The following is a 224781-nucleotide window of genomic DNA, read 5'->3' as shown; positions in this document are numbered from 1 at the left end:
TGCTCTTGCCTCCGGTGTAGACGACGCCGTACTGGGTGACGCCGACCAGGTCGGGCACGCGGGAGTCGCCCGGCCGGGCGTGGAAGTAACGGGCGGCGGCCGCACCCGCGTAGACGGTCTTCAGACCGCTCGTGCTGAACGGCTTGGCCTTGCCGTCGATGTCGTTTCCCGTACCGGACTGCGTGAGCAGGTAGGCCTTGGCGAAGTCGGCGGCGGCCTGGGAGCGGTCGGTGAGCCAGAGGAGCATGGCGTCGTCGTCCACCGCGTGGGCGACGAGGTCGCCGGAGCCCGGGTGGGCGGCCTTCCAGGCGGCGTTGAGGCCGTCGAGCAGCGGTCCGTCGTCGATGCGCGTCAGGGCCTTGGGGTCGGTGGGCGACTGACCGTGCTTGGCGGACAGGATGACCGTGGTGCTGCCGGCGAGGTGCCGCTTGCGGAGTTCGGCGAGGAAGAGGCCGACCTGCCGGTCGACGAAGTCGAGGTTCCTCACCACCAGGGGGCCGGGCTGGCCCTTCGCCTGGTAGCCGCCGGTCAGGCCGTCGGACGTGGGCAGCTTCTGGGCGGTCGAGACGGACTGGAAGTTCATGCCGAAGACCGCGGGCGTGCCCCCCTTGTGGGCGCGGCCGTGGTCGTAGCCGTCGATCTCGTTGAGGACGGCCTGCGCCTTGTAGCCGTCGTACTGCTCGGTCGCGGCGTTGTCCTTCGTCCAGTCGCCCGCCGAGTACCCGATGGCCTTGCTGTTGATCTCGGGCGTGAACAGGTCCTGGACGCCCTTGCCGGAGGGGCCGTTGAGAATGTCGTAGGCGGCGTGCTTGTCGGACCACGCGGTGCGCAGGCCGGCGGCGCGGGCCACCTCGAAGACGGTGTTCACCCGCAGGTAGGAGTGCGGGTAGACCGGTCTGCAGGTCTTCGGGTCCACGGGCAGCTTCGAGGGGTCGAGGAGAGCGGCCGGGGCGCCGGTCATCTGCAGGATGCTGCCGGGCAGGCCGCTGAGGCCCTGGCCCGCGTCGAGGGAGTCCTGGTTCTTGTCGAGGTCCTCGGTGAGGTCGACCTCGGCGCCCGGCTTGGCTCCGGCGCACGTGGTGGTGCCGGCCGGCAGGAGCGCGGAGTTGTAGGTGTCGTCGTAGTAGACGCCGGTGGTGCCCGGGTCGCCGCCCGTGAGCTGGCCGACCATGCCCGGGAAGGAGTCGGAGGGGTTGGTGGTCGCCGCGTGGGTGTACTCCACACCGGCCCCGGTCAGCCGGGCGAGCGCGGACCGGGGGTGGCGGGCGACGTACCAGGCGAGGTCGGACTGGTGCAGACCGTCGACGGACAGCAGCAGGACATGCCGGGCGGGCGGGCGGCCGTGCGCCGCGGCGGGCGCGGCGGCCGCGGTGAGCGCGCCGACCGCGGCCAGTGCGGCCGCGGCGGCGGTGACGGTTCGTGCCGGGTGGGCCGGACGTCGGGACATGGCGTCTCCTCGGACGGTGTCGAGTCGGTGCGGGGGTGTGGATCGTGCACCGACATCCGAGAGGCGGAACGTGTACGCCGGCGGGCCGTCATGCCGTGATCAGCCCAAGAAACGGATCAGGCCGGGCAAAGAGTTGCGCCGCTCGCCCCTCGGCTCGGCCGGGTCGGCGTGCGGAGGCCGGCCGCGGGCGGCCGGCAGGCCGGCGTCACCGCCGTCCGCCGAACTCCCAGTCGTGGACCTGGATGTCGGCGTAACGGTCGACGGTCAGGACGCCGCGTGCGGTGTCCGCGTCGGGAGCGCGCACCAGTGCGGCCGTGCCGAGCCAGGTGGTGCCGTCGTCGGACAGCAGGGGCCCGTAGGCGATCAGATCGCTCCGGTCGGAGGGCACGGCGAGATCGGCGGCCTCCCCCTCGCCGAGGCCGAGCACGAGATGGCGCCGGCCGCCGGTCCGCCCGCCGGGGAAGTCCCACATGGTGCGCCCCAGCAGGTTGCGCCACCGGCGCAGCAGGACGTCCTGGTACACGCCGGCCTGGTAGCCGGGCTCGTCGAAGGCGAACGCCCGGGCCGCTGCGGGATCGGGCAGATCGACGATGTGCACGCTGCCCGTGGGCACTTCGCCGTCGCCGGTGAGCGTCGGGCCGCGGGCGATCATCTCCTTCTGGAACCGGTCCATGTACGACCAGTGCGCCTCCAGCAACTCCCTGCGCAGCGCCAGGGAGCCGGGCCGGTCGCGGTGATAGCAGAAGAATTCCATGCCCACAGTCTCCAGCACGCGTACCGGCGAGCTCGCGTACAGGGACCCTTCGAGTCCGCTGATAAATTCCTTCGGTGAGCGACAAACTGCCCAGCGGCGGCATCGAGTTGTCACCCGACCAGATCGAAGCCCTCCCCGCCAGGTGGTCGTCATGCTGGACCCCGAGTGAGGTCGCGCAGCGGTTGGCCGGAATCAGCACGCCCTGGTACGTGGCCGCGGGCTGGGCGCTGGATTTGTTCCGCGGCACGCAGACGCGCGCTCATGGAGACATCGAGATCGCGATTCCGGCCGCGAGCTTTCCCCAGGTCCGCCACCGCTTCCCCGGATACGTCTTCGACGCTGTAGGCAGCGGCCGGATCTGGGAGGACGCCACACCGGAGGTGCTGGCCGCCGTGCACCAGACATGGCTCCGCGATCCGGTCACCGGAAGCTACCTGCTCGACGTGTTCCGCGAACCGCACGACGGCGAAACCTGGATCTGCCGACGGGATGAGACGATCCGGCTTCCCTACAGCGACATCGTCCGTCACACCCAGGACGGCATCCCGTATCTGGCGCCCGAACTGGTCCTGCTGTTCAAGGCCGAGCACGTCCGCCGAAAGGATCAAACAGACTTCGAGGCGACCATCCCGCGTATGACCTCGGCTCAGCGCGAGACCCTGGCCGGGCTACTCGCTCGCGTACACCCGGGACACCGCTGGATCGCGGACCTGTAGCCAACGGTTCACTGGTGTGACCGCCTGAGAGCCCGTGAACACTCCGCCATGGGCAGGCACTCGGCGAGCAGGTCGACGACGTCCCGCCAAGCTCGCTGTGCGTGCCGAGGGTGAAAACCGACGCCAGAACGCACGATGTGGTCGACCGGCGGGTGATGGAAGGCGTGCAAGGCGCCGCCGTAGACCACGAGGCGCCAGTCGACGCCCGCGGCCTGCATCTCGGCAGTGAATGCGTCCCGTTGCGCGGGCGGCATGATCGGGTCTTCCGACCCGACCCCGGCCCACACCGGGCAGTGAATGCGCGCCGCCTCGCCCGGACGGCCCGTGGTCAGTCCGTTGACTGTCGCGATCGCGCGCAGGTCGACGCCGTCGCGCCCGAGTTCCAGTGCGATGGCGCCCCCGGTGCCGTAGCCGAGGGCGGCGATCCGGTCCGGGTCGGTCCGCGGCTCGGCGCGGAGCACGTCGAGCGCCGCGTGGCCGATGCCCCGCATCCGGTCGGGGTCAGCGAGCAGCGGCATGCAACGGGCCAGCATCTCCTCAGGGTCGCTCAGATAGCGCCCGCCGTGGAGGTCGAAGGCCAGGGCCACGTATCCCAGTTCGGCGAGCGCATCGGCCCGGTGGCGCTCGACGTCGCTGAGCCCCACTCCCTCGGGCCCGACCAGGACCCCGGGCCGGCAGTCGACGCCGGCCGGGAGCGCAAGATGCCCGATCATCGTCAGACCGTCGGCCGCGTATTCGACCGTGCGCGTTGTAACCGTCGTCATGAGCTGGACTGTAGTGATCGTCGACCCCGGTCGGGCCGGGGTTCTGCGGCTGGCAGAAGGCGCACCGGAAGCCGCTGCTCGCAGACGGGGTTGTTCACAAGCCGCGTTTCACGCCCACGGACGACGAGGTCCTGCTGACCGGTGGCACGCTCGCGCGGGCCGCCGCCGAGGGGCACCGCGTGGTGATCGTCGTCGCCCCGGACGGGTGCATGGACGCGGCGCCGGATGGAGGGTGCGTCGTTGAAGTAGTACTCCCGCGTCACCTCCGCGCCCGCGGCCTCGAGCAGCCGGGCGAGGACGTCGCCCACCACCGCCCAGCGGGCTCCGCCGATGTGCACGGGGCCGGTGGGGTTCGCGGAGACGAACTCCAGGTCGATCCGCAGCCCGCCCAGCCGGTCGGTGCGGCCGTAGGAGTCGCCTGCCAGGACGATGTCCCGCGCCACGGAGCCGAGGGCCGCGGTCTCCAGGGTGATGTTCACGAAGCCCGGGCCCGCGGCCTCGGCCCTGGCGACCCCGGCGGCCCCGCTCAGCAGCGGCGCCAGTTTCTCGGCGACGGTCCGGGCGGGCAGGCCCGCGGACCTGGCCAGGCGCAGGGCGACGTTGGTCGAGTAGTCGCCGTGGCCGGGGTGCCGTGGGCGCTCCACGCGGATCTCGTCGGGCACCTCGGCCGAGAGGTGTCCGGAGCGGATGGCCGTGTGGAGGGCGTCGGAGATGACGGCCACAAGATCGTCTGGGGTCACGGGGCCGACGCCAGCGGAGCCGCAGCCGTCCGCGACAGCCGTTTTCCGGGGGGAAGGGCCGGGTGGAGGCCGGTGTTCGGGAGCGGCGGGGTCACGGGTGTCTCGCATAGTTGTAGACCGTCGCCCGGGACACTCCCAGGAGGCCCGCGATGGTCTGGGCGGCGTCGCGCGAGTCGAAGTAGCCGTCCCGCTGCAGCTGCCGGACGAGCGTCTTCTTCTCCTCGCGGCTCAGCGACCGGGGTGTCGCGGCGCGCTGGGCGGCATGGGCCTCCACCGCCTGGCGCAGCTCGCGCGCCGTGCGGTCCCGCAGGGTCTCCAGGGGCGGCTCGGGGCGGTCGGTGTCCGTGGCCACCAGGTTGGCCAGGGTGCGGGTGACCGGCGACAGCACGGAGACGTCGAGGTTCAGGCAGAGGGCCGCGACGTACTCCCCCGCGGCGTTCTTGATGCCGATCGACGTGCTCTTCGCCGGGCGGCCGTCCGGGAACCGGTTGGGGTAGTTCTGGATGACGCTCGGGTAGCCGGGGTCCTCGATGCGGGCCAGGCCCAGCTCCGTAGCGGAGTCGCCGACCCGGCGGCCGGAGAGGTTGTTCTCGATGACCCGGATGGCGTGATCCGGGTCCCGCAGGTCGTGCAGCACCACCTCGCACAGCCCCGGGAACATGCGCCCCAGTGCCACGGCGATCTTCTCTGCCTCACGGATGAGGTGCTCGTCGTCCACGGCAGCCTCCCCGAGCAGCGAATTGCACTCACTGTCTACTTCTGGATACACAGTCTAAGCGAGTCGCCGCGCTCGTCCAACGCGCTCGCGGTGGTCGCCGGACGGGCCGTGGCCGGGCCGGCGGCCTGCCCGGGTGTGCGGGACAGGCCGCCGGCCGCCGGCGGTGCCGTGCTACAGAGCGCGTTCCAGGCGGTCCGCCATCAGCTTCACGAAGCGGGCGGGGTCCTTCGGCCGGCCGCCCTCGGCGAGTACGGCCAGGCCGTGCAGGAGTTCGGCGGTCCCGGTGAGCTCCGTGCGGTCCTCGCGCTCCTTGTATGCCTGGTTCAGGCCCTTGACCAGCTGGTGGTCCGGGTTGAGCTCCAGGATCCGCTTGGCGCGGGGCACCTCCTGGCCCATCGCCCGGTACATGTCCTCCAGCGCCGGCGTCAGGTCGTTCGCGTCGGAGACGACACAGGCCGGGGAGACGGTGAGCCGGGAGGACAGCCGTACCTCCTTGATGTCCTCCTCCAGTTGCTCCTTCATCCAGCCGAGCAGACCGGCGTACTCCTCGGTCTGCTTCTCCCGCGCCTCCTCGGCCGTGGTGTCGTCGTCCTCGGCGTCGAGGTCGATCCGTCCCTTGGCCACGGACCGCAGCTTCCTGCCCTCGTACTCGCCGACGGCGTCGGTCCACACCTCGTCGACGGGGTCGGTGAGCAGCAGCACCTCGATGCCCCGGTCCCGGAAGGCCTCCATGTGCGGGGAGTTCTCGATGCTCTGCCGGGACTCGCCGGTGAGGTAGTAGATGTCGTCCTGGCCGTCCTTCATGCGCTCCACGTAACCCTTGAGCGTGGTCGGCTCGGTGCCGTGGTGCGTGCTGGCGAAGGAGGCGAGGGCGAGGACGGCGTCCCGGTTCTCCGGGTCGGTGACCAGGCCCTCCTTCAGGACGGTGCCGAACTCCCGCCAGAACGTGGCGTACCGGTCGGGCTCCTTGGTCATCATCTCCTTGACCGTGGAGAGGACCTTCTTCGTCAGGCGCCGCCGCATCATCTCGATGTGGCGGTCCTGCTGGAGGATCTCGCGGGACACGTTGAGCGAGAGGTCGGCCGCGTCGACGACGCCCTTGACGAAGCGGAGGTACGGCGGCAGCAGCGCCTCGCAGTCGTCCATGATGAACACGCGCTTGACGTACAGCTGCACACCGCGCTTGAAATCGCGCGTGAACAGGTCGTAGGGGGCGTGCTCGGGGAGGAACAGCAGGGCCTGGAACTCGAAGGTGCCCTCCGCCTGGAGCCGGATCGTCTCCAGCGGATCGCGCCAGTCGTGGGAGATGTGCTTGTACAGCTCGTGGTACTCGTCGTCGGACACCTCGTCGCGTGACCGCGCCCACAGCGCCTTCATCGAGTTGAGGGTCTCGGGCTCGGGCGTCTTGTCGCCGTCGCCGGAGCCCTCGGGCACCATCCGGATGGGCCAGGTGATGAAGTCCGAGTACCGCTTGACGATCTCCCTGATCTTCCAGGAGGCAGTGTAGTCGTGGAGCTGGTTCTCCGGGTCGGCGGGCTTGAGGTGGAGGGTGACCGAGGTGCCCTGCGGGGCGTCGTCGACCGGTTCCAGCGTGTACGTGTCCTCCCCGCGGGAGGCCCAGCGGGTGCCCTTGGTCTCGCCGGCCCGCCGGGTCACCAGGGTGACCTCGTCGGCCACCATGAAGGCGGAGTAGAAGCCCACGCCGAACTGGCCGATGAGCCCCTCCTCCCCGGCAGCGTCCTTGGCCTCGCGCAGCTCCTTCAGGAACTGCGCGGTGCCGGAGTTGGCGATCGTGCCGATGAGCTGCCCGACCTCGTCGTACGACATCCCGATGCCGTTGTCCCGCACGGTGAGGGTGCGGGCGTCCTTGTCGATGTCGATCTCGATGTGCAGATCGGACACATCGGCGTCCAGCGTGTCGTCCCGCAGCTTCTCCAGACGCAGCTTGTCCAGCGCGTCGGAGGCGTTGGAGACGAGCTCCCGCAGGAAGACGTCCTTGTTCGAGTAGACCGAGTGGATCATCAGCTGCAGCAGCTGACGGGCCTCTACCTGAAACTCCAGCGTTTCAGCCGGCATGTTCGCGAATACCTCACAGGTCTGTCGCCTGAACTGATGCCAGACACTGTAAAACGCGCTGGCGCCGGTCACACATCGCGCACGGCGAGGAATTCCCCCACACATGAACAGCGCGCACCGGCCCCGCCGTTGTCGTGCGGGTCTCGCTGCCACGCCCTCGACGTCCGCGCCGGGAAATTCGCTGCCGTGGGGGGCGGGAGAGGCGGAGACTCGTCCCATGAGTGACATGGAGGCGTTCCGGGAGGCGGCGATCGCGTGGGCGGCCGGCGGTCACGGCGGGCCCGCGCGGGAGCTGGCCGTGCGGCTGCCGGTCCGGGCGGCCGTTCTGCTGGAAGGGCTGAGCGATGTCGCGGCGGTCGAGGCGCTGGCCGCGCGCCACGGCCGGAACCTGGCGGCCGAGGGGGTGTGCGTGCTGCCGATGGGCGGCGCCATGAGCGTCGGGCGCTTCGCCCGGCTGCTCGGCCCGCACGGCCTGGGCCTGCGCCTGACGGGACTGTGCGACGAGCGCGAGTGTGGCTACTACGCCCGTGCCCTGGAGGGGGACGGCGCGGCAGAGCACCGGTTCTTCGTCTGCGCGGCGGATCTGGAGGACGAGCTCATCCGCGCGCTGGGCGTGACGCGCGTGGAGGAACTCGTCCGGGCGGAGGGCGATCTGCGCCCCCTGCACACGTTTCTGCGTCAGCCGGCGCAGCGGGGCCGTACCGCGGAGCAGCAGTTGCGCCGCTTCCTCGGCACGAAGAAGGGACGCAAGATCCACTACGGCCGGGTCCTGGTCGAGGCTCTCGACCCCGGACGCGTTCCCGCCCCGCTGGCCGGTCTGCTCACCAGCCTGTGACCGCGGCCGACTCGTCGGCATGACGGCGAGTCGGCCGGGATGGCGGCACTCGCAGGTCCTGCCGCCGTCCGCCCCGCCGTGCACCCGTCGGCCCGCCGTACCCCCGTCCGCCCGTCGTGCGCTCTTCGGCCCGCCGGCGTTCAGCCGTCGGTGCCGATGTCGGTGCGGTTGTCGGTGAGGGCTGCCGCGATCTGGTGCCGGCCCCGGATGCCGAGTTTGCGGTAGACGCTGGTCAGGTGGAACTCGACGGTGCGCTGGGTGAGGAACAGGGCTTCCGCGATCTCCCGGTTGGTGGCTCCGGCGGCGGCGCGCTCGGCGACCTGGCGCTCGCCGCCGCTGAGGGACTCGGCGGGCGAGGTGGTGCCGCGCCGCAGCCGGCCACGCGCGGCGGCGAGGACCGGCCGCACCTCGTCGAGGAGCATTTTGTCCCCGCACAGCACCGCCGCGTCGATGGAGCGGTGCAGCCGGGTCCGGGCGCCCTGGGCGTCGCCGCGGTCGAACAGGCGCGGCGGGACGGTCGTCCTGCGCTACAGCGCCGCCGCGTCCGTCAAGGGCGCCTCCGCCCGCGCCACGCTGAACGCGGTGCTGGAGCAGGCGAACCTCGCCGCGACCGGCACACCGCCCACGTACACGCTGAAGGCGAGCCAGGTCGAGGACGAGTCGGTCAAGCCGATCCAGTACCTGACGCCGGGCCTGATGGGCTGGGCCATCGCCTCCAGCGCGGTGTTCAGCACGGCGCTGACGCTGGTGACGCTGCGCCGCAAGAAGATCCTGCAGCGGATGCGGCTGTCGCCGATCCGGGCCTGGGAGGTGGTGGCCGCCCGTATCTCCATGACCATGCTGATGGCGCTGACGCAGACGGCGCTGTTCCTGGCCGTGGCGACGCTGCCGTACTTCGGGCTGCGGCTGACCGGCAACTGGTGGCTGGTGGTCCCGCTGGTGATGTGCGGCACGCTGGCGCTGATGTCGCTGGGTCTCCTCATCGGCTCGCTCACCCGCACCGAGGAGTCCGCGGGTGGTCTGGCACAGCTGCTGGTGCTGCCGATGTCGTTCCTGTCCGGCTCGTTCTTCTCGCTGGACAACGCTCCGGGCTGGGTCCAGGCCGTGTCGTACATGATGCCGCTGCGCTACCTCGTCAAGGGCAGCGAGGCCGTGCTCAGCCGGGGCGGCGGGCTGGCGGACGCCCTGCCGACGATGGGCGGCATGCTCGCCTTCACGGCGGTCGTGACCGCGCTGACGCTGCGCTTCTTCCGCTGGAACGAGACGTGATCCGCTGAGGGACGGGCAACGGGGCCCCTTCGCCGTGGACGGCGAAGGGGCGTTGTCGTGCCGGGTCGTTGTCGAGCCGGGTCTCAACCCCTCCTGCTTTTCCAGCCGTTGAGGTGCAGGACCTCTTCCAGGGGGCGGCGAGGGCCCGGGCGGAAGGTGGTGCGCAGGGGGTGGGCGGTCGGCAGGAGGGCGCCCTGGCGGACGGTGGGCGGCAGGCCCAGGAGGTCGGCGACCTCCCGTTCGCGGTCGAGGTGGACGGCCGTCCAGGCGGTGACCAGGCCGCGGCTGCGGGCGGCCAGCGCGTAGCTCCACGCCGCGGGCAGCAGCGAGGCCCACAGGGCCGCCTGGTTGCCCTCGGGCAGCCGGCCGTCGGGCACCTCGAGGCACGGGATGACCAGGACGGGCACGCGGTGCAGCCGCTCGGCCAGCAGCCGCGCGCCCGACATCACCGCGCGTGTCTCCGGGGGCAGTTCGGGCAGGCGCCGCAGCGTCTCGGCGTTGCGGTCGTGGAACGCGGCCCGGTACACCGCGGCGACGTCCGCGCGGATGGCGGGGTCGGTCAGGACGATCCAGCGCCAGTTCTGGCGGTTGTTGCCATTGGGGGCCTGCAGGGCGATCCGCAGGCAGTCCTTGACGAGTTCGGGGTCCACGGGCCGGTCCAGGTCCAGTCCGCGCCGGACGCTGCGCGTGGTGCTGAGCAGTTCCTCGGCGGTGAGGGGCAGGGGCTCGGTCACGGCAGGAGCACCGCCCGGACGACGAGGGCGAGGTAGGTGGCGACGATGAAGCCCATCGCCAGGGGCACCGGCCAGGCGCCGCGCCCGGCGGTCAGGAAACGCCGGGCGCCCCAGGCGGGCAGGAGGGCCGCGAGGCAGGGCAGGAGCGTGAGCGGGCCGCGCGGCGCGAGCAGCAGCTCGCAGCCGGCGGCGACGGCGGCGCAGGCCGCGGTGACGGCCGCGCTGCGCCGGGGGCCGAGGTCCGCGGAGTACAGGCGGGCGCCGGGCGGTGCCTCCCAGGCGGTCTTGCGGGCGAACTCGAAGTGCAGGAAGACACCGGCGCACAGGGCCAGCAGCAGCGGGCCGCGCCGGTCGGCGGGGACCGTCCCGGCGGCGACGAGCGAGCCGTACACGTAGGCGCCGAGGAGCACCTGCACCGGGTAGGTGACGGCCAGGTTCAGCAGTTGCCGGTCGCGGACGGCGGGCGAGAGCCGTTCCAGGAGGGCGAGGAACAGGCCGTAGGCGAGGGCCGCGAGGATCAGCAGGGCGGCCATGGCCGACAGGGCGGCGTTCAGGCCGGTGACCAGCGCGGTGATCAAGGCCATGGCGCCGCGCAGTTCGGCGGTGGTGATGGCGCCGGTGACCAGCGGCCGGGCGGGGTGGTGCACCCGGTCGTAGGCGAGGTCCTTCTGTTCGTCGAGCATGCGCAGGAACAGCAGGGCCAGGACCACGCTGACGACCCGCAGCCAGGTGGCGCCGGACGGCCGCCAGGCCGCGCCGGTCGCGGCCACCGCCGAACTCTCCAGGGCGAGGACCCACAGCAGTCCGTAGGTGGCGTAGACGTGCGGCCGGAACATGCTCAGCACGAACCTGCCCAGCCTTGCGGGGACTTGGGGGACGGCGACGGTGGTCACTGCGGGCGGTCTCTCCGTTCTGGTACGGGTCGCGAACGTGCCCCGGCGAGGCTCATACGGCGGCGGGGGCCGCGAGGGCGCCGGCCGTCGGGCCGGCCGGGTCGGGGTCGGCGAGCCGTAGCCGGGCCTCCACGGCCACCGCGCCGGGCTGGTGCAGCGAGCACTCGATGTCGGCGCCGGGCAACACGGGGCCGGTACGGCACTCCAGCGGCAGGTCCATCTCGGCGAAGCAGCAGAACCGCGCGGCCAGCCCGACCGGCAGCGCGGTGGGCGCGGGCAGGGCGCCGGCGTCGACGGCGGCGGTCAGGGCGAGTTGGCGCAGCGCCTCGAGCTCCAGCATCCCGGGCACGTGGTCGACCCAGTGGTCGTACAGGGCGGGGTGGCCGGTGTCGGGGACGAGACGGGCCGTGCGGGTGCCGTCGGTCGCGGTGCGCGGCGCGGAGATGACCGCGTTGTCGGGGTCGCGGCGGCCGACGCGGGCCGGTTCGACGCGTCGGCCGGGCAGGGCGACGGGCGTCTCGGGCAGGCCGAGCGCGCCGCGCTGCCCGGCGCGCAGACGGGTCCATGCGCGCGGGGGCATCCAGGAGTAGTCGATGCGGGCGAGCAGGGTCTCCTGGTCGCCGATGGTCATGGTGAACCGCAGCCGCAGTCCGGTCACCCCGGCACGGTTGCGGAACCGGTGTTCGATGCGCGTGGCGATGACCGCCTCGGCGGGGTGGCCGTCGCAGGCGTGGGCCGCGGGGTCGGGCACCTCGAACTCGACGGCGCGCAGCAGGAACTTGTGGCCCAGGGGCACGTCGAGGTAGCGGTGGGCGACCACGAAGATGCCCTGCCGGCAGGCCTCCAGCAGCAGCATCGGGTCGTGGCGGGCGCGGTCGCCGACGGTGTCGTGGTAGAAGGCGTGCCGGCGGGGCAACTGCGCGGCGAGCAGTATGTCGTCCTCGCCGTGGCGTTCGGCGTCGGTGAGGAACACCTCGGCGACCGCGGCGCGGTGCACGAGTTCCCTGGGGAGGGTCCGGGTGAACTGCACGGTGCGCTCCTCAGGTGTGCCGGGCGCGCAGGGCGTCCAGATGGCGGCGCCAGGTGCCGGCGTCGGCCCCGTCCAGCACGGGGGCGCGGCCGGGCACCCGCATGGGGAGCACCGTGGAGCCGACGATCACGGCGTCCCACGGGTCGAGGTCGACGCCCCGCTCCCACGCGGTCTCCAGCAGGGCGCGCGGGGTGGCGTCACCGGGGGCGTCGCCGGGGTGCCGGGACAGCGTGTCGCGCAGCCGCTCGACGGCGGGGTCGAAGTCGAGGTCGCGGGGCTTGGTGGCGGCGTACAGCCGGCCGGTCAGCTCCCGGGCGTGCGCGGTGCGGTCCTCGCCGGAGAGCGCGGAGCGGAACAGTTCCCCGCGTGTGCCCTCGTCGAAGTGGACGGCCAACTCGCGCAGCACGTCGGCGGGTTCGTCGGGGGTGTGCACCAGGTTCAGCAGGTAGCTGTACCGGCCGAGGAGGTGGCGCAGCTGACCCGGCCGGCGGGCGTCGGGGTCCGTGGGCCCCTTGAGCCGGGTCAGTTCCACGGACGCGGGGACGACCGGCTCGTCCTCGGGGCGGACGAGCAGCACCAGGGCGTCGGCGTCCTCCAGGAACAGCGCGGCGAGCCGCCTGCGGTAGGGGGTGGCGAGGTTCCACTGGAAGTACCACAGGGAGCGGATCATGGTGCGGGTCAGCCGGGTCACGGCCGCGCCGACGATACGGAAGCGCTGCTCGGTGAGCCAGTCGACGGCCGCCTCCAGCCGGCGGGCCACCACGGCGTCGGGCTTCAGCAGCAGCACGGCGTGCCGGTGGGCGAAGCCGGCGACGTCGTCGGTGAGGGCGGCGAGCTGGTCATGGCTCTCCTGGAAGTAGGTGTCGGCACCGTACAGCCGCTGTTTGGCGGGGTGGCAGGTGAGCAGCGGCGATACGGGTATGCCGTGCGCGGGTTCGGTCGGGTGCGCCGGGTTCATCGGCGGGTGCTCCCATCGGGTCGGTCAGCGGTGTGCTCGGGGCCCGGGGCCGGGCCGAGGTAGCCGGTCGAAAGGCAGTCGTCGAGGAGGCGGCGCAGGTAGGGCCGTGCCCCGGTGGCCGCGGGCCGGCGCGCGAAGGCGGCGGCCTGGGTGTCGTCGAAGTGGACGCGCCGCCGGAAGTAGGTCTCGTACAGGGCGATGACCCGGTCGTAGTAGGGGCGTTCACGGTCGGAGAGGGCTCCCGCGGAGAACGCGGACGGCGGCACGAACCGCGGCACGTGGAAGGACGGGTACTCGGCGAGGACGTCGGAGAAGTCCCGCAGGGTCAGCACATGGCCGACGGCGTGCAGGGTGTGGCCCTCGGCCTCCGCGAACCGTGTGGTGGCGTCCGTGACCAGGTCGGCGACGCGGTCGACGGGGACGAGATCGAGGAGGGCGTCGTAGTGGCCGGGCACGGTGCGCACCAGGCCCCGGGTGAGGACGCGCAGCACCGGATAGATGGTCTTGCGGTCGCGGGCGTGGCCGGTGCGGGAGGCGCCGGTGACGATGCTGGGGCGCACCACGGCCACGGGCAGGCCGTCCGCGGCGGCCTTGCGGACCATGGTCTCGGCGGCCAGCTTGCTCTTCTCGTAGCCGTTGCCCGGGCGCTGGCCGACGTCGAGCTCGTCCTCGCGGGCGACGCCGTCGCGTTCCCCGCACACGTACGCGGTGCTCACGTGCACCAGCGGCGTGCGGTGGGCGACGGCGACGTCGAGCACGTGGCGGGTGCCGGCGACGTTGATGCTCTCGTACCGGTCGTCGGGCAGGCCGAAGTCGGTGACGGCGGCGCAGTGCACGATCCGGTCGGCGCCCGCGGCGCGCCGGCGGTCCTCGTCGCTCAGCCCGAGGCCGGGCCGGGTGATGTCCCCGGCCACCGGGATGAGGGCGCCGCGGCCCGGGCCGAGCCTGCGGCAGTTGTTGCGGACCAGTTCGGCGGTGCGGTGCACCAGCGGCAGCACGGTGTGCCCCGCGGCGGTGAGCCGCGCGGTCACCTCCGCACCCACGAATCCGCTGGCACCGGTCACCAGCACGGTCATGGGATCGGGATCGGGATCGGACATCTCTAACTCCTCCGGGAGGACGGGTCGTTCGGCGTTCGGGGTGTCGGGTGTGCGGCGACGGTGCCGGGGTTCGGTACCGGGCGGCGGCGGGGCCGGGCCGGCCGGAGGCGGTCGCGGTGGGCCGCGTGGTCGTGGAGCCCGCGGGCGGGGCCGCCCTCGGTACTCGGCGGGGCACCCCCGCCGGAACGCACGCCCGCGCGGCACGATCCCGCCGGAGCGGGTCCGCGCTCGGCGCAGCCCTGTCCGAGCGCCGCCCCGCGGCAGGCGCCGTCACCGCCGGAGACGAAACCCGTGCCTCACAGCGGTGCCGCCTGGTGGGGCTGGGTGCCGTTGCTGGCCAGGAGGTCGCGGGCCTCCTCGATGGGGAGCTCGGCGTCGAGGTGGGCGCCGATGCGGAGCCAGTCGTAGCCGAGTTCGAGGGTGGCCCGCCAGGTGTCGGCGGACTCGAACGACAGCGGGAATGAGTCGGCGCCGATGGCGCCGCGCACCAGGCCGATGAAGGAGCGCAGGTCCTTCAGGAGTGTGTCGCCCTGGTCCGGTGCGTCCACCGGGCGCCGCAGGAGTTCGGCGGCGCCCTCCCCGATGGGCCCGGCGGTGGTCGGCGGGAGCAGGTCGAGGCGCCGGACGAGGTCGGAGTCTGCGGGCAGCGGGTTGACGCCGTGCGCGCTGAACAGGCCGCGCAGCGCGGCCTGCACGGCGCGGCGGGCGGTGAGTTCGGCGACCCGCCACTGGCCGCGCTGCAGGGCCCCGGTGAGGTCCTCGACGGCGTTCTCGACGACGACGTTGGACCAGACGAGGGCCATCGCGGCGGCGGCGAACCGGTCGGCCGGCAGGGGCATCAGGTCGACGGCGCGGGGCCCACCGACGACCGCGCCGCGCACGGAGAGCACCGGGCGCGCGGTGGAGGGCGGCGGGGTGACAGGGCCGGGCGGCGCGGCGAGCGGCAGCGATGGTGTGAGGGTGCCGCCGCCCTTCCAGGCGAGGCGGATCAGTCCGTAGCGCAGGAACGTGGCGAGCAGCGCGCCCGGGTCGGCGACGCCGCTGCCGGCGCTCGTGGCGAGCACCTGGGGCAGCGGCCGGCCGAGGACGAGGGAGCGCCAGACTCCTGCGGCGTCGGCGCCGAGGGCGAACACCTCGCGCCGCCCGCGCAGGACGTGCACCCGGTCGCCGGTCTGCCAGGTGGTGACGCCGTTCACGCGCTCGACGGTGATGCGCTCGGGCTGCCAGGACACACCGGTGAGTCCGAGGTCCGCGCCGAAGGCGAGGGCGGCGGTCAGGTGGGCTCGGACGGAGTCGGGGTCGCCGGGTGCGGGGGCGGTGGCCTCCAGCTGCCAGTAGCGGTCGCGTACGTCGCGGCGGCCGGCGCGGTCGAGCTGCATGGACAGCCACTTGGGTTCGAGGTAGGTCTCGCCGAGGCGGGCGGCCCAGGACTTGACGGTCTGCACCAGGCCGGCGCGGGTCCAGTCGACGGCCTCGTCGCTCTCGCCGAGGCAGTGCAGCGCCACGGCGTGCCGCAGGGACTGCCGGGCGCGGTGGGCCCACCAGTCGGCGGTGATCTCGCGGAACCGCTCGACGGGCAGCAGCGCCTTGACCTCCTCGATGAGGGCGTGGCCGCGCAGCGGGTGGCTGTGCAGCAGCCGCTGGCAGCGGTTGAGGAGGTCCTCGGAGAGCCGGCCGGGCCGTGCGGCGCCTTCCTCCAGGGCGCGGAACTGCTCGGCGAGCTGACGCACCGACCGGGTGCGGATCTCGACGCGCCGGCCGTCCACGAACAGCAGCGACGGCATGGTCGGCAGGTCGTCGTCGGAGCGGCCGACGAGCAGGAAGTCGATGTCGGAGGAAGGGTTGCCGAACCCTTCCGCGATGGAGCCCTCGAGGGTGACGGCCCACTCGGCGCCGCGGGGCAGTTCGGCGAGGGACTTGTCGAGCAGATCCTGCAGCTGGTCCTCGGTGAGGATCACGGGTGTGTCTCCGTTCGGGGGGTGTCCTCGGCGGTGGGCGCGGCGTCGTCGCTGAGCACTGCATCGCCGATGGCCGTGGCGTCGGCATCGGCCCTGGCCTCCGCACCGGGCGTGGCGTCACGGTCAGCCATGGTGTCGCCGTCGGCCGTGGCGTCGTCGTCCGGCGGCCCGGCAAGTACGGTGACCGTGCCGGCGGCGCCGTCGACGCGCAGCCTGCTGCCGCCGCGTATCTCGGTGGTCGCGCCCTTGACCTGGACGACGGTGGGGATGCCCAACTCCCGTGCCACCACGGCGACATGGGTGAGTGGGCTGCCGCGTTCGATGACGAGGGCGGCGGCCGAGGACAGCGCGGCCACCCAGCCGGGGTCGGTGCGGTAGGTGATCAGGATGCCGCCGCCGATGTCGCGCGGGGTGTCGGTGACGACGGCGGGTCCCTCGGCGACGCCGGGGCAGCAGGGCGTGCCGCGCAGTTCGCGGTCGCCGCTGCGGGCGGCCGGGCCACGCGTCCAGCCGGCCCGCTCCAGATTGCCCCGCCAGTAGGGGGCGCCGCGGGTGGTGAAACGCGACGGGGCGTGCAGCTCGCGGTCGGCGGCCTGTTGTCTGCGGCGGACCGCGACCAGGTCCCGCAGCTCGGTGTGGACGATCATGCCCTCGTAGGCGCCCTTGATCTCGTCGAGGCGCAGCAGGAACACATCGTCCCAGGCGTCGAGGGCACCGGCGCGTGCCAGGTCGCGGCCGAGGGCGCGCAGCATCCGCTTGGCCGCCCCGAACGCGCGGGTGCGGCAGAACCGGAGCCGTTCGCGGTCGGTGAGCGCGGCCCGGGCCTTGGCGCGCACCCGTTCGTACACGAAGCGACGCGGGCCGCGCAGGTGCGCGTCGAGGTAGGCGTCGGCCTCGCCGCCGCGGTCCTCGGTGTTCGCCTCGCCTCTCGCGGGCAGGGCGTCGCGCAGCAGGGTGAACAGCCCGGCCGGGTTCTCGTACAGGTCGGGGACCTCGAGCTTGAGTTCGTCGGGGCTGCGGTAGCCGTAGTCGGCGATGTAGGCGTCGACGGCGGCGAGGAAGCCGGTGTGGCCGGCATCGCTCAGCGCCTGGTACGCCGCGTCGTCCGGGGTGCGCTCCAGCAGGTCCAGGATCGCGGTGTCGGCGCGGGCGCGGGCCGCCAGCTCCCGCAGGGCCCAGGCGGGTTCGGCGGACTCCACGGCGCCGCCGGGGGCGGCCGCGGCCCAGGTGAACCACTCAGGAGCGTCGGGCAGCCAGCGGCGGGTGAGCAGGGCGAGCAGGCCCACGGAGAGCAGGATGGTCGCGTCCAGGGCCTGCATCGGGCCCCATTTCTCGATGAGTTCCCGCTGGAGCTTCCGGAATCGGCGATAGGTCTCGTCGCCGGGCAGGGCGTCGTAGTCGACATTGTTGAAGACCGCGTACGCCCGGTAGAAATCGCGGTGGAAGGTCTCCGCGGATTTCCCGATGGTGATAAACCGGTGGGCGAAGACGACCGTTCGGGCCAGCCGGGAGAGACGGCCGCGCAGTCCGGGCCGGGGCGTGAACGGGTGGAGGGTGTCGGCGAGTTCGTCGGAAATGCTCTCGGCGACACCGAGGGATTTCTCCAGCACGCGCCGGTTGAGCGGGTAGAGCGGGGCCAGGCGCACCATGCGGTACCAGTGCAGCAGGTTGTAGTAGACCCGTCCGTGGATGTGGCCGAGCAGGTGCGGGGTCCATTCCCGCACCTCGCGCAGCTGCTCGCCGCGGACGCCGAGGGCGCGGGCGTAGCTCTCGTACACCTTGGCGTAGGTGTCGGCGGCGAAGGTGTAGGTCAGCGGGGAGACGACGCCGCTGAAGCTCTCGATGATGTTGGAGTTGTCCCAGATCCGCAGCTCGCCCTCGGGCTCGGCCCCGGGGCCGGCGGCCGGGGCGAGGGTGGTGACGGGGCGGCTCTGCAGGATCCACAGCGTGCCGTCGGCGATGGCCCACTCGATGTCCTGGGGGGCGCCGTAGTGCGCGGTGATGCGGGCCCCGGCCTCGTGCAGGCGGGCGAGGTCGTCGCCGGTCAGGGCCAGGGCGGCGCGGTCCTCGTCGGGGACGGGCGAGACCTGGCAGCCGGATCCGGATCCGCCGTCGTACCGCTCCTGCTTGTCCCCGACGACCGTGCTCAGCGTCTGCCCGGTGGCGGCGTCGAGGACGACCGTGTCCGCGTCGACGGCTCCGGAGACGAGCCCCTCGCCCAGCCCGAACACGGCGCTGACCACGTGGCGGTCGGTGCGGCCGGTCGCCGGGTCGGCGGTGAACAGCACGCCGCTGCGTTCGGCGGCGACCATGCGCTGGACGACGACGGCGACGCCGCCGGTGCCGGGCGGCAGTCCGCGCTGCGCGCGGTAGCGCAGGGAACGCGCGGAGAATGCGGAGGCCCAGCAGCGGCGGACCCGGTCGGTGACGGCGTCGAGGCCGCGGACGCCGAGGAAGCTGTCGAACTGCCCGGCGAAGGAGTGCCGTTCGCCGTCCTCCTCGGCGCCGGAGGAGCGTACGGCGACCGTGCCACCGCCGGCCTCCCGGTGGGCGAGGGCGATGGCGTCGGCGACGCGGGCGCCGAGCGGCGCGGTCTCGATCAGGCGGGCGATCTCCTTCGCGACCTGCTCGGCCTTCGTCTCCCAGCCGTCGGCGAGCAGCTCCGCCAGCTGCTCGTCCAGTCCGCTGTCGCGGCAGAATTCCTGGAATACGTCCAGGCCGAGGACCGACCACGTCGGCACGGGAAATCCGGACGCGGTGAGGGTGTGGAGGTTTCTTCCCTTTCCGCCGGCGTGCCGGGCGACGAGGGCGGTGTCACTGGATGGTGTCAGGACGTGCAGGGACCGCTGTGCGGATCCCGTGGTGAGCGACAACTCGCTTTCCCTTCCAAGGTGTTACTCAACCCGGCCCGAATGTTTCACGGTACGGCCGGACGAAACAACCCGCGGTCTGTCCGTGGTGGCATTTCGGTCGTGGTAGCGATTTCAAATTCCTGCTGTTTTCCGGCCGTCGAGAACGACCGGAAGGGACGCGTGGCCACGCAGGACGATCCGGTCGCGGCGGGTCGGCGCGGTGCCAGGAGCGGGTGCGAGGCCGGGAAAGCGCGCCGGCAACCGGCCGAAAGCCACGGTCGCCTCCAGCCGGGCCAGCAGGGCGCCGAGGCAGTAGTGCGCTCCCCCGCCGAAGCTGAGCGGCCGGCTGTCGCCGCGGGTGGGGTCGAAGCGGTCGGGGTCGGGGTAGCGGGCCGGGTCGCGGTTGGCGGCGCCGAGCAGGAGCAGCACATGGGTCCCGGCCGGCACGGGCAGCCCGGCGATCGACACGCCGTCGGCGAGGGCCACCCGGTTGCTCAGCTGCACCGGCGAGTCGTGGCGCAGCACCTCCTCCACGAAGCCGTCGACCGGGACGGTGCCCTGGCGCAGGCCGCTCATCACGTCGGGGTGCTCGAACAGCAGGCGCAGGCCGTTGCCAGGACGACGACGCCGGACAGGTCGTCCCCCTCCCCCTTGACGGCGATGCCGGTGATCTCCGCGGAGAAGACCCGGTCGTGTCCGCGCATGGCGACCACCCGCTCGACGAAGCGGCTGCCGTGGCCGGTCGACAGGTGGGAGAAGTGCTGGGACAGGACGGTGCGGGCGCTGGGGTGCAGGACGTCGTAGATGCTGCGTCCGCAGACCTCCGTGGAGGGCCGTGCGACGTGCCGGAAGAAGTCGGCGTTGGCCGCTTCTATCCTGAGCCCGGGGTCGAGGCTCGCCATGCAGGTGACATGGTGCGGAGCGGCCGGCCGGCGGTCTCCTCGGCGGGCGCTGCGCGGGAATTCCGGATGACCACTGACCTTTGTCGACCTGTCGGCGTGCGGGAGCATGGGAATATCGCCTCCTGGACGTCACACGTACTCGGAATGCGAAGCAGTGACGAAATGGAAGTGGCCGCCACGGCTCGTCCGTTCCATTCGTTTATCTGCGTCGATGCCGGCGACATTAGGTGGGGCGCGTCCGGGGAGTCAACGCACGTCGGGGCCGGCCGGGAAACACTGCGGTGTCTGGGGCGGGCGGGTTCGGTCATCGCGCGTAGCGGGGGTTCGGTGGCGGGGTTCGGTTCGGTCACGCGCGCACCGGCGGGGACCGCACCGTCCTGTGACGACCCCGCGGCGCGTGCATGACAGCGCTGTGTCGTGGGCGGGCGTTGGGGCCTGAACACGGCCGCGACCTGCGGCGAGCAGCGCGGATCCGTCAACCGGAGCCCGATCCTCCCGCCGACGCGACCGAACGGCACGTATCTCACGCCCGAGTCGCATCACGATGAGATAACGATGGAGGCAATCTGGTTTGTCCGCATGGATGCGGGGTAACGCGTCCGGCTTCGTCGGCCGCCCCCGCAGCCCCTAACGCCCCTACCGTGCGCCCCCACGGGATTTGCTACCGAAATCCCTCCCCCGCTCAATACCCGCCCGGGTCCTGAGGAAAAACGTGGAGGCATGCGGCTACGCCGACATCCGCAGCCGCGAGTATCAATTTCCGGATAACCCGGCGCCGTCCTTTGTCGGACCGGCGCCGTGGACGGCTCCCTGAGCGGAGCGGCGCATGCGAGCCCCTGAGCGCGGGAGGGGCCCGCGTACGCTTCAGGGTTCGCGGTGTTCGTGTGCCGCCTGCTCCAGGGCCTGCGCCTCCGCCTGGGCGATGCGTGTCTCGGCCGCGACGTCGATCGAGCGGGTCAGCCACCAGTACAGCAGCGCGGCGACCGGAAGGCCGATGAACAGGGAGATGTCGGCTCCGCCCAGCGCCTTGGCGGCGGGGCCGACGTACAGGGTGCCGACGGAGAAGAAGGGGATCATCGCGGCGAAGCCGGCCAGGTAGGCGATGATGCCGTGCCAGCCCCAGCGGCCGTAGATGCCGCGCGGGTTGAAGATCTCCGCGATGGCGTAGTGCCCGCGGCGCACCACGTAGTAGTCCATGAGGTTCACCGCGGTCCACGGAATGAACAGGTAGAGCACCAGCAGCAGGAAGTTGTTGAAGTTCGTCAGGAAGTTGGCGGTGGCGGCCAGTGCGCCGATCAGCGAGAGCGCCGCCGTCAGGCCGATCGTCAGCAGTCGCACGCCCAGGGTCGGGCGCACCCGTTTGAACGAGTCGATGGCGCTGATGAGCGTCAGCGAACCGCCGTACAAGTTCAGCGCGGTGACGGACACCAGGCCCAGGGCGGCGAAGAGCAGCACGATCGCGCCGAAGCCGTCGAACACCTTGTCTCCGGCGGCGTTGATCGACTTGATGGTGTCGAAGTCCTTGCCGGCCCAGGCGGCGAGCAGCGAGCCGAGGACCATGAGCCAGATGCCGCCGAGGGCGGAGCCGAAGTACGTCCAGTAGAAGGTCTTGCGGACCGTCACGTCCGGCGGGAGGTAGCGGGAGTAGTCCGAGACGTAGATGGCCCAGCTGATCTGGTAGCCGGCGACCACGCCGAACTGTGCGAGGAAGGGCGTCCACTTGAAGGCGCCGAGGTCGAAGGAGCCGGCCGGGTAGTGCAGGGTGACGAGGACGCCGACGGTGAAGACGCCGAAGATGACGAGGAAGGTGTAGGTCAGCACGCGCTCGGCCTGGTGGATGATGTCGTAGCCCACCAGCGCGATGACGAGCGCGACCACGGTGACGATCACGACCCACAGGTGGACGCTGCCGTGCAGGGTGGTGTGCAGGGAGTCGGCGGCGAGGATGCTGTTGAAGACGTTGAACCCCGCGTACTGCACATACGCGAAGAGCCACACCAGCAGCGCGCCGACGTAACCGAACTGGGGCCGCGACTGGATCATCTGCGGCAGGCCCAGCTGGGGTCCCTGTGCCGAGTGGAAGGCCATGAAGAAGGTGCCGATGACGGTACCGGCGACGATGGCCAGCAGCGACCAGATGAGGTTGCCGCCCTCGGTGATGCTGATCAGGCCCACGGCCAGGGTGGCGATCTGCGCGTTGGACATGAACCACAGCGGGCCCAGATGCCAGAGCTTGCCGTGCCGCTCGTCGAGGGGGACGTAGTCGATGGACCGGACCTCGAGCCCGGACACCCGTGACTCGGCTGGTGTGCTCATGACGCCTCCCGGCGGCCGGTGTGTCTCTGGGACACATTGTGATCCGTGGGGACCCTGGTGACGAGGGGGGTGACATGAGCAGTGACCCCCGGACGAGGGACCTCGGAAGGCGATGTACGGCGGTGGCGGACGCCGCCCGCACGACGCTCCCGCCCATGCCCCCGGCGGTCACCGTCTGCGATGAACGGTCGCGTGCGGCAGCCGGGCCGGTACCGGCCGGAAGCGCGGTGGGCTTGGCCCACCCCGCCGCGGCGCACGTGGAGGTCTATCCCGACACCGCTCCGGAAACGCGTGGACCCGGCCCACCCCCGTTCGGGGCAGGTCCGGGTCCATGTCTTCTCGGGGCCGGTCTCGGTCAGCCCTCGCAGGCCTCGGTCAGCCCTGGCGCGCCTTGAAGCGCGGGTTCTTCTTGTTCACGACGAAGACCACACCGCGGCGGCGCACCACCTGGGCGCCGGGCTTGGACTTCAGCGAGCGCAGGGACGCGCGTGCTTTCATGGCTGGGTTCTCCTCGTACTCGGAGGCACACGGCGGTCGGCCGCGGACCAGGATGGGGGGAGGGGCCGGCGGCGTGGGTCAGCGTTCCTCGCGGAACGCGACGTGCCGGCCGGCGACGGGGTCGTACTTGCGCAGGACGAGCCGGTCGGGGTCGTTCTGACGGTTCTTGCGCGTCACGTAGGTGACGCCGGTCCCGGCCGTCGACTTCAGCCTGACGACGGGACGCACGGTGCTGCGTGCCATGAGGATCTCCCTTCACCGACACCCCGGAATTGGCCCGAGCATGTCAGCGATCGTCACAACGCCGGCGGCGGCTCCGGCATTCCCGCGGGTGCCGGTGACCGCGCCTCCGCTCCGCGCGAGGACGTCCGGGGCCGTCGTCAGGCGCTCCTGCGCTGCCGCCTGATCGGCTCTCCGACCCGGTGCAGGTGGGTGAGGGCCTCCCGGTAGGACTGGATCAGCCCGGTCTCGTGGTACGGCACGCCGATCTCCGCACAGTACGCGCGGACGATGACCCGGGCCCGACGCAGATGGGGCGTGGGCATGCTCGGGAAGAGGTGGTGCTCGATCTGGTGGTTGAGCCCGCCCAGCAGGACGTCGGTGAGCCGTCCGCCGCGGACGTTGCGGGAGGTGAGGACCTGGCGGCGCAGGAAGTCGGGCCGCTCGTCACCGGTGAAGGTCGGCATGCCCTTGTGGTTCGGGGCGAACGTGCAGCCGAGGTAGACGCCGAAGAGGCACTGGTGCACGGCGAGGAACGCGACCGCCTTGCCGGGCGAGAGCACCAGGAACAGCGCGGACGTGTACGCCGCGAGGTGCAGGAGGAGCAGGCCGGCTTCCAGGGCCCGGTGCTTCATGGAGGGCGAGCGCAGCGCCCGCAGGCTCGCCACGTGCAGGTTGAAGCCCTCCAGGGTGAGCAGCGGGAAGAACAGCAATGCCTGGTGGCCGCCGATGAGCCGGGCGAGGCCGCTGCTCTCGGCGGCCTGGCCGGTGGACCACACCAGGATGTCCGGAGCGACGTCCGGGTCGAGGTCCTCGTGGTTGGGGTTGGCGTGGTGGCGGGTGTGCTTGTTCATCCACCAGCCGTAGCTCATGCCGATGCCGAGGTTGCCGAACAGCCGGCCCCATGTCTCGCTCGGCCGGCCGCGCCGGAACACCTGACGGTGTGCCAGATCGTGGGCCACGAGGGCGACCTGCCCGAACATGAAGGCCAGGAAGGCGGCCACCGCCAGCTGCCACCAGGTGTCGCCCAGGGCGAGGAAGGCGCCCCAGCCGGCCGCCAGCAGCGCGCTCACCAGGGTGAGCCGTGCGGTGTAGTAGCCGGGGCGCCGCTTCATCAGTCCCGCTTCGGCGACGCGCCGGGACAGCCGGGCGAAGTCGCTGCCGGCTGTGGGGCCGGACGTGCGGGAAGGGTCGGCCGGCGCCCCGGCGGTGGCCGGGGCATGTGTGGAAAGGGTCATGCCGTCGAGTCTCGGCGCGCCACTCCGGCCGTGACAGCCGGTCAGTCACCGGACGTGCCGGGGGCTTCCCCTACGGCGGCGCGGGGTGCTGTCACCACTGCCGGCCTCCGACCTGCGCTTTTCCCGGTCAGTTCCGGGCGAGGAGTTCGAGGGTGTCGATCACGCGGTTGGAGAAGCCCCACTCGTTGTCGTACCAGGCGACCACCTTGATGTGCCGGCCGTCGACGCGGGTGAGGGCCGAGTCGAAGACCGAGGAGGCCGGGTTGCCGGTGATGTCGGAGGACACCAGCGGGTCCTCCGAGTACTCCAGGACGCCGGCGAGCGGGCCCTCGGCCGCGGCACGGTAGGCGGCCAGGACGTCGTCGCGGGTGACGTCGCGCGCGACGGTCGTGTTGAGTTCCACGATGGAGCCGACCGGCACCGGCACGCGGATCGAGTCGCCGGACAGCTTGCCGTCGAGGTTCGGGAGCACGAGACCGATGGCCTTCGCCGCGCCGGTGGTGGTCGGCACGATGTTGACGGCGGCGGCGCGGGCGCGCCGGGCGTCGCGGTGCGGGCCGTCCTGGAGGTTCTGCTCCTGGGTGTAGGCGTGCACGGTCGTCATGAACCCGTGCTCGATGCCGGCGAGTTCGTCCAGCACGGCGGCCAGCGGTGCGAGCGCGTTGGTCGTGCAGGAGGCGTTGGAGACGATGGTGTGCAGGTCGGGGTCGTACGCGTCGGTGTTGACGCCGTACGCGAGCGTGACGTCGGCTCCGTCGGAGGGCGCGCTCACGAGCACCTTCCGTGCGCCTGCGTCGAGGTGTGCGCGGGCGGCCTTGGCCGAGGTGAAGCGGCCGGTCGCCTCGAGGACGATGTCCACGCCGAGGTCGGCCCAGGGCAGCCGGCCCGGCTCGCGTTCGGCGAGGACGGTGATGCGGCGGCCGTCGACGACGAGGGCGTCCCCGTCCGCGGTCACGGGGCGCCCGAGCCGGCCGGCCGTGGTGTCGAACGCGAGCAGCCGTGCGAGGGTGGCGGGTTCGGTGAGGTCGTTCACGGCGACGACCTCGAGGTCGCTGCCGCGTTCGAGCAGGGCGCGCAGGACGTTGCGTCCGATGCGGCCGAATCCATTGATGGCGATGCGAGTCATGAGCGGTGATCGTCCCTTCGGATCCCACGGTTCCTTCGGCTCCCCCTCAGCGTCGCGTGGCGGCTCCATTCGTGACCGTGTCTGGAGCGCCATGGTTCGCAAGGATCGCGCCAGGGCTACTCGCCCTGGGTGAAGGTGCGCCGGTACTCGCTCGGGGTGGTGCCGAGGATCCGCTGGAAGTGGGTCCGCAGGTTGGTGCCGGTGCCGAGTCCGACGTCGGCGGCGATCTGCTCGATGCTGCGCTCGGAGCGTTCGAGGAGTTCCCGGGCCAGGTCGATGCGGGCGCGCATCACCCACTGCATCGGGGTGTATCCGGTGTCCTCGACGAAGCGCCGGGAGAGCGTGCGCGGCGATACCGCGGCGTGCCGGGCGAGCACCGTGAGGGTGAGCGGCTCGCCGAGGTGGTGCAGGGCCCACTCGCGCGTGGCGGCGAAGCGTTCGCCGATCGGCTCGGGCACGCTGCGCGGCACGTACTGGGCCTGGCCTCCGCTGCGATAGGGCGCGGCCACCAGGCGGCGCGCCGCGTGGTTGGACACGGCTACCCCGAGGTCCTTGCGCAGGATGTGCAGGCACAGATCGATGCCGGAGGCGGCGCCGGCCGAGGTCAGCACGCTGCCCTCGTCGACGAAGAGGACGTCCTCGTCGACCCTGATCAGCGGGTGCTTCGCGGCGAGGGCCCGGGAGTAGTGCCAGTGGGTCGTCGCGCGTCTGCCGTCGAGCAGGCCCGTGGCCGCGAGGGCGAACGCCCCGGTGGAGATGGCGGCGAGCCGGGTGCCCCGGGCGTGGGCGGCGAGCAGCGCCTCGACGACGGGCGGCGGCGGGTCCTCGCGGTCCGGGAACCGGTAGCCGGGGATGAACGCGATGTCCGCCCAGGCGAGCGCGTCGAGGCCGTGGGCGACGTGGTAGGACAGTCCGTCGCCGCCCGTCACGAGTCCGGGCGCCGCCCCGCACACGCGCACCTCGTACGGCATGCTCGCGCGGGTCGTGAACACCTGCGCGGGGATGCCGACGTCGAGCGGCTTGGCGCCTTCGAGCACCAGGACGGCGACGCGTCGCAGACGGGGGGACGGCATAGGGCCCAGCGTACGAGGGGGACGGTACGACGACGGGCCCCGCCGGCGGTGTACCGGCGGGGCCCGCTGTCCAAGGGTGTACGGGTGCTGGGCGGGATCAGTCGGTGCCGGACTCCATCGCGGCGCGGTCCAGCGCGGCGTCCTCCTCGGAGACCTCGCCGCGGGAGGCGATGGCCTCGGCGCCGCCCTCCGGAAGCTCCGGCATGGTGCCGATCAGGCCGGTCGCGGCCGCCTGGGAGGCGCCGATGGTGGGGCTGCCGGTGCCGATCAGGCCGAGGCCGACGTACTGCTCGAGCTTCGCGCGGGAGTCGGCGATGTCGAGGTTGCGCATGGTGAGCTGGCCGATGCGGTCGACCGGGCCGAAGGCCGAGTCCTCGGTGCGCTCCATGGACAGCTTGTCCGGGTGGTAGCTGAAGGCCGGACCCGTGGTGTCGAGGATGGAGTAGTCCTCACCGCGCCGCAGCCGCAGGGTCACCTCGCCGGTGATCGCGGCGCCGACCCAGCGCTGGAGCGACTCGCGGATCATCAGGGCCTGAGGGTCCAGCCAGCGGCCCTCGTACATGAGGCGGCCCAGGCGCCGGCCCTCGTTGTGGTACTGGGCGAGGGTGTCCTCGTTGTGGATCGCGTTGACCAGGCGCTCGTAGGCGGCGTGCAGCAGCGCCATGCCGGGCGCCTCGTAGATGCCGCGGCTCTTGGCCTCGATGATCCGGTTCTCGATCTGGTCCGACATGCCCAGGCCGTGGCGGCCGCCGATGGCGTTGGCCTCCATCACCAGGTCGACGGCGGTGGCAAACTCCTTGCCGTTGATCGTCACGGGCCGGCCCTGCTCGAAGCCGATGGTCACGTCCTCGGCGGCGATCTCGACCTCGGGGTCCCAGAACCGCACGCCCATGATGGGCTCGACGGTCTCGATGCCGGTGTCCAGGTGCTCCAGGGTCTTGGCCTCGTGGGTGGCGCCCCAGATGTTGGCGTCGGTGGAGTAGGCCTTCTCGGTGCTGTCGCGGTAGGGCAGGCCGTGGGCGACCAGCCACTCCGACATCTCCTTGCGGCCGCCCAGCTCGGTCACGAAGTTCGCGTCGAGCCAGGGCTTGTAGATCCGCAGGTTCGGGTTGGCGAGCAGGCCGTAGCGGTAGAACCGCTCGATGTCGTTGCCCTTGAAGGTGGAGCCGTCGCCCCAGATCTGGACGTCGTCCTCGAGCATCGCCCGCACCAGCAGGGTGCCGGTGACGGCGCGGCCCAGCGGCGTGGTGTTGAAGTACGCCCGGCCGCCGGAGCGGATGTGGAACGCGCCGCAGGTCAGCGCGGCCAGGCCCTCCTCGACGAGGGCGGCACGGCAGTCGACCAGGCGCGCGACCTCGGCGCCGTAGGTCTTCGCACGGCCCGGGACCGAGGCGATGTCGGGCTCGTCGTACTGGCCGATGTCGGCGGTGTAGGTGCACGGGACGGCGCCCTTGTCGCGCATCCACGCGACGGCGACCGAGGTGTCGAGGCCGCCGGAGAAGGCGATGCCGACGCGCTCGCCGACCGGAAGGGAAGTGAGGACCTTGGACATAGGAAGAGTATGCATCATTACGCATGTCCATGCATAGCCCGGGTCCACCACCGGGTGAGCCGGGGGTGCCGTCCCGAGACCGGACCGCTCAGCCGGCCGCCAGCTCGCCGAGCAGTTTCCAGGTGCGGCGCCGGTCCGCGGCGCCGCCCAGGTCGGTCGCCGTGAACACCACCTCCGTCGCCCCCGCCTCCCGGTAGCGGCGCACCTCGGCGGCGACGGTCTCCTCGTCGCCGATGACGGCGACGTCGGCGGCCCGGGTGCCACCGGACAGCTCGATCACACGCTGGTAGGAGGGGAACCTCTCGTAGAAGGAGAGCGTCTCGGTCGCGGCCTGTCGCACCGCCTCCACCTCGGCGGTGACGACGCCGGGCACGAAGGCGACGATCCGCGGCGCCGGCCGGCCCGCCGCCTCGGCCGCCGCCGTGACGGCGGGCACGATGTGGTCGGCCAGGGCGCGCGGTCCCGCCAGCAGCGGAAGGATGCCGTCGGCCAGCTCGCCCGACACGCGCAGCGCCTGCGGTCCCATGGCGGCGACGAGGACCGGCACCGGCGGCTGGTCGCCCGGTACGGACGCGGGCAGCGGGGTGGTGGCGGTCAGCAACTCGCCGTGGAAGTCCGCGCTGCCGGTCTCCAGCAGGGGGCGCAGGGCGGTGAGGAACTCGCGGAGCCGGGCGACGGGGCGTTCGTACGGGATCCCGAAGCCGGTCTCGGTGAGGTGCTTGGTGCCGAGCGCGAGCCCGAGCTGGTACCGGCCGGCGGTGGCGGCCTGGGCCGTCTGGGCCTGCCCGGCGACGATCAGGGGGTGCCGTCCGAACACGGGGATCGCGGCGGTGCCGACCTGGAGGCCGGGCACGTCTCGGCCGACGATCGCAGCCAGCATCGGGGAGTCGTAGGAGAAGGTCTGCCCGAACCACGCCGAGCGCAGTCCGGCCTCGTGGGCCTCGCGGGCGAGATCCACGACGGTGTCGATCGGGTCCTGGTGATGGAGCGCTACACCGATGGTCATGCAAGGGCCAACCGGCAGACCCGCCACCGGCATTCCGCCTTCGCAGGGACAGGTTCCAACGCGTCGCCCCGCAGCAGCCCTTGACGGCCGTCCGACGCTTCGGCGCCGAGGGCTACGACGGCTTCACCCCGCCCCGGTCGCCGGGCGGGCCGGCGGGACGAGGACGCCCGCCGGCGCGCACCGAGGAATCCGGGGTCAGCTGCCGGTCAGCAGGCGTCGTACGACGTAGCCCGCGGAGTCCACGCCGGAGCTGCCTCCCTCGACGAGCGCCGCGACCGAGACGCGCGCGTTGTAGGCGGTCAGCCAGCCGTTGGTGTGGTCGCCCTCCTCCGCGGTGCCGGTCTTGGCACCCACGCCGGCCAGCCCGCCGAGGCGCGGAGCCGCCGTGCCGCTGGTGGCGACGTTGCGCATCATCGACTGCAGATACCCGGCCGTGCGGGGCGAGATGGGCCGGGACGCCGTCTGCTGGTGCTGCCCCGGCAGGATGACAGGCTGCTTGAACCCGGCGCCGCGGACGGTGGCCGCCACGGACGCCATGAACAGCGGCGTGGCCGTGACCTTGCCCTGTCCGATGAACTGGGCCGCCTGGTCGCCGCCGTGAACGTCCGGCGGGATGCTCGGGTCGGTGGTGGCGACCCCGCCGCCGATGGACCAGCTGCCCATGCCGAAGACGCTCGCCGCCTCCTCGTGCAGGGCGGAGGCGTCGCCGTTGTTCACCAGGTAGTGGAAGCCGTCCTTGATGAAGGAGGTGTTGCACGACACCGTGAACGCCTGCGCCAGGGAGGAGCCGGGGTTGGCCCGCACTCCGGAGTCGTTGTGGAACAGCTGACTGTTGGCCGTCAGCGAGTCGGTGCAGGGTGCCGGGCTGTCCGGCGTGAGGCCGGCCTTGTCGAAGAGGGCCGCCGAGGTGATGATCTTCATCGTGGAGCCGGGCGACTTGATGCCGTTGATGGCGATGTCACCGTCGTCGCCGGAGTGTGCGATCGCGAGGATGTGACCGTTGCGCCAGTCGAGCGCGACGGTCCCGGCGGGCTTCTGCTGCAGGTGGGCGTCGTTGACCGCCCGCTCGGCCACCGTCTGCAGGCCGGCGTCGATGGTCGTCCGCACCACCGCGGGGCGGCCCTTGACGAAGACCTTCAGCATCTTCACACCGGTCCCGCTGCCGTCGACGACGGCCACGCCCGTGCCGGGCTTGCCGCCCGTGGGCCTGGCGTTCTTGCCGATCGTGGCCGCGATGTCCTTGAGTGAGGCGAAGCCGGACAGATCGGTCCTGCCGTCGCTCGCGACGACCTTCGCGGGGGTGGCGTCGGACGGCAGCGTGCCCGCGGTCAGCGACTGGTCGTCGCCCAGGCCCGGGTAGAGCACCGAGTTGTTCCAGTGGACCGCCGAGCGGCCGTTGGTGCTCTTCAGCACGGCCACCGCGCTCGGGTAGCTCCAGGTGCCGCCCGCGACCTGAGCGGTGACGTCGAAGGTGACCTTGGTGGCGCCCGGCGTCACCGAGGAGGGACCCACGGACACGAGGTGGGTGAACGACAGCTTCTTCAGGTGCAGTCCGTCGGCGTACGCCCGCAGCGCCTGGGACGCGGTGGAAGGTACGTCGGTGTCGCCGGCCGCGCCGTCCAGGTGCTGCCGGGACCAGTCGTCCAGGAAGGCACGGGCTCGCTTCACCGCCTCGGCATCCGAGGGCGGCGTGCTCGACACGGCCGACGAGTCGAAAACGCGCGCGTCCTGGGAGTCTCCGCCATCCGCAGAGCCCGAGGTCAGGCCGTGCACGATGTTGTAGGTAGCGATCCCCCCGAGGGCGAGCAGCGCGGTGCAGGTACCGGCGAGGCCGATCTTCACAGCTCTGTTCATGCGACGGATCGTATGTACGTTCCATGTAAGCCCGTGCTGATCTCCGGTGGATCGTTACCGGAACGTCAAGTAAGGCTGCAGAGAAGTTACGACTCCGAGGCCACGGCCTTCAGTTCGGTCAGCGACTCCCGGATCAGCTGCCGCATCGGGCGTTCCTCGTCCGGCGCGATCCACCGTTCGAAGGCGATCTTGAACACGGCGACCCCCGCCTCGGCGGCCAGGCTCGCGGCGGGCTCGGCGACGCCGCGCCCGCGCAGGGTGCCGGCGAGCGCGGACGCCATCGACGCGAGTTTGATCAGCTCCCGCTCCCGGAGTTCCGCGTGCGCCGTGATCACGGCATGCCGCCGGCGCGCGTGCTCACGCCGGTCGGTGAACACCTCGGCCACGGTGTCCAGTCCGGCGGCCAGCGCGTCGAGCGGCGCGGCGGAGGGCGGGGCCTCGGCGACCGTCCGCACGATGAGCGCCTCCAGTTCGGCGGAGCCGGAGAAGAGCACCTCCCGCTTGTCGGCGTAGTGCCGGAAGAACGTGCGCTCCGTGAGCCCGGCCCGCTTGGCGATCTCGGCGACGGTCGTCTGCTCGTACCCGTGCTCCGCGTACAGCTCCAGTGCGGCCTTCGCCAAGCGTCCGCGCGCGTCCGGCTGCCATCTACCCATGCGGCGATCCTACCGGGATGACAGCGACTGACATCAGGTGTAGCGTCTATGTCAGTCACTGACATCGACTGTCTGGGGTCTTCCATGCGCATCTTCGTCACCGGCGCCTCCGGCTGGATCGGATCCGCCCTCGTACCCGAGCTCATCGACGCCGGCCACCAGGTCGTCGGGCTCGCCCGCTCCGAGGCCTCCGCCGCCGCGCTCGTCGCGGCGGGCGCCGAGCCCGTGCGCGGTAGCGTCGACGATCTCGACCTGCTGCGGGACACGGCCGCCGCGTCGGACGGGGTGGTCCACCTCGCCTTCAAGCACGACATCGCCTTCAGCGGCGACTTCAAGGGCGCCGCCGAGGCCGACCGCCGCGCCGTCGACGCCTTCGGCGCCGCGCTGGCCGGCACCGACCGTCCCTTCGTCCTGGCCTCCGGTGTGGCCGGCCTCGCGCCCGGGCGAACGGCGACCGAGCGGGACATGCCCACGGTGGACGGCTCGCACTTCTCCATCCGCGCCGCGACGTCGCAGGAGGTGCTGTCGTTCGCCGAGAGCGGTGTCCGTTCCTGCGTGGTCCGGCTCTCGCCGACCTGCCACGGCGACGGGGACAACGGATTCATGGCCGCGCTGGTCGCCACGGCCCGCGCCAGGGGCGCCTCCGGTTACGTCGGCGACGGCGCCAACCGCTGGCCCGCCGTGCACCGCCTCGACGCCGCGCACCTGTTCCGCCTCGCCGTCGAGCGGGCCCCGGCCGGTTCCGTGCTGCACGGGGTCGCGGAGGAGGGCGTCGCGATCCGGGAGGTCGCCGAGGTGATCGGCCGGCACCTCGACGTGCCGGTGGTCTCCGTGGCGCCGGAGAACGCGCCCGAACACTTCGGCTGGCTGGCCCCCTTCGTCGGCCTCGACTTCCCGGCGTCCAGCACGCAGACCCGCGAACTGCTGGACTGGAAGCCGGCCCACCCGGGACTCCTCGAGGACCTCGAGAAGGGGCACTACTTCCGCACCCCGGCCGACGCCGCCTGACGGGGGCTGGCCGCGTCCCCCGCCGGACGCCGTACGTGCGCCCCTCCCCCTTCGTTTCAGGGACCGTCGGTGTGACGTTCGGTGCCGAGGTGGGACAGGTAGGCGTGCAGGCGGGTGGCCGCGTGCAGCATGGCCAGGCCCCGTGCCGTGAGCTTGCGCTGCCAGGTCTCCAGGGACGCGGCGAGTACGTCCGTGCCGCCGGCCGTACGGATCCGGCCGATCACGGTGGCGATGTGTCCGAGCGGATGGCCTCCGCGTCGCAGGAGGTGCGCGAGTTCGGCGTCACGGACGTCGTCGGCGCGGAAGACCCGGTGTCCGGTCGCCGGATCCCGGGCCGGGGTGAGGATGCCGGCGTCCTCCCAGTTGCGCAACGTGGCTGGGGTCACGCCGAGTTGGCGGGCGAGTTCGCCGACCGTACGGGTGCCGGTGTCGCGGGTGGCAGAGGGCGCGGGCGCTGATTCCGCCGTCAGGTGCGTCACCGCTGTGCGTACCGCGGCGAGGGTGTCCCGGTCGCGGAGCAGCTGACCGTGACCGCGGTCGATGAGCGTCAGGGCGTCGTCGAGTGCGTCGCGGTGCAACGCGTTCATGATCCGGCCGGCCGTCGCGTATCCGTACGCCGGTACGAGCGAGAGGTAAGCCCGGAGCGCGGCGGCGTGCACCTCGGTGTAGATCCGGTAGCCGCTGCGGGTGCGCTCGGCGGGCGGGATGAATCCGTGCTGCTCGTAGTTGCGCACGGCCTGGGTCGAGATGCCGTGCTCGCGCGCGAGGTCGGTCGGTCGCAAGGAGATCACCGGTTGAGACTTTGTCGCCGCTGCCGGCCGCGTGTGCTGCTTATCCGGCCACTGTAGCTTCCCAAGTCTCAACCGTCCTTTCAAGGATACGCTTGAGGCCCATGAGTCAGGACATCCGAGACTTCGTGACCCCCTCGTGCGACCTGCTGGCGCTGGGCGAGCCGACTCACCGGGAACCGGCCTTCGGGCGGATCAGGAACGCACTGCTCCCCCGGCTGACCGACTGCGGATTCCGGTCGATCGCCCTGGAGACCGACCGCGTGGCGGCGCTGGCCGTCGACGACTACGTCCAGGGCGGAGCCGGCAGCCTCGACGCGGTCATGCGCGCGGGCTTCTCGCACGGCTTCGGGGACCAGGAGGCCAACCGGCGGCTGGTCGGCTGGATGCGCGAGTACAACCGGCACCGGCCGCCGGAGGAGCGGCTCGCCTTCCACGGTTTCGACGCGCCGATGGAGACCATGAGCGCACCGGGCCCCCGGACCTTTCTGGAACACGCCCGCGACTATCTGGGTCTCCAGCTCGACATCGCAGGCCTCACCGGCGACGACGCCCGATGGAGCCGGCCGGAGGCCGTCCTGGACGCCGCCATGTCACCCGGCGCCACGCCCGAGGCCGAGCGGCTGCGGTCGATCGCCGACGACATGCTCATCACGCTCTACGCACACGCCCCGCAGCTGATCGCGGCGACCTCGCGCGACGAGTGGGTCAGGGCGAGGATCCATCTCACCGCCGGCCTGGGCCTGTTGCGCTACCACCGGCAGTCGGCCCGGCCGCTCGAGCGGAGCGTCCGGATCGCCGGTCTGGCAGCCGTCCGGGACGCGCTCATGGCCCAGAACCTCCTCGAGATCCGCGGCGTCGAGGAAAAACGCGGAGCGACGCTGGTCTTCGCGCACAACCACCATGTGAAGCGAAGCCCGAGCATCTGGGGCGAGGGAGACCTGGCCGTCGAGTGGTCCGGCGCCGGTGCCATCGTGGGCGCGCTCCTGGGCTCACGGTACGTCTGCGTCGCCGGCCGCCTGGGCCGCAGCGAGGTCCTGGGGCTGAAGGATCCCGCCCCTGACACGTACGAGGGCCTGCTCCAGAGCCGTATCAGCACCTGGGGTCTGGCGGCGGCCACCGCTCTCCCGAGCGCCCGCACCCGCACGGACACGCGTCCCGAGCAGGCCTACTTCCCGCTCGACCGGGCGACACTCGATGCGGTGGACGCCGTCCTGCACATCGGCGAAGCCTCACCGCCCGCCTCCCCGGCCAGCGGCCGTGCCGACCGTAGTGTGGGTCCGTGACCGGTGAGACCGATCTGCAGAGACTGCTGCGTGACCTGCGCCCGGAGCTGAATCCGGGCCGCTATGTCTTCACCACGGCGGAGGGCGGCGTGCCCTCCGGTGTCAGCCCGGTGGTGACGGTGGCCGAACAGGAGGGGCTGACGCTCGTCGTGCCGCAGGCGGAGGCGGACGGGGCGGGTATGGCGTACGACTATGTGGCCGGCTGGATCACCTTGCGGGTCCACTCGGCGCTCGCCGCCGTGGGACTGACCGCCGCGGTCTCCCGCGCCCTCGCCGACGCCGGCCTGAGCTGCAACGTCGTCGCCGGCTTCCACCACGACCACCTCTTCGTGCCCTACGAGGACGCCGAGCACGCCGTGGAGGTGCTGCGGCGACTGGCGCAGGGGCCGACCTGAGCGCGCCGCCGTGTGCGCGGCGTCGTACCCCTACCCGTGCACGCGGTCCGGGGCCATCGTGGAGCGATGACCCGCATCAGCCACTCGGTGATCGTCGCCTCCGTGCCCCGTCCCTGGTTCGAACGAGCTCTCGCCGTGGTCCAGGACGTGGTGAGCGGCACCCGCTGCGAGGGCGGCCGGGTGCTGCTTCCCGACGGGCGTCCCGTGCCCGGCGTGCGGCTGGTGAAGGGCGAGCATCTCGCGCCGGGCGCGACCTATGAGGCAGCGGGCGACTCCGAGGACGCGGGGCGTGTGCCGCGCGAGCAGGTGCGGTTCGTCGTACGGCGCTCGGGGAGCGAGCCGGCGGCGCGGCTGGAACTCGTCCTCGGGGACGAGGAGACGGTCACGGCCGTGGAGGGCGCACTGCGCGGCGCGGGGCGCCCTGCCGCCGTCGAACTGCGCGGATCGCTTCGGGCCGCGGGCCGTTGGCCGGCCCTCCGGCAGGCGCACGGCGAGGCGCGTGCCGACTTTCGGGCGTGGTGGAAGGCGGCCGCGGGCCGGCGGTTCTCCGGTGCGCCGTTCGAGGCGCGCCTGGAGCACCGCTTCGGCACGGCGAGGCTGCGGGCGGTGCCCCGGCCGCACGACGAGGACCACTGGGAGGTGCGCCTCGTCGTGTCGCTGCGGGGCCGCTCGATCCTGCGCCCCGTGGCCGCGCTGGGCCTGCTGATGTTCCACCGGCGGCTGCGCGAGGCCGTCGCCGACGCGGTGAACAGGACAGCCCGGGTGTGGAACGAGACCGTCCCGAACACACGTGCCCTGGACACGGGTCGGCTCCGCACCCGCATCCTGGACTCGGCCGCCTCACCACCGGAAGAAGCGCACTTGTGACGGCGCATCCGGCCGACGCACAGGCCCGGGTCACCTACGGCGCCTCCGGTGTTCCCGCGCGCCCACGGCCGTCGTCCCGTCGCCCCGCACACCTTGACCTTGCCCCCGTGGACAGGGTTTAGCGTGGTGGCCGAGGTGATCGGAATGAGGATCGGTGAGCTGGCGGGTCTGGCCGGTGTGACGACGAAGGCCGTGCGGTACTACGAGTCGCTGGGGCTGATCACGCCCGCACGTCTCGCCAACGGCTACCGGGACTACGGCGAGGACGACGTACGCCTCGTGCGGGAGATCAGGACGCTCCACCGGCTCGGCATCCCGGTCGAACGCACCCGCCCCTTCCTCGAATGCCTGGCGGCGGGACGCGCACACGCGGACGACTGCCCCGCCTCCCTCGCGGGTTACCGCGAGGCCATCGACGAGCTGACCGGGCGCATCGAGGCGCTGACGGCCCGCCGCGCGACCCTGATCGCCAGTCTGAACGCCGCCGCCCACCGGGGCAGCCGGGTCCCACCGCCCACCGAGAACGGTGCCGGAGACATGGATCCTCTGACGCTGCCCGCCAACCTGCCCGTGCCGGAGGACGACGGCGCGGCAAACCACCTTCCCGGCACGAGGACGCCGAGCCTCACGCTGCTCGACACGGCGGGCCGCAGGGTGCGCCTGGACACCCTCGGCCCCCGCCGCACGGTCGTCTACGTCTACCCGCTCACCGGCCGCCCCGGCACCGACCTGCCCGAAGGCTGGAACTCCATCCCCGGAGCCCGTGGTTGCACCCCCGAGTCATGCGGCTTCCGCGACCACTTCCACGACCTCCTGGAAGCCGGCGCCGGCCGCGTCTACGGGCTGTCCAGCCAGGACACCGACTACCAGCACGAGGTGGTGGAGCGTCTCGGGCTGCCCTTCGACATGCTCTCCGACCCGGCACTCGAACTGGCGGACGCGCTCGGTCTGCCCACGTTCGAGGTCGACGGGATGCGGCTGTTCAAGCGCCTCACGCTCATCCTCCGCGCCGGTGTGGTCGAGCATGTCTTCTATCCCGTCTTCCCGCCGAACGAGCATGCCGAGCAGGTTCTGAACTGGCTTCGCAGGAACCCGATTTCACCCCTGTAGGGGTTCACGCGCGTGCCGCCGGGGACGGGCGGCACATGGCAGCGGCCGGGCGGAGGAACGGCACACCTGCGCGCCACGCACAGGATTCACTCAGTGAAAACCGCCGGACCATCCGTATCATCCATGTGTCGGGGGACCCGCAGGACGACTTCCGCTCCGTGCTCGCCGCGACAGCAGGCAGCGGAGCGCGCCCGTGTCACGATTGGAGCCACAGATGCCTGAACCCACCACACCCGTCACCGAATTGGCCTCGCAGTACGTCAGCCAGGTGACCAACGACCTCGAGCACAACATCAAGGAACAGGAACGCATCACCGCGGAAATCCAGGCGCTGCAGGAGCAGTTGGCCGGGCTGCAGCACGACCAGACCATCCTGGTGAACATGCGGCAGGCCCTCGGCGTCTCGGCGGCCTCGGCGGCTCCGGTGGGCGCGGCGGCTCCGGCCGAGGGGGCGGTCGTACCGGCTCCGCGCAAGAAGTCCACCACCGCCACCGGTCCGCGACGCACGCCGAAGAAGTCGGCCCCCCAGCCGGCCGAGCGTACGAAGCAGCCCGCCAAGAAGCCCGCGGCGAAGAAGGCGGCGCCGAAGAAGGCGTCCGCGAAGAACGCGTCGGGTCAGGCGGCTCAGCCCACCCTCATCGAGCTCGTCCGCCGCCATCTCGCCGACCAGCAGGAGCCCCGGTCCGCGGCGGAGGTCGCCGAGGCGCTGGGCAAGGCGCATCCCGACCGGGAGATCCAGACCAAGGTCATCCGCACCACTCTGGAGAACCTGGTGGCCCGCAACAGCGCCCAGCGCACCAAGCAGGGCTCGTCCGTCTTCTACACCCTCGCCAACACCTCCGAGCAGGCGCAGGAGAACACGGAGAAGTCCCCGGCCGACGCCGCCGGATGAGCCGTGGCCGCATCGCCCCGTCCCGCAGCACCGAGTGCCACGGGGTTCCGGACGGGGCGATCCTGTGGCCTTCCCTCCGCCTTCCGGGACTGATTGACGGACCGTCAGGGTGACGGTGCCGCCGCTCAGGTCCCGGCGGTGGCCTTCTGGCGCGTCGTCTCGAACTCGGTCACCGGATCGCCGCCGGCCTGCCACGGCCAGGCCGTGACCACGCCGCCGATCACCTCGAACACGGACCGCGCCTCGGCGCGCCGGTCCGCGGCCACCAACGCGTAGGCGAGGAGGTTGAGGTCGGCGAGTGCCTTGGCATGGCGGAGGAACCCCGGCTGGATCCAGGAGTGCGCCGCCCGGTCGAGGGCCTGCGCGGCGGTGACGTGGGACCAGTGGTTGCGCGCGACCAGTGCCTCGACTCCGCCCCGGTCGAGGATGGAGTGGTACTGGTCGACCTGGGCGGTGAGTTCGGTGCCCACACAGGGCGCGTTGGCGGGCACACGGGCGCGCAGGGTGTCCACGAACTCCAGCACCTGGATGCGCGAGCCCCCCTCGTCCGGGCTGAGGTAGGACAGCATGTTCAGATAGGCCTCGCGGTTCCAGCGGTCGCGCGCGAGCACCTCGTTCCACACCGCGAAGACCTCGGACTGCGGGCGGCGTTCCAGACGCGACAGGGCGAGGAGGGCCACCCAGGGGGTGGGGTCTTCGGGGGCGAGTTCGGCGGCGCGCAGACACATCTCGACGGTGCCGGCGGGGTCCTCCAGACGCCCCTGGGCACGGGCCTGGGCGACCTGGGTCCAGGCCTGCAGCACGAGCGCGTCCGCGTTGCCGGGCTCACGGGTGGCCCAGGAGCGCGGCAAGTGCGATCCGACGAGGTATCCGGCCAGGACGTCCAGGCGGTGCGTGCGGCGGTCCCAGTCGCCCGGATCCTGTTCCAGGAGGCGGGACATCTGCGCCACGCACAGCTCGGTGGTCGCGATGGTGCCGGTCCTGGTGGTCGCCACAAGGGACTTCAGCAGCTTGCCCAGATCCTGGTCGTCCAGCTCAGGAGCGAGGCGGGCCCTTCTGCGGCGGCTGGAGAGAAATGCCATGCCCGGAGGCTAGAGGGAATCGGCGGGCGCACAAGGGCTGGACCGAGATCGTTATGGTTTACACGTACAACTTGCCTATATTCCCTGTCATGCCCGAGATACAGCTGCTCCGCCCGGCTCATGCTCCCGCGCTGCTCGCCTTCGAAACGGAGAACAGGGCCTATTTCGCGGCGTCCGTCCCGGACCGGGGCGATGACTACTTCGCCCGTTTCGACGAGCGGCACCGCGCCCTGCTCGCCGAGCAGGAGACCGGGGCCTGCTATTTCCACGTGGTGGTCGGCACCGGGGGCGAGGTGCTGGGACGGATCAATCTCGTGGACGTCGCGGACGGCGGCGCGGATCTCGGGTACCGGATCGCCGAGCGCGCCGCGGGCCGGGGACTCGCCACGTGGGCCGTGCGGGAGATCTGCGTCCGTGCCGCCCGCGGTTACGGGCTGCGGGTGCTGCGAGCCGCGGCCAGGGCCGACAACGCGGCCTCGCGTGCCGTACTGACGCGCTGCGGGTTCACGGTCGTCGGCGAGACGACGCTGTCCGGCCGCCCCGGTCTGACCTACGTCCGCTCCCTCGCAGATGTCACCGCCGCTGCCGGAACGCCGGCCGCCGGTCAGGGGTGACCGGGGGTCCGGGTACGGCGGGGAAGGCGAGCGTCCGGTACGGCGAGGAAGGCGAGCGGCGCAATGGCGGCCACCCCCGCCGCCGTGACCAGGGCGCCGGGGAGTGACCAGCCGGCGAGCGGGCCCGCGAGCGCCGCGCCCGCGGCGAAGGCGGTGATCTTCAAGCTGGCGCCGGTGGTGAAGATCTGGCCGCGCAGGCCGTCCGGGGCCTCCCGGTGCCGTACCGCGAACAGGGCGGTGAGCTGCGGTCCTTCGCCGATCCCGGCCAGCAGCAGGGCCAGGACGAGCGCGGCCGGACGGGCCGTCGCCGCCAGCGCGAAGGCGCCGGCCTGGACGAGCGCTCCGGCCCGGATGATCGTGTCGGGGGCGACGGACCGCGGAAAACGTGCCAGCACGGCGTTGGCCGCGAGCGCGGAGACGGCCGTGCACGACAGCAGCAGCGTGCCGCGTCCGGCTGCGCCCAGGGCGCGTTCGCCCAGGAGCGGGAGACAGGCCGTCAGCATGCCCTGTGCGGCGCAGCACACCACCGAGGTCAGGGTCGCCCGCACCAGCCGGGGATTGCGCACGATGACCCGCGCCCCTGCGGCCAGGTCGCCGATCAGCGGACCCTGCCGTGCCCGCCGCTCCTGCGGGCGGCGGGCCGGCAGGGTCCAGGCGGCGGGCGCGGCCGAGCCGATCAGCGCCGCCGACACCACGACGGCGGTCGAGGCCCCGAGCGTCTCGGCCAGGCCACCGGCGAGGACCGGTCCGGTCAGGCTCGCCAGGCCGAACGTCATGGCGTCGAAAGCGTTGGCCCGAGGCAGCCTGTCCCCGGCCGCGACCCGGGGCAACTGCCCCGTCCAGCCGCCGGACAGCGCCGGGCCCAGCAGTCCGGTCAGCACGGCGATGACGACGGTCACGGTGAACGGAAGCCGGCCCAGCCCCACCAGGACCGACACCAGTCCGCCGGCATAGAGGGCGAGCGCCGCGGCCAGCAGCCGCCCGGGGCGCCGACGCCGGTCGAGCACCGCTCCGAGCACCGGGCCGCCCACCGCCGCGGCGGCCGTGATGCCCGCCAGCAGCGCCGACGCCCGGGCCGCCGAACCGGCCACGGCGTAGCCCGCCAGCAGCAGCGCCGGCCCCGACATCTCGTCACCGACGCGGGCGACCACGGCCCCCGCGAAATAGCACCCCATCGCGTAACGCCTCGTCACGGGCCAGGACGTTACGCAGGTAACTCAAAACTCCACAATATGCGTTACAGTGCGCGGGTGTCCCGCAGCAACGACGCCGACTGGTCCACCCGGCATTCCGTGCTGGCCATGGCCCGCCGCACCGCCGCCCTGGTCAACGCCCTCACCGAAGAACGCCCGGATCCGGGCCGGGTGGCGGACGTGCTCCGCGCGTACGGCGAGGCGGGCCCCGTGGACCTGACCACCCGTGATGTCACGGAGATGCGCGAGGCGGCGATGCGGCTGCGGGAGGTCTTCGCCGCGCAGGACGCCGACGAGGCCGCCGTCGCCCTCAACCGCCTGCTGGGCGCGCACACCGGGCGGCTCCGCCTCACCTCGCACGGCGGCGGCACGCCCTGGCATCCCCATCTCGACCGCGACGACGACGCCCCCTGGGGCGAGTGGTTCCTCGCCTCGTCCTGCCTGGCCCTCACCGTGCTCGTCTGGGACCGCCAGCTCCCGCCGGGCAGAACCTGTGCGTCCGCCGCCTGCCGGAACGTCTTCATCACCCAGGGCCCCGGCCCGGAACGCCGCTACTGCTCACGGCGGTGCGCGACCCGCGAACGCGTCGCGGCCCACCGCCGTGCCCGCGCCGGCTCGGCCGGGGTGTCCTCGCACGCGTGACGGGCCCGGGCCGGGGCGCTCACACGGGCGCACGCCAGGTCGACGTCCGTTCACCGCCGGTGTTCCCCGTGCCCCGCCGTTGGGATGGAGGCATGACTTCACACACAACGCTTGACGGCAAGAAGGCCCTGGTGACCGGCGGCAGCCGCGGCATCGGTGCGGCGGCGGCACTGCGCCTGGCGCGCGAGGGCGCGGACGTGGCGGTGACGTATGTGCACGGCAAGGAGGCGGCGGAGGACGTGGTGCGGGCCGTCGAGGCCCTGGGGCGGCGGGCGGTGGCCCTGCGCGCCGACGCCGGGGACGCGCAGGAGGCGGCCGGCGCGGTGGGCCGCGCGGCCGAGGCGTTCGGCGGCCTGGACGTGCTGGTGAACAACGCGGCCGTCGGGCTGCTGCGTCCGGTGGAGAGCCTGTCGCTCGACGACGTGGACCGGCTGATCGCGGTGAACATCCGCGGCATGTTCCTGGCCGCCCAGGCCGCCGCCGCACTCATGGCATCAGGCGGCCGGATCATCACCGTCGGGAGCTGTACGACCCATCACACGCCGGGCCCGGGCAGCACCCTGTACGCGATGAGCAAGTCGGCCGTCGTCGGACTCACGAAGGCGCTGGCCCGCGAGCTGGGCGGGCGGGGGATCACGGCGAACGTCGTGCATCCGGGCCCGACCGACACCGACATGAACCCGGTGGACGGCCCGTTCGCGGACGCCCAGGCGGCCATGACCTCCCTCGGCCGCTTCGGCACGGCCGAGGAAGTGGCGTCCGCCGTGGCCTATCTGGCGGGACCCGACGCCGTGTACGTGACGGGCGCCGAACTCGCGGTGGACGGCGGGTACACGGCCTGACCGAGCGGGGCGCGCCGTGCACGGGGACGGTGCGCCCCGACGGGCCGGGCCGGGAACGCCGCGGTCCGTCGCGGCGTACACCGGGTCGGCGCATGTTCCGTGGGGCAGCCATGACCGTCGTCCTCCTGCTCTCGCGCGGGCGGCGCAGGCACGCGGCAGCGAGAAGGCGAAGGGCCCGGGCGCCGGGGTCCGTGCCGGGCGGGTGACCCGGTGGTGTCCGGGCAGGGGCGTACCCGGGCGAAGACCGTTAGCGGAACGCCGGAAGGTTGCGGGTGACCCAGTCGGCGAAGGGGCCGGCCGGGCGGCCGAGGACCGTCTCCACGTCGGGGCTGACCCGCTGCTCGGCCGGGAGCGGGGCCCCCAGGAGGTCGAGCGTGCCGGCAACGACCTGCTCCGGCATGAACCGCGCCATACGGGCCTGGGCGTCGGCGCGGGACAGCTCCGCGAAGGTCACGTCCTCGCCCAGGGCCTTGGAGATGTCCGCGGCCTGCCCGCGCGGACTGATCGGCTCGGGGCCGGTCAGCTCGTACACCCGGCCGGCGTGGCCGTCCTCGCGCAGGGCGGCCGCGGCGACCGCGGCGATGTCCGCCGGGTCGACGACGGGCAGCGCCACGTCGCCGAACGGCGCGAAGACCGTGCGCTCGGCGCGGACCGTCTCCGCCCACGCGAAGGCGTTGGAGGCGAACCCGGAGGGCCGCAGGATGGTGAAGTCCCGGCCCCAGGCGCGCACGGCGGCCTCGAACTCCCGCAGCCGGGCGTGCGAGGGCGCGTCGGGGCGGGTGGCGCTGACCTGTGAGGACACAAGCACGGTCCGCTCGACCCCGGCCTGTGCCGCCGCGTCCAGCAGGGCGGTCGGGCTCTCGCCCCGGTGGTTGAGTTCGCCGCCCAGCACGAGGAACAGCGCGCGGGCGCCTTCCAGGGCGGGGCGCAGGCTCGCGGCCTGCCCGACGTCGGCGTGAGCCCATCGGACACCGGCCGCGGTGCCGGCGGTACGGGGCTGCCGGGACACGGCCACGACCTCCTCGCCCGCCGCGCTCAGCAGGTCGACCAGCGTCCGTCCGATGTTGCCCGTGGCCCCCGTCACCGTGATCATCGCGTTCCCCTTTGTTAGTTAGTTGACTGACTGAGTAGACCGTAGCACGGCTCCACCGGCGGCTGTCTATAGTCAGTTGGGTGACCAACTCAGTGGATCGGCGCGCTCAGGCGTCGCAGAAGCGCCGGCGGCTCACGGCCGCCGCGGCGCGGGTTCTGCACGAGCAGGGCGTCGAACGCACCACCCTCGCCGACATCGCCCGCGAGGCCGACGTCCCGGTCGGGAACGTCTACTACTACTTCAAGACCAAGGACGAGCTGGTCCGGGCCGCACTGTCCGAGCACAGCGCGCACCTGGACGAACTCACCGAGCGCCTGGAGCAGTTGGACGATCCGCGGGACCGGCTGAAGGCGCTGGTCGAAGCCTGGGTCGACCAGCGCGACGTCGCCGCACGCCACGGTTGCCCCACCGGCACCCTGGCCGTCGAACTCGACAAACGCGCCGACGGAGTCCTCGACGCCGAGGCGGGCGCGGTGATCCGGCGGCTGCTGGACTGGGCCGGACGCCAGTTCCGCGAGCTGGGCGCCCCCGACCCGGACGGGCTGGCCCTCACCCTCGTCTGCGCCTACCAGGGCATGTCACTCCTGGCCAACGCCCTGCGCGACCCCGACGTCATGACCCGCGAAGGAGCCCGCCTGCTGCGCTGGCTCGACTCCCTCGGGACCGCCGGCGCACACCGCTGACCCGCCCGCGCGAGGACCACATGAGCCGTGCATCCCCCGGCGGGCTGGGTACTGGGAGCGGGAGGCCCGACACGGAGGTGGCGGTGATGAGGTACGACGAGTTCCTCGCCCGCGTGCGCGAGCGCGGTGAGTACCACAGCCAGGCGGAGGCGGCCGAGGTCACGGAGGCCGTCCTGAGCGTGCTGGCGGAGCGGATCAGCCCCGGGGAGATCGACGACCTCGCCGCCCAGCTGCCCGGACCGCTGGGTCCCGGCCTGGCCGAGGCGAAGCACGAGCGGCCGGAGAGCTTCGGCATCGAGGAGTTCCACCGGCGGGTCGCCGAGCGCACCGGAGGCAGGCCGCGTACGGCCCAGTGGGACTCGGGCGCGGTGCTGAGCACGGTCGCCGACAGCGTCAGCGGAGGCGAACTGAACCAGGTCATCAGCCAGCTCCCGTCCAGCTACGCGGCCCTGTTCGGCAAGCCGGAGCTGGCCGACTGAAACACCGCCTCCCCCGGCGGCCGCCGCCTGATTGACCGCGCCCCGGCGGTGGGGCTTTGATGTGGCGCATGCTGGGTGACGCGCGAACGGGTGGAGCAGCGAGCGGGGCCGATCCGGTCCTCGCCTTCCCCACGCGGGAGGCGTGGGAGAAGTGGCTGGAGGAGCACCACGCCGACGTACGGGCGGTGTGGCTGAAGATCCCGAAGAAGGACTCGGGGATCGACGGTGTCGACTACGCCGGAGCGCTGGAGTCGGCGCTGTGCTTCGGCTGGATCGACGGGCAGAAGAAGAAGCTGGACGAGCGGCACTGGCTGCAGCGCTTCACTCCGCGCAGGCCTGCCAGCAAATGGTCCCGGGTGAACCGGCAGAAGGCCGTCGAGCTCATGGAGCAGGGCCGGATGCGGCCCGCCGGCCTGCGGGAGGTGGAGAAGGCCAAGGCGGACGGCCGCTGGGAGGCGGCGTACGAGGCGCAGAGCACGGCGGTGGTTCCCGACGATCTGCGCGCCGCCCTGGACGCCGTGCCGGAGGCCCGGGACTTCTTCGCCACCCTGGACAGCCGTAACCGGTACTCGATCCTCTACCGGATCCAGGACGCCAAGCGGCCGCAGACCCGGACCGCACGCATCGAGAAGTTCGTCGCCATGCTCGCCGCGCGGGAGAAGCCGTATCCCTGACCGGGCCGGCTGCCGCCCCGGCGAGCAGGGGCGGTCAGCACTGAGGGCGTTTGCCGTGGTTGGCCGCGTGGCCGCGGCGGGACTTCTTCTTCCGGCGTCGCTTCGAGGACACGGAAACCTCCTGGGCGGGGCGGGAGAGGTGTACGAGAACAACTGCAAACACCGTATATCCGGACCTGGTGAACCTCCACCGCAGCCAACACCCGCGCGCCGGCGTCGGGGAGCACGACCGGGGACCCCCGTTGATACGATGCGAAAAATGCCCGTCTCATCAAGATTCCTCCCCTGAATCCGAGGAGCCGGAATGACCGGTGACCCGCAGCCGATCAGTGCCGCTGCCCGCAGTGCGCTGGAGCAAGAGCTGGCCGACCTGCGCGACGAGCGCCGGCTCGTCGCAGGAACCCTGCGGGACCGGACGGACGTGGGCGACCAGGCGGACCAGGCCGAGCAGTTGCAGCGCGCCACTCAGCTGGACCGCCTGGACCGCCGTATCGAGGCCATCACCGATCGGCTGCGCCAGGCGGACGTGGCCGGGCCCGCCCCCACCGACGTGGTCGGGGTGGGCAGCACGGTCACCGTCCGCTTCCCGGACGGCTCGGTGGAGACGGTCCAGATCGGCGAGCTCGCCGAGGCCATGGACCAGACCCTGGTCACCTCCGGCAGCCCGCTCGGCCGTGCCCTGCTCGGACACCGCCCCGGCGACTCGGTCAGCTTCGACACACCGGACGGCCCGTCGAGCGCGGTCGTGGTGGCGATCGGGGAGCAGAGCCAGGACGGATGACGGCCAGGGGTCACCCCTCCCCGGCGGAACCGTCGCTTCTGCGCACCGTGCAGTGCAGTGAGTCGTGTTCGATGTCGGCGACGATGGTGTCGCCGGGCTCGGCCTCCCCGCTGAGCAGCAGCGTGGCGATCCGGTTGTCGAGCTCCGCCTGGATGGTGCGGCGCAGCGGACGGGCGCCGAACTCCGGCTGGTGGCCGTGGGCGATGAGCAGCTTCTTGGCCGCCTCGGTCACCTCCAGGTGCATCCCCTGGGCGTGGACACGGCGTTTGCTCTGGTCGAGCAGATGGTCCACGATCTTCCCGAGGTCCTCCTCGGTCAGGCCGTGGAAGATGATGATGTCGTCGATCCGGTTGAGGAACTCCGGCAGGAACCTGGTCCGCAGATCCTCCATCAGCACGTCCTTCAGTTCCGACACATCACCCTTGTGGTCCAGGATGCGGTGTGCGCCGATGTTCGACGTCATGATGATCACGCAGTGCCGGAAGTCGACGGTGCGCCCCTGCGCGTCGGTCAGCCGGCCGTCGTCCAGGATCTGCAGCAGGGTGTTGAACACATCCGGATGCGCCTTCTCCACCTCGTCGAACAGCACGACGCTGTACGGCTGGCGGCGTACCTTCTCCGTGAGCTGGCCGGCTTCCTCATAGCCGACGTATCCGGGAGGCGCGCCGACGAGGCGGGCGACGGTGTGCTTCTCCTGGAACTCGCTCATGTCGAAACGGATCATGCGGTCCTCCTCGCCGAACAGCAGCTCGGCGAGGGTCTTGGCGAGTTCGGTCTTGCCGACGCCGGTCGGGCCGAGGAAGAGGAAGGAGCCCACCGGCCGGTCCGGGTCACCCATGCCGGCCCGGTTGCGCCGCACCGCCTGCGACACCGCGGTGACGGCCTCGTCCTGGCCGACGATCCGGGCGTGCATCTCCTCCTCGAGCCTGAGCAGCTTCTCCTTCTCGCTCGCGGTGAGCTGGGAGACCGGGATCTTGGTGCGGCGCGAGACGACGTCGGCGATGTCCGCGGCCGTCACCGACACCACGCCCTCGCGGCGCTCCTCGATGCCCGCGAGTTCGCCCTCCACCTCGGCGATCTGCCGCTTCAGCTCCGACGCCTTCTCGAAGTCCTCGACGGATACGGCCTGTTCGAGTTCGCGGCGGAGTTTGGCGATCCGGTCCTCGCGGCTGACCACCTCCGTGGACCGGCCCGCGCTGCGCAGCCGCACCCGCGCCCCGGCCTGGTCCAGCACGTCGATGGCCTTGTCGGGCAGGAACCGGTCGGTGACGTAGCGGTCGGACAGCTCCGCCGCCGCTGTCAACGCGGCGTCGTCGAACCGGACTTGATGGTGTGCCTCGTAGGAGTCCCGCAGGCCCTCGAGGATCTGCACCGTCTCCTCCACCGTCGGCTCCGGCACCATCACCGGCTGGAACCTCCGCTCCAGCGCCGCGTCCTTCTCCACGTACTTGCGGTACTCGTCGATCGTGGTGGCGCCGACGACGTGGAGTTCACCGCGGGCGAGGGCGGGCTTGAGCATGTTGCCCGCGTCCATCGACCCCTCCCCCGTCGCCCCGGCGCCGACCACGGTGTGCAACTCGTCGATGAACAGGATGATCCGGCCCTGGGCCGCCTGGACGTCCTCGATGACCTTCTTCAGCCGCTCCTCGAACTGCCCCCGGTACTGCGCTCCCGCGACCATCCCGGACAGGTCCAGCGCCACGACCCTCTTGTCCTTGAGGGTGTCGGGCACCTCCCCGGCCACGATCCGCTGCGCCAGGCCCTCCACGATCGCCGTCTTGCCGACGCCCGGCTCGCCGATCAGCACCGGGTTGTTCTTCGAGCGCCGGGAGAGGATCTCGACGGTCTGCTCGATCTCCTCGCTCCTGCCCACCACCGGGTCCAGCTTTCCCGCCCTGGCCTCCTCGGTCAGGTCCCGGCCGTACTCGTCCAGCGTCGTCGCCGGCGCCTTCTTCCGTTCGGCGGTGGTGCCGTTGCCGCGGGCGGCCTGGTCGGTCAGGTCCGACAGCTTCCGGGTGTCGCGGCCCTCGGCGCGCAGCAGCTTGGCGGCGCCCGTGTCGCTGTCGCCGATGAGGGCGCCGAGGATGTGCTCCGGGCCGATGTACGACACACCGGCTGCCTGCGACCGGGCGAACGCGGCCTGAAGGGTGCGCTTGGCGGCGGGCGTGAGGCCCGGTTGCGCGGAGGGCTCGCCGGACTCCCGGGGAAGGATCCCGGCGATCTCGTCGGCGAGCCGGTCGGGGTCGACGCCCACCTGCGCGAGCAGCCGCCGGGACGGCTCGACCTTGGCGGACGCCCACAGCAGGTGTTCCGTGTCCAGGTCGGCGGTGCCGTCCTCGACGGCCCGCCGCGCGGCCAGATTCAGCAGTTCCTGCGAGGACTCCGTCAGCAGCCGGCCGATGGGCACCCGCTGCACCGCCGGAGGGGACGACGCCGGTGACATCCCGAAGAACCGGTTGAACAACTCGCTGAAGGGATCCGACGAACCGAACGGTGCACCGAACGACATCGACATGACAGCTCCTGGGCGCGAGGGGGGGCCGGTGATCCGCGGGGATCGGTGTTCCGGGGTCCGTAATCACTGAACCCCGGCGTGCACGGCGCCGCAAACGCAGGACACGAGTCGCCGTCGCGGTGTCGTCGTGCTACGGCGGAACGCGGGCGGGCGGTCGGGCCTGCGGACGGGGCGGGACTGCGGGCCGGATTGGCGTTGCGGGAGGCCGTCGGGTAGACCCGTCCCGTGCTCTTTCGTCAGCTGGAATACCTCGTCGCACTCTCCCGGGAGCGCCACTTCGCCCGTGCCGCCCAGGCCTGCTACGTCTCCCAGCCCGCCCTGTCGGAGGCGCTGCGCAAGCTGGAGGAGGAACTCGACGTGCCGCTGGTACGCCGCGGCCGCAAGTTCGAGGGCCTCACCCCCGAGGGTGAGCGCATCGTCGTGTGGGCGCAGCGGATCCTCGCCGACCGCGACGCCCTCAAGGACGAGGTGGACGTCCTGCGCAGCGGCCTGAGCGGCAGGATGCGGATCGGTACGGTGCCGACGGCGTCCGGTGCCGTGGCGGAGCTGACCGGCCCGTTCTGCGCGGCGCATCCGCTGGTCACGGTGGAGGTCTCGGCGGACATGCAGTCCGTGGACATCCTGCGGCAGCTGCAGAACTTCGAGCTCGACGCCGGGGTCACCTATCTGCGCGAGGACGTGGCGGAGGGCTTCCATACGGTGCCGCTGTACCAGGAGCGGTACGTGCTGCTGCTGACGGCCGCCGACGGGCCGGCCCGGCGTACGACCGCGACCTGGGCGGAGGCGTCACGGCTGCCGCTGTGCATGCTGACCCCGGCGATGCAGGGCCGCCGGGTGCTGGACGAGTTCTTCGCGCAGGCCGGGACCCGGCCCTCGCCGCGGCTGGAGACGGACTCCGTCGCGGCGCTGTTCGCCCATGTGCGCACAGGGCGGTGGGCGGCCGTCGTACCGCATGCCTGGCTGCATGTGTTCGGTGTCCCGCACGGGATGCGCACGGTGCCGCTGGTCGAGCCCGAGGCGTCGGTCCCCGTGGGTCTGGTGATCGCCGCCCGGGAGCCGGGGTCGGTGATGGCCAGGGCGCTGACGGACATCGCCCGCACCACGGACGTGGCCTCCGCCCTGGAACGCGTGCCCGGCGATCCGGGACGCTAGGGGCACCGACGGCGCACCGTCACCCGGCCATGTCCTGGTTCTCTCCGCCCTCCGTGCGTCCTGGTGTCTCAGCCGGCTCGGCCGGCGGCCCGGGCGGGCTCCAGACGGATCAGCACGCCCTTGGAGGTGGGGGTGTTGCTGATGTCCGCGACGCTGTCCAGCGGTACCAGGACGTTGGTCTCGGGGTAGTAGGCGGCCGCCGAGCCCCGGCTGGCCGGGTAGGCGACGACGCGGAAGTCCTCCGCCCGGCGTTCCCGCCCGTCGTGCCAGACGGTCACCAGGTCCACCCGGTCGCGGTCGGCGAACCCGAGTGCGGCCAGGTCACCGGGGTTGACGAGCACGACCCGGCGGGCGTTGTGGATGCCGCGGTAGCGGTCGTCCATCGCGTACGGGACGGTGTTCCACTGGTCGTGGGAGCGCAGTGTCTGCAGCAGCAGGTGGCCCGCGGGGATGTGCGGCATCGTGAACTCGTTGACGGTGAAGACGGCCTTGCCGCCGGGGGTGCGGAAGACCCGCCGGTTGACCGGGTTGGGCAGCCGGAAGCCGCCGGGCCTGGACACCCGGGCGTTGAAGTCCTCGAAGCCGGGTACGACGCGGGAGATGCGGTCGCGGACGGCGCCGTAGTCCGCCTCGAACTCCTCCCAGGGGATGTCCGGTGTCTCCCCGAGGGTCCGGCGGGCCAGCCGGCTGATGACGGCGACCTCGCTGAGCAGGTGCGGTGAGGCCGGCTCCAGGCGTCCCCGGGAGGCGTGCACCTCGCTCATGGAGTCCTCCACGGTGACGAACTGCTCGCCGGACGCCTGGATGTCACGGTCGCTGCGGCCGAGGGTGGGCAGGATGAGGGCGATGTCGCCGCAGACCGTGTGGGAGCGGTTGAGTTTGGTGGAGATGTGCGCGGTGAGCCGGCACCGCCGCATCGCCTCCTCGGTGACATGGCTGTCGGGGGTGGCCCGGACGAAGTTGCCGGCGACGCCGACGAACACCTTCGCCGTGCCGTCGCGCATGGCCCGGATGCCGTCGACCGAGTCCAGTCCGTGCCGCGCGGGCGGGGTGAAGCCGAACTCGCGGCCCAGGGCGTCGAGGAAGCTCTGGGGCATGCGCTCCCAGATGCCCATGGTGCGGTCGCCCTGGACGTTGCTGTGGCCGCGCACCGGGCACACCCCCGCGCCCGGCCTGCCGATGTTGCCGCGCAGCAGCAGGAAGTTGACGACTTCGCGGATGGTGGGGACGCCGTGCTTGTGCTGGGTGAGGCCCATCGCCCAGCACACGATGATCTTCCTGCTCTCCAACACCAGGTCGTGGACGCGCTCGATCTCCTCGCGGGTCAGCCCGGTCGCGGTGAGGATGCCCTCCCAGGAGACCTTCCGGGCGTGGTCGGCGAAGTCGGTGAAGCCGGTGGTGTGGGCGGCGACGAAGGCGTGGTCGAGCACGGTGCCCGGGCGCTCGTCCTCGGCCTCCAGCAGCAGCCGGTTGAGGGCCTGGAAGAGGGCGAGGTCGCCGCCGGGGCGGATCTGCAGGAACTGGTCGGCTATCGCGGTGCCGCGGCCGAGCACTCCGCGTGCCTTCTGCGGGTGCTTGAAGCGGATGAGTCCGGCCTCCGGCAGCGGGTTGACGGCGATGACCCTGCCGCCGTTGCGCTTGGTCTCCTCCAGCGCGGTGAGCATCCGCGGATGGTTGGTGCCCGGGTTCTGCCCGACGACGAAGACGAGGTCGGCGGTGTGGATGTCGTCGAGCGAGACGCTGCCCTTGCCGATGCCGAGCGTCTCCATCAGCGCGGAACCGCTGGACTCATGGCACATGTTGGAGCAGTCCGGCAGGTTGTTGGTGCCGTAGGCGCGGGCGAAGAGCTGCAGCAGGAACGCGGCCTCGTTGTTCAGCCGGCCGGAGGTGTAGAAGAGGGCCTCGTCCGGGGAGCCGAGGCCGCGGAGTTCTCCGGCGAGCACGTCGAACGCCTCGTCCCAGCCGACGGGTTCGTAGTGGTCGGCGCCGGACCGCTTGATCATGGGCTCGGTCAGCCGGCCCTGCTGGTTGAGCCAGTAGTCCGACCTCGCGCCGAGCTCGGCGATGGAGTACCGGCGGAAGAACTCCGCGGTGACCCGTCGGGAGGTGGCTTCGTCGCTGATGTGCTTGGCGCCGTTCTCGCAGTACTCGTTGCGGTGCCGCTTGCCCGGTGCCGGTTCGGGCCAGGCGCATCCCGGGCAGTCGAACCCGTCGGCCTGGTTGATGTTCAGCAGGGTCAGCGCGGTCCGCCGCACGGTCGTCTGCCCCAGCGAGTACTCCAGCGCGTGCGTCACCGCCGGGACGCCGGTCGCCCAGCGCTTGGGCGGGGTGACGGTCAGATCGTCGTCGGGGTCCTCGATACCGCTCATGTTCCGGTGCGCCTCTTTCTCCGGTGACCACTGCGGGGCAGCATCCGTCCCCGTCCCAGGGCACGTCAAAGCGGCTTTTTCGATGAGGTGATAGGCGCCGGTTATCAGACGGGGGCCGCGCGTCGGGGAGGCGCCGGCCGGCATCCGTCACACGGGCGTGTGTCCCTGCAGATACGCGTGGACGACCGCCGGGAGTGCCACGCCGGTGGTCTCGGGTATCGGCGCCCAGCGCACCCGCTCGGGTGCGAGGCTCGCTCCGTCCGACGGGGTCTCGCTCAGCAGCTGGCACACCACCGCCGGCACCCCGTCCTCCGGAGCCAGCGCCTCGGTGCCGTCGACGAGGTACCCGGTGAGTTCGTAGACGACGCGTGCCGCGGTGGCCGCGGGCGACTCGGCGGGCTCGGGCGTGCCGGACGGCAGGGTCCAGCCGCCGCCGTCCTCCACGAGCAGCAGCCGTCCGTCGTACAGCACGACCGCCTGCACCGCGCCCGCCGCCTGTTCCAGCGTCATGACCGACCAGCCCCTCCCCCGGCGCACTCGGCCGGGTGCCCCTCCCCTACCCACGGCCGGCCGGTCCTGCACCGGAGCCGTGCCGGTTCTCCGCCCGCGCCGGTCAGTACAGCACCGGCAGGTCCGCGGGCCGTACCCGCACCGTGACCGGCAGGGTGGCGTCGACCTCGCCGTCGGCGCCGTAGGGGACGGGCCTGTCCGCCTCGATGCGCAGTTCCCTGCCGCGCAGCACGCGCACCTCGGGACGGTGCACATGGCTGCCGGTCTTCAGTTCGTTCATGAGGGCGAAGAACAGCCTGCGCGGTGCCTCGCGGATCATCACCACGTCCAGCAGTCCGTCGTCGACCCGCGCGTCGGGCGCGATGAGCCGGCCGGAGCCGTAGTAGGGGGAGTTGGCGGCGACCACCGTGTAGCCGCGGTGGGTGTGCTCCTCGCCGTCGACGGTGACGCGGTAGTCGGCCGCCCGCCAGGTGGTGACGGCGCGCAGGCCGCCCGCGTAGTAGGAGGCGGAGCCGCGCAGCAGCCGGGCGTGGTTGGCGTACCGGTTGGCCACGGCGTCCACGCCGGCGTAGACGCTGCCCAGGACCACGGTGTGCGGATGCCCGGCCGACTCCACCTCGATGGTGTCGACCGGCCGCGGCTCGGCGTGCAGCAGGATGCCGGCGAGTGCGGCGGGGTCGGCGGGCAGGTTCAGGGCGCGGGCGAAGTCGTTGCCGCGTCCGGCGGGCACCAGGCCGAGGACGGTTCCGGTGCCGCTGAGCGCGCCGCCGATGCCGCCGGCGATGCCGTCGCCGCCGACGGCCAGCACGATCCGGCCGCGCTCTCCGGCGCGGCGGGCGATGTCCTGGGCGTGCGCGAGGCTGTGGCTGTACTCCGTCTCCAGCTCGGCCCCGGCCTCGCGCAGCAGCCGGGCCAGGTGCAGCAGGGTCGCCGCCCCGGTGGAGCCGCCCGCGGTGGGGTTGACGACGGCGGTGAACTGGCGCATCGGTGTGCCTCCGAAGCAGGCGGATCGGGTGGGTCGGCCGGGGCCTGGTGGGCCGGGGTACGGCGGTGGTGCCGGGCGTACGGCGCGGGGTCAGTCGGTGGGGAGCAGGACGCCGGGGTTGAGCATGCCCTCGGGGTCCAGGCGGCGTTTGACGGCGCGCAGTGCCGAGATGCCGAGCGGTCCGGCCTCGCGGACGTACCAGTCGCGGTGGTCGGTGCCGACTCCGTGGTGGTGGGAGATGGTGCCGCCGGCGGCGAGCACGGCCTCGTTGGCCGCGTGCTTGGCGGGCGTCCAGTGGGCCACCGGGTCCTCGCCCTGGGCGCTGACGACCGTGAAGTACAGCGAGGCGCCGTTCTCGTAGACGTGGGAGATGTGACACATCACCAGGGGCGGGGTGCCGGCCTGGGTGAGGGTGTCGGTGAGTGCCGTGCGCACGGCCCGGTACAGCTCGGGGATGCGGGACCAGAAGGCGGCGGTCTCCAGGGTCTCCGCGAAGGCGCCGACGTCGAGCAGGGCGTCGCGCAGGTACGGCGCCGAGTAGCGGCCGTGGGCCCAGCGTTCGCCGGGTTCGGCGCCGAGGAGGGTGCCGCCGCAGGCGGTGAGGACGGCCGCCGCCTGTGCGCGGCGCTGTGCGGTGTCCTCGGGGGTGCCCTCGTAGCCGGTGATGGCCAGGCAGCCGGCGCCGCTCTGGGAGAGGTCGCCGCCGATGGCGTCGGGCTGGGTCAGGCCGATCAGGGTCTCGGTCTCGTCGGACAGGCGCAGCACGGTCGGCCGGGGACCGTCCTGGGCGAGCCTGCGCAGCGCGGCGGCGCCCTCCTCGAAGGAGGCGAACCGCCAGCCTTCGTAGATCCGTGTCCGCGGCAGCGGGCGGATCCGTACGGTGACCGAGGTGATGACGCCGAAGGCGCCCTCGGAGCCCAGGATGAGCTGGCGCAGGTCGGGGCCCGCGGCGGAACGCGGGGCACGGCCGGTCTCCAGGGTGCCCTCGGGGGTGGCGAGGGTCAGGCCGAGGACCATCTCGTCGAAGCGGCCGTATCCGGCGGACGCCTGGCCGCTGGAGCGGGCGGCGGCGAAGCCGCCGATGGTGGCCCACTCGAAGGACTGCGGGAAGTGACCGAGGGTGAAGCCGTGTCCGGCGAGGAGCGCTTCGGCCTCGGGGGCGCGCAGACCGGGCTGGAGCACGGCGGTGCGCGAGACGGGGTCCAGGTCGAGCAGGGCGTTCATACGACGCAGGTCCAGGGCGATGAACGCGCTGCGCTCGGGGGCGAGTCCGCCGACGACCGAGGTGCCGCCGCCGAAGGGGACGACGGCGAGGCCGTGCGCGGCGCAGGCGCGCAGGACGGCGAGGACCTCGTCGTGGGAGCCGGGCAGGACCACGGCCTGCGGCACGTCGGAGAAGTCCCCGCCGCGGACGCGCAGCAGGTCCGGGGTGGACTTGCCGCGGGTGTGGCGGACGCGGCTCTCGGTGTCGGTGCGGACGTGGTCCTCGCCGCCCACGGCTTCGGCGAGCGCCGCGAGCGCGTCGGGGCCGGCCGTGGGGGCGGGCAGGTCGATGTCCTCGAGGCGCAGGGCGGGGGTGCTGCGTGGCTTGACGCCGAGCAGGTCGCGCAGCAGTCCGGTCACCGCCTCGGGCAGGGGCGCCGCCTTGGCCGGGTCGCCCCAGCCGTTCCACAGCATGTCCATTGAACGGTCGTCCTCACAGGTCGGTGTGCTCGGTGGTGCTCGGTTCGCGCGGGCCGGCGGCCGGGTTCGGGGCGACGGCGGCCGCTCCGCCCGACCCCGGGGCGTTACACTGTGACACATGACGCCTATTCGTCACAACGGTTCGGACAACGATCACGTGCTCGACGCGGTGCGCGACTGTGTGCTGGCCGTCGGGGTCCGCCGCACCACCCTCGCCGACGTGGCCCGCCGCGCCGGAGTCTCACGGATGACCCTGTACCGGCGCTGGCCGGATCTGCGGACCCTGGTCGGCGACCTGATGACCCGCGAGTGGATCGAGGTGGCCACCCGGGCGATCCCCGAGCCCACGGCCGGCACGGACACCCGCACCCGGATCGTGGACGGACTGGTGGCGGGCGTCGAGGCCTTCCGGGCGCACCCGCTGTTCCGCAAGATCGTCGACGTCGATCCCGAGCTGCTGCTGCCCTATGTGCTCGACCGGCGGGGAGCCAGCCAGGAGGCGTTGCTGGCGCTGCTGGCCGACGGGCTGCGCGACGGCCACGCGGACGGCTCCGTGCGCCCCGGGCATGTCGAACGGCAGGCGCGTGCACTGCTGTTGACCGTGCAGTCCTTCACCCTGTCCCTGCGCACGATGGCCGACGAGGACGATCCGGAGCTGGACTCCGCCGCCTTCCTCGGCGAGTTGCGGACCCTTCTGGAGAGGACCCTCACGCCATGAGCCACACCAGGGCCGCCACCGGCTCGTCCCTCGGCGCGCACCGCCGCCGCCGTGAACTCGCCGAGGCCGCCGGCGGCAGGGTGGCCGACGTCCTGGTCGTCGGGCTCGGCGCCACCGGGGCCGGGGTCGCGCTGGACGCGGCCGCCCGCGGTCTCGACGTCGTCGCGGTGGACGCCCACGACCTCGCCTTCGGCACCTCCCGCTGGAGCTCGAAACTCATCCACGGCGGGCTGCGCTATCTGGCCTCCGGGCAGTTCGACGTCGCGCACGAGAGCGCGGTGGAGCGCGGGGTGCTGATGACCCGGACCGCCCCGCACCTGGTCGCCGCGCAGCCCTTCGTCCTGCCGCTCACCCCGCTCGTGTCCAGGGCCCAGGCGTCGCTGGCGTGGGCCGGTTTCCGGGCCGGGGACATGCTGCGGCTGGCCGCCCGGACCCCGCGCCAGGTCCTGCCCGCGCCGCGCCGGCTGTCGGCGACGGAGGCCCGGCACCTCGCGCCCTCGGTGCGGACGGCCGGGCTGCGCGGCGGACTGCTGTCCTGGGACGGCAAGGTGACCGACGACGCCCGGCTGGTCACCGCCCTGGCCCGGACGGCCGCGGCGCACGGGGCGCGGGTGCTGACCCGGGTCAGGGTGCTGGAGCTGACCGGCGCCGGCGCCCGGATCCGGGACGAACTCACCGGCGAGGAGGGCGAGATCAGGGCCCGCGCGGTCATCAACGCCGCCGGGGTGTGGGCCGGCGACCTCGTCGAGGGCATCCGGATCCGGCCCTCCCGCGGCACCCACCTGGTCCTGCGCTCGGAACGGCTCGGCACCCTGCCGGCCGGCCTGCACATCCCCGTCCCCGGCGAGACCAACCGTTTCGTCCTGGTCCTGCCCCAGGGCGACGGCCGGGTGTACGTCGGCCTCACCGACGAGCCCGTCGAGGGCGGCATCCCGGACGTCCCGGACGTGCCCGAGAGCGACATCGGCTTCCTGCTCGACGTGCTCGGCTCGGTCCTGGACACACCGGTGGCCCGGGACGAGGTCGTCGGCGCCTTCGCCGGACTGCGCCCCCTGCTGGACACCTCCGGCCACGACGGCACCGGGGCGGCGCCCACCCGCACCTCCGACATCTCCCGCCGGCACGCGGTGCTGACGTCCCCCGACGGCATCACGACGATCGTCGGCGGCAAGCTCACCACCTACCGGCGGATGGCCCAGGACGCCGTGGACGCCGCGACCGCCGCCCGCGGTACGCCGGCTCCGCCCTCCCCCACCGCCGCACTGCCGCTGGTCGGCGCCGCGGCCCCCGTCCGGCTGCGCAGCCTGTCCGCGCCCCGGCGCCTGGTGCGCCGCTACGGCACCGAGGCCGAGGCCGTCCACGCGCTCGCCGCCGAGGACCCCGCCCTGGCGCGGCCCGTGCTGCCCGGCCACCCGGTGACCCGTGCCGAACTGCTGTGGGCCGTCCGCCACGAGGGCGCCCTGGACGAGTCGGACCTCCTGGACCGCCGCACCCGCATCGGCCTGGTCCCTGACGACCGCACCGAGGCGCTTCCCACGGCGCGGGAGGTACTGGCGAGGGAGACGGCCGTGCGGCCTTGACTCCGGGGCCGGTTGGCGGCGCGCCAGGGTGTCACAGCCAGGCGGAGGATGTCGCCGCAGGGCGTCACCGCTCCGGCGACGGCCGTGCGGCCTGAGGCCGGGGTGCTGCAGCCAGGCGGCGGAAGCGCCGCGGACGCCACTGCGAAGGCGACCGCGGTGCGCCCCTGAGTGCAGAGCGAGTGGGGGCGCCCCGGGGTGTCACAGCCAGGGCGGACCATGTCCCCGCGGGGCGCTACAGCTCAGACGATCGCCGCGCGGCCCTGAATCCGGGGCCCTTGGCGGCGCCCTGGAGTGTCACAGCCAGGCGGCCGAAGCGCCGCGGACGCACTTCGAAGGCGACCGCGGTACGCCCCTGACTTCGGGGCCGGTTGGGGACGCCCCGGGGTGTCACAGCCAAGGCGGACCATGTCCCCGCGGAGCGCCACTGCTCAGGCGACGGCCGTGCGCCACTGACTCTGGAGCACGTGGGGCGCGCGTCGGGGTGTCAGAGCAGGCGGCGGATGTCGCCGCGGACGCGGTAGAAGCCGCCCGCCGCAGGGTGCAGGGCGTCCACGACGTAGCGGGCGCCCGGCTGCCGTATCGCGCGTGGGAACTGGACGTTCCAGGAGGTGTCGTAGCCCTCGGACACCACATGCACCCGGAGCCGGCCGCCCTCCTGCACGCACTCGACCACCACGGCTCCGGCGGGAGGCCGGGCGACCGTGGCCACTGCCGCGGCGGCGGTGGCGGGGGCGTAGGTGGGCAGGGCGGCGGCGAGCTTGACGTCCCGCGCCACCGGCACGGTGCCCTGCTGGGCGGCGGTGACGGCCGTCTCGCTCGCGTCGACGCACACCAGCGAGCCGTCGGTGGTGACCAGGTACAGCCGCTCGTCGCGGTACTGCATGGACAGCGCCGAGCCGCCGCCCGTGCCGAGCTTCCACAGGCGCGTGCCGTCCTGGTCGAAGCAGTAGACGGACGAGGCGGCGTCGCCCGCGAACACGAACCTCCCGCCCGGGGACGTTGCACAGGAGTACACGGCGCTGTCGCAAGCGTACGTGGCTTCGATGGTTCCCGTCGTCTTCGACAGCCGCTGGACCACGCGGTGCCCGGTGCCCGCGTAGACGGCGTCCTCCTCCTGCCAGCCGAACAGCACGCTGCCCTTGGTGGCGGTGTGCCACAACTCGCCGCTCCCGTCCGGGGCGTAGGCGGTGACGCCCCGTTGGTGACCGTGGTAGACGGCGCGGTCGTCGGCGCGGACCATCCAGGCGTGCTCCCCCTGGCTGCGGCGGGCCCACTGGTGTTCGTCCTCGTGGTCGATGACGGTGAGCCGGCCCGCGCGGTCCGAGACGTGCAGGATGCCCTCGTGGATGTCCAGCCAGAAGATGTCGACGTCGGCGGCGATGTCGTACGCGGCGAACGGGAGCTTGGAGGACAGGTCGTAGACCTTGCCGTCGTCGCAGCCTGCGTAGATCCAGAAGTCGTCGGCGACCAGGCACTTCACTCCGTCCGGCAGACTGAACCGGGCGAGGACGGCGCCGTCGTGGCCGAGGGTGTAGACGTCGCCCGCCTGGTTGCCCACCCAGCAGTGCTCGTCGTCGACATGGATGCCGAAGGCGGCGGAGCCGGTGCGGAAGCGCCACAGCACGGGCGCCACGGCTCGCGCGGTGGAGGGAGCGGAACTGACCTGACGCCGGGTCACCGGGCGCGGGGCACGCTGGCCCTGCACGGCCGGGGCGTATCCCTTGCGGACCTTCTCGCCCACCTTCCTCGCGGCGGCCGCCCTGGCCTTCTCGGCGCTCGGAAAAGTGGTCGTCTGGGTCTGCCCCGCGGCGCCGATCCTGCCGTACCGCACCGTCACCACCGTGCCGTCGACGGTCACTTCGTAGAACTTGTGGGCGCCCCCGCCCTCCTGCGACAGTTCCAGGTACGTCGTCGACACCGCGGACGCCGTGGTCATGGCACACCCCTCCCCAGGACGGACCCGCGGCCGTTCCCGCAGGTCCTCACTGGTCAAACCGTAGGACCGGCCACTGACAACGGCCCTGACCAGCGGCTTCACAGAAACCGGAACAGGTGCGGGACCTCCTCGGCGTCCGGGGTGCGGTGTCGTGCCGCCGTTCACCGGCCGAGGAGTTCGGCGAACCTCCGCGCGTCGATGTTGCCCCCGGAGGCGATGATGCCGACGCGGGGCGGGAGAGGTTCGACACGGCCGGCCATGAGGGCGGCGAGGCCGGTCGCGCCGCTGGGCTCCAGGACGATCTTCATCCGTTCGAAGGCGAAGCGCATGGCGGTGACGATCTCCGCGTCGCTGACGAGGGCGACGGCGTCGACCAGGCACCGGTTGATCTCGAAGGTGATCTCGCCGGGCGTGGGCAGGGCCTGCCCGTCGGCGATGGTGCGGGGCACGGGCACGGTGACGCGGGCACCGCTCTCCAGGGAGCGCTTGGTGTCGTCCCCTTCCTCCGGTTCCACGCCGATGACCCGGATGCCGGGGTGCAGGGCCTTGGCCGCGGTGGCGCTGCCGGCGATCAGTCCGCCGCCTCCCACGGGGACGATCAGGGCGTCGAGCGGGCCGGTCTCGTCGAGGAGTTCGAGGGCCGCGGTGCCCTGCCCGGCGATGACGTGCGGGTGGTCGTAGGGCGGGATGAGGGCCAGGCCCCGGTCCTCGGCCAGTGCCGTACCGAGCGCGGTGCGGTCCTCGGTGTAGCGGTCGTAGGTCACGATCTCGGCGCCGTATCCGGCAGTCGCCTCCCGTTTGAGGCGGGGGGCGTCCTCGGGCATCAGGATGACGGCGCCGGTGCCGAGTTCGCGGGCGGCCAGGGCGGTTGCCTGGGCGTGGTTGCCGGAGGAGTAGGCGGCGATGCCCTTCGCGAGCCGGTCCGGGGGGAGTTGGGCCGCCGCGTTGTAGGCGCCGCGGAACTTGAAGGCGCCGACGCGCTGGAAGTTCTCGCACTTGACGAACACCTGGGCGCCGACGAGGGCGTTCAGGGTGCGTGAGGTGACGACCGGGGTGCGGTGCGCGACCCCTTCGAGGCGTGCGGCGGCCGCACGGACGTCGTCGAACGTTACGGGCAGAGCGGCGGCCATGACGGGCTCCTCGTCCCTTACTGCGGTCCGTGTGCCGGGCGTCGCGGACACGGCTCGGACACCTTGGACGGATTTTCCAATCCTGGACAGGAACTCTATGAACCGCGGGGCTGGTCTGTCCAGGAAAAGGACACGCCGGTCCGCCTGGGGAAAGCCCGTCCGTCCCGGGAAAGGACGGACGGGCACGGTTGAGCCGGGCGTACGGCCTGCTCAGTGGCCGCTGATTCCCCGGGCGGTGTACGGCTCCTCGAGTTCCGCGATCTCCTCCTCCGTGAGGTGGAGGTCGAGCGCGGCGATCGCGTCCTCGATGTGGTGGGGCTTGGTGGCGCCGACGATGGGGGCCGTCACGCCGGGGCGTGAGGCGACCCAGGCCAGGGCCACCCGGGCACGCGGGACGCCGCGGCGTGCGGCGATCGCGGCGACGGCGTCGACGATCCGCTTGTCGTCCGGCTGGTACAGGGTGCGGCCATAGGCGTCTGTCTCGCTGCGGGCACTGGTGGCGTCCCAGTCGCGGGTGAGCCGGCCCCGGGCGAGCGGGCTCCAGGGGAGCACGCCGACGCCCTGGTCGGCGCAGAGCGGCAGCATCTCCCGCTCCTCCTCGCGGTAGAGCAGGTTGTAGTGGTTCTGCATGGACACGAACTTCGTCCAGCCGTGCCGCTCGGCGGTGTGCTGCAGCTTGGCGAACTCCCAGGCGTACATCGAACTCGCCCCGATGTAGCGGGCCTTGCCGGCCCTGACGACGTCGTGCAGGGCCTCCATCGTCTCCTCGACCGGGGTGTGCGGGTCGAAGCGGTGGATCTGGTAGAGGTCGACGTAGTCGGTGCCGAGGCGGCGCAGGCTGTGGTCGATCTCGGTCATGATCGCCTTACGGGACAACCCCGACCGGTTGGGCCGGTCGCTGCGCGCCGCGCCGTCCGCGACCGCGAAGTAGACCTTGGTGGCGATCACGACGTCCTCGCGCCGGGCCATCTCGCCGAGTGCCTTGCCGACGATCTCCTCGCTGGTGCCGGCGGAGTAGCTGTTGGCGGTGTCGAAGAAGGTGATGCCCGCGTCCAGGGCCTGGCGGATCAGCGGGCGGGCGGCCTTCTCGTCCAGGGTCCACGGGTGCGGACCCCGGTCGGGAACGCCGTAGCTCATGCAGCCCAGGGCCAGCCGGGAGACCTCCAGGCCGCTCGTGCCGAGCTTGACGTAGTCCATGGTTCGGTTCCCCTCGTCTCGGTCAACGTGATCATGATCGTACGGTGCGTCACGGGCGGGCGTTGCCCGGTCACCGGTCCTTGGCCAGGGCGACGAGTTCGGCGAACAGGCCGCCGGCGCGCACGAGATCGTCGTAGCGGCCCTGTTCGACGACGCGGCCGCTCTGCAGGACGACGATCCGGTCCGCGAGGCGGGTGTTCTCCAGCTGGTGGGTGACCACGATCGTGATGCGCTGTGCGGCGATGCGTTTGATCTCCAGGAAGATGCGGTGCTCACCGCGCGGGTCCATCTGGGACGTCGGCTCGTCCAGGATGAGCAGGGGCGTACGGCGGTACAGCGCGCGTGCGCAGGCCAGCCGCTGCCACTGTCCGCCGGACAGTTCGGCGCCGCCGAAGATCTCCCGGGCGAGCAGGGTGTCGAGGCCGTGCGCGAGCCCCTCGACCGCCTCGCGCATGCCGACCGCGTCCACGGCTTCCCACACGGGACCGTCGTCATGGGTGCGCGGCTGGCCGAGCGTGATGTTCTCCCGGGCGCGCAGGGGCCAGCAGGCGAAGTTCTGCGGGACGAGTGCGGTGCGGCTCCACACGGAGTCGGGCCGGGCGTGCGCGAGGTCGACGCCGTCCCACAGGACGCGGCCCTTGTCCGGGAGGAGGATGCCGGTGATGAGCTTGGTCAGCGTGGACTTGCCGGAGCCGTTCTCCCCGACGATCGCGAGGATCTCGCCGCGCCGCAGCGTGAGGGAGACGCCGTCGACCGCTGGCTCGTCCTTGCCGGGGTAGTGGCGGACGACCTCCTCCAGCCGGATCTCCTCGACCTGCCCGGGGATCGTCGACTCACCCCGTTTCGGGGCGCGTTCGGCGGCCATGTCGAGGAAGGAGCGCATGTCGGCGAGGTAGAGGGAGGTGTGGAACATGGCGGCGCCGTACTGCACGAACTGGGACAGCGCGGCGAGTGTGGTCTGCACGGCGACCACCGCGGTCGCGGCGACGGGCAGCGCGACCCGCCCGGTGATGGCGAGCCAGGCGAGGGCGCTCCACGTGAGCAGCAGGAAGGCGCCGCCGAGCGCGGAGGTCGCGAGGACGATGCGGAGCATGCGGGGCGCCGCGGTCAGGGTGCGCCGGTCGATGCGCTCGGACAGCGCGCGGTACCAGTAGACGAGGTAGTCGGTCATGCCGTTCGCGCGCACCTCGTCGCCGTGCCGCGAGTAGGTGGCCCACCAGCGCATCATGCCGCGTACGTTGCGGTCGCCGACGTTGGCGTAGTGCGTCTCGTAGTCGACGCGGGCGGAGAGCACGGCGCCCAGGCCCGCGGGCAGGACGGCCAGCAGCAGCAGCGGGAGCATCAGCCAGTGCAGCGCGGTGATGACGCCTCCGGCGGCGACCATGCGGATGAGCGAGGCCAGGAACTGCTGCGCGTCCTTCACCATCGTCGTGGTGCGGGTGACGCCGACCTCGGCGGCCTCCTGCCGGTCGGTGAAGCCGTCCTCGTCGCATGCGGCGGCCTCCACCCGGCAGACGGCGGAGACCAGTGCGACGTCGGCCTCGGTCATCAGCCGCGGGGTGATCCGTCCGTCGGCGTAGGAGGCCACCGCCCTGGCGATCCGGCCGGCGCCCGCCGCGGCGGTGACGGCCGCGAGCGCGGGCAGGGCCGCGTGCAGCCGCTCGGACACGGGGCCCGCACCGAGGATGTGCGTCATGGCGCGTGCGGTGCAGCCCAGGACGACGGCGGCGGCGACGCCGGTGAGGAGCTGGCAGACGAGGAGCAGGAGGACGCCGGTCCGGTCGACGGACCACGCCATGCCCGCGGTGCTGCGCAGCACCGACGGCAGCCGCCCGCACATCCTGCGGAAACTGGCTTCTTCCAGTGGGTTCTTGCCGAACTTGCCCTCATAGCCGATCGTGGCCGGCGGCGGAGGGGGCGGTGGAACGTCTTCTGTCGCGGCGTCGGTCACGGTCACCTGCGTCCTCCTTCGGGTCGGCACCGCACCTGGGTGGTCCGGCGGTGCCCCACTCAACGAGGACGCGGGCGATTCGAACGCATGCGTTTTTGGACGAAGCCGGGCCGCGCGGTTCCGCCGCGTCGAACGCACGGCCGCCGTGGCGCAGCGCTTCCGTGCGGGACGGCGGTGGCCGAAACGCCGGTGGTCGTGACGGCTGTGGCCGGTGGGTTTCGCCTGCCGGGCGCCCTAGCCGGCCAGCTCCGGGTACAGGTCCGCCAGGTCTCCCGAGAGCCGCGCCTTCACGTCGCGGGTGAGGTCGTCCGCCAGTACCTCGTGCGCCCCGGCTTCCACCCCGTCCAGTGCCAGCGCGGCGACGTCCCGGGCGGCCGACTTGGGGGCGTCGATGTGGGAGACCATCTCGGTGTCGATGTAGCCGACGTGCAGTCCGGTGACGCCGATGCCGCGTGGCCGCAGTTCGAGGCGCAGGGTGTTGGTCTGCGACCACAGCGCGGCCTTGGTGGCGCTGTAGGAACCGGCGACACCGATCCAGGAGAGCACGGAGTGGACGTTGAGGAGGTGTCCGCCGCCGTTGCGCTCCAGGACGGGGGCGAAGGCGCGGGTGACCAGCAGCGGGCCGAAGAAGTTGACCTCGAACTCGCGCCGCACGTCGGCGAGGGGGGCTTCCAGGAACGCGTGCGCGCCGACGGAGACACCGGCGTTGTTGATCACGAGGGTGACGTCCTGGGCGTGCGCGGCCGCGGCCGCCACCGAGGCGGGGTCGGTGACCTCCAGAGCGAGCGGCTCGGCGTCGGGGTGGGTCACGGTGCGCGGGTCGCGGGCCGTGGCGTACACCTTCGCGGCGCCACGCGCGTACAACTCCTCCACCAGCGCCTTGCCGAGGCCGCGGCTGCCGCCGGTGACCAGTGCGACGGTGTTCTTGATCGAGGTCATGGGCATCTCCAGACAGGGGGAAACCGATCGGTTTCCAGCGACTCCCCCGTACCGTAAACCGATCGGTTTCACGATGCAAGCGCGAGGGAGAGCGGGCGAGGCGACGCGTCCGCACAAGCACGCGGGGAATACGGGCGCGGGATGCGGATGCGGGACGGTCCGCGGCAGGTGCTCGCCGACTGGCGCTCACCGACTGGTGCAGGGGGATCGGTCCTGGGCAGGCCGCCCGGAAAGTCCGGGCCCGGCCCTTCCGGGCGGGAAGGGCGGGGAACGACCCGAGCGCATGGATTCACCGTTCCCCGCCCCCGGCGCGTCGGCCCGCCTCGTCACGGACACGGAGGGACGACCCGGCGACCGGTCGGACGAAGCAATCGACTCACCGATCTTGTTCCGACCATCCGACGCGAACGGCCCGTAGTCCACCGGAGCCGGTCCGGCCGGGTGACGGAACGACGCCGGACGCGCCGGGACGAGCCGTTCGGGTGGCCCCCGCCGCACGGGTGAGGGTGTGCGGCACCGTGGTGACCGGCCCGCTCCGGTGCCGCAGCGCCCGCGCCCGCCCGGGCCTCGTCACCCTCGCCAGGTCCCGGAACTCGTGACGCACACCCGGTAGTTGATATGGGAAGCTTTGGCCAACCGTCTGCGGGACAGAGGCCGTGACGGTCGTGGAGAGGAGTTCAGCGTGACTCAGGACGGCGGCCCGGCCGTGCACATCGACACTAGCAAACCGCATCCCGCACGGATCTACGACTACCTCCTGGGCGGCAAGGACAACTACGAGGTGGACCAGGTGGCGGCCGACCAACTGGCCGCGGCGGCGCCCGAGGTGTGGATCTCCGTACGGGCCAACCGCGCGTTCCTCCAGCGTGCCGTCCGGTACGTGGTCGGCAGCGGTGTCCGTCAGATCCTGGACGTCGGTACCGGCCTGCCCACCTCCCCGAACGTGCACGAGGTCGCCCAGGAGCTGGCGCCGGACGTGCGCGTGGCGTACGTCGACAACGACCCGATCGTGAAGGCGCACGGCGACGCGCTGCTCAACCGGGCCGGCACGACCAGCATCGTGCTGGCGGACCTGCGCGAGCCGCAGTCCGTCGTCGACCACCCGGAGGTGCGCCGGGTCATCGATTTCGGCCGGCCGGTCGCCCTGTTCCTCGTCGCTGTTCTCCACTTCCTCCGCGACGCGGACGAGCCCGAGCGCGTCGTGGCCACCCTGCGCGACGCTCTTCCGGCCGGCAGCTTCCTGGTGCTCTCGCACGCCACGGGCGACTTCGCCGACCGCAGTGAGGCCGAGGCCGTCTACGACAACGCGTCGGCCAGCATGAACCTGCGCTCCCGCGACCAGGTCGCACGTTTCTTCGACGGCTTCGACCTGGTCGAGCCGGGACTGGTGCAGGTTCCGTTCTGGCGCCCGGACAGCACGCCCCCGGCGGGTTCCGAGGAGATCGGCTTCTACGGCGGAGTGGGCCGCAAGACGACCTGACGCGGTTCACCGGCGCAGGCCTCGGCACGCGGGTCTGCGCCGGCGCTCCGAGGGGCCGCGGGCCGCGCTTGGTGGGGGCCGCGGGCCGCGCTTGGTGGGGGTCGCGGGTTGGTGCGACGCTGGGGGGAGAGGGCTGCGACGAGGGGCAGCGTGGAGGGCCCATGGGACGTGACGTCCCGGCGCTCGTCTTCACCCGCGAGGACCGCCGCCGGTACCGGATCAAGATGCAGGCGTGCCTGGAGGCGCTGGCGCAGATGCTGCGCGAGTCACGGTTCGAGTCCGAACGACCGCAGGTCGGTCTGGAGATCGAGCTGAACCTGGTCGGCGACGACGCCGAGCCGGCGATGCGCAACGCCGAGGCGCTGAAGGCCATCTCCGACCCCACCTGGTCCACGGAACTGGGCCGGTTCAACCTGGAGATCAACGTGCCGCCCAGGCGGCTGACGGCGGGCGGCCCCGACGCGTGGGAGTCGGAGATCCGCGCCGCGCTCAACCACGCCGACGAGCGGGCCAGGTCGATCGGCACCCGGCTGATCATGATCGGTATCCTGCCCACCCTGCGCCAGGAGGACATCGGCGGGGAGTGCCTGTCGGAGAACCCGCGGTACCAGCTCCTCAACGACCAGATCTTCGCGGCGCGCGGCGAGGACCTGCGCATCGAGGTGGACGGCGTGGACCGGCTGCGCACCTACGCGGACACCATCACCCCGGAGGCCGCCTGCACCAGCACCCAGTTCCATCTCCAGGTGTCCCCGGAGGAGTTCGCGCCCTACTGGAACGCGGCGCAGGCGATCGCCGGCATCCAGGTGGCGCTGGCGGCCAACGCGCCGTTCCTGTTCGGCAAGGAGCTGTGGCACGAGACCCGTATCCCGCTGTTCGAACAGGCCACGGACACCCGCCCGGAGGAGATCAAGGTGCAGGGCGTACGGCCCCGGGTGTGGTTCGGCGAGCGGTGGATCACCAGTGTCTTCGACCTGTTCGAGGAGAACCTGCGGTATTTCCCCGCCCTGCTCCCGCTGTGCGACGAGCAGGACCCGAGGGAGACGCTGGACCGCGGCGACATCCCGGAACTCGGCGAACTGACGCTGCACAACGGCACGATCTACCGCTGGAACCGCCCGGTGTACGCGGTCTCGCACGACGTGCCGCACATCCGGGTGGAGAACCGGGTGCTGCCCGCCGGCCCGACCGTCGCCGACACCCTCGCCAACGGCGCGTTCTACTACGGCCTGACCCGCGCCCTGGTGGAGGAGGACCGGCCGGTGTGGTCGCGGATGTCGTTCGCGGCCGCCGAGGACAATCTGCACACCGCCGCCCGGCACGGCATCGACGCCCTGCTGTACTGGCCGGGGATGGGCGAGGTACCCGCGCCCGAACTGGTCCTGCGCAGGCTGCTGCCCCTCGCGCACCGGGGACTTGAGCACTCCGGCATGGACGACGCGTGGCGGGAGCCGCTGCTCGGCATCATCGAGCAGCGCTGTGTGGCGGCACGCAACGGCGCCCTGTGGCAGAAGGAGATGTTCCACCGCCTGGAGGCCACCACGCACGCCGGCCGCCACGAGTCCCTGCGGCAGATGACGCAGCTCTACATCGACTACATGCACCTCAACGCGCCGGTCCACACGTGGCCGGTGGACTGACCAGGCCCGGTGCCTACTCTGGCCGCCGTCCGCGAGCAGGAGGCCGGCGCGCACGGACACCGGCGCGTCAGCGCACCGGGCCGCACTCGTCGATCAGCACCGTCGGCCGGCCCAGGAAGACGGCCCGGTCGACCGGGCCGTAGGCGATGTTGAACGTGTCCAGCCAGTACGACCAGTCCGCCGTCCCGGACATGCCGCTGAAACGGTAGTTGAGCTGTCAGCGCACCCACTGGCCCGGCCGGAGCCACACCGCGGGCGGTCTGCGGCGCCGGGGCGGCAGCCCGGAGAGCGGCCCGGCGTGGGCGAACACCCGCAGACGGCCGTCCCGTTCCCGCAGGGTCACGCCGATGCCGCCCAGGTCCGCCCGCCTCTCCCGGGGGTTCGAAGCCGTACCGCTCGGCCGCCCACACGACGTGCGCCCCTTCCAACGGCACCTGCGGCAGCGGGAATCCGACCGGCACCGCGTTCCGCCGGGCGGCGGCGGGACCGCCGCGCGACCGCTTGGTCCACGAGGTGCGCACCCACTGCGCGGTGACGTCCACGGTCCCGTCCTTCACGGCTCGGTCCTCCCCCCCCGTCCTTGGCGGCTCGGTCCCCCCAGACCCGGCCGGCCGCTCAGCGCTCCGCGCCGGGACACGGCGGCGCGTCGGGAAGGTGGGCCTTCGCCCATGCGGCCAGTTCCCGCAGTGCCGGCTCCAGGGCCGCCCCCGCCTCGGTCAGCCGGTAGGACACGCGCAGCGGCGGGCCCTCGTCGACCTCGCGGAGCACGAGTCCGGCCGCGCCGAGCTCCGCGAGCCGGTCGGACAGCATGCGCTCGCTGATGCCGGGAACGGCCCGGCGCAGGTCGGCGAAGTGCGCGGGCTGCTCCACCAGGACGGCCACGATCGGCCCGCTCCAGCGCTTGCCGAGCAGCTGGAAGACACGGGTGATGCCGTCGTCCACCCGTTTGCACGCCGCGCTGTCGTGGGTCACGTCCGCCGTCATGCGATCAGGGTACTACCTCGACGTAGGGGGGTGAAAAAAAGTAAGTACCTGTGTTAGATATAGCCGAGTACAAAACCTCAGCACTCCTGGGAGTCCCCATGGCAACCCTGCTGCACATCGACTCGTCCGTGTTCCCCGCCGAGGCCTCGGCCTCGCGTGCCGTGACGGAGGCCTTCCGCACGCACTGGCAGGAGCAGCACCCCGCGGGCACGGTCGTCTACCGCGATCTCGCGGCGCAGCCCGTCCCGCACATCACGGCCGCCGCGCACACCGCCGGCTTCGCCGACCCCGCCGCGCACACGCCGGAGCAGGCCGCGGCCTTCGCCGAGCGCGTCACGCTGATAGAGGAGCTGGAGCGGGCCGACGCCGTGCTGATCGGCGCCCCGATGTACAACTTCTCGATCCCGTCGACCCTCAAGGCCTGGCTGGACAACGTGATCCTCATGGGCCGCACCGCGGGCGGCACCCAGTCCGCCAAGGGCACCCCGGTGACCGTCGTCGCCAGCCGGGGCGGGGCGTACGGACCGGGCACCCCGCGCGAGGGGTACGAGTACGTGCAGAACTACCTCAAGGCCGCGCTCGGCGACGCCCTCGGCCTGGACGTCGACTTCATCGTCCCGGAGCTGACCATGGCCCCGCAGAACCCGGCGATGGCCGAGCTGCTCCCGCTGTACGAGGCCTCCCGTGACCGCGCCTTCGAGGAGGCCGCCGAGAAGGCCAAGCAGGTCGCCGCGCGCCTCGCGGCCTGAGGCGGCCCGCACCCGTCCCGCCCCGGGCGCCGCCTCCGCGCGGCGCCCGGGGCGGCGGCACGTCTGCGGACGCCGGCCAGGCCGGCCGGCGGGCACCCGCGGCGGTGTGCCTCGGCACCGGCGTGTTACCGGCGAAACCCAGCCCCCATGACCCGTCCCCCGCTGCGGATGTAACGTACAACGACCCGCGCGTCACCCCGCGCGTCCGGACACCGTGAGGAGAGGCACCCGTTGGCCGCCAGCTACTTCGAGCGCATCGACCGGCACCGCTACAAGCCCACCGCGCACGCGAGCGGCGCGTGGGACACCGACGAGATGCACTTCAGCCCGCTCGGGGGACTCGTGGTCCACGCGATCGACCAGTACCGTGCCGAGCGCCCGCCGAGCGGACTGCTGCTGTCCAGGATCAGCTTCGACATCCTCGGGCGGATCGCCCTGGACGAGTGCGAGATCACCGTGGACTCGGTCCGGCCCGGCCGCACCATCGAGTTGCTCGAAGCGGTCGTACGCATCGCGGACCGGCCGGTGGTACGGGCCAGGGCCTGGCTGCTCACCGCGGTGGACACCGGCGCCGTGGCCGGCGGCGCCGGCGCGCGCCTCGCGCCGCCGGACGGGCTCGCCGGTCAGTCGCTGGGCGCCGTCTGGCCGGGCGGTCACTGCGCGTCCGTCGACGTGCGCCGGGTCACCCCCTCCCAGCCGGGCCGGGCCGCGGTCTGGATCTCCACGGACCTGGATCTAGTCGCCGGCGAACCGAGCAGCGCCCTCGCCTCCTACGTCGCCCTCGTCGACACGGCCAACGGCATCGCCGTACGCCGGTCGCCGACCGAGTGGATGTTCCCCAACGTCGACCTCACGATCCATCTCCACCGGCAGCCGGAGGGCCGCTGGGTGGGCCTGGACACCACGGTCGTCTTCGGCCCCACCGGGCAGGGTCTCACCAGTAGCGTGCTCCACGACGTCCACGGCCCGGTCGGCCAGGCCGAACAGCTCCTGACGGTGCGCCCGTTGCCGGGCCGGTGACCTTCGCCGCGCGTGGCCGAGGCCCGCTCAGAGGTCGACGTTCCATCGCTCGGGCAGGTCGGCGTCGCAGAACACGCAGACGAAATGGCCGTCCCGGACGATGTTGTGCTGCCCGCATGTGACACACCGGCGGAAGACGACGGCATGGGTGAAGCGGCCGGGATGGCCGAGCCCGGCACGGTCGAGGGCGGCGGCCACCGCGGGCCATGAGCCGGTGTCCGGGCAGTATCCCGTCGACTGGTTGCTCACCTCCCGCACCGCCCAGCGCCCGGCATCCTCGCGAAAGCTGATCTCTCCCGCGCTCAGCACCGGCTCGCCGCCCGCGCAGGCGACGTGTTCGGACCGGCGCGGCGCCAGTCGCAGGACGCCGTCCGTGCGGACGACGAAGGTGAACGGTTCGGCCAGTTCCCCGCGGGATCTGCGCGCGGCCCAGTCGGCGAACTCCGCCGCGGTACGGATGCGGGCGCCGGCGCCTCCAGCCGGGATCGCGGCCTTCGACTCCTCGGGACCGACGTACCGATAGCTCCGACCGCTGCGTCCCGACGCGTCCATGCCGGTCACGGTAGGGCATACTGCGGTCCGGCGCGACCGCGTCCCCCCGTGACCCGCGGTGGCGCCTTCGGCATCCTCGGCCCCCGTCGCCGACGCGGTGTTCCAAGCCCTGCCCCGGGCCGTCTCGACTGGAGTGTGCGTGATACGTCGCTGGTTCCGGCGGCGGGCGCTGCCGGCGTCCGACGCGGACGGCCGGGTCGGCCCGGGCCCGGTGGCGCGGGTGGAAGAGGCGGCCGAACGCGGTGACGTCGATGCCATGACTGCGTGGGGAGCCGTCCTCTTCCAACGGCACGACCGGGCCGGCGCGCTGCACTGGTGGACCCGGGCCTGGGAAGCCGGGAACGTCGCGGCCGCGTTCAATCTGGGCACGCTGCACGACCTGGAGGGCGACACAAACCGCGCCCAGGTGATCTGGGAACGGGCGGCGGCGCTCGGCGATCCCGACGCCATGCTCGGCCTGGTCAGACAGGCTCTGGAGCGCGGCGACGAGGCCACGATGGACCGCTGGGCCCCCTCCGTTCTCGCCCAGCGGCAGGCGTTCCCCATCACCGCGCTGGGCGTCGCCTTCGAGGCCGACGGCCGCGAGGAGCGGGCCGTGCACGCGTACCTGCGCGCCGAGGAACTGGGCGACGCCTACGCCATGGAGTACCGGGCGCGCATCCTGGACCGGCGCGGAGCGCACCGGGAAGCCGCGGCGCTGCGCGCACGCGCGGCCACCGCCGAGCGCATGCTGTGACCGGGCGGCGCGTTCCCCGGCAGGTCCGTGGCACGGCAGGGCACGGCGAACACCCGGGCGGCGGCGGCTAGTCCAAGCGCCGCCCTGATACGAGCCGACCGCTCGGCCCTCGTTCCCGATGGGCCCCGGCAGGATCACCGGCGTCCCGCGCCCCGGCCGCGGACTCCCCGCGCGTCGCCCCCACCGAGGCCAGCCCCACCGCCGCGACCCCGGCCCACTGGGCCACCGCGAGGTGCTGGCCGAGGAAGAGCAGACCCGTCAGCGCCCCGACCGCCGGCTCCAGGCTCGTCAGCACTCCGAACACGCGCGGGGTGAGGCGGCGCAGTGCCTCCAGCTGGCAGGTGTACGGCACGACGCTGGAGAGCACGGCGACCGTCGCGCCCACGGCAACGGTGGCCGGGTGCAGCAGGCGGGCGCCCGCCTGCGCGATGCCGTACGGCAGGCTGAGCAGCGCTGCCCAGATCACGGCGAGCGCGAGGCCGCGGCCGCCGGGGCCGCGTGCGGCCAGTCGCCTGCCGGCCAGGATGTAGCCGCCCCAGCAGCATCCCGCGCCGAGGGCGCAGACGACGCCGGCCGTGTCCAGGGCCGTGCCGGTGCCGCCGAGCAGGAGGACGCCGGCGGCCGCGAGGCCCGCCCACACCAGGTCGGGGGCGCGGCGCGAGCCGCACAGGGCGAGGGCGAAGGGGCCGAGGAACTCCAGGGTGGTGGCGGCGCCCAACGGCAGCCGGGCGACCGCCTCGTAGTACGCCAGATGGTGCACGGCGAGCAGGGTTCCGGCGGCCGCCGCGATCCCGAGGGTCTTCCGGTCACCGCGGATCCGGGGCCGCCACAGCGCGCCGAGGACGAGCGCGGCGACGGCCAGCCGCAGGGTCACCACGCCGGCCGGCCCCACCGCGGGGTAGAGGCCGGTCGACAGCGCGGCGCCGCCCTGCAGGCCGAGGATCCCGCCGAGGACGAGTCCTGGGGCCGGTACGGTGCCGAGTCCCCGGCCGAGGGCGCGGGCGGCACGGGCGCGAGGGGTCAGGCGCTGGCTGATGGTCATCGGCTCCCGGTACGACGTTCCTCGCACCCTAGGGCGACGACCCACCGCTGATCAACGGTGGGGCGGAAGGCCGGGCGCCGGCGCGGCGACGAGCGTCTCCTCGCAGGGCGTGCCGTACCGGGACCGAGTCTTTCGAGAACCCGGGATCAGGCGAGCACCAGCACCAGGGGCACGCCCCGGCACGGCACCAGACGCATGCCCTCGTGTGTGCCGGGGCGGGCCGTGCTGAGGAGTTCGCCGAAGTCCGGGCCCTTGGTGAGGGAGCCGGCCAGGTGCGCGGGGTCGGCGGAGGCGGCGACCCGGCCGCGGGCGTTGACGAGGCGGGCGGGGCGGGGCAGGCGCCGCAGGAGGGGCAGGACGGCGGTCTCGAAGTGCCGCAGATAGACGTCGGCGGCGGCCACGCCGGCGAACCTGCCCTGGATCAGCACGGGTTCGGAGAGAGTGAGGCTGTACTCGTCGGAGCAGAGGTAGTCGACGTACGGTCCGGCCACCGCCCGGCGCCCGGTGTCGCGCGGCAGCGCGAACCAGTCCCAGTGCGTGTAGTCGGAGTACGCCGACTGGCCGGGATCGAGGTCGAGGAGGAGCGGGCGCACGTCGCCGTCGGCGCCGGACTGCCACCACTCCAGCCAGACGGGCACGTCCGTCAACAGACCGGGGGCCGCGACGAAGCCGACGCCGGAGACGAGTTCCTCGCGGGCCAGGTGCACATGCAGTCCGGGGCGGAGCGCGGCGAGGTCGGCGCTGACCGGCCGCCGGCCCTCGGCGGCCGCCCGGCCGAGCAGGGCCTCGGTCTCGGCGCGGGTCGCGGCGACCGTCTCGAAGACGGCCTCCAGCGCGCCGCCGACCTGTGCGGCCACCCACGTCTCCGTGTCCGGGTCGAGGGTGGCGGGCCCGGGGCTGAAGCCCATGCTGTCCTCCAGCGGACGGGGCACCTGACGCGGCGCGTTCAGAGGGTGAGCCGCACGGCGACGAGCCGCGCCGTCGACTCCCTGACGCACCGCTCGGCCAGCGTGCCGGCCGTTTCGTGGGCCCCATCTTGCACGGCGGAGATTACGGAGCGGTGACGGTCCGCAACTTCTTCACGATATGCGTCGTCGGTCAGGACCAGGCACAGCAGGGCGCCGATCTCGCTCTGCAGGGCGACCTGTTCGCGGGTGAGCCGGGCGGACTGGGCGGCCGCCGCGAGTTCCACGTGGAAGCGGCCGTACAGCCGGCTGCGCGCCGCCGCGTCCTCGGCCCGCGTCAACTCCTCCGCCGTCCTGCGCAGTTGGTGCAGGTCCTCGGGTTCGGTGCGCTGGGCGGCGAGCCGCGCGGCGGCGCCGGACAGGGCGGCCCAGTGGTCGCCGAGGTCGCGCAGCTCCTCGGTGCTCCAGCCGCGCAGCCGGGCCTTGAGCCGGTCGTCGGCGGGGACTTCGGGCAGGGAGACGAAGCTGCCCCCGCCGCGGCCCCGGCGGGTGGTCACCAGGCCCTGCTGCCGCAGGGCCATGAGCGCCTCGCGCAGGGTGACGGTGGAGACGCCGAGCCGGCCGGCCAGCTCGGTCTCGCCGGGCAGCTGCTCTCCGTCGGCGAGGAGACCCAGCTCGATGGCGTCGCCGATGCGGCGGACGACCGCGTCCACGCGCGCCCGGTTGTCCACCGGACTGAAGACGGCCCGGCGGGCGCCGCCCTCGATCTCGTGCTGCCTCACGGCCACCACCTCGCGCATTGACTCAAGCTTTACCCTGCGGGCCCCTTGAGCTTAGAACTATGACTTCATATTTTTACCGTCAAGCGTTCAACGCACAGCGCGCCAGAAAGGTTCCCCTATGCAGGGAATTGCGATCCGGCTGCAGGACCTGCGGAAGTCCTTCGGTGAGACGACCGCCGTGGCCGGAGTCGACCTGGAGATCCGGGACGGGGAGTTCTTCTCCATGCTCGGCCCGTCCGGGTCCGGCAAGACGACGGTCCTCCGGCTGGTCGCCGGGTTCGAGACACCGGACCAGGGCCGGATCGAACTCGCCGGCCAGGAGGTCACCGGCCTCGCCCCGTTCGAGCGGGACGTGCACACGGTGTTCCAGGACTACGCCCTGTTCCCGCACATGACGGTCGAGCAGAACGTCGCCTACGGGCTGAAGGTCCGCAAGGTGCCGAAGGCCGAACGGCTCGTGCGCGCCCGCAAGGCCCTCGCCGAGGTCCGCCTCGAGGGCTACGGCCAGCGGCGCCCCGCCCAGCTCTCCGGCGGCCAGCGCCAGCGCGTCGCCCTCGCCCGCGCGCTCGTCGGCCGGCCCCGGGTGCTGCTGCTGGACGAGCCCCTCGGCGCCCTCGACCTGAAACTGCGCCAGCAGATGCAGGTCGAGCTGAAGGCGATCCAGCGGGAGGTGGGCATCACCTTCGTCTTCGTCACCCACGACCAGGAGGAGGCCCTGACGATGAGCGACCGCATCGCCGTCTTCGACCAGGGCCGCATCGCCCAGGTCGGCACGCCCGCCGAGATATACGAGCGACCCGCGACACCCTTCGTCGCCTCCTTCGTCGGCACCTCCAACCTGCTCGACGGCGAGGCGGCCCACCGGATCGTCGGCACCCCGGGCACCTACAACATCCGGCCGGAGAAGATCCGCGTCCTGAAGGAGTCCGCCGACGCGGACGAGCCCGAGCACGCCGGCGCCGTCGGCACGGTCGCCGAAGTCGTCTACCTGGGCGACGCGACGCGCTTCCTGGTCGACCTCGACGGCGGCGGCCGGCTCACCGCGCTGCAGCAGAACCTGGAGACCTCCTCCGAGGACGTCGCCGCGCTGCGCGGCACCCGGGTGCGCCTGACCTGGCACCGCCGGCACGCCGTCCGGCTGCCCTCCTGACCTCTGTCCCGCCCCTACCTCCCCTGGAGAACGCCGTGCGTCCCACCCGTACCCTGCGCGCCGCCGCCTGTGCCGCCGCGCTGCTGCTCGCCGCCGCCTGCGACTCCTCCGGGTCGGGCGGTTCGTCCGCCACCGGGCTCAACCCGCCCGACCTCAAGGCCCCCACGAAGCTGGGGAAGACGGAGGGCCAGGTCAATCTGATCGCCTGGGCCGGCTATGTGGAGGACGGCTCCAACGACCCCAAGACCGACTGGGTCCACCCCTTCGAGAAGCAGACCGGCTGCCAGGTCCACTCCAAGGTCGCCGCCAGCTCCGACGAGATGGTCAAGCTGATGAAGACCGGCGAGTACGACGCCGTCTCCGCCTCCGGAGACGCCTCCCTGCGCCTGATCGCCGCCGGCGACGCGGCCCCCGTCAACACCTCCCTGGTGCCCAACTACAAGGACGTCTTCGCCGGGCTCAAGAACGGCCCCTGGAACTCCGTGAAGGGGCAGATGTACGGCATCCCGCACGGCCGGGGCGCCAACCTGCTGATGTACAACACGGAGAAGGTCAAGCCCGCGCCCACCTCCTGGTCCGCCGTCTTCGACGACGCCGCGCGGTACAAGGGGCACGTCACCGCGTACGACTCGCCGATCTACATCGCCGACGCGGCCCTCTATCTCAAGGCCACCAAGCCGGAGTTGAATATCAAGGACCCGTACGCGCTCGACCAGAAGCAGTTCGACGCGGCGGTGGCGCTGCTCAAGCAGCAGAACGGAAACGTCGGCGAGTACTGGAGCGACTACCTGAAGGAGGTCTCCGCCTTCAAGAGCGGGGACTCGGTGGTCGGCACCACCTGGCAGGTCATCGCGAACCTCGCCGCCTCCGAGGGCGCCAAGGTCAAGGCGCTGGTGCCGAAGGAGGGTTCGACGGGCTGGTCCGACACCTGGATGGTGTACAGCAAGGCCAAGCACCCCAACTGCGCCTACCAGTGGCTGAACTGGATCGTCTCGCCCAAGGTCAACGCCCAGGTCGCCGAGTACTTCGGCGAGGCGCCGGCCAACTCCAAGGCGTGCGCGCAGACCAGTGACAAGAACTTCTGCACGGTCTACCACGCGGCCGACGAGAACTACTGGAAGCGGATCGCCTTCTGGAACACGCCCATCGAGCAGTGCCTGGACGGCCGCAAGGACGTGAAGTGCGTGCCGTACGCCAAGTGGGTGCAGGCCTGGACCGAGATCAAGGGCTGAACCGTGACCACCCCTGCGACGACCGCCGCCGGCCGGGGAACCGTCCGGCGGCTCGCCGGAAGCCTGCACCGCCGGCCCCGGCTGCGGCTGACCCTGCTGCTCACCGCCCCGCTGCTCTGGCTGGCCGTGCTCTACCTCGGCTCGCTGACGGTCCTGTTCGTCTCCGCGTTCTGGACCACGAACTCCTTCACCTCCGAGGTGGTGAAGGTCTGGTCGACGGACAACTTCCGCGAGCTGTTCACCACGCCCGTCTTCCGCCAGGTGATCCTGCGCAGCGTGGGGGTGGCGCTCGCGGTGACCGTGCTGTGCGCGGTGATCGCCTTCCCGGTGGCCTTCTACACCGCACGGGTGGCCCGGCCGAAGTGGCGCCCGCTGCTGGTGGTGGCCATCCTCACTCCGCTGTGGGCGAGTTACCTGGTCAAGGTGTACGCCTGGCGGCTGATCCTGTCCGAGGGCGGCCTCGCCGACTGGATGCTGGCGCCGTTCGGGCTGAGGGGCCCCGGCTTCGGCCTGCCGGCCACCGTGCTCACCCTGACGTACCTGTGGCTGCCGTACATGATCCTGCCGATCCACACGGCCCTGGAGCAGCTGCCGGCGAACCTGCTCGACGCCTCGGCCGATCTCGGGGCGCGGGCCGGGCGGACGTTCCGCTCGGTCGTCCTGCCGATGGTGCTGCCCTCCGTCGCAGCCGGCTCGGTGTTCACGTTCTCACTGAGCCTCGGCGACTACATCACCGTGCAGATCGTCGGCGGCAAGACGCAGCTGATCGGCAATCTCGTGTACTCCAACATCGAGCTCAACCTGCCCATGGCCGCCGCGCTGGGCACCGTGCCGGTCGTCGTGATCGTCCTGTATCTGCTGGCGATCCGCCGCACCGGCGCCCTGAACAGCCTGTAGGACCTGGAGGAGAACAGCGCCATGCATCTCAGCCGCACCGCGCGCATCGCCCTGCGCATCGGCGCCGGGCTCGGTTTCGCGGTGATCTACGTCCCGCTGCTGCTGGTCCTCGTCAACTCGCTCAACCCCGACCGCAGCGCGAGCTGGCCGCCGCCGGGGCTGACCGGGCACTGGTGGTCGGTGGCCGCACACAACGCGGGAGCCCGGCAGGCGCTGCGGGTCTCGGTGAAGGCGGGGCTGGGGGCGACCGCGATCGCGCTGGTCCTCGGCACGCTCATCGCGTTCGCCGTGGCCCGGCACCGCTTCTTCGGCCGTGACACGGTGTCGTTCGTCGTGGTCCTGCCGATCGCACTGCCCGGCATCGTCACCGGCATCGCCCTCAACTCCGCCTTCGGCACGGTGCTGAAGCCGCTCGGCGTGGGACTCGGGCTGTTCACGGTGATCGTCGGCCATGCCACGTTCTGCATCGTGATCGTCTTCAACAACGTGGTGGCCCGGCTGCGCCGCACGGCGGCCTCGTACGAGGAGGCGGCCATGGACCTCGGCGCGAGCACCTTCCGGGCCTTCGCGGACGTCACCTTCCCGCTGGTCCGCTCCGCGCTGCTGGCCGGCGGCCTGCTCGCCTTCGCCCTGTCCTTCGACGAGATCGTGGTCACCACGTTCACCGCGGGCCCCGGCATCGAGACCCTCCCGATCTGGATCTTCGACAACATGACACGGCCCCAGCAGGCGCCGGTCGTGAACGTGGTGGCGGCGGTGCTGGTCCTGCTGTCGGTGGTCCCGATCTACGTCGCCCAGCGGCTGTCCGCCGACACGGCCGGCTCGAGCCGGGTCTGACATCCTGTACGGCGGAGGAGAGGAGGAGGCGTGAACTCAGGGGATGCCGCAGGTCCTGCGCGGGCGGTGCGCGCGGCGTACGAGGCGGCCTCGGCGGTCGTCGCCGCTCTCGGTGACGAGGAGTCGTGGCTGCCGACCGGCTGCACCGGCTGGGCGGTGCGCGACCTCGTCTTCCACTGCGTGACCGACGCCCAGCGCGCGCTGGTGGCCCTGCACACGCCCTCGCCGAAGCCGGTGGACCGGGACGCGGTGACGTACTGGCAGGACTGGGAGCCGAACACCACCGGGGCGGCGAACGGCCGGCGCTGGGCGCGGGTGAACGGGAGCATGTTCCTCGACTTCCGTCAGCTCCAGGGCCTGTACCTGGAGACGGTGGCGGCGGCCGCGCACGCGGCGGAGACGGCCGATCCCGCGCAGCACGTCGGCACACAGGGGCACGTGCTGACGGCCGGGGACCTGATGACCACCCTCGCGGTGGAGGCGACGGTCCACCACCTGGACCTGACCGTCCGGCTGCCGCACGCCCCCGGCCCGTCGCCCGAGGGGCTGGCCGCGGTCCGGGCCACCCTGGACGGTCTGCTCGGCCGGCCGGGGCTCGCGGAGTGGAGCGACGAGCACTACGCGCGCGTGGGCACCGGCAGGGCGCCGCTCACCGACGCCGAACGCGGGGCGCTGGGCGCGGCGGCGGACCGCTTCCCGCTGTTCGGCTGAGCCGCTCCCGGCGGCCCGGGACACACCCAACACGGGGACACGGACGGGCGACTCCTGCGCGCTGCGGGACTCGCCGACCGGGTTTTTGCGACCCTGCGCCCCATGCACACCCCACCGAGCATCAACAGTTACGTCGACCGCGTCACCGCCGGTCCCGGCGGAGCGATGACCGACGAGGTCGGCGTCATCACCGGCGACCTGACCGTCGCCACCATCCTGCTGTCCGACGGCCACAGCGTGCGCGTCGCCATCCAGCACACCGGCGGCGACACCTGGTACACCCTCGCCGGCAGTCCCGCGCCCGTGCCCGCCGGGCAGCTCGCCGCCTACCACCGGGACCTGCTGGGCCGCATCCGCCGGGGAGGCGGCACCCGCGCCACCTGATCGGCCACTCGGAGGGCAGGGCCCGCCGGGAGACGGCCCGGTCACGCCCCGGGCCGGCTCCGGCCCCTGCCCTCAACTCCCTTGATCTGCGGACTGCTTGACTCCCCATGAACGGGCAAAAGGCTGCCCGCGCACCTTGACCCCCGTTTGGTCCAGACCAATCATGGCCTAGACCAATCGCCCCGGCCGGGCCGCCCTGCGTCGTTCGCAACCCGGGAGTATCCGATGACACGTCCGAGACCCGTACGCGCCCTGCTCGCGGGCATGGCCACCCTGGCCGCCTCCGCCGGGCTCGCCCTAGGAGCAGGGGGCACCGCGCACGCGGCGACCCCGCTGCCCGCGCACGTCTTCGCGCCCTACTTCGAGGCCTACAACGGCGACAGCCCCGCCGCGCTCTCCCAGGCCTCCGGCGCCAAGTACCTGACCATGGCCTTCCTCCAGGCCGACAAGAAGGGCTCGTGCACGCCCTACTGGAACGGCGACACCGGCACCCCCGTCAGCTCCTCCGTCTTCGGCGCCGACTTCGGCACCATCCGCTCGCGCGGCGGCGACGTCATCCCCTCCCTCGGCGGCTACGCGGCCGACAACGGCGGCACCGAGATCGCCGACAGCTGCACGAACGTCGACTCCATCGCCGCCGCCTACGAGAAGATCATCACCACCTACGACGTCTCCCGGCTCGACATGGACGTCGAGGACAACTCCCTCACGAACACCGCCGGCATCGACCGCCGTAACCAGGCCATCAAGAAGGTAGAGGACTGGGCCGCCGCCAACGGGCGCCCGGTGCAGTTCTCCTACACCCTGCCGACCACGACGACCGGGCTCGCCGACAGCGGTCTCGCCGTGCTGCGCAGCGCGAAGAACGCGGGCGCGAGGATCGACGTCGTCAACATCATGACGTTCGACTACTACGACGGCGCCACCCACCACATGGCGACCGACACCGAGACCGCCGCGAGCGGCCTGCACGACCAACTGGCCGCCCTGTACCCGAACCTGTCGGACGGTCAGCTCTGGAACACGATCGGCGTCACCGAGATGCCCGGCGTGGACGACTACGGCCCGGCGGAGACCTTCACCACCGCCGACGCCACCAGCGTGTACGACTGGGCGGCCGCCAAGGGCATCAACACCCTCTCCTTCTGGGCCCTCCAGCGCGACAACGGCGGCTGCCCCGGCGGCAGCGCCTCCGACACCTGCTCCGGCATCGCCCAGGACACCTGGTACTTCACCCACACCTTCGCGCCGTTCACCGGCGGTACGACGACCCCGCCCGCGAACGACTTCTCCGTGTCCCTCTCCCCCGCCACCGCCTCGGTCGACCCCGGCGGCAGCGCGACCGCGACGGTGAAGACCTCGGTGACCTCAGGCAGCGCCCAGACGGTCGCCCTGACGGTGACCGGCGCACCGAGCGGGGTCACGGCCTCCCTCAGCCCGGCCTCGGTGACCGCGGGCGGCACCTCCACGCTCACCGTGAAGACGGCCGCCGGCACCGCACCCGGCACCTACACCCTCACCGTGACCGGCACGGCGGGCTCCGCCCGGCACAGCGCCGCGCTCGCCCTGACCGTCAAGGGGACCGGCGGCACGCCCGCCCTCACCAACGGCGACTTCGAGACGGGATCGCTCACCGGGTGGACCTGTGACAGCGGGGCCACGGTGGTCTCCTCCCCCGTCCACGGCGGCTCCCACGCGCTGAAGACCGCGCCCTCCGCCTCGCAGACCGGCCAGTGCGCGCAGACCCTCACGCTGAAGCCGAACACGTCCTACACCCTGAGCGGCTGGGTGCAGGGGCCGTACTCCTATCTCGGCGTGAGCGGAGGCGCGACGGCCAGCACCTGGACCTCGTCCTCGTCGTGGTCGAAGCTGACGGTCCCCTTCACCACCGGCGCCTCGGGCACGGTCACGGTGTACGTCCACGGCTGGTACGGCCAGGGCGCCGTCTACGCCGACGACCTGACCCTGAGCTGATCCACCGGGCCGGCGCCGACTCGCCTTCGCCCGCAGGAAGGAATGATCGGCGCCCGGCCGGACTCCTGCCCCGGGCCGTACCCGGCGCACGGGCGTCACCTTCCGTAGGCTGAGAGGCCCCGAACCTCCTCCTGGAGGCCTCCCCGCAGGCAGGAGACGGTCGTGATCGAACTGGCCGCGGTGTTCGCCGTCGCGGGCGCGGCGAGCAACGCCGTGGGTACCGCCTTTCAGCGCAGGGCCGCCTCGACGAGCAGCCGCGGCGGGTTCCGGCTGCTCGCGGAGCTGGTGCGCCGGCCCTTCTGGATGATCGGCATGTGCGGTGTGATCTGCGCGGCGCTGTTCCAGAGCCTGGCCCTGGTGAACGGCCCGCTCTCGCTGGTCCAGCCGCTGTTCGTCCTGGAGCTGCCGTTCGCGCTGCTCGTCGCCGCCCCGCTGATGCACAAGCGGTTGCCGCGCTCGGGCTGGTGGGGCGTCGGCGGCTGCGTGGCGGGCCTCGCGGTCCTGCTCGTCGCCGCCGCCCCGCACGGGGCCGGCTCTCATGCCCCGCTCACCCGCTGGGTGCCGGCCCTGTGCCTGTGCCTCGGCGCGATGACCGCGGCCGTGCTGCTGGCAGGCCGGAGCGGCCCGCCGGCCCGGCGCGCCGCCCTGCTGGCGGCCGCCTCCGCCACGGGCAACGCGCTGACCGCCGCCCTGCTGAAGTCGGCCAGCGGCACCTTCGCCGACCACGGCTTCACGGCGTTCCTGGGCGCCTGGCAGACGTACGCCTTCGCGCTCACCGGTGTCGCCGCCGTGCTCCTGCTGGAGAACGCCCTCCAGGCCGGTCCGCTGGCCGCCGGGCAGCCGGCGCTGACCATCGGGGACGCGGTGGTGAGCCTGACGCTCGGCATCACCCTGTTCGGGGAGCGCATCCGCACCGGCTGGTGGCTCGTACCGGAGGTGTGCGGCGGCCTGCTGATCGTCGCGGGCGTGCTGGTGCTCAGCCGGGCCGTCCAGCACATCGCCGTGGTACCGGCCGCGCCGAAGCAGCGGCATGCCGGGACGTGAGCCGTACGGGTGACGAAGCGGTCTTTGGCACCCTCTTTGCGCGCCACACCGACCCAAATTAACCAGTTTGTATATTTATTGCCTTTATGGTGCGGAGTGTCGGCAGGGACGTTGAGGGGGCGCACAACGCGTCGTGGCAGGGCGCGGGTTGGGATGGCGATGACGGGTATCAGCCGCCGCAGTGTGGCACGCCTCGGTCTCGGCGCGGGCATCGGCGTGGCCGCCGCCTCGCTCGCCGCGTGCGGAGGACAGGACGACGAGAGCGGCTCGCCCGGAAGCCCGCACCAGCAGGGGGCACCGCGGGTGGTCCGGCTCATCGGGGACGGCTCGACGGCGTACACCGGACGCCAGCCGCACCAGCCGGCCTCGCCCCCGCCCCTGGAACCGGGCGAGACCCCGCCGCAGTTCGTGGTGTTCTCCTGGGACGGCGCCGGAGAGCTGGGCACCGGACTGTTCCCGCGCTTCCTGCAGCTCGCCCGCGACCACGGCGCGCACATGACCTTCTTCCTGTCGGGCCTGTACCTGCTGCCCGAGGAGAAGAAGCGGCTCTACGACCCGCCGAACAACCCGCTCGGCGCCTCCGACATCGGATACCTCACCAACGGCCACCTCAAGACCACGCTGGCCTACGTCCGCCAGGCCTGGCTGGAGGGCCACGAGATCGGCACGCACTTCAACGGGCACTTCTGCAGCGGACCGGGATCGGTGGCCAACTGGACCCCGGCGCAGTGGCGTTCGGAGATCGAGCAGGCACGGGCCTTCGTCAGGACGTGGCGCACCAACACCGGCTGGCACGACGAACCGTCGCTGCCCTTCGACTACGACAAGGAACTCGTGGGCGGCCGCACCCCCTGTCTGCTCGGCCAGTCGAACCTGCTGCCGGTCGCGCGGGAACTGGGCTGGCGCTACGACGCCTCGTCGCCGGGCGGACTGCAGCGCTGGCCGCGGAAGCGGAACGGCATCTGGGACCTGCCGCTGCAGAGCATCCCCTTTCCGGGACACACCTTCGAGGTGCTGTCCATGGACTACAACATGCTGGCGAACCAGTCCAAGAACTCGACGCGGGCGCCCTCCTACAACTACCCCTACTGGCGGGCCCAGGCGACACAGTCGTACCTGGCCGGGTTCGAGCGGGCGTACCAGACCAATCGGGCGCCGCTGTTCATCGGCAACCACTTCGAGCAGTGGAACGGCGGCATCTACATGGACGCCGCCGAGGAGGCCCTGAAGCAGATCGCCGCCCGCAAGGACGTCCGGCTGGTCTCCTTCCGGCAGTTCGTCGACTGGCTCGACGCCCAGGATCCCGCGATCCTCGCGAAGCTGCGCACCCTCGAAGTCGGTCAGAAGCCGGACGGCGGCTGGAACGAGTTCCTGCGTCCCGCGGGACACGCCGCCGAGCAGTGATCGCCCCGCCTGTCCGTATGGCGTGAGCCAGGTCGTGCCGCGGCGGGCTCAGCGGGCCTGCCGACGGGCGTCCACCTCGATCTCGATCTTCATGCGCGGGTCGGCGAGACCGCACTCCATCATGGTGGCGGCCGGGCGCACCTCTCCGAAGCAGCGGCGCAGCACCGGCCAGCAGGGCTCGAAGTCCGCGCGGTCGGGCAGCAGATAGCGCACCCGCACCACATCGGCGAACGTGCACTTCGCCTCGGCCAACGCCGCCTCGATGTTGCGCAGGCACTGCTCGGCCTGCTCCACCACGTCGTCCGGGATCGTCATGGTCGTGTAGTCGAACCCGGTGGTGCCCGACACATGCACCCACTCGCCGTGGACCACGGCACGCGCGTAACCGATCTGCTCCTCGAAGGTCGATCCGCTGAGGACCGCACGTCGCTCTGTCATGCGCCGAACGCTAGGTGACCGGTGCGGACACGTCTATCGCGAAGATCGGCAGCAGTCATGGCCGGGGCGGAAGGCGCTGCCGGGACGGTCACAGCGAGGGCGTGATGAGTTCGTCGGCGGCCCACTGCGCGGCCTTCGCCGGGTACGGCGCCGGCAGCCCGAGGACGACGTGCCGGAAGCCGGCGTCGACCGCCTCGCGGATCGCGTGCCGGGTGTCGCCGGGCCGGTCGTAGGACACGGGCAGATGGATCGAGCGGGTGACGGCGGCGGGGTCGCGGCCGATCTCGGCGCAGTACCGGTCCAGCAGGGCACTCCGGCCGAGCAGGTCGTCGATGTCGCCGCCTCCGGGGATGTTCCAGAGGTCGGCGTGTTCGGCGACGACCCGCAAGGTCGCGGAGGACCGGCCGCCGATGAGGATCGGCGGGTGGGGGCGCTGCACGGGTTTGGGGTTGCCGAAGGCGCCGCTCAGCTGGTGGTGGGTGCCGTGGAAGTCGAAGGGTTCGGCCGCCGTCCACAACCGCCGGATCACCGTACAGGCCTCGGCGAGGCTCGCCACGGCGTCCGCGGAGTCGTGGAAGGGCAGGCCGTGTGCCTCGTACTCGCGCCGGGCCAGCGGATGGCCGGGGCGTGAGCCGACGCCGATGCCGAAGTCGAGCCGCCCTCCGGAGACGATGTCGACGGTCGCGGCGATCTTCGCGAGCAGGGCGGGCGGCCGGAACCGGTTGCTGGTCACGAGCACGCCGAGGCGCAGTCGCCGGGTCTGCGCGGCGAGGGCGGAGAGCAGTGTCCAGCCCTCGTAAACCGGGCCGTCCGGGTCGCCGAAGATCGGCATGAGGTGGTCGAACAGCCACGCGTGCTCGATCTCCGGAATCGCGTCCGCCTCGCGCCAGACGCGCAGTACGTCGTGGTAGCCGACCTGCGAGGGGGCGGTCATGATGCCGAACCGGGGCGCAGAGGTGTGCGGCATGAGCGGGTGGTCCTTTCGGTGCGCGGACATGGGTTCAGCCGAGGGAGTGCGGCCGCTACGGCGTGCGCCGGCGCCGCAGTGACGCGTCGAGCAGCGCGGGCGGCGTGTCGTGCTTCTCCTCGGGGGCGAGGTCGACGCCGGGAGCCACCATCGCGTCGATGGCGTCGAGTACGTCGGAGGACAACACGGTGTCTGCGGCGGCGAGTTGGGAGTGCAGGTGGTCCAGTGTGCGCGGGCCGACGAGGGCGCTGGTCACCGCGGGATGCGCGGTGACGAAGCCGAGCGCGAGCTGGATCATCGTCAGACCGGCCTCGTCGGCGACACGGGCCAGTTGCTCGACGGCTTCGAGTCGGGCCCGGTTGGCGGGGACGGTCAGGTCGAAGCGGTCCGGCAGGAACGCCGAACGGTGCGTGGCGATGTCCCGGCCCGCGCGGATGGCGCCGGACAGCCAGCCCGAGGCCAGCGGGCTCCACACGAGCACGCCGAGCCCGTATTCCTCGGTCACGGGCAGCACATGGCTCTCGGCGCCGCGCTGGAGGATGGAGTAGCTGGGCTGTTCGGTGACGTACCGGCCCAGGTGGTGCTCGCGGGCGGCCCACTGCGCCTGGACGATGCGGTACGCCGGGAAGGTCGAGGAGCCGAAGTAGCGGATCTTTCCGGCCCGTTGCAGGTCGGTCAGCGCGGAGAGCGTCTCCTCGTCGCCGGTGTGCGGGTCCCAGCGGTGGATCTGGTAGAGGTCGACGTGGTCGACGCCGAGGCGGCGCAGGCTGTCGTCCAGCGCGGTGACCAGCCAGCGGCGCGAACTGCCCCGGTGATTGCGCTCGTCGCCCATCGGCATGGTCGCCTTCGTCGCCAGGACGATGTCGTCGCGGCGGCCAGCGATGGCCTTGCCGACCATCTCCTCCGACTCGCCGTCCCCGTACATGTCGGCCGTGTCGATGAGGTTGATCCCGGCCTCGAGAGCGGTGTCGACGAGGGCGGTGGCCTCGTCCTGGGTGGTGCGTCCGATCCTGCCGAAGTTCATCGCGCCGAGCGCGAGAGTGCTGACCTGCACACCGGTGCGGCCCAAGGTGCGGTACTGCATGACCGCTTCTCCTCACTGGGGGTGGAGGGAGGGATGGATGAAGGGGGCGGAGAGCGGGGGTGTGCAACGTGGGCGTGGCCCTGCTTGGCCGCCCGGTCTCCGCTCTGACACCATGAGTAAGCGGAACTCGGTTCCGGTAATGACCACGGTCAACCGGAACGATGTTCCGGTTAAGACGATACGGAACCGTGTTCCGTTTAGCAAGCGCGGCAGTGGAGGCATGCGCGTGGACCAGCACGGCGATGGAGGAAGCGGCACAGTGGGAGGCGCGGTGGACGACGGCGGCGAGAGGGCGGGTCGAGCGGCCCGGGCCCGGCGCAGCGATGCCCGGCGCAACAAGGAGACGCTGCTCGACGCGGCCGCGGCGGCGTTCGTCGCGTCGGGCGTGGAGGCGCCGGTGCGTGACATCGCCGCCCGCGCCGGTGTGGGGGTCGGCACGATCTACCGCCACTTCCCGACACGCGCGGACCTCATCATCGCGGTCTACCGGCACCAGGTGGAGAGCCTGGCCCTGGCCGGTCCCGACCTGCTGAAGACCAGTACCGGCCCCTATGCCGCCCTGGGCCGGTGGATCGACCTGTTCGTCGACTTCCTGGTGACGAAACACGGCCTGGCCGCCGTGCTGAAGGCCGACAGCACCGGCTTCGACGCGTTGCACGCCTACTTCCTCGACCGGCTGCTGCCCGTCTGCACCGAGCTGCTCGGCGCCGCTGCCGCCGCCGGCGAGATCCGCTCCGGCCTGGAGGCGTACGAACTCCTGCGCGGCGTCGGCAACCTGTGCATCGGCGCGGAGAGCGACCCCCGGTATGACGCGCGGCGGCTGGTGGAACTCCTGATCAGCGGTCTGAGGGCGGAGCACGCCGGCGACTGACGCAGACCCTGCCAGGAGCAGAGCGGGGCGAGGGTGACGGGGAGCCCCTACGGCTACCCCGAGAGGGAAATGGGGGACTTCCCCCGATGTACGGGAGCCGACGATCCGTCAGGCTCGAGCCATGACGAATCACCTCCCGCGCGACGGCCGCAGGACCACTCGGCGACGAGCGCTCACGGCCTGCGCCGTCTCCGCGCTGTTGGGGCTGACCGCCGCTCTGCCCGCCGCAGCGGCCCCACGCGCCGCCACAGCCTCCCCACCGCCCTCGTCCTCTCGCCCCCTCTCCCTGCCCGCCCCGAGCGGCCGGTATCCGGTCGGCGAGGTGGACCTCCACCTCGTGGACCACGCACGGCCGGATCCCTGGCACTCCGCACGGAGCCCGCGAGAGCTGATGGTCAGCGTGTACTACCCCGCGGCACACACGGCGGGCCGTCCGGCGGCCCCGTACATGCTGCCCGCCGCGGCCGCCCACTTCGACGAGGTCACGGCGAACGACTACCTCGGCCTGCACGTTCCGCCCGGCCGCGCGGACTGGGCGCGCACCGTCACCCATGTCACGCGGGGCGCCCCCGTGGCCGCCGGGCGCCGCGGGGGGCTGCCGGTGGTGCTCTACTCACCAGGCCTGGGCGAACCCCGCACCTGGGGCACGACACTGGCGGCCGGCCTGGCCGCCCGGGGCTACGCCGTCGTCACTGTCGACCACACCTACGAGGCGCCGGAGGTCCAGTTCCCGGACGGCTCGCTCGCCACCATGGTCCCGCCGTCCGATCCCGACGCCTTCCTGCGCAAGGCGCTGGCCGTCCGGGTGGCCGACACCGGCTTCGTCCTGGACGAGCTGAAGGCGCTGAACGGCGGGCAGGACCCCGACGCGGAGGGGCGGCCGCTGCCGGACCGTCTGGCGGGCGCGCTGAATCTCCATGAGGTGGGCATGTTCGGCCATTCCATGGGCGGCACCGCGGCCGCGCTGTCGATGGACGCCGACCGCAGGATCGCCGCGGGCCTCGACATGGACGGCAACCTGACCTATCTCGACGGCTCGCTCATGCCGGTGGCCCGGCACGGCCTCGACCGGCCCTTCCTGCTCCTGGGCAAGGACGGCGACACGGACACCGGCCCCGGCTGGCAGGCGTTCCGCGCCCACACCCCCGGGTGGAACCGCCAACTGACCCTGCTCGGGTCGGAGCACGCCTCCTTCACCGACGCCGAGGCGCTGATACCTCAGCTGCGCCTGCGGCCCTCCGAGCGGGCCGACGACATCGGCACCATCGACCCGGCCACCGCGATACGCACGACCGAGGCGTATGTCACCGCATACTTCGACCACTGGCTGCGAGGCCGCAGCGGGCGGTTGTTGGAAGGACCGTCCGCGGCGTATCCGGACATGGAGTTCGTAAAGTGATCGCGGCGCTGTCGGGCAGAGCGCCGGAGCAGCGCACGGCTAGCAGGAGGGAGCGGCGAAGCGCGTCAGCTGGTCCTTGACCCACGGATCGAACACGGCCAGGCGGTGCCGGGCCGCGGGGTCGAACGACGCCAGCTGCCCGGCGACCCACGGATCCATGCACGCGAGGCCGTGATGGCGGTGCGCAGTGGTGCCGGCGGGTGCCGTGGCGCCGACCGCGCTGTGTCCGCTCGTCCCGGGGACCGCGGCCGCCGCGGGACCGCCGGCGGCGAGAAGGGCGCCCGTGGCCATCGCGGCGGCGGCTCCGGCCGCACCCACGTTCCGTATCAGCTTCTTCATGGCCTTCTCCTTCCGATGGAGCCCAGGCGATTCCCTGGCAGGTCCGGCATCTACCCAGCACGTCACACATCACTCCTCCCCTATCCAGGGCCGGAGGAGGCGGTCACGTCTCGCCGGGTGCCGGCGGAAGTAGCAGGTCAGCCCGGCTGTACCGGAGGCAGCCAGGAAGGTCACCGACCGCAGCCCACCGCTCACGGTCAGCGTCTCGGTCGGCGGGCCACAGCCCACCGCTCACGGCCCGCCGCCGCTCACAGCCCACTCCCCCACTGCCCGCCGTTCACCGTTCAGCTCCGGATGCGACCGCCCTCCCGGCCACCGCCGCGGGGCCGTCCGTACCGCCGTACCGTTGCCGCGACCTGACGCAGCGACACGCTCACGCTCTGGCAGGTGAGTTGGCCGACTCGCCGTCCGCCCGGTATCGCCGTGGCCGCTGTGCCGGCCGGGGTCGCGGGCTTAGGGTGAGCCGTCACTCGCGTCCTCTCTGAGGGGAACTCATGGAGCCCGGGACCAGCATCGCGCGATACGCCGCCGTCTGCGCGGCGGCCCTCCTGCTCTGTGCCGGCCTCACCACGGGGGCGTCGGCGTCCGCCGGGGAGTCTCCGGCCGACCCGAACCCGCTCGCCGACCGGCTCGACGACTACTGGACGCCGGCCCGCATGGAGGCCGCGCTGCCTGCCGACGTCCTGAAGGGCACCGAGGCCGGGACCACCGCGTCCGCCGCGGCGCCCGCGGTGGACGGCCCGCGGCCGGGCGAGTACATCCCGCCCAGCAGGAGCTTCGACGGTATCCCCCAGGCCGGCACGTTCTTCTGGACGGACGCCACGGGCACCGGCCGTACGTGCAGCGGCTCCGTCGTGCACAGCCCCGGTCACGACCTGGTGCTGAGCGCCGGGCACTGTCTGAGGGGGTACGCGGGCACCTCGCCCAAGCGGCACCTCGCCTTCGTCCCGCAGTACCACGACCGTCTGAAGCCGTTCGGGATCTTCCCGGTCCGCACGAACGGCGTCTATGTCCCGCAGCAGTACTACGACCTGGGTGAACACGCGGGCGCCACCTACGACTTCGCGTTCGCGGTCACCGAGCCCAACCAGGACGGAACGCTCCTGGAGGACGCGGTCGGCGCAGGGGCGCGGCTGCTCACCGGGACCGGCTACTCGCACGCGCCGGTGCGGATGATCGGCTACCCGGCGGGGGTGGAGCGGCCGCTGGAGTGCTGGAGCCGGACCACCAGATGGGAGAGCGACGACCCGGCCGACCCCGGCACGTTCCCGCGTATCGCCTGCGACGGCTTCGTGGGCGGCACCAGCGGCGGCCCCATGCTCCTGCCCTGTCCCGGTGGATGGGCGGTCCTCGGGGTGATCGGCGGCTACCACACCGGGGGCGACACCCCGCAGATCTCCTACAGCGCCTACTTCGGCTCCGCCACCCGGGCCCTGTACCGCGCGGCGGTCGCGGGAGCACCGCCGGCCGGACCGCAGCTCGGCCCGGGCTGATCGGACCGCCGGACGAGGCCGTGTCAAAAGGTCGGTAAACGGTGCCTTCACGCCGAGCGCCATGACCGCGTCACCGTGGCACGATTAGTGACGAATATCACTCTACCGAGGGTGATGGGTCCCCTACGAGGGGGTGTGGACCATGGCCGTGTCAGAGGCGCAACCCGGTCGGAAGACCCAGAAACCCGGGCTTCGGCGGGAGATCGGCTTCGTCGGCCTCATCTGGGCCTCGGAGGGCTCGATCATCGGGTCCGGGTGGCTCTTCGGCGCCCAGGGCGCCCTGGCGGCCGCCGGACCGGCGGCGATCATCTCCTGGGCCATCGGCGGCGTCGCCATCCTGATCCTGGCGCTGGTGCACGCGGAGCTCGGCGGCATGTACCCGGTCTCGGGCGGCACGGCGCGTTTCCCGCACTACGCCTTCGGCGGAGCGGCCGGCGCGTCGTTCGGCTGGTTCTCCTGGCTGCAGGCGGCCACGGTGGCGCCCATCGAGGTGCTGGCGATGATCACCTACGGCCAGCACTACTCCTGGGCGAGCGGCTGGGAGAAGGTCAAGGGCGGGGAGCACGTCCTCACCCCGCCCGGCATCGCCGTCGCGGTCGGGCTGATGGCCGTCATCACGGCCATCAACTTCCTGAGCATCCGGCTGCTGGCCCGCACGAACAGCGCGGCGACCTGGTGGAAGGTCGGCATCCCGCTGCTCACGATCTTCGTGTTCGCCATCGCCCAGTTCCACACCGCGAACTTCACCGCGGCCGACGGCTTCAACCCGTACGGCGCCAAGGGCATCCTGTCCGCCGTGTCCACCAGCGGCATCATCTTCGCGCTGCTGGGTTTCGAGCAGGCCGACCAGCTCGCCGGTGAGAGCGCCAACCCCAAGCGGGACATCCCGCGGGCGGTGATCGGGTCGATCGTCCTCGGCATCCTCATCTACATCCTGCTGCAGGTCGTCTTCCTGGCCGCGCTGCCCGCCTCCCAGATCGGCAGCCACTGGGCCACCTCGGCGTACACCACGCTGAGCGGGCCGTTCGCCCAGGTCGCCACGCTCATCAGCCTGGGCTGGCTGGCCACGGTCCTCTATCTCGACGCCGTGGTGTCCCCGGCCGGCACCGGTCTGATCTACATCACCGGCTCCTCCCGGGTCTCCTACGGCCTGAGCCGCAACGGCTACGTGCCCTCCGCCTTCGAGAACACCAACCGGCGCGGGGTCCCCTGGGTCGGCCTGATCACGGCGTTCGTGATCGGCTGCGTCTGCTTCCTGCCGTTCCCCAGCTGGCGTTCCCTGGTCGGCCTGATCACCAGCGCCAGCGTGCTGATGTACGCCGGGGCCCCGCTGTCGTTCGGGGTGTTCCGCAACCGGCTGCCCGACGCGCACCGCCCCTACCGGCTGCCCGGCGGCGGCTGGCTGTCGCCGCTCGCCTTCATCGTGGCCAACCTGCTGATCCTGTGGTCGGGTTGGACCACCGACTGGAAGCTCGGCGTCGCCATCCTGATCGGCTACGTCATCCTGGTGGCCAACCGGGTGTTCAAGATGAACCCCATCACCCCTCAGCTCGACCTGCGCGCCGCCCAATGGCTGCCGGTCTACCTGGTGGGCATGGGGCTCATCGTCTACCTCAGCGACTTCGGGCCGCTCAAGCACCCCTGGTTCCCGCTGTGGTGGGACATCGGCGTCACCGCCGCCTTCAGCCTCGTCGTCTACTACTGGGCGATGGCGGTGGCTCTGCCGAGGGAGCAGATCCAGGGCATGATCGACAAGGTCGTCGTCCCGGAGGAAGAGGAGATCGTATGAGGTCCTCGGGGACGCACCGGCGGCCCGGCCGGTCCGCGCTCAGCCGAGCCGGAACTTCTGGGCCGCCGAGCCGTTGCAGTCCCAGATCTGCAGCCGGGTGCCGTTGGCCGTGGCCCCGCTGGGCGAATCGAGGCACCGCCCCGACTGCGGGTTCAGCAGCGACCCGTCACTCTGCTGCACCCACTTCTGCCCACCGACCCCGTTGCAGTCCCACAACTCGACCTGCGTCCCGTTCGCCGTCCCGTTGCCGTTGATGTCCAGACACCGGCCCAGCGTGCGCAGCGATCCGTCGGCGAAGTGCGTCCAGTGCTGGTCCTCGGCGTACGACTGGCAGTCCCACAGCTGTACGGCGGAGCCGTTGGCGCCGGTGTCGTCGGCTGCCACGTCCACGCACTTGCCGCCGGGGCCGGTGACGGTGCCCTGGGGGCCGTTGGGGACGTTCGTCTCACCGGAGTAGCCGACGGAGACGATGTTCGCCTGGACCGCGTTCTCGGCGGCGTCGGTCGGGTAGCCGGCGACCATCACGCCCTCGAAGAACGTGCCCATGTTCCAGTTGCTGTTGTCGCCGCCGGTGCCGAGGATGATGCCGCCCTCCTGGTGCATGGGCTGATAGCCGCCGCGGGTGGGCAGGGCGCCGTCCCACCAGGTGGTGAGCCCGCCCGACTGCGCGTTGCCGCCCTTGAGGGCGTACCGGGTCTGTCCGTTGTTCTTCAGCACGGCCGTGACGAAGGTGCTGTTGTTGCCCCGGTTGGCGGTGTTGGAGCCGTTGTCCCCCTGGAACATGCCGTTCTCCAGGTCCGCCTCGACCCACGGCCCGGAGCCGGTGCACGGCGCGAAATAGCAGGTGGTGGCGAGGCTGACGGCGTCCATGTGGCCGTTGCCGGTGTCGGCCGGTGTGCTCTCGGCGTTGCCGTAGTCGAAGCAGCAGGCGGAGCCCACGTGGGTGCCGCTGGCCACCATGTAGGCGCCCTCCGGCTGCCCGTTGACGGCGACACCGGAGGCGACGCCCGTGTAGCGGTAGCCGACTCCGGGGGAGATCCACACGCCGTACGCCTTGTGGCCGCCGGCGGTGACGGCGATCTCGGAGGCGTCGGCGCCGCGGTCGGCGCCCATGCCGGAGGTGCCCGCCGGACCGGGGGTGAGGTCGTTGTGCCGGGACGTCTGGTCGTAGATCTTCGTGATGGTGCAGGTGGTGTCCGCGCAGAACCGGTCCTGCTGTCCGGCGTCGGCGTAACCGCCCGGCGAGAGCAGGCCGATGTCGGCGCCGGCGCCGTCGGAGGCGCGGGTGACCCGGTACAGCGGGCCGGCGTAGGACGAGATGAGCGCGCGCACGGTGCTGTGCGCGGCGACGCAGGGGGTGCCGGCGGCGCCGTAGATGTCACAGGGCAGTGAACCCGCGGCGGGTGCGGGCTGGGACAGGCCGAACAACGCGCCCAGGACGAGGCCGACGACGGCCAGGAGGGACGCGATGGGTCTGGGGCTTCCGCGCATGCTGGCTCCTCAATGGGGGGTCAAGTGCGCCTGGCGACGGGCGAGTTGGAGCGGCGGGCGGCCGTTGCGGAACGTACGCATGCTGATGGTTGTCGTCAAGATTTGTTGCTTTGGCCTTATGAAAAGTTTTGGATGTGGGCCAAGCTGATGATTTCTTCGCCAGTGTGACGTCGCGTCAGGCGAACGGCCGGTTCTGCACCGCGCGTCCTTGACAGCAGGGGCTGAAGGGGCGACTTTCGGGACAACGTTGTCGAAGGGACACAACGTTCTCGAAGGGACAGGGTCACGATGGTGCCGTTCCGCCTTCTGTCCGTGCTGGCCACCGGCGCCCTGCTCGTGGGCGCCGCCTCCGCCCCCGCGTCCGCCGCTCCCACCCCGCTCGCGCCGGTCGCCGATCCGGCCTCGTACGTCGATCCGTTCATCGGGACCTCGCACGCCGCCGACGACTTCCCCGGCGCCGACACCCCGTTCGGCATGGTCCAGTGGAGCCCCGACACCAGCCCGCACCGGCCGGACGGCGGCGGCTACGAGTACGCCGACTCGGCCATCACCGGATTCGGTCTGACCCACATCGCGGGCCCGGGTTGCCGGGCCGCGGGCGACATCCCGGTGCTGCCGACCCTGGGCGCGGTCGACACCCGCGCCACCGACGGCTTCTCGCACACCCACGAGTCCGCCGCGCCCGGCTCCTACACGGTCACCCTGGACAACGGCGTGAAGACGGAGCTGACCGCCACCCCCCGCAGCGGCATGGCCCGATTCACCTTCCCCGCCACCAGCCGGGCGAACCTTCTCTTCAAGCTCACGGACAGCGAGAACGGAGTCACCGCCGCCGAGTTCGACGTGGTGAACGACAGAGAAGTCAGAGGCAAGGTCACCAGCGGCAACTTCTGCGGCGAGGGCAACTCCTACACCGTCTACTACGACATGGTCTTCGACCGGCCGTTCCGGCACAGCGGTACGGCGTTCGCCGCCGCCACCCCCTCCACCCCGCGCAGCAACGCTTCCCCCGACGCCCCCGAGACGCCGAACAAGCCGACGCTGCACGGCGCCGTGCCCCGTACGCCGCACGCCTTCGCCCCTCGCGCGAGCGGCTCCGACGGCTATGTCACGTTCGACACCACCGCCCACCGGGCCGTCCAGGCCAAGGTCGGCGTCTCCTACGTGTCGGCCGCGGACGCCGTGGGCAACCGGCAGGCTGAGAACCCCGGTTGGGACCTGGCCAAGGTGCGCGGCGCGGCCTACGCCTCCTGGAAGTCCCTGCTCGGCCGGGCGCGGATCGCCGGCGGGACGCCCGCCCAGCGGACCGTCTTCTACACCGCGCTCTATCACGCGCTGCTGCACCCGAACGTGATCAGTGACAGCAACCGCCGCTATCCCGGCTTCGACGGCAGGGTCCACACCGTGGACAAGGGGCACGCCGCCGCCTACGCCAACTTCTCCGGCTGGGACGTCTACCGCTCCCAGGCCCAGCTCGAGGCGCTGCTCGCCCCGCGGACCGCCTCCGACACCGCCCAGTCGATGGTCGACGACTACCGCCAGACCGGTCTGTTCCCCAAATGGTCGGAGAACAACGGGGAGACGTACGTCATGGTCGGCGATCCGGCGGATGCGATCCTCGCCGGCTACTACGCCTTCGGGGCCCGCGACTTCGACACGGCGGCCGCGCTCAAGGGCATGATCGCGGAGGCCACCGTCCCCAACGACGACCGCCCCGGGCTCGCCTATCTGGAACAGCTGGGCCGGCTGCCCAGCAACGGCAAGTACGGCTGCTGCAACTTCTACGGAGCGGCCTCCACCACGCTCGAGTACGACTCGGCGGACTTCGCGGTCTCCGCCCTCGCCGGCGCCCTCGGGGACACCGCCGATCAGCGCCGCTTCGCGGACCGGGCGCAGGACTGGCAGAACCTGTTCGACTTCGGCAGCGGATTCGTCCGGCCGCGCGACGCCTCGGGCACCTGGACGGCCGGGTTCTCACCGACGTCGGGCAAGAACTTCGTCGAGGGCGACTCCTGGCAGTACACGCCGATGGTGCCGTTCAACGTGCACGGGCTGGCCACCGCCATGGGCGGCGACGCGGCCATGGCCGCGTATCTGGACACGGACCTGTCCTCGCTGACCGGCGCCGGCGGACACACCGACCTCGGCAACGAACCGAGCCTGAACATCCCCTGGGAGTACGACTACATCGGCCGCCCGTACCAGACGCAGAAGGTGGTGCGTCAGGTCCAGGACCAGATCTGGACCGACAGCCCGTCCGGTCTCGCGGGCAACGACGATCTGGGCGAGATGAGTTCCTGGTACGTCTGGTCCGCCCTCGGCATGTACCCGGAGACCCCCGGCACCGCCGACCTGGCGCTGGGCAGCCCGCTCTTCCCGCAGGCGGTGATCACCCTGCCGTCCGGGCACACCCTCACGGTGAACGGCACCGGCGCGGCGGACGACGCGCCGTACGTCCAGTCGGCCACCTGGAACGGCACGGCGTGGAACGCGGCGCACGCGCCTGCCGGCGCCCTCACCGGCGGCGGCACCCTCAGCTACGCGCTCGGCACCTCCCCGAACACGTCCTGGGCGTCGGATCCCTCCGCCGCCCCGCGGTCCTACCCGGGTGCGCCCGGCTTCACCGACGTGGGAACGTCCGGTGACGCCGCCGCGGCCTCCGCGAACTTCGACGGCGCCGGCTACAGCTACTCGGCGCACGCTCTGGCCGCCGCCGGAGTCAGGCCGGGCTCGAAGGTCACCGCGAACGGGGTCACGTTCACCTGGCCCGGCGTGGCGCCCGGAGCACCGGACAACTACGAGGCGAACGGCCAGACGGTACGGGTGTCCGGCTCCGGCGGCATCTCCTTCCTCGGGGCGGCCAACAACGGCCCGGTGTCCGGCACCGCGACCGTCACCTACACGGACGGCACCGCCCAGTCCGTCCCCGTCGGCCTGTCCGACTGGACGCTGAGCGCGGGCGCCGCGTCACCGCTCCCCGGCAACACGGTGGCGGTGACCCTGCCCTACCGCAATCACGCGGGCACCGCGTCCGACGCCACCACGACGTATGTGTTCGCCACGGCGCCGGTGGCCCTGAGTCCGGGCAAGACGGTCGCCGGCGTGCGCCTGCCGTCCGATGTCGCCTCCGGTGGCCTGCACGTGTTCGCGATCGGTTTCGGCGCCGGGGCTCCGGGCGCCGCGCGGCACAAGTGACCGTCCCGGCCGGCCCGTCGGCGCGGGCGACTCCGCGTCAGCCGGCCCCCGGGCGGTCCGTGTCCGGGGCGGAGCGGGCGAGTTTCCGGGCCCATGCCGCCCGCTCCAGCAGGCGGGCGCGGCTGCGGGGCCACCAGACGAGGTCGGCCAGGAGCAGGGCGGCCACCAGCCAGGACGTGATGAACACGCCGGTCGGCGCCGTCACGGTGTCGTACCCGGCGAGCGCGACCGCGAGGACGGTGACGAGGAGGATCAGCGGGCGGCGCAGCCGGTCCTCGGCGGCGATCCGGTGCAGGCCGTCGGCGTACTCGACGACCGCGGGAGCCAGCAGGGGGTCGCCGACGGCCTCGCCGCGGCGGGTGGCCCGCACCACCGCAGCGCGGCCGGCGGGGTCCAGGTCCGGCGCGCCGGGCCAGGCCCGGCCCATGCGCCGCGCCGACCTGATCCCGTGCAACGGGCTCAGGACCAGGAAGACGACGGCGGCGCCCGGCCACGACCCCGACTCCACCAGCACGAAGGCGGCGAAGAAGACACCGGCGGGCAGCCCGGTGCCCAGCGCCCGGCACACCGGGCCCCGCTGCCACAGCCGGCCGGGAACCAGGATCACCCGCCCAGGGTGACGATCACCGGCCGCGGCCGCAATCACCGAAACGCCGCACATCCCGCCCGGAACATGCCGTTGAGTGGAGCAATCCGCGCCGTCCGAGGGCCCGGCGCACCAGGCTGGCCGGGTGACGCACGGACGGACCGGCCGGATGCCGGAGAACGGCAGCACGGCGCTGCAACCGAGGTTGCCGGAGCCTCCCGCGTGGCTGCGCTGGCTGCCGGTGCTGTATGCCGTGGCCGTCCTGCTGCTGGAGCCGGCCACGCCCGTGGACTGGCCGGTGAGCTTCGTGCTGGTGGCCGTTCCCCTGGTGGCCGCGTTCGCGCACGGGCCGGTCGTGGTCGCCGCCGCCACGGTGTTCGCGCTCGTCATGGAAGGGGTGCTGGCCGGCACGCCGTGCTGTGCGGGCCGGCCGGTGGGCTATCTGTGGGACCGGCACTACGTCGCCTCCTACGTCTGTACGGCCCTGGTGGGCGCCCTCGGCTCGATCCTGGCCGCCCACCGCATCCGGCGGGAGCGGACGCTCGCCGACGTGCGGTACGTGGCCGAGACCGCGCAACGGGTGCTGCTGCGCCCGCTGCCGCACCGGATCGGCAGGCTCCGCCTGGAGAGCCTCTATCTCTCCGCCGCCGCGCACGCTCGTATCGGCGGCGACCTCTACGAGGCCGTCCCCACCCCGCACGGGGTCCGTCTGCTCATCGGCGACGTCCGCGGCAAGGGACTGCTCGCGGTGGAGACCGCGGCCGCGCTGCTGGGAGCGTTCCGGGAGGTGGCCTACGACGAACCCGGACTGCTCGGCGTGGTCGGCCGGGCGGACGCGAGCATGAACCGCAGGGCCGCGTGGCTCGGCGGGGCCGAGACGGCCGAGCGGTTCGTCACCGCCGTGTTCGCCGAGATCCCCGCCGAGGGCGACGTCGTCCGCATCGTCAACTGCGGTCATCCGCCGCCGATCCGGTTGCGGGACGGCGAGGTGCGGGAACTGGCCGGCGGGCGGCCGGCGCCGCCGCTGAATCTCGGCATGCTGGTCGACGAGCCGTACCACGTCGACACGTACTCGTTCCGGCCCGGCGATCAGCTGCTGCTGTACACGGACGGCGTCACGGAGACGCGGGACGCGTCCGGCGCTTTCTACCCGCTGCTCGACCGCCTCCGCTCCTGGGGTCCCCTCCCGCCGGAGGAGCTGCTCGACCGGATCCACGACGACCTGCTGGCTCACAGTCACCGCGGCCTCGAGGACGACACCGCGGCGCTCGCGGTCTGTCTGCTGCCCGAGGATCCGCCGGAGCCGTGACCGGGGTCCGGGTCAGAAGGCGGTGTGGGCGAACCAGTCGTCGAGGACCGCGGTCCGTCCCGCGACCTCGAAGGCGGGGTCCGCGCACGACCGCCGTCCGTACAGCAGGAGCAGCAGGTCCGCGGCGGGGCCGTGCACCGACGCCGTGGCCGGCCCGGGCTCCTGCGTCTCCCGGTCCACGAGACGGAAGCCGTCCGGGTCCAGCCGCATCCGCCACTCCTCACCGGGGCGGCCGTCGGCGCCAGCGCACCGGAAGGCGAGGGTCTCACCGTCGCCGCGCAGCTTCGTCACGCCGGGTGCGAACAGACCGGCGTAGGGCAGGTTGACGAGGAACTCGTCCACGCCGTCCGCCGCGAGCACGGGGTCGACGGCGGAGGCCAGGCCGAGGGCGTGTTCCGCGTCGATCCGGTGCACCAGCGTCTCGAACAGCATCCGGCGGGCCCAGAAGCGCGCGTGCCGGTCCGCTCCCCACGCCCACATCGGCGCCTCGGGGTCCACGTCCCGCAGGACGGCCTGCACGGCGGGCACCCCCGCCGCCACCCAGCCGGGCTGCTCCCGCGCATCGCCGGGAAGCCCCAGCTCCACGTCGCGGCTGCGGGGCGGCTCCTGCACCAGACCGGTCAGCAGGGTGCTGAACCAGCGCTGCAGCGCCCCCACGTGCCGGGTGAGGTCGGCCAGGGTCCAGCCGGGGCAGGAGGGCACGGCGGTGGCGGGGTCGGCGCCCTCGGTCACCTCGGCCAAGCGGAGGGTCTCGCGGGCCACGGCCTCGCGGTAGGTGTCGTACGGCAGCGGATGCCCCGCCCGGTCCGTCGCTGTCATGGCTGCCGCCGTCCTGTTCTGTACTCGGCTTCCGTACTGGGCACGGATCGTGTCGGGGGACAGTCTCGGTGCTGGAGTGCGCTCGAAGGCAAGTCCGGGCTCAGCGGATCCCCTGCTCGGCCCAGATGATCTTCCCGTCCCCGGTGTACCGGACACCCCACCGCTGGGCGAGCTGGGACACCAGGAACAGTCCGCGGCCGCCCTCGTCCGTGCTCCTGGCGTGTCTCAGGCGCGGGGCCGTGCTGCTGCCGTCGAAGACCTCGCAGGTCAGCCGGGCGTCGCGGAGCAGCCGCAGCCGGATGGGCAGGGCGGCGTAGCGGATGGCGTTGGTGACGAGCTCGCTCACGACGAGTTCCGTGGTCATGGCCGGTTCCTCGCCGAGGCCCCAGCCCTCGACCTGGCGGGCGGCGAGGGCGCGCAGGGTGGCGACCGCGGCCGGGTCCGGGGGTACGTCCCAGGACGCGACCCGGTCGGCGCCCAGGGAGCGGGTGCGGGCCAGGAGCAGGGCGATGTCGTCGTGCTGCGGCGCGGGCACGAGCTGCCGCACCGCGGAGCCGCACAGGGCGTCCAGGTCCTCGCCGGTGCGGGCGAGGACCTCCCCGAGCCGGCGCATGCCGCGCTCCACGTCGTGGTCGCAGCCCTCGATGAGGCCGTTGGTGTACAGGCCGAAGAGGCTGTTCTCGGCCAGTTCGATCTCGGTGGCCTCGAAGGCCATGCCGCCCAGCCCGAGCGGGGGTCCGGCGGGGATCTCGGGGAAACCCGCGTGCCCGTCGGGGGTCACGACGACGGGTGGCGGGTGTCCGGCCCGGGCCATCGCGCACCGCCTGGTCACCGGGTCGTAGACGGCGTAGAGGCAGGTCGCGCCGATGAAGGTGCTGCGGGCGCCGGTGCCGGCGGCCGCCTCCTCGTCGCTGAGCCGGAACACCAGGTCGTCGAGGTGGGCGAGCAGTTCGTCGGGGGGCATCTCCATCGCGGCGAGGGTCTGCACGGCGGTGCGCAGCCGGCCCATGCTCGCCGCCGCGGTGATGCCGTGGCCCACGACGTCGCCGACGACCAGGCCGACCCGGGCGCCGGACAGCGGGATCAGGTCGAACCAGTCGCCGCCGACGCCTCCTGTGGGGTCGGCCGGGAGATAGGAGGAGGCCACGTCGAGGGCGGTGCCGCCGGTCAGCGCCGGGGGCAGCAGGCTGCGCTGCAGGGTGACGGCCGCCGTGTGCTCCCGGGTGTAGCGGCGGGCGTTGTCGACGCACACCGCCGCTCGGGCCACCAGTTCGCGGGCCAGCAGGACGTCGTCGGGGCCGAAGGAGACGGGGTTGAGCGAGCGGGCGAACGTGGCGAGGCCGAGGACGGTGTCCCGGGCCCGCATCGGCACGGCGATGAGCGAGTGCAGCCCGTGGGCGCGGATGCGTTCCGCGCGCTCGGCGCCCTGGGTGGCCCACAGCTCCTCGGAGGGCTCGAGGACGGGGATGAGCAGCGGATCGCCGTCGATGACCAGCCGCGCGTCCGGGGGCAGCGGAAGGAAGTCGACCCGCTCGCCGACCTGGACGACGGCCTCGGGGTTGCCCTGGCGCGCCGAGCGCACCGCCGCCCGGCGCATCACGGGCCAGGCGCGCGCCGGTCCCGCGTCGGTCAGCCACGTCCCGTGGCCCTCGGTGCTGAGCACGGATTCCAGCAGGTCCACGACGACGAAGTCGGCGAAGCGGGGAACGGCGAAGTCGGCGAGTTCCTGGGCGGTCCGCATCACGTCGAGCGTCCTGCCGATGCTGGTGCCGGCCTCGTTGACCATGGTGAGCAGCTGCCGGGCGTTCCAGCGTTCGGTGACGTCCTGGACCATGTAGCAGACGCCGGTGGTGGCCTCGCCGGGGCCGATCAGAGGGAAGAACGAGGTCGAGTAGGCGTGCCGGCGGTGGGGGTCGGCCCAGCTCCAGCCGACGTACTCGTAGTCGGTCACCGGGACGCCCGTCGCGAGCACCTTGCGCATCAGGCTCTCCAGGGCCTCCGCCTGCAGCCCGGGCAGCAGCTCGCTCAGCCGCCGCCCGTACCGCTCGGCCCTGGGGATCCCGCCGAAGCGTTCGAGGGTGTCGTTGACCCAGACACAGCGCAGCTCGGTGTCCACGACGGCCATGCCGACCGGCGCCCGGGTCAGGAAGCCGGCCAGCACGGACTGGCCCATCGTCCACCGCTGCCCCTGTTCCCGGGCGGACGCCAGGAAGCACTCGGTGCCGCCGATGCGGAACGGCGCCGAGACCCGCAGCCGGACGTCGACGCTGTGGCCGTCCCGGTGCCGTACGGCGATCTGCCCGCTCCAGCCGTTGCCGGCGCGGCACCGCTCCACGATGCCGGTGAGCCGCACCGGGTCCTCGGCCATGGCGAGCAGACGTACGGCGGGGACGCCGACGACGTCCTGTGCCTTATGGCCGAGCAACGCCTCCGCGCCATGGGTCCAGCCGACCACGATGCCGCGTTCCGATATCACCGCGGCCGCGTCGCCGGACGCGTCGAAGAAGTCGTCCGGACCCCGGGGCGTGGCCGCGCCGGAGTTCTCACGCGCACTGTCCATCAGATCCACCCATACACCACTATGGGCCTGTTTCTCCGGTGATGTGCAAGGATGCGAAGACCGGGGCCGGTGCACCCGGCTCCTCGCCCTCCGGTTGGGCCGGGCCGGTGCCCGGGGGACCATGGAAGCACCGGTCGTCGGCGCCCGCGCGCCCACCCGCTGGAGGTGAGAACCGGCATGGCTGTGGACTCCTTCGAAGCCGGCAACGAGGAGCAGGGCGAGGGGCTGCCCCGGCCGACCGGGCTGCTGGACGTGCTGAGCGTGGCCGCGGTCGCCCTGGACACCCGCGGCCGCATCGTCTTCTGGACCCCGCAGGCCGAGGAACTCTTCGGGTACTCCGCGCAGGAGGCCCTCGGCAAGCCCGCGGCGCCGCTGCTCGTGCACCCGGAGCATCTGCAGGCCGTGATGAGCCTGTTCGCCGAGGTCCTGGAGACCGGCCGGGGCTGGGCCGGCGCGTTCCCCGTGCGGCACAAGGACGGCAGCTGCCGGCTGACGGAGTTCCGGACCATGCGGCTGCTGGACGACCTCGGGGACGTCTACGCGCTGGGCATCGCGGCCGACCACACCCTGCTGCAGCGGGTCGAGACCGACCTGGCCCTGTGCGAGCGGCTGATCAACCAGTCCCCCATCGGCCTGGCCCTGCTCGATCCCGATCTGCGCTATCTCCTGGTCAACCCGGCGCTGGAGCGGATCGACGGACTGCGCGCCGAGGACCACATCGGCCGCCGGCTCAGGGAGACCCTGCCCTTCCCGGACGTCGACACCGTCGAGGCGGCCCTGCGCCAGGTGCTCACCACGGGCACGCCGCTGCTGGACCAGTTCCACGTGGGCCGTCCTCCGGTCGATCCCGGCCATGAGCACGCCTGGTCGCTGTCCTTCTACCGGCTGGAGGATCCCGGCGGCCGCCTCCTGGGCGCGGCCGTCTCGGTCGTCGACGTCACCGAGCGGCACCGGGCCGCCGCCGAGGCCGACCGGGCGCGGCGCCGCCTGGCGCTCATCGCCGACGCCTCCGCGCGGGTCGGCACCGCGCTGGACGTGGAGCAGACCGCCCGTGAGCTGGCGGAGATCGCGGCGCCCGCGCTGGCCGACGTGGTCGCCGTGGACATCCTCGACTCGGCCCTGTCCTGCCGCCCTATGCGCCGGCCGGACAACGGCCCCGAGATCTTCCGCGCCCTCGCGCTGAAGGCGGCCCACCCCACGGTCGCCGTGCGCGCCGCCGACCCCCCCGGCGACATCGCCCGCTACGACGGCGACCGGCTGGTGACGCTGTGCGTCCACACCGGGCGGCCGGTTCTGCTCCAGCACGTCGGGCCGCACGATCTGCCGCGCATCGCCCGGGACGCCGAGGCCGGCGCCCTGCTCGCCGAGGCGGGCGTCCACTCGTACCTCGCCGTGCCGCTGATCGCCCACGGCGAGGTACTGGGCGCGCTCGATCTGAAGCGGACCCGCAATCCGGAGCCGTTCGACGAGGACGACGTGGTCCTCGCCACCGAACTCGCCGGCCGGGCCGCGGTGGCCATCGACAACGCCCGCTGGTTCCAGAGCGTGCGCAACACCGCCCTCACCCTGCAGCGCAGTCTGCTGCCCGACCACTCGCCGCACCACACGGGCCTGGAACTCGCCTCCCGGTACCAGCCCGCGCAGGCCACGAGCGAGGTCGGCGGCGACTGGTACGACGTCATCCCGCTGGAGCGGGAGAAGACGGCCCTGGTGGTGGGCGACGTCATGGGCAACGGCATCGACGCGGCCGCCACCATGGGCCGGCTGCGCACCGCGACCTGCGCCTACGCCGACCTCGACCTCGACCCCGGCGCGGTGCTCCAGCACCTGGACCGGATCACCTGCGATCTGGAGCACTACATCGTCACCTGCCTGTACGCGGTGTACGACCCCGCCACCGGGCAGGCCTGCGTCGCCAACGCCGGACACATGCCGCCGGCCCTCGCACGGCCCGGTGAGGCGCCGAAGCTGCTGGAGCTGCCGGCCGCGGCGCCGCTCGGTGTCGGCGGCGTCCGGTTCGAGACGACGACGGTCGAGCTGCGCCCCGGTGACGTGCTGGTCCTCTACACCGACGGCCTCGTGGAGACCCGTCAGCACGCCATCGACGACCGGCTGAACACGCTGCTGGATCTGCTCGACGAGCCGCAGCGGCCGTTGGAGGAGACCTGTGACGTGCTCCTCTACGGCCTGCGCCATCCCGACGACCACGACGACGTGGCACTGCTCGTGGCACGGGCTCTGTAGCCGCCGGGGTGGGCCGGCGGTCGCGGGGGTGCGCGGAGCGACCACCCGGGTCGTGCCCGGTGCGCTGGTCAGCGCTGGCTCGCGGGCCTGCCCGGCAAGGGCGGCCGGCTGCCCTCGCACGCGTAGACGATCTCCACGGCTCCGCCGGGCAGGGCCCGCTCGCCGGCGAAGGCGAGTCCGAGGGACGGGTCGACCGTGGGCGTCAGCCGCATGCCGCCGCCGAACAGCAGCGGCACGACGACGAGTTCCAGCGTGTCCAGGGCGCCGAGGGCGTGGAAGGCCTGGATCGTGCGCGGTCCTCCCAAGAGGTGGACGTCGCCTCCCCGGTTGGCGGCACGGATCTTCCGCAGCAGCCGCTCCGGGTCGCCGTCGGTGACGACGTGGCCGGGGGTGCCGGCCGGGCGGCGCGAGGCGAGCACGAACACGTCGAGGTCCGGCCAGGGCCAGCGGTCGTTGGTCAGCGCGGGTTCGAAGGTGGTCCGGCCCATGACCGCCGCCTCGCATCCGGCGAGGAACTCCCGGATGCCGTGGCTCTCGCCGGAGACGAAGGCGGGGTCGGCGGTGTGCGCGGGCCATCCGGCCGGCGTGGTGACATAGCCGTCGGCGCTCATGGCCAGGCGGGCTCGGATCCTCATGGTCTGCTCCCGTTCGTGTTCGTCCTCGGGGCACCGATCGTGCCTCCGTCCAAGCGTCGAACGGGACGGGCGCGCTTCGACACACCGCCGGAAACGACCTCCACGCGGTCGGTGAGGGGCGCGGCCGCTTGTCATGCCCTCCCCCGCCGTGACAGGATCCGGCGGGTCCGGCAAGCGCGTCAGATCACTCGTCACGAAGGACTGAGGTCCATGGTTCCGGCGTCCCCCAGCGGCCGCCGTCGGTACTGAGCCGTCCGCCCGGCGGCGGCTGAGCACAGTACCCTTCGCGTCTCATCACGGCGGCCCGACGACGCGGTGTCCCGCACACCGCCCGCCTCCTCCCGGAGGCCGTTCCCGTATGCCCGGCCGTGCCCGGCTCTTCGCAGCCCATGGCCGCTGTCACCGTGAGGTCTTCGTCGTGCGCACCGATGTCCAGCGTTTCACCGTCGCCCACCTCCTGCGCCGCCCGGCGGCGTGCGAAGCCGGCGGCTTCGTCATGGGGTTCGACCCCTCGACGACCAGCCCGTACGTCAACTACGCCACCCCCTTCCCCGGCGCAGAGCCCACCGACCGCGACGTCGCCGGCCTGGTCGCCGCATTCCGTGAGCGCGGGCTGAGGCCCCGGCTGGAGTTCGCCCCGGACGCCGCCCCGGCCGTGGAACCCGCGCTGCGCCGGGCCGGTTTCGGCACCGAGGCGGTCCACGAGTACCTGGTCTGTACGCCCGCCACTCTGCTCGCGCCCGGCGCCGGCCCCGGCGCGGCGGACCCGGTGGACGTGGCGGCCCCGGCCACGGACGCGGACTACACCGCGCTCGACGCCGCTCTGGCCGAGGCGTTCGGCGGCCGGTGGGCGCCCTCCCCGGAGGGCGCGGCACGGTTGCGGCGCACCGAGGAGGGCGGCGGGGCCGTACGCCTCGTCCGCGCCGAGGACGGAGGCTGCGCCGGCGGCGCACTCTGCTCGGCGCCCGCCGAGGGCACGGCCGAACTGGCGGGAGTGGGCACGCTCCCCGCGTACCGGGGGCGTGGCATCGCCGCTGCGGTCACCGCCGCTCTGGCCGGGACCATGTTCGGCCGGGGCGCGGCGTCCGTGTGGCTGGAGTACTCGGGCGAGGGCTCCCGCAGGGTGTACGAGCGGGTCGGCTTCCGGCCCGGCGGCACGCGCCTGTACGTCTCGCTCGACGGGTGACGGCTCCGGCGCCGGTGTCCTGGCCGGCGCAGGTGTCAGTGCTCTCCGGGCAGGGGGTTGTCCTTGACGAACCGGCGGATCTCGTCCGTGAGCGCCGCCGGGTTGTCCAGCTGGACCAGGGTGCGGGCGCCGGGGATCTCCACGTAGCGGGCGTTCGGCAGCAGTCCGGCCAGGCGGCGGCCCGTCGCGGGCGGCATCATGCGGTCCTCGGCGCCCCAGGCGACCAGGGCGGGCCGGGTGAACCCCCGCAGGTTGCGGGCCGCTTCCAGGTAGCAGTCCTTCCGGGTCGCGCGCAGGAACTTCACGAAGTCACGGCGGATGAGACGGTTCGTCAGGAGCGGGCCGTACCAGCGGGCGACGAGGTCCTTCGGGAGCTGGTTCTTCGCCATGCCGCCGAGCGAGGTCCGCATGCGGGCGAGGAAGGGGAAGCGGAAGGACTGCAGGAGGACGAAGATGCCGCCCGGGACCCTGCAGGCCGCGTACAGGATCCGGCCCTGGATGCCGGGCGGGTAGTTGTCCAGGGCCTCGCAGGAGGTCAGGACGAGCCGGGCGATGCGCTCGTCCCGTACGCCGACGAGGAGTTGGGCCGTTCCGGTGTCGTTCTGGACCAGGGTGACGTCGCGCAGGTCCAGGCGTTCCATGAACTCGGCCAGCAGGCGGGCGACGCCGTGCGGGGAGAGGTCCGCGTCGGGGCGCATGGGGCGCCGGTGGCTGCCGAGGGGCAGGACGGGGACCAGGACGCGGAAGCCGGGGCCCAGGGCGGTGACGACGTGGGCCCACACCGACTCGTCGAAGCCGAGGCCGTGGACGAGCACCACGGCGGGGCCGTCGCCTCCGGTGTCCTGGTAGTCGATGGTTCCCGCGCTCAGCTCGATCTCCGGCATGCCCGCGCCTCCGCTCCGGTCGGCCGCCTCGACGACGTCTTGATAGATCGTTCTAGTGACAGAATAGGCGCGGACACGCTCGGGCGACAGCGGCTTACCGGAGGTGCCACCGTGAGCGACGGCAGGACCATCAGCACCCATGAGACCCGGCGGCGGATCCTGCACGCCGGGACCGAGCTGTTCCGGCGCTCGGGCTACACCGGCACCGGGATGAAGCAGATCGCCGAGGCCGCGGGTGCGCCCTTCGGCTCGATCTACCACTTCTTCCCCGGCGGCAAGGCACAGCTGGGCGAGGAGGTGATCCGTACCTCCGGGGCTGGCTACCTGGATCTGATCACCACGCTGATGACGCCGTACGAGGACCGGGTGGCGGCCACCGCCGACGCCTTCGCCGCCGCGGCCGGCACGCTCGCCGAGCTGGACTTCGCCGACCCCTGTCCCATCGCGACGGTCGCGATGGAGGTGGCGAGCACCAACGAGGCGCTGCGGCAGGCCACTTTGGAGGTGTTCGACAGCTGGATCGGCCGCCTCGCCGCCTATTACGCCAACGGCGGCATCCCCGGGCCCGCCGCCCGTGAGACGGCGAGTTCGGTCATCGCCCTGCTGGAGGGCGCCTTCATGCTCGGCCGGGCCGCGCGCAGCGCCGAACCGGTACGGGCGGCGGGTACGGCGGCCGCGGCGATCGTACGGGCGGCGCTGGCCGGGGCGTGAGCCGCAGCGGCCGTCAGGCCCGCCGCCGCGCCCGGTACAGGTCGCGGAGCAGGGCGATCTCCGCGCCGTGGTGCAGCACTTCCTGGTTGACCCACCACACGACGTCGAGGAAGGGTTCCTCCGCGTCGCTCCCGTAGGGGTAGGCCGAGTGCCCGACGGTGTCGAGCGCCGCGTCGTCGGCGCTCAGCAGTGTCCTCCGCCAGGCGGCGGCGCCGTGCTCGAGGGCGGCGATCGCGGCGGCGGCGTCCCCGCTGACGGCGTGGTTCTCCCGGGTCGCCGAGCGGCTGCCGGCGGTGTGGTCGGCGCGCAGGGCGAGCATCTCGGTGAGGTGGCTCAGCCGCCAGGCGAGGGTCGTGACGGGCGGCGGCCAGGGGTGCGGATACGGCGCCGCGTCCCGCCCCCACGGGCCGGCGCCGGCCAGGAAGGCCGCCCGCGGTCCCGGCCCGTCCGCGCGGGGCCTGACCGTCCAGCAGCCGGGCACCGGTTCCCAGAGGTACTCGTGGTCGGTCAGGGGCTCCACCTCGGTGTCCGCGCCGTCGCCGCTGTCCATGACCGGTCCGGCCAGCCGGCGAAGCAGCCGCTCGGACGCGAAGTCGAACTGGTCCAGCAGGGGGCGGAGCCGGGGCGGTGTCGTCGTCATAAGGCATGGTGCAGCCGCCAGACGATGCCGAGCAAGGTGCCGCGAAGTCGAGGGCGCCCGGCGAGCGTGCCGTGCGCGTACGGTTCGATCTCCGCGGTGTCCTCCGCCCCCCGTGCGCCGTTGACCTCGACGGCATCTGTCGCGAGGACGCCCCGGAATTGTCCGTGATCGGTAACAGCCGGATCCCGCGCTCAACCCCGGCCGTCCTGACAGGTGCACGGAACGCGGGTGCACAACAGCACAGGGACACGGCAGGAAACGGGGCGGGGCATGGCGCGGCACACGGGACGGGGCTGGTACGGCAGGATGGTCGCGGCGGCGGTCGGGGTCACGGCGGTGGCGGCCGCCACGTCGGTGTGGACGGCGCAGGCGGGCCAGCCCGGCGGCGGCGCCTCCCGGCCGGGCGCTGCGGCCCGGCACACCGCGCCGGCGGCGGCGCCGGTGTCCGCAGAGATCGTCCACGCCTCGGACGGCGGCGCGCACGCGGTCAACATCACCATCGACGACGGCCCGGACCCGGTGTGGACCCCGCAGGTGCTCCAAGTGCTGCGGGAGAACGGTGTGAAGGCGACGTTCTGCATGATCGGCCCGCAGGCCGCGGCGCACCCGGAACTGGTCCAGCAGGTGGTGGCCGCCGGGCACCGGCTGTGCGACCACACGGTGTCGCACGACACCACGATGGACAAGAAGCCCGAGGCGTACCAGTCGCAGGAGATCCTCGAGGCCGAGCGGCAGATCACCCAGGCGTCGGGTGGCGTACGGCCGATGTACTACCGGGCGCCGGGCGGCGCGTTCACCCCCTACAGCCGGCACCTGGCGGCCTCCCACGGGATGCGCCCGCTCGGCTGGAACGTGGACTCCAAGGACTTCGAGCGGCCGGGCGCCGCCGCCATCGTCGGCACCGTGAAGACCGAGCTGGCCAACGGGCCGACGGTGCTGTTCCACGACGCGGGCGGCGACCGCTCGCAGACCGTCGCCGCGCTGCGCACCCTGCTGCCGTGGCTGAGGCAGCAGGGGTACGCGTTCGGCTTCCCGGTGCGCTGAACGGGCCGCAGCGGCGCACCGTTGCGAGCCGCCTTCTCCGGCGCCGCCTCGCCGGGATCCGGCCACGAGCCGGTGAACCCCGGGGGAAATCTTGGTCACCGAAGTCCCGGAACGACTGTTCGGATCCGGAGGGATGCCTACCATGAGGCCGCTGCGTACGACGTCGTCCCGGAAAGGCTCGCCATGCCGTTGCCTCGCCTCGGCACGCGGTCCGTTCGTCTCCGGACGGCCCCCGCCGTGTTCGTCGTCCTCGCCGTGACCCTCGCGGGCACGCTGCTGGCGTTCTCCCTCGGCGGGACACGGCCCGGACGGGCCGCCGGCCACTCCACCGGGCACATCGTCGTCGACGTGTCGGAGAGCCGCTGCGGCCGCGGCTGGACCCGGCCCGCACCGGGGGTGCACACCTTCGACCTGCACAACACCTCCGACGCCGCCGCCGAGGTCTACCTGGAGGACCCCGGCAGCCAGACGGTGTACGGCGAGGTGGAGGGCATCGGACCCGGTACGACACGCCAGTTGACGGTACGCCTCGGCAAGGGCGCGTACGCGTTCAAGTGCGTGCCGGACGACGCCGACGCCGCGACCGGGCCCACCGTGCGCATCGCCGGCGGGCGGCGCGGGCCGGGCGCCGCGCCGGTCTCGGAGCACGATCTGATCCCGCCCGCCCTCGCCTACCAGAAGTGGGTCGGCGGCGGACTCGGCGAGGCCGTGCGGCTGACGACGCGGCTCCGGGACGCGATCGACCGGGGGGATCTCGCCGCCGCCCGGTCGGCCTGGCTGCCCGCACACCTGCAGTACGAGCGGCTGGGCGCGGCGTACGACGCCTTCGGCGACGCGGACGCGGCGATCAACGGCACCGACGCCGGCCTGCCCGGCGGGGTGCACGACAAGGACTTCGCCGGCTTCCACCGCGTCGAGTACGGGCTGTGGCACGGTGAGTCCGCCGCCGGGCTGCGCGCCCCGGCGGCGGCGCTGGTGAAGGCCCTGACCGGGCTGCGCGACACCTGGTCGCAGGCCCGCATGGACCCCGCCCAACTGGGGCTGCGCGCGCACGAGATCCTGGAGAACACCGTGCAGTTCGAGCTGACCGGCCGCACCGACTACGGCAGCGGCAGCAACCTCGCCACCGCCCGCGCCAATCTGGACGGCACCCGCGAGGTGCTGTCCCGGATCGAGCCGCTGCTGAAGACGCGTTACGCCGGTCTGCCCGAGCTCGACACGGCACTGGACCGCGCCCAGCACACCCTGGACGGGTTCCGCCACAAGGGGTCCTGGACCCCGTTGGACCGCCTCGGCCGCGCCCAGCGGGAGGACGTGAACGCGGTGTTCGGCGACCTGGTGGAGCGGCTGGCGTCGGTGGCGACCCTGTGCGACCCGCGGAGGACCGTGTGAGCGGCACCGAGCGAACCGAGACGACGAACGCGACCGGCACCGGCCGTCCCGAAGGACGGGGCAGGCGCGCCGTCGAGCGGACCGGCGGGCTGGCGCGACGCGGCTTCCTGCGCGGGGCCGCGCTGGCGGGCGCGGGCCTCGCCACGAGCGCCGCCGCCCCCGGCGGCACCACGGCGGACGCCGCTGCCGCCATCGCCCCGTTCCACGGAGTCCATCAGGCCTCCGCGATCGCCGCGCCCCGCCGCAGCTGCGTGTTCGTCGCGCTCGACGTGACCGCCGGGAACCGCGCCGAACTGGCCGACCTGCTGCGCACGCTCACCGACCGGGCCCGCTTCCTCACCTCGGGCGGGACGCCTTCGCCGGTCGGCATCACCGGTCCGCCCGCCGACTCGGGCGTCCTCGGCGACCGGCTGCCGTCCGGCCGGCTGGCCGTCACCGTGGGCGCGGGCGCTTCGCTGTTCGACGACCGGTTCGGGCTGGCCCCGCTCAGACCGCGGCGGCTGACGGCGATGCCCGAGTTCCCCGACGACGACCCGAATCCCGACTGGTGCCATGGCGACCTCAGCCTCCAACTGCACGCGGACGAGCCGGACATCACTCTGCACGCGCTGCGTGACATCGCCCGGCACACCCGGGGTGCCGCGCAGGTCCGCTGGCGGCTGGACGGCTTCTCCAGCCCGCCCCGGCCGTCCGGCACCCCGCGCAACCTGATGGGGTTCAAGGACGGCACCGCGAACCCGGACACCGGCAGCGCCCGTGAGATGAACCGCCTGGTGTGGGTGGGCAAGGGCATGGGCGAGCCGGAGTGGGCGACGGGCGGCAGCTACCAGGTCGTACGGCTGATCCGGATGCTGGTGGAGTTCTGGGACCGGGTCTCGCTCAGCGAGCAGGAGCGGATGTTCGGCCGGGCCCGCTCCTCCGGCGCGCCCCTGGACGGCGACCACGAGTACGACACGCCGAAGTACGCCGACGACCCCAAGGGTGACGTCATCCCGCTGGACGCGCACATCCGGCTCGCCAACCCCCGCACCCCCGCCACCGACGGCCAGCGCCTGCTGCGCCGCGCCTACAACTACGACCGGGGCATGGACGCCAACGGCAACCTGGACATGGGCCTGCTGTTCTGCTGCTACCAGCAGGACGTGAAACGGCAGTTCGAGACCGTGCAGCACCGGCTGCAGGGCGAGCCGCTGACGGACTACATCAGCCCGTTCGGCGGGGGCTACTTCTTCGCGCTGCCCGGCGTGCGGGACGCTCAGGACTGGTACGGGCGCGGCCTTTTCGGCTGAACCTGTCCGGACAACCCGGCCGCCGAACGGGTCAACACACGGTCAAGTTTTGCCCTGGTATCCCTGACTCGGTGTTCACCCGCACGCCATGATGGCTCCGCCGGCACGCCCCGCAACGGGCGCAGCATCCCTGCTCGTACGACGCACAGACGTTCTGTCCGGAGGGGTAACCACCATGGCCAGCAGAGGAAGACGAGCCGCTATGCGGAGCCTGGGAGCGCTCGCGGGAGCCGCGGCGCTCACCGTGCTCGGCAGCAACGCGCCCGGCTGGGCGGCGGCGCCGGCCGCGGCACAGGGCGGGCACTCCTCGACCGCGACGCCGATCAAGCACGTCGTCGTGCTCTTCGACGAGAACATCTCCTTCGACCACTACTTCGCCACGTACCCCAAGGCCGCCAACACCGACGGCACGAAGTTCACGGCGTCGAAGAACACCCCGAAGGACATCGACACCCTCGCGCACGCCGGGCTGCTGAAGAAGAACCCGAACCAGTACGCGCCGAAGCGGCTGTCCCCGTCGCAGGCGATGACCTGCGACCAGAACCACTCGTACGGTCCGGAGCAGTACGCCTACGACGGCGGCAAGGCCGACCAGTTCGTGCAGAACACCGAGGTCGACAAGTGCAGCGGCGGCCTGTTCGGCGAGCCGGGCCTGGTGATGGACTACTACGACGGCAACACCGTCACCGCGCTGTGGAACTACGCCCAGCACTACTCCCTCTCCGACCGCGCCTTCAGCTCGGTCTACGGCCCCTCGACGCCGGGCGCGCTGAACCTGGTCTCCGGCAACACGCACGGCGTGATCTCCGTGGACCCGTCCACCGGCACGGAGAACCCCAAGCAGACCTCCACCCCGGACGCCTACGCGGTCAAGTCCCCGGACGCCAAGGGCGTGGGCACGGTCATCAACGACCCGGACCCCGCCTACGACGACTGCTCGAACAAGGACCACACCAGCAGCAACGCCCTGGCGTCGATGCAGGGCAGGAACATCGGCGACCTGCTCAACGCCAAGAGGGTGACGTGGGGCTGGTTCCAGGGCGGCTTCCGTCCCTCGGCCGCGTGGAACGGCACGTCGGGCTCGTACGCCAAGTGCGACACCGCGCACACCAACGTGGGCGGCGCGTCCGTGGTCGACTACAGCCCGCACCACAACCCGTTCGCGTACTACAAGTCGACGGCGAACCCGCACCACCTGGCGCCGAAGAGCGTCTCGGAGATCGGCCACAACGGCCAGGCCAACCACAACTACGACCTGACCGACTTCTCCGCCGCGCTGAAGTCGGGCAAGCTGCCGGCGGTCAGCTTCCTCAAGGCCGGTGAGTACCAGGACGGCCACGCCGGCTACTCCGACCCGGTCGACGAGCAGCACTTCCTGGTGAACGAGATCAACGCGATCCAGAGCTCGCCGCAGTGGAAGTCCACCGCGATCGTGGTCGCCTACGACGACTCCGACGGCTGGTACGACCACGCCTACGTCGCCCCGAAGAACGGCTCGGCGGACACCTCCCTCGGCTCCAACGGCAAGGCCACCGACAGCCCGGCCTGCCAGAAGGGCCCGAAGGCGGCCGGTGGTTACGCCGACCGCTGCGGTCCCGGCACCCGCCAGCCGCTGCTGGTCATCTCGCCGTACAGCAAGGTCAACAAGGTCGACCACACCCTGACGGACCAGGCGTCCATCACCCGGTTCATCGAGGACAACTGGAAGACCGGCCGCATCGGCGACCACTCCTTCGACGCCACCGCCGGTTCGCTGGCGGGCATGTTCGACTTCCGGCACCCGAACGGCAAGCAGGTGCTGCTGAACGCCGACGGCTCCGTCAGGCGCGTCGGCCCGATCCGGCACGTCGCCCCGGTCTCCACCAGCATCACCCCGGGCCCGGCGATGCAGAACACGGCCGCGACGACCGACGCCTCCGGCTTCCCCGCCCTGCCCGTGGGCCTCGGCGTGGGCGCCCTGCTGGCGGCGGGCGCGACCGGCACGTACCTGACCCTGCGCCGCAAGCAGCAGGCCTGATCCCCCGGTCGCACACCCTCTGACGCGCCCCCGGTCGACGACCGGGGGCGCGTTCGTCTGTCCGGAAGACGCTTCCCGGGGCATGACCGGCGGCGAAATCGGGGTGACCGGCCCCGCACCGGGGTGATGGGATGGCACGGTGCAACAGGAGTTCTCGATCGTCGTGGACCGGAGCAACCACCAGTACGCCCCGACGCCGTGGGAGCAAGAATTGTGGCGCCGCTCGGCCCTGGAGTGGGTGAGGGAGCAGCTCGCCCGCCACGGGCTGCGGGCGGGCGGTGAGTTGCGGGTGCGGCTGCGCCCGTGGTCGGTGCTGGTGCGGGTGCCCGTGGCGGGGTGCGGCGCCGTCTGGTTCAAGGCGAATCCGCCGGCCAGCGCCTTCGAGGGCCCGCTGACCGCGGCGCTGGCCCGCTGGGTGCCGGAGCACGTGCTGCGGCCGCTGGCCGTCGACGCCGAGCGTGCGTGGGTCCTGCTGCCCGACGGCGGGGAGCTGTTCCGGGACGTGCTCGCCCGGGCGCCGGTCGAGCCGCGGACCTGGGAGGAACTGCTGCGCCGGTACGCGGGCATGCAGCGCGCCCTCGTTCCGCGTGCGCGCGAGATCGAGCGGCTGGGGGTGCCCTCCGCCAGGACCCCGGACCTGCCCGAGGCCTACGACCGGCTGCTCGCGAAGGGCGCCGCGCTGCCCCCGGAGGCACGCGTCCGGCTCCAGGCGCTGCGGCCGCGCCTCGCCGACTGGTGCGCCGAACTCGTCTCGCTCGGCGTCGAGGACAGCCTCGACCACGCCGACCTGCACGACGGGCAGCTCTTCCATCCGGCGCCGGACCGGTTCGTCTTCTTCGACTGGGGCGACGCGGCGGTGTCCCACCCGTTCTGCAGCCTGCGCGTCCCCGCCGGCAAGGCATGCGCCCGGTACGGCCCGCAGGTCCTCGGCCGTCTCCTCGACGCCTACCTGGAGCCGTGGACGGGCGACGGGCGCACGCCCGCGGAGCTGCGGCGCGGTGCGCGTCTCGCCTGGCGCCTGGGCGTCCTCGGCCGCGCCGCGTCCTGGGGCCGCACGTTCCCGGACGCGTCGGGCACCAGCCCCGGCGCCGAGCAGAGCGCCGCGTCCCTGCTGGAGATCTTCGACGAGCCGCCCTTCTGACGAAGCCCCCGGGCCGTAGCGGAAACGGCGCCCTGCGCCGGGCGGTCGCCCGCCCGGCGCCGTACGGCGGACACTGGGCGGTATGACTCGCACCCGTGCGCGGCACGCTCCCCCGCCCGGCCGCCGCGCCGTTCTGGCCGCCCTCGCCGGTGCCGCGCTCGGCGCGGCCGGCTGTTCCGGCGGCACGGGTCCGGACGCACGGCCGTCCCGAAGCGCCGCGTCTCCCGCCGGGTCGCCGTCGCCGTCCCCCGCGCTGCCCCGCACCACGCCCTGGCGGCCCACGTCCGCCGAGGTGCAGCCGGCGGCGAAACTGCGGGCCGTGCAGGTGGTGGAGGCGATCGGCGCCTGGCCCGAGGGGCGCGGCGGCGCGGCGGCGGCGCGGGCCAGGGTCGCCGCGCTGGGGCAGCCGGCGGGGCTCGTCGGACAGGCCGGGCCGCTGCTTCCGGCCGCGGATCAGGCGGCGTTGCAGGTCGTGGACGCACAGTACGGCGGGATCCTGTCCCGGTCGGCCAGCGTGCTGGTGGTGTGCCGGCAGTGGACCCGGCGCGGCGGCAGGGTCGGCGCCGGCGGGACGACGGTCGACGTGCGGCTGTCCCGGTCGGGATCCGGCTGGACGGTCGACGCCCTCCGTCCGGCGCACCCCGGACCGGCCGCCCGGTCGCTGCCGCCGGACGTCCGCGGTGTGCTGTCCGACGACCGGATCGCGCTGCCGCCCGCCGCCCTGGCGGATCTGCGCAGCGGGCAGGTGCACACCAGCGTGGCGAAGGCGATGCTCGCGCTGGCGCGGACGTACCGGCTGGACGTGAGCGTCGTCCGCTCCGGGCACCCGCTGGACGTGTTCGGCACCAGCAGACCCAGCGACCATCCGCGCGGCCGGGCCTTCGACGTGTGGCGGATCGACGGTCACGCGGTCGTCGACCCGGCGACGCCGCGCGCTCTGATCGAGCGGTTCATGCGGGACGCGGCGGCCGCGGGGTCGTACAACGTGGGCGGCCCGGTGCAGCTCACGGGCGGTGGCGCCGGTCGGTTCTTCAGCGACGCCACCCATCACGACCACGTGCACGTCGGATTCCGCACCTGAGGGCGCACGGCCGGATGTCACCCGTTCGGCCCAGCCCGCCGCCCCGGAAGGGCCGTGCCGGCGCGGCCTCCCGGCCGGTGCCCGGCGTGCCGCACGGGTTGCGCGGGCCGAGCGGGGGCCGGGACGCTGGGGCTGACACGGACCCGGGAGGTGAAGTGGTCACGGCACACGGCACCACGCCTCCGGACGGCCTCGGCCGCCGGTGTTTCCTCACCCTGTGCGCGGGCGTCGGCCTCGGCACGGCCGCCGCCTGCACGGCGGCACCGCCGCACCCGCACGCCACGACGGCCCCCGGCGCACGGCTGAGGCCCGAGGCCGAGCGGGACGCTCCGGGCACCGCGGACTGGCGTCTGGCGTCCACCGGCCCGCCGCAGGCCGTGGCCGGGTACGCGGACCGGGTGAGCGTGGCCCCGGGCGAGCGGTTCGGGCTGCACGTGTCGACCACCGCCGCGTCGTTCCGGGTGTCCGCGTTCCGGGTCGGCTGGTACGGCGGCGCGCAGGCCCGCCGCGTCTGGACGTCCGAGCGCATACCCGGCCGCGCCCGGCCGGCCCCGCGCGTGCTGTCCGCCACCCGCACCGTGCGCGCCGACTGGCCCGAGACGCTGCCGGTCGACACCTCGGGCTGGGCGGAGGGCGCCTATCTGCTGCGTCTGGAGGCGGACACCGGCCACCAGCGGTACGTTCCGCTGATCGTCCGCTCCACCGACGGCACGGGCCGTACGGTCCTGATGCACGCCCCCGCCACCTGGCAGGCGTACAACCGCTGGGGCGGCAGCAGCCTCTACAACGGCGCGTCCGGGGCGTACGCGACCCGCTCCCTCGCGGTGAGCTTCGACCGCCCCTACGACGGCGAGGGCGCCGGGAAGTTCCAGGTGTACGAGTGGGCGCTGGTGGTGCTGGCCGAGCGCCTCGGCATCCCGCTGGCCTACACGACCGGCATGGACGTGCACCGCGACCCCGGGGTGCTGCGCGGCGCGCACGCCGTCGTGTGCCTGGGGCACGACGAGTACTGGACGCCGCAGCAGCGGGCCCATGTGACCGCCGCCCGGGACGCCGGCACGAACATCGCGTTCCTCGGCGCCAACACCTGTTTCCGCCGGGTCCGGCTGGAGGCGGGGGACGCCGCGGACGACCGTACGGTGGTCTGCTACAAGACCGACTACCGCGCCGACCCCTGCTACGGCACTCACCCGGCCCTGGTCACCACCGACTACCGGCTGCCGCCCGCCCCGGATCCCGAGTCGTCCCTGACCGGCGTGCTCTACGAGGGCTATCCGGTCGACGCGCCCTACGTGGTCCGGTCCGCCGGCCACTGGCTGTACGAGGGCACCGGCGCCCGCTCCGGCGACGCCTTCGCGCATCTCGTCGGCGTGGAGTACGACCGGATCACGCCCGGCGCCCCCACGCCCGGTGAGCTGGAGATCATCGCGCACTCTCCGCTGGTGTGCGGCGGGCGGCCCAGCCACAGCGACTCGGCGTACTACACGGCGGCGAGCGGCGCCGGGGTGTTCGCGACCGGCACCATGCGCTGGGTGGAGGCGCTGGTGGCCGGGACGGGCATGTTCGGGCGCGACCACGGCATGGACGCCCGTACCCGGGCCTTCGTCACCCGCACCACGGAGAACCTGCTGCGGACGTTCGCGCGGGGTCCCGCGGCGCGGCACGCCCCGCCCACGCGCGCCAACGTCCGCGAGGTGTACGGCGCCTGAGGTCAGGGCAACGGGGTACCGCCGGTCGCGTTGAGGATCTCGGCGGTGATGTAGCTCGCCTGCGGGGACGCCAAGTAGACGTAGGCGGGGGCGAGTTCGGCGGGCTGGGCCGGGCGGCCGAGCGGCGCCTGCTTCCCGAACTCCTGTGTGTCCGGCAGCGTCGAGGGGATCAGCGGCGTCCACACCGGTCCCGGCGCCACCGCGTTGACCCGGATGCCCCGCTCGGCGAGCATCTGCGCGAGTCCCTGGGTGAAGGTGACGATCGCGCCCTTGGTCGTCGCGTAGTCCAGCAGGTGCGGGCTCGGCTTGTAGGCCTGCACGGAGGTGGAGTTGATGATGCAGCCGCCGGCCGGGATGTGCGGCAGGGCGAACTTGGTGAGCCAGAACATGCCGTACAGGTTCGTCCGCACGACCCGGTCGAACTGCTCGGTGCTGATCGCCTCGATGCCGTCGGGCTGGGACATCTGGTAGGCGGCGTTGTTCACGAGGACGTCGATGCGGCCGAACTCGGCGACCGCCCGCTCGATCAGCGCCCGGCAGTTGTCCTCCTCGCGGATGTCGCAGGAGACGGCGACCGCCTTGCGCCCGGCGCCCTCCACGAGCCGGGACGTCTCGCGGGCGTCTTCCTCCTCGTCGGCGAGGTGGGTGAACAGCACATCGGCGCCTTCACGGGCGAAGGCCAGCGCCACCGCCCGGCCGATCCCGGAGTCACCGCCCGTGATCACGGTCTTCCGGCCGTCCAGCCGGCCCGCGCCGCGGTAGGAGTCCTCGCCGTGGTCGGGCGGCGGGTCCATCGGGCCGGTCCAGCCCGGATGCGGCTGGTCCTGGGACGGGAACTCGGGACGCGGGTGCTGTGTGACCGGGTTCGGCCGGTCACCGGGCTGGTCCGTCACGGCGGCCTCCTGTGTCTCGGGGGGACGGGACGGCGACCGGGTTCCCGGATCACTCGGGCCGAAAAGCCTGTTCAGTCCGGCCCCGCGGGCCGTCCTGCCGACCGCATGTACTCCCTGCGGGCGTTGTTGTAGATCCGCAGCAGGTGCTTGGCCACGGGGCAGGCGGCGCCGTCGGCGTGGCACTGGCGGCATGTGCGCATGTGCTGCTCGTAGGTGAGGCGCGCGTTCTCCAGCGCGTCGTCGACAGAGGACATCGGCATTCTCCGGGCACGGACGCGTCCAGGGACACGCCAAGTTGACTGACTGGTACACCCGGAACAAAGGTGATCACATTACTGCCGGTAGCGGGAAACCCGCGCTCCCGGACCACGACGAGACCGATCGGCCCGCCCCTCGCGACACTCCGCCCCTTCGGCATCTACGATCGTTGGCGGCATCGCGTGCCGGTCACCGGCCGGGTGAGGCATGGAGGTGCCGGGACATGCCCTGGAGGCATTCCTTTGTCCGTCGAGTTGAACCACACCATCGTCCACGCCCGGGACAACCGGGAGTCCGCCGCGTTCCTCAGCGAACTGCTCGGCCTGGAGATCGCCGGGGAGTGGGGCCCGTTCGTCGCGGTCTCCCTCGGCAACGGAGTCACGCTGGACTTCGCCAGCGTCCCCGAGGACCGGATCACCCCGCAGCACTACGCCTTCCTCGTCTCCGAGGAGGTGTTCGACGCCGCGTACGCGAAGATCGTCGAGCGCGGCATGGACCACTGGGCCGACCCGCACCGCAAACAGCCCGGCGCGATCAACCACAACGACGGCGGCCGCGGCGTCTACTTCCTGGATCCGGTGGGCCACGCCATGGAGCTGATCACCGTCCCCTACGGCGGGTGGCCCGCGTAGGCGCCGCGCCTCACCTGCCGAACGCCTCCTTCCGGATGACGTCCAGCATGCGCGGGATGCCCTCCGTGGTGCGTACGTCGAGGAAGGCGCGCGGATGCCCCTCGGTGACGGCCTCGCGCACCAGCGCGTGCGCGAGGTCGGCCCGGGACGTGAACCGTCCGGGCAGCCGGCCGGGGTGCAGCCGGTAGTCGCTGACCTGGCCGGAGTCGAAGAGCCCCGCGGGCCTCAGCACGGTCCAGTCGAGACCGCCGGCGCGCACGATCTCCTCCATGCGGCGCATGTCGTCGTAGACCGTGCGCCCGACCACCCGCACGAAGAAGGGCTCCATCACCTTCCGGAACAGGAACCCCTCACCGGGCGCCGGCACGTCGAACAGCACGGTGGAGGTCACGCAGACCACGCGCCGCAGGCCGTGCCGGGTCATGGCCCGGCTGATGTGGGTGAGGCCGGTCGAGTACACGGTGACCGGGGCCCGGCCGTAGGGGACGCCGAGCGTGGAGATCACCGCGTCGTGACCGGCCACGACACGGTCGACGGCCGCCGCGTCCAGGACGTCGGCCGCCGCCACCCGCAGGCGCGGGTGGGTCAGCGGGAAGACGTCGGGGTGCCGGGTCACGGCCGTGACGGTGTGACCGGCGGCGGTCGCCTGCTCGGTGACCTTCCGTCCGGTCGGCCCGCCCGCGCCGAAGACGACGAGTCGCATGGGCTGCTCCTTCGCTGCGTGGTGTCTCCGCCGGACCGAGAGGGCCGGGGCGGCGGCGGGTGTGACAGCGCGGGCGCCGGAAGTGAGGTACGGCACACACCGGCCCCTCGGTGTCACACTTCCGGGGCTTCGGGCCCTCTGGGTGGGCAGACGTCGTGAGGAGAGGCCATGGCCGACAACCGGGCGCCCGCGGGGACGGACGCCGCCACGCGGGCGTTCCTCGACCACCGCGAGCTGCTGTTCGCGGTGGCGTACGGCATGCTGGGCACCGTCGCCGACACCGAGGACGTGCTGCAGGAGACCTGGCTGTCCTGGGCGGAGCGGTCGGGCGCCGGGGACGCGGGGCGGGCGGCGCGGATCGAGCATCCGCGGGCGTATCTGGTGCGGATCGCCGTGCGGCACGCACTCGCGCGGCGCGAGCGGATCGCCCGGCGGCGTGAGACGTACGTCGGGCCGTGGCTGCCGGAGCCCCTGCTCACGGACGGACCCCCGGGACCGGCTTCGGGCGAGGACGCGTCCGAGGGCGCGGCGCGCGCCGAGGCGGTGTCCCTGGCGATGCTGGTCGTGCTGGAGACCCTGACACCGCTGGAGCGCGCGGTGTTCGTGCTGCACGAGGTGTTCGGCTACGCCCACACGGAGATCGCGGACGTCCTCGGCCGCAGCCCGGCCGCCGTACGGCAGCTCGCGCACCGCGCCCGGTCCCGGGTGCGGGCCCGGCGGCCCCGCTACCGGGCGCATCCCCGGGTCCGGCGGCAGGCGACGGAACGGTTCGTGGCCGCCGCGCTGGGCGGTGATCTCGGGGCGCTGCTGGAGATCCTGGCGCCACAGGCCGCGCTCTGGACGGACGGTGGCGGAAAGGCGCAGGCGGCGCCGCGCCCGATCCGCGGCCGGGAGAAGGTGGCACGTGCGCTGACCGGCTATGCCGGGCGCTCGGCGGCGGGGCTGGAGTTCCGGCACCGGGACGTCAACGGGGACGCTGCCGTGGTGGTGTTCGAGGACGGTTCGCCGCACGCGGTGATGGTCCTGGACCTCGACCCGGACGGCGAGCGGGTCAGCGACGTCTACCTCGTCATGAACCCGGACAAGCTCACCACGCTGGAACCCGGCGAACCACCGTTCCAGGGCGCGCAGGAGCGGGACGCCGGTGGAACGGCGTCCCGCCCGTGAACGGCGCGGTGGCCCGCTACGGTGTCACCACCTTGCCGCCGAAGGTCACCACGAGGTGCCCGTCCGAGGCGAAGGACCAGCCGAGCGCCCCCGAGTAGGAGGAGCAGCGGGAGCCGTTGGCGCCGGTCCAGAACTGGTTGGAGCTGTCGGCGTCGCCGACGGTCTTGTCGTTCGAGCCGCTGACGGCGAAGCGGCACGAGGTGTTGCCGCGGAACACCGAAGTGCCCTTGTCGAACGAGAAGTTGCGCTCGGTGTTGTCGATGCCGACGTTGTCGGAGATGGTCATCGTGCCGGGGTTGCTGTTGTACGTGAACCCGTGGTGGCCGTTCTTGTAGGCGATGTCGTGCCGCACGACGTGGTCGACCGCGATGTCGTCGCCGCCGAGCTTGTAGCCGTTGCGGTCGCCGTTCTTGTTCTGGGTGCCGTCGGTGAGGGTGCCGTTGCCGTACGACAGGGAGTACTCGATGGTCACCGGGCCGATGGCGCCGGTGTCGGTCTTGGTGTAGAGGTCCCAGCCGTCGTCGATGTTGTTGTGGGAGACGTCGTAGCGGAAGACGTTCCCGGTGCCGGTGGTCAGCTTCGAGGCGAAGCCGTCGGCGTTCTCCCCGGTGGAGTCCTCGTTGTCGTGCGATTCGGAACTGACGACCAGGTTGTTCGACGGCCACCGGCTGCTCGGCGTGCTGGAGGAGATCCGGCCCAGCTGGAGTCCGGTGTCCCGGTTGTAGGCGGTCACCACGCGTTCGATGACGTTGTTGCTGCCGCCGACGTAGATGCCGTTGTCCCCGGCGTGCTCGACCGTGAGGCCGTACAGATGCCAGTAGTCGGCGTTCAGCTGGATCCCGCGGTTGGACGAACTCTCGCTCTGGGCCGAGAAGTCCAGGACCGGCTTCTCACCCGCGTAGGCGGTGAGGGTGGTGCGGGCACCGGACGTGCCGTTGCTGCCGGCCGGGATGGTGACCGTGGAGGAGTAGGCGTACGTCCCGCCGCGCAGGTAGATCGTCCCGCCGGGGGCGATACGGCTGATGGCGGAGGTGAGCGTGGTCGGCGCGGACTGCGTGCCGGCCGCGCTGTCGGTGCCGCTCGGCGAGACGTACAGCACCGTGGCGGTCGCGGCCTGGGCCGGGGTGCCGGAGAGCGCGGCGAGCGAGCCGGCGAGCAGACCGGCGCATGCGATGGCTGATCTCAGGTGCATCGGCTTGTCTCCAGTCGTGGCATGGTGAAGGAACGGGGGAAAGCGCTTTCCCCCTGCAATGCCCAGACCGTAGAGATACGGCATGCTCACGTCAATGACCGCGTACATGATTCATGTTCAGATGGATGAATGAGCGTTCTCTCCCGCGCCCCGGTCTACTCCCCCGGCGCGAGGGCGTCCGCCACGAGGTGGGCCGCCCCTGCGACGAGCGCGTCGTCCGCCGGCGCGTCCTTCGCGCTCTTGGACGACAGCACGGCCAGCAGGACCGGGGTGTTCCGGGGCGTCCAGGCCACACCGATGTCGTTGGCCGTGCCGTAGTCACCGGTGCCGGTCTTGTCGGCCGTCACCCAGTCGCGCGGCAGGCCCGCGCGGAATCGTGCGGCGCTGGTGGTGTTGCCCTTCAGCCAGCCGACGAGCCGTTCCCGGTCGGCGCCGGAGAGCGCCCGGCCCAGGGTGAGCGCCTCGAAGCTGCGGCCGAGTGCCCGCGGAGTCGTGGTGTCACGCGGGTCGCCGGGGACGGCGCCGCCCAGGTCGGTCTCCCAGCGGTCGAGCCGGCTCACCGGGTCGCCGAGCGAGCGCAAGAAGCGGGTGAGGCCCGCGGGGCCGCCGATCTGACGCAGCAGCAGGTTGCCCGCCGCGTTGTCGCTGTACTGGATCGCCGCCGCGCACAGCTCCGCGACCGTCATCCCGGTGTCCACGTGCTCCGCGGTACGCGGCGAGTTGGACAGGATGTCGTGCGGCGGATAATGGATCACCTTCTCCAGCGGCGCGCAGTCGCCGTGGTCGCGCAGGACGGCCGCCGCGGCGAACGCCTTGAACGTCGAACACATCGCGAACCGCTCCTCCGCCCGGTGGCACACGGTCGCTCCGGTGCGGAGGTTGCGCGCGTAGACGCCGAGCCGGGCGCCGTGCGCCCGCTCCAGTTCGGCCAATTCGTCCTCCACTGCCCGCCGTTGGGTGCCGGGTGCGGCCGACGCGGCGGGCGCGGGGCCGGCCGTGGCGGCCACGGCGGCGGTGGTGAGGGCGAGGCCCGCCCTGAGCAGGCCGCGCCGGGCGAGAGGGGTGGAGTGGTCGGGGCCGGTCATGAGCACAGTCCTCCTGGTCGTCCGTGATCGAGGTGCCGGATCTTCGACGGGGACAGCGAAACAGCCGGGAGCCACCGATGTCCAAGAGAGATCTTTCAACATCGCATGCCTTGTTGATATGAGTGCGGGATGGATCTCCTGGCGCATCTCGAGGCGTACGTGGCGACGGCCGACGAGGTGAGCTTCTCCCGGGCGGCGGACCGGCTCGGCATCGCCCAGCCGCTGCTCAGCCGCCGCATCAAGACACTGGAGGAGCACTTCGGCGGCGCGTTGTTCGACCGCTCACGGCGGCAGATCACCATCACGCAGCTGGGCTTGCTGCTCCTGCCGTACGCGCGGGACGTCCTGGACCGGGCCCAGCGGCTGGAGCAGGTCGCCGGTGCGGCGGGGCGGGCGCGGGTGTGCGCCGTCGGGGTGCCCGCGCACTGCGCCCCGGCGGCGCTGGCGCGCGCGATCCGCGCCGGCGCCGAGCGCGGGATCACCCTCGGCATGCGTGAACTGCCCCCTGCGGAAAGGGTTTCCGGGCTGGCCGACGGCTCGCTCGCCTACGCGCTGGTACGGGTCCCGCCGGAGCGGGGCGCGTTCCGGGTGCCGCTGGGCCTGGCGTCCGCGCCCGAATCGGAGGACGAGGAAAGCGTCCCGGCGTACGGCGGTGCGCGGCGTGCGGTCCACCTGGAGGATCTGCGGCCCCGGCGCGGCCGTGGCATCGAAGGCGCCGCTCCGCTGCCGGTGCTGACCCTTCCGGAGGACCGACTGCCGTTCCACCAGGACCGGCTGGAGCGCGCGGCGGCCCGCGCCGGACTGCCACCGGGCCGGTTCCGGCCGGCCGGGGCCGCGGCCACCGCGCTGGCCGAGACGCTGGCGGGGCGGGCGCTGCTGCTGTGCGCGCAGCCGCTCGCCCGGGAGCACGGGGCCCGGTGGGCGCCGCTGGGCGACCGGTCACTGCACCGGGGGTACGACGCGAACGCCGCCCCGGACCGGTCCGGGGCGGCCGGGGTGCCGCGCTGGCTGGTCCCGCTGCTGGCCTCGGCCGTGGGAGCCGTCCCTCGACGGCCCGGCGGACCGGCCACCGGGACCGGCGAGGACGTGCCCGCGCGGCTGGCGGCACGCGGATGACGGCGGCACCCCGGTACGTCGGGGACGACGGCGCCCTCCTGGACGTCGCCGAGGCCATCGCCGCCGACTGGGCGGCCCTCGGCGTGCGCGGCTCCTTCCTCGCCCGGAACCTCGACACCGGCGAGCACCTCGGCTTCGACGTCGAGGAGTCACTGCCGCTGGCCTCGGTGGTGAAGGTCCCCCTCGCCCTCGTCGTGCTGGACCGGATCGCCGCCGGGGAGCTGGATCCGGCGCAGCCGGTGACGGTCGATCCGGCGCACAGCAGCGTCGGCCCCACCGGGCTCGCCGCGTTCCGGCACCCGGCCACGGTCGCCGTCGGTGATCTGCTGCTGCTCATGCTGTCGGTGAGCGACAACGCCGCCGCAGACGCCCTGCTCGGCCTGGTGCCGGCGGCGGAGGCCGACGAGCGGCTGCGGGCCTGGGGATGCGGGGAGATCCGGATGCGGCACCGGATGAACCACATGTACGAGTGCGCCGCCGGCGCCGCCGGCAACGACTTCTCACTCGCACTGGAACTGGCGCTGCGCGACGAGCGGGCCGGCCGGCACACCATCGAGACCCTGGACCCCGCGCACGCCAACACCGGCACCGCGGCGGCGCTCGTCGAGCTGCTGCGGCGCGTGTGGTGCGAGGAGATCTCCACACCGGCAGCGACGGCGGAACTGCGGCGGCTGATGGGGCTGCAGGTCTTCACCCACCGGCTGGCGAGCGAGCTGCGGGCGGACACGCTGCGGTGGAGCGGGAAGACAGGGTCGTTCCTGCATCTGCGGCACGAGATCGGGGTGGTCGAGGCGGAGTCGGGAGACCGGGTGGCCATGGCCGCGCTCACCCGCGCGGACCGCCGGGCGGGTCTGGCGCCGGACGTCGACCTGGCGATCGGGGCCGCGGGACGCAACGCCTTCGAGGCGTTGCGCAGGTGAGGCCGTCGCGGGCGCCGGCGCCGTAGCCCATGCGCCTTGGCACCGGCGCGGGTACGACGAGGGCGTCCGCCCCCGGCCCGTGCGGGTCGGGGGCGGACGCCCTCAAGGCCGTGCTCAGACCAGGTCGAACCGGTCCAGGTTCATGACCTTGTCCCACGCGGCGACGAAGTCCTTCACGAACTTCTCCTTGGCGTCGTCGCTGGCGTACACCTCGGCGAGGGCGCGCAGCTCGGAGTTGGAGCCGAAGACGAGGTCGGCGCGGCTGCCGGCCCACTTCAGCTCGCCCGTGACGGCGTCGCGGCCCTCGAACGTGGTCTGGTCCTCGGAGGTCGACTTCCACGTGGTGCCCATGTCGAGCAGGTTGACGAAGAAGTCGTTGGTGAGGACACCGGGCGTCTTGGTGAGGACGCCGAGCTGCGACTGCTGGTGGTTGGCGCCGAGGACGCGCAGGCCGCCGACGAGCACCGTCATCTCCGGGGCGCTCAGGTTCAGCAGGTTCGCCTTGTCGACCAGCAGGTACTCGGCCTGCAGGCGGTTGCCCTTGCCGAGGTAGTTGCGGAAACCGTCCGCGGTCGGCTCCAGCGCCTCGAAGGACTCGACGTCGGTGTGCTCCTCACCGGCGTCCACGCGGCCCGGGGTGAAGGGCACCTCCACCGCGAAGCCGCCCTCCTTGGCGGCCTTCTCGACCGCGGCGACACCGCCGAGGACGATCAGGTCGGCCAGCGAGACCTTCTTGGCGCCGGAGGAGGCGTTGAAGTCCCGCTGGATGCCCTCCAGGACGCGCAGCACCTGGGCGAGCTGGTCGGGGTCGTTGACCTCCCAGCCGTTCTGCGGGGCGAGGCGGATGCGGGCGCCGTTGGCGCCGCCGCGCTTGTCGCTGCCGCGGAAGGTGGAGGCGGACGCCCAGGCGGTGGTGACCAGCTGGGACACGCTGAGGCCCGAGTCGAGCAGCTTGGTCTTCAGCGCCGCGATGTCGGCGTCGTCGATCAGCTCGCCCTCACGCTCCGGCAGCGGGTCCTGCCAGATCAGCGTCTCCTCCGGGACCTCCGGGCCGAGGTACAGCGACTTCGGGCCCATGTCGCGGTGCGTGAGCTTGTACCAGGCGCGGGCGAAGGCGTCCGCGAACTCCTCCGGGTTCTCGTAGAAGCGGCGGGAGATCGGCTCGTAGATCGGGTCGAAGCGCAGCGCCAGGTCGGTGGTGAGCATCGTCGGGCGGTGCTTCTTCGCCGGGTCGTGCGCGTCGGGGATGATCTCCGGGGCGTCCTTGGCCACCCACTGCTTGGCGCCGGCCGGGGACTCGGTGAGCTCGTACTCGAACTCGAAGAGGTTCTTGAAGAAGCCGTTGCTCCACTGGGTCGGCGTGGCGGTCCAGGTGACCTCCAGGCCGGAGCCGATGGCGTCCTTGCCCTTGCCGGTGCCGTAGGTGCTCTTCCAGCCGAGGCCCTGCTCCTCCAGGCCGGCGGCCTCGGGGTCCGCACCGACGTGGTCGGCGGGGCCGGCGCCGTGGGTCTTGCCGAAGGTGTGGCCGCCGGCGATCAGCGCGACGGTCTCCTCGTCGTTCATCGCCATGCGGCGGAACGTCTCACGGATGTCGCGGGCCGCGGCCAGCGGGTCCGGATTGCCGTTGGGGCCCTCGGGGTTGACGTAGATCAGGCCCATCTGGACGGCGCCGAGCGGGTTCTCCAGCTCGCGGTCGCCGGTGTAGCGCTTGTCGTCCAGCCACTGGGTCTCGGGGCCCCAGTAGACGTCCTCCTCCGGCTCCCAGACGTCCGCGCGGCCGCCGCCGAAGCCGAAGGTCTCGAAGCCCATCGACTCCAGCGCCACGTTGCCGGCGAGGATCATCAGGTCGGCCCAGGAGATCTTCTGGCCGTACTTCTTCTTCACCGGCCACAGCAGGCGGCGGGCCTTGTCCAGGTTGACGTTGTCCGGCCAGCTGTTCAGCGGGGCGAAGCGCTGCTGGCCGGCGCCGGCGCCGCCCCGGCCGTCGCTGATGCGGTAGGTGCCGGCGCTGTGCCAGGCCATGCGGATGATCAGCGGGCCGTAGTTGCCGAAGTCGGCGGGCCACCAGTCCTGCGACGTGGTGAGCACCTCGGCGATGTCCCGCTTCAGGGCCGGGAGATCGACGTTCTTGAAGGCCTCGGCGTAGTCGAACTCCTCACCGAGCGGGTTCGTCGCGGGAGGGTTCTTGGCGAGGATCTTCAGGTTGAGCCGCTCCGGCCACCACTGGCGGTTGCCACCGCCCTGGGTGGGGTGCAGGGCCCGGTCGTGCGCGACGGGGCAGCCGCCGCTCGCCCCCTCGGCCTTCGCGTCGGTGACGATCGCGTCGTGGTTCTCGGTCATGGACATCCTTCCGGACTGGACGGAACTCGGTGCTCAGGAACTGCGGCCGGTGGAACAGTCGGGGCACAGGCCCCAGTACACGACCTCGGCCTCGTCGATGGCGAAGCCGCGGTCGTCGGAGGCGGTCAGGCAGGGCGCTTCGCCGACCGCGCAGTCGACGTCGACGACGGTCCCGCAGGACCGGCACACGATGTGGTGGTGGTTGTCGCCGACGCGTCCCTCGTACCGGGCCGGGTGGCCGGCCGGCTCGATGCGGCGGAGGAGTCCCGCCGCGGTGAGGGCGTGCAGGGCTTCGTAGACGGCTTGCAGGGAGATGTGGCCCACGCGGTCACGGACCCCGGAGGCGATCGCCTCGACGCCGAGGTGGTCGCCCGCCCGGACGGTCTCCAGCAACGCGACGCGGGCTGCCGTCACGCGCAGGCCGGCACCGCGGAGCTCTTCGGCGGTGGTCGGAGTCGGGGAGGCGGTCATGGAACGAACCTACCGCCATAAACACGAGAGATTCAAGAAAACGAACGATGCAATTTTCTTCGGCGCCGCGTCACCCCCCGTCCACCGCCCCGCCACCCGGCCCGGATCTCCGCCTTCGCCGTCGGCCGGCAGCGGGTCCGGGACATGCCCGCATCCTGCGTCCCAGGACACGCGACAGCGGTACGACGAGCCGGACGGTCGTCCGAACGGGTGAGCTGGGGAGGCGGCCCGGGCGCAGCGGCCGCAGGCCGGTCCGTACGGACAGGCGCCGGGACCGGGGACGGTGGGACACTCGGAGTCCGTGGCCGAGGTGGCCGTCGAGAGGGACGCTGGTGGACCTGGACGCCGTCGCGGACGAGTTGTACGGGCTGCGGCCGGAGGACTTCGTCGCCGCCCGTGACCGACGCGCCCTGGAGGCCCGCAAGGCCGGTGATCAGGCGCTCGCCAAGCGGATCGGGGCGTTGCGGCGGCCGAGTCTGGCCGCCTGGGTCAGCAATCTGCTCGTGCGCCGCCGGCCGGAGGAGGTCCAGCCGCTGCTGGGACTCGGCGAGGAACTGCGCCGGGCCCACCGCGAGCTGGACGGGCTGCAGTTGCGCAAGCTCGCCCGCAGGCAGAGCGAGGTGATCGGCGCGCTCGGACGGCAGGCGCGCCGGCTGGCGGCCGAGGCCGGGCGGCCGGTGGGTGAGGGCGTCCAGCGGGAGGTCGAGGAGACGCTGCACGCCGTTCTCGCCGCCCCGGAGGCCGGCCGGGAGTGGGCGGCAGGGCGCCTTGTGAAGCCGCTCGCCTCCACGTTCGGGTTTCCCGAGGCGGACGAGGCCCTCCTTGAAAGCCGCCCGGTGACGACGGAAGGCAAGACACCGGGAAAGGCCGAGGAGGCCGCCGGCGGACGCGGGGCGGCGAAGAAACGCGGCACGGCAGGGCAGCACGTCGACGAACTGGCGCAGCGGCGCCGTCTCAACGAGGCCCGTGAGGCCGCCCGCGCCGCCGAGCGGGATCTGCGCGCCCGCGAGAAGGAGGCCGAGGCGGCCGGACGGGAGGCGGAGCAGGCCCGCGACCGGGTGGCCGAGGCCGACGAGCGCGTGCGTGCGCTGCGCGCGGAGCTGCGCGACGCGGAGGAGGCACAGCGGCGGGCCCGCACCGACGAGCAAGCGGCCCGGGACCGGGCCCGGCAGGCCGACCGTGCCGTACGGGAGGCCCGGCGCCAGGCCCGTACGGCGGCGGCCGCGGCGCAGCGGCCGGCCGCGGGCCCGGGGGCGCGCGGCAGGTGACGGGGCACTGCCTCGCCCCTCGCCCTTCGCCCCTGACGGCCCGGGGACTCGTCGGGCCGGCACCGCCGCCCGCTCGGGCTGGTCACGGCCGTCTGCGCCGCCGTCGCGACCCTCGTCCACGCCGTGACCATCCATCCCCGCACCCGGACCTCGCAGCCTGCGGTCGCCGCCCCGGCCGACCGTGTGACCGCCACCCCGTGACCAGGACGGCGGCCGCCGGGAGCGGGATCGCGCCGGTCGCGAGATCCGGTCCGGCTGGTCCGGCCCCGGCGGCGAACGCCGGGCGTCGCGGTCGTCCCACCGGCGCACGTCCGGCTGGCCGAAGCACCGCGCCGCCGGGAGACTGGCAGTGCCGGCTGCGTCCCACGTCCGGCGCACCCTCCGGAGCCGCCCCGTCGGCGCCGGGTGAGCGACCGGCCGGCGCGGATGCCGCCGGAGCCGGCCTCGGGACGGGAGGCGAGGAGCCATGGCGAGACCGATCTGGACCGGGGTGCTGACCTTCGGGCTGGTCACCCTGCCCGTGGGGCTCTACACCGCCACCGAGGACCACACCGTGCACTTCCACCAGCTCCAGCGCGGCACCTCGGACCGGATTCGCAACAAGCGCGTCAACGAGCGCACCGGCAAGGAGGTCGGCGGCGACCGGATCGTCAAGGGCTACGAGATCGACGAGGGCGAGTACGTCGTCGTGGAGCCGGAGGAGCTGGAGGAGATCGCACCGGGGCGCTCGAAGGTGATCGACCTCGCCGGGTTCGTCGACCTGCGCGAGGTCGAGCCCGTCTACTTCGACCGCACGTACTACGTCGGCCCGCGCGGCAAGGAGTACGTGAAGGTGTACGAGCTGATGCGGGCGGCGCTGGACCGCGCGGACAAGGCCGGGATCGCCACGCTCACGATGCGCGGCAAGGAGTACCTGACCGCGCTGCGGGCCCAGCCGCGCGTCCTCGTCCTGCACACCCTGCACTGGGCCGACGAGGTGCGCGACCCCGCCTCCGTGGTGCCCGACCTGCCGGAGCGGCGCTCCGGCGGTGACAGCAAGGAGCTGCGGACGGCCGAGCAGCTGATCGACGCGCTGACCATCGAGTGGAACCCCGAGGAGTACCACGACGCCTACGAGGAACGCGTCATGAAGCTCGTCGCCGCGAAGCGGAAGGGCGAGGAGGTCGTCGGCGAGGCGGAGCCGCCGGAGGCGACCAACGTCATCGACCTGATGGAGGCGCTCAGCCGCAGCGTGGAACAGAACCGCTCCCGGGGCCGCAAGGGCGGCGACGGGAAAGTGGCCGGCGGCAGGAGGCAGGCGAGCTCCGGCAAGTCCCGGCCCGCCTCGGGCAAGAAGGAACCCGCCGGCAAGAAGGGACCCGCCGGGAGGAAGAAGTCAGCGGGCCGCAAGGAGTCCGAGGACCTGGCGTCCCTGTCCAAGGCGGAGCTGCAGAAGCGGGCGAGTGCCGCCGGCGTGGCCGGCCGGTCGAAGATGACGCGGGACCAGCTCGTCAAGGCGCTTGCGGGCCAGGCGGCTTGACCTGGTGCGGGCCGGGCGGCGCGCGTATTTCGCGCCGACCGGCCTTCGTTCCGGCTCGGCCTCCGTGGGGACGCTCGGTGCCGACAGCGGGCTGATCAAAACGGTGCGTGGGGCGTCACTCGTATGGGTGCACCCGGTCCGGCCCTCCGTGGCATACGGAGGTGTCTGTCGTTCGGCAGCGAGTGTGATGTTTGCCATGTGGCGTGATTGACCCGGGGTGAACGGGCAAGGTACCCCTTCATGCCCCACGCCAACCCTCTGCGGCAGGTGATTCGATGACCACGGCGACGCCCCGGACGTTCCGGACGCCGCCCGCCCCTACCGACGACACGACCGCCAGGGATTCGCCGGCCTCCGCCAGGCCCCCGCTGCCGTCCCTGACGGGACTGCGGTGGATGGCGGCGCTGCTGGTGTTCGGACTCCACGTGAACAACTTCGGCTACTTCGGAGGCACCGGTGGCCGGCTCGTCTCCTGGGCGTTCGGCGCCGGCGCCACCGGAGTGTCGTTCTTCTTCGTGCTGTCCGGCTTCGTCCTGACCTGGTCGGCGCGGCCCCGTGACCGCGCGCTCGCCTTCTGGAGACGCCGCATCGCGCGCATCTACCCGGTGCACCTGGTCACCCTGGTCCTCGCGCTGGTCATGGCGTACACGCTGGCGAACCAGCCGAGGCCGACGCCGAAGCAGGCGCTGTCCAACGCGCTGCTGCTGCACTCCTGGTGGCGCCCCTGGTGGCAGACGCTGAATCCGGTCAGCTGGTCCCTCGCCTGCGAGGCGTTCTTCTACGCGGCCTTTCCGCTGCTCTTCCTGCTGCTGCGCCGGCTCGGTGCGCGCGGCTCGGTTGTGCTCGGCGCGCTGTCGGTGGCGGCGATCCTGGTGCTGGCCCGGGCGGACGCGCATCACTGGTGGAGGTACGCGCTGTACTCGTTCCCGGCGGCGCGGCTGCCCGAGTTCGTCCTCGGCGCGGTCACCGCGCGGCTGGTGCTGCTGGGCCGGTGGCGGGGTCCGGGTCTGGAGGCGTCGCTCGCCCTGGCGATCATCGGGTACTTCCTCGTCCCGCAGGTCGCGCCCGGCTACTCCGCGACCATGTGCACCATCGCCGGGTTCACGCTGCTCATCCCGGCGGCGGCCATGGCGGACCTGCACGGCCTGCCCTCGCTGTGGCGGCGCCGGCGGCTGGTGCGGCTCGGCGAGCTGTCGTTCGCCTTCTACATGGTGCATCTGCTGGTGATCCGGTCCGCCGCGCCGCTGCTCGGGACGAAGCCGCACTTCGGGCCGCCGGCGGGGATCGCGGTCACCGCGACCGTGTTCACGGTGTCGCTCGGGCTGTCCTGGCTCCTGTACGAGGCGGTGGAGCGCCCGGCGAGACGCCTGCTGCTGCGACCGCTCCGCCGCCCGGCGACGCAGCCGGACCGGGCGCAGGCCCGTCAGGAGGCACCGGCCGCGGCCGGGGACTGAGTGTGACGCGGCCTCGGACGGACGCGCCCGGGAACCGGTCGGAAAAGTGCCCCCGGCTCGGGTCGGGAAGGTCCCGTGCCGGGGCTCTGCGGCGCACCGGAGGGCCTATCGGCCGCCCCGTGAGGGGGGCAGCGCGCGCTCCTGTGCCGGCCGCCGTGCCACCCGCCGGCGCCCGCGGGCCCGGCCCCGCGGCCTGGCGTTCCGCCGCCCCCGCTCCTAGGTTCTGCGCAGGCGGAGAAGGGAGCAGGGGTGGACCGGGACATCCGCACGGTGGAGGACGTACTACGGCTGCTGGACGGGCTGTTCGCGCCGGCGGCCGACCGCTGGACTCAAGACGCGGCCTCGTGGTGGGACGGCTTCTACGCGGACCGGGACAGACCGGTGCCGTTCTTCGCGGCGAAACCGGACGAGAACCTGGTGTCGTATCTGGAGCGCGGTCTGGTCGCACCGGGGCGGGCCCTGGACCTGGGCTGCGGGCCGGGCCGCAACGCCCTGCACCTGGCCGCGCGGGGTTTCGAGGTGGACGCCGTCGATCTCTCGCCGGCCGCCGTCGCCTGGGCCGAGGATCGCGCGCGGGAGGCGGGGGACCCGCCGGGCGCCGTGCGGTTCCACTGCGGTGACGCCTTCGCCCTGACCACGGGGGACACGGCCCGGCTGGGCGGCCCGTACGACCTCGTGTACGACTCCGGCTGCTTCCACCATCTGCCGCCGCACCGGCGCGTCAGCCATCTCGCGCTGCTGGAGCGGGTGCTGGCGCCCGGCGGGCACTTCGCGCTGACCTGCTTCGCCGCCGGCCGCATGGGCTCCGAACTCCCCGACGCCGCGTTCTACCGGGAGCCGGGCCTGCACGGCGGCCTCGCCTACACCCCCGCGTCGCTGCGCCGGATCTTCTGCGACCTTCAGGAGGTCGAACTGCGCGCGATGCGGCCGCAGGCGGCCGACTCCCCGCTCTTCGGGGCGGATTTCCTGTGGACCGCCCTGTTCCGCCGTCCGGGCGGCCGGTGACACGGCCGTGCGCCGGCTCCCGCACCACGGGAGCCGGCGCACGGGTGGCTCACTTGTTGACGCAGCTGTTGCCGAAGGCCGGGTTCAGGGCCCCGATGACGTTCACCGTGTTGCCGCACACGTTGACCGGGATGTGGATCGGCACCTGGACGACGTTGCCCGAGATGACGCCCGGGCTGTTGCTGGCAACGCCGACCGTGCCCTGGTCGCCGGCGAACGCGGTCGCCGAGCCTCCCGCGGCAAGGACACCTGCGAGTACGGCCGTGGTGGCGAAACTGCGAAGACGCATGATCTGCCTCACTGATTGACGGAGGGACTCTTTCATGACAGCCGTACCGCGCGCTGTGCGCCTGTTCACGTACGCCGTCCGGGACCTGCACCGAACGGCGTACGGGAAATTCCCTCCATCGGCCGCTGCCGGCGCCCGCGTCAGGCGGTGGCGGGGAAGCGGTCCCAGACCCGGTGGGAGCCGAGCAGCCGGGTGAGCTGCTGAAGGACCGTGGTGGCGCCGTCGCCGGCGATCACTCCGGGCGCGTCGAGGGGGATGCCGGCCGCCTCCAGCGCGGTCTCTCCCCCCTTGGCGGCGCCGATGGCCTTGCCGTGCCGGTACGCCTCCGCCAGCAGCAGCCCCACCCGCGGGTCGGGCGCGCCGTCGCCGTTGCCGGGCAGGCCCGCCTTGGCGTCCCGGGCGCCGTAGGCGTCGGCGCCGATCCCCGGGGTGCCCGCCACCAGCAGCGCGTCGAACTCCACGGACCGTGCCGTGGCGTACGTCCGCTGGACGGTCAGCGCGTCGGCGCCGGAGCCCAGGGTGCCGCCCGTCGGTGCGACGACGAGCGGGACCATTCCGCCGTCCAGCACCTCCTGGCGTGCCGCCCGCACTCCGTCGAGGTCGCCGTCGGGGCCGGTGACGATGCCGATGATCCGGCCGTCGGTGGGCCAGGTGCGGCCGACCTGGGACAGGGCGGGGCTGGGCTGCACGTCGGCGAGGGGCACGGTGGGCTCGGGGGCGGGCAGGCCGAGACCGGCGGCGACGCCCGCGCACAGCTCCGGGTCGATGTTCGCCAGGACCTGCAATCCGCGTTCCTTGATGGCCTGTTCGTAGCACTTGCCGAGTTCGAAGGTGTAGGCGCCGATGATGTGCTCGCGCTCCACCGGGCTCATGCTGAGCCAGAACCGGCGCGGCTGGCTGAAGTGGTCGTCGAACGACGCCGGCGCCTCGCGGACCTTCGTCGCCTCCGGCACCCGTACCGGCGCCTCGACGTACGCGCCGTCGGCGGCGCCGGCCGTGAAGGGGCAGCCGCCGTCGAGGGAGTTGGGGCGGTAGGGTGCCACGCCCCGGTGCACGGCGTCCTGGTGGAAGCCGTCCCGTGTCATGTCGTTGACGGGCGCGTGCGGCCGGTTGATGGGGATCTGCGCGAAGTTGGGGCCGGCCAGCCGGGTGATCTGGGTGTCCAGGTACGAGAAGAGGCGCCCGGCGAGCAGCGGGTCGTCGGTGATGTCGATGCCGGGGACGAGGTGGCCGGGGTGGAAGGCGACCTGCTCGGTCTCGGCGAAGAAGTTCGACGGGTTCCGGTTGAGGGTGAGCAGTCCGATGGGCTGCACGGGGGCGAGTTCCTCGGGGACGATGTTCGTCGGGTCCAGCAGGTCGATGCCCTCGAACGTCTGGTCGGGCGTGTCGGGGAAGGTCTGGATGCCGAACTCCCACTCGGGGTAGGCGCCCGCCTCGATGGCGTCGGCGAGGTCCCGGCGGTGGAAGTCCGGGTCGACGCCGTTGACGATCTGCGCCTCCTCCCACACCAGCGAGTGCACGCCCAGCTTCGGCTTCCAGTGGAACTTCACCAGCGTCGTCCCGCCGTCGGCGTCGACCAGCCGGAAGGTGTGCACGCCGAAGCCCTCCATGGTGCGGAAGGAGCGCGGGATGCCCCGGTCGGACATGTTCCACAGGGTGTGGTGGGTGGCCTCGGTGTGCAGGGTGACGAAGTCCCAGAAGGTGTCGTGGGCGCTCTGGGCCTGCGGGATCTCCCGGTCCGGGTGCGGTTTGGCGGCGTGCACGACGTCCGGGAACTTGATCGCGTCCTGGATGAAGAAGACCGGGATGTTGTTGCCGACCAGGTCGAAGACGCCCTCGCTGGTGTAGAACTTCGTCGCGAAGCCACGGGTGTCCCGGACGGTGTCGGAGGAGCCGCGGGAGCCGAGCACGGTGGAGAAGCGGACGAACACCGGCGTCTCCACGCCCTCGGCGAGGAACGCCGCCTTGGTCACGTTCGCGGCCGTGCCGTAGCTGCGGAACACCCCGTGCGCGCCGGCGCCGCGGGCGTGGACCACGCGCTCGGGGATGCGCTCGTGGTCGAAGTGCATGACCTTTTCGCGCAGGTGGTGGTCCTGCAGCAGCACCGGGCCGCGCGGTCCCGCCTTCAGGGAGTGATCGGTGTCGTACAGGCGGGTGCCCTGGGCGTTGGTCAGATAGCTTCCGCTCTGCGCCATCCGCGCCTGGTCGGCGCCGGTGGGCTGGCCGGTGGGCGAGACGGTCTCCGGGCCGGTCTGGTCGGGCTTGGGCGGCAGCGGCTCATGGGGGTCGGTCGGCTCGGCGACCGACGGCGCCTCGGGGCCGGGCTTGCCGGGGATGCCCTGCTCCGGGCCCGCGCCGTCGCCGCGCAGGGCGTCGACCGCCTTGTCCGCCGCTCGCTTGAGGGGGTTGCTCTCGCTCATCGCTGCTCTTTCCTTCGCTGGTCACGGGGGCGGGCCCGGCACCGGCGAAGCGGGCGTCCGACGCGCGGTGGCCACGCCCGGGGCATACGGCCGACACATGCGAACAGATCGGGTGAACGGGTCGACGCGGCCCTCGTTCCGAGGTCCCCGGGCCGGGGCGTCCGAAACCGGGAATCAGGAGGATTTCCGGTCGGGGTGAAGTCGGGCCGTCTCCCATCGACTTGCCGGGACGGCAGGGCCCGCCGGACGTGCCGTCCGGACCCGGGGACGTCGCGCAGGGCCAAGTGCCCCCTGCCGAGGGTGTCTTCGTCGGCGGGCCGGCTTCTTGACCCGGGCAGGCGAGGCACGCCCGCCCACACCCGTCAGCCTAGGCGCTGCGCCGGGCCCCCGCAGTTCGGGAGACCGGCGGCGGCTCGGGTCATCGCCGCACGGTCACTCGCAGGGTCCGGTCCCTCGTCGCGTCCCGTCACGGGCGGGCGGTGACCCGCAGGGTCTTCAGCGTCGGGTCCGCCGCGTCGGAGATGAGGAAGCCGTGCTCCACTCCGCTGCGCAGGAAGTCGAGCACCTCCTCGGTGATCACCTCGCCCGGCGCCACGACGGGCACACCGGGCGGATAGGGGCTGATCATCTCGGCGCAGATGCGGCCCACGGCCCGTTCGGCGGGCACCTGTTCGGCGGGCCCGAAGAACGCGTCGCGCGGCAGCACCGCCTGCTCCAGTTCGAGCGCCCGGGGCTCGGGGAGCCGCACCGCGGGCTGCCGTTCGATCGACCCGGCGTTCTCCACCAGGGACCGCACGGCGTCCAGGAGGACCTTCTCGGTCTCGTCGTCGTCCGCGTGGGTGATGGAGGCGCTGATCCGGCAGCTGTCCGAGCCGCCCACGTCGACGTGCCGGTGCGCGCGCAGCCACTCGGCCGCCTGCATGCCGCTGATGCCGAGGTCCCGGACGTCGACGACGATCTTCAGGGGGTCGAACTCGGCCGCCAGCCCCTCTTCGACGATCTCGCCGCCCATGACCCGCAGCCCCGGCAGTTCCCGCAGCTCGGCGCGGATGCGCTCGGCCCGGTGGAAGGCCCTGTCCAGCAGCTCGTGGCCCTGCTCGGCCATCTGCCGCCGCCAGCCGTCCAGGGCGCCGTACACCAGGGAGGAGGCACTGGTGGTGCCGAGCAGGTCCTCGCGCTGCTTGAGCACCTCGGGGGCCACCCGGTCGTGCTGGAGGTGGAAGACCGAGCTCTGCTCGATGGCCCCGCCCATCTTGTGGACGCTGGTGACGACCAGGTCGGCGCCGGCGTCCATGCCCCAGGCCGGCAGAGCCGGGTGGAAGGGCAGATGGGCGCCCCACGCCTCGTCCACGATGAGCGGTACGTCGAAGGCGTGGCAGGCCTCGGCGACGCTCCGGATGTCGGCGCAGGTGCCCCAGTCGGTGGGCGTGATCAGCAGCATGCCCTTGGCGTCGGGGTGCTCCCGCAACCGGTCGCGGACGTCGTCGGCCTCCGGCGGATGGGCCATGTGCCGTTCGGCGTCGAACTTCGGGTGGACCCAGATCGGCTCCACCCCGTTGATGATCACCGCCGCGATGACGGATTTGTGCGCGTTGCGCGAGAGCAGCAGCTTCTCCCCGGGGCCCGCGACCGCGAGCATCGCGGTCTTCACGGACAGGGAGCTGCCGCAGGTCGAGAAGAAGGCGTGCTCGGCGCCGACCGCGTCGGCCATCAGCTCCTGCGCCTGCTCCAGCACCCCCTGGGACTCGCGGCGGTCGTCCAGGCCGTTGAGGGTCAGCACGTCCGAGCGGAAGACGTCGATGCCGAGGACGTCGGCGACCCGGGGGTCGGCGCCGCGGCCCTGCTTGTGACCGGGCGGTCCGAACACCACGTCGCCGCGGCGCCGGAACTCCTGGAGGGCCTCGAGTACGGGTGCGCGCGAGTGATCCATGCGTGTCCTCTTCTTCCCGCTTGTACTCCGGCTTCCGCCGGTGCTGCCAGTGCCGTCCCCGCAGGCGCGCGGAGGGTGCGGCCCCGTCCGCACGGGCCGCACCCTCCGTGTTGCACTCGGCGCGCGGTCGAAACCCCGCAAGCCCGTTCCTCAGCCGAGGATCACGGGAACGACGTCACCTTGGACGGGACGGTGCTCGTGCCCGAGGTGGGCGCGCCGGTGCTGTTGACGACGTGGGCGTACTGGCCGTTGCCGCCCAGGGAGATCACCAGCAGGTCGTGCATCTTCACCCCGCTGGTCACCGGCACCTGGAAGCCGTGGGCCTGGACGATCGACGGATCGGCGGTGTAGTTGCAGTAGCTGCCGAGCCCCCAGGCCTCGTGGGTGGTGACGGAGTCGGCGACCTTGTAGGCCGCGTAGCCGACGATGCCGTCGTGGGTGATGGCGGCGGCGTTCGGGGCGTCGTACGCCTTCTCGTTCTGGAAGAAGATCGTCCGGCCGCGTTCGCCGCTCCAGTACACGTCGTACTTGTTGAAGTGTTCGACGAACAGGCCGGTGGCAAGTACGTCGTTGCCGTTGACTCTCAGACCGTAGTCGGCGCGGTTGGTGTCCCAGCCGACGCCGCTGCCGTGGTCGGCGCGCCAGATCCAGGTGTGGTCGACGACGGTGTTGTTGCTGTTGACGACGAGCGAGTTGGTGGCGAGGCCGGGTCCGGCGCCGCCGATGCGGAAGAACACGTCCTGCACGGTGGTGGGGTCGGCGGAGTGGTCGGCGGTGGAGCCGGGCGTGCCGATGCGCAGCAGGGTGTCGGAGTTGACCGGTCCGGCGTCGATGAGGAGTCCGGCGAGCCGGACGCCGTCGACGTCGGCGACGTGCACGGCGTCGATGCCGTTGTCCGGGACCAGGGTGGCAAGGCCGAGGCCGAGGACGACGGTGTCGGGGCGGGTGACCTCGATCGTCCGGTCGAGGTGGTAGATGCCGGGCGTGAACAGGAGGTTGAGGCCCTGGGCGAGGGCAGCGTTGATGGTGGCGGCGGTCGCTCCGGGCTTGACGACGTAGAACCGGTCGAGCGGCAGGGAGGTGCCCGGGGTGTTCGGCCAGGACACGCCCCGGGCGTTGGTGCGCTTGCCGGGGACGAACACCTTGTAGTCGCTGCCGTCCAGGTACAGGAACGGCTTCTCGCGGGAGACCGGCGTGGTGTCCAGGGTGGTGTACGGGCCGCTGTCGAAGTTGGTCGCGGGTGCGCCCTGGACGCCGGAGAACGTCATGTTCCACACGCCGTTGGTCCAGCCGCCGACCGAGCTGTCGCGGGTGTACCACTGCTGCTGGGAGTAGGGGCCGACCGTGCCGTCGATCTTCGAGTCCGCGATGTAGCCGCCGGAGGCCCAGCCGTAGCCGTTCGGGGCAAGGTTGAGGCCGCCCTCGACGTGGATGCGGCGGAAGGGCGCGGCCTGCGCCACGGCCCAGCGGTCGGTGCCGTTGGAGGGCTTGATGGCGAGGTTCTCCGCCGAGCGCCAGAAGTTCTGCGTGGCGTTGCCGTTGAACCAGCCGGCGTCGACGGTGACGTCCCCGTTGATCTGCGTGTCGTCGGGGTTCAGACCGAGCCCGGAGATGGAGGTGTAGAAGCCGATCTGGGCGTTGATGCCGTTGTAGGTGCCCGGCTTGAGCAGGAACTGGTAGCGGCCGGTGCCGAACTGGGCCGACTCCTGCTGTTTGAAGACGTCGTCGAACTTCTGCTGGAGGTTCGGGGTGGAGGGGTCGACGACGATGACGTTCGGGCCGAGGTCGCCGCCGCCCTGGATGGGTCCGGTGCTGCCGGTGGCCGTGGTGTGGACGGCTGCCTCCCACAGGGAGTACCCGTATCCGGTGCCGCGTGCGGTGCCGTAGATCCGGACGTACCGGCCGGAGCCGCTGACGCCGTACGACGCCGTGCCGCCGGTGGCGCCGGTGACGGACTTCAGGGTGGTCCAGTTCTGCCCGTCGGTGGAGGACTGCAGCTGGAAGTCCTTGCCGTAGGCGGTCTCCCAGTTCAGGTCGATGGAGCACAGGTCCTTCACCGCGCCGAGGTCGACCTGGAGCCACTGGGGGTCGGAGAACTGGCTGGACCAGCGGGTGGTGGCGTTGCCGTCGAAGGCGGCGGAGGCCGGGGTGCCGGCGTTCTCGGTGGACGACGCGGTGGCAGGCCTGCCCTGGGCGGCGTTGGCCGTGTCGCAGGTCTGGGCCGCGTCCGCGGCGGCCGGGGTGTGGGCGAGGGGCAGGGTGATCAGCGCGGCCATGGCGGCCAGCGCGACACCCAGGTGTCTTGGTCGTGTGCGGCTTCTCATCTGGCGGCTCCCGGGGAAGGACGAGACCAACGACCAGGTCTCGAGGCTTAGTTCATGTTTTGATTTAAGTGATGAGGCAAGCCGGCGGCAAGCCTTCGGAAGTCAAAACCTCAAGAACCGCCGGCCCAGGGGCCTCAGAACCGCAGCCCGTGCCGGGTCATGCGGGCAGCACACCGGACGGCTTGGCGGGTGTTGGGAACGCCGTCAACCCGCCTGGTCCTCCTGGTGCTTGACCAGCTCCAGCAGCGCCGCGTGGGTCGCGGCGTCGGCCGCCGCGACGAGGCCGTTGGCGCCGCTGAGCACGGGCTCGCCGTGCAGGCCGGTCACCGTGCAGCCGGCCGCCCGGCACAGGGCGATCCCGGCCGCGAAGTGCACGCTGTCGCGCAGGTCGCCGTCGGTGACATAGGCGGCCCGGCGCCCGGCGGCCACCCAGGCGACGGCGAGGGTGCTGGAGATCACCCGGGGCCGGAACCGCGCGGCGAAGCCCGGGTCGGCGAGGAGCCGGGCGGCCTGGAATCCGGGGGCGCCGGGGAACGGCGGGTCGAGGTTGACGTCCACCAGCGCGGACTCGGCCGAGGGCGTGAGCCGTTCGTCGGCGCCGTCCTCGTGCACCCAGGCGGCCTCGCCGTCGGTCCAGAACACCTCCCCGCCGAACGGGTCGGCGGTGGCTGCTGCCGTCACCCGGTCCCCCTCGCGCAGGGCGACGTTGACGCCGACGAGCATGGTCCGCACCGCGTAGTTGAGGGTGCCGCACAACGGGTCGACGAGCCAGCGGCGGTGGGCGTCGGCGGCGCCGGAGCGTCCGCTCTCCTCGCCCGTCACGGCGTCGTCCGGGCGGGCGGCGCGCAGGATCTCGAGGATGGCCCGCTCGGCGGCGTGGTCGGCCTCGGTCGCGAAGTCGCCGGCGGACTTGTCGTAGCGTGCGAGCCGGCCGCCGTAGAGGGCGCGGACCACGGCCGCGCCCGCCCGGGCCGCGGTGACGGCCAGGCGGGCGTCGGATTCCCAGTTCGTGATCGACATGGGCGCAGGGTATCGCTACGCACGCCGGCCGCTGTCCGTCCACGGCGGCCCGCGTGGGCCGGGCCGGCCGGTCTATCCCTTCCGCTGGTGCGCGGGGCCGGCCGAGACGAGGGACAGGGTCTGTTCGGCGGCGGTGCGTCCGGCGCCCACCGGACTTCCGCTGGTGTCCGTCCAGGAGCGCACCGGTGTGGTCTCGGCGAGCCGGCCGGTGGCCCCGGAGAGGCCGAGCGCGAGCCCGCTGTAGCGGTTGACCAGCCGATAGGTGCCGCCGGAGGCGTTCCGGATGACGAACCACTGCTGTCCGGCCGACGGCCCGCCGGGGCGCGCCGCCGTGACGGTGGGTACGACGCCCCAGGCGCGGCCGGTGGCCGAGGAGGAGTCGACGCCGAGCAGCCGGCCGCCGGCGGCGTCGGTGACGGTGAAGGCGCCGTCACCGGTCGGGGTGAAGAACCAGGTGTCGCGACCGGAGGAGGTGGGCCGGGCCAGCGAGGTGGTGGCGGAGCCGGCGGCCGCCCGGGCGAGGACGCGGCCCGCGCCGGAGGCGATGCGGTAGCCGCGGCCGGTGTCCACGGGAGGGGCAGCGGGTCTCCCGCTGTCGACGGTGATGTCGACGTACTCGCCGGAGGCGTCGTGCGAGCAGCCGAAGGCGCAGTAGGAGCGGAAGGACCTGCCCACGATCGTGGAGCTGGTCCGGTTGGCGCTGTCGAGGAACCAGCGGTACCAGGAGGCGGTGGTGTAGCCGCCGGTGTCGCCGATGAGATGCCACTTCTGGGTGGCGAGGTCGTCGGTGGCGTAGAGGTACTGCGGTGAGCCGCCGCTCTGGTCGACGGCCTGGGGTTCGCCGATGTAGAGGCCGAGATGGGCGTCGTAGGCGATGTTCATGACGAACAGCGGCGAGGTCGGGGGCATCGTGCCGGCCGCGATCTGCTGGGCGGCGGTGCCGGGGTTGGCGGGGTCGTACTCGGCGGAGACGGGGACGTAGCCGGTGGGGTGGCCCGCGTCCACGGGCACGATGTCGCTCTCCTTGCCGCCGGTGCCCGGCTGGGACCAGGCGCCGTCGTACCACTTGCGCCAGGAGCCGGGGGCCATCTTGGCGGACATCGGCGCGCGGGCCACGTGCTCGTAGAACGCCTTCCAGCCGCCGCTCTTGTCGACGATGCGGGAGCCGTAGAACACGTAGAAGTAACCCGAGGCGGCGTCGGCGAAGAGGCGCTGGTCGCCGTCGCCGTAGGAGTACGTCTGCTGCGGGAAGGCCGTGGTGTCCCCGCGCCTGGTGCTGTACGGCGACGTGATCACATGGTCCTTGATGGTCCAGGTGCGGCCCCGGTCGGTGGAGACGGCGTAGTCGACGGCGTCGTAGTGCAGGCCGTCGCCGAAGGGCTGCGGCGTGAACTCGTTGTGCACCAGGCCGTACCAGTCGCCGGTGTCGGGGTCGATCCACACGCCGGACAGGTCGCAGTAGTTCTTCTGGGCGTAGCCGGATCCGCTGGGCGCGTAGGTGGCCTCGCGGCCGGTGGGGCTGTTGTTGCAGCGCCGGGTGGTGTCGTCGTTGCGGTCGGCGGGGTCGGCCGGGTTCACCGACGTGCTGAGGGCCTTGTCGAAGGCGGCGGTGTCGAAGTCCTTGCCGGTGTAGAAGTCCCAGGTGCGCGGGTCCGCGGCGCCGTACAGCGCGGCGGACTGCTGGTAGTGGAAGGTGCCGTCCCGGTCGACGAAGACGGAGGCGGGGGTGTCCGTGGGGTGGGTGAAGGGCACCGGCGTCCCCACGGTCACGGTGTAGCCGGCGTCGGTGGGTGCGGCGGCGGTCGCGGGGGACGCGGCGCCGCAGCCCAGGATCAGCGCGGCGGCCGCGGCCAGGGCGCCGCCCGCTCTGCTGGAGAGTCGCAACTGTGCTCCTTGGTCCGGGGTGTGCGAAGGGCCGGTCGCACGGAACGATCCGGCCCCGGCGGCCGCCCCGGCAATGGACTCCCGTGCCCCGCCTCTTGCACTTTCGCGCGCACGGCCGCCCCGGTGCCCGGTGTCAGGACCGCTCGGGCGGGTCCGCGGGCAGCGGGCTGTCCCAGTCCAGTCGGCGGATCAGCGCCTCGTCGGGCTCGACGGGGCGGGCGACGGCGGCGGCCGGGCGGGACGGGCTGCCCGTGCCGCGGGACAGGCCGCCGCTGACGGTGATGTTGTTTTCCACGCGGGGGCGGCGGTGCCGTTCGTACGCGGCGAACGCGGACCCGGCGTCGGGCAGGTCACGCAGCGCCTTGGCGAGGACGACGGCGTCCTCCAGGGCCATCGAGGCGCCCTGGCCGGTCGCCGGGGAGGCCGCGTGGGCGGCATCGCCGATGAGCAGGGTGCGCCCCCTGTGCCACAGTGCGCCGAGCGGCATCTCGGTGGCGTTGGTGACCATGACGGCGCCCTCGGAGGCGGCGACGACGTCGGCGGCGGGCGCGCAGTCCTTGCGCAGCAGCGGCAGCAGTTCCTCGCGCCAGGCGGCGTGGTGCGGGGAGCCGCCGACGGGCAGCGGCTCGGTGCTCACGCGGGCGAACCAGTACGTCTGCCCGGCGGGCGACGCCGCGTACCCGAAGGTGGTCCCGGACCCCCGGACGAAGGTGATCACGCCGGTGCCCTCGGCGGCGGTGCCGCGCGAGTAGCCGTAGAAGATGCGCTGGCCCGCGTACCCGGGCCGCGCGCCGGGCGCGAGGATGCGCCGCACCGTGGAGTTCAGGCCGTCGGCGCCGAGCAGCAGGTCGGCATGGGCGGTGCCGCCGTCGGCGAACCGGGCGGTGACGCCGTGCGGGCCGTCCGTGACGCCGGTCAGCCGGGCGCCGTGGCGCACCCGGATGCCGCGCCGGGCCGCCTCGCCCTGCAGAGCCGCGTTCAGCTCGCCGCGGCGCAGACAGCGGTAACGCAGTGCGGGGTCGGCGACCTCGCCGAGCGGTGCGTGCGTCAGCTCGGTGCCGTCGCCGTCGAGCAACCGCAGCGAAGTCAGCGGAAAACCGACGGAGGTGACGGCGTCCGTGGCGTCGAGCTGGGCGAGCGCGCGCATGCCGTTGCTCGCCAGGGTCAGGAACGCCCCGATGTCCTCGGCGGAGTCGGGGTGCGCCTCGTACACCGTGACGCCGAATCCGGCCTTGTGCAGCCCGAGCGCGGCCGCGGTCCCCGCGATGCCGCCGCCGATCACCAGTACCCTCGTCGCGTCCGTCCCGCTCAACTGCCGCTCCTCGCGCCGACCACGGCCGTCCCCGTCCGGCCCTGTCCATCCGGCCCTGTTCGTCCGGTCGTGCCCATCTAAGGGCAGCGGCGGGCTCGGCGGCGGGCCGGGGGCCGGGATCCGGACAGGGTGCGGGCCGGCATCGAGGGGCGCAGGGTGGGGGGAACCGCAGTTCGCGGTGGAATCCGGCGGGCCGGAAAGCGGTCCCCGTGCCCTCCCCGGCTCGGCACCGGTGCACCGTCTTGCGCCCCGTGGGGGCATGGCACACGGCTGCTGTGCGCAGGCGCGCCCCCTGTGTGACGGGTGATCGCCGGTGGATTGGGTACTTCCCGGCCATGCGGGTGAGTGTGCTGGATGCCGGATCGAACACGGTGAGACTGGTGATCGCGGATGTGGAGGGGGGCGTTCCGCTGCCGGTGCACACCGTCAAGTGGAAGCTGCGCCTGTCCGAACACGTCGGTCCGGACGGCACGATCGCCGACGAGGCGGTCGAGGCGCTGGTGAAGGCGGTGGCCGCGGCGGGGGCCACCGCGCGGCGCTGGCACGCCTCGGGCCCCATGGCCTTCGCCACCGCCGTGGTGCGCGCGGCCCCGAACCGGCAGGAGCTGCTGCGCCGGGTGGCGGCCGGAACCGGGATCCGCATGTGCACCCTTCCGGGTGAGACGGAGGCGGAGCTGACGTTCCTGGCCGCCCGGCGCTGGCTCGGCTGGCACGCCGGCCCGCTCGCGGTGCTCGACATCGGCGGCGGCTCGCTGGAGGTGGCCTTCGGCCGGGGCCGGCTGCCCGACTTCGCCGCGTCGCTGCCGCTGGGCGCGCGGCGGCTCACCCAGGAGTACTTCGGCGCCCAGGACCCGCCGGGCCGCGAGGAGTTGAAGGAGCTGCGCCGCCGCATCCGCCATGAGCTGCGGGACGTGGCCTCGCGGATCCGCTGGGAGCGGCCGCGCACCGCCGCGGTCACCTCCCGCACGTTCCAGCAGCTGGGCCGGCTGTGCGGGGCGGCGCCGGGGCGGTACGGCCCGTTCGTGCGGCGGGAGATGCGCTGCGGGGACCTGCGCGAAGCGGTCCGCACCCTGGCCGCGCTGCCCGCCGCCGAGCGTGCCCAGCTGCCGGGGATCTCCGCGCCGCGCGCCGAGCAGAGCCTGGCCGGAGCGGTCGTGGGGCACACGGCGCTGAAGCTCATGGGGCTGCGCGGGGCCGTGGTCTGCCCCTGGGCGATCCGCGAAGGCGTGCTGCTGCGGTACATCGAGGACGGCGCGGACTGGTGGACGGACATCACCGGGGCCACCGACCCGGCGGTACCCCCCTCACCGGCGCCCCTGCGCATCGCGAGCCCGCCGGCCTGACGGCCCATCGGCAGCAGCCGGAGCCCCCGTCGGCCGGTCTCCGTGCGCTCCGAAGTGATCCGAAGTGAAGCGGGCCAGGGGTGAGCCGGCCGGACTGAGCTGGGCGGGGGTGAACTGGGCAGCGGCCGTACGGCGGGGTCGGTCGCCCGAGGGGTCACGGCCGCCATCGAGGCGCCGGCCGATCTGCGTAACGGCCCGCGGCGCGCAGGGCTCCCGGGCGTGCCGGACCGCGTGGCGCGGCCGCCCTCACTCCCGTCCCGGGGGCTGCCGGAGGTCGGCGAGGAGCCGGGCGCCGGTCACCGTGTGGTCGTCCTTGTGGTGGTCCCAGCGGGCGGACGTCCGTGCCGCCGTGCGCGCGAAGTCGCCGGGGATTCCGGCCGCTTCGCAGGTGTCGGCGATCTCTCTCATCTCCGGCTCCCAGCGCCAGGCATGCGGCCCGGCACCGGCCGGCCGCCGTGGATCGGCGGAGGGGTGCCGGGCAGCGCCTCGGCGGCGAGGTCGCGCAGTTCGCCGAGGCACCCGGTGCGCACGGTTCCCCGCCGGCCCGGTCCGCACCTGCGCGAACTGCCGGGAAGGCTCCCGGAACAACAGCCCCCGGAACGACACGCCCTCAATCTGTAGCGATCATGACAAATGCGGGGTAGGCATGCCCCTATGCCTTTACGTCGACCACGCTCGGGAACCACACGGCTCGCCGCGCTCGTCGCCGCCGCGGCGCTGCTCCTCGCGGGCTGCGACAGCGGCGGCACCGCGCACTCCGATGACGGACGGACGCGGCTGACCGTCGCGGCGCTGCCGCTCGCCGACTCCGCCGCCCTGTATCTGGCCCGGGACCGCGGGCTGTTCGCCAAGGAGGGTCTGGACGTGCGCATCCAGCCCGTGCAGCAGAGCATCCAGGCGCTGCCCGCGCTGCTCAGGGGCCAGGTGAACGTGATCGCGAGCGCCAACTACGTCACCTACTTCCAGGCGTACGAGAAGGGCACCCTGGACCTGCGCATCCTCGCCGAGGGCGTCCGGATCGCCCCGCACATGATGGACGTCCTCGTGCCCAGGGACTCCGCGCTGAAGTCGCCTGCGGACCTGGCGGGCAAGAAGGTCGCCGTCGCCGTCCTCAACAACATCCAGTCGCTGACCCTGAACGCGATCCTCGACGCCCGGCACGCCGGACGGCCCGTCTACCGGCAGATCCTCTTCCCGCAGATGGGACCCGCTCTGCAGAAGGGCCAGGTGGACGCGGCCCACGTGGTCGAGCCCTTCGACACCGCCGTCCAGGGCGAACTCGGTGCCCGGGTGCTGCTGGACGGCGGGTCGGGGCCCGCGCGCGGCCTGCCCGCCAGCGGGTACGTCACCACGGCCGGCTTCGTGAAGAAGAACCCGAAGGCCGCCGCGGGCTTCCGGCGCGCCGTCGAGGCGGCCTCCAGGCTCGCCGCCGGCGATCCGGCGGCGGTCCGCGCCGAGCTGCCCAAGTACGCCAAGGTGACGGCGGACCAGGCCGGGTCGCTCAACTTGCCGGACTACCCGGCGACCGCCGACGCGTCCGCACTGCACCGGCTCATCCGGCTGATGCGCGCTCAGGGCATGCTGAAGAAGGACATCGATCCGGCTCCGCTTCTGGTGAAATGACACGACGTCAGGAAGCGCTCCTCGGCCTGCTCGGCGCGGCGGCCGCGTTCGGGCTCTGCGAGACGGTCGCCCGGGCCGGGATCGTACGGCGCGGTTATCTGCCTCCCGCCTCCCAAGTCGTCGCCCGCGCCGCCCGGTTGGCCGGTGACGCCGACTTTCTCGACGGCGTGGGGGTCACCCTGCGGGCGTGGGCGCTCGGCCTCGGGCTCGCCTGTGCGATCGCCGTGCCGCTGGGGCTGTTGCTGGGCTCGGTACCGGTCGTGGAGGCCGCCGTACGCGCGGTGATCGAGTTCCTGCGGCCGCTGCCGTCCGTCGCGCTGATCCCGCTGGTGTCGCTGCTGCTCGGCTCCGGCACCCGGACCGAGGTGACGCTCATCGCGTACGCCTCGCTGTGGCCGGTGCTGTTCAACACCGTCTACGGCCTGGCCGAGACGGATCCGCTGGCCAAGGACACGCTGCGGGCCTTCGGGTTCGGGCGGCTCGCGGTGCTGCTGCGGGTGGAGTTGCCGGCCACCGCCCCGTTCATCGCCGCCGGCGTGCGGATCTCGGCCGCGGTGGCCCTGATCCTGGCCGTGGCGACGGAGATCCTCTCCGGCTTCGGCCAGGGCCTCGGCATCTTCATCGCCCAGGCCCAGACGGAGCCCGACGGCACCCGGGACGTGCTGGCCGGAGTGGTGTGGGCGGGCGCCCTCGGGCTTGTGATCAACGGCGTCCTGGTCGGCGCCGAACGGCGGTTGTTCGCCTGGGCGCAGGAGCCCCGGCCGCAGCGGAGCCGGGCATGACACGGACACAGGGCGACGCGTCCGCGCCGTCCCGCGCCACCGCCGTGCCCTTCCTCCTGCGCTGGACGGTGCTGCTCGTCGCCGTGACCTGCTGGGAGCTGGCCGCCCGGGCGCAGAGCAGCGTCTACTTCCCGCCGCCGCTCAGGATCGCCCGGCACGCCCGCGCCCTGTGGTTCTCCGGGCCCGTCGGTCATCTGTTCCTCACCCCGGCCGCCGTCGACACCATCCTGCCGAGCCTGGGCCGGATGACGGCGGGGTTCGCGCTCGCCGCCGTCGCCGGGACCGCCCTCGGGACCGCGGTGGGCCGCTCACGGCGGGCGTACGCGCTGTGCAACCCGGTGTTCCAGTTCGCGCGCGCCGTGCCGCCGCCCGCGCTGGTGCCGGTGTTCGTGGTCGTCTTCGACTTCGGCACCCCCATGCAGGTGGCGTCGATCGTGTTCAGCGCCGTATGGCCGGTCCTGATCAACTCGGCCGAGGGCGCCCGGGCCACCGACCCGCTGCGACTCGAGGTGGCGGCGGTGCTGCGGCTGACGGCGCCCGAGCGGCTGTGGTTCCTGATCCTGCCCTCCGCGCTGCCCCGGATCTTCGCGGGGCTCCGGCTCAGCCTGTCGCTGTGCCTCATCCTGATGGTCTTCTCCGAGCTGCTGCCGGGCAGCGACAACGGCATCGGTTTCACGCTCACCGACGCCCAGACGCGCTCCGACCTGCTCACCGTGTGGGCGGCGCTGCTGCTGCTCGGCGCGCTCGGGTATCTGCTCAACACCACGCTGCTGGCGGTCGAGAAGCGGCTCGTCGGCACCCGGACGTCCGCGGGGAGGACGGCATGACGACGGCCACGGTCCGCGAGGCGGTCGTACGGTTTCTGCGGGACACCGGCATGACCACGGTGTTCGGCAATCCCGGCTCCACGGAGCTGCGGATGTTCCGCGACTGGCCCGACGACTTCACCTATGTGCTCGGCCTGCAGGAGTCCGTCGCCGTCGGCATGGCGGCCGGGCACGCCCTCGGCACCCGGCGGGCCGCCCTCGTCAGCCTGCACTCGGCCGGCGGGGTCGGACACGCGCTCGGCGCGGTGTTCAACGCCTTCCGCGACCGGGTGCCGCTGGTGGTCGTGGCCGGACAGCAGGCACGCTCGCTGATCCGGCTGCGGCCGTTCCTCGGCGCCGACGAACCGGCCCTGTTCCCGCGCCCGTACGTGAAGTACGCCCATCAGCCGGAGCGGGCCGAGGACGTGCCGGCCGTGCTCGCGGAGGCGTACCGGATCGCCATGACGCATCCGCGCGGCCCGGTGTTCGTCTCCGTGCCCGAGGACGACTGGGACCGGCCCGCCGAGCCCGTCACGCCCCGCACGGTGCACTCGGGTTTCACGGCCGGCCCCGGCGCCCTCGACGCGCTCGCCGCCCGGCTGGACGCCTGCGCACGCCCGGCGCTCGTGGTGGGCCCCGGCGTGGACGACGAGGACGCGCTGGAGCCCGTGCGGGCGCTGGCCGAGCGGATCCGGGCCGGGGTGTGGATCAGCCCGCTCTCCGGCCGCTCCGGGTTCCCGGAGTCGCACCCGCTGTTCCAGGGGTTCCTGCCGCCGATCGCCCGCCCGCTGGCCGCGCGGCTGGCGCCGTACGACGTGGTGGTGGCCCTCGGCACGCCGGTGTTCACCTACCACGTCGAGGACGACGGGCCGCCGCTCGCGCCCGGCACCGAACTCTTCCACCTGGACTGCGATCCCGGCCAGGCCGCCTGGCTGCCGACCGGCACCAGCATCGTCACCACCCTGCGGCCCGCGCTGGAGCGGCTCACCGGCCTGCTGAAGGAGCCCGACCGCGACCCGCCGCCGCCCCGGCCGGCCCCCGCCCCGGCCCGGACCGAGGGGCACATCACGCCGGAGCTGTTCTTCGACCTGCTCGGCGCCCGGCTGCCGCGCGACCGGGTGCTGGTCGAGGAGGCGCCCAGCCACCGCGACACGCTCCACGCGCGCGTGCCCGTCGAGGCGGGCGGCGGCTTCCTGACCACGGGCAGCGGGGCCCTCGGCTGGGGCCTGCCCCTGGCGGTGGGCCGGGCGCTGGCCGGCCGGCGCCGGGTGGTGTGCGTGGCCGGCGACGGCTCGGCGCTGTACTCGGTGCAGGCCCTGTGGAGCGCGGCCCGGCACGCGGCCCCGGTCACCTGCGTCCTGCTGGACAACGGCGGATACGCGGCCGTCCGCGCGCTGGGCCGGCGGATCGGCATCACGCCGGTCCCGGGCACCGACATCACCGGCATCGACTTCGCCGCGCTGGCCCGGTCCTTCGGCTGCCCGGCGGCGCGCGCCGAGCACCCCGAGGAGCTGCCGGCCGCCCTGGACCACGCCCTGGGCGGTGGCGACGGCACGGGCCCCTTCCTGCTGCACGTCCGGGTCGCCGGGAGCGCGGGCACGCTGTACGAACCCTGGGCCGGGTGAGGGATGCTGCGCCTCGAGTCCGTCAGCCGGCACTTCGGCGACACCCGCGTCCTGGACGGCATCAGCCTGACCGTGCCCGACGGGCAGCTGCTCAGCGTGGTCGGGCCCTCCGGATGCGGCAAGTCCACGCTGTTGCGCACCATCGCCGGGCTGCTGCCCGCGCAGGAGGGCACGGTGACGGTCGACGGGACGCCGGTGACCGGTGTCCCGGAGCGGCTCGCGGTCGTCTTCCAGGAGTACGGCCGCTCGCTGCTGCCCTGGCTCACCGTGCGCGACAACGTGGCCCTGCCGCTGCGCCGCCGGGGCCTGTCACGCGCCGCCCGCCGGGCGGAGGCCGAGACGATCCTCGACCGGGTCGGCCTGCGCGACGTGGCCCGGCGCCGTCCCCGCGAGCTGTCGGGCGGCATGCAGCAGCGGGTGGCGATCGCCCGCGCGCTGGTGTGCCGGCCCTCCCTGATGCTCATGGACGAGCCGTTCGGCTCCCTGGACGCCGGCACCCGCGAGGACCTGGAGGACCTGCTCCTCCAGGTGCACCGGGCCGAGGGCACGACCATCGTGTTCGTCACCCATGACATCGACGAGAGCGTGTACGTCGGGGACCGCGTCGTCGTCCTCTCCCCCGGGCCCGGCTCCCGCGTCGTCCTCGACCTGCCGGTCGGCCTGCCCGCCGAACGGGACCAGCTGACCACCCGGAGCCTGCCCGGGTTCGTGAAGCTGCGCACGGAGGTGGGGCGGGCGGTCCGCGGCCGTGGCTGAGGCATGCTGGAAGGCGTGACGAGGGGCCGGGAGGTGGCCGGGATGCGGTGGTGGGCCGGTGGTTGTGCGATCGCCGCGGTCGTCGTGCTCGCGGGCTGCGGGGCTTCGGCGGGCCGGGGTGCGGGGACCGGTGCCGGAGGGTCCGGGGGCCGGTCGGCGCGGCCGGCGCCCTCGGCCCGCACATCGGTGGAGCCGGGCGGCTCCACCTCGCCGAGCGGCTCCCCCTCGCCGAGTGCCTCGCCCCCGCCCTCGCCGAGCGGTTCCGCGTCCGCCAGCCAGGCCGTGACGCCCTCCCCCGGGCCGGCCGGGTCCTGTGCGGCCGGACACGTGGCGGTGGCCGTGGCCCCGGGTGACCCGGTCCGGCGCCGGCTGTGTGTGCGTCCGGGCACGGAGGTGACGCTCACCCTGCGGCCGCGTCTGGACGACAAGCGGTGGACCGGCGTGCTCAGTTCGGCGCCCGCGCTCGTGGTGGCGTCCGGCTGGCGGGTGGACGCGGACGGCACCGCGCACGCCACCCTGCGCTGCGCGGGCACCCGGGGCGGCACGGCACAGGTCACGGCGGCGGCCAAGGCCCCGGACCTGGCGGGAGCCGCGCGCCCGGTCCTCACGCTGGACGTGGACGTGGTGCCGTACGCGCGGGAGGGGTGACCCCGAAGGCCGGGAGCCACCCCTCCTGATCCGGCGGGCCGGTCAGCGCAGGTCGCACACCTTGACGGTGTAGATGCCGCGGCCGTGCGTGGCGGCGTACAGCGTGCCGCCGTCCGGGCTGGTCTTGAGCTGGAGGACGGCGACGGCCGGCAGGCTGCCGACCCGCTGCCAGGTGGTGCGGCCCGGCGCGCGGTAGACGACACCGAGGTCGGTGGCGACGGCGAGGCCGCCGTCCGCCGTCACCAGCGCCGAGTCGGCGGGCACGTCGGGCAGGTTCGCCGAGATGTCCTTCCAGGTGGTGCCGCCGTCGGTGGACTCGAAGACGTGGCCGACGCCCGCGCCGGGGCCCTCGGTCCAGTGCCGGGAGAAGCCGTTGACGGCGAGGAAGACGTGGTCGGCGTTCTTCGGGTCGATCGCGAAGCCGCTCAGGTAGCGGTTCGGCACGGTGCCGTCGACCGGCAGGCTGACGTCGTGCCATCCGGTGCCGTCCGCGTTGCCGACGGCGATGCCCCGGGCGAAGCCCTGGTTGTTGCAGGGGCCGCACCAGGCGGCGTAGATCTTCCCGCCGGAGGCGGCGACGGCGGTCGCGGTGCGGCCGGCGCCGAGGTCGTGGACGCTGGTCCACTCCTTGCCGCTGCGGATGGCGTAGCCGTGGGTCTGCACCCAGATGTGCCGGCCGCCGGCCACCCAGGTGTTGCCGTCCTTCGCGTCGGCCGCGAGCGGGGCGATGAAGCGGGCCTCGCTGGTGGCGTTGTCGGGCGGGGCGACGGAGTACGAGGTGGCCTTGCTCGGGTCGGTGGTCCAGCTGCCGTCGTTCACGGCGCAGTTCTGGGTGACCTGGACGGCCAGGTAGACGTACTCCTGGGCGATGTTGCAGCCGTTGGCGGGGTCGGTGAGGGTGTCGCCGCCGTCACCGCCGAAGTTGGAGCCCATCACCGTGTCGTTGCTGCGCAGGATGGACTGGCCGTTGTCCTGCAGGCCGCCGGTGACGGACAGACCGCCGTGGTCGAGGTCTCTGCCGATGCCGACGGAGTAGTACTGCAGGGTGTCGATGGTGCCGTCGTTGAGGGACGTCCAGTCGGTGGCGTGGCCGGAGGCGTCCTGGGAGCCGTTCACCGGGCGCTTGTAGACGCCGCCGTCGTTGCCGACGTACACGAAGCTCTTGCCGTGGTAGCGGCCGATGGCGACGCCGTGCTGGTCGGAGTGGGTGGTGGGGTTGCAGTCACCGGTCTGCTTGGAAGGGTCGATGCTCCAGCAGGAGAAGGTGAAGTTCCAGTACGGGCCGACCGTCGACCAGTCGGCGCCGCCGTCCTTGGTCTCGTAGACCTCCTCCAGGCCGGCGTACACGTGCTGCGGGTCGCTCGGGTCGACGGCGAGGAACTGGTTGTACCAGGCCTGCACGCCGGGCATGTAACCGGCCGTGGTCAGCGCCGAGTTGTCGGCGGCCAGGCCCTTGTAGTCGGCGATCTTCGTCCAGGGGCCGGCCGGGGAGCCGGACTTGGAGACGTAGATGCCCTCCAGGCCGCTGTCCGGGTTGGTGTTGAGCTGCTCCGGGGACTGGTCGATGGCGTAGTAGCGCGAGCCGTCGGCGGAGCGGGCGAAGGTGACGTTGCCGACGTTGTCCGGGTCGGCCGGGAGGTCACCGAGGCCGCTGGTGATGCGGGTCCAGGCGCCGTTGACCTTGGTGAAGAAGCCGTTGTAGTCGTCGCCGCTGCGCCAGCCGACGGCGAGGACCACCTTGGAGGGGTCCTTGGGGTCGATCGCGATGTCGTTGGCGATGTTCTTGTACGGCGCGGACGGGTCGTCGGCCTTCGAACCGCCCGGCAGATAGTCGGGGTTGGGCGCGTACTCCAGTTTCCAGGGGCCGCTCAGCTTCTTCGTGGAGTGGCTCCACACGCCCTCGCTGGTGGCCGCCCACACCGTGTCGCCGCCGAAGCGCAGCTCGTGGATGGTGGTGCTCTCCAGCTCGTCGCCGCCGACGCGGCTGCGGGTGGTGAAGGCGCCGTGGTGCGGGTGGGTGAGGACGTAGACGCCGCTGCCGAGGTAGGCGTCGGCGTTGGTGGTGGCCTCGCCGGTGCCGAGCCACAGCCGGCCCTTGCCGTCGAGGGCGAGGGCGCCGGTGGACTGGCTGGGCAGCCGGTCGCTGATGGGCTGCCAGTGGCCGCCTCCGGTGCGCGAGCGCCACACGCCGCCGCCGGCGCTGCCCGCGTAGACATAGCCGTCGTCGTCGGCGGCCAGCGCCGCCATGCGGCCGGTGACGTCGCCGCTGCCGCCGCTGGAGTTGGAGTCGATGTCGCGGTAGCGCGGGTCGTCGGAGTCGTACGGCAGGTCCGTGATGTTGCGCCAGTGCCCGCCCGTGGACCTCAGGCTGGTCAGGTCGCGCCAGGCGGCGCCGTACGCGCCCGGTGCCACGACGCCCGGCGAGGTGCGGGCCTCGGCGTACTGGTCGGCGCCCTCCGCGATCTCGTCCGCCTCGTTGCCGTCGTCGTCGTCCGCCGCGACGTGCGGCGTCATGGCACCGGCCGACTGCGCGCGCTCCTTGGCGAGCTGGCCGAGGACACGGACGCCGAAGGGGCTCGGCGAGCGCCCGGCGGCGGCGGACGGGGGTATCGCGACGAGTGCGGCGGACGCGGCGAGCGCGCAGACGGTGAACCACCGTCTTCTGCGGGTTGGTACGGACACCAGGGGCCTCCCGAGGTGCAGCGACACTGCTGACACGGGAGACCCGATCATGCGGGCGCGGATACGTCCGCCGCTTGGCGAACTTTTTGACGAGAACCTGCCAGTGACTACGAATCCGGAAGGCGATTCCTCCGGCTGGGCGAGGCGGCGGCGACGGCCTGGGTGCGCCACCGGCCCACCGTCTTCAGCAGCTGGTCGGCCGGATCGCGCAGTCTGGGATGGGCGTTGACCGTGTTGCGCAGCCCGCGGACCGGTCTGCGCCACAGCCGGTGGGCCAGCGCCACCGGGTGCGGGCGTGCCACGAAGCCCTCCGCGACCCGCAGTTCGCGGGTCTTCAGCCAGTCCTTGTACTCCTTGTCGCCGCGCCCGAGGTCGACGAGGGTCACCCCGTGCCGGGCCGCCGCCTCGGCGGTCCGCAGATGCATCATCAACCCCGGTGAGTAGTAGTGCAGTTCGGGGTCGTAGGCGGTGAACCAGGCCGCGAGCACCGTGCCGGAGCGGGGGCCGAAGTGGGCCGCGACCGGCCGGTCGCCCGCGTACAGCACGGACAGCACCCCGGTGAAGTGCTCCTCGCGGACGCGGAAGAGATGGTCGACCAGGCCGACGATCCACGGCCGGGAGAACCGGTCCATGCGGCCGGTCCTTCGGTACTGTGCGGACTTCCACCGCATCAAGGTGCGCAGCATCTCCGGGTCCCGCTCGTCGAACTCGAAGCGCACCTCGCCGACGTCCCGGCCGAGCCGCCGCTCCTTCTTCAGGGTGGTCTTGGCCAGCCCCGGGTAGGTGCTGCGCAGCCACTCCGGGTAGCCGCCGTCGCCGGGCTTCACATCGATCACCGGTGAGGCGAAGGTACCGGTGACGTGCGGGGCGAACGGCCGCTGCTCCTGTACGAGGTGGTCGAACTCGAAGATGCTGAGCCCGCAGGCGCGCAGCAGTTCGCCGGCGTCCCAGGTGAAGCCGGGCCGGTGCACGAGCGCCTGGCAGTCGGACAGTCCGAGCCCGATGGCCCGTCCGGTGCCGAACGGCCCCCGCTCGTACGGGAAGAAACCGGCGGGCTCTGCGCCCTCGCGCAGCACCGCCACCCGGGCGCCGCGCCGGTAGCGGCCGACGCCCGCCGCGAACTCCGGCGCGAGGAAGGGGTTGGAGTACTCGGGTGACGCGTCCATCGCGCGATGCCAGGCGGCGCGCAGTTCGGGCGTCAGCTCACCGGGTCTGTGGATGGTGATCTCCACCTCAGTTCGACCGCCCTTCCCCGGGCTCCGCGGGTGGCGTGCCGACGGCGGCACAGGCCGGTGAGGCGTGTGGATCATGGCTCATGGATCGCATGGGCGACCGCTCCCCCCATGACGCGCCGGGCGCGTCCTGCCACTGGTTCCGATGTGCGCAAAAGTTCCCCTCCGCGCGCGACCGCTCAAACGTCGCGAAACAGTACGCACACTGTCAAGGGTGCCTCAGGCGCCGGATGATCCGCCACGGGTCTGCCGACATCGTGACAACTCCGGTTCCGTCCCGGGCCGGCGGGGCTCAGTGGGCGCGCCGTCCCCGCTGCTCCGGTGCGGTGCCCAGGTCCTGGGTGCCGATCACCGACAGCAGTTCCAGCTGGGCGGCGCCCTCGGTGCCGGGCGGGGCGCTGAACCACAGCAGCCGCTGGCGGCCGTCCTCGCTGAAGAGGCTGTGGCAGTCCAGTTCGACGACCCCGAGCAAGGGGTGCACGATGCGTTTGTGGTCGGTGCGGCGCAGCGCCACCTCCCGCTGCTCCCACAGTTCGGCGAACTCGGTGCTGCGCCGGCGCAGCGTGGCCACGAGCCGGGTGACGTCGGAGTCCTTGGCGCGCCGGGCGGCGACCGCCCGGAGGTCGGCGGTGAACACCCGGGAGTGGTGCGGATGGTCCTCGGGCGGGTAGATGCCGCGGACGGCGGGATTCGTGAACCAGCGGTACACGAGGCTCCGGTGGGGCCCGCGTCCGCTCGGCATCTCGCCGAGGAGTGCCACGGCGAGGTGGTTCTGCACCAGCGTCTCGTGCAGGTCGGTGATGACCTGGGCCGGGGTCGTGGTGAGCCGGTCCAGCAGGCCGAGCAGGGCGGGCTGGACCAGCGCGGTGGGCGCGGACGCGACGGAGGGCAGAGGGCGGTCGGCGAGATGGAACAGGTGATCGCGTTCGTCGCCGCCGAGCCGCAGGGCGCGGGCGACGGCGGCCAGCACCTGCGCGGAGGGCTGGGCGCCGCGGCCCCGCTCCAGCTCGGTGTAGTAGTCGGCCGACAGACCGGCCAGCTGGGCCACCTCCTCGCGGCGCAGGCCCGGCACCCGGCGGCGGGGGCCCGCGGGCAGGCCGACGTCGGCGGGGCGGACCCGGTCGCGCCGGGATTTGAGGAAGGCGGCCAGTTCGGCATGGTTCACGCCCTCCATGGTCGCGCCTTCGCGCGGGCGCAGCCAGGGGTTGCCGACCCCAGGGTGAGCGCAGCCGTGGCCGGCCGCCGCACGCGGGCCCAGGCTGAGGGGGAACACCCGATCCTCCCCGCCCCGTCACCCCTCACACCCACTCGACCAGGGAGAACCCCATGCCGTTCGCGAATTTCAAGGTGCCCGCCGGAAGCCTGACCGAGGAGCAGAAGGAGCTGCTCGTCACCCGCACCACCGAGTTGTACGTCGAGATCTACGGCGAGCGGGCCCGCGCCGGCACCATGGTCCTGGTGGAGGAGGTGCCGGACGGCGGCTGGGGCATCGGCGGCGGTGTCCTGAAACTCGCCATGCTGCGGGAGCCGGCCGGGGACTGACTGGCACACTGCCCGGTGATCGCGGCCCTCACGAAAGGCGGTACCCCATGTCGACCACCTCCCCGCGCGCCGTCCCCGAGCCCGCCGAGCTGCTGGCCGCGATGCCGTTCGCGGCCGGGCTGGGCGTCGAACTGCGCGAGGCCACGGCAGAGCGGGTCGTCGGAACGCTGCCCTGGTCGCCCGGGGCGTGCACCGCGGGCGGCGTCCTGCACGGCGGGGCGCTGATGGCCCTCGCGGACAGCGTCGGCGCGGTGTGCGCGTATCTGAACCTGCCCGAGGGCGCGGCCGGCACGTCGACGGTGGAGTCCAAGACGAACTTCCTGCGGGCGGTCACCGCCGGGCACGTCGTCGCCACCGCCCGCCCGCTGCATCTCGGGGGCACGCTCATCGTGGTGCAGACGGACCTGCGCGACGACCGGGACCGGCTGGTCGGCCAGACCACGCAGACCCAGATGGTGCTGCGCAAGACCGCCGGCTGAACCGCCCGCGGACGAAGGCCGGCCCCCGCACTGCGAGGGCCGGCCTTCGTCGTGCCGCGGACCGGGCTCGGTGCTCGCGCTCTTGACATGAGGCTGCGTCACCCGGACGCTTCCTGCGTGAAGTTGCGCGATTGAAGCGCGTTTCGAGCGCTTACGAGCAGCATCGGAGCAAGAACAGTCGGTCCGCAGTACTGCGAGGGGAGCTGTTCAGCCGTGCACAGTCCGCGAAGACCGCGCCGCCGTGTGCCGTGGCCGGCCTGGCTGCCGCTGGGGCTGGCGACCGCCCTGGCGGGATGCCTGCTCGCCGCCCCGGCACCCGCCCAGGCCGCCGCCACCGCCACCGGCGCCGTACTTGATCCCGCCCACAGCAGCGTCGGCTGGCAGAGCCCGGTCTACTCCAAGGGCACAGGCAAAGGCGCCGAGAGCTGTCCCGACCCGGCCGCCGACCCCGGCGACACGGTCTGCGACCGCTTCGACCTGACCGTCTCGGTGCCGGACGGCTACTGGGACGACAACCCCGAGGGCGGTGTCCCGCTGTCCGTCCGGTGGGACAAGCCCTCCGACGACTTCGACCTGTACGTCTTCGACGACCACGGCACGCAGGTGGCGTCCAGCGCGGGCACCGCCGACCCCGAGGCCACGGTGATCCCGCGGGCGTCGGGGACGTACCACGTGCTGGTCGTGCCGTACGACGTGCACGACGGCTCCTTCACCGGCACCGCCTATCTGCCCGCCACCACGGACGCCGGCGATCTCACGTCCTTCTCGGGCGGCGACGGCTCCTACACCATCAGGGCGGGGCAGCTCACCGCGCGGGCCGACTTCCTGACGGGAGGTCAGCTCCGCCTGCAGGCCGATCCGTCCGGCTCACTCAGCGATCCCGCGGGCACCGCGATCGTTCGCAGGGAGCCCGCGCCGGAGCGGCGCACCTCGTCCTTCGACGCGGGCGACTACTACGGCGTCCGCTCGCCGCAGGCGGTCCTGCGCGTGTACAAGAAGCCGCTGCGCTTCGGGCTGTACCAGCCCGACAACCGCACCCGGATCTGGCAGGAGGACAAGCCGCTGCGCTGGTCGACCGGCGGAATGCGGCAGAGCCTGGTGCGCGGCGCCGACGAGCAGTTCTTCGGCGGCGGCGAACAGAACGGCGGCTTCTCGCACCGCGGGCGGACGATGTACGTGGCCAACAGCTTCGACTGGAACGAGGGCGGCTACAACAACTCCCAGCCGTTCTACCTCTCCAGCGCGGGCTACGGCGTCTTCCGCAACACCTTCGCACCGGGCGTCTACACCTTCGGCGACCCGGTCACCACGGGCCAGCAGGAACGGCGGCTGGACGCCTACTACTTCCTCGGTGACGCCAAGCAAGTGATCGGCAAGTACACGGGGTTGGTGGGCAGGCCCTTCATGCCGCCGGTGTACGGCCTGGAACCGGGCGACTCCGACTGCTATCTGCACAACGCCAACCGGGGCGAGCGGCACACCATGGACGCGCTGAAGATCGCCGACGGCTACGCGCAGAACGACATGCCGCTCGGCTGGATGCTGGTCAACGACGGCTACGGCTGCGGGTACGAGGACCTCCGGCAGACGGCCGAGGGCCTGCGGGACCGTCACGCCCAGCTCGGCCTGTGGACCCAGGACGGCATCGACGAACTCGCCGAGCAGGTGAAGGCGGGCCAGCGGGTGGCGAAGCTGGACGTGGCCTGGGTCGGCAACGGCTACAAGTTCGCCCTCGACGCCTGCGACGCGGCGAAGAAGGGCATCGAGGACAACAGCGACGCCCGCGGCTTCGTGTGGCTGCCGGTGTCCTGGGCGGGCGCCCAGCGCTGCGGGGTGCTGTGGAGCGGCGACCAGAAGCTGTCCTGGGACTACATCCGCTGGCAGATCCCGACGTACGCCGGGGCGACCATGTCGGGTATCGCCTACGACACCGGTGACGTGGGCAGCATCTACCGTCACGACGCCAAGATGTACGCCCGCGACCTGCAGTGGAAGGCGTTCCTGCCGGCCATCATGACCATGGACGGCTGGGCGAGCGACCTGACCACCGGCAAGCCCGCCGACCAGCAGCCCTGGCGCGACGGCGAGCCGTACACCTCGGTCAACAGGAAGTACCTGCAGCTGAAGGAGCGGCTGCTGCCGTACATGTACACGCTGTCCGCCGAGGCGGCGAAGACGGGTGTGGGCGCGGTCCGCCCGCTGTGGCTGGAGTTCCCGGGCGACCCGGACACCCTGTCCGACCAGGCAAAGTACGAGTTCCTGTCCGGCCCCGACTTCCTCGTCGCCCCGGTCTACCAGGACTCCGACACCCGCGAAGGCATCTATCTGCCCAAGGGCACCTGGACCGACTACTGGACGGGCCGCACCTACCAGGGCCCGACCACGGTCGACGGCTATCACGCGCCGCTCGACACGCTCCCGCTGTTCGTGCGCGAGGGCGCGATCGTGCCGATGTGGCCCAAGGGCACGAGGAGTTGGCAGACCCGGGACCGGCACGAGCTGGACTGGGACCTGTACCCGGCGGCGCACGGCACCAGTCACTACACGCTGTACGAGGACGACGGCGTGACGCGCGGCTTCGCCGAGAGCGCCTCAGCGGGCCAGCGGGTGTCCCTGCGCGCCGACGGCGGCGGGACGACCGTCTCGGTGGGAGCGAGCAGGGGCGACTACGCCGGGAAGGTGGCCGCCCGTACGTACCGGTTCACGGTGCACGGTGGCACGGCGCCCGCACGGGTCCTCCTGGACGGCCGCCAACTGCCCGCCTCCGCCTGGTCGTACGACGCCGGCGCCCGGGTCGCGACCGTCACCACGCCCAGCCTTCCGCTGGACCGGGGCTTCACCCTCCAACTGGTCGAGGAGAGGTAAAGCAATTGTATGGTCTAGTCCAAGGTCCATGTTGGTCTAGTCCAAGTTATTGACGTGCCCCCAACAGCTCCCGGAGGGTGGGGCTCCCCCACCAGGGGGACCTCCCCACCCCCACCCTCCGGAGGCACGCAGTGAGACCTCTTCGGGCATGTCTGGGCGCGGCGGCGGCCGTCACGCTCGCCGCCGCGGGCACGACGGCGCTCGTCGCGAGCAACGCCTCGGGGGCGACTACGGCGCTGAGCAGTCGCTGGTACGCCGCCGCCCCCTACCTGATGCCGCTGGACAACGACCCGCCGGACCCGGCCGCCATCATGGACGCCACCGGCCTGAAGGCCTTCCAGCTGGCCTTCATCCTGGCCCCGAACGGCGGCGGCTGCTCGCCCACCTGGGGCGGCACCGCGTCCGTCTCCTCGGACAGCGCCGTGCAGTCGATGATCAACACCATCCGCGCCAAGGGCGGCGACGTGTCGGTCTCCATCGGCGGCTACGGCGGCACGAAGCTCGGCCAGGCCTGCGCGGACGCGGCGTCCACCGCGGCGGCGTACCAGCAGGTCATCACCAAGTACGGGCTGCACGCCATCGACTTCGACCTGGAGGAGCCGGAGTACGAGAACACCGCGGCCATCAAGAACGAGATCGGCGCGGCCAAGATCCTGCAGCAGAACAACCCGGGCCTGTACGTCTCGGTCACGACGGCCGGCACGGCGGACGGCACCGGCTGGTTCGGCAAGCAGATGCTGTTGGAGGCCAAGTCCCAGGGCTTCACGCCGAACAACTTCTCCATCATGCCGTTCGACGGCGGCTTCAACGGCGCGGCGAGCCAGACCAGCGCGCTGACCAACTTCAACTCGATCCTGCAGTCGACCTTCGGCTGGGACCAGGCGACCGCGTACGCCCACGAGGGCTTCTCCGGCATGAACGGCCGGAGCGACACGGGCGAGATCTTCACCCAGTCCGACTTCCAGACGGTGCTGGACTACGCGACGAGCCACAACATGGACCGCTTCACGTTCTGGTCCCTGAACCGCGACCGGCAGTGCAGCCCGCCCGACAACGGGGGCCGCACCTCCGGCACCTGCTCCAGCGTGGCGCAGAGCGACTGGGACTTCGCCAAGTACTCGGTGAAGTTCGCCGGCGCCACCCCGCCCACCACCACGCCGACGCCGACCCCCACGCCGACGCCGACCTCCTGCAAGCCCGCGTGGAGCTCCACGGCGGTGTACACGCAGGGGAACGAGGTCTCGTACAACAAGCACAACTGGAAGGCGAAGTGGTGGACCCAGAACGAAGTGCCCGGCGCCTCGGAATGGGGCCCGTGGCAGGACGAGGGCTCCTGCTGAACGCCTGCCGGACGTCTTGACGTGTCTGGTTCAGACCTCTAGCTTCTCGGGTCATCGGCGACCAAGGATGCGTTCAGTGTTCACCATGTTGAACGCATCCTTCGGTCCGACGACCGGTTCGGCATCGGTCCGGAGAAGGGACCCCCCACATGACCCGATCACGACTGCTCGCGGTGCCGGCCGCCGCGGGCCTCGCCCTCGCCCTCGCGCTGTTCGGCGGCCCCAGCGCGATCGCCGCCGACCCGCACGTCGCGCCCGGCGGCAACTTCGACCTGTCGGTCTGGGAGCTCCAGGAGCCCGTCGGCTCCCCCGGCAGCCCGACCACCATCCCCTCGTCCCGGCTCCAGGGCGCGAACGGCTACCAGGACGCGTACTTCTACACCGACACCCGTGACGGCGCCATGACCTTCTGGGCGCCCGAGAAGGGCGTGACGACCCCGAACTCCAACTACGCCCGCTCCGAGCTGCGCGAGATGAACCGCGACGGCAGCCCCGCCGACTGGGCGCTGTCCGGCTCGCACCGGATGAGCGCGACCCTGCGCGTGGTGTCCGTGACCAAGAACGTGTGCGTCGGGCAGATCCACCTCGGCAGCGGCGGCTCCTCCACCAAACCGCTGCTGGAGCTGTACTACCACGCGAACGGCGACATCGTCCTCGGCACCGAGAACTCCCCGTCCGGCGGACAGACCTCGTACACCGTCGGGCACGTGTCGATCGGCAAGACCTGGAGCTACACCATCGCCGTCTCCGGCGGGAACACCATCGACCTGACCGTCAACGGCACCACCACCCACTACGGCATCCCGTCGTCGTTCCAGCCGTACAAGCAGTACTTCAAGGCCGGCTCCTACAACCAGTCCTCGTCGGACAGTACGACGAACGGCGCCCGCGTCGCGTTCTACGGCCTGACCGTCAAGCACGGCTGACCCGCCGCCCGACCTGCGCGATTGGTGCATCCTGCCGCACCGTCGTAGCGTCGAGTGGACGGTCGGACACAGCACGACGGTGGGAGCGGCCATGCGCGGAGCACTGGTGGGAACGGCGGTCACCCTGGCGGCAGGCGCCCTGCTGACCACGGCGATGACAACGGCCTCGGCCAGTCCCCCGACCCCTCCCGGGACGGGCGCGCGTGCCAGTACGGCCCGGCCCGTGCTGGTCGACTGCTTCTTCCACCGCAACGTCCGCCCGACCGACTTCATCCTGGCCTGCGGCGACGGCAACAGCCGGCTCACCGGACTCCACTGGACCCAGTGGGGTCCGGGCGCAGCCAAGGCCGTGGGCGTGAACTGGGTCAACGACTGCAACCCGTACTGCGCCGCCGGCACCTTCCACCGGTATCCGGTCGTCATCCGGCTGACCGGTGAGCAGCAGTGGAAGAAGCATCCGTCCTTCCGGCGCTACACCCAGATCAGCCTGACCTACACCGGCGCCCGGCCCGACGGCTTCAAGCAGGTCATGACCTACCCGCTCTGGGACTGAGCGCCCCAAAGCGGGCAGGCGGTGAAGCGGGCAGGCGGCAGGGCCTTCGTCAGGCGAGTTCGGCGAGGAGGTCGCCGCCCTCCACCTGCTGGATGCGGTTGATGGCCAGCCGGGAGATCCGGCCCGCCTTCGGGGCGGTGATGGTGGCCTCCATCTTCATGGCCTCGATGGTGGCCACGGTGGCGCCGGCGGCGACCTCGTCGCCCTCGGCCACCGCGAGCGTCACCACACCGGCGAACGGCGCCGCCACATGCCCGGGGTTGGACCGGTCGGCCTTCTCCGTCACCGGCACGTCCGTGGCCGCGTTGCGGTCGCGGACCTGGATGGGCCGCAGCTGGCCGTTGAGCGTGGCCATCACCGTGCGCATGCCGCGCTCGTCGGCCTCGCCGATCGCCTGCAGCTCGATCAGCAGCCGGACGCCCGGCTCCAGGTCGACGGCGTACTCCTTGGCGGGCCGCAGACCGTAGAAGAACGCCTTGCTGTCCAGGATGCTGGTGTCGCCGAAGCCCTGCCGGTGCGTCTCGAACTCCCGCGTCGGGCCGGGGAACAGCAGCCGGTTGAGGGTCGCGCGGCGGTCCTTGGCGAGCCCCTCGCGGTCCTCGGCGGACAGCTCGGGCGCGGGCTTGGGCGCACCCCGGCCCTGCAGCGCCTTGGTGCGGAACGGCTCGGGCCAGCCGCCGGGCGGGGTGCCCAGCTCGCCGCGCAGGAAGCCGATCACCGAGTCCGGGATGTCGAACCTGTCGGGGGTCTCCTCGAAGTCCTTCGGGGAGACCCCGGCGCCGACAAGGTGAAGGGCGAGGTCGCCGACCACCTTGGAGGACGGCGTGACCTTGACCAGGCGGCCGAGGATCCGGTCGGCGGCGGCGTACATGGCCTCGATGTCCTCGAAGCGGTCGCCGAGGCCGAGGGCGACGGCCTGGGTGCGCAGGTTGGACAGCTGGCCGCCGGGGATCTCGTGGTGGTACACCCGGCCGGTCGGGGAGGCGAGGCCCGCCTCGAACGGGGCGTAGATCTTCCGCACGCCCTCCCAGTACGGCTCCAGGTCGCCGACGGCCCCCAGGTCCAGGCCCGTGGGGCGGTCGGAGTGGTCGGTGGCGGCGACCAGCGCCGACAGGGACGGCTGGGAGGTCGTACCGGCCATGGAGGCGACCGCGCCGTCCACCGCGTCGGCGCCGGCCTGGATGGCGGCGAGGTAGGTGGCGAGCTGGCCGCCCGCGGTGTCGTGCGTGTGCAGATGCACGGGCAGGTCGAACTCGCGGCGCAGCGCGGAGACCAGCTTGGCGGCGGCCGGGGCGCGCAGCAGGCCCGCCATGTCCTTGATCGCGAGGACATGGGCACCGGCCTCGACGATCTGCTCGGCCAGGCGCAGGTAGTAGTCGAGGGTGTAGAGCCGCTCGGCGGGGTCGTTCAGGTCGGCGGTGTAGCAGAGGGCGACCTCGGCGATCGCGGTGCCCGTCTCGCGTACGGCGTCGATGGCGGGGCGCATCTGGCCGACGTCGTTGAGGGCGTCGAAGATGCGGAAGATGTCGATGCCGGTCGCGGCGGCCTCCTGCACGAAGGCGTCGGTGACCTCGGTCGGGTACGGCGTGTAGCCGACGGTGTTACGGCCGCGCAGCAGCATCTGCAGGCAGATGTTGGGCACCGCCTCGCGCAGGGCGGCCAGCCGCTCCCAGGGGTCCTCGGCGAGGAAGCGCAGCGCCACGTCGTAGGTGGCGCCGCCCCAGCACTCCAGGGACAGCAGCTGCGGCAGGGTGCGGGCGACGACCGGGGCGACGGCGAGGAGGTCCTTGGTGCGCACCCGGGTGGCCAGCAGGGACTGGTGGGCGTCGCGGAAGGTGGTGTCGGTGACGCCGATGGTCGGCGACTCGCGCAGGTGCCGGGCGAAGCCCTCGGGGCCGAGTTCGACCAGCCGCTGGCGGGTGCCGGCCGGGGGCTCACCGGCCGGCAGCGGCGGCAGCTTGGTGACGGGGTCGAGCAGCTCGGGGCGTTCGCCGTGCGGCTTGTTGACGGTGACGTCGGCGAGGTAGGTGAGCAGCTTGGTGCCGCGGTCGGCGGAGGAGCGGGCGGTGAGCAGGTGCGGGCGCTGCTCGATGAACGAGGTCGTGACCCGGCCCGCCTGGAAGTCCGGGTCGTCCAGCACGGCCTGGAGGAACGGGATGTTGGTGGCCACGCCGCGGATGCGGAACTCGGCCACGGCACGCCGGGCGCGGCCGACGGCCGCCTTGAAGTCCCGTCCGCGGCAGGTGAGTTTGACCAGCATCGAGTCGAAGTGCGCGCTGATCTCCGTGCCGGCGTGGGTGGTGCCGCCGTCCAGCCGGATGCCGGAGCCGCCCGGGGAGCGGTAGGCGCTGATCCGGCCGGTGTCCGGGCGGAAGCCGTTGGCCGGGTCCTCGGTGGTGATGCGGCACTGCAGGGCGGCGCCGCGCAGGGTGATGGTGTCCTGGGCGAGGCCGAGGTCGGCGAGGGTCTCACCGGAGGCGATCCTGAGCTGCGCCTGCACCAGGTCGACGTCGGTGACCTCCTCGGTCACGGTGTGCTCGACCTGGATACGCGGGTTCATCTCGATGAAGACGTGGTTGCCGGCCGGGTCGAGGAGGAACTCGACGGTGCCGGCGTTGCGGTAGCCGATCTCGCGGGCGAAGCGCACGGCGTCGTCGCAGATCCGCTGCCGCACCTCGGGGTCGAGGTTGGGAGCCGGGGCCAGCTCGATGACCTTCTGGTGGCGGCGCTGGAGGGAGCAGTCGCGCTCGTAGAGGTGGATCACGTTGCCCTCGCCGTCGGCGAGGATCTGCACCTCGATGTGGCGCGGGTCGACGACGGCCTTCTCCAGGAACACGGTCGGGTCGCCGAACGCGGCGTCGGCCTCGCGGGAGGCGGCCTCGATGGACTCGCGCAGCAGGGCGGGGTCCTCCACCCGGCGCATGCCGCGCCCACCGCCGCCCGCGACGGCCTTGACGAACACCGGGAAGCCGATCTCCTCGGCGGCGCGCACCAGTTCGTCCACGTCGGTGGAGGGCTGGGAGGAGCCGAGCACGGGCACGCCGGCCGCGCGGGCGGCGGCGACCGCGCGGGCCTTGTTGCCGGTGAGCTCCAGGGTGGCCGTGCTCGGGCCGACGAAGGTGATGCCCGCTTCCTCGCAGGCGCGGGCGAGTTCGGGGTTCTCGGACAGGAAGCCGTAGCCCGGGTAGACGGCGTCGGCACCGGCCCGGCGGGCGGCGCCCACGATCTCCTCGACGGAGAGGTAGGCCCGCACGGGGTGCCCCGGCTCGCCGATCTCGTACGCCTCGTCGGCCTTCAGCCGGTGCAGCGAGTTGCGGTCCTCGTGCGGGAACACGGCGACGGTGCGCGCGCCCAGCTCGTAGCCCGCCCGGAACGCCCGGATCGCGATCTCGCCACGGTTGGCGACCAGCACCTTGCGGAACATCCTGGATTCCCTTCAGCTGCCCTGCCGGCGAGGAACACCACGGTGTCCGCCACGCCCTGCCGTACCTCGCGGGCCACCTTAGGGGCTGGCCGCGCGGGGTCCTGTGCGAAAACCATCACATCGCCGGGGTGTGCGGCGCCACAGTTGCGCGCGGCGGGGTCAGCGTTCCAGGGATGTCATCGCCGTGTCCTTCGGCCGTTCGGCGCTCGTCCGGGCGGGCACGGACGGAGGCGGCACGGGGATCGCGGGCGGCGCGTCGGGCGCGGCGCCGCCGTCCTGGACGGCCAGGAGGGCGCGCAGGCACGCCCGCAGGCGCGGGCGGCGGCCGTGCAGCAGGCCGAGGACGATGGCCGCGGCCACGGCGATCAGGTGCTCGCGCCCGGCCAGGTTGGGTACGGCGACGGACTCCCACACCATCGAGCCGCCGGTCAGGGTGAACACCACCGGCGCGCGTTTCACGACCGAGAGATACGTGAACAGGCCGACGACGGCCGCGGACGGTCCGGTGTCGAGCACCTGCGCGTCCGCGTGCGGCAGTCCTAACCCCCACCAGCCGGGGCCCAGCGCGATCATCACGCGGGCGGTGAGCGTGCCGGCCACGGTGGCGGCGTAGGAGATCGCCAGGGTGCGGGCCCGGCCGAGGGCCAGCTCGGCCCAGGCGAAGGCGAGGAACAGCTGGGTGATGCCCGCCCAGACGGGCAGATCGAGCGCCGGGACGTACAGCGACACGGGTGTGCGCAGCAGTGACAGCCACAGCGGCAGCTCGGCCCTGACGCCGCCGAGCCGGGTCACCCACACCGCGCCGAGCGGATGCTGGGCGACGGCGTGGAAGAAGACGACACCGAACGCGGCGACGAACGCCAGCAGCAGTGCGGACAGCCCGCGCCGGGTGAGCCGGCGCACCGGTTCGACGACGATCGCGTGCCACTCGCCCCGCAGGGTCCGCCCGGCGAGCCGGGTCAGCCGTGCGAGCAGGGCGCGGCACCAGTCGATGCGCCCTTCAGTCGTCATGAGACACGGCAGCCCATCGCCTCCGGCTCCCCCGTCATGTCCCTCGCCCCCTTCACGTCCCGGCATCCCGGCCGCCGGGGCGCCGTTCCACCGTCCCCGGCCGGGATGTGCCCGGTCTCTCCCCCGCTGTGCGCCTCTGTGTCGGTGAGGCCCGATCGGTGACAGTTCAGCGAGCCGGACGGCGGGCGTCAAGATCCGTTGCGGTGGCGCGCGGGTGTGGGAAGACCCACAGGTCCACAGCGGTTGGAATCCGGCTCCGAGAGGCAACCTCCGACCCCTCGGTTCCGTCCTCCCGTACAAGCCCCTCGCGCAGCCGCCGGGTTCCCCGGAGGCGACGGCCGTCACCCACAACGCCCTGTCCCGAGGGCCGGTGCGGCTGGTTTCCCGGCCGGGTGCGGAGCGTTGCTTGACTTGGAGAGCGCTCCAACTCGTAGCGTCGCAGACGTACGGCGACGGGTGCGGATCCGCGCCGTACGGACGATGTTCGTGTACGCGGAAAGGCTGGGACACCACATGCACAAGCGCAGTCTGCGGGACCTTGAGGTATCGGCCATCGGCCTCGGATGCATGGGCATGTCCGCCTTCTACGGCTCCGCCGACCGGGACGAGGGCATCGCGACCATCCGGCGGGCCCTGGAACTGGGCGTGAACTTCCTGGACACCGCGCAGGTGTACGGCCCGCTGACCAACGAGTCGCTGGTCGGCGAGGCGATCCGGGGGCACCGCGACGAGTACGTGATCGCCACCAAGTTCAACTACCGGATGGACGACGCCGTACCGGGCGACATGAGCACGATCGGCCGGCAGGACGGCTCGGCCGAGCACGTCCGCCAGTCCGTCCACGGCTCGCTGCAGCGGCTCGGCACCGACCACATCGACCTGTACTACCAGCACCGGGTCGACCCGAACGTGCCGATCGAGGAGACGGTCGGCGCGCTGGGCGAGCTGGTCGCCGAGGGCAAGGTGCGGCACATCGGGCTGAGCGAGGCGAGCGCGGAGACCATCCGGCGGGCGCACGCCGTGCACCCGGTCACCGCCGTGCAGAGCGAGTACTCGCTGTGGACGCGGGACGTGGAGGCCGAGGTGCTGCCCGCGTGCCGGGAACTGGGCATCGGTTTCGTGCCGTACTCCCCGCTCGGCCGCGGCTTCCTCGCGGGCCGCTTCACCTCGCCGGACGAGCTGGACGAGAACGACTTCCGGCGCAACAACCCGCGCTTCACGGACGCCAACCTGGAGGCGAACCTGCGTCTCGCCGCCAAGGTGAAGGAGATCGCGGCGGAGAAGGACGTCACGCCGGCTCAGCTGGCCATCGCCTGGGTGCTGGCCCAGGGCGAGGACCTGGTGCCGATTCCGGGCACCAAGCGGCGGACCTACCTGGAGCAGAACGCCGCCGCGGTCGGCATCGAGCTGACCAAGGAGGACCTGGCCCGCATCGACGCCGAGCTGCCCGCGGCGGCGGGTGAGCGGTACGACGAGGCCGGGATGCGGGCCGTCAACCGCTGAGCGCACAGGGGGCGCCGGAACGTCCGGCGGACGTCACGGCGCCGGTGTGCGGGCCGCGTCCGCCAGGTCGAGGTCGGTCGTCTCCGGCGCCAGGAAGTGGGAGACCAGGCCGCCCACCGCGAGGACTGCGGCGCCCACCAGGAGCACGAATCGGGCGCCGAAGCGGTCGAGGCCCATCGGCAGCAGGAAGGTGCCGATGGCGGCGCCGACGCGGCTCATGGCGGTGGCGAAGCCGACGCCGGTGGCGCGCAGCGAGGTCGGGAACACCTCCAGCGGGTAGACGGCGGTCAGCGCGCTGGAGGCGGCGTTGAGGAAGATGAAGAAGAGGAAGCCGCCGACGATGACCGGCGTGGACGTCGGCCACACCGCGACCAGCGCGAGCGCGGCGGCGGTGATCCAGAACGGCGGGATGAGCAGCTTGCGCCGGCCGATGCGGTCGACGACCAGGCAGCCGGCGGTGACCCCGGCGACGGCGGTGAAGGAGTAGACGAGCAGGGCGGCGACCGCGTTGTCGCCCATGTTCAGGGCGTCGAAGACCTGGGTCCAGAAGGTGCCGATGGAGAAGTACGGCAGGACCAGCGCCGCCCAGAACACGCTCGCGAAGACGGTGCTCTTCAGGTGCCGGCGGGTGAACAGGGCGCGCAGTCCGCCCTGTTCGGTGCGGGCGGTGTCGGCCAGCTCGGCGGTGACGTCGATCTCGATGCCGTACCTCTGGATGAGGGCGTCCGCCTCCTCGCGGCGGCCCTTGCTGAGCAGCCAGCGCGCCGACTCGGGGACGCCGCCGCGCAGCGCCACGCACACCAGGGCGATGACCGCGCTGCTGGCGAGGGTCCAGCGCCAGCCGCCGTGCACGTCGGCGAAGACGGCGCCGACGACGGTGGCGAGGGCGTAGCCGACGTACCAGCTGATCTCCAGGCTGGCCAGCAGCCGGCCGCGTCCCTTGCTGGGGGCGTACTCGGACAGCAGCGGGGCGCCGATGGCGTACTCGCCGCCGATGGCGATGCCCATCACCAGGCGGATGAGGAAGAGCTGCAGTCCGTCGGCGACGAAGAACTGCAGGACCGAGCCGACCAGGAAGATCAGCATGTCCGCGAGGAACACGGGGCGCCGGCCGTAGCGGTCGGCGAGCCGGCCGAAGACCGGACCGCCGACGAAGATGCCGATCAGCGGGGAGGCGCCGACCAGGCCCTCCATGACGGTGGACAGATGCAGGTCGGTGGTGAGGGCACCCATCGCCATGCCGATGCCGCCGATGATGTAGCCGTCGATGCCCTCGCCGATCTGGGTGGCGAGCTTGAGCTTGGTGTGCAGGCGGCGGCGTTCGCGCAGGAGGCCGGGGGACGGGGGAACGCCGGGTGTGCCGGACGGGCGTTCTGTCGCAGGCGTCGTTGCCATGAGCGGTCCTTGTGCTGGGAGGGAACGGCGGGGAGAGAGAAGAGGGCAGAGAGAGCAGCGAGGGGGGAGGGAAGGGGTCAGTCGGCGGTGGGCCAGTCCAGCGCGATGTACTGCGTCTCCAGGAACGCCTCGATGCCCTCGCGTCCGCCCTCCCGGCCGAGACCGGACTGCTTGACGCCGCCGAACGGCGCGGCCGGGTCGGACAGCAGGCCCCGGTTGAGGCCGACCATGCCGGCTTCGAGGCGCTCGGACAGGCGCAGGGCGCGGCCGACGTCGCGGGAGTAGACGTAGGCGGCGAGGCCGTGGACGGTGGCGTTGGCGCGGGCCACCACCTCGTCCTCGTCGGCGAAGGTGGTGAGCGGGGCGACGGGCCCGAAGACCTCCTCGTGGAAGAGGCGGGCGTCGTCGGGCACGTCGACGAGGACCGTCGCGGGGTGGTAGAAGCCGGGCCCGGCCGGGGCGGTGCCCTGGGCCGCGATCCGGGCGCCGCGGTCGAGCGCGTCGTCGACGAGGGAGCGGATCCGGGTGACGGCGGCGCGGTTGATGAGCGGGCCGAGAGTGACGCCCTCCTCGCCGCCGGGCCCGGCCTGGACGGCGGCCATGGCGGCGCCGAACTTCCGGGTGAACTCGGCGGCGACGGTTTCGTGGACGTAGAAGCGGTTGGCGGCGATGCAGACCTCGCCGCCGCCGCGCATCTTGGCGTCCATCGCGCCGCGCACGGCGGCGTCGACGTCGGCGTCCGCACACACCACGAACGGGGCGTTGCCGCCGAGTTCCATGGTCACGTTGACGACGTTCGCGGCGGCCTGCTCCAGCAGCAGCTTGCCGGTGGCGGTGGAGCCGGTGAAGGAGAACTTGCGGACCCGTTCGTCGCCGAGCCAGGCGGAGACGACCTGCGGGGCCCGGTCGGTGGGCACCACGTTCACCACGCCGCCGGGCAGGCCGGCCGCGTCGAGCAGGGCGGCGACGGCGAGCGCGGTGAGCGGGGTCTCGGGGGCGGGCTTGAGCAGCACGGCACAGCCGGCCGCGAGGGCGGGGGCGATCTTGCGGGTGGCCATGGCGGCGGGGAAGTTCCACGGGGTGACGAAGGCGGTGATCCCGACCGGGTGGCGGCGCACGACGTGCCGGAAGCCGCCGCCGGGCGCGTCGCCGAAACCGGAGCCGATGCGGACGGCCTCCTCGGCGAACCAGCGGAAGAACTCCGCCGCGTAGCCGACCTCGGCGAGCGCGTCCCGGCGGGCCTTGCCGTTCTCCCGCACGATCAGGTCGGCGAGCGTGTCGCGGTGCTCGTGCATCAGCCGGAAGGTGTCGTGGAGGATCTCCGAGCGGCGCCGGGGCGGCGTGGCCCGCCAGCCGGCCGCCGCCTCCCCGGCCGCGGCGAGAGCCGCGCGGGCGTCCTCGGCGCCGCCGTCGGACACCCAGCGCAGCGGTTCCCCGGTGGCCGGGTCGTAGACCGGGTACGTCCGGCCGTCCGCGGCGGGGAGCCAGCGGCCGCCGAGGAACACGTCACCGTCGGCGAGCGGGGCCTTGGCGAGGGCGTCGATGCCGGCGAGGTTCATGAGCTGCTCTTTTCCTCCGTCCCGGACGGGGGCCCGTCCGATGCGCGGTGAATTTACGAGCGCGTCATACGGCCGACAAGGCCACTCAGCCGGATCGCAACGGTGGTTGCTGTCAGGGCAACTCACCGATCACGGGGGCGTCGTCCGCGGCGGGGGCGCCGGGCGCGGCTCCCAGCCGAGCAGTGCGGACACCCGTGCCGCGGCCCTGGAGGTGATGCGTCCGGCCTCGTCGAGCCGGTCGCCGAGGCGGGCCTTGGGCGCGGAGATGTTCAGCGCGGCGACGACCCGGCCGCGGAAGTCCCGCACCGGGGCGGACACCCCGACCAGGTCCGCCTCGAACTCCTCGCTGACCCGGGCGTACCCGCGCCGTCTGGCCTCCTGGATCAGCGACCACAGTTCGGGCACCGGCATCTCGCTCGCCGTGCCGAAGCGGACGTACAGCTCGTCCGGGGTGGCGTCGGCGAGCAGGACCCGGCCGGCGGACAGCTGCCAGGCGGGCACGCCGCGGCCCTCCCAGCCGTGGACGCGGAAGGAGTGCCCGGAGACCGACAGCAGGGTGAGCACCTCGCGGTCGTGCAGCACGCACAGGTGGCTGGTCTCCTCCAGGTCGGCGGACAGGGCGTGCATGACCGGTTCGGCGACGCGCACCAGGCGGCTCTCGGAGGTGCGGGCGACCAGCGAGAACAGCCGCCAGCCGAGGCGGTACTCCAAGGTGTCCGGGTCGCGCTCGACGATCCCCTCGGCGGCCAGCGCCTTCAGGGCGCGGGAGATCTGGGTCTTCTCGCGGCCGACGAGCTGGGCCAGACGGACCACACCGAGGCCTCCGGCGCGCTGCGCCTCGTCGGAGGCGAGGGCTTCCAGCAGATCGATGTCCCGGCGCAGACCGTGCCCGCGCGCGGAGGGGGCATGTGTCACGGCGCCATCCTAGGCATCCGGTGGCGGCAGAGAACCACCAGGTCAGGGGTGGAGTTGTCCGCAGAGCAACCGGCATTTCGATTCCCGGGAGCGCCTTGCCGCGCGCCCGCGCCCGACCCTAGATTCGCCGCATCGAGCCGGAGGAACTCGCCCCGGATGCGAGGTTCGTCCGTCTCCGGCTCCGCACGCGTCCCGGTTCGCCCGCCGAACCCCGTCCGGTTCGCCGGCGGCCCCCGCCTGGTTCGCCCGTCGAGCCCTGCCACCGAAGGTCCTGGAGTTCTGATGCCTTCCCCGGATTGTTTCGCCGCGACCGCGCTGATCGGCGAGTCGTTCACCGGCGCCGGCGTGAACGCCGCGCACACCAACGTCGTGATCGGCCGCAGGGGCGGCCCCGTCGAGACGGCGTGGGCGACCGCGCTGGCCACGCCGAGCGCCGGCCATGTGCCGTTCCTGACGGTCGTACGGCCGTCCGTGCCCGTGAAGCCCGCGACCCTGTTCGTCACCAAGGCCCCCGCCGAGGGCGAGCTGCACCGGCGGGCCACCTGGGGCAGCGCGCAGGCGGGTCTCGCGCAGGGTGTGCTGGACGCGGTGGCCGAGGGCCTGGTCCCGGCCGGGGAGGCCGACGAGCTGCTGATCATCGCGGCGGTGTGGGTCGACCCCGGCATCGACGACCTCGACGCCTCCTTCCGCAACCAGCGCGCGGCGGCGTACGGCGCCGTCCGGGCCGCGGTCACCGGCGCGCCCTCGGTGGCCGACGTCCTGGGGGCCGCCGAGGAGGGCCCGGCGAACCCGTTCTACACGCCGTCCCCGGAGGTGCTCGCCCGGTGAAGATCACCGACATCACGCTGGACCGGCTGCGCCTGGTGCTCGACCCGCCGTTCCGTGCCGCCTGGGACCCGGTGCCGCGCACCCGCTTCGACGCCACGATCGTGCGGGTGCACACCGACGAGGGGATCACCGGCATCGGCTCCGGCGACCTCATGGACGGCTTCGCCACCTACAAGCACCTGTTCGTCGGCGAGGACCCGCTCGACATCACCCGGCATGTGAAGGCCCTGGAGACGGCGAGCTTCCACGGCGCCCCCTACTGGCCGCTCGAGGCCGCGCTGTGGGACGTCATCGGCAAGGTGCACGGCCGCCCGGTGTCCGAGCTGTTCGGCAACGCGGCACGCAGGCTGCCCGCGTACGCCTCCTCCGGGGAGCTGAAGTCCCCCGAGGAGCGGGTCGAGACCGCGCTGAAGGTGCGCGAGGCCGGCTTCCGGGCGATGAAGATCCGCATCGACCGCAACCGGGTCGAGGACGGCATCGCGGCGGTCCGCGCCGTGCGCCAGGAGCTGGGCGACGGCTTCGAGATCATGGTCGACCTCAACCAGTCGTGGCGGATGGCGGGAGACACCGCGAACGCCTCCGACCTCGCCAGGACCCGCAGGATCGTCGCCCGGCTCGCCGAACTGGACGTGTTCTGGGTCGAGGAGCCGCTGCCGTACGCCGACCTGGACGGTTTCAAGCGGCTGCGGGCGGAGAACCCGGGCGTGCGCATCGCGGCCGGCGAGATGCAGCACTCGGTCCCCGAACTGCTGCGCTGGCTGGAGCAGGACGCGCTGGACGTCTACCAGATGGACGTGGTCCTCGCGATCGGCATGCACCGCGCCCGCACCCTCGCCGAACTGGCCCACCTGAAGCACCGTCAGTTCACCCCGCACAGCTGGACCAACGGCATCGGAGTGCTCGCCAACCTGCACGTGGCGGCGGGCGTCGGCGGCGGCCCCTACTTCGAGTTCCCCTACGACCCGCCCGGCTGGACCCCGGAACGCAGGGACTTCATGCTCGCGGAGCCGGTACGGGTGGACGCCGACGGCTGTGTGGAAGTGCCGGACGCGCCCGGACTCGGGGTCGAGCTGGACGAGGACGCGATCGACCGCTGGAGGCTGAAGTGACTTACGGCATCGAGGAGTTGCTGTCCCGCTCGTACGACGAGTGGCGGGCCGCGGCCGACAAGACGGTCCCCGAGACCCGGCTGTTCATCGACGGTGCCTTCACGGACGCCACGTCCGGCGACGTCCTCCCGAGCGTCTCGCCGCGCGACGGCACGGTGCTGGCCGAGGTGCAGGCCGCGTCCGCCGAGGACGTCGACCGGGCCGTGCGCTCGGCGCGGGCCGCCTTCGAGGACGGCCGCTGGCGCGGCCTCGCGCCCAAGGAGCGCAAGCGGATCCTGCTGCGCTGGGCGGAGCTGATCCGGGCGAACGCCGGGGAACTGGCGCTGCTCGACACCCTGGAGATGGGCAAGCCCATCACCGAGTCGCTGCGCGTGGACGTGGCCAAGGCGGCGGAGACGATCGCCTGGTACGCGGAGACGATCGACAAGACCTACGACGAGATCGCGCCCACGCCCGGTGACGCGCTCGCGCTGATCACCCGGGAGCCGCTCGGCGTCATCGGGGCCGTCGTCCCGTGGAACTACGCGCTGCTCATCGCCAGTTGGAAGCTCGGCCCCGCGCTCGCCACCGGCAACAGCGTGGTGCTGAAGCCCGCCGAGCAGACCTCGCTCGCGGCGCTGCGGCTGGCGGCGCTCGCCACCGAGGCCGGGCTGCCGGACGGCGTGCTCAACGTGGTCCCGGGGCGGGGAGAGGTCGCCGGGCAGGCGCTCGGCCGCCACCCGGACGTCGACAAGATCGCCTTCACCGGGTCGGCGGAGGTCGCCCGGCTCTTCCAGGTCTACGCGGGCGAGTCCAACGGCAAGCAGGTCGCCGTCGAGGCGGGCGGCAAGTCGCCGCAGCTCGTCCTGGCCGACGCCGACATCGAGGCCGCCGCCTCCGCCGTGGCCTGGGGCATCTTCTACAACGCGGGACAGACCTGCAACGCCGGCTCACGGGTCGTCGTGCACGCCTCCGTCAAGGACCGGCTCCTGGACGCCGTACGGCGCATCACCACCGGGACCTTCCGGGTGGGCGACCCGCTCGACCCGGCCACCGTCATGGGCCCGCTGGTGGACGAGGCCCAGCTCGCCAAGGTCCTCGGCTACGTCGAGCGCGGCACGCGGGACGGCGCGACCGTCCTCCTCGGCGGCCGGCGCGTGCTGACCGGGACCGGCGGGAGCTACATGGAGCCGACCGTGCTCGACGGGGTGGCCAACACCTCCGTCGTGGCGCAGGAGGAGATCTTCGGCCCGGTGCTCGCCGTGGTGGCCTACGACGGCGACGTGGACGAGGGCGTACGGCTCGCGAACCACAGCGACTTCGGGCTCGTCGCCTCCGTGTGGACCCGGGACGTGACCGTGGCCCACCGCACCGCGCGGCGGCTGCGGGCCGGCACCGTGTGGATCAACACCTTCGACGCCAGCGACGTCATCACTCCGTTCGGCGGCTTCAAGGCGACCGGCGCGGGCCGCGACAAGTCCCTGCACGCCCTGGACGCGTACACGGCGCTGAAGACCACCTGGGTCAGCCTCGCCTGACCGGCGAGACCTTCCTTCCCCCTTCCTTCCCCCTTACTTCCGGACTTCCGATCGACGAGGACGACTGATGAGGATCGGTTTCATCGGCCTGGGCAACATGGGGCGGCACATGGCGCGGCACCTGATCCACGCCGGGCACCTGCTCACCGTGCACGACACCCGGCCCGCGGCCGCCGCCGAGCATCTCGCGCTCGGCGCCCGCTGGGCGGACACCCCCGCCGACTGTGCGCGCGACGCCGAGTTCCTGATCACGATGCTGCCCACCCCGCGCATCGTGGAGGACGTGCTGCTGCGCGGCGGGGCCGCCGAGGCGCTGCCCGCAGGCACATTGTGGATCGACATGTCGACATCCACTCCGGCCGCCGCCGAGCGGGTCGCGGCCGAGGTCCTGGACGCCCGGGGCGTACGACGGCTGGACGCACCGGTCAGCGGGATGGCACGCGGCGCCGAGGCGGGCACACTGCAGATCTTCGCGGGCGGCGCCGACGACGACTTCCGGATCGCCCTGCCGGTCTTCGAGACGCTCGGCGACCCCGACCGCGTCCTGCACGTCGGCCCGCTCGGCGCCGGCTACACCGTCAAACTCATGATCAACCTGCTGTGGTTCAGCCATCTCGTCGCCACCAGCGAGGTGCTGGCGATGGGCGTCAAGGCGGGCGTCGACCTGGGCGTGCTGCGCAACTCCCTGCTCGCCTCGCCCGCGGCGTCGCACTTCCTGGAGAACGACATCATGTGCGTGCTCGCCGACGGCGACTACGACGACTCCTTCGCGATGGCGCTGGCCTGCAAGGACCTCGGGCTCGCCGTCGACCTCGGCCGCGACCTGGGCGTCTCCACGGAGCTGTCGGCCCTGGTCGAGCAGGTCTACCGCCGCGCCAAGGCGCAGCACGGCGAACAGGCGGGCGAGATGAGCCCGGTGCGCCTGTACGAGGCGCTGGCCGGACGGGAGTTCCGGCTGCCGTCCCCGGCCGCCACGCTCGACGCCACCACCGTCACGGTCTGACGCATCGAACTCTTCGAGGGAGCCGCACCCCATGACCGACAACCCCGCCCCCGCCGCCCTCGCAGCGCTGAGCCTGGACACCGTCTGCCGTGTCGAGTTCGGGCCCGGCCGGATCGACCTGCTCCCCGACCTGATCGCGGACACCGGTCACCGCCGCGCCTTCGTCGTCACCGACCGGGGGCTGCGCGCGGCCGGCGTCGCCGGACGCGCCCTGAAGATCCTGGACGCGGCGGGCGTGGAGTACACCGTGTACGACGAGGTGGCGCCCAACCCGTCCACCGGGAACGTCGACGCGGGCGCCGCCCGGGCCCGCGCCTTCGGTCCGGCCGCGGTCGTCGCGCTGGGCGGCGGCTCGGTGCTGGACGCCGCGAAGGGCGTGTCCCTGCTGGTGGGCAATCCCGACGCGGTCGCCGCCGACGCCGACGACCTCTGGGAGGCGGCCGACGGGCTGCCGCTGATCGCCGTGCCGACGACCTCCGGCACCGGCGCCGAGACGAACGGCTTCGGGGTGATCGAGGACACGACGGCGTGCCGGAAGGTGTATATCGGCCATCCCTCCGTCAAGCCGCGGGTCGCCCTGCTGGACCCGGAGCTGACGCTCGGCCTGCCGCCCGCTGCGACGGCCGCGACCGGCATCGACGCCCTCGTGCACGGCATCGAGTCCCTGGCCTCGCGCGGCGCGAACGCCTTCTCCGTGGCCTACGCCACCCAGGCCGTGGGCATGATCGCCCGCGCGCTGCCGGCCGCGCACCGGGACGGATCCGACCTCGACGCGCGCGCCGAGCTGATGATGGGCGCCCATCTGGCCGGCCAGGCCCTGACCCTGTCCGGGCTCGGCCTGGTCCACGGCATCGGCCACGCCCTCACCGCCCACACCGGCACCCCGCACGGCGTCGCCCTCGCCGCCGTCCTGGAGGAGGTCATGGAGTTCAGCGCGCCGGCGGCGGCGGACGCCTACGAGCAGGCGGCGCGCGCGATGCGGGTGCCGCCGCCCGCGGACGGCGACTGGGCGCGCGCGGCCGCGACCGCCGTACGAGAGCTGTCCGGGGCGCTGGACGTCAAGCGGCCGCTGCGCGAGCTGGGCGCCGACCGCGCCCTGCTCCCGGACATCGCGGCGGGCGCGGTCGCGGACGCGGTGACGAAGAACGCGCCGCGGCTGCCGGAGCAGGCCGAGGTGCTCGAGCTGCTGATGCGCGTGTACTGAGGGTCGGGCGGGCGGCACCTGCCCCGGTGCGGGTGCCGCGCCGGACCCGCCGCGTGGCCGGTCACCCTCGTTCCTGCCGCTCCGCCCTTCCGCGCCTGCCCACGACCACGAGGTCCAGCGCCGCGCCCAGCGCGAGGGCGCCGCAGACCGCCGCGAGGACGGTGAGCGGGCCGCTGCCGGGGCTGTCGCCGGGGCCGGAGCGGGAAGCCCAGAGGGCGAAGCCGGCGGCCGCCGCGGCGAACAGCGGCAGGAACACGGCGGACAGCAACCGGCGCAGCCGCAGCGCGCTGCGCGCGGTGGCCGGTTCTGTGCCGGTGCGCACCGCCGTGCGTGCGTGGCGTTCGTCACGCATGGAAGGCCTCCTTCCGTCAGTCTGGTGTGCGGCGAACCGGGGTCTGTGAGGAACCACACCCGCGGCCCAAACGACGTACGGGGACGGGGCGTTGGCCTTTCCGGCAGCCGGCCGTCGAGTGCCCGGGCGACGACTGTGCCCTCCCGTCTGCCACCATGGTCGGCGCCCTGACCGGGCGGCCCGGCCGCGCAGCGAAGCCGGCCGACGGGTTCCGCCGGTCACTCTCACCACCCCTGGTTGCCGAGTACCCCCCTGTGTCTGCTCCCCCCGCCCTGCCCACACCCGTGCCCGTGCCCGCCCCCGCGTCCGCCTCGCGCTCACCGTGGCGGTCCCTGCGCCACCGCGGCATGCGCTGGTGGTCGCTGGCGAACCTCGTCTCGAACGCCGGCACCTGGATGCAGCTCACCGTGCAGAACCTGCTCGTGCTGCACATCACCCACTCCGCCGCGGCGACCGGCCTGTCGATCTCCGTTCAGGCGGCGCCCGCGCTGTTCGTGAGTCTCCTGGGCGGCACGGCCGTGGACCGCTGGCCGCGGAAGCTGACGGTCGCGGTGAGCCAGTCGCTGCTCGGCGCGGTCGCCTTCACCACGGCGCTGCTGGTGGCGTTCGACCGGATCGACATGACGTCGCTGCTGGCGCTGGCCGCCGTCACCGGCATCATCGCCACCGTCGACGGCCCGGCGTGTGCGCTGCTCGGCAACGACCTCGTGCCCCGGGAGGACGTGCCGTCGGCGATCGGTGTGGGCGCCCTCGTGCACAGCGCGGGGCGGCTCGCCGGCACCGCGCTCGCCGGTGTGGCCGTGGCCCTTCTCGGCACGGCCGCCGCGTACGCCGCCAACGGGCTGTCGTTCCTGTTCGTGGCGTCGGTCGTGCCGTTCCTGCGGCCCGTGCACGGCGCCGGGGCCGAGCCGGCCGCCAGGATGCGCGCGGTACCGGCGGCCGCGGAGATGAGCATCCGGGAGGGACTGCGGTTCTTCGTGGGCCGGCCCCGGCTGGTGGCCCTCGCCGGGATCACCGGGATCAGCTCCGTCTTCGGCCGGAACTACGGCCTCACCCTCGCGGTCCTCGTCACCGGGCCGCTCGCGGGCGGCGCCGGGTCGTTCGGCACCGTCTCCACGGTGCTGGCGGTCGGCGGCATCATCGGGGCGGTCCTCGGCGCCCGGCTGCGCAGTCCCTCGGTGCGGACCGTGGGGCTGCTCGCGGCGGGCGGCGCGCTCCTCCAGGTCGTCGCGGGCCTGTCGCCCTCGCTGGCCGTCCTGATGGTGCTGGTGCTGCCCATGGCCGTGGTGGAGTCCGTCTCCGACACCGCCGGCACGGCCGTCCTGCAGACCGATCCGCCGGCCCACCTGCGCGGCCGGGTGCTCGGCGTGTGGAGCACCATCGGCACGGTGTGGGGCCTGGGCGGGCCGCCCCTGCTGGGCCTGCTGATGGAGTGGGCCGGCGCCCGCGGCGCGCTGGTCACCGGCGGGCTGCTCATCGCCGGATCGATCGGCGCGGGCCTGCTCCTGCGCCGCCGCGGCACCATCCTGCCGCCGGTCGTGGCCACCCGCGACGGCGACGTCACCGGCCGAGAGGCCCTGAGCACGGCAGCCTGAGCCGACGGGGCCTCCCTGGCCCCGAACACGGCTGCCCGACCGCTGCGAGCCTGATGGGCCACCGCCCGACCACTGCGGACCCGGTAGACCACCACCCGACCGCTGCGGGCCCGGCGGGCCACCGCCCGGCCGACGCCTTCCCGAGCCTCCACCACGGCCGCCCGGCCGGTGCGGCGCCGAGGCGTCCAGACCCGATCGCAGGCCCCGGCACGGATGCCCGGCCGGGGCAGGCCCCCCGGTGCCGCCGCGTGACCGACAGGCCTTCCCGGACGGCCTGCCCAGCCGGTGCAGAGCCGAGGCGCCGATGCCCGACCGCAAGCCCCAGCACGGATGCCTGGCCGGGGCCGAGCCGCAGGCACCGCCGCCTGACCGACCGGCCTTCCCGGACGGCCTGCCCAGCCGGTGCAGAGCCGAGGCGCCGACGCCCGAACCCAGGCACCCGGCACGGATGCCCGCCCGGGGCCGAGCCGCAGGCACCGCCGCCTGACCGACCGGCCTTCTCGGGGCGGCCTGCCCAGCCGGTGCAGAGCCGAGACGCCGACGCCCGAACCCAGGCACCCGGCACGGATGCCCGCCCGGGGCCGAGCCGCAGGTACCACCGCATGACCGACCGGCCTTCCCGAGACGGCCTGCCCAGCCGGTGCAGAGCCGAGGCGCCGACGCCCGAACCCAGGCACCCGGCACGGATGCCCGCCCGGGGCCGAGCCGCAGGCACCGACGCCTGACCGACCGGCCTTCGCAGGACGGCTCGCCCAGCCGGTGCAGAGCCGAGACGCCGACGCCCGACCGCAAGCCTCAGCACGGATGCCCGGCAGGGGCCGAGCCGCAGCGCCCACGCCCGACCGGCCTTCCCAGGACGGCCGGCCAAGCCGGTGCAGCGCCGCAGCGCCCACGCCCGACCGCACGCCCCAGCACGGGTACCCGGCCGGAGCAGGGCCACCCGGTGCCGCCACCTTGACCGACAGGCCCCGGCCGGTGGCGAAGTGCCCCGCGCCAGCCGCGCCGGGCAGGCGGGTCCTCGGCTCGGTCGGCCGGTGGGGCCGTGGGGTCACGTCTCCGTGTGCTCGCCGCGTCCCGGCAGGTGGTAGACGTGGAAGGCCTGTCCGATGACCGGCTGGGCGACGTTGCGGACCCGGATTCCGCCGCTGGTCATGCCGTGCTCGCTGCCGGCGTGGGCATGCCCGTGCACGGCGAGGTCCGCGCCGGCGGTGTCGATGGCCTCGGCGAGCAGATAGCTGCCGAGGAACGGGTAGATCTCCGGCGGCTCACCCGCCAGGGTGTCCGGCACGGGCGAGAAGTGGGTCAGGGCGATGCGCACGTCGCAGTCCTGGTCGGCCAGCTCCTTCAGCGCGGTGTGCAGGGAGTCGGCGCACCGGCGGGTGTAGCGGACGAACTCCTTCATGAGGGGTTCGCCGAACTCCCCGGCGCAGCGTCCGACGAATCCGCCGCCGAAGCCCTTGGTGCCGGCCACCCCGATCCGTGCCCCGTCGGCGGTGACGACGGCGGCCTCGCCCTCCAGGACGTGCGCCCCGGCCTCCCGCAGGATCGCGGCGACCTCCTCCGGGCGCTCGTCGTGGTGGTCGTGGTTGCCGAGTACGGCGACGACGGGCACCCCGAGGTCCTTGATCTCCCGTGCGACGACCGCGGTCTCCTCCGGTGTGCCGTGCCGGGTGAGGTCCCCGGCCAGGAGCAGGACGTCGGCGCAGCCGGGCAGCGTCTCGAACGAGGGGCGCAGGGTGCCCTGGCTCGCGGGGCTCATGTGGATGTCCCCGACGGCCGCGACGCGGATCATGTCAGGTCCTCTCCGTGGTCGGGCGAGGAGGTGCCGGCGACGAGGATGTCGCAGTGGACGGGGTGCCCCGCCAGTTCCTCGCGGGCCAGGTGGCAGATCTCGTCCCGGCACTGGCCGGAGGGCACGGTGCCGGTCAGCAGGACGGCCTCGCCGCGCAGCTCCACTCGTATGCCGAGTTCGCCGAGGTCCCCGGCGGCCAGGTGCTCGGCGAGGTGGGCGACGCGGTAGTCGAGGGTGCCGCCCGCCGACGGAGGCGGCGGGCTCGTGTCGGTCATGGCTGCCCCTCCTGGGGGTCGATCACGTTCAGCCGTTCGAGCAGGAAGAGGAAGGCCGCCGGCATGGGCTGGTCGCCGCAGGCGGCGCGCACCGCGTCCCAGTCGACCTTCTCGCGGACGGCCCGGGCGACGGGCAGGACGGCCCCGAAGTCGCAGTAGTGCTCGGAAAAGGCGCTGATCAGGCTGTGGATCAGATCGGTCGGGGCGAGCACGGGCATCAGCACCGAGTCGACCGGCAGCACATGCGCGCGTTCGAGCATGTCCTGGGTGACGGGCTGGTGCGCGAGGGCGAAGATGATGTCGACGTTCTGCCCGCGGCAGGTCGTCTTCAGCAGCCAGTCCTCCGGCGGGGTCCGGATGGGCAGGCCGGCCTCGCGCAGGGTGGCGGCGACCGCCTCGGCGTCCTCGGGCAGCACGCAGAAGTCGGCGTCGTGCTGGAGGTAACGGCTGCCGCCGTGGGCGTACACGGCCACGCTGCCGGCGAGCGCGAAGCGATGGCCTGCGCGTTTGAGCAGGGCGCCGATCTCCTTGGCGGCTTCCAGGATCGCCTGGCTGCGGTCCTGCGGCAGCTCCGGCTGGCCCCCGGACACGGCAGGGCGGTCCGGCTCCGCGGCGAGGCGGAGTTCGGTGACCTCCGGCCGCCCGGCAGGGGCGGCACCCTCCCCGTTGTGCGTCATGGTGTCTCCGTTTCGCGGCCCGGGTGCCCGGATCGGCCCGTTCTGATCCGGGGAGTCGTACGGGTACCCGGCGCGACCGCACCGACACCGCGCACCGGGGGCGTCACTCGCATGCAGGGGTGCGCCCCCGCGGCCGGGCCGGTGACAGCCGGCACCCACGCGCACCTGCTGCTTCCGGCCGTGCCCAGCGTTGTTTCCGGCCGTGCCCACCGCGCCGATCACGATCGTGGACATGCGGACACCAGCGGTGCCCACCCCCGCGGTGCGGATCCATCGGCGGGGCCGCGGAGTACGGGCCGGCGCCGCGCACGGTGCGGTCACGGCCGCCGTGTTCAACTGCCTTTGCGCCAATGTTCAGTTGGCCGGGTGGCCTCCGGGCACGGCCGTTGTGAGAATCTCCGGGCCCCGACAGGGAGGTTCCCATGTCCGTACGACATCTGCTCGCCGGCCTGGCCCTGGTGCCGGCGCTGGTCTTCCCGGCCGCCGCCCAGGCCGCGCCCGGCGGCGGGCACCCGGCCCCCTTCGACCTCCAGGCGCACCGCGGCGGTCTCGGCCTGACGACCGAGGAGTCGCTGGAGGGCTTCGGCAAGGCGATGCGGCTCGGGGTGTCCACGCTGGAGCTGGACACCCAGATCACCAAGGACCTGAAGGTCGTCGTCAACCACGACCGGCAGATCAGCGGCGTCAAGTGCGAGGACACCGGTCCGGTGACGCCCGGCGACCCGATGTATCCGTACGTCGGCAAGTACATCAAGGACCTGACCCTGGCCCAGATCAAGACGCTGGACTGCGGCTACCAGCAGCTCCCCGGATTTCCCGAGCAGGAGGTCGTCAAGGGCTTCCGGATGGCGGAGCTGAAGGACGTCCTGAACCTGGTCAGGCGCTACCACGCCTGGGGCGTGAAGCTGAACATCGAGACCAAGGTCGAGGCGGGGGCGCCGGAGCAGACCGCGCCGCGTGAGGTGTTCGTGCGGCGGGTGTACGAGGAGATCCACCGCTCGGGCATCGAACGGCAGGTCACCATCGAGTCGTTCGACTGGGGCGCGCTGAAGGTGATGCACCGTCTCGCGCCGAGGTGGCCGCTGGTCGCGCTGACCAACTACGACTTCCTCGAGGTCGGCCGGCCCGGCGCCTCCCCGTGGCTCGGCGGGATCGACGCCGACGACTACGGCGGGGACTTCGTGAAGGCGGCCGCCACTGTCCCGGGCGTGACGACCCTCTCCCCCAACTACGGCTTTCCGCAGACCGGCAAGGTCGGCGACCCGGGCTTCCGCTTCTACTCGGACGCGGCGATGGTCGCCGAGGCGCACGCCCGCGGGCTGAAGGTGGTCCCGTGGACCTGTGACGACCCGGCGACCGTGGAGGCGCTGATGGACATGGGCGTCGACGGCGTCATCACCGACTACCCGGACCGCGTACGGCAGATCATGGCCGACCGCGGGATGCCGCTGCCCCGGTCCTACGCTCCGCACGGGCGCTCCTGACCGGCACGGCGGGCGTGAGCCCCGCCCCGAGTGGGGCGGGGCGGGACCGCACGCCCCCGGTCAGCGGACCTGCTTGAGGTCGGTGATCTTCAGGGTCTTCAGGTCGGACTGCACGTCGATCCGGCTGACCTCGGCGTGCGGGCCGTCGCTCCAGGTCAGGGTGACCCGGCTGGTGGCGTGCCCGGCGCCGGAGCCGGTGTAGGCGACCTTCCACTTCACGGGCACGTTCTGCGCGAACAGGATGCCGTCGGCGTGCTCCTTCTTCTCGAAGGCGGCGACCTTCTTCCGCGCGGCGGCGGAGAGGTAGAAGGCGCGCAACGCCTTGGCGGCGTCGCCGGCGGACTTGTCGTCGGTGGACCAGACGGCGTCGATGTAGGCGCCGTAGAAGTCGGCCACGTGCTGGGTGACGTTGCGCGGGTCGCCCTGGGCGGAGGACACGGCGGCGGCGCGGGTGGTGCGGTCCGCTCCGGCGCCCGCGAGAGCGGGGGTCACGGCGGCCAGGGTGAGGCCGCCGGTGAGGGCCACGGCGGTGATCAGGGTGGTGCGGTTGCGGACGGACATACGTCTCATTCCCCCGTTTTCTGTACGACCGGGCTGATCCCGGCCGTCGGCGGACCTTAAGACCTCAATTCCATCGCCGTGGTTCCGCTTTCCCTGTGCCTTTTTCCCCTTCCGTCCGCCGAACATGAGCCGGCCGGATGGTTGCGCCGGATTCCGGTCGGGTGTGCGCCCTCTTTCGGTCATTCGACGCCTGATGTCCGGCGGGCGGCCCGCCGTGCGAAGGGGTCGGGGCCGGGGTCCGGGAGGTGGGTCGGACCCCGGCCCCGGGTCCGGCGGGGCCGTCCGGCGGCCGCGCAGGGGGGCCGGCCCGTCAGGGTTTGCGGGCGACCGCGCCGTACATCGCGATGTCCTCGTCCCGGATGCCGGCCTCGCCGGTGCCGTCGGGGCGCCACTTGTGCACCTGGACGATGCCCGGCTCGACCAGTTCCAGCCCCTCGAAGAACTCGTGGGCCTCCTGAAGGGTGCGCAGCCGCATCGGCATGTTGCGGGCCGCGTACTCGCGGGCCACCCGGCCCACCTCCTCGGGCGCGAACTCGGCGGTGCCGATGGACATCGCGAGATGGCTGCCCGAGGGCAGCGGCTCCAACAGCCGCCGTACGACGCCGACCGCGTCGTCCTCGTCCAGCATGAAGTGGACGATCGCGATGACGGTGAGGGCGACGGGCCGGCTCAGGTCCAGGGTCTCGCGCAGCTCGGGGGCGCCGAGGATGGCCGCCGGGTCGCGGAAGTCGGCCTCCAGGTACGCCGTGCGGCCCTCGGGCGCGCTGGCCAGCAGGCCCTGGGAGAGGGTGAGCACGATCGGGTCGTTGTCGACGTAGACGACCCGCGACTCGGGGGCCACGGCCTGCGCGATCTCGTGCAGGTTGGGGGAGGTCGGGATGCCCGTGCCGATGTCCAGGAACTGGCGCATGCCCGCCTCCTCGGCGAGCCAGCGCACGGCGCGGTTCATCCAGTCGCGGTTGGCGCGCATGTGGACCGGCAGCGCGGGCCACTCACGGGCCATGGCGTCGCCGGCCTCCTTGTCGGCGGGGTAGTAGTCCTTGCCGCCGAGGATGTAGTCGTAGATGCGCGCGGAGTGGGCGTTCTCGGTGTCGATGCGGTCGGCCGGCCATCCGTTGTCGGGCAACGCCGTGTCTCCCATTCGGGTCGGGGGCGGGGGCTTGCGTACGAACTGGTGGGTCACAGCTCCTTGCGGATCGCGCCGAGCAGGGACTCGGTCTTCCGGGCGGGCGCGGCCTGGGCGCCGAGCCGGTCCAGCGCCTCCCGGTAGACCACGACGTCGTCGGCCTTGTCGAGGTAGACGGCCCCGACCAGACCGCTGAGGTACACGATGTCGGGCAGTTCGCGGGCCCGGAACCGGAACAGATGGCAGGCGCCCGCCCGCAGCGCCGGGTGCGGGCCGTTGGCGAACGGCATGATCTGCACGGTCACATGGGCCAGCCGGTTGACCTCGATCAGATGGTCGATCTGCGCCCGCATCACCGCGGCGCCGCCGACCGGCCAGCGCAGCACCGTCTCGTCCATCACCACCCACACCCGCGGCGGTGCCGGGCGGGTCAGCAGTTCCTGGCGGCGCATGCGCAGCGCCACCCGGCGTTCGGTGGCCTCGGCACAGGCGTGCGGGCTGTCCGCGCCGAGCAGGGCGCGGGCGTAGTCCTCGGTCTGCAGCAGGCCGTGCACGAACTGGTTCTCGTACGCGCGGATCTGCAGCGCGGCCTGCTCCAGGCTGAGATAGGCGGCGAACCAGTCGGGCATCACATCGCGGTAGGTGTGCCACCAGCCGCGCTTGTTGGCCTCGCGCACGGACTTCAGGAAGGTGTCGATCTCGTCCTGGTCGGTGACGCCGTACACCTGGAGCAGCTTCTCGGCGTCCGCGAGCCTGAGCCGGGCCACCTTGGCGGCCTCCATGCGGCGGATCGTGGAGTGGCTGACCCCGATGGCCGCGCCCGCCTCGGCGTAGCTGAGACCGGCCCGGGTGCGCAGGTCCTCCAGCTGCCGGCCGAGGATCATGCGCAGCACGGAGGGGGCTCCGCCCCAGTCGGTCTCCGCGGTCACGCCCCCACCCCCTCGACAGGTCACAGGACACGGTCGCACACGGTCGTTGTCCGCGGCCCCTTCGATCACGTTCCGGCCCGGAGCAGCATGCACTTCGCTGTCTGCAAATTTCAACTTGCAGGTTGCGGAGCGTTCTTGGCGGGTGCCACAGTGGACGAACTGTTCCGGTCGGCCCAAGGAGCAGGCGGCCCGGCCGGGTTGGGGGAGACCTCGGCCGCACCACGGCCTCGTCGGGAGGCGGTGCGTCGTCTGCTGCGCGAGCGGCCGGCCCGACACCGGACACCCCCCACACGAGGCCGGGCGAAAGGCGCACGGCGATGGCTCCGCCCTCCCTCCCCCGACCCCTGCCCCACCCGGCCGAGAGCCCCGGCTCCGCCGAACCGCCCCCAGCCCCGTTACCCCTGCCGCCGGTCCCGCGCCCGCACCGGCCACCGGCCCCCGCGGACGGCCCGCTTCCGCCCCCGGACTCCGCACCGCGCCGGCCCGTGGCCCGTCCCGGCCGCGGAGCGGACACCGTGGACCCCGCAGCCCGGCCTGACCCCGGCAGGGGCAGTACGGGCAGCCTTGGACACGAGGCCGCGGACGAGGCGGACCAAGGAGTACGGTCGGCGGGCACGCAGGACCGGCCACACCGGTGCACGGATACGGCGGACACGCCGGACCGGTCCGCGGGCCCCCCTCAAGCACTGCACCGGTGCGCCGGAACGGCGGACGCGCCGGACCGGACCGAGGCCGGTTCCCAGGACATGCCGCGCTTCGGTGCGGACGCCCTGCGGCAGCCGTGCGGGCCGTCGGTCCCGGCCGGTGTCCTGATACCGCCCGGAGGCGAGCACCTCGGCCGGCTCGCTGGGCCCGTCGGCGCCGGCCGGCCCGCCTCCGGGCCTCCGCCGCGCCGCTCCGGTGCCGTGTTCGACCTGCCGGCCCGCCCGGCCGCCGTAGGCACCGCCCGCCGGGTCGTCCGGGACCTGCTGACCGCCTGGGGCGTGCCGGAAGGCGCCCGGGACGACGCGGTCCTGGTGACCTCCGAGCTGGTCACGAACGCCCTGGTGCACACCGCCGGTACACGGATCGCCTGCCGACTGCGCTGTACCGGGGACCGGTTGCGCATCGAGGTCGAGGACCAGGCAGGCGGCCCGGTGCTGCCGGCGGCGCGCTGCCCGGGCCCGGAGGACCAGCACGGGCGCGGGCTGTTCCTGGTCGACACGCTCAGCCACGACTGGGGCGTGACCCCGGTCGGCGGCCGGCCCGGCGGGATCGTCTGGGCGGAACTCCCCGCCGGCCCCGGCTGACACGGCCCCCTACTGGTCACGGACGGTCCCCACCAGTCCGCACTAGTCCGAAGGATCCCCCATGCACCACATCACCCCCACCCCCGTCCCGGCCGCCGATCCCTCCTGGACCCGCACCCACCCCAAGCCCGGCTCCGAGGATCAGGACGGCTGACAGGGGCGCTCCCTCGCACCGGCCGAGCCCCGTGCACGCCGCGCCCCGGCACCGGACCGGACTCCCCTCCCCCACGGCCGACCGGTATCCGGGACCCGACACCCGGCCCCCACCCACACCGCTCCCACCCGTCTCCGGGTCTGCGGGCCGAAAACACCCCTCACCACACCCCGGCCGGCTCCCGGACCCGGGTAGATTCGCCGGCGGTGCGGGTGGTCCGCATCCGGCCGGGGCACGGGGTCCGTGGCCGCCGGGCGTCGGCTGCGTCGGGGGTGTGCATGGGCTGGTCGCTGATCCGCCGGAGGCGGGCCGCGCCGGCCGTGCTGCCCGTGCCCGGGCGGTGCGGGCCCGAGGCCGGGCGGCATGTCCTGGCCACCGAGCGGCTGCTGCTGTTCACGCCCCGCACCCGGCTGGACGTGGCGGCGGCGCTCGCCGCCTGTGCGGACGCCGAGGCGCAGCGCTGGCTCGGCACCCAGGCGGACGAGGTCCTGCCCGATCCCGGCCTGCGCAGGGCCCTGCTCGCCTGGCGGCCCGCCGGTGAGGACGGGCGCCGGGTGCCCCGGAAGCTGGCCCGGCCGTATGTGCCGGGCCCTGACGACCCGCTGCTGCTCGTGTGTGTCCGCAGGTCGGACCTCGGCTATGCGGGCGCCCTCGAACTCGAGCCTCGCACCGGCGAGATGGGCGGCTGGCTGGCACCGGCCTGCCGCGGGCAGGGCCTGGGCGCGGAGTTGTTCCGCGCGGGCGCGGTCCTCGCGCACGCCCATGCCGGGCTGGCCACGGTACGGGCCGGCGCCGAGCCCGGGAACACCGCGAGCCGGCGGGCCCTGGCCCGGGCCGGTTTCGTGCGGGCCGAGGGGCCGCCCCGGCACACCCTGCCCGACGGCCGCGTGGTCGAGACCGTCTGGCACCGGCACGACAGCCCGGCCGCCTCCCGCTGCCGCTGACCCCACCGGTCCGGGGGTCCTCCTCGCCGGCGATTCCTGGAACCGGCCGCCGCCTTGCCCCGGCTCGGGCTCACGCGCCGGGCATCAGCCCGGCCGCGATGGTGGCTCCGAGTTCCCAGCAGGCCTCCGTGTCGGCCTTGCCGGGCTGGCCGGTGACGGTGACCGGGTTCGCCGCGCGGCGCCAGCCGAGGCCGGTGGTGACGGCCTCGATGGCGCGGACGGCGCCGGTGACGTCGTTGCCGCCGTGCACGTAGTAGCCGAACGGGCGGCCCCGGGTCTCGTCCAGGCAGGGGTAGTAGACCTGGTCGAAGAAGTGCTTCAGCGCGCCGGACATGTACCCCAGGTTCGCCGGCGTGCCGAGCAGATAGCCGTCGGCCTCCAGGACGTCGGAGGCGGTCGCGGACAGGGCCGCCCGGCGCACGACGGCGACGCCTTCGATCTCCGGCGCGGTGGCGCCGGCGACGGCGGCCTCGAACAGCGCCTGGCAGTTGGGCGACGGGGTGTGATGGACGATCAGCAAGGTAGCCACACCCGGCACCCTGCCGTGCCGGCGCCGTACCCCGCAAACGGCGGGCGTGGCCGGTGGTGCCCCTGGGTAGGGAGTGTGCACCCGAGAGCAGGAGGGGATGCCGTGACGAGAGCGGCTGCGCGCGAGTCCGGTCCCCGCCCTCCGTGGCCGCCGGCCGGCTACCGGTGCCGGCCCGCGACCGGTGCCGACGTGGACGCCGTCCACGGCCTGGTCGCCGCGTACGAGCGCGCGCTGCACGGCCGCGTCACGACCGGCGCGGACCGCATCGCCGCCGAGCTGACCCTGCCCGGCGTACGGCCGGAACACGACACGCTGCTCGTGCACGCCGGCGACGGGGCGGTGGCCGGCTACGGCTGGGTGAAGGGGCGGCGCGCCCGGGTCCACGTGCACCCCGGACACCGGGGCCGCGGCCTCGGCGGCGCCCTGCTCGCCTGGACCGAGGCGCGGGCCCGGCAGGCGGGCGGCGACCGGCTCGCGCAGACCGTCGCCGACGCCGATCACGCCGCGATCGCGCTGCTGCGGGCCGGCGGATACGCCCGGATGGTCACCGAGTGGCTGCTGGAGATCGCGCTGACCGGCGAACCCGAGGTGCCCGACGCGCCGGAGGGCATCGTCGTACGGCCGTTCCGGCCCGGCGACGAGCAGGCCGCGTACCGGCTCACCGAGGACGCGTTCGACGAGTGGCAGCCGCGGCGCAAGAGCTACCCGGAATGGGCGCGGCACACCGTCGAGCGCACCGTGTTCCTGCCGGCGGCGTCACCGCTGGCCTTCGCCGGTGATCAACTGGTGGGAGCGGTGCTGTCGCTGGACGTCCCCGGCCATGACGAGGGCTACGTCGAACGGGTCGCGGTACGGCGCGACCAGCGCGACCGGGGCATCGCCCGATTGCTGCTGCGCGAGGCGTTCCGCACCTTCCACCGCCTCGGCAGGCCGGTGTGCACCCTGTGGACCCACTCCGGCACCGGCGCCCTCCCGCTGTACGAGCGCCTGGGCATGACGGTCCGGCGCAGTTCCACGGTCTACGGCAAGGCCCTCGGCACCGGTTGACCGGCCGGGCGGAGGTCCGCGCGGCGGTGTCCGTGCCCTCGGTTACAGTTGCGCCCCTGAACAGGAGGGGGCGGGACGTGCGGGTCAGGGTGGGGTTCGTGGGCCGGGGAGCGGCCGTGGCGGTGGCGCTCGCCACGCTGCTCGGGGGATGCGCGGGGTCGGCGGACGGCGACGGGAAAAGCGCGGCCGGCGCTTCCCCGTCCGGCCGGAGCGAGGCCGACGCGGCGGCGGCGAAGGGCGGTTCGGTCGGCGCGGCCGGCTCGGACTGCGCGCTGCCCGTCCGTTTCGACGTGGCGGAGGACTGGAAGGCCAAGGCGATCGACGCGGAGCAGTCGAAGGCGTCGACGGGGTCCGGCGACGACCTGAGCGCAGCCGTCGCCGACGCCCTGCTGCACCAGGGCCCGGTCACCGCGGCCTGCGAGATCGACGCCAAGCCGGCGGGGCACATCGGGTTCCTGCGCGTGTGGACCGGCAAGGCGGGCGCCGCCGCTCCGGGCACGGTGCTGCGGCAGTTCGTCGCCGCCGAGGACGGCGCCGGAAAGGCGACGTACCGCTCCGTCAGGACGGGCGGCGGCCTGAAGGCGGTGGAGGTGGGGTACCTCTACACCAGCAAGCTCCTGGGCGAGACCAAGAAGGAGACGGCGCTGGCCGTCGGCACGCCCGACGGCCCGGTCGTCCTGCACCTCGGCGGCATGGACACCGAGGAACACGAGGCGATGCGGCCGGCGTACGAACTGGCCAAGCAGACCCTCCGGTTGAGCTGAGCGCCGCGAACGGCCGCCCGCGGCACGTCAGTCCACGGTCGTGGACCGGCCCAGATAGGTGAGCGGACCGGCGTCCGCGACCGGTATCTCCTCGAAGCCGAGCCGGTCGTAGAAGGCACGGGCGGCGGTGTTGACGGTGACCATGCCGAGGTGGACGGCCTCAACTCCCTGCCCGCGCAGGGCGTTCAGGAAGGTGTGCATCAGCCGGCGGCCATGGCCCTGCCCCTGCCAGGGCGGCAGCAGGTCGATGTGCAGATGGGCGGGGTGGCCGGCGAGTTCGGGCACGAGCATGCGCTCCGGGTGGTGCAGCAGGCGGACCATCTCCTCGGTGGGCGTGCGGGGCGGTGCCACGGGCTCCGGATAGCGGTCGGCGAGCAGCGGGATCCAGCCGTGCCGGAAGTCCTCGACGAAGCGCTCGGTGTCCGCGGTGCCGACGATGTAGCCCACGGCCCGTCCCCTGCCGTCGTCGAGCACGAAGGCGAGGTCCGGGTCGAAGCGGCAGTACGGCTCGGCGAAGAGCGCGGGCATGAGGCGCTGGTCGGGGTACAGGGCCCGGGAGTCGCCGCCGTTGTGCGCGGTGCGGACGCAGACGTCGGCCACCGCGTCGCGGTCGGCGGGACGGTACGGGCGGACGGCCGGGGCGGGAGACGGAGAAGCCATGGGCTCATCCTGACTCTCTTGGGAGCGCTCCCACAAGCCGTTCGGCCCCGGCTCCTTCCATGCCGGGCGAGCGGCGGCCCACTGCCGGAGCGGGCCGCCGCGGCGAGAACGGTCAGTACCGCAGGCGCCTGGCCCGGAGCAGCATGACCACGCCGGACAGCGCGAGCAGGGTGCCGAGCGCCGCGGGCCACAGATGCGACCCGGTCTCCGCGAGCGCGCCCTGCGTCCCCTGCACCTGGGGCTGTGCGGGTGGGGCGTTGCCGGCGGCACCGGCCTGACCGGACGCGGACCCGCTGGGCTCGGCCTGCGGCGACTGCCCGGCCGGAGCGGGCGAGGTCGAGGACGCCGGGCGCGCGGGCTCGGTGGACCGGTCGGGCCGGGTGGTGCGGTCGTGCTGGGTGCCGTGGGCCTGCTCAGTGCCGTGGTCCTGTTCGTGGCCCTGGTCCGGCTGGGTGGTGCGCTGGTGCTGCCCGGCCGTGCGGGTCGGCGCGGTGGTGCGGGTCGGTGCGGCCGTGCGGTCGGGGGTGGTGGTCGCGTCGGTCCTCGGGAGCTGGGAGGCCGACGGCGCCGGGCCGGAGGTGGCGGTGGAGGTGGGCTGGCCGGTCGTACCGCCGCCCGGGGTCGCCGTCGTACCGGAGCCGGAGCCCGGCGTGGGCGAGGCGGTGGCACCCGAGCCGTCGCCGTCGGGGCCGCAGGTGCGGCCGGAGTTGATGCAGTCGACCATCTGGCGCATCAGGTCCTCGTCGAAGACGTTGATGAAGTCGCCGTGGTCGGTGACGGGCTTGTGCAGCTGCTCGGGGAAGGAGTCGACGGCGAACAGCGGCACCGTCCGGCCTCCGTCCTGCAGGCTGGGCGCCCGGACGTCGTAGACGAGGCGTTGCACCAGCTGCGGAATCGGCTGGAAACCGGCCGGGCAGGAGCCGTCGGGGGCGGTGAAGGCCACATGCGTGCGGTGGTTGGCACTGTCGGTGTTGCGGCCGTCCCAGCAGCTCTGGAAGCGGAAGGTGCGCACCACGTCGCTGTCCTGCGGGCACAGCGGGTACTTGTCCTTCAGCTGCCGGTCCTCGTAACCGGTGCAGCTCCAGGAGGCGTTGGCGTTGCCGGGCCCGTTGACGAAGGCCTTGGCGTCGCCGGTGATGATGCGCAGGAAGCGCGGCATGGCGGTGACCTTGCCGCGCGGGTTGCCGACGAAGGTCAGGGTGACCTGCTTGGGGGTGACGATCCGGCCCGCGTTGCCCTCCGTGCCGCCGCCGGGGGATCCGGCGTCCCGTTCCTGCGTGCCGTCCTGGAGGCGCAGCACCGGCCAGTAGTAGGTGGACCTGTCGCCCTGGTCGACGCAGCTCGTGCCGGCCTTCGCCAGGTCGTCGTCGCTCGCGAAGGCGTTGTTGCCCTGGTTGCCGACGTAGTCGTGGAAGTGGTGGGCGCCGTTGGAGACGCCGGGAGCGACGATGACGTTGTCGGAGTTGCGCAGTCCGTTCGCGTTGACACCGCACTCGGAGGTGAAGCTGCCGCGCGAGGCGTCGGCCTGCTGCGGCGGGTTCGGCACATCGGGCTGCACCGAGGTGATGTCCGCGTAGTCGGAGGCGACGGGCCCGTTGCCGCCCTGCCCGGCGCCGTTCGGCGCGGCGGACCCGGACGCGGTGGCGCTGGCGCTGGCCGGGGAGCCGCCGGACGGGGCGGCCGTCGCCTGGGCGCCAGTGTCGTCTCCGGGGCGCAGGGTGCAGCCGGCGAGGGCGTCCAGGCCCTGCGGGCGCTCCCCCACCCGGTCGACGGCGTCCTCGATCCGCGCGATCGACCCGGCCCGCTCGTCCTTGAGCGGCTTCATGATGGTGTCGTCGACCGGGCCGGAGTCCTGGCCGGCCGTCCAGCCCGACTGCTGGAGCTGCCGGTAGGCGTCGGCCGTCTGCCGGTCCAGCAGGGCGAGTTCACGGTCCACGTCGGAGCGGGCCGCCTCGGGTACGGCGGTCAGCCGGCTGCCGACGTCCGGGCAGTCGATCGTGGGCATGCCGGCGGACAGGATGCGGCCGGTTCCGTTCGTGCCGGATCCGCCGCCCCAGCCCTCGGTCGCGGAGGCGTAGACGTTCGCCGCGACGAGCCCGCCTCCGCCCAGCATCAGGGCGACCGCTGCGAAGGTCGCGCGTCGTGCGCGGGTCGGGCGTCTGCGCTTGTTGCGTGCCAAGGTCGTCCCCTGTGTGGTGTGTGCGCCGGTGCGCCGGTCGGGCATGGAACTCCCCGGGCTCATACGGACGGCCCGACCGATCTGTTCAACGCCTTCGCGAATTCACCGGGACCTCACAGGAAAACGCGAGCCTCGCCTCTTCCCCTTCGAACGCCGTCGCGAACATCACAAAAAGGTATCGGACATTTCGCTCCTCAACCTTCACATGAGCCACACACGTTGGCTAGGTTGACGCGAGGCCGCCCGGCAGGTCAGGGACCGGACGCACGGCCCAACTGCCCTGCGGGGCAAGGAAGGAGCGTGTCTTCCATGGCGCCGGAGAGCCGCGACGGGGTACCGGGACGGGACGAGGTACGGCAGCGGATCGACTCCCTCTACGACCGGGCCGAGAACGCCACCGGGAACTACAACGCGACCCGGGCCATGGCCTCGGTGAAACGCTCGCGGGGTGTTCCGCTCGCCAAGCGGCGGCGGCCGGACCCCGCGCTCGACGAGGTCGCCCGGCAGTGGTTCGAGGCGGCCCGCGCCAAGCTCGGCCCGACCGTCCCCGCCGTGCTCCCCGCGGACCGGCTCCCCGACGCCCCGTCGGCCGAGCGGCGCGGCCGTGGCCGGTGGGGCGGCGCCCCGGACGCCCTGGAGCCGGCCGCGCGCCGCACCGAGGCCCTGGAGCGGGCCGCGGACCGCACGGTGGCCGAGCTGACGGCCGGCCGGCCCACGGACCCGGAGAGCCTGGCCCTCGCCGCCCGCGAAAGCGCCCGAGCGGCACTTCCCGGCCCACGGCGCCCCGAACTCCCAGTTCCGGTGGGTGAGTTGCCGGGACCGATGGGCGGGGGCAGTGGTGGCGGGGGCGCCGGGGGCAACTGGGACGCCGGGGGCATTCAGCCGCCAGGCTGGGGGACCGTGACGGCTCCGGTCGGTCAGGCCATCCAGCCGGCCCCGGCCGGCCAAGGAGCCCTGACGGCCCCGGTCGGTTCGGGAGCCTTGGTGGCTCCGGCCGGTTCGGGAGCCCTGGCGGCTCCGGCCATCGGGGGCGTGCCGGCGGGACTCGGGCCGGTGGAGCCGACGGGGCTCGGGCCGGTGCAGCCGTGGGGTCCGGGAGCGGCGAATGGTGCCGACCTGGGTACGGGACTGCCGGCCGGCCTCGGCGCGACGGACCCGGCGAGCCTCGATGCGGAACTCCCGGCCCGCCTGGGCCAGTCGGGTCCCGGGGGCCTGGAGACCGGACTGCCGACCCCCCTCGGCACCGCGGAACCGGCGCGCCTGGATGCAGGACTGCCGGTCGGCCTCGGTATGACCGACCCAGCGAGCCTGGATGCAGGGCTGCCGACCGGCCTCGGTACGGCACCGGTAGGCAGGGAAGCAGGGTGGACGACCGACCCGGGTGCGGCGGAGTCCGGTTGGCCGGGTGCGGCGCGAGCGGCCGGTCTGGGGCCTGCCGAGACCGCCGTCCTCCCGGTGACCGCCCTCCCCGACGCCCAGGGAGCCCCGGCCCAGGAGCCGAGTCCGTTCCCCGGCGCCGCCCGGCGGGGCCGCACTTCCCCCGGTCCTTCGAAGGCGGCCAACCAGCGCAAGCTCGCCGCCGCGAGCGACGTGCTCTCCCGGTACACCGCCCGCCTGGCCACGTCCACGGCGGCCGCCCACGCCGCGTCGGTCACGGCCGCCGCGCCGCCCCAGCCCATGGCCGCGTCACCGGTGCCGGTGACGGACGTACCGCCCGAGTCGGTTGCGTCCTCGCCGAGCTTCACGGCGGAAACCGCCACGCCGGTCACCGCCGCGACCGCACCACCGGCGCAGGTGACGGCCGCGTCCCCCGCCATGGCCCCACCGCCCCCTCCGTTCACGGCGGTACCGCCGGCCCCCGCGACCGGGGCCGCGCCCCCAGCGGTCGTACCCGCCACACCCACGCCCGTCGCCCCCGCGGCCGGGCAGTGGCCCGAGTCGCAATGGGGGGCGTCTGCCGCGCCGGGCGCCATGGCTTCCGTGACCGGCACCGGCTCGCTGGGCCCTGTCGCCGGGTCGCCCCGGGCCGGGCGGGCCGCCAAGGCCATCGCGTTCGCCCGGGCGCAGATCGGCAAGCCGTGTGTGTGGGGTGCCACCGGGCCGGACTCGTACGACTGCTCCAGCCTCACCCAGGCCGCCTGGAGGGCCGCCGGGGTCGAGTTGCCACGGGCCGCGTACCAGCAGGCGCTCGCCGGCGCCCCTGTCGCCCTCGCCGGGATCGAGCCGGGTGACCTGGTGCTCTTCTTCGACGACGACCGGCACGTGGGCCTTTACACCGGCGGCGGGATGATGGTGCACGCGCCGGGCCCGGGGGCGTGGATCCGCGAGGAGTCGATCTACGGCGCCGGTGAGTCGGCGATCCACCGGATCGTGCGGCCCGCGTGAGGGCCGGTACGGGTCAGCCGCGGCGGCGGGCGCGCCGGCTCTCGTAGTGGTCGAGCAGGGTCTCCTCCAACGGCCGGTAGGTCAGGCCGAGTTCGCGGACGCTGCGGCTGTTGTCGACGCGGAAGCGGATGCCCAGGTGCTTGCGGATGTAGTCCTGGGTGAGGCCGAAGGCGGGGCCCAGGACGCGGACCGGCCAGTGCGGCAGCCTGGTGCGCGGCAGACGTGGATCGCAGGGGTGGCGGGCGAGGATGACGCGCGCCATCTCGTGGAACGACGTCATGGTCTCGGCGGCCACGATGTACCGCCCGTGCGCCTCCGGGTTCTCGGCGGCGGCGATGTGCGCGTCGGCGACGTCCCGGACGTCCGCCGTGGTGAAGCTGAAGTCCGGGGCGCCGTAGAAGAAGTACCCCTGGAACAGTTCGTCCAGCAGGAACAGGCTGCCGGATCCGGAGGCCGGCGTGAAGGAAGGCCCCAGGATCAGGCCGGGGTTGACCGGCACCATGCGCCAGCGGTCCTGCGCCGCCTCGGCCTGCCAGGCGGCGCGTTCGGCCATGGTCTTGGCGTAGTGGTAGGGGTTGTCCTCGACGGTGCTGGCGGTGTTGAAGTACCGCTCGGAGAGAACCCGGCCGTCCATCGCGAGCACGTCGGCGTAGGTGCCGAAGACGGCGCCCACGGTGGAGGTGAAGACGAGCGTCCGCACCTCGGGGGTCCGCTCGATCGTCGCCAGGACGTTGCGGGTGCCCAGCAGCGCCGGGTCCACTACGTCCCGCCGGCCGTCCCTGATCTGCTCCGGCATCAGGAACGGCGAGGCCACGTGGAAGACGACCGAGCAGCCGCGGAAGGCGGCGTCGAAGGCGCCGGCCTCCAACAGGTCCGCCTCGAACAGCTCCAGTCGGCCGGGGAACGCCTCCTGCAGCTCCCACAGCGGCCGGACCTTCGGCGCGTCGGCCCTGTCGCGCACGGTGGCGTGGACGCAATAACCCCGCTCCAGCAGGCGTCGTACCAGATGGCTGCCGACGAATCCGCTGCCGCCGGTCACCGCCACAGCCGTTCCCGCGTCCGCGCCCACGCCCGCCCCCTCTCACGCCAGGAGAGGACAGGGTCGCGCATCGCACGGCTGCGGCGGAACACCCGGGGTGGGCGATAAGGCAGGCCTGGGCCAGCCATAAGATCCACTTATGAGGTCATAGACCCGACCCGCATACCGAGTTAGGTCAGCCTTAGTTTAGGCTTCCCGATCAGAGCCGCCCATCAGACGCGAAGGGAACCTGATCATGCCGCGCCCCCTGCGGGTAGCCATCGTCGGAGCCGGCCCCGCCGGGATCTACGCCGCCGACGCCCTGCTCAAGTCCGAGGTGGCCGCCGACCCCGGCGTCTCCATCGACCTCTTCGAGCGGATGCCCGCCCCGTTCGGCCTGATCCGGTACGGCGTCGCCCCGGACCACCCGCGCATCAAGGGCATCGTCACCGCCCTGCACCAGGTGCTCGACAAGCCGCAGATCCGGCTGTTCGGCAACGTCGACTACCCGACCGACATCAGCCTGGACGACCTGCGCGCCTTCTACGACGCGGTGATCTTCTCCACCGGCGCGATGGCCGACCGCGAACTGCCGATCCCCGGCATCGACCTGAACGGCTCGTACGGCGCCGCCGACTTCGTCTCCTGGTACGACGGCCACCCGGACGTGCCCCGCACCTGGCCGCTCCAGGCCGAGAAGGTCGCGGTGCTCGGCGTCGGCAACGTCGCGCTCGACGTGGCCCGGATCCTCGCCAAGACCGCGGACGAGCTGCTGCCGACCGAGATCCCGCCGAACGTCTACGACGGCCTGAAGGCCAACAAGGCGGTGGAGATCCACGTCTTCGGCCGGCGCGGGCCCGCCCAGGCGAAGTTCAGCCCGATGGAGCTGCGCGAGCTGGACCACTCGCCGAACATCGAGGTCATCGTCGACCCCGAGGACATCGACTACGACGAGGGCTCGATCGAGACCCGGCGTGGCAACAAGCAGGCCGACATGGTCGCCAAGACGCTGGAGAACTGGGCGATCCGCGATGTCGGCGAGCGGCCGCACAAGCTGTTCCTGCACTTCTTCGAGTCCCCCGTGGAGATCCTCGGCGAGGACGGAAAGGTCGTCGGGCTGCGCACCGAGCGCACCGCCCTGGACGGCACCGGCAACGTCAAGGGCACCGGCGAGTTCAAGGACTGGGACGTCACGGCGGTCTACCGCGCGGTCGGCTACCTCTCCGAGAAGCTGCCCAAGCTGCCCTGGGACATCGACTCGGGCACCGTCCCGGACGAGGGCGGCCGGGTCGTCGAGGAGGGCGGCGCCCATCTGCAGTCCACCTACGTCACCGGCTGGATCCGGCGCGGTCCCGTCGGCCTGATCGGCCACACCAAGGGCGACGCCAACGAGACCGTCGCCAACCTGCTGGACGACTACGCGAACGGCCGGCTGCACACCCCGGCCGCGCCCGAGCCGGAGGCCGTGGACGCCTTCCTCGCCGAGCGCGAGGTCCGCTTCACCACCTGGGACGGCTGGTACAGGCTGGACGCCGCCGAACGCGCCCTCGGCGAGCCGCAGGGCCGCGAGCGCGTGAAGATCGTCGAGCGTGAGGACATGCTGCGCGAGAGCGGGGCGTGAGTCCCGTACGCCGGAGGCGATGAGGGGGCCGACGCCGGCGCGCCGGCCCCCGCGGACACGGCGGCGCAGTGCCGAGGAAAACCCTGATCGCCCCTGGAAACGGCCCTGTTAGGGTCCAGCGGTGTTCTCCCTCCGTGAACCCCTGTTCTTCACGCGTCTGCGCGGCGCCCGGCGCGTCCTCGTCGCCGGGGCGGGCGGCGGCTTCGACGTCTACGCCGGGCTGCCCCTGGCGCTCGCCCTGCGGTCCGCCGGAAGCGAGGTCCACCTGGCCAACCTGTCCTTCTCCGACCTGTACGGCCTGGGCACCGACCACTGGGTGGCGCCGGACGTCGCCGCCGTCCGCCCGGACACCCCGCTGCGCGGCGACTACTTCCCCGAACACTCGCTCGCCCGGTGGCTCCGGGAGCAAGGCCTGCCGGACACCGTGTACGCCTTCCCCCTCACCGGCGTCGAGCCGCTGCGCGCCGCCTACCGGAAGCTGGCCGGACAGTTGGGCGGCCTGGACGCGGTGGTGCTGGTCGACGGCGGGACCGACATTTTAATGCGAGGCGACGAGCACGGGCTCGGCACGCCCGAGGAGGACATGGCGAGCCTGGCCGCCGTAGCGGGTCTCGAGGAGGTCCCGCACCGGCTGGTGGCCTGCCTGGGTTTCGGGGTGGACGCCTATCACGGCGTCAACCACTCGCTGGTGCTGGAGAACCTGGCCGCTCTGGACCGCGCGGGTGGCTATCTGGGCGCGTTCTCGCTTCCCCGGGACAGCGCGGAGGGCGCCGCCTATCTCGACGCGGTGGCCCACGCGCAGCGCTGCCACGCCGGGCATCCCAGCATCGTGCACGGATCCGTCGCCGCCGCGGTGCGCGGTGACTTCGGCGATGTGCGGTTCACCGAACGCACCCGGGGCAGCGAGCTGTTCGTCAACCCGTTGATGAGCCTGTACTTCTGCGTGGACCTGCCCGCTCTGGCCGACGCCAACCTCTATGTGGACCGGCTGGCGGGCACTGTCCTGATGCGCCAGATCAGCTCGGTGATCGCCGACTTCCGCGAGGAGCTGCCCCGCCAGCGCCCGCCCCGGGTGTTCCCGCACTAGGTCCGGCACGGGCGACCGGGCAGAGGCCCTCGGAGCATGATGTGGGCATGAAGATTCCCGACCGACGGATCGAACTGTTCACCGGCGCCGGCAGCGAGCACCGGTTCAGCGGCCCCGCGACCGGTGACGAGCGGAGCATGCTGGTGGCGATGCTGGACGCGCAGCGCGCCACCCTGAAGCTGAAGTGCTCGGGTCTGGGGCCGGAGTTGGCCCGGCGGTCCGTGTCCCCGTCCTCGCTGTCCCTGCTCGGCCTCGTCCGGCACCTGGCCGACGTGGAACGCCGCTGGTTCCGGGCGGTGCTCGCCGGGCAGGACGTGGAGTTGCGCTTCTCCTCCCCGCAGGACCCGGAGGGCGACTTCGAGGGCGCGGCCCCCGATCCGGAGGTCGTCGCGGCGTCCTGGGAGGCCTGGCACGCCGAAGTCGCCTTCGCGGAGGCGTTCGTCGCCCAGGCCGCTGATCTCGGCATCGAGGGCCACGACGCCTGGCGCGGCACGGTCTCCCTGCGCTGGGTGCTCGTCCACATGATCGAGGAATACGCCCGCCACAACGGGCACGCGGACCTGCTCCGCGAACGCATCGACGGCGCCGTCGGAGTATGACGGCCCCGGCCTCCGCCGCCGCCCAGGCCGAGTCACGCCGGCAGGTGAACGGGGTCCGCCCCTAAGCGGATGGACGGGCGGGCCCCGTTCGCCGGACCATTCTGCGGGCCGCCCGGCGACGCGACCACGTGTGGACCACGCCCGCCCGACGCACACCACGCACACCCCGGGTGCACGGCGCGCGCCCTGTGCGCGAGGGCACGCGGCCGGGGCGGCAGTGGGCTGTGCGCGAGCGTTCGGCGGAGGCTGCAGGCGGCTGTGCGCGAGGGCGTGTGGTGGGGGCGGCAGGCCACCGATCCGCGAGGCACATGGCGGAGGCGGCAGGCCGGCTGTGCACGAGGCGTTCGGTAGGGGCGGCAGCCCGCTGTGCACGAGGCATGCGGCGGGGCGGCGTCCCACCGATGCGCGAGGCGTGCAGTGGGGAGGCAGGCCGGCTGCGCGGGAGGTGTGGCGGCGGAGGCGGCAGGCCAACTGTTCGCGGGCGGGCGGCGGGACAGCGTGCCACCGGTCTACGAGACGTTCGGCGGAGGCGGCACGGTGCTGGTGCGCGAGGCACGCGGCGGAACGGCGTCCCACCGGCGCGCGAGGCGTGCGGCGCCGGGCAGAGTGCCACCGGCGCACAAGGCCGGGAAGGGGCGGTACGCGGCCTGTGCTCCGGGGTGCGCGGCGGAGGTGTCGCGCCGCGTGTGCGCCAGGAGGCGCCGTGGGGGCGGAGTAAGCCGGCTGGGTCCGGGCAGGCGACCAGGGCGACGCGCCGCCGTCGGGGCCGGGCGACCGGCCGTCCGCCGAGCGGTGATACTGGAAGGCGCACCCGCCCCCATCAGCAGATTGGCCCATGTCGAACTCCGCCACCGACCCCGCCACCGTCCCGCAGACCCTCTGGGCGGCCCGCGGCCGTCACACCGGTCCCGCACCCGAGGAAGTCGTCCGCCGCACCCTGCGCCGGCACAGGGACAGCGGCGACATCGACGACTTCGCCGAACCCCCCGTGCCCGAGGAGGGGCAGCGGCGGATCTTCGAGGCCCGCTGGCGGGTCGCCGGCACGGTCACCGTGCGGGCGCGGCTCACCCTCGTGGCCCGCGAGGCCCGGCCGCAGGGGCACGAATGGCGGCTCGTCGCAGAGGCGGAGCGCCCGTGGGACGAGGCCTGGCCCTCGCCGGCGACGCTGTTCTGGCCGGAGGGCGCGGTGGGCGATGACGGCTCCTGGGACCACCACGCCACGACCGCCGGGCTGCGGTTCCGGCAGGTCAACGCGCTCCCCGCGGACGACAAGGAGATGCGGCGCAGGCTGCGGGACGCGGCCCGCGAGGCGTGGTGCGTCAACGTCGTCGTGCACGAGGCGATGACCCCGGACGAGCGGGGCAAGCTGCCGCTGGCCCGGCTGCTGCCGCCCGGGCTGAGGCACCGCGTGGTGGAGCACCGGGCGGCGCCGCACCAGTTCCGCGCCGTCAACTGGGCGCTGAAGGACCTCGGCGTCGAGGTGCCGCGCGGCGGCGCGGTGCTGCTGCCCCCGGACCCGGCCCCGGAGGGCTACGACACCCGCGAGCACACCGTCCGCAACGTCTTCCTGGACGGCTCCGAGCCCGCCGAGCTGCTCGCGGCCCTGCGGCACTACGTCGCGCTGCCCCGGCCGCTGCCGCGTGAGGTCGGCGAGGCGCTGACCGACCTCCGGGAGAACTGGACCCTGATGACCCTCCAGGAGGAGCTGGAGCGGGAACGGCAGCTGGTCGCCCGGTACGCCGAGGCGCTGGAGGCCATGACGAAATCCCGTGACCTGTACAAGGAGGCCGCCGAGCAGGCGCTGGAGGCTCTCGCCGCCTACCGCGACGTCCCCCCGTCGGCCCTTCCGCAGCAGCGGCCCGAGGCCCGGACCCCGGGGGGTGCGCTGCAGCAGCTGACCCGGACCTTCGAGCGGCTGAAGTTCACGGCCAAGGGCCGGCGGCAGCAGGCGCCCACCCCGCAGGACCCGGCGGAGGCGGAGGCGTACGGCCCGCCCGGTGCGCCGGAACCGGAACCGGACCGGTCAGTGGCAGCGAGCGGCGCGACGCGGGCCGCGGACGGCGACGGCATGGACCGGGCGTCGTAGCCGCCATGGACACCACGACCGCCCTGCTGGTGGCCGGCGCCGTCGTGGCGGCGGCCCTGCTCGCCGTCGCCCTGGCCCTGCTGGTACGGCTGGTGCGCACCCGGCGTACGCTGCGGCGCGCCGGGCTGCCGACGGGTCCGCGCTGGGTGTTCTGGGGCGCGGTCGCCTATCTGCTGCTTCCCACCGACCTGCTGCCCGATCCCATATACCTGGACGACATCGCGGTCCTGCTGCTCGCGCTGCGCAGTCTGCGCGCCGCCCGCCCGCTGCCGCCGGGCCCCACCGAGCCCTGACCGCCCCGGCGCGGGCCTCGCCAGAAGCGACGCGCATCCCGGTTTCCCCCGTCCCCGCGGGTGCGTCGCGCGGCTCCCTGGCGCATTCTTGCTGTGTCATCCCACCCGAGAGGCGCACGGGACGAGGCAGGGACGATGACCGGCAGCGGTGGCGAGCAGACGGGCCGTACGCGGGCCCGGCTGGCCAAGCTGCTGGCCGGCACCGCGACCGGGGCGATCGACGTGGCCGGCGGCCGGGTGGCGGGCGTGTATCTGCGGTCGCGCTCCCCGGGGCTGCTGCGCCTGGCGGTGCTCTCCGGACTGCCGGGGCCGTTGTTCCGGCCCTGGTGGCGATTGCACGTCGACCGCCCCTTCCCCGTCGCCGACGCCTACCGCCTCGGCGTGCCGGTGGTGCTGGCGGACGCCACCGAGACGGTGCGCCGGTATCCGCAGTTCGCGGCGGTGCTGCCCTTCCCCTTCGGGTCGGTGCACATGCCGGTGCCGGGCGACAGCGAACCGCTCGGAGTGCTGACCGTGCTGCGTCCGGCGGTGGCCGAGACCGCGGACGAGCCGCTGGACCGGGAGCTGCCGGCCCGGCTGGCCGAGGGGCTGGGCGCCGAGTTGCTCGGACTCGCCGACGGCGATCCGGGCGCGGTGGTCTGGGACGGCGAGCCGCTGTGTGTGCGGCCGCGCGCGACCCGGCCCGCGCAGGCCGTCGTCGCGCGCTTCGGCTGGGATCCCGGGACCCGCGCGGTGCGCGCGGACGAGCGGCTGCACACCCTGCTGGGCGTGCGCCCCGGCGGCTTCGACGGGACGGACACGGCGTTCGCGGAGGCGCTGGCCCCGGACGAGGCCCATGTGGTCCTGAAGGCCCTGCTGGACACCGCGGCCGGCAAGCCGCCCGTCGCGCCGCTGAGCCTGCGGGCACCGGACGGGACACCGCGGCTGCTGGATCTGTGGCCGGCCGACGAGGGCGGGGCGGCGGCTCCGGTCGGCGGAGTGGTGGTCGCCCCGGGATCCGGCGTCTTCGCGGACGGCGCGGCCGATCCGCTGCCGCAGGGCGTGCTGTGCCTGGACCGGCTGGGGCTGGTCGTGTACGCCAACGAGGCCGCCGCCCGGCTCGCCGGCCGGGACCGCGAGTCGCTGCTCGGGTGCCCGCTGTGGGAGGCGCTGCCGTGGCTGGCCGGTCCGCCGTGCGACGACCATCTGCGCGGGGCCCTGCTGTCCCCGGAGCCGGTGCACTTCCGTGTGCACCGGCCGGCCGGTGAGGACGGCGAGAGCGGCAGGGGTGACTGGCTCGCCGTGTCACTGCATCCCGGCGAGGACCTGCTGACCTGCACGCTCGTCCCGGCCGGCCGGATGGACGGGCCGCTGGAGCCGGCCCTGGAGGAGCACGTCCCCCCGGTGGCGGCCGGGCACGCGCTGACGCCGCTGTACCGGCCGATCTCCCTGGCCGTCGCGCTCACGGACGCGGTGACCGCCCAGCAGGTGTCGGCGGTGGTGGTGCAGGAACTGCTGCCCGCGTTCGGCGGCCGGCGCCTCGCCATCTACCTGCTGCAGGAGCGGCATTTCCATCTCGCCTGGGAGAGCGGCTTCCCGCAGGGGTTCCTCACCCAGTTCGAAGGGGTCGGCCTCGACGCGCACGTACCCGGGGTGGAGTGCCTGACCACGGGCCGGCCGCTGTTCTTCGAGTCGATGCAGCAGATCGCGGCCGCCTATCCGGGCATTCCGCTGGACGCCGAGGAGGGCGCCCGCGCCTTCCTGCCGCTGATCGCCTCCGGACGGCCGGTCGGCTCGTGCATCCTCGGCTTCGACCGCTCGCGCCGCTTCGGCGCCGAGGAGCGCACGGTGCTCACCGCGCTCGCCGGGCTGATCGCGCACGCCATGGAGCGGGCGCAGCGCTACGACAGCGAGGCGGCCGTCGCCCGCGGCCTGCAGCAGGCGCTGCTGCCGCACCGGCTGTCCACGCATCCGCTGGTGGAGACCGCGGGCCGGTACCTGCCCGGCACCCAGGGCATGGACGTGGGCGGTGACTGGTACGACGTCGTGGAGGCGGGCGACGGGCTCGCGCTGGTCATCGGCGACGTCCAGGGGCACGGGGTGCAGGCGGCGGCGACCATGGGGCAACTGCGCAGCGCGGTGCGGGCGTTCGCGCTGGGCGACCGGCCGCCGGACGAGGTGATGGCGGGCACCAACCGGCTGCTGACCGACCTCGATCCCGGTCAGTTCGCCAGCTGCTGCTATCTGCGCCTCGACCCGGCGACCGGCCGTGCCCGCATCGCCCGCGCCGGGCATCCGCCGCCGCTGCTGCGGTGCCGCGACGGGCGGACCCGGTTGCTGGACGTCCCCGGCGGTGTCGTTCTCGGCGTGGACCCGCACGCCCGGTACCCGGTGGCCGAGCTGCTGCTGGAGCCCGACGAGATCCTCGCCCTCTACACGGACGGACTGGTGGAGCGGCCGGGCACGGACATCGACGAGGGCATCACCGCGCTGCGGCAGGCGCTCGCCACGGCCGGCGCCGCGCGCGGGCGGCGGGGCGGGCGGTCGCTGGGCGGGGTCGCCGACCGGCTCACGGCCGAGGCACGGCGCGCCACAGACCGCCCCGACGACGTGGCGCTGCTGCTCGCCGCCCGGCGCCCGGCCCCGGTGCCCCGCCGCTGACCGCGCCGCGGCGCGCCGCTCCGATCGGCGCAGTCACCTCGGACGACGGTCTCGCCCGAGCGCGCCGGGCAGTGTAGACATGGGCACATGGTGCGACTGCCCGGCCGGAATGAGACACGGACGCCCCGTTCCGTCGGGCCCCCGCGCGCATCGCAGAGCCGGCCGCCGCGGGACCCGGACGGCAGCGGCGGCAGGCACGGTGTGCTGCGGTCGGTGCTGTCCGGGCGCAGCGTCGCCGGACAGGTGTTCCTCCTCCAAGTGGTCATCGTGCTGCTGCTGATCGTCGCGGCGGTGGTGTCCCAGGTGCTCCAGGTACGGCACGACAGCGACGTGGAGGCACAGAACCGTTCCCTCGCGGTCGCTCGGACGTTCGCCAACGCGCCCGGCACGGTGGCCGCGCTGCGCTCCCCGGATCCCACCGCCGTGCTGCAGCCGCGCGCGGAGGCGGCCCGCAAGGCGACCGGCGTGGACTTCATCGTCGTGATGAACACCAAGGGGATCCGCTACACGCACCCCAAACCGGACCGGATCGGCAAGAAGTTCGTCGGCACCATCGGCCCCGCGGTGGCCGGGGGCACGGTCGTGGAGCACGTCACCGGCACGATCGGCCCGCTGGTGCAGGTCGTGGTGCCGGTGAAGGACGCCTCGGGCACGGTGGTGGGCCTGGTGTCGGCCGGGATCACCACGGAGCACGTGGGCGGGGCCGCCGAGCAGACGCTGCCCCTGATGCTCACGGCGGCGGCGGTGGCGCTGGCGCTGGCCACCGCGGGCACGGCCCTGGTCAGCAGGCGGCTGCTGCGGCAGACGCACGGCCTCGGACCGTACGAGATGACGCGGATGTACGAGCATCACGACGCGGTGCTGCACGCGGTCCGCGAGGGCGTGCTGATCGTCGGCGCCGACGGCCGGCTGCTGCTGGCCAACGACGAGGCGCACCGCCTGCTGGACCTGCCGGAGGACGCCGAGCGGCGCAGCGTGCTGGAGCTGGGTCTCGACGACGAGACGGCGACGCTGCTGGCCTCGGGCCGGATGGCCACCGACGAGGTGCACCTGGTCAAGGACCGGCTGCTGGCGATCAACCAGCGGCCCACCGATCTGCGCGGCGGCCCGGCGGGCAGTGTCACCACCCTGCGCGACTCCACCGAGCTGCGGGCCCTGTCCGGCCGCGCGGAGGTGGCCCGCGAGCGGCTGAACATGCTGTACGACGCCGGGGTGGGCATCGGCACCAGCCTGGACGTGGCCCGCACCGCCGAGGAGCTGGCCGAGCTGGCCGTGCCGCGGTTCGCCGACTTTGTGACCGTGGACCTGTTCGACGCGGTCCTGCAGGGCGAGGAGCCCAAGCCCGGCACCGCGCTGCGCCGCACCGCCTGCGCCGGCATCCGCAAGGACTCCCCGCTGTACCCGGTCGGCGAGCGGATCCGGTTCGTGCCCGCCTCGCCGCAGGCCCGCGGCCTGACCACCGGTCAGTCGGTCCTCGAGCCGGTGCTGCGCGACGCGCCCGGCTGGCGCTCACAGCACCCGGAGCGCACCGCCCAGATCATCGAGTACGGCATCCACTCGCTGATCACGGTGCCGCTGCGGGCGGGCAACCTCGTGCTGGGCCTGGCGAACTTCTGGCGGGCGCAGAAGCCGGAGCCGTTCGACGCCGAGGACCTGGCGCTCGCCGAGGAGCTGGTCGCGCGGGCGGCGGTGTCCATCGACAACGCCCGCCGGTACACGCGCGAGCACAGCATGGCGGTCACGTTGCAGCGCAGCCTGCTGCCGCGCTCCCTGCCCGAGCAGCGGGCGCTGGACATCGCCTACCGCTATCTGCCGGCGCAGGCCGGGGTGGGCGGCGACTGGTTCGACGTCCTGCCGCTGTCCGGCGCCCGGGTGGCCCTGGTGGTGGGGGACGTGGTGGGGCACGGGCTGCACGCGGCGGCCACCATGGGCCGGCTGCGCACGGCGGTGCACAACTTCTCCGCGCTGGACCTGCCGCCCGACGAACTCCTCGGTCTGCTGGACGAGTTGGTGGGCCGGATCGACCAGGACGAGACCGCCGCCGACGGCTCGGCGGCGATCACCGGAGCGACCTGCCTGTACGCGGTGTACGACCCGGTCTCCCGGTGCTGCAGTCTCGCCCGGGCCGGCCATCCGCCGCCGGTGCTGGTGCATCCCGACGGCCGGGTGGAGTTCCCGGACGTCCCGGCGGGGCCGCCGCTGGGTCTGGGCGGGCTGCCCTTCGAGACGGCCGAACTGGAGCTGGCGGAGGGCAGCCGGCTGGTGCTGTACACCGACGGGCTGGTGGAGGACCGCGAACGGGACATCGACGTGGGGCTGGAGATGCTGAGCGACGCGCTGCGCGGCACCGCGGGGGCCTCGCCGGAGGACACCTGCCGCGCGGTGCTGGACCGGCTGCCGGCCCGGCCGAGCGACGACGTCGCACTGATCGTCGCCCGGACCCGGGGGCTGGGCGACGACCGGGTCGCCGAGTGGCAGGTGCCGTCGGATCCGGCGGCGGTCTCCCGGATCAGGTCCGCGGTGACCCGGCAGCTCGCCGACTGGGAGCTGGAGGATCTCGTCTTCACGACCGAGCTGGTCCTGAGCGAGCTGGTCACCAACGCCATCCGCCACGGGCGCGGCCCGATCGGGGTACGGCTGCTGCGCGACCGCACGCTGATCTGCGAGGTCTCCGACCGCAGCACCACCTCACCGCATCTGCGCTACGCGGCGACCACCGACGAGGGCGGCCGGGGCCTGTTCCTGGTGGCGCAGCTCGCCGAGCGCTGGGGTACCCGCTACACCCCCGAAGGCAAGGTCATCTGGGCGGAGCAGCCGTTGCCGTAGGCGGGCACGACGAGGGCCCGGCGGAGCGTGCGCTCCGCCGGGCCCCGTCCCGGATCGCCGCTTCGCCCAGGCGGCGTACGGCGGTCAGCTCAGCCGCGAGCGCAGCAGCTCCTTGCCCATTTCGGCACCCTTGCGGCTGTCGGCCTGGGCCTTGCGGAACAGCTCCATGACCTCGTCGTCGTGTTCGCGCTCGGCGTCCTGGATGTACGTCTCCAGGCGAAGGGCGTTGTCCAGGCACGACTCGACGTACCAGATCAGGTCGTAGTTCTTGTCGCGGGTACCCGTGACCCCGCCGGTCTCGCTGGTGCTGGTCATCCGGGGTCTCCTCCTTCTGTCGGCCCTGCGTCGTTCTCCTTGCGGAGACTCCCGGGTACCCGTGCCGCATGCGGGCACACCGCCTTGCGGCTCAGCCGAGCGCGCGGTCGAGGTTGAAGGCGGCGCTGATCAGGGACAGATGCGTGAACGCCTGCGGGAAGTTGCCCTGTTGCTCGCCGGTACGGCCGATCTCCTCGGCGTACAGACCGAGGTGGTTGGCGTAGGTGAGCATCTTCTCGAAGGCCAGCCGGGCCTCGTCGAGCCGGCCGGCCCGGACCAGGGCCTCGACGTACCAGAAGGAGCAGATGGAGAAGGTGCCCTCGTCGCCGCGCAGCCCGTCGGGGCTGGTCTGCGGGTCGTAGCGGTAGACGAGGGAGTCGGAGACCAGGTCCTCGGTGAGGGCGTCCAGGGTGGACAGCCACTTGGGGTCGGTGGGCGCGATGAACTTGGCGAGCGGCATCATCAGCAGGGAGGCGTCCAGCACGTCGCCGCCCTCGTACTGCACGAAGGCGCCCCGCCGTGCGGACCAGCCGCGGTCCATGATCCGCCGGTAGATCGTGTCGCGGACCTGTCCCCAGCGAAGCAGGTCGGCGGGCAGTCCGCGGCGGCGGGCGAGGCGCATGGCCCGCTCGATCGCGACCCAGCACATCAGCCGCGAGTACGTGAAGTTCCTGCGGCCGCCGCGGGTCTCCCACACACCCTCGTCGGGCTGGTCCCAGTGCCCGCACACCCAGTCCACCAGGCGGCACACGTCGTCCCACTGGCCGCTGGAGATGGGCTCGGCCCACTTGTCGTACAGGTAGATCGAGTCGATGAGGGCGCCGTAGATGTCCAGCTGGAGCTGGCCGGCGGCGGCGTTTCCGACGCGGACGGGAGCGGAGCCGAGATGGCCCTCCAGGTGCGGCAGCTCCCGCTCGGGCAGGTCGGCGCGGCCGTCGATGCCGTACATGATCTGCAGCGGAGGGCAGTCGTCCGTGGTGTCGCAGGGGCTGACGTGCGTGGTCAGGAAGCGCATGAAGGCCTCGGCCTCGCCGGTGAAGCCGAGCCGGAGCAGCGCGTACACGGCGAAGGCGGCGTCCCGCACCCACACGTAGCGGTAGTCCCAGTTGCGTTCCCCGCCGAGCTGCTCGGGCAGGCTGGTGGTGGGCGCGGCGACGATGGCGCCGGTCGGCGCGTAGGTGAGCAGTTTCAGGGTCAGGGCGGAGCGGTGCACCATCTCGCGCCAGCGGCCCCGGTAGCGGGACTGGTGCAGCCAGCGCCGCCAGTAGGCGACCGTGGCGTTGAACGCGTGCTCGGCCTCGATCAGGGCGCAGCCGCGGGGAGCCACCTCGCCGCCGACCCGGTCGAGGGCGAACACGGCCGTCTCGCCCTCGCCGAGTTTGAAGTCGGCGCGCACGTCGGGGCCCTCGCACTCCACGTCGACGGTGGAGGTGAGCGCGAGCGCCTCGTGGGCGGACTCGAAGACGGTGGTGCCGGCGAGGGTGCGCAGGGTGTGGGGATCGGCGCCGTAGCCGAACCGCGGGGCGACCAGCACCCGGAACGGGACGGTGCCGCGCACGCAGACCACGCGCCGGATCAGCCGGTGCCGGCCCGCCTCGCCCGTGCCGTCGGAGGTCACGGGCATGAAGTCCTGCACCTCGCCCACGCCGTCCTCGGTGAAGAAGCGGGTGATCAGCACGTTGGTGTCGGGGAAGTAGAACTGCTTGGTCCGCGCCGGCACGGTGGCGGACAGTTCGAAGCGGCCGCCGCGGTCGGCGTCGAGGATGGCCGCGAAGACGCTGGGCTCGTCGAAGGCCGGGCAGCAGTACCAGTCGATCGTGCCGTTCGAGCCGACCAGGGCCACACTGCGCAGGTCGCCGATGAGTCCGTGCTCGGCGATCGGCAGATAGCGGGACCGGAGGCGGTCCTCCGCGGGAAACGGGGTCTCGGCCATGTGCGGCCTCCCGGTGAGCGGTGCGAGATGTTTTCCAGCTTAGGAGCGAGTGGTCTCCGGTGGCGTGGGAAGGCGCTGCGGGGAATGGTGAGAGTGTGCCCCATTCGGCGGCACCGGCGCGGATGCGGTCATCCGGACCGAGGAGGAGGCATCATGTCGACCATCAAGCCCGAGGAATCCCGGTCGTCCGACGACCACTGCACCCCGGACGCCCTGCTCCACTCCGCTCCCTCCAGGGACGTCACCCCGGAGGACCTGGTGATGGCGGCGGGCAGGGACGTCACCCCGAAGAACCTCGAGTGGGCCCGCCGCAAGATGGAGAAGGAGGGCCCGACAGCCATCGAGAGGCTGATGCCGTAGGGCGGTCCGGGGACAGGAACGAACGGGGGGCTCATGCCCGGGTCCGGGCGGGCGGTCCGCGGGGCGCCCGCCCGGACCGGCACGCCGACGGCCGCGGCAGGCTGTGCACGCGACGGCACCCACGGTGACCGGGAACGGCCGCTTCACCCGTCCCGCGCAGCAACTTCCGTACCGTCCCGGCGATTCGGGCGGCCGCGATCCCTTCCGGAGCGGGCCGGAGGGCTGTCAGACTCCCGAGGGTGCCCGACTTCGACTTCGACATGCTCGTCATCGGATCCGGACCCGGTGGCCAGAAGGCCGCCATCGCCGCGGCCAAGCTGGGCCGCCGGGTCGCCGTCGTCGACCGCCCCGACATGCTCGGCGGGGTCTCCCTGCACACCGGGACGATCCCCTCCAAGACCCTGCGCGAGGCGGTGCTGTATCTGACCGGCCTCACCCAGCGCGATCTGTACGGGCAGAGCTACCGGCTGAAGGACGACATCACCGTCGCCGACCTGACCGCGCGCACCCGGCACGTGGTCGGCCGCGAGGTCGACGTGGTGCGCAGCCAGCTGGCCCGCAACGAGGTGACCGTCTACTCCGGCACGGCCCGCTTCGCCGACCCGCACACCGTCGCGCTGTCCGAACTCTCCGGCCGCGAACGGCTGGTGAGCGCGGAGCACATCGTCATCGCCACCGGCACCCGGCCGGCCCGGCCGGACACCGTCGAGTTCGACGGCCGCACCATCATGGACTCCGACAACGTGCTCACGCTGGAGCGGGTGCCGCGGTCGATGGTGATCGTCGGAGCCGGTGTGATCGGCATGGAGTACGCCTCCATGTTCGCCGCGCTGGGCAGCAAGGTGACCGTGGTGGAGAAGCGTCCCGGCATGCTTGACCTGTGCGACGTGGAGATCGTGGAGTCGCTCAAGTACCACCTGCGCGATCTCGCAGTCACCTTCCGGTTCGGCGAGACCGTGGCCGGCGTCGAGCGCCATCCGCGGGGCACGCTGACCGTGCTGGAGAGCGGCAAGAAGATTCCCGCGGACACCGTGATGTACTCGGCGGGCCGGCAGGGCCTCACCGACGAACTCGACCTGCCCCGGGCCGGGTTGGCGGCCGATGCGCGGGGCCGGATCACTGTGGACGAGCACTACCGCACCGAGGTGCCGCACATCTACGCCGTCGGTGACGTCATCGGCTTCCCGGCGCTCGCGGCGACCTCGATGGAGCAGGGGCGGGCCGCCGCCTACCACGCGTGCGGGGAGCCGGCGGGGCGGATGCACCACCTGCAGCCGATCGGGATCTACACCATCCCGGAGATCAGCTTCGTCGGGCGGACCGAGGACCAGCTGACCGAGGACCGGGTGCCGTTCGAGGTGGGCGTGGCCCGGTACCGGGAGCTGGCCCGGGGGCAGATCATCGGCGACTCGCACGGCATGCTGAAACTGCTGGTCTCCCCCGCGGACCGCACGCTGCTGGGGGTGCACTGCTTCGGTTCCGGGGCGACGGAGCTGATCCACATCGGGCAGTCCGTGATGGGGTGCGGGGGCACCGTGGATTATCTGGTCAACGCGGTGTTCAACTATCCGACGCTGGCCGAGTCGTACAAGGTCGCGGCGCTCGACGCGACGAACCGCCTCCGGCAGATCGACCGCCTGGACTAGGGGGTTTCGTTTGGAGCAGCCCGGGTCCGACCTGATCCAAATAAAACCCCCTGGCCGCGTCACGCCCGGCGGCGCGGCCGCCCGCCCGCCGGCCGGATCAGGTCTCCTCCTCCACCACGTGCATCGCGGCCTCCTCGGCGCCCGCCGCTCCGCCGTCGATGCCGACGTCCCGGGCGACCTCTTCCTTGGTGGTGTCGGTGTGCGCGCCCTCGTCGGGAGCGACCAGGCGGCCCGCCCGTGCCCCGCCCGCCTCGGGGTCGACCGGCTCGCCCTCGCCGCCGGGCAGGTCGCCGATGTCGTCGCCGGCCGGCGGCTGCGCGTCGGGGACTTCCTGGGCGAGGCGTTCGTCCAGGGTCTCCCCCGCGTGCTGCTCGGCGGCGGTGGTGCCCTGCTTGGTGACGCCCAGGGGGCGTTCCGGCGGGGAGTAGCCCTCGTCGAGGACGTCGTCGTAGGTGCGCTCGTCCAGCGCGTCCTGCAGGTCCAGGGGACCGGCGTCCTCCTGTTCCTCGTTGGTGCCGGTCGGCTGGTAGGCGTCGTCCGCCATCGGGGTCTGCTCCGGCTGCTGGTCGCTCATGGTCGCCTCCCTCGTGGCTCGCGGGCCTGTTCCCCGTCCGGGGTTTCCCGCAGCCGGGCGGCTAACCCCGCCGGGCGGCGATCGGCTCAGTCGGCGGACTGTTCGGCCAGGCCCGCCGACCACTTCTCCTCGATGCGGCCGGCCTTCCACACCAGCAGGGCGATCGCCCAGGTGGCGAAGAACAGGCCGACGATCACGAAGCCGACGACGTTGAGGTCGAGGCCGGAGATCCAGTCCCAGAAGGCGCCGTGCAGACCGAGCTTGTCGGCGAGCAGGCCGAGGAGTTCGACGGTGCCGATGATCAGGGCGACGGCGATGGACAGGCCGGTGATGGTGAGGTTGTAGTAGACCTTGCGGACCGGCTTGGAGAACGCCCACTCGTAGGCGAAGTTCATGAACGAACCGTCGATGGTGTCCAGCAGGGACATGCCCGCGGCGAAGAGCACCGGCAGGCACAGGATGGCGTACCAGGGCAGGCCGGAGGCGGCGCCGGAGCCGGCGAGGACCAGCAGGGCGATCTCGGTGGCGGTGTCGAAGCCCAGGCCGAACAGCAGGCCCAGCGGGTACATCTGCCACGGCTTGCGGATCGAGCCGGTGACCCGGCCGAGCAGGCGGTTCATGAAGCCGCGGTTGTTGAGCTGCTGCTCCAGGGCGGCCTCGTCGTAGGCGCCGGAGCGCATCTGCCGGAAGACCTTCCAGATACCGGCCAGGATGACCAGGTTGATCCCGGCGATGAGGTAGAGGAAGGTGCCGGAGACGGTGGTGCCGATCAGTCCGGTGACCTCGTGCAGATGCGAGTTGTCGTCCCGGACCGGTCCGGCGAGGGTCTTCAGGCCGAGCGAGAGCAGCAGGGACAGGCCGAAGACGATGCTGGAGTGGCCGAGGGAGAACCAGAAGCCGACCGACAGCGGCCGCTGCCCCTCGCCCATCAGCTTGCGGGTGGTGTTGTCGATCGCCGCGATGTGGTCGGCGTCGAAGGCGTGCCGCATGCCGAGGGTGTAGGCGGTGACGCCGATGCCGATGCCGAAGGTCTGGGTGCCGACGCTGAAGTGCTGGGGCGCGATGATGCCGACCAGGGTGCCCCAGCCGATGATGTGCAGGGCGAGCACGAACGCCGCCATCCCGCCGACCCTGGTCCACTCCTGCCGCGTCATGGAGGCGCGGACGCGGTGCCAGGCCGAGCGCGGGGCGTCGGCCTGGACGGGCAGGGACGGAGCGGAACCGGGGGCGGCCGTCATCGGGGTGGGTCTTCCTTCGCGGGTGCGGGTACGGCTGCACAGCACAGCCTTGTGCCATCCAACCGTACTTGCAACCCATGCGCAATAACGCGCCGGGGGGGTCAGGCGGTGAACATGCCCCGGCCCAGCCAGTCCTCGCGGTCCCGCACGCCGGGCAGGGCGAAGAAGTAGCCGCCGCCCGTCGGGGAGATGTAGTCCACCAGGGGCTCGTCGATCAGCCGGGTCTGCACCGCCTCGAACTGGCGCTTGACGTCCTGCTGGTAGCAGCAGAAGACCAGGCCCATGTCGAGGTTGCCGACGTTGTCCACGCCGCGGTCGTAGTTGTAGCCGCGGCGCAGGATGCGGGAGCTGTCGGTCTCGGGCTTGCGCGGGTTGGCGAGGCGGATGTGGGCGTCCAGCGGGATCGCGGTGCCGTGCGGGTCCTTGGCGTAGTTGGGGACGTCGGTCTCCTTGGCGCCGTCGAGCGGGGCGCCGGTGTCCTTGCGGCGGCCGAACATCTTCTCCTGCTCGGTGAGCGAGACCCGGTCCCAGAACTCGACCAGCATCCGGATGATCCGGATGACCTGGTAGCTGCCGCCCCTGGTCCAGGCGGGCTCGCCCTGGCCGTCGCCGACCCAGATCAGCTTGCCGGTCTCGCGCGCGGAGGTGACGTCGGGGTTGGCGATGCCGTCCTTGAAGCCGAGCAGGTTGCGCTGGGCGCCGGTGGGGCGCGGGGCGTTCTGGAAGCCGTCGATGCGCCACTTGATCTGCATGCCGCCACGGGTGTGCCGGGCGATGTCGCGCAGCGCGTGCAGCACGGTGTCCTGGCTCTGCGCGCAGATCTGCAGCGACAGGTCGCCGTGGCACTCGGCGGGATTGAGGTTGTCGTTGGGGAAGGTCCGCATCGGGGTGAGCCGGGCGGGCCTGGCCTTGGCGAGGCCGTAGCGGTCGTCGAACAGGGAGGCGCCGACGCCGACGGTGACGGTCAGGCCGTCCGAGGGGACCTCGGGGCCGAGGATGCCGTTGTCGGAGGGCGGCGCGCCGACGCCCAGGTCGGTGGGGGCGCCGCCGGAGGTGAGGAAGCGGGCCCGCTCGGTGATGGTCTTCAGCAGGTCGGTCAGGCCCTTGCGGTCATCGGCGATGACGTTCAGCGAGACGAAGGTGGCGGCGGCCGGAGCCGGGGTGATGATGCCGGCCTGGTGGGCGCCGTGGAAGGGGACCTTTGCCGAGCCGTCCGGGCCGCTGCTCTGGGCCTGGGCCGTGCCGCCGGCCTCGCCGAGGGCGAAGCCGCCGCCGGCCAGGACCGCTCCGGCGGCGCCGGCGCCCAGCGCGGTCCGCACGAAGGAACGGCGGGCGGGGCCGACGGGGCAGGCCGACGGTTCGGCAGGGGACATGGCGGGATTCCCTTCGGGGTGTTCGCAGGTCGGGTGCGGGTGGGCCATCAGGCGGACTTCCGGATCTCGAGCAGGTCCGGGACGGGGGCGAGGTCTTCCAGCAGCTGGCCGGTGGCGCCGTCCAGCCGCTGTTTGTCGGCGGCGGCGAGCTTGTCGACGGGCGTCCAGCCGGTGCCGTGGTGGGCGGCGTCCAGGAGCCTTTGCACCCGGGCGATGTCCGCGTCCACCGTCGGCAGCAGCTTGGGCGCGCGCCGGGTGAGCAGCGGCTTGAGGACGGTGAGCAGCTCACGGGTGCCGCTGAGGTTGGCGTCGGCGGTGGCGAGGTTGGTTCCGCTGCCCTCGTCGGTGTCGCCGGTCAGCTCGAACTGGAGGGTGTTCTCCAGGATCTCGTGCGCGCGCAGCGGCAGGTCGCCGGGGTCGAAGTCCTGGGCCGGGAAGGCCTTGCGCAGCCCGTCGGCGTCGGCGGCGAGCTGCCGGGCGGGGCCGGTCAGCTCCTTGGCGGACTGGCCGTGCCACAGGCCGTACTCGAGGCGGAGGAAGCCGGTGAAGTCCTTGTCCCGCTCGCCGTCCGGCAGTCCGTCGGCGCGGCCGTCGATCTTCTTGTCGTAGTCCTCGAAGGTGCCGTAGGCGGCGCCGAGGGAGGCGTAGGTGCGGTGGGCGGTGAGCCAGTCGGTGCGGGCCTTGCCGAGGTGGTCGTGCTCGATGTCGCCGGCGAGGGTGCGGGTCTGGGCGACCAGGGTGTCCAGGCCCTGCCCGACGTACGCCTTGTACGCCTTCAGGGGTGCGGCGAGGTCCTGTTCGGAGACGGGGACGACCGGTGCGGCCGCGCCGCCGCCGGCGACGGTGACCGCCTTGGAGGTGACGGCCTTGCCGCCGGTGGGGACGCAGCGCCAGGCGTAGCTGCCGCCGGCGACGGTGGCGACCAGGTCGCGGGTGGTGCCGGGGGCCAGGCCCTCGATCTCGCCGTAGACCGCGCTGGTCGCCGGGTCTATGAGGTAGACCTCGGAGGTCTTGTCGCCGGTGTTGTGCATCTGGAACGTCTGCCGGCCGGGCTTGGGCGCGGTGAAGCCCTTGCCGCACTCGGTCTCGGAGACGGCGACGGTCTGGTCGCCGGCGGGCTTGGGCCGGGAGAGGGCGACGACGAGTCCGGCGACCACGGCGGGTACGGCGACGACGGCGGTGGGCACCACCCAGACGGGGCGGCGCCGCTCGGGCCGGGCGGCCTTCGGCTCCGGGGCGGGGCGTTCCTTCGCCTGCTTCGGTGCGGTGGCCCGCACGCCGCGCACGAACAGGGTCATCACTATGGCCAGGTAGCCGGCGTAGGCCACCACCTGCAGCCAGGTCATGGTCGGGGTGAGGTTGAAGACGCCCTGGACCAGGGTGCTGTACCAGGAGCCGGCGTCGACGCTGCTCGCGAGGTCGACCGCGTAGGCGGTCTTGCCGGGCAGCACGCCGCCCTCCTGCAGGTCGCGCAGGCCGTAGCCGAGCACGCCGGCGGCGATGACGATCAGGACGGCGCCGGTGGCGGTGAAGAACTTGGTCAGGTTGATCTTCAGCACGCGCCGGTACAGGCCCCAGCACAGGCCCGCGGCCAGGACGAGTCCGATGCCGGCGCCGGTCAGCGGCCCGGCGGACTCGCCGGCCGCCTGGGCGGTGGTCCACAGGAACAGGGCGGTCTCCAGGCCCTCACGGCCGACCGCGAGGAAGGAGGTGAGGATCAGCACACCGGAGCCCATGGCGAGGGCGCCGGTCACCTTCTCCTTCAGCTCGCCGGAGAGGCTGCGGGCCGAGCGGCGCATCCAGAACACCATGGCGGTGACGAACGCGACGGCGATCACGCTGAGGGTGCCGCCGAAGGCCTCCTGGGCGGTCTGCGGCATGGAGGCGGCGGTGAAGGTGAGCACCGCGCCGAAGCTCATCGCCACGGCGACGGCGGCGAGGACACCGGTCCACACCTGGGGCAACCGGGAGCGCGCCTCGGCCCGCACCAGGGTGGCGACGAGGATGGAGACGATGAGTCCGGCTTCCAGTCCCTCCCTGAGTCCGATCAGGAAACTCGGAAACGCGTCGTCCCACATGCCCTGCTGCCCTCCCTGTTGGTTAGTGAAGGCATGCCTTACCTTCGCGGACCATCATGACCAGGGCCATGTAGTCGGCCGGTCATAAAGGGGCAATGGGAAAGCAAAGTCCGGGACCGTTCGCCCTCGCGCGTTCGTCTACAGGTCGGTAGACCGTCTACAAATGTGTAGTCGGATCTTGTCGAGGCAAGTCGAAGGAAAGGGCGTACGGCGATGACCGCTCCCCCACATCTGGCGTCGCAGCTCGCGGTCAACGTGCTCGACGCCCATTCGCTGCTCGCCGCCTTCGGCGTGCTGGGCGTCGGCGTCGTGCTCTTCGCGGAGACCGGGCTGCTGATCGGATTCTTCCTGCCCGGTGACTCCCTGCTGTTCACCGCGGGGCTGCTGTGCACGGGCACGTCCACGAGCGGGGTGCACCTCTCGCTCGGGCCGCTGCTGGTGGCCGCGGCCGTCGGCGCGCTGGCCGGCTCGCAGTGCGGGTTCCTGATCGGCCGGAAGGCGGGCGGCGCGCTGCTCGCCCGCACCCGGTCGGCCAGGCTGCGCGAGGGCGCGCAGCGCGCCGAGGAACTGCTGGAGCGGTACGGCTACGCGAAGGCGATCGTGCTGGCCCGCTTCATCCCGGTGGTGCGCACGGTGCTGAACCCGCTGGCGGGGGCACTCGAGGTGCCGGCCCGCACCTTCACCTTCTGGCAGGTGACGAGCGGCCTGGTGTGGAGCCTCGGCCTCACCCTCGCGGGGTACGCGCTGGGCTCCTCGATCCCGAACGTCGACAAGTACCTGCTGCCGATGGTCGCGCTGATCGTCGTCGTGTCGCTGCTGCCGCTCGCCGCCGAGGTACTGCGTTCCCGCCGGTCGGCCCGGGAGACCCGATGACACCGCTCGCTCTGTCCGGCTCGTCGGTCGACGGGCCTCTCTACCTCGACGTGGTGGACCTCGCCCACCGCTCCCCCGGCTGGCTGGACGACACGATCGCGGTGTGGTCGGCGTACGGTCTGGCGGTGTTCGCGCTGCTCATGCTCGTGGGCTGGTGGCGGGCCCGCCACGAGGGGGCCGGCGCGGCCATGACGGCGCTGGCCGTGCCGGTGGCGGTGGTGGTGGCGTTCGGCGTGAACAGCCTCGTCAAGCCGCTGGTGGCCGAGGACCGGCCGTGCCGCCGGCTGGCCTTCCGCACGCTGGAGGCGTGTCCGCCGCGCGGCGACTGGGCGTTCCCCAGCAATCACACGGCGGTCGCCTGCGCCGCCGCGGCCGCCCTGTTCTTCGTCTCGTGGCGGCTGGGCGCCGTCGCCTCGGTGTGCGCTGTGGCGATGGCCGCCTCCCGCGTGTGGGTCGGGGTGCACTATCCGCACGACGTCCTCGCGGGGGCCGTCCTCGGCGCGCTGGTCGGCTGCCTGGCCATGATCGCGCTGCGGCGGTGGCCGGCCACCCTGGCGGGACGGCTGGCCGCGACCCGGCTGCGCCCGCTGCTGGTCTCGGGAGCCCCGTGAGGTCCAGGAGCCCCGCCCGGCCGGCCGGCGCGGCGGCCCTGTGCGCCTGGGCGGCGTTCGGGGTGCTGGCCGCGGTGGTGGCGCACGCCCACGGCCCGCTGCCCCCGGACCGGGGTCTGCTGTCCTGGTCCGTGGCGCACCGCCCGCCGGTGGCGGTGGCGGTGGCCCGCGGGCTGACCGACACGGGCACGGGCGTGGTGCCGTACCTCCTGGTGGTCCTGGCCGGGCTGGTCGCCGGACGCACCGTGCGGCAGCGGCTGGTGGCCGTGCTGGTCGGCGTGCTCTGCCTGGCCGCGGGGCAGGTGCTGCGGTACGGCGTGATGGAGCTGATCGCCAGGGCCCGGCCGCCGCAGTACGACTGGCAGACCGAGGCTTCCGGCTGGTCGTTCCCCTCCGGTCACACCACCACGTCCGCGCTGGCCGCCGGCCTGCTGATCACCGCCCTGTGCGTGCGCGCGCCACGCGGCCGGGCGGTGCTGTGCCCGCTGGTCGCCTGCTGGGGGGCGGGGGTCGGGCTGACCCGGGTCTTCCTGGGCGTGCACTGGTTCACCGATGTGCTCGGCGGCTGGCTCTTCGCCGCCGGCTGGCTCGGTGTCCTCGTCCTCGCGGCGGCCCGGTGGCTGCCCGCGACCCACCCGGACGACGCGTCCGGCGGACCGGCGGCGACGGACGCGCCCCGGGATCCTCGTCGCCGAGGGTGGTCACCCCCCGCGTGAGTGCGGGCGGGTCAGGGCGCGGCGTGGGGGCCGTCCGGGCGGGCGGTGCGCCGTTCGACCATCTCCCGGCTCAGATCCCCGGTCTCCGCCTCCGGCAGCCGCTCGAAACCGTCCTCGGTGATGACGCACACGACGGGGAAGATACGGCGGGTCAGGTCGGGGCCGCCCGTGGCCGAGTCGTCGTCCGCCGCGTCGTACAGCGCCTGGAGCGCGGCGAGGGCCGCCTCGCGCCGGGTGAGGCCCGGCCGGTAGAGCTTCTTCAGGGCGCCCCGTGCGTACGGGGAGCCGGAGCCCTCGGCGTAGAAGTCCCGTTTCTCGTACAGGCCGCCCGCGGCGTCGAAGCCGAAGATCCGGCCGCGGCCGCCGTCGGGCGCGGTGACGTCGTACCCGGCGAGCAGCGGGACGACGGCGAGGCCCTGCATGGCCTGGGCGAGGTTCTGCCGGATCATGGCCGCGAGCCGGGCCGCCTTGCCGGCCAGGGTCATGGGCGTGCCCTCGATCTTCTCGAAGTGCGTGAGCTCCACCTGGTAGAGCCGCACCATGTCCAGGGCGAGGCCGACGGTCCCGGCGAAGGCGACGGCCGTGTGGTCGTCGGCGGGGTGCACCTTCTCCAGGTCGCGCTGGGCGATGAGATTCCCCATGGTGGCCCGCCGGTCACCGGCGATCAGCACGCCGTCGCGGTAGGTCAGGGCGAGCACCGTGGTGCCGTGCGGGAAGGCGCCGGGCGCCATCCGTGTCCCGCCGGGAAGCACGGGCGTGGTGGGCAGCAGGCCGGGCCGGTGCGCGGCCAGGAACTCGGTGAAGGACGACGTCCCCGGCGTGAAGAACGCCTCGCTCGGCAGCCCCGCTGCGTCGTTCCCCGGCATGGCTCTCCCCCTCCTGTACGGCACCCTCCTGTACGGCACCCGACACCCGAGTCCTACCTGCGGCGGGCGTGCGGGAAACTCCCCGCCCTCACAGGGCCTTGCGCCGCACCAGCACCGCCAGCACCAGCAGGCCCGGCAGCAGGGGCAGCCACACGGTCAGCAGCCGGTAGCCGAGCACGGCGGAGGCCGCGGCCGCGCCGGGGGCGCCGGAGAGGGTGAGGGCGAACACGAGCGCCGCGTCCAGGGAACCGAGGCCGCCCGGGGTGGGCAGCAGGGCCGCGGCGCTGCTCGCGGCGAGGTACAGCAGGGCCACCTGGAGCGGGGGCAGCGGCAGTCCCACCGCCCGCGTGACGGAGATCAGCACCAGCGAGTGCAGCGCGGCGAATGCCAGGGAACCGCCCCACAGGGCCGCGGCCCGGGCCGGGCGGGTGTGCAGGCCGCGGAGGTCGGCTAGGACCACAGACAGGGCCCGGCGGCAGCGCGCCCACCAGGGCGTCGCGGGCAGGACGGCGAGCAGCACCAGGCAGCCCAGGGCGACGGCGAGGGCCGTCGGGGTGAGGTCCGGCAGGCGGAGCAGCCCCGGGCAGGCCGGGGCGAGCACCGCGATCAGCGCCAGCCGGACCGCGCCGCCCGCGCCGGCCTTGACGGCGAGGGCACTGGCCGAGCGGCCGGCGGGCAGTCCGCAGCGCATCAGGAACCTGACGTTCACCGCGCCCGCGCCGAGCCCGGCGGGCAGCAGATGGTTGGCGGCGGAGGCGGCGAACTGGGCGGCGACGAGCAGGGAACCGGGGAGCCGCCGCACCACCGCGCCCTGCTGGGCGAGCGCGGAGGCCGCCCAGGTGCCGAGGGCCGCCGTCGCACCGACCAGCAGCCAGCCCTGGTCGGCCCCGGCCAGCCGCCCGGCCCCGCTCTCGAGGGCGGCCCAGTGCCGGTGGGCGAGGTACAGCCCGCCGACCAGCACGGCGAGCAGCACACCCGCATGCCAGCACACACGCCGCCGCCCGAGCCCCGTGCCGGCTTCCGGCACGGACGCGACCGGCCGTTCCTGAGTGACGATCGGGGACGTCATCGGCCTCTCCTGGGTACGGGGACGTGCTCGGCCGGTCCTGCGTGCACGAAGAATCCCTGCGCCGGTCGGGGACGCGCGGGGATGCGGGCGACCGGGAACGGACCCACCGGAACGCCACCGGCCAGACCCGGAGC

At 72.9% G+C, this 224781-nt stretch carries 194 protein-coding genes and 1 pseudogene (1 of these 195 running past the window's edge); 95 read left to right on the top strand and 100 right to left on the bottom strand.

The genetic code is table 11. The annotated features are described in order from the left end of the window. Window positions 1–1447, bottom strand: the 5' portion of a protein-coding gene (locus tag ACGFZN_RS02510) for an alkaline phosphatase family protein (RefSeq protein WP_393856593.1). The gene continues 206 nt to the left of window position 1, outside the view; only the first 1447 of its 1653 coding nucleotides appear in the window; its start codon is at window positions 1445–1447; the stop codon falls past the left edge of the window. Between the two features lie 205 nt (window positions 1448–1652). Beyond that, window positions 1653–2201 (bottom strand): YciI family protein, encoded by a 549-nt coding sequence (locus tag ACGFZN_RS02505; protein ID WP_393856592.1) that lies wholly within the window; start codon window positions 2199–2201, stop codon window positions 1653–1655. Window positions 2202–2275: 74 nt separating this feature from the next. Between ACGFZN_RS02505 and ACGFZN_RS02500 the strand changes: the two genes are divergently transcribed. Next, window positions 2276–2917: a nucleotidyltransferase domain-containing protein gene (locus ACGFZN_RS02500; protein ID WP_393856591.1), complete on the top strand. Its 642-nt coding sequence runs from the start codon at window positions 2276–2278 to the stop codon at window positions 2915–2917. An 8-nt stretch (window positions 2918–2925) separates the two neighbouring features. On the opposite strand, the gene ACGFZN_RS02495 is transcribed toward ACGFZN_RS02500, so the two are convergent. The 4 genes from ACGFZN_RS02495 to htpG all read right to left on the bottom strand — a co-directional run bounded on the left by ACGFZN_RS02495 (window position 2926) and on the right by htpG (window position 7215). Next, window positions 2926–3681: a dienelactone hydrolase family protein gene (locus ACGFZN_RS02495; protein WP_393856590.1), complete on the bottom strand. Its 756-nt coding sequence runs from the start codon at window positions 3679–3681 to the stop codon at window positions 2926–2928. Further along, complete coding sequence (locus tag ACGFZN_RS02490) at window positions 3678–4421, bottom strand: hypothetical protein (RefSeq protein ID WP_393856589.1); 744 nt, start codon at window positions 4419–4421, stop codon at window positions 3678–3680. The genes ACGFZN_RS02495 and ACGFZN_RS02490 overlap by 4 nt, the downstream gene beginning before the upstream one ends. Window positions 4422–4512: 91 nt before the next feature. Continuing rightward, a complete protein-coding gene (locus tag ACGFZN_RS02485; RefSeq protein WP_393856675.1) occupies window positions 4513–5157 on the bottom strand; it encodes a transcriptional regulator in 645 nt (214 codons plus the stop codon). 153 nt (window positions 5158–5310) lie between these two features. Continuing rightward, window positions 5311–7215: a molecular chaperone HtpG gene (gene htpG / locus ACGFZN_RS02480; RefSeq protein WP_393856588.1), complete on the bottom strand. Its 1905-nt coding sequence runs from the start codon at window positions 7213–7215 to the stop codon at window positions 5311–5313. A 217-nt stretch (window positions 7216–7432) separates the two neighbouring features. Between htpG and ACGFZN_RS02475 the strand changes: the two genes are divergently transcribed. After that, window positions 7433–8050: a TOPRIM nucleotidyl transferase/hydrolase domain-containing protein gene (locus tag ACGFZN_RS02475; RefSeq protein WP_393856587.1), complete on the top strand. Its 618-nt coding sequence runs from the start codon at window positions 7433–7435 to the stop codon at window positions 8048–8050. 140 nt (window positions 8051–8190) lie between these two features. On the opposite strand, the gene ACGFZN_RS02470 is transcribed toward ACGFZN_RS02475, so the two are convergent. Continuing rightward, on the bottom strand, window positions 8191–8472 hold the full coding sequence (locus tag ACGFZN_RS02470; RefSeq protein WP_393856586.1) for a LuxR C-terminal-related transcriptional regulator: 282 nt from the start codon (window positions 8470–8472) through the stop codon (window positions 8191–8193). A 1-nt stretch (window position 8473) separates the two neighbouring features. On the opposite strand from ACGFZN_RS02470, the gene ACGFZN_RS02465 reads away from it, so the two are divergent. Beyond that, complete coding sequence (locus tag ACGFZN_RS02465; RefSeq protein ID WP_393856585.1) at window positions 8474–9319, top strand: ABC transporter permease; 846 nt, start codon at window positions 8474–8476, stop codon at window positions 9317–9319. 83 nt (window positions 9320–9402) lie between these two features. On the opposite strand, the gene ACGFZN_RS02460 is transcribed toward ACGFZN_RS02465, so the two are convergent. From ACGFZN_RS02460 to ACGFZN_RS02370, 19 genes are all read right to left on the bottom strand, one after another. Then, on the bottom strand, window positions 9403–10053 hold the full coding sequence (locus tag ACGFZN_RS02460; RefSeq protein WP_393856584.1) for a nitroreductase family protein: 651 nt from the start codon (window positions 10051–10053) through the stop codon (window positions 9403–9405). Next, window positions 10050–10946 (bottom strand): hypothetical protein, encoded by an 897-nt coding sequence (locus ACGFZN_RS02455; RefSeq protein ID WP_393856583.1) that lies wholly within the window; start codon window positions 10944–10946, stop codon window positions 10050–10052. Before ACGFZN_RS02455 ends, ACGFZN_RS02460 begins: the two co-directional genes overlap by 4 nt. Before the next feature lie 52 nt (window positions 10947–10998). Beyond that, the gene (locus tag ACGFZN_RS02450) at window positions 10999–11976 is read right to left on the bottom strand and encodes a ScbA/BarX family gamma-butyrolactone biosynthesis protein (protein WP_393856582.1); all 978 of its coding nucleotides are present in this window, start codon (window positions 11974–11976) and stop codon (window positions 10999–11001) included. 10 nt (window positions 11977–11986) lie between these two features. Next, the gene (locus ACGFZN_RS02445) at window positions 11987–12934 is read right to left on the bottom strand and encodes a nucleoside-diphosphate kinase (RefSeq protein ID WP_393856581.1); all 948 of its coding nucleotides are present in this window, start codon (window positions 12932–12934) and stop codon (window positions 11987–11989) included. Further along, window positions 12931–14034: an SDR family oxidoreductase gene (locus tag ACGFZN_RS02440; RefSeq protein WP_393856580.1), complete on the bottom strand. Its 1104-nt coding sequence runs from the start codon at window positions 14032–14034 to the stop codon at window positions 12931–12933. Before ACGFZN_RS02440 ends, ACGFZN_RS02445 begins: the two co-directional genes overlap by 4 nt. A gap of 296 nt (window positions 14035–14330) precedes the next feature. Beyond that, entirely contained in the window at window positions 14331–15992 is a 1662-nt protein-coding gene (locus tag ACGFZN_RS02435) for a hypothetical protein (protein ID WP_393856579.1), read from the bottom strand. Next, window positions 15989–18865 (bottom strand): phosphoenolpyruvate synthase, encoded by a 2877-nt coding sequence (locus ACGFZN_RS02430; protein WP_393856578.1) that lies wholly within the window; start codon window positions 18863–18865, stop codon window positions 15989–15991. The genes ACGFZN_RS02435 and ACGFZN_RS02430 overlap by 4 nt, the downstream gene beginning before the upstream one ends. Window positions 18866–18976: 111 nt before the next feature. Continuing rightward, window positions 18977–19420, bottom strand: a complete 444-nt coding sequence (locus tag ACGFZN_RS02425) for a cytochrome P450 (protein ID WP_393856577.1) — start codon at window positions 19418–19420, stop codon at window positions 18977–18979. Further along, window positions 19420–19746, bottom strand: a complete 327-nt coding sequence (locus tag ACGFZN_RS02420; RefSeq protein WP_393856576.1) for a PAS domain-containing protein — start codon at window positions 19744–19746, stop codon at window positions 19420–19422. The genes ACGFZN_RS02425 and ACGFZN_RS02420 overlap by 1 nt, the downstream gene beginning before the upstream one ends. Window positions 19747–20610: 864 nt before the next feature. Then, window positions 20611–22062, bottom strand: a complete 1452-nt coding sequence (locus ACGFZN_RS02415) for a purine-cytosine permease family protein (protein WP_393856575.1) — start codon at window positions 22060–22062, stop codon at window positions 20611–20613. A 375-nt stretch (window positions 22063–22437) separates the two neighbouring features. Continuing rightward, window positions 22438–22560 (bottom strand): type B 50S ribosomal protein L36, encoded by a 123-nt coding sequence (gene ykgO, locus ACGFZN_RS02410; RefSeq protein WP_393856574.1) that lies wholly within the window; start codon window positions 22558–22560, stop codon window positions 22438–22440. A 78-nt stretch (window positions 22561–22638) separates the two neighbouring features. Then, complete coding sequence (gene rpmG / locus ACGFZN_RS02405; protein ID WP_330336149.1) at window positions 22639–22803, bottom strand: 50S ribosomal protein L33; 165 nt, start codon at window positions 22801–22803, stop codon at window positions 22639–22641. A gap of 137 nt (window positions 22804–22940) precedes the next feature. Further along, complete coding sequence (locus ACGFZN_RS02400; protein WP_393856573.1) at window positions 22941–24017, bottom strand: fatty acid desaturase family protein; 1077 nt, start codon at window positions 24015–24017, stop codon at window positions 22941–22943. A gap of 127 nt (window positions 24018–24144) precedes the next feature. Continuing rightward, window positions 24145–25143 carry a type I glyceraldehyde-3-phosphate dehydrogenase gene (gap, locus tag ACGFZN_RS02395; protein ID WP_393856572.1) on the bottom strand — a complete coding sequence of 333 codons (999 nt, stop codon included), beginning with the start codon at window positions 25141–25143 and terminating at the stop codon, window positions 24145–24147. 116 nt (window positions 25144–25259) lie between these two features. Next, complete coding sequence (locus tag ACGFZN_RS02390; protein WP_393856571.1) at window positions 25260–26216, bottom strand: GlxA family transcriptional regulator; 957 nt, start codon at window positions 26214–26216, stop codon at window positions 25260–25262. A gap of 97 nt (window positions 26217–26313) precedes the next feature. Continuing rightward, a complete protein-coding gene (argG, locus tag ACGFZN_RS02385) occupies window positions 26314–27768 on the bottom strand; it encodes an argininosuccinate synthase (RefSeq protein WP_393856570.1) in 1455 nt (484 codons plus the stop codon). 88 nt (window positions 27769–27856) lie between these two features. Next, a complete protein-coding gene (locus tag ACGFZN_RS02380) occupies window positions 27857–28774 on the bottom strand; it encodes a TIGR03564 family F420-dependent LLM class oxidoreductase (RefSeq protein WP_393856569.1) in 918 nt (305 codons plus the stop codon). A gap of 195 nt (window positions 28775–28969) precedes the next feature. Continuing rightward, window positions 28970–30628 carry a penicillin-binding transpeptidase domain-containing protein gene (locus ACGFZN_RS02375; protein ID WP_393856568.1) on the bottom strand — a complete coding sequence of 553 codons (1659 nt, stop codon included), beginning with the start codon at window positions 30626–30628 and terminating at the stop codon, window positions 28970–28972. An 86-nt stretch (window positions 30629–30714) separates the two neighbouring features. After that, on the bottom strand, window positions 30715–31281 hold the full coding sequence (locus tag ACGFZN_RS02370; protein ID WP_393856567.1) for a TetR/AcrR family transcriptional regulator: 567 nt from the start codon (window positions 31279–31281) through the stop codon (window positions 30715–30717). Window positions 31282–31365: 84 nt separating this feature from the next. On the opposite strand from ACGFZN_RS02370, the gene ACGFZN_RS02365 reads away from it, so the two are divergent. After that, on the top strand, window positions 31366–32289 hold the full coding sequence (locus tag ACGFZN_RS02365; protein ID WP_393856674.1) for an SDR family oxidoreductase: 924 nt from the start codon (window positions 31366–31368) through the stop codon (window positions 32287–32289). Between the two features lie 56 nt (window positions 32290–32345). On the opposite strand, the gene ACGFZN_RS02360 is transcribed toward ACGFZN_RS02365, so the two are convergent. Continuing rightward, window positions 32346–33080, bottom strand: coding sequence for a TioE family transcriptional regulator (locus tag ACGFZN_RS02360; protein WP_393856566.1), 735 nt, complete (start codon window positions 33078–33080; stop codon window positions 32346–32348). Window positions 33081–33181: 101 nt separating this feature from the next. Here ACGFZN_RS02360 and ACGFZN_RS02355 point away from each other — a divergent pair, with 101 nt between their 5' ends. The 5 genes from ACGFZN_RS02355 (at window position 33182) to ACGFZN_RS02335 (ending at window position 37627) form a co-directional block, all read left to right on the top strand. Further along, window positions 33182–34363, top strand: coding sequence for an erythromycin esterase family protein (locus ACGFZN_RS02355; protein WP_393856565.1), 1182 nt, complete (start codon window positions 33182–33184; stop codon window positions 34361–34363). After that, window positions 34360–34758 (top strand): ACT domain-containing protein, encoded by a 399-nt coding sequence (locus tag ACGFZN_RS02350; RefSeq protein WP_393856564.1) that lies wholly within the window; start codon window positions 34360–34362, stop codon window positions 34756–34758. The genes ACGFZN_RS02355 and ACGFZN_RS02350 overlap by 4 nt, the downstream gene beginning before the upstream one ends. Window positions 34759–34824: 66 nt before the next feature. Continuing rightward, window positions 34825–35625 (top strand): hypothetical protein, encoded by an 801-nt coding sequence (locus ACGFZN_RS02345; protein WP_393856563.1) that lies wholly within the window; start codon window positions 34825–34827, stop codon window positions 35623–35625. Between the two features lie 144 nt (window positions 35626–35769). After that, window positions 35770–36735, top strand: coding sequence for a MerR family transcriptional regulator (locus ACGFZN_RS02340; protein WP_393856562.1), 966 nt, complete (start codon window positions 35770–35772; stop codon window positions 36733–36735). A 214-nt stretch (window positions 36736–36949) separates the two neighbouring features. Beyond that, window positions 36950–37627, top strand: coding sequence for a hypothetical protein (locus ACGFZN_RS02335; protein ID WP_393856561.1), 678 nt, complete (start codon window positions 36950–36952; stop codon window positions 37625–37627). 125 nt (window positions 37628–37752) lie between these two features. Here ACGFZN_RS02335 and ACGFZN_RS02330 read toward each other — a convergent pair whose 3' ends face one another. Then, window positions 37753–38709 carry a hypothetical protein gene (locus ACGFZN_RS02330; protein WP_393856560.1) on the bottom strand — a complete coding sequence of 319 codons (957 nt, stop codon included), beginning with the start codon at window positions 38707–38709 and terminating at the stop codon, window positions 37753–37755. An 89-nt stretch (window positions 38710–38798) separates the two neighbouring features. Between ACGFZN_RS02330 and ACGFZN_RS02325 the strand changes: the two genes are divergently transcribed. Continuing rightward, the gene (locus tag ACGFZN_RS02325; RefSeq protein WP_393856559.1) at window positions 38799–39323 is read left to right on the top strand and encodes a GNAT family N-acetyltransferase; all 525 of its coding nucleotides are present in this window, start codon (window positions 38799–38801) and stop codon (window positions 39321–39323) included. Here the strand turns inward: ACGFZN_RS02325 and ACGFZN_RS02320 are convergent. Continuing rightward, entirely contained in the window at window positions 39314–40498 is a 1185-nt protein-coding gene (locus tag ACGFZN_RS02320; RefSeq protein ID WP_393856673.1) for an MFS transporter, read from the bottom strand. The two genes, ACGFZN_RS02325 and ACGFZN_RS02320, sit on opposite strands and share 10 nt — an antisense overlap. Window positions 40499–40555: 57 nt before the next feature. Here ACGFZN_RS02320 and ACGFZN_RS02315 point away from each other — a divergent pair, with 57 nt between their 5' ends. Next, window positions 40556–41158, top strand: a complete 603-nt coding sequence (locus ACGFZN_RS02315) for a CGNR zinc finger domain-containing protein (RefSeq protein WP_393856558.1) — start codon at window positions 40556–40558, stop codon at window positions 41156–41158. Between the two features lie 92 nt (window positions 41159–41250). Further along, window positions 41251–42000: an SDR family oxidoreductase gene (locus tag ACGFZN_RS02310; RefSeq protein WP_393856557.1), complete on the top strand. Its 750-nt coding sequence runs from the start codon at window positions 41251–41253 to the stop codon at window positions 41998–42000. A gap of 247 nt (window positions 42001–42247) precedes the next feature. Here the strand turns inward: ACGFZN_RS02310 and ACGFZN_RS02305 are convergent, their stop codons facing one another. After that, window positions 42248–43093, bottom strand: a complete 846-nt coding sequence (locus ACGFZN_RS02305; protein ID WP_393856556.1) for an NAD(P)H-binding protein — start codon at window positions 43091–43093, stop codon at window positions 42248–42250. Between the two features lie 92 nt (window positions 43094–43185). Between ACGFZN_RS02305 and ACGFZN_RS02300 the strand changes: the two genes are divergently transcribed. From ACGFZN_RS02300 to ACGFZN_RS02290, 3 genes are all read left to right on the top strand, one after another. Further along, complete coding sequence (locus tag ACGFZN_RS02300; RefSeq protein WP_393856672.1) at window positions 43186–43776, top strand: TetR/AcrR family transcriptional regulator; 591 nt, start codon at window positions 43186–43188, stop codon at window positions 43774–43776. Between the two features lie 86 nt (window positions 43777–43862). Further along, window positions 43863–44255, top strand: coding sequence for a DUF2267 domain-containing protein (locus ACGFZN_RS02295; protein ID WP_393856555.1), 393 nt, complete (start codon window positions 43863–43865; stop codon window positions 44253–44255). 68 nt (window positions 44256–44323) lie between these two features. Continuing rightward, window positions 44324–44929, top strand: coding sequence for a YdeI family protein (locus ACGFZN_RS02290; RefSeq protein WP_393856554.1), 606 nt, complete (start codon window positions 44324–44326; stop codon window positions 44927–44929). A 34-nt stretch (window positions 44930–44963) separates the two neighbouring features. On the opposite strand, the gene ACGFZN_RS02285 is transcribed toward ACGFZN_RS02290, so the two are convergent. Continuing rightward, entirely contained in the window at window positions 44964–45041 is a 78-nt protein-coding gene (locus tag ACGFZN_RS02285; RefSeq protein ID WP_373305753.1) for a 50S ribosomal protein bL37, read from the bottom strand. Window positions 45042–45233: 192 nt separating this feature from the next. Between ACGFZN_RS02285 and ACGFZN_RS02280 the strand changes: the two genes are divergently transcribed. Next, entirely contained in the window at window positions 45234–45710 is a 477-nt protein-coding gene (locus tag ACGFZN_RS02280) for a GreA/GreB family elongation factor (RefSeq protein WP_393856553.1), read from the top strand. Between the two features lie 10 nt (window positions 45711–45720). Here the strand turns inward: ACGFZN_RS02280 and ACGFZN_RS02275 are convergent, their stop codons facing one another. Beyond that, window positions 45721–48225 carry an ATP-dependent Clp protease ATP-binding subunit gene (locus ACGFZN_RS02275; RefSeq protein ID WP_393856552.1) on the bottom strand — a complete coding sequence of 835 codons (2505 nt, stop codon included), beginning with the start codon at window positions 48223–48225 and terminating at the stop codon, window positions 45721–45723. A gap of 225 nt (window positions 48226–48450) precedes the next feature. On the opposite strand from ACGFZN_RS02275, the gene ACGFZN_RS02270 reads away from it, so the two are divergent. After that, on the top strand, window positions 48451–49377 hold the full coding sequence (locus tag ACGFZN_RS02270) for a LysR family transcriptional regulator (protein ID WP_393856551.1): 927 nt from the start codon (window positions 48451–48453) through the stop codon (window positions 49375–49377). Between the two features lie 68 nt (window positions 49378–49445). Here ACGFZN_RS02270 and ACGFZN_RS02265 read toward each other — a convergent pair whose 3' ends face one another. From ACGFZN_RS02265 to ACGFZN_RS02250, 4 genes are all read right to left on the bottom strand, one after another. Continuing rightward, window positions 49446–51746 (bottom strand): FdhF/YdeP family oxidoreductase, encoded by a 2301-nt coding sequence (locus tag ACGFZN_RS02265; RefSeq protein ID WP_393856550.1) that lies wholly within the window; start codon window positions 51744–51746, stop codon window positions 49446–49448. Between the two features lie 147 nt (window positions 51747–51893). Then, on the bottom strand, window positions 51894–52256 hold the full coding sequence (locus ACGFZN_RS02260) for an NUDIX domain-containing protein (protein ID WP_393856549.1): 363 nt from the start codon (window positions 52254–52256) through the stop codon (window positions 51894–51896). Window positions 52257–52359: 103 nt separating this feature from the next. Next, window positions 52360–53241, bottom strand: coding sequence for a YegS/Rv2252/BmrU family lipid kinase (locus ACGFZN_RS02255; protein ID WP_393856548.1), 882 nt, complete (start codon window positions 53239–53241; stop codon window positions 52360–52362). 90 nt (window positions 53242–53331) lie between these two features. Further along, window positions 53332–54924: an FAD-binding oxidoreductase gene (locus ACGFZN_RS02250; protein ID WP_393856547.1), complete on the bottom strand. Its 1593-nt coding sequence runs from the start codon at window positions 54922–54924 to the stop codon at window positions 53332–53334. A gap of 118 nt (window positions 54925–55042) precedes the next feature. Here ACGFZN_RS02250 and ACGFZN_RS02245 point away from each other — a divergent pair, with 118 nt between their 5' ends. Together ACGFZN_RS02245 and ACGFZN_RS02240 are read left to right on the top strand one after the other, a co-directional pair. Further along, window positions 55043–55642 (top strand): TetR/AcrR family transcriptional regulator, encoded by a 600-nt coding sequence (locus tag ACGFZN_RS02245; protein WP_393856546.1) that lies wholly within the window; start codon window positions 55043–55045, stop codon window positions 55640–55642. Continuing rightward, the gene (locus tag ACGFZN_RS02240; RefSeq protein WP_393856545.1) at window positions 55639–57222 is read left to right on the top strand and encodes a glycerol-3-phosphate dehydrogenase/oxidase; all 1584 of its coding nucleotides are present in this window, start codon (window positions 55639–55641) and stop codon (window positions 57220–57222) included. Before ACGFZN_RS02245 ends, ACGFZN_RS02240 begins: the two co-directional genes overlap by 4 nt. 484 nt (window positions 57223–57706) lie before the next feature. Here ACGFZN_RS02240 and ACGFZN_RS02235 read toward each other — a convergent pair whose 3' ends face one another. The 5 genes from ACGFZN_RS02235 to ACGFZN_RS02215 all read right to left on the bottom strand — a co-directional run bounded on the left by ACGFZN_RS02235 (window position 57707) and on the right by ACGFZN_RS02215 (window position 64375). Next, window positions 57707–59158, bottom strand: a complete 1452-nt coding sequence (locus ACGFZN_RS02235) for a WGR domain-containing protein (protein ID WP_393856544.1) — start codon at window positions 59156–59158, stop codon at window positions 57707–57709. Window positions 59159–59319: 161 nt separating this feature from the next. After that, entirely contained in the window at window positions 59320–60288 is a 969-nt protein-coding gene (locus ACGFZN_RS02230; protein ID WP_393856543.1) for a threo-3-hydroxy-L-aspartate ammonia-lyase, read from the bottom strand. A 210-nt stretch (window positions 60289–60498) separates the two neighbouring features. Beyond that, a complete protein-coding gene (locus ACGFZN_RS02225) occupies window positions 60499–61485 on the bottom strand; it encodes an aldo/keto reductase (RefSeq protein ID WP_393856542.1) in 987 nt (328 codons plus the stop codon). Between the two features lie 70 nt (window positions 61486–61555). After that, window positions 61556–63436: an ATP-binding cassette domain-containing protein gene (locus ACGFZN_RS02220; RefSeq protein WP_393856671.1), complete on the bottom strand. Its 1881-nt coding sequence runs from the start codon at window positions 63434–63436 to the stop codon at window positions 61556–61558. Between the two features lie 234 nt (window positions 63437–63670). Further along, window positions 63671–64375: an SDR family oxidoreductase gene (locus ACGFZN_RS02215; protein WP_393856541.1), complete on the bottom strand. Its 705-nt coding sequence runs from the start codon at window positions 64373–64375 to the stop codon at window positions 63671–63673. A gap of 682 nt (window positions 64376–65057) precedes the next feature. On the opposite strand from ACGFZN_RS02215, the gene ACGFZN_RS02210 reads away from it, so the two are divergent. Both ACGFZN_RS02210 and ACGFZN_RS02205 read left to right on the top strand, forming a co-directional pair. Next, on the top strand, window positions 65058–65855 hold the full coding sequence (locus ACGFZN_RS02210) for an SAM-dependent methyltransferase (RefSeq protein ID WP_393856540.1): 798 nt from the start codon (window positions 65058–65060) through the stop codon (window positions 65853–65855). 161 nt (window positions 65856–66016) lie between these two features. Next, window positions 66017–67495 carry a glutamate--cysteine ligase gene (locus ACGFZN_RS02205; RefSeq protein WP_393856539.1) on the top strand — a complete coding sequence of 493 codons (1479 nt, stop codon included), beginning with the start codon at window positions 66017–66019 and terminating at the stop codon, window positions 67493–67495. A 67-nt stretch (window positions 67496–67562) separates the two neighbouring features. Here the strand turns inward: ACGFZN_RS02205 and ACGFZN_RS02200 are convergent, their stop codons facing one another. Next, window positions 67563–67688, bottom strand: a complete 126-nt coding sequence (locus ACGFZN_RS02200) for a hypothetical protein (RefSeq protein ID WP_393856538.1) — start codon at window positions 67686–67688, stop codon at window positions 67563–67565. 422 nt (window positions 67689–68110) lie between these two features. Next, window positions 68111–68479: a winged helix-turn-helix transcriptional regulator gene (locus tag ACGFZN_RS02195; protein ID WP_393856537.1), complete on the bottom strand. Its 369-nt coding sequence runs from the start codon at window positions 68477–68479 to the stop codon at window positions 68111–68113. 98 nt (window positions 68480–68577) lie between these two features. On the opposite strand from ACGFZN_RS02195, the gene ACGFZN_RS02190 reads away from it, so the two are divergent. Both ACGFZN_RS02190 and ACGFZN_RS02185 read left to right on the top strand, forming a co-directional pair. Further along, window positions 68578–69228 (top strand): FMN-dependent NADH-azoreductase, encoded by a 651-nt coding sequence (locus tag ACGFZN_RS02190; protein ID WP_393856536.1) that lies wholly within the window; start codon window positions 68578–68580, stop codon window positions 69226–69228. A 231-nt stretch (window positions 69229–69459) separates the two neighbouring features. Beyond that, on the top strand, window positions 69460–70248 hold the full coding sequence (locus ACGFZN_RS02185) for a thioesterase family protein (protein WP_393856535.1): 789 nt from the start codon (window positions 69460–69462) through the stop codon (window positions 70246–70248). Window positions 70249–70275: 27 nt separating this feature from the next. Here ACGFZN_RS02185 and ACGFZN_RS02180 read toward each other — a convergent pair whose 3' ends face one another. Next, complete coding sequence (locus ACGFZN_RS02180) at window positions 70276–70800, bottom strand: hypothetical protein (RefSeq protein ID WP_393856534.1); 525 nt, start codon at window positions 70798–70800, stop codon at window positions 70276–70278. Window positions 70801–70939: 139 nt separating this feature from the next. Here ACGFZN_RS02180 and ACGFZN_RS02175 point away from each other — a divergent pair, with 139 nt between their 5' ends. Next, entirely contained in the window at window positions 70940–71536 is a 597-nt protein-coding gene (locus ACGFZN_RS02175; protein ID WP_393856533.1) for a hypothetical protein, read from the top strand. A gap of 67 nt (window positions 71537–71603) precedes the next feature. Here the strand turns inward: ACGFZN_RS02175 and ACGFZN_RS02170 are convergent, their stop codons facing one another. The 3 genes from ACGFZN_RS02170 to ACGFZN_RS02160 all read right to left on the bottom strand — a co-directional run bounded on the left by ACGFZN_RS02170 (window position 71604) and on the right by ACGFZN_RS02160 (window position 74283). After that, entirely contained in the window at window positions 71604–72578 is a 975-nt protein-coding gene (locus tag ACGFZN_RS02170; protein WP_393856532.1) for a DMT family transporter, read from the bottom strand. A 146-nt stretch (window positions 72579–72724) separates the two neighbouring features. Continuing rightward, window positions 72725–73486 (bottom strand): cache domain-containing protein, encoded by a 762-nt coding sequence (locus ACGFZN_RS02165; RefSeq protein ID WP_393856531.1) that lies wholly within the window; start codon window positions 73484–73486, stop codon window positions 72725–72727. 38 nt (window positions 73487–73524) lie between these two features. After that, entirely contained in the window at window positions 73525–74283 is a 759-nt protein-coding gene (locus tag ACGFZN_RS02160) for a FadR/GntR family transcriptional regulator (RefSeq protein WP_393856530.1), read from the bottom strand. A 100-nt stretch (window positions 74284–74383) separates the two neighbouring features. Between ACGFZN_RS02160 and ACGFZN_RS02155 the strand changes: the two genes are divergently transcribed. The 9 genes from ACGFZN_RS02155 to ACGFZN_RS02115 all read left to right on the top strand — a co-directional run bounded on the left by ACGFZN_RS02155 (window position 74384) and on the right by ACGFZN_RS02115 (window position 83898). Continuing rightward, on the top strand, window positions 74384–75415 hold the full coding sequence (locus ACGFZN_RS02155; RefSeq protein ID WP_393856529.1) for an ABC transporter ATP-binding protein: 1032 nt from the start codon (window positions 74384–74386) through the stop codon (window positions 75413–75415). A 35-nt stretch (window positions 75416–75450) separates the two neighbouring features. Further along, complete coding sequence (locus tag ACGFZN_RS02150; protein ID WP_393856528.1) at window positions 75451–76647, top strand: ABC transporter substrate-binding protein; 1197 nt, start codon at window positions 75451–75453, stop codon at window positions 76645–76647. Between the two features lie 3 nt (window positions 76648–76650). Further along, window positions 76651–77544: an ABC transporter permease gene (locus tag ACGFZN_RS02145; RefSeq protein WP_393856527.1), complete on the top strand. Its 894-nt coding sequence runs from the start codon at window positions 76651–76653 to the stop codon at window positions 77542–77544. A 21-nt stretch (window positions 77545–77565) separates the two neighbouring features. After that, window positions 77566–78381: an ABC transporter permease gene (locus ACGFZN_RS02140; protein ID WP_393856526.1), complete on the top strand. Its 816-nt coding sequence runs from the start codon at window positions 77566–77568 to the stop codon at window positions 78379–78381. Between the two features lie 30 nt (window positions 78382–78411). Continuing rightward, window positions 78412–79092 carry a maleylpyruvate isomerase N-terminal domain-containing protein gene (locus tag ACGFZN_RS02135; protein ID WP_393856525.1) on the top strand — a complete coding sequence of 227 codons (681 nt, stop codon included), beginning with the start codon at window positions 78412–78414 and terminating at the stop codon, window positions 79090–79092. Window positions 79093–79194: 102 nt separating this feature from the next. Next, window positions 79195–79476: a hypothetical protein gene (locus ACGFZN_RS02130; protein WP_330336199.1), complete on the top strand. Its 282-nt coding sequence runs from the start codon at window positions 79195–79197 to the stop codon at window positions 79474–79476. Window positions 79477–79701: 225 nt separating this feature from the next. After that, window positions 79702–81450 carry a carbohydrate binding domain-containing protein gene (locus tag ACGFZN_RS02125; protein ID WP_393856524.1) on the top strand — a complete coding sequence of 583 codons (1749 nt, stop codon included), beginning with the start codon at window positions 79702–79704 and terminating at the stop codon, window positions 81448–81450. Between the two features lie 162 nt (window positions 81451–81612). Further along, on the top strand, window positions 81613–82494 hold the full coding sequence (locus ACGFZN_RS02120) for a DMT family transporter (protein WP_393856523.1): 882 nt from the start codon (window positions 81613–81615) through the stop codon (window positions 82492–82494). Between the two features lie 159 nt (window positions 82495–82653). Further along, complete coding sequence (locus ACGFZN_RS02115) at window positions 82654–83898, top strand: hypothetical protein (RefSeq protein WP_393856522.1); 1245 nt, start codon at window positions 82654–82656, stop codon at window positions 83896–83898. A 48-nt stretch (window positions 83899–83946) separates the two neighbouring features. Here ACGFZN_RS02115 and ACGFZN_RS02110 read toward each other — a convergent pair whose 3' ends face one another. From ACGFZN_RS02110 to ACGFZN_RS02100, 3 genes are all read right to left on the bottom strand, one after another. Next, entirely contained in the window at window positions 83947–84336 is a 390-nt protein-coding gene (locus tag ACGFZN_RS02110) for a RidA family protein (protein WP_393856521.1), read from the bottom strand. A gap of 88 nt (window positions 84337–84424) precedes the next feature. Next, a complete protein-coding gene (locus ACGFZN_RS02105; protein ID WP_393856670.1) occupies window positions 84425–85303 on the bottom strand; it encodes an LLM class flavin-dependent oxidoreductase in 879 nt (292 codons plus the stop codon). A gap of 55 nt (window positions 85304–85358) precedes the next feature. Continuing rightward, entirely contained in the window at window positions 85359–86387 is a 1029-nt protein-coding gene (locus tag ACGFZN_RS02100; protein ID WP_393856520.1) for an aldo/keto reductase, read from the bottom strand. Window positions 86388–86607: 220 nt separating this feature from the next. Between ACGFZN_RS02100 and ACGFZN_RS02095 the strand changes: the two genes are divergently transcribed. Then, window positions 86608–87258 carry a TetR/AcrR family transcriptional regulator gene (locus ACGFZN_RS02095; RefSeq protein ID WP_393856519.1) on the top strand — a complete coding sequence of 217 codons (651 nt, stop codon included), beginning with the start codon at window positions 86608–86610 and terminating at the stop codon, window positions 87256–87258. A gap of 121 nt (window positions 87259–87379) precedes the next feature. Then, complete coding sequence (locus ACGFZN_RS02090; RefSeq protein WP_393856518.1) at window positions 87380–88657, top strand: alpha/beta hydrolase family protein; 1278 nt, start codon at window positions 87380–87382, stop codon at window positions 88655–88657. A 39-nt stretch (window positions 88658–88696) separates the two neighbouring features. Here ACGFZN_RS02090 and ACGFZN_RS02085 read toward each other — a convergent pair whose 3' ends face one another. Further along, window positions 88697–88996: a hypothetical protein gene (locus tag ACGFZN_RS02085; RefSeq protein WP_393856517.1), complete on the bottom strand. Its 300-nt coding sequence runs from the start codon at window positions 88994–88996 to the stop codon at window positions 88697–88699. Window positions 88997–89490: 494 nt separating this feature from the next. On the opposite strand from ACGFZN_RS02085, the gene ACGFZN_RS02080 reads away from it, so the two are divergent. Beyond that, the gene (locus ACGFZN_RS02080; RefSeq protein ID WP_393856516.1) at window positions 89491–90489 is read left to right on the top strand and encodes a trypsin-like serine peptidase; all 999 of its coding nucleotides are present in this window, start codon (window positions 89491–89493) and stop codon (window positions 90487–90489) included. A 142-nt stretch (window positions 90490–90631) separates the two neighbouring features. Next, window positions 90632–92278 carry an APC family permease gene (locus tag ACGFZN_RS02075; protein ID WP_393856515.1) on the top strand — a complete coding sequence of 549 codons (1647 nt, stop codon included), beginning with the start codon at window positions 90632–90634 and terminating at the stop codon, window positions 92276–92278. Between the two features lie 39 nt (window positions 92279–92317). Here ACGFZN_RS02075 and ACGFZN_RS02070 read toward each other — a convergent pair whose 3' ends face one another. Beyond that, window positions 92318–93769: an arabinofuranosidase catalytic domain-containing protein gene (locus ACGFZN_RS02070; RefSeq protein WP_393856514.1), complete on the bottom strand. Its 1452-nt coding sequence runs from the start codon at window positions 93767–93769 to the stop codon at window positions 92318–92320. A gap of 288 nt (window positions 93770–94057) precedes the next feature. Between ACGFZN_RS02070 and ACGFZN_RS02065 the strand changes: the two genes are divergently transcribed. Continuing rightward, the gene (locus tag ACGFZN_RS02065) at window positions 94058–96964 is read left to right on the top strand and encodes a lectin (protein WP_393856513.1); all 2907 of its coding nucleotides are present in this window, start codon (window positions 94058–94060) and stop codon (window positions 96962–96964) included. Window positions 96965–97001: 37 nt separating this feature from the next. Here the strand turns inward: ACGFZN_RS02065 and ACGFZN_RS02060 are convergent, their stop codons facing one another. After that, the gene (locus tag ACGFZN_RS02060) at window positions 97002–97571 is read right to left on the bottom strand and encodes a hypothetical protein (protein WP_393856512.1); all 570 of its coding nucleotides are present in this window, start codon (window positions 97569–97571) and stop codon (window positions 97002–97004) included. A gap of 124 nt (window positions 97572–97695) precedes the next feature. On the opposite strand from ACGFZN_RS02060, the gene ACGFZN_RS02055 reads away from it, so the two are divergent. Further along, complete coding sequence (locus tag ACGFZN_RS02055; RefSeq protein WP_393856511.1) at window positions 97696–98859, top strand: PP2C family protein-serine/threonine phosphatase; 1164 nt, start codon at window positions 97696–97698, stop codon at window positions 98857–98859. A gap of 12 nt (window positions 98860–98871) precedes the next feature. On the opposite strand, the gene ACGFZN_RS02050 is transcribed toward ACGFZN_RS02055, so the two are convergent. Together ACGFZN_RS02050 and ACGFZN_RS02045 are read right to left on the bottom strand one after the other, a co-directional pair. Further along, window positions 98872–99678, bottom strand: a complete 807-nt coding sequence (locus tag ACGFZN_RS02050; protein ID WP_393856510.1) for a maleylpyruvate isomerase family mycothiol-dependent enzyme — start codon at window positions 99676–99678, stop codon at window positions 98872–98874. 100 nt (window positions 99679–99778) lie between these two features. Next, a complete protein-coding gene (locus ACGFZN_RS02045; protein ID WP_393856509.1) occupies window positions 99779–102238 on the bottom strand; it encodes a SpoIIE family protein phosphatase in 2460 nt (819 codons plus the stop codon). Window positions 102239–102415: 177 nt separating this feature from the next. Between ACGFZN_RS02045 and ACGFZN_RS02040 the strand changes: the two genes are divergently transcribed. Further along, window positions 102416–104482, top strand: a complete 2067-nt coding sequence (locus ACGFZN_RS02040) for a SpoIIE family protein phosphatase (protein WP_393856508.1) — start codon at window positions 102416–102418, stop codon at window positions 104480–104482. Window positions 104483–104550: 68 nt separating this feature from the next. On the opposite strand, the gene ACGFZN_RS02035 is transcribed toward ACGFZN_RS02040, so the two are convergent. Then, window positions 104551–105117 carry a dihydrofolate reductase family protein gene (locus tag ACGFZN_RS02035; protein WP_393856507.1) on the bottom strand — a complete coding sequence of 189 codons (567 nt, stop codon included), beginning with the start codon at window positions 105115–105117 and terminating at the stop codon, window positions 104551–104553. A gap of 418 nt (window positions 105118–105535) precedes the next feature. Between ACGFZN_RS02035 and ACGFZN_RS02030 the strand changes: the two genes are divergently transcribed. After that, window positions 105536–106303, top strand: a complete 768-nt coding sequence (locus tag ACGFZN_RS02030; RefSeq protein ID WP_393856506.1) for a GNAT family N-acetyltransferase — start codon at window positions 105536–105538, stop codon at window positions 106301–106303. 35 nt (window positions 106304–106338) lie between these two features. On the opposite strand, the gene ACGFZN_RS02025 is transcribed toward ACGFZN_RS02030, so the two are convergent. Next, window positions 106339–107187: an alpha/beta fold hydrolase gene (locus tag ACGFZN_RS02025; RefSeq protein ID WP_393856505.1), complete on the bottom strand. Its 849-nt coding sequence runs from the start codon at window positions 107185–107187 to the stop codon at window positions 106339–106341. Between the two features lie 111 nt (window positions 107188–107298). Between ACGFZN_RS02025 and ACGFZN_RS02020 the strand changes: the two genes are divergently transcribed. Continuing rightward, on the top strand, window positions 107299–107898 hold the full coding sequence (locus tag ACGFZN_RS02020; protein WP_393856504.1) for a TetR/AcrR family transcriptional regulator: 600 nt from the start codon (window positions 107299–107301) through the stop codon (window positions 107896–107898). A gap of 13 nt (window positions 107899–107911) precedes the next feature. Here ACGFZN_RS02020 and ACGFZN_RS02015 read toward each other — a convergent pair whose 3' ends face one another. Then, window positions 107912–108538: a DinB family protein gene (locus ACGFZN_RS02015; RefSeq protein WP_393856503.1), complete on the bottom strand. Its 627-nt coding sequence runs from the start codon at window positions 108536–108538 to the stop codon at window positions 107912–107914. Between the two features lie 270 nt (window positions 108539–108808). Between ACGFZN_RS02015 and ACGFZN_RS02010 the strand changes: the two genes are divergently transcribed. The 7 genes from ACGFZN_RS02010 to ACGFZN_RS01980 all read left to right on the top strand — a co-directional run bounded on the left by ACGFZN_RS02010 (window position 108809) and on the right by ACGFZN_RS01980 (window position 118211). Next, entirely contained in the window at window positions 108809–109582 is a 774-nt protein-coding gene (locus tag ACGFZN_RS02010) for a polysaccharide deacetylase family protein (RefSeq protein WP_393856502.1), read from the top strand. A gap of 183 nt (window positions 109583–109765) precedes the next feature. Beyond that, window positions 109766–110974, top strand: coding sequence for an EfeM/EfeO family lipoprotein (locus ACGFZN_RS02005; protein WP_393856501.1), 1209 nt, complete (start codon window positions 109766–109768; stop codon window positions 110972–110974). Beyond that, on the top strand, window positions 110971–112263 hold the full coding sequence (efeB, locus tag ACGFZN_RS02000) for an iron uptake transporter deferrochelatase/peroxidase subunit (RefSeq protein WP_393856500.1): 1293 nt from the start codon (window positions 110971–110973) through the stop codon (window positions 112261–112263). Before ACGFZN_RS02005 ends, efeB (ACGFZN_RS02000) begins: the two co-directional genes overlap by 4 nt. 202 nt (window positions 112264–112465) lie before the next feature. Next, window positions 112466–114280 (top strand): phospholipase C, encoded by a 1815-nt coding sequence (locus ACGFZN_RS01995; protein ID WP_393856499.1) that lies wholly within the window; start codon window positions 112466–112468, stop codon window positions 114278–114280. A 139-nt stretch (window positions 114281–114419) separates the two neighbouring features. Continuing rightward, on the top strand, window positions 114420–115421 hold the full coding sequence (locus ACGFZN_RS01990) for a phosphotransferase (protein WP_393856498.1): 1002 nt from the start codon (window positions 114420–114422) through the stop codon (window positions 115419–115421). Between the two features lie 82 nt (window positions 115422–115503). Continuing rightward, window positions 115504–116502: a hypothetical protein gene (locus ACGFZN_RS01985; protein ID WP_393856497.1), complete on the top strand. Its 999-nt coding sequence runs from the start codon at window positions 115504–115506 to the stop codon at window positions 116500–116502. 14 nt (window positions 116503–116516) lie between these two features. Continuing rightward, entirely contained in the window at window positions 116517–118211 is a 1695-nt protein-coding gene (locus tag ACGFZN_RS01980; protein ID WP_393856496.1) for a N,N-dimethylformamidase beta subunit family domain-containing protein, read from the top strand. Window positions 118212–118213: 2 nt separating this feature from the next. Here the strand turns inward: ACGFZN_RS01980 and ACGFZN_RS01975 are convergent, their stop codons facing one another. Both ACGFZN_RS01975 and ACGFZN_RS01970 read right to left on the bottom strand, forming a co-directional pair. After that, complete coding sequence (locus tag ACGFZN_RS01975) at window positions 118214–119104, bottom strand: SDR family oxidoreductase (protein WP_393856495.1); 891 nt, start codon at window positions 119102–119104, stop codon at window positions 118214–118216. 71 nt (window positions 119105–119175) lie between these two features. After that, window positions 119176–119358, bottom strand: a complete 183-nt coding sequence (locus tag ACGFZN_RS01970) for a hypothetical protein (RefSeq protein ID WP_393856494.1) — start codon at window positions 119356–119358, stop codon at window positions 119176–119178. Window positions 119359–119604: 246 nt separating this feature from the next. Between ACGFZN_RS01970 and ACGFZN_RS01965 the strand changes: the two genes are divergently transcribed. Next, complete coding sequence (locus ACGFZN_RS01965; protein WP_393856493.1) at window positions 119605–119994, top strand: VOC family protein; 390 nt, start codon at window positions 119605–119607, stop codon at window positions 119992–119994. A gap of 10 nt (window positions 119995–120004) precedes the next feature. Here ACGFZN_RS01965 and ACGFZN_RS01960 read toward each other — a convergent pair whose 3' ends face one another. After that, window positions 120005–120697, bottom strand: a complete 693-nt coding sequence (locus tag ACGFZN_RS01960) for an NAD(P)-dependent oxidoreductase (RefSeq protein ID WP_393856492.1) — start codon at window positions 120695–120697, stop codon at window positions 120005–120007. A 168-nt stretch (window positions 120698–120865) separates the two neighbouring features. On the opposite strand from ACGFZN_RS01960, the gene sigJ reads away from it, so the two are divergent. Continuing rightward, window positions 120866–121864 carry an RNA polymerase sigma factor SigJ gene (sigJ, locus tag ACGFZN_RS01955; protein WP_393856491.1) on the top strand — a complete coding sequence of 333 codons (999 nt, stop codon included), beginning with the start codon at window positions 120866–120868 and terminating at the stop codon, window positions 121862–121864. 16 nt (window positions 121865–121880) lie between these two features. Here the strand turns inward: sigJ and ACGFZN_RS01950 are convergent, their stop codons facing one another. Both ACGFZN_RS01950 and bla read right to left on the bottom strand, forming a co-directional pair. Then, window positions 121881–123056, bottom strand: coding sequence for a right-handed parallel beta-helix repeat-containing protein (locus ACGFZN_RS01950; RefSeq protein ID WP_393856490.1), 1176 nt, complete (start codon window positions 123054–123056; stop codon window positions 121881–121883). Between the two features lie 155 nt (window positions 123057–123211). Further along, entirely contained in the window at window positions 123212–124141 is a 930-nt protein-coding gene (gene bla, locus ACGFZN_RS01945; protein ID WP_393856489.1) for a class A beta-lactamase, read from the bottom strand. A 129-nt stretch (window positions 124142–124270) separates the two neighbouring features. Here bla and ACGFZN_RS01940 point away from each other — a divergent pair, with 129 nt between their 5' ends. Together ACGFZN_RS01940 and ACGFZN_RS01935 are read left to right on the top strand one after the other, a co-directional pair. Beyond that, a complete protein-coding gene (locus tag ACGFZN_RS01940; protein ID WP_393856488.1) occupies window positions 124271–125257 on the top strand; it encodes a LysR family transcriptional regulator in 987 nt (328 codons plus the stop codon). Then, window positions 125254–126177 (top strand): serine hydrolase, encoded by a 924-nt coding sequence (locus tag ACGFZN_RS01935; protein WP_393856487.1) that lies wholly within the window; start codon window positions 125254–125256, stop codon window positions 126175–126177. Before ACGFZN_RS01940 ends, ACGFZN_RS01935 begins: the two co-directional genes overlap by 4 nt. 114 nt (window positions 126178–126291) lie before the next feature. On the opposite strand, the gene katG is transcribed toward ACGFZN_RS01935, so the two are convergent. Beyond that, window positions 126292–128517 carry a catalase/peroxidase HPI gene (katG, locus tag ACGFZN_RS01930; RefSeq protein ID WP_393856486.1) on the bottom strand — a complete coding sequence of 742 codons (2226 nt, stop codon included), beginning with the start codon at window positions 128515–128517 and terminating at the stop codon, window positions 126292–126294. Window positions 128518–128550: 33 nt separating this feature from the next. Continuing rightward, on the bottom strand, window positions 128551–128988 hold the full coding sequence (locus tag ACGFZN_RS01925; protein ID WP_393856485.1) for a Fur family transcriptional regulator: 438 nt from the start codon (window positions 128986–128988) through the stop codon (window positions 128551–128553). Window positions 128989–129320: 332 nt separating this feature from the next. Here ACGFZN_RS01925 and ACGFZN_RS01920 point away from each other — a divergent pair, with 332 nt between their 5' ends. From ACGFZN_RS01920 to ACGFZN_RS01905, 4 genes are all read left to right on the top strand, one after another. Next, window positions 129321–130256, top strand: a complete 936-nt coding sequence (locus ACGFZN_RS01920) for a hypothetical protein (protein ID WP_393856484.1) — start codon at window positions 129321–129323, stop codon at window positions 130254–130256. A gap of 466 nt (window positions 130257–130722) precedes the next feature. Then, window positions 130723–131775 (top strand): Ku protein, encoded by a 1053-nt coding sequence (locus ACGFZN_RS01915; protein ID WP_393856483.1) that lies wholly within the window; start codon window positions 130723–130725, stop codon window positions 131773–131775. Window positions 131776–132050: 275 nt separating this feature from the next. After that, complete coding sequence (locus ACGFZN_RS01910) at window positions 132051–133229, top strand: acyltransferase family protein (protein WP_393856482.1); 1179 nt, start codon at window positions 132051–132053, stop codon at window positions 133227–133229. A 249-nt stretch (window positions 133230–133478) separates the two neighbouring features. Next, window positions 133479–134234 carry a class I SAM-dependent methyltransferase gene (locus ACGFZN_RS01905; RefSeq protein WP_393856481.1) on the top strand — a complete coding sequence of 252 codons (756 nt, stop codon included), beginning with the start codon at window positions 133479–133481 and terminating at the stop codon, window positions 134232–134234. A gap of 49 nt (window positions 134235–134283) precedes the next feature. On the opposite strand, the gene ACGFZN_RS01900 is transcribed toward ACGFZN_RS01905, so the two are convergent. The 7 genes from ACGFZN_RS01900 to ACGFZN_RS01870 form a co-directional block, all read right to left on the bottom strand. Then, complete coding sequence (locus ACGFZN_RS01900) at window positions 134284–134523, bottom strand: chaplin (RefSeq protein WP_393856480.1); 240 nt, start codon at window positions 134521–134523, stop codon at window positions 134284–134286. Between the two features lie 140 nt (window positions 134524–134663). Next, window positions 134664–136943, bottom strand: a complete 2280-nt coding sequence (locus tag ACGFZN_RS01895) for a catalase (protein WP_393856479.1) — start codon at window positions 136941–136943, stop codon at window positions 134664–134666. Window positions 136944–137409: 466 nt separating this feature from the next. Continuing rightward, window positions 137410–138873, bottom strand: a complete 1464-nt coding sequence (locus tag ACGFZN_RS01890; RefSeq protein WP_393856478.1) for an aminotransferase class I/II-fold pyridoxal phosphate-dependent enzyme — start codon at window positions 138871–138873, stop codon at window positions 137410–137412. 161 nt (window positions 138874–139034) lie between these two features. Beyond that, window positions 139035–141197 carry a discoidin domain-containing protein gene (locus tag ACGFZN_RS01885; protein WP_393856477.1) on the bottom strand — a complete coding sequence of 721 codons (2163 nt, stop codon included), beginning with the start codon at window positions 141195–141197 and terminating at the stop codon, window positions 139035–139037. A gap of 204 nt (window positions 141198–141401) precedes the next feature. Next, window positions 141402–142217 (bottom strand): inositol monophosphatase family protein, encoded by an 816-nt coding sequence (locus tag ACGFZN_RS01880; RefSeq protein WP_393856476.1) that lies wholly within the window; start codon window positions 142215–142217, stop codon window positions 141402–141404. A gap of 72 nt (window positions 142218–142289) precedes the next feature. After that, window positions 142290–144101 (bottom strand): RICIN domain-containing protein, encoded by a 1812-nt coding sequence (locus tag ACGFZN_RS01875; RefSeq protein ID WP_393856475.1) that lies wholly within the window; start codon window positions 144099–144101, stop codon window positions 142290–142292. A gap of 133 nt (window positions 144102–144234) precedes the next feature. Continuing rightward, window positions 144235–145413, bottom strand: coding sequence for an FAD-dependent oxidoreductase (locus ACGFZN_RS01870; protein ID WP_393856474.1), 1179 nt, complete (start codon window positions 145411–145413; stop codon window positions 144235–144237). 335 nt (window positions 145414–145748) lie between these two features. Between ACGFZN_RS01870 and ACGFZN_RS01865 the strand changes: the two genes are divergently transcribed. Continuing rightward, window positions 145749–146756: a Ppx/GppA family phosphatase gene (locus tag ACGFZN_RS01865; RefSeq protein ID WP_393856473.1), complete on the top strand. Its 1008-nt coding sequence runs from the start codon at window positions 145749–145751 to the stop codon at window positions 146754–146756. A gap of 246 nt (window positions 146757–147002) precedes the next feature. On the opposite strand, the gene ACGFZN_RS01860 is transcribed toward ACGFZN_RS01865, so the two are convergent. Continuing rightward, the gene (locus ACGFZN_RS01860) at window positions 147003–147275 is read right to left on the bottom strand and encodes a DUF1932 domain-containing protein (RefSeq protein WP_393856472.1); all 273 of its coding nucleotides are present in this window, start codon (window positions 147273–147275) and stop codon (window positions 147003–147005) included. Window positions 147276–147410: 135 nt separating this feature from the next. On the opposite strand from ACGFZN_RS01860, the gene ACGFZN_RS01855 reads away from it, so the two are divergent. The 6 genes from ACGFZN_RS01855 (at window position 147411) to ACGFZN_RS01830 (ending at window position 152996) form a co-directional block, all read left to right on the top strand. Then, window positions 147411–148379: an ABC transporter substrate-binding protein gene (locus tag ACGFZN_RS01855; protein ID WP_393856471.1), complete on the top strand. Its 969-nt coding sequence runs from the start codon at window positions 147411–147413 to the stop codon at window positions 148377–148379. Continuing rightward, window positions 148376–149161: an ABC transporter permease gene (locus ACGFZN_RS01850; RefSeq protein WP_393856470.1), complete on the top strand. Its 786-nt coding sequence runs from the start codon at window positions 148376–148378 to the stop codon at window positions 149159–149161. Before ACGFZN_RS01855 ends, ACGFZN_RS01850 begins: the two co-directional genes overlap by 4 nt. Continuing rightward, window positions 149158–149988, top strand: coding sequence for an ABC transporter permease (locus tag ACGFZN_RS01845; RefSeq protein ID WP_393856469.1), 831 nt, complete (start codon window positions 149158–149160; stop codon window positions 149986–149988). The genes ACGFZN_RS01850 and ACGFZN_RS01845 overlap by 4 nt, the downstream gene beginning before the upstream one ends. Further along, a complete protein-coding gene (gene mdlC / locus ACGFZN_RS01840; RefSeq protein WP_393856468.1) occupies window positions 149985–151592 on the top strand; it encodes a benzoylformate decarboxylase in 1608 nt (535 codons plus the stop codon). Before ACGFZN_RS01845 ends, mdlC begins: the two co-directional genes overlap by 4 nt. 3 nt (window positions 151593–151595) lie before the next feature. Further along, window positions 151596–152348 (top strand): ABC transporter ATP-binding protein, encoded by a 753-nt coding sequence (locus ACGFZN_RS01835; protein WP_393856467.1) that lies wholly within the window; start codon window positions 151596–151598, stop codon window positions 152346–152348. Between the two features lie 393 nt (window positions 152349–152741). Next, window positions 152742–152996, top strand: coding sequence for an acetyl-CoA synthetase (locus tag ACGFZN_RS01830; RefSeq protein WP_393856466.1), 255 nt, complete (start codon window positions 152742–152744; stop codon window positions 152994–152996). 42 nt (window positions 152997–153038) lie between these two features. On the opposite strand, the gene ACGFZN_RS01825 is transcribed toward ACGFZN_RS01830, so the two are convergent. From ACGFZN_RS01825 to ACGFZN_RS01815, 3 genes are all read right to left on the bottom strand, one after another. Beyond that, window positions 153039–155678: a glycosyl hydrolase gene (locus tag ACGFZN_RS01825; RefSeq protein WP_393856465.1), complete on the bottom strand. Its 2640-nt coding sequence runs from the start codon at window positions 155676–155678 to the stop codon at window positions 153039–153041. 107 nt (window positions 155679–155785) lie between these two features. Continuing rightward, on the bottom strand, window positions 155786–156910 hold the full coding sequence (locus ACGFZN_RS01820) for a GNAT family N-acetyltransferase (protein ID WP_393856464.1): 1125 nt from the start codon (window positions 156908–156910) through the stop codon (window positions 155786–155788). Window positions 156911–157202: 292 nt separating this feature from the next. Next, window positions 157203–158075, bottom strand: coding sequence for a helix-turn-helix transcriptional regulator (locus tag ACGFZN_RS01815; protein WP_393856463.1), 873 nt, complete (start codon window positions 158073–158075; stop codon window positions 157203–157205). Between the two features lie 161 nt (window positions 158076–158236). On the opposite strand from ACGFZN_RS01815, the gene ACGFZN_RS01810 reads away from it, so the two are divergent. The 6 genes from ACGFZN_RS01810 (at window position 158237) to ACGFZN_RS01785 (ending at window position 164615) form a co-directional block, all read left to right on the top strand. Further along, window positions 158237–158452 carry a tautomerase family protein gene (locus ACGFZN_RS01810; RefSeq protein ID WP_393856462.1) on the top strand — a complete coding sequence of 72 codons (216 nt, stop codon included), beginning with the start codon at window positions 158237–158239 and terminating at the stop codon, window positions 158450–158452. A gap of 47 nt (window positions 158453–158499) precedes the next feature. Continuing rightward, complete coding sequence (locus ACGFZN_RS01805; RefSeq protein WP_393856461.1) at window positions 158500–158931, top strand: PaaI family thioesterase; 432 nt, start codon at window positions 158500–158502, stop codon at window positions 158929–158931. 213 nt (window positions 158932–159144) lie between these two features. Beyond that, the gene (locus tag ACGFZN_RS01800; protein WP_393856460.1) at window positions 159145–161796 is read left to right on the top strand and encodes a TIM-barrel domain-containing protein; all 2652 of its coding nucleotides are present in this window, start codon (window positions 159145–159147) and stop codon (window positions 161794–161796) included. 131 nt (window positions 161797–161927) lie between these two features. Then, window positions 161928–163136: a carbohydrate-binding protein gene (locus ACGFZN_RS01795; protein WP_393856459.1), complete on the top strand. Its 1209-nt coding sequence runs from the start codon at window positions 161928–161930 to the stop codon at window positions 163134–163136. Between the two features lie 149 nt (window positions 163137–163285). Further along, window positions 163286–164062 (top strand): polysaccharide lyase family 7 protein, encoded by a 777-nt coding sequence (locus ACGFZN_RS01790; RefSeq protein ID WP_393856458.1) that lies wholly within the window; start codon window positions 163286–163288, stop codon window positions 164060–164062. A 91-nt stretch (window positions 164063–164153) separates the two neighbouring features. Further along, window positions 164154–164615, top strand: coding sequence for a hypothetical protein (locus ACGFZN_RS01785; protein WP_393856457.1), 462 nt, complete (start codon window positions 164154–164156; stop codon window positions 164613–164615). Between the two features lie 49 nt (window positions 164616–164664). Here the strand turns inward: ACGFZN_RS01785 and ACGFZN_RS01780 are convergent, their stop codons facing one another. Next, the gene (locus ACGFZN_RS01780; RefSeq protein ID WP_393856456.1) at window positions 164665–168039 is read right to left on the bottom strand and encodes a pyruvate carboxylase; all 3375 of its coding nucleotides are present in this window, start codon (window positions 168037–168039) and stop codon (window positions 164665–164667) included. Window positions 168040–168198: 159 nt separating this feature from the next. Next, a complete protein-coding gene (locus ACGFZN_RS01775; RefSeq protein ID WP_393856455.1) occupies window positions 168199–169050 on the bottom strand; it encodes a hypothetical protein in 852 nt (283 codons plus the stop codon). A gap of 513 nt (window positions 169051–169563) precedes the next feature. Between ACGFZN_RS01775 and ACGFZN_RS01770 the strand changes: the two genes are divergently transcribed. Further along, on the top strand, window positions 169564–170553 hold the full coding sequence (locus ACGFZN_RS01770) for an aldo/keto reductase (protein WP_393856454.1): 990 nt from the start codon (window positions 169564–169566) through the stop codon (window positions 170551–170553). Window positions 170554–170586: 33 nt separating this feature from the next. Here the strand turns inward: ACGFZN_RS01770 and ACGFZN_RS01765 are convergent, their stop codons facing one another. From ACGFZN_RS01765 to ACGFZN_RS01755, 3 genes are all read right to left on the bottom strand, one after another. Next, entirely contained in the window at window positions 170587–171948 is a 1362-nt protein-coding gene (locus ACGFZN_RS01765) for an MFS transporter (protein ID WP_393856453.1), read from the bottom strand. A 77-nt stretch (window positions 171949–172025) separates the two neighbouring features. Beyond that, window positions 172026–173507, bottom strand: a complete 1482-nt coding sequence (locus ACGFZN_RS01760) for an NAD-dependent succinate-semialdehyde dehydrogenase (RefSeq protein ID WP_393856452.1) — start codon at window positions 173505–173507, stop codon at window positions 172026–172028. Window positions 173508–173636: 129 nt separating this feature from the next. Continuing rightward, on the bottom strand, window positions 173637–174422 hold the full coding sequence (locus ACGFZN_RS01755; RefSeq protein WP_360156389.1) for an IclR family transcriptional regulator: 786 nt from the start codon (window positions 174420–174422) through the stop codon (window positions 173637–173639). Between the two features lie 282 nt (window positions 174423–174704). Between ACGFZN_RS01755 and fae the strand changes: the two genes are divergently transcribed. From fae to ACGFZN_RS01730, 5 genes are all read left to right on the top strand, one after another. After that, window positions 174705–175250, top strand: a complete 546-nt coding sequence (gene fae / locus ACGFZN_RS01750) for a formaldehyde-activating enzyme (protein ID WP_393856451.1) — start codon at window positions 174705–174707, stop codon at window positions 175248–175250. Beyond that, complete coding sequence (locus ACGFZN_RS01745) at window positions 175247–176359, top strand: mandelate racemase/muconate lactonizing enzyme family protein (protein WP_393856450.1); 1113 nt, start codon at window positions 175247–175249, stop codon at window positions 176357–176359. The genes fae and ACGFZN_RS01745 overlap by 4 nt, the downstream gene beginning before the upstream one ends. After that, window positions 176356–177876: an aldehyde dehydrogenase gene (locus ACGFZN_RS01740; RefSeq protein WP_393856449.1), complete on the top strand. Its 1521-nt coding sequence runs from the start codon at window positions 176356–176358 to the stop codon at window positions 177874–177876. The genes ACGFZN_RS01745 and ACGFZN_RS01740 overlap by 4 nt, the downstream gene beginning before the upstream one ends. 67 nt (window positions 177877–177943) lie before the next feature. Beyond that, complete coding sequence (locus ACGFZN_RS01735; RefSeq protein ID WP_393856448.1) at window positions 177944–178879, top strand: NAD(P)-dependent oxidoreductase; 936 nt, start codon at window positions 177944–177946, stop codon at window positions 178877–178879. A 31-nt stretch (window positions 178880–178910) separates the two neighbouring features. Then, window positions 178911–180083, top strand: a complete 1173-nt coding sequence (locus ACGFZN_RS01730; protein WP_393856447.1) for an iron-containing alcohol dehydrogenase family protein — start codon at window positions 178911–178913, stop codon at window positions 180081–180083. A 61-nt stretch (window positions 180084–180144) separates the two neighbouring features. On the opposite strand, the gene ACGFZN_RS01725 is transcribed toward ACGFZN_RS01730, so the two are convergent. After that, entirely contained in the window at window positions 180145–180435 is a 291-nt protein-coding gene (locus ACGFZN_RS01725; RefSeq protein WP_393856446.1) for a DUF6343 family protein, read from the bottom strand. 290 nt (window positions 180436–180725) lie between these two features. On the opposite strand from ACGFZN_RS01725, the gene ACGFZN_RS01720 reads away from it, so the two are divergent. Further along, the gene (locus ACGFZN_RS01720) at window positions 180726–182030 is read left to right on the top strand and encodes an MFS transporter (protein WP_393856445.1); all 1305 of its coding nucleotides are present in this window, start codon (window positions 180726–180728) and stop codon (window positions 182028–182030) included. A 1048-nt stretch (window positions 182031–183078) separates the two neighbouring features. Here the strand turns inward: ACGFZN_RS01720 and ACGFZN_RS01715 are convergent. The 3 genes from ACGFZN_RS01715 to ACGFZN_RS01705 are packed head-to-tail and all read right to left on the bottom strand — an operon-like array spanning window position 183079 to window position 184774. Then, complete coding sequence (locus ACGFZN_RS01715; protein WP_393856444.1) at window positions 183079–183822, bottom strand: metallophosphoesterase; 744 nt, start codon at window positions 183820–183822, stop codon at window positions 183079–183081. After that, window positions 183819–184097, bottom strand: a complete 279-nt coding sequence (locus ACGFZN_RS01710; RefSeq protein ID WP_393856443.1) for a BON domain-containing protein — start codon at window positions 184095–184097, stop codon at window positions 183819–183821. Before ACGFZN_RS01710 ends, ACGFZN_RS01715 begins: the two co-directional genes overlap by 4 nt. After that, window positions 184094–184774: a hypothetical protein gene (locus tag ACGFZN_RS01705; RefSeq protein ID WP_393856442.1), complete on the bottom strand. Its 681-nt coding sequence runs from the start codon at window positions 184772–184774 to the stop codon at window positions 184094–184096. Before ACGFZN_RS01705 ends, ACGFZN_RS01710 begins: the two co-directional genes overlap by 4 nt. A gap of 422 nt (window positions 184775–185196) precedes the next feature. Here ACGFZN_RS01705 and ACGFZN_RS01700 point away from each other — a divergent pair, with 422 nt between their 5' ends. Continuing rightward, window positions 185197–186258, top strand: coding sequence for a glycerophosphodiester phosphodiesterase family protein (locus ACGFZN_RS01700; RefSeq protein WP_393856441.1), 1062 nt, complete (start codon window positions 185197–185199; stop codon window positions 186256–186258). A gap of 60 nt (window positions 186259–186318) precedes the next feature. Here the strand turns inward: ACGFZN_RS01700 and ACGFZN_RS01695 are convergent, their stop codons facing one another. The 3 genes from ACGFZN_RS01695 to ACGFZN_RS01685 all read right to left on the bottom strand — a co-directional run bounded on the left by ACGFZN_RS01695 (window position 186319) and on the right by ACGFZN_RS01685 (window position 188874). Further along, window positions 186319–186819 carry a hypothetical protein gene (locus ACGFZN_RS01695; protein WP_393856440.1) on the bottom strand — a complete coding sequence of 167 codons (501 nt, stop codon included), beginning with the start codon at window positions 186817–186819 and terminating at the stop codon, window positions 186319–186321. Between the two features lie 310 nt (window positions 186820–187129). Further along, window positions 187130–187945 (bottom strand): SAM-dependent methyltransferase, encoded by an 816-nt coding sequence (locus ACGFZN_RS01690; RefSeq protein ID WP_393856439.1) that lies wholly within the window; start codon window positions 187943–187945, stop codon window positions 187130–187132. A gap of 53 nt (window positions 187946–187998) precedes the next feature. Then, entirely contained in the window at window positions 187999–188874 is an 876-nt protein-coding gene (locus ACGFZN_RS01685; protein WP_393856438.1) for a helix-turn-helix domain-containing protein, read from the bottom strand. Window positions 188875–189620: 746 nt separating this feature from the next. On the opposite strand from ACGFZN_RS01685, the gene ACGFZN_RS01680 reads away from it, so the two are divergent. Together ACGFZN_RS01680 and ACGFZN_RS01675 are read left to right on the top strand one after the other, a co-directional pair. Then, window positions 189621–190163 carry an ATP-binding protein gene (locus tag ACGFZN_RS01680; RefSeq protein WP_393856437.1) on the top strand — a complete coding sequence of 181 codons (543 nt, stop codon included), beginning with the start codon at window positions 189621–189623 and terminating at the stop codon, window positions 190161–190163. 432 nt (window positions 190164–190595) lie between these two features. Further along, a complete protein-coding gene (locus ACGFZN_RS01675) occupies window positions 190596–191261 on the top strand; it encodes a GNAT family N-acetyltransferase (RefSeq protein ID WP_393856436.1) in 666 nt (221 codons plus the stop codon). Window positions 191262–191331: 70 nt separating this feature from the next. Here the strand turns inward: ACGFZN_RS01675 and ACGFZN_RS01670 are convergent, their stop codons facing one another. Further along, window positions 191332–191790 (bottom strand): flavodoxin family protein, encoded by a 459-nt coding sequence (locus tag ACGFZN_RS01670; protein ID WP_393856435.1) that lies wholly within the window; start codon window positions 191788–191790, stop codon window positions 191332–191334. Between the two features lie 102 nt (window positions 191791–191892). On the opposite strand from ACGFZN_RS01670, the gene ACGFZN_RS01665 reads away from it, so the two are divergent. Together ACGFZN_RS01665 and ACGFZN_RS01660 are read left to right on the top strand one after the other, a co-directional pair. Continuing rightward, on the top strand, window positions 191893–192837 hold the full coding sequence (locus ACGFZN_RS01665; protein WP_393856434.1) for a GNAT family N-acetyltransferase: 945 nt from the start codon (window positions 191893–191895) through the stop codon (window positions 192835–192837). A 77-nt stretch (window positions 192838–192914) separates the two neighbouring features. After that, window positions 192915–193601: a lipoprotein gene (locus tag ACGFZN_RS01660; RefSeq protein WP_393856433.1), complete on the top strand. Its 687-nt coding sequence runs from the start codon at window positions 192915–192917 to the stop codon at window positions 193599–193601. Window positions 193602–193628: 27 nt separating this feature from the next. Here the strand turns inward: ACGFZN_RS01660 and ACGFZN_RS01655 are convergent, their stop codons facing one another. Both ACGFZN_RS01655 and ACGFZN_RS01650 read right to left on the bottom strand, forming a co-directional pair. Beyond that, window positions 193629–194261, bottom strand: a complete 633-nt coding sequence (locus ACGFZN_RS01655; protein WP_393856432.1) for a GNAT family N-acetyltransferase — start codon at window positions 194259–194261, stop codon at window positions 193629–193631. A 112-nt stretch (window positions 194262–194373) separates the two neighbouring features. Further along, window positions 194374–196374, bottom strand: coding sequence for a DUF1996 domain-containing protein (locus ACGFZN_RS01650; RefSeq protein WP_393856669.1), 2001 nt, complete (start codon window positions 196372–196374; stop codon window positions 194374–194376). 2082 nt (window positions 196375–198456) lie between these two features. On the opposite strand from ACGFZN_RS01650, the pseudogene ACGFZN_RS01645 reads away from it, so the two are divergent. Continuing rightward, window positions 198457–198825: pseudogene (locus ACGFZN_RS01645) on the top strand (C40 family peptidase); the annotation flags it as partial. Window positions 198826–198838: 13 nt separating this feature from the next. On the opposite strand, the gene ACGFZN_RS01640 reads toward ACGFZN_RS01645, so the two are convergent. Then, window positions 198839–199894 carry an NAD-dependent epimerase/dehydratase family protein gene (locus ACGFZN_RS01640; protein WP_393856431.1) on the bottom strand — a complete coding sequence of 352 codons (1056 nt, stop codon included), beginning with the start codon at window positions 199892–199894 and terminating at the stop codon, window positions 198839–198841. 205 nt (window positions 199895–200099) lie between these two features. Between ACGFZN_RS01640 and ACGFZN_RS01635 the strand changes: the two genes are divergently transcribed. From ACGFZN_RS01635 to ACGFZN_RS01605, 7 genes are all read left to right on the top strand, one after another. Then, complete coding sequence (locus ACGFZN_RS01635; protein WP_393856430.1) at window positions 200100–201464, top strand: FAD-dependent oxidoreductase; 1365 nt, start codon at window positions 200100–200102, stop codon at window positions 201462–201464. Between the two features lie 121 nt (window positions 201465–201585). Further along, complete coding sequence (locus tag ACGFZN_RS01630; RefSeq protein WP_393856429.1) at window positions 201586–202551, top strand: DUF1152 domain-containing protein; 966 nt, start codon at window positions 201586–201588, stop codon at window positions 202549–202551. A gap of 47 nt (window positions 202552–202598) precedes the next feature. Further along, window positions 202599–203150 carry a DinB family protein gene (locus ACGFZN_RS01625; protein ID WP_393856428.1) on the top strand — a complete coding sequence of 184 codons (552 nt, stop codon included), beginning with the start codon at window positions 202599–202601 and terminating at the stop codon, window positions 203148–203150. Window positions 203151–203985: 835 nt separating this feature from the next. Further along, window positions 203986–205236: a hypothetical protein gene (locus ACGFZN_RS01620; protein ID WP_393856427.1), complete on the top strand. Its 1251-nt coding sequence runs from the start codon at window positions 203986–203988 to the stop codon at window positions 205234–205236. 5 nt (window positions 205237–205241) lie between these two features. After that, complete coding sequence (locus tag ACGFZN_RS01615; RefSeq protein WP_393856426.1) at window positions 205242–205529, top strand: DUF1232 domain-containing protein; 288 nt, start codon at window positions 205242–205244, stop codon at window positions 205527–205529. 135 nt (window positions 205530–205664) lie between these two features. Next, window positions 205665–208169 carry a SpoIIE family protein phosphatase gene (locus ACGFZN_RS01610; protein ID WP_393856425.1) on the top strand — a complete coding sequence of 835 codons (2505 nt, stop codon included), beginning with the start codon at window positions 205665–205667 and terminating at the stop codon, window positions 208167–208169. Between the two features lie 87 nt (window positions 208170–208256). After that, window positions 208257–210995, top strand: a complete 2739-nt coding sequence (locus ACGFZN_RS01605; RefSeq protein ID WP_393856424.1) for a SpoIIE family protein phosphatase — start codon at window positions 208257–208259, stop codon at window positions 210993–210995. 84 nt (window positions 210996–211079) lie between these two features. Here the strand turns inward: ACGFZN_RS01605 and ACGFZN_RS01600 are convergent, their stop codons facing one another. Both ACGFZN_RS01600 and ACGFZN_RS01595 read right to left on the bottom strand, forming a co-directional pair. Next, entirely contained in the window at window positions 211080–211310 is a 231-nt protein-coding gene (locus ACGFZN_RS01600; RefSeq protein WP_393856423.1) for a hypothetical protein, read from the bottom strand. Between the two features lie 91 nt (window positions 211311–211401). Then, entirely contained in the window at window positions 211402–213243 is a 1842-nt protein-coding gene (locus tag ACGFZN_RS01595; protein ID WP_393856422.1) for a glycoside hydrolase family 15 protein, read from the bottom strand. Window positions 213244–213396: 153 nt separating this feature from the next. Here ACGFZN_RS01595 and ACGFZN_RS01590 point away from each other — a divergent pair, with 153 nt between their 5' ends. Together ACGFZN_RS01590 and sthA are read left to right on the top strand one after the other, a co-directional pair. Further along, window positions 213397–213603: a hypothetical protein gene (locus ACGFZN_RS01590; RefSeq protein ID WP_330336293.1), complete on the top strand. Its 207-nt coding sequence runs from the start codon at window positions 213397–213399 to the stop codon at window positions 213601–213603. 260 nt (window positions 213604–213863) lie between these two features. Further along, window positions 213864–215249: a Si-specific NAD(P)(+) transhydrogenase gene (sthA, locus tag ACGFZN_RS01585; RefSeq protein ID WP_393856668.1), complete on the top strand. Its 1386-nt coding sequence runs from the start codon at window positions 213864–213866 to the stop codon at window positions 215247–215249. 97 nt (window positions 215250–215346) lie between these two features. Here sthA and ACGFZN_RS01580 read toward each other — a convergent pair whose 3' ends face one another. From ACGFZN_RS01580 to efeU, 4 genes are all read right to left on the bottom strand, one after another. Continuing rightward, on the bottom strand, window positions 215347–215823 hold the full coding sequence (locus tag ACGFZN_RS01580) for a DUF5709 domain-containing protein (RefSeq protein WP_393856421.1): 477 nt from the start codon (window positions 215821–215823) through the stop codon (window positions 215347–215349). An 86-nt stretch (window positions 215824–215909) separates the two neighbouring features. Continuing rightward, window positions 215910–217061 (bottom strand): HoxN/HupN/NixA family nickel/cobalt transporter, encoded by a 1152-nt coding sequence (locus tag ACGFZN_RS01575; RefSeq protein WP_393856420.1) that lies wholly within the window; start codon window positions 217059–217061, stop codon window positions 215910–215912. A gap of 101 nt (window positions 217062–217162) precedes the next feature. Then, entirely contained in the window at window positions 217163–218434 is a 1272-nt protein-coding gene (efeB, locus tag ACGFZN_RS01570; protein WP_393856419.1) for an iron uptake transporter deferrochelatase/peroxidase subunit, read from the bottom strand. Window positions 218435–218481: 47 nt separating this feature from the next. Further along, the gene (gene efeU, locus ACGFZN_RS01565) at window positions 218482–220512 is read right to left on the bottom strand and encodes an iron uptake transporter permease EfeU (RefSeq protein WP_393856418.1); all 2031 of its coding nucleotides are present in this window, start codon (window positions 220510–220512) and stop codon (window positions 218482–218484) included. 213 nt (window positions 220513–220725) lie between these two features. Between efeU and ACGFZN_RS01560 the strand changes: the two genes are divergently transcribed. The 3 genes from ACGFZN_RS01560 to ACGFZN_RS01550 are packed head-to-tail and all read left to right on the top strand — an operon-like array spanning window position 220726 to window position 222712. Beyond that, window positions 220726–221385, top strand: coding sequence for a DedA family protein (locus ACGFZN_RS01560; protein ID WP_393856417.1), 660 nt, complete (start codon window positions 220726–220728; stop codon window positions 221383–221385). Further along, window positions 221382–221996 carry a phosphatase PAP2 family protein gene (locus ACGFZN_RS01555; RefSeq protein ID WP_393856416.1) on the top strand — a complete coding sequence of 205 codons (615 nt, stop codon included), beginning with the start codon at window positions 221382–221384 and terminating at the stop codon, window positions 221994–221996. The genes ACGFZN_RS01560 and ACGFZN_RS01555 overlap by 4 nt, the downstream gene beginning before the upstream one ends. Then, window positions 221993–222712, top strand: a complete 720-nt coding sequence (locus ACGFZN_RS01550; RefSeq protein ID WP_393856415.1) for a phosphatase PAP2 family protein — start codon at window positions 221993–221995, stop codon at window positions 222710–222712. Before ACGFZN_RS01555 ends, ACGFZN_RS01550 begins: the two co-directional genes overlap by 4 nt. Before the next feature lie 11 nt (window positions 222713–222723). Here ACGFZN_RS01550 and prcB read toward each other — a convergent pair whose 3' ends face one another. Then, window positions 222724–223578, bottom strand: coding sequence for a proteasome subunit beta (gene prcB, locus ACGFZN_RS01545; protein WP_393856414.1), 855 nt, complete (start codon window positions 223576–223578; stop codon window positions 222724–222726). Between the two features lie 88 nt (window positions 223579–223666). Next, entirely contained in the window at window positions 223667–224647 is a 981-nt protein-coding gene (locus tag ACGFZN_RS01540) for a YbhN family protein (RefSeq protein ID WP_393856413.1), read from the bottom strand. Between the last annotated feature and the right edge of the window lie 134 nt (window positions 224648–224781).

It is taken from the genome of Streptomyces sp. NPDC048192 (assembly GCF_043202415.1).
Taxonomy (GTDB): Bacteria; Actinomycetota; Actinomycetes; order Streptomycetales; family Streptomycetaceae; genus Streptomyces.
This window is presented reverse-complemented; position numbering and strand designations above follow the sequence as displayed.

What these genes read in the sequence shown, in the direction of transcription:
- ACGFZN_RS02155 (WP_393856529.1), top strand. Translation starts at nt 74,384, where the DNA reads ATGCAGGGAATTGCGATCCGGCTGCAGGACCTGCGGAAGTCCTTCGGT.
- ACGFZN_RS02245 (WP_393856546.1), top strand. Translation starts at nt 55,043, where the DNA reads ATGACGCCTATTCGTCACAACGGTTCGGACAACGATCACGTGCTCGAC.
- ACGFZN_RS02110 (WP_393856521.1), bottom strand. Translation starts at nt 84,336, where the DNA reads ATGACAGAGCGACGTGCGGTCCTCAGCGGATCGACCTTCGAGGAGCAG.
- ACGFZN_RS01915 (WP_393856483.1), top strand. Translation starts at nt 130,723, where the DNA reads ATGGCGAGACCGATCTGGACCGGGGTGCTGACCTTCGGGCTGGTCACC.
- ACGFZN_RS01890 (WP_393856478.1), bottom strand. Translation starts at nt 138,873, where the DNA reads ATGGATCACTCGCGCGCACCCGTACTCGAGGCCCTCCAGGAGTTCCGG.
- ACGFZN_RS02280 (WP_393856553.1), top strand. Translation starts at nt 45,234, where the DNA reads ATGACCGGTGACCCGCAGCCGATCAGTGCCGCTGCCCGCAGTGCGCTG.
- ACGFZN_RS01710 (WP_393856443.1), bottom strand. Translation starts at nt 184,097, where the DNA reads ATGACCGACACGAGCCCGCCGCCTCCGTCGGCGGGCGGCACCCTCGAC.
- ACGFZN_RS02235 (WP_393856544.1), bottom strand. Translation starts at nt 59,158, where the DNA reads ATGACCACGGCGTCCGCGGTGTCGACGACGTACCTGGAACTGTCGCAG.
- ACGFZN_RS01770 (WP_393856454.1), top strand. Translation starts at nt 169,564, where the DNA reads ATGCACAAGCGCAGTCTGCGGGACCTTGAGGTATCGGCCATCGGCCTC.
- ACGFZN_RS02195 (WP_393856537.1), bottom strand. Translation starts at nt 68,479, where the DNA reads ATGACGGCGGACGTGACCCACGACAGCGCGGCGTGCAAACGGGTGGAC.
- ACGFZN_RS02170 (WP_393856532.1), bottom strand. Translation starts at nt 72,578, where the DNA reads ATGACCATCAGCCAGCGCCTGACCCCTCGCGCCCGTGCCGCCCGCGCC.
- ACGFZN_RS02095 (WP_393856519.1), top strand. Translation starts at nt 86,608, where the DNA reads ATGCGCGTGGACCAGCACGGCGATGGAGGAAGCGGCACAGTGGGAGGC.
- ACGFZN_RS02470 (WP_393856586.1), bottom strand. Translation starts at nt 8,472, where the DNA reads ATGCTCCTCGACGAGGTGCGGCCGGTCCTCGCCGCCGCGCGTGGCCGG.
- ACGFZN_RS01895 (WP_393856479.1), bottom strand. Translation starts at nt 136,943, where the DNA reads ATGAGCGAGAGCAACCCCCTCAAGCGAGCGGCGGACAAGGCGGTCGAC.
- ACGFZN_RS01615 (WP_393856426.1), top strand. Translation starts at nt 205,242, where the DNA reads ATGGACACCACGACCGCCCTGCTGGTGGCCGGCGCCGTCGTGGCGGCG.
- ACGFZN_RS02250 (WP_393856547.1), bottom strand. Translation starts at nt 54,924, where the DNA reads ATGGACATGCTGTGGAACGGCTGGGGCGACCCGGCCAAGGCGGCGCCC.
- ACGFZN_RS02160 (WP_393856530.1), bottom strand. Translation starts at nt 74,283, where the DNA reads ATGCGCGAGGTGGTGGCCGTGAGGCAGCACGAGATCGAGGGCGGCGCC.
- ACGFZN_RS01580 (WP_393856421.1), bottom strand. Translation starts at nt 215,823, where the DNA reads ATGAGCGACCAGCAGCCGGAGCAGACCCCGATGGCGGACGACGCCTAC.
- ACGFZN_RS01970 (WP_393856494.1), bottom strand. Translation starts at nt 119,358, where the DNA reads ATGTCCTCTGTCGACGACGCGCTGGAGAACGCGCGCCTCACCTACGAG.
- ACGFZN_RS01560 (WP_393856417.1), top strand. Translation starts at nt 220,726, where the DNA reads ATGACCGCTCCCCCACATCTGGCGTCGCAGCTCGCGGTCAACGTGCTC.
- ACGFZN_RS01695 (WP_393856440.1), bottom strand. Translation starts at nt 186,819, where the DNA reads ATGTCCGTCCGCAACCGCACCACCCTGATCACCGCCGTGGCCCTCACC.
- ACGFZN_RS02130 (WP_330336199.1), top strand. Translation starts at nt 79,195, where the DNA reads ATGCACACCCCACCGAGCATCAACAGTTACGTCGACCGCGTCACCGCC.
- ACGFZN_RS01985 (WP_393856497.1), top strand. Translation starts at nt 115,504, where the DNA reads ATGACTCGCACCCGTGCGCGGCACGCTCCCCCGCCCGGCCGCCGCGCC.
- ACGFZN_RS02040 (WP_393856508.1), top strand. Translation starts at nt 102,416, where the DNA reads ATGGCTGTGGACTCCTTCGAAGCCGGCAACGAGGAGCAGGGCGAGGGG.
- ACGFZN_RS02100 (WP_393856520.1), bottom strand. Translation starts at nt 86,387, where the DNA reads ATGCAGTACCGCACCTTGGGCCGCACCGGTGTGCAGGTCAGCACTCTC.
- ACGFZN_RS01595 (WP_393856422.1), bottom strand. Translation starts at nt 213,243, where the DNA reads ATGGCCGAGACCCCGTTTCCCGCGGAGGACCGCCTCCGGTCCCGCTAT.
- ACGFZN_RS01590 (WP_330336293.1), top strand. Translation starts at nt 213,397, where the DNA reads ATGTCGACCATCAAGCCCGAGGAATCCCGGTCGTCCGACGACCACTGC.
- ACGFZN_RS02325 (WP_393856559.1), top strand. Translation starts at nt 38,799, where the DNA reads ATGCCCGAGATACAGCTGCTCCGCCCGGCTCATGCTCCCGCGCTGCTC.
- sthA (WP_393856668.1), top strand. Translation starts at nt 213,864, where the DNA reads ATGCTCGTCATCGGATCCGGACCCGGTGGCCAGAAGGCCGCCATCGCC.
- ACGFZN_RS02080 (WP_393856516.1), top strand. Translation starts at nt 89,491, where the DNA reads ATGGAGCCCGGGACCAGCATCGCGCGATACGCCGCCGTCTGCGCGGCG.
- ACGFZN_RS02365 (WP_393856674.1), top strand. Translation starts at nt 31,366, where the DNA reads ATGCGCATCTTCGTCACCGGCGCCTCCGGCTGGATCGGATCCGCCCTC.
- ACGFZN_RS01675 (WP_393856436.1), top strand. Translation starts at nt 190,596, where the DNA reads ATGGGCTGGTCGCTGATCCGCCGGAGGCGGGCCGCGCCGGCCGTGCTG.
- ACGFZN_RS01600 (WP_393856423.1), bottom strand. Translation starts at nt 211,310, where the DNA reads ATGACCAGCACCAGCGAGACCGGCGGGGTCACGGGTACCCGCGACAAG.
- ACGFZN_RS01935 (WP_393856487.1), top strand. Translation starts at nt 125,254, where the DNA reads ATGACGGCGGCACCCCGGTACGTCGGGGACGACGGCGCCCTCCTGGAC.
- ACGFZN_RS01880 (WP_393856476.1), bottom strand. Translation starts at nt 142,217, where the DNA reads ATGTCGATCACGAACTGGGAATCCGACGCCCGCCTGGCCGTCACCGCG.
- ACGFZN_RS02125 (WP_393856524.1), top strand. Translation starts at nt 79,702, where the DNA reads ATGACACGTCCGAGACCCGTACGCGCCCTGCTCGCGGGCATGGCCACC.
- ACGFZN_RS01780 (WP_393856456.1), bottom strand. Translation starts at nt 168,039, where the DNA reads ATGTTCCGCAAGGTGCTGGTCGCCAACCGTGGCGAGATCGCGATCCGG.
- ACGFZN_RS02400 (WP_393856573.1), bottom strand. Translation starts at nt 24,017, where the DNA reads ATGACCCTTTCCACACATGCCCCGGCCACCGCCGGGGCGCCGGCCGAC.
- ACGFZN_RS01850 (WP_393856470.1), top strand. Translation starts at nt 148,376, where the DNA reads ATGACACGACGTCAGGAAGCGCTCCTCGGCCTGCTCGGCGCGGCGGCC.
- ACGFZN_RS02240 (WP_393856545.1), top strand. Translation starts at nt 55,639, where the DNA reads ATGAGCCACACCAGGGCCGCCACCGGCTCGTCCCTCGGCGCGCACCGC.
- ACGFZN_RS02005 (WP_393856501.1), top strand. Translation starts at nt 109,766, where the DNA reads ATGCCGTTGCCTCGCCTCGGCACGCGGTCCGTTCGTCTCCGGACGGCC.
- ACGFZN_RS02275 (WP_393856552.1), bottom strand. Translation starts at nt 48,225, where the DNA reads ATGTCGATGTCGTTCGGTGCACCGTTCGGTTCGTCGGATCCCTTCAGC.
- efeB (WP_393856419.1), bottom strand. Translation starts at nt 218,434, where the DNA reads ATGTCCCCTGCCGAACCGTCGGCCTGCCCCGTCGGCCCCGCCCGCCGT.
- ACGFZN_RS02205 (WP_393856539.1), top strand. Translation starts at nt 66,017, where the DNA reads ATGGGACGTGACGTCCCGGCGCTCGTCTTCACCCGCGAGGACCGCCGC.
- ACGFZN_RS01995 (WP_393856499.1), top strand. Translation starts at nt 112,466, where the DNA reads ATGCGGAGCCTGGGAGCGCTCGCGGGAGCCGCGGCGCTCACCGTGCTC.
- ACGFZN_RS02295 (WP_393856555.1), top strand. Translation starts at nt 43,863, where the DNA reads ATGAGGTACGACGAGTTCCTCGCCCGCGTGCGCGAGCGCGGTGAGTAC.
- ACGFZN_RS01775 (WP_393856455.1), bottom strand. Translation starts at nt 169,050, where the DNA reads ATGACGACTGAAGGGCGCATCGACTGGTGCCGCGCCCTGCTCGCACGG.
- ACGFZN_RS02045 (WP_393856509.1), bottom strand. Translation starts at nt 102,238, where the DNA reads ATGGACAGTGCGCGTGAGAACTCCGGCGCGGCCACGCCCCGGGGTCCG.
- ACGFZN_RS02025 (WP_393856505.1), bottom strand. Translation starts at nt 107,187, where the DNA reads ATGCCGGAGATCGAGCTGAGCGCGGGAACCATCGACTACCAGGACACC.
- prcB (WP_393856414.1), bottom strand. Translation starts at nt 223,578, where the DNA reads ATGCCGGGGAACGACGCAGCGGGGCTGCCGAGCGAGGCGTTCTTCACG.
- mdlC (WP_393856468.1), top strand. Translation starts at nt 149,985, where the DNA reads ATGACGACGGCCACGGTCCGCGAGGCGGTCGTACGGTTTCTGCGGGAC.
- ACGFZN_RS01835 (WP_393856467.1), top strand. Translation starts at nt 151,596, where the DNA reads ATGCTGCGCCTCGAGTCCGTCAGCCGGCACTTCGGCGACACCCGCGTC.
- ACGFZN_RS01680 (WP_393856437.1), top strand. Translation starts at nt 189,621, where the DNA reads ATGCCGCGCTTCGGTGCGGACGCCCTGCGGCAGCCGTGCGGGCCGTCG.
- ACGFZN_RS02180 (WP_393856534.1), bottom strand. Translation starts at nt 70,800, where the DNA reads ATGGACGCGTCGGGACGCAGCGGTCGGAGCTATCGGTACGTCGGTCCC.
- ACGFZN_RS02380 (WP_393856569.1), bottom strand. Translation starts at nt 28,774, where the DNA reads ATGACCATCGGTGTAGCGCTCCATCACCAGGACCCGATCGACACCGTC.
- ACGFZN_RS01655 (WP_393856432.1), bottom strand. Translation starts at nt 194,261, where the DNA reads ATGGCTTCTCCGTCTCCCGCCCCGGCCGTCCGCCCGTACCGTCCCGCC.
- ACGFZN_RS01980 (WP_393856496.1), top strand. Translation starts at nt 116,517, where the DNA reads ATGTCACCCGTTCGGCCCAGCCCGCCGCCCCGGAAGGGCCGTGCCGGC.
- ACGFZN_RS02375 (WP_393856568.1), bottom strand. Translation starts at nt 30,628, where the DNA reads ATGAACAGAGCTGTGAAGATCGGCCTCGCCGGTACCTGCACCGCGCTG.
- ACGFZN_RS02390 (WP_393856571.1), bottom strand. Translation starts at nt 26,216, where the DNA reads ATGCCGTCCCCCCGTCTGCGACGCGTCGCCGTCCTGGTGCTCGAAGGC.
- ACGFZN_RS02475 (WP_393856587.1), top strand. Translation starts at nt 7,433, where the DNA reads ATGAGTGACATGGAGGCGTTCCGGGAGGCGGCGATCGCGTGGGCGGCC.
- ACGFZN_RS01700 (WP_393856441.1), top strand. Translation starts at nt 185,197, where the DNA reads ATGTCCGTACGACATCTGCTCGCCGGCCTGGCCCTGGTGCCGGCGCTG.
- ACGFZN_RS01845 (WP_393856469.1), top strand. Translation starts at nt 149,158, where the DNA reads ATGACACGGACACAGGGCGACGCGTCCGCGCCGTCCCGCGCCACCGCC.
- ykgO (WP_393856574.1), bottom strand. Translation starts at nt 22,560, where the DNA reads ATGAAAGCACGCGCGTCCCTGCGCTCGCTGAAGTCCAAGCCCGGCGCC.
- ACGFZN_RS02315 (WP_393856558.1), top strand. Translation starts at nt 40,556, where the DNA reads ATGCGTTACAGTGCGCGGGTGTCCCGCAGCAACGACGCCGACTGGTCC.
- ACGFZN_RS01960 (WP_393856492.1), bottom strand. Translation starts at nt 120,697, where the DNA reads ATGCGACTCGTCGTCTTCGGCGCGGGCGGGCCGACCGGACGGAAGGTC.
- ACGFZN_RS02340 (WP_393856562.1), top strand. Translation starts at nt 35,770, where the DNA reads ATGAGGATCGGTGAGCTGGCGGGTCTGGCCGGTGTGACGACGAAGGCC.
- ACGFZN_RS01705 (WP_393856442.1), bottom strand. Translation starts at nt 184,774, where the DNA reads ATGACGCACAACGGGGAGGGTGCCGCCCCTGCCGGGCGGCCGGAGGTC.
- ACGFZN_RS02355 (WP_393856565.1), top strand. Translation starts at nt 33,182, where the DNA reads ATGAGTCAGGACATCCGAGACTTCGTGACCCCCTCGTGCGACCTGCTG.
- ACGFZN_RS02215 (WP_393856541.1), bottom strand. Translation starts at nt 64,375, where the DNA reads ATGACCTCGATCAAGAACACCGTCGCACTGGTCACCGGCGGCAGCCGC.
- ACGFZN_RS02010 (WP_393856502.1), top strand. Translation starts at nt 108,809, where the DNA reads ATGGCGCGGCACACGGGACGGGGCTGGTACGGCAGGATGGTCGCGGCG.
- ACGFZN_RS02225 (WP_393856542.1), bottom strand. Translation starts at nt 61,485, where the DNA reads ATGGACTACGTCAAGCTCGGCACGAGCGGCCTGGAGGTCTCCCGGCTG.
- ACGFZN_RS02320 (WP_393856673.1), bottom strand. Translation starts at nt 40,498, where the DNA reads ATGGGGTGCTATTTCGCGGGGGCCGTGGTCGCCCGCGTCGGTGACGAG.
- ACGFZN_RS01925 (WP_393856485.1), bottom strand. Translation starts at nt 128,988, where the DNA reads ATGACCGCCTCCCCGACTCCGACCACCGCCGAAGAGCTCCGCGGTGCC.
- ACGFZN_RS01765 (WP_393856453.1), bottom strand. Translation starts at nt 171,948, where the DNA reads ATGGCAACGACGCCTGCGACAGAACGCCCGTCCGGCACACCCGGCGTT.
- ACGFZN_RS02065 (WP_393856513.1), top strand. Translation starts at nt 94,058, where the DNA reads ATGGTGCCGTTCCGCCTTCTGTCCGTGCTGGCCACCGGCGCCCTGCTC.
- argG (WP_393856570.1), bottom strand. Translation starts at nt 27,768, where the DNA reads ATGTCCAAGGTCCTCACTTCCCTTCCGGTCGGCGAGCGCGTCGGCATC.
- ACGFZN_RS02050 (WP_393856510.1), bottom strand. Translation starts at nt 99,678, where the DNA reads ATGACAGCGACGGACCGGGCGGGGCATCCGCTGCCGTACGACACCTAC.
- ACGFZN_RS02345 (WP_393856563.1), top strand. Translation starts at nt 34,825, where the DNA reads ATGACCCGCATCAGCCACTCGGTGATCGTCGCCTCCGTGCCCCGTCCC.
- ACGFZN_RS01865 (WP_393856473.1), top strand. Translation starts at nt 145,749, where the DNA reads ATGCGGGTGAGTGTGCTGGATGCCGGATCGAACACGGTGAGACTGGTG.
- ACGFZN_RS01730 (WP_393856447.1), top strand. Translation starts at nt 178,911, where the DNA reads ATGACCGACAACCCCGCCCCCGCCGCCCTCGCAGCGCTGAGCCTGGAC.
- ACGFZN_RS02260 (WP_393856549.1), bottom strand. Translation starts at nt 52,256, where the DNA reads ATGACGCTGGAACAGGCGGCGGGCGCGGTGCAGGCGGTCGTGCTGTAC.
- ACGFZN_RS02420 (WP_393856576.1), bottom strand. Translation starts at nt 19,746, where the DNA reads ATGGCGAGCCTCGACCCCGGGCTCAGGATAGAAGCGGCCAACGCCGAC.
- htpG (WP_393856588.1), bottom strand. Translation starts at nt 7,215, where the DNA reads ATGCCGGCTGAAACGCTGGAGTTTCAGGTAGAGGCCCGTCAGCTGCTG.
- ACGFZN_RS02140 (WP_393856526.1), top strand. Translation starts at nt 77,566, where the DNA reads ATGCATCTCAGCCGCACCGCGCGCATCGCCCTGCGCATCGGCGCCGGG.
- ACGFZN_RS01885 (WP_393856477.1), bottom strand. Translation starts at nt 141,197, where the DNA reads ATGAGAAGCCGCACACGACCAAGACACCTGGGTGTCGCGCTGGCCGCC.
- ACGFZN_RS02330 (WP_393856560.1), bottom strand. Translation starts at nt 38,709, where the DNA reads ATGGCATTTCTCTCCAGCCGCCGCAGAAGGGCCCGCCTCGCTCCTGAG.
- ACGFZN_RS01540 (WP_393856413.1), bottom strand. Translation starts at nt 224,647, where the DNA reads ATGACGTCCCCGATCGTCACTCAGGAACGGCCGGTCGCGTCCGTGCCG.
- gap (WP_393856572.1), bottom strand. Translation starts at nt 25,143, where the DNA reads ATGACTCGCATCGCCATCAATGGATTCGGCCGCATCGGACGCAACGTC.
- ACGFZN_RS02290 (WP_393856554.1), top strand. Translation starts at nt 44,324, where the DNA reads ATGCTGGGTGACGCGCGAACGGGTGGAGCAGCGAGCGGGGCCGATCCG.
- ACGFZN_RS02415 (WP_393856575.1), bottom strand. Translation starts at nt 22,062, where the DNA reads ATGAGCACACCAGCCGAGTCACGGGTGTCCGGGCTCGAGGTCCGGTCC.
- ACGFZN_RS02505 (WP_393856592.1), bottom strand. Translation starts at nt 2,201, where the DNA reads ATGGAATTCTTCTGCTATCACCGCGACCGGCCCGGCTCCCTGGCGCTG.
- fae (WP_393856451.1), top strand. Translation starts at nt 174,705, where the DNA reads ATGCCTTCCCCGGATTGTTTCGCCGCGACCGCGCTGATCGGCGAGTCG.
- katG (WP_393856486.1), bottom strand. Translation starts at nt 128,517, where the DNA reads ATGACCGAGAACCACGACGCGATCGTCACCGACGCGAAGGCCGAGGGG.
- ACGFZN_RS02015 (WP_393856503.1), bottom strand. Translation starts at nt 108,538, where the DNA reads ATGACGACGACACCGCCCCGGCTCCGCCCCCTGCTGGACCAGTTCGAC.
- ACGFZN_RS02445 (WP_393856581.1), bottom strand. Translation starts at nt 12,934, where the DNA reads ATGAACCCGGCGCACCCGACCGAACCCGCGCACGGCATACCCGTATCG.
- ACGFZN_RS02070 (WP_393856514.1), bottom strand. Translation starts at nt 93,769, where the DNA reads ATGCGCGGAAGCCCCAGACCCATCGCGTCCCTCCTGGCCGTCGTCGGC.
- ACGFZN_RS02370 (WP_393856567.1), bottom strand. Translation starts at nt 31,281, where the DNA reads ATGGGTAGATGGCAGCCGGACGCGCGCGGACGCTTGGCGAAGGCCGCA.
- ACGFZN_RS02085 (WP_393856517.1), bottom strand. Translation starts at nt 88,996, where the DNA reads ATGAAGAAGCTGATACGGAACGTGGGTGCGGCCGGAGCCGCCGCCGCG.
- ACGFZN_RS01855 (WP_393856471.1), top strand. Translation starts at nt 147,411, where the DNA reads ATGCCTTTACGTCGACCACGCTCGGGAACCACACGGCTCGCCGCGCTC.
- ACGFZN_RS01635 (WP_393856430.1), top strand. Translation starts at nt 200,100, where the DNA reads ATGCCGCGCCCCCTGCGGGTAGCCATCGTCGGAGCCGGCCCCGCCGGG.
- rpmG (WP_330336149.1), bottom strand. Translation starts at nt 22,803, where the DNA reads ATGGCACGCAGCACCGTGCGTCCCGTCGTCAGGCTGAAGTCGACGGCC.
- ACGFZN_RS02165 (WP_393856531.1), bottom strand. Translation starts at nt 73,486, where the DNA reads ATGGGCTTCAGCCCCGGGCCCGCCACCCTCGACCCGGACACGGAGACG.
- ACGFZN_RS01650 (WP_393856669.1), bottom strand. Translation starts at nt 196,374, where the DNA reads ATGCTGGGCGGAGGCGGGCTCGTCGCGGCGAACGTCTACGCCTCCGCG.
- efeU (WP_393856418.1), bottom strand. Translation starts at nt 220,512, where the DNA reads ATGTGGGACGACGCGTTTCCGAGTTTCCTGATCGGACTCAGGGAGGGA.
- ACGFZN_RS01760 (WP_393856452.1), bottom strand. Translation starts at nt 173,507, where the DNA reads ATGAACCTCGCCGGCATCGACGCCCTCGCCAAGGCCCCGCTCGCCGAC.
- ACGFZN_RS01725 (WP_393856446.1), bottom strand. Translation starts at nt 180,435, where the DNA reads ATGCGTGACGAACGCCACGCACGCACGGCGGTGCGCACCGGCACAGAA.
- ACGFZN_RS01790 (WP_393856458.1), top strand. Translation starts at nt 163,286, where the DNA reads ATGACCCGATCACGACTGCTCGCGGTGCCGGCCGCCGCGGGCCTCGCC.
- ACGFZN_RS02255 (WP_393856548.1), bottom strand. Translation starts at nt 53,241, where the DNA reads ATGCGCCAGTTCACCGCCGTCGTCAACCCCACCGCGGGCGGCTCCACC.
- ACGFZN_RS02035 (WP_393856507.1), bottom strand. Translation starts at nt 105,117, where the DNA reads ATGAGGATCCGAGCCCGCCTGGCCATGAGCGCCGACGGCTATGTCACC.
- ACGFZN_RS02115 (WP_393856522.1), top strand. Translation starts at nt 82,654, where the DNA reads ATGACGGGTATCAGCCGCCGCAGTGTGGCACGCCTCGGTCTCGGCGCG.
- ACGFZN_RS01715 (WP_393856444.1), bottom strand. Translation starts at nt 183,822, where the DNA reads ATGATCCGCGTCGCGGCCGTCGGGGACATCCACATGAGCCCCGCGAGC.
- ACGFZN_RS01900 (WP_393856480.1), bottom strand. Translation starts at nt 134,523, where the DNA reads ATGCGTCTTCGCAGTTTCGCCACCACGGCCGTACTCGCAGGTGTCCTT.
- ACGFZN_RS02200 (WP_393856538.1), bottom strand. Translation starts at nt 67,688, where the DNA reads ATGTCCGGGACGGCGGACTGGTCGTACTGGCTGGACACGTTCAACATC.
- ACGFZN_RS02425 (WP_393856577.1), bottom strand. Translation starts at nt 19,420, where the DNA reads ATGAGCGGCCTGCGCCAGGGCACCGTCCCGGTCGACGGCTTCGTGGAG.
- ACGFZN_RS02335 (WP_393856561.1), top strand. Translation starts at nt 36,950, where the DNA reads ATGCCTGAACCCACCACACCCGTCACCGAATTGGCCTCGCAGTACGTC.
- ACGFZN_RS01575 (WP_393856420.1), bottom strand. Translation starts at nt 217,061, where the DNA reads ATGACGGCCGCCCCCGGTTCCGCTCCGTCCCTGCCCGTCCAGGCCGAC.
- ACGFZN_RS02495 (WP_393856590.1), bottom strand. Translation starts at nt 3,681, where the DNA reads ATGACGACGGTTACAACGCGCACGGTCGAATACGCGGCCGACGGTCTG.
- ACGFZN_RS02310 (WP_393856557.1), top strand. Translation starts at nt 41,251, where the DNA reads ATGACTTCACACACAACGCTTGACGGCAAGAAGGCCCTGGTGACCGGC.
- ACGFZN_RS02265 (WP_393856550.1), bottom strand. Translation starts at nt 51,746, where the DNA reads ATGAGCGGTATCGAGGACCCCGACGACGATCTGACCGTCACCCCGCCC.
- ACGFZN_RS01810 (WP_393856462.1), top strand. Translation starts at nt 158,237, where the DNA reads ATGCCGTTCGCGAATTTCAAGGTGCCCGCCGGAAGCCTGACCGAGGAG.
- ACGFZN_RS02305 (WP_393856556.1), bottom strand. Translation starts at nt 43,093, where the DNA reads ATGATCACGGTGACGGGGGCCACGGGCAACATCGGACGGACGCTGGTC.
- ACGFZN_RS02090 (WP_393856518.1), top strand. Translation starts at nt 87,380, where the DNA reads ATGACGAATCACCTCCCGCGCGACGGCCGCAGGACCACTCGGCGACGA.
- ACGFZN_RS01910 (WP_393856482.1), top strand. Translation starts at nt 132,051, where the DNA reads ATGACCACGGCGACGCCCCGGACGTTCCGGACGCCGCCCGCCCCTACC.
- ACGFZN_RS02190 (WP_393856536.1), top strand. Translation starts at nt 68,578, where the DNA reads ATGGCAACCCTGCTGCACATCGACTCGTCCGTGTTCCCCGCCGAGGCC.
- bla (WP_393856489.1), bottom strand. Translation starts at nt 124,141, where the DNA reads ATGACCGGCCCCGACCACTCCACCCCTCTCGCCCGGCGCGGCCTGCTC.
- ACGFZN_RS02075 (WP_393856515.1), top strand. Translation starts at nt 90,632, where the DNA reads ATGGCCGTGTCAGAGGCGCAACCCGGTCGGAAGACCCAGAAACCCGGG.
- ACGFZN_RS01950 (WP_393856490.1), bottom strand. Translation starts at nt 123,056, where the DNA reads ATGCACCTGAGATCAGCCATCGCATGCGCCGGTCTGCTCGCCGGCTCG.
- ACGFZN_RS02105 (WP_393856670.1), bottom strand. Translation starts at nt 85,303, where the DNA reads ATGCCGCACACCTCTGCGCCCCGGTTCGGCATCATGACCGCCCCCTCG.
- ACGFZN_RS01805 (WP_393856461.1), top strand. Translation starts at nt 158,500, where the DNA reads ATGTCGACCACCTCCCCGCGCGCCGTCCCCGAGCCCGCCGAGCTGCTG.
- ACGFZN_RS01610 (WP_393856425.1), top strand. Translation starts at nt 205,665, where the DNA reads ATGACCGGCAGCGGTGGCGAGCAGACGGGCCGTACGCGGGCCCGGCTG.
- sigJ (WP_393856491.1), top strand. Translation starts at nt 120,866, where the DNA reads ATGGCCGACAACCGGGCGCCCGCGGGGACGGACGCCGCCACGCGGGCG.
- ACGFZN_RS02440 (WP_393856580.1), bottom strand. Translation starts at nt 14,034, where the DNA reads ATGTCCGATCCCGATCCCGATCCCATGACCGTGCTGGTGACCGGTGCC.
- ACGFZN_RS02230 (WP_393856543.1), bottom strand. Translation starts at nt 60,288, where the DNA reads ATGGCCGCCGCTCTGCCCGTAACGTTCGACGACGTCCGTGCGGCCGCC.
- ACGFZN_RS01625 (WP_393856428.1), top strand. Translation starts at nt 202,599, where the DNA reads ATGAAGATTCCCGACCGACGGATCGAACTGTTCACCGGCGCCGGCAGC.
- ACGFZN_RS01735 (WP_393856448.1), top strand. Translation starts at nt 177,944, where the DNA reads ATGAGGATCGGTTTCATCGGCCTGGGCAACATGGGGCGGCACATGGCG.
- ACGFZN_RS01605 (WP_393856424.1), top strand. Translation starts at nt 208,257, where the DNA reads ATGGTGCGACTGCCCGGCCGGAATGAGACACGGACGCCCCGTTCCGTC.
- ACGFZN_RS01785 (WP_393856457.1), top strand. Translation starts at nt 164,154, where the DNA reads ATGCGCGGAGCACTGGTGGGAACGGCGGTCACCCTGGCGGCAGGCGCC.
- ACGFZN_RS01620 (WP_393856427.1), top strand. Translation starts at nt 203,986, where the DNA reads ATGTCGAACTCCGCCACCGACCCCGCCACCGTCCCGCAGACCCTCTGG.
- ACGFZN_RS01555 (WP_393856416.1), top strand. Translation starts at nt 221,382, where the DNA reads ATGACACCGCTCGCTCTGTCCGGCTCGTCGGTCGACGGGCCTCTCTAC.
- ACGFZN_RS01940 (WP_393856488.1), top strand. Translation starts at nt 124,271, where the DNA reads ATGGATCTCCTGGCGCATCTCGAGGCGTACGTGGCGACGGCCGACGAG.